Here is a 230,686-nt window from a genome sequence, read left to right on the forward strand (position 1 = left end):
AAAAATCCGCTCGCCTAGTTGGTCAATGGTCATCTTGGCCTTGCGCAGGGTCAGCTCGGCACACTCATCGGCGCCACCGACCAGATCGGAGCGGATAAACAGATGCTCCTGTTCACCTTTGCGAATCAGTGCCTGCACCCGATATTGGCCACCCATGGCCTGAGGCTGAGGCTGGATCTGGTAGCCCTGGTATTCTTCCACCGGGTAACGGTTGTCGGGGCCCTGACTGGCACTAAACAGGTTTTTCAGACTATCGAGGATTCCCATGCTGTGACTCCTTAGGCAGCGGGGCTGTCGTCGTCATCAAGAAAGTCGTGACGCGCCAGCCCGTATTTTTGCATTTTTTGATTGAGGGTGCGGCGGGGCAAATCCAGTTCATCCAGCACCGCTTTAATGTTGCCCTGATGGCGGGCCAGTGCCGCCTTGATCACTTCGGCTTCAAAGGCTGCCACCTGCACGCTCAGCGGCACGCCAGGTTGGGGGCTGGGGAGCTCGGTAAAGGCGGCATGGGGAAACAGCAGCTCATTGAGGCTGAGATCCGGGTCGAGGGCAAAGCGTACGCTGATGTTTTTGAGCTCCCGCACATTGCCGGGCCAGGGGTAGGCCTGCAGCAGGCGCTGATCCTGCTCACTCAGGCGGCGCGGGGGTTGTTCATGGTGGGCGGCGGCCTTGTGCACATAGTGGCTAAACAACAGCGGGATATCCTCACTGCGTTCACGCAGCGGGGGAATATGCAGCTGAGCCACATTGAGGCGATAGAAGAGGTCATTACGAAAGCCTTCCTCTTCGAGCAGGTCGACCTTGGCGGCAGCGACGACACGCAGATTGACGCTGATGGGCTGGTTGGCCCCCAGCCGTTCGATCACCCCTTCCTGCAGGGCCCGCAGCAGGCGGATTTGCAGGTGAGCGGGCATTGATTCGATTTCATCAAGGAACAGGGTGCCGCCATCGGCGTATTCAAATTTGCCGATACGACGCTTATGGGCACCGGTAAAGGCACCGGCCTCATGGCCAAACAGCTCACTTTCAATCAGGTTTTCTGGAATGGCACCGCAGTTAATCGGCACAAAGGGGCGTTTGTGACGCAGGCTGAACTCGTGCAGGCATTGCGCCACCAATTCTTTGCCGGTGCCGGTTTCGCCATAGATGATGACGTTGGTATCCAGCCGGGCGGCCTTGAGCAGATCGCGTTTGAGTTTTTGGATGGCGGGGGAGATACCGATCAGTTTGGCATCCAGGCCTGATTGATCCTCCAGACATTGCTGCAGACGCAGGTTTTCCAGGGTCAGGCGCTGTTTTTCGCAGGCCCGGCTGAGGGTTTCCACCAGGCGCTCGGGTACGAAGGGCTTTTCCAGGAAGTCATAGGCGCCATCGCGCATGGCCTGGGTCGCCATATCCACATCGCCGTGGCCGGTCAGTAAAATCACCGGTAATTGCGGCCAGTGTTGCTGGCAGTGGGCGAGTAACTGCAGGCCGTCCATCTCCGGCATGCGCACATCGGTCAGTAATACCCCTTCATAGCCCTGCTGCAGCTGGCTCAGGGCGCTGGCGGCATCGGCACAGGGTTGCACGCTAAAGCCGGCCAGACGCAGCCATTGCTCGGTGGCTTGGCGCACCATGGCTTCATCATCGACTAATAGCACCTGTCCTTTACTCATCTTCAGGCTCTCGTTGCAGAATCAATTGAAAGCTGGCGCCGCCGAGGGGGCCAGGCTGTGGCAGCAGACTGATTTGGCCGCCCAGGTCACGCATGATAGAGCTGACGATGGCTAAACCCAAGCCCAGGCCCTGGCCGAGTGGTTTGCTGGTGTAGAAGGGATCGAAGATCTGGCTGCGTGCCTGTTCATCAATACCGGGGCCGGAATCATGCACCTCCAGGGCAAACAGCTGTGGGCTCAGGCACTCGCCACTCATCTGCAGGCGTGCGGGGGATGTTTGCCCCTGCATGGCATCCAGGGCGTTGACCAGCAGGTTGGAGAGCACCTGCTCCAGACGATGGGGCTCGGCCAGCAGGCTCTGTTCACAGCCCTGGACGCTGACTTCCACCCCCTGCTCCTGCAGACGCGGCTGAAACTGTTTGAGTACCCGCTGCAGGCTGGCGGCTAAAGCGACCGGGCGGAGCTGATCCGGTTTTTGATAGGCGAAACTTTTCAGTTGGCTGGTAATGGCGGCCATGCGGTCGGTGAGTTGATCCAGCAGGGCCAATTGCGGTGCCAGCTGTTCGGGCTGTTGCAGCAGCTGGCGACAGATGGCGATGTAGGTGCGCATGGCGGTCAGGGGCTGATTCAACTCATGCACCATCGCGGTGGACATCCGCCCCAGTGCCGCCATCTTGCCGGCCTGCACCAGCTCTGCCTGGGCAGTTTCCAGCGCCTGGGTGCGTTCGCGGACTTTTTGCTCCAGGGATTCATTGGCGTCACGCAGGGCGGACTCCAGCCGCTTGCGGCGGCTGATATCAATGATGGTGGCAAGATAGGTGGGCTCTGGCATCGCCGGCATCGGCTGCAGCGAGAACAGCATGGGGAACTGGCTGCCATCGGCACGCCGTCCTAAGGCCTCCTGGGCGCGGACGGCACGAAATGGCGGTTGCTGGAGACTGTGTAAGGCCAGACTGACCGCGCCAGGCCAGGGTTCCAGTAACAGCTGATGCAAGCGCAGATGACGGGCGAGGCTGGGGGAGAGGCCAAACTGCTGCAGCGCCATGGGGTTGACGAAGAGCATCTCGCCCTGCTGATTGAGGGTAATCAAGCCGACCTGGGCCTTGCTGATAATGGAGCGCTGCTGCACCTCATTGCGTGCCTGCACTGCGCGGGTTTCCTGCTGGGAGCGATGCTTCAGGCGGCGTTCACGCAGGTACAGGCTTAACAGCGCCAGCGCCAGGCAGCTGCCGAGGGTGAACAGCGACAGGGTTTGCCCGGTGCGATGGGCCGGCAGGGTCGGGCTGAGGACGCTGAGGGTCCAGTGCAGGTCATCCAGGGTGACGCTTTGCACCAGCTGTTGCCCTTCGGTTAGCTGCCACAGTCGCGCCCGTACGCCATTACTGAGGGTTTGTAGCTGACGTCCCTGCAGCAGATTATCCAGTGCCTGCTGACTCCAGTTTGGCAGGGTGGCGAGCATGACGATGCCTTGCGGTGTGCTAAAGACATAGTTGCCTTCACTACGCAGTTTGCTCGCCAGATGGCTCATGTTGACCTTGACCACCGCGACTCCCATAAACTCCGGGCCAAGGTAAATGGGGGCGGACAGGTAGTAAGCGGGCTGCTGATTAATGTCATAGAGGGTAAAAAAACTGCCGCGCTCTCCCTGGCGGGCCTGGGTAAAGTAAGGCTGCTCATGGTGGGGCTGCAGGTAAAAATCCTGCTGGTCACGCCAATAACTGTGGGCCAGGGCGCGCCCCTGGCGGTCGAGCACAAAGAGGGCGGAGCTGTTGGCAATCAGGTTGGTCTGTTCCAGGAAGAGGCTGACATCGGCCTCCCGTTCTTTATCACGGGCGACATCCGCATAGAGCAGCAGATCACGTACCGCGCGATTTTGCGCCACCATAAAGGGGAGATATTCATAGGCGGAGAGGGCACTGCGCAGTTCGATCACCAGCTGCAGCAGTCGGTCTTCCCCTTCGCTTTGCAGCTGCTGTAAGCGCCAGTCCTGGGCGTGCTGGCCTACCTGCCAGGTGAGCAGCAGAGACAGGCTAAGGCTCAGCATAATCAGAAAGGGTCGTAACACAAAAAAGCCCTCAAATAAGAGGGCTCTAGAGTGCCAGTCAGGCGTTAACGCTGCAATCCATTCAGGCTGGCTGAGGCTCCTGGTTTGGTTAAATCTGGGCTAAAGCGCCAACCGGGATTAGCCCGCATGTCGGCATGGGGTTTACCCAGTAGGAAGCCTTGTCCGAGATCACAATGGAAGCGCTTGAGCAGTTCCAGTTGGGCCTCGGATTCGATGCCTTCTGCCACCACCTGTAGTTGCAGGGTGTGAGCCATAACAATAACCGCTTCGACGATTTGTCGATCCTCTTCATCCTTGTCCAGATCAATCACAAAGCTGCGATCCACTTTCAGCGTATTCACCGGCAGCTTCTTCAGCTGGCTAAGGGAGGAGTAACCGGTGCCGAAATCATCAATGGCAATGCTAAGCCCCAGCTGACGACATTGGTTGAGCTGGTGGATGGCACGTTCCAGATCATCCAGCAGCATGGATTCGGTAATTTCCAGCTCCAGTAGTAATGGCGGTACTTTTTGTGCGGTCAGCAGGGTGCGCAGGCGCTCGATAAAGTAAGGGTCTTTCAGCTGTGCAGCACTGACGTTGACGGCAATTTTGACCGGTGGTTGGCCTTGGTTGAGCTGCTGGCTAAGCAGTTTGCAGCTTTGCTCAATCACCCAATAGCCCATATCTACTATCAGTCCAGTCCGCTCGGCAATTTCAATAAAGGCGCCAGGATAGATCAGCCCTTTGTGTGGATGTTGCCAGCGTACCAGGGCTTCATATTTCTGTAGTTGGCCGGTATGGAGGCTAAAGATCGGCTGAAAGTGCAGTACCAGCTCACCACGACGTAGGGCCAGACGTAGCTCTTCTTCCACCTGCATGTTCTGTACCGCTTGCTCTTGCATTTGCTGGTTATAGAAATGGAAGGTGTTTTTACCCTGTTGTTTGGCGGAGTAGAGTGCTAAGTCAGCATGTTGCATCAGCTCATTGGCACTTTTGCCATCATTGGGCAGCATGGCAATGCCCAGGGTCGTCTTCATCACAAACTGGTGGTCGGCCAACGGAATCGGCCGGGCGATCAGTTCTTGGATACGTTCGGCGTAGAAAGCGACGGCGTCGTAACTTTGTACATTGCGCAGCAGCAGGGCAAATTCATCACCGCCTAGACGTACCAATAGATCGGTGTTTTTTACCTTATTGCGCAAGCGTAGTGCGATTTTGTTGAGTAGCTCATCACCGAGGTCATGGCCGAGGGAGTCATTAATGCGTTTAAAATCATCCAGATCGAGGTAAATAAGGGCGGCTTGCTGGTCGCTCCCTAGTTGCAGCACCAAAGCCTCTAGCTCCTGCAACAATAAACGGCGATTGCCTAGCCCGGTGAGGGAGTCACGAAAGCTGATCCGTTCGACCTCACTGATTTTGGCGTTAATCAGGCGACGCAGCCGTTCCGGCTCTTTTTGCAGGTAGCGCACTAGCCAGGCACAGCTACCGGCGAGGATGAGCACCATCACGCCCTGCAACAGTAATACCCACAGCCGCTCAACCGGCTGGGAAATCTGCAACTGCCACTGGCTACCGGGCAGACGGATGGGGTAAGCCTGACTCAGGCCGGACTGAAAACGTTGTTCTGGGTGGGAGTGGAAGAAGGTTTCACTTTGCCCGGTTTCCAGGTTGGTACGACTGAGTTGGTAGTGGTAGCCACTACGGGCCAAGTAGGCCAAATTTGTGGCTTCGTAGAGCTTTTCCATGCGGATAAGGACGGAGGCGAGCCCCCAAAACTCTTCTTGGTCTCCGCGATCAATGAAGATTGGCTGGCGACCAATAATGGCCTCGCCCCCCTGGATCAGCGTAAAGGGGCCGACCAAGATCATGCGGTTTTCCATCACTGCCTGCTGGGTCTGGATATTCTGGGTTTGATCTTTACTGCCAGTCAGGACGTTGAGACCCAGGGCGCGTTCATTACCAGCCAGAGGGTAGATGTCAGTGATGACTCCCCGCGGGGCCAGTTGCAGGTTGGTAAAACCACCCACGACTTCGCTGATCTGCTCGGCTAGTTGGGGAAAATCATCGGGTTTGCCTTGCTCACGTCTAACGGCAAGCGCCAGCATCTGAGCGGCAGAAAGGGAACGGAAGATATGACGTTCGAGGGTGGATGCCTGGGTATAGGCCAACTCTTGCAGCGTTTGATTCACCCCAGCGCGCCATTGTTGGTCATAAATGTAGATGCCCAGCCCGCCTAAGCCTGCTACCGCAAGGAAAATCATCGGTACAAAGAGCCGATGGAGTAACAGGGAGTTAAGCATGGCAAATTCCAACAGCGTTAGTTATACCCCCTGACTATGCGGCTGGTTGGTTCGAATCTGTATCAGCAATAGGTAGATTGGCGCCGTCTGCGCCATGGCTGCCGTGATTAGGGAACTTGGGTCAGTAAGACTGGCAGGCCTGACAGTTTAGTCAGGCAAACCCTTGCCCAGAGGGGGCAAGGGTAAGCTTGAGGCAGGCAGATTAACCGCGTTGGAACGGATAGACTGAGCCCAGATTGAGAATGCGGGTCAGTTCATCCAGGGCGGTACGGGACTCGACCAGCAGTTTGGGGTCGGCCAGATCGGCTTCGGTTAGACGATCACGATAGTGCTTATCGACCCAGGTGTTGAGGGTGGCGAACAGCTGATCGTTCATCCATACCGAGGGATTAACCGCAGCCTTTTCCTGCTCATTCAACACTACCCGCAGACGCAGACAAGCGGGGCCACCGCCGTTGCTCATGGACTGGGTCAGGTTGAATACCTTCACTTCCTTGACCGGGGTGCCAAGGTTGGGCAGCTCCTGCAGATAGGCCCAAACGCTGGGGGTCTTACGGCACTCTTCTGGTACCACAATCGCCATGCCGCCGCTGGGCAGGGCAATCAGCTGGGAGTTGAACAGGTAGGATTTTACTGCATCCAGCACCGGTACTTTGGCGGTGGGGACTTCGATCACGTGGAACTCACCTTCACCAAAGGCAGCTTTGATCTGGGCATGCACTTCGGCCTGGTTGAGGAAGGCCTGCTCATGGCAGAAATGCACATTCTGGTTACCCACCGCGATCACATCGTTGTGGAACACACCGGCATCGATCATCTCCGGGTTCTGCTGGGCGTACACCACCTTGGCGGGGTTGAGGCCATGCAGACGGGCTACCGCTTCTGAGGCTTCATAGGTGTGACGGGCAGGAAACTTGACCGGCGCCACTTTACGGCTGTCGAAGGCGTATTTACCGAAGACGAAGAACTCCACCCCTTGCTCACCGTACTCACGGCAGAAACGGGTATGGTTGGCTGCACCTTCATCACCAAAGTGATCCACGCTGGGCAGGGCGGGGTGATGGGCAAAGTGCTCATCATTGGCAAACATGGCCTGCAGAATACGGCCAGTGACCGGGTGCTCGGTGGAGCGGTGGAACTTGTTCACCAGGTTGGCAGGGGTAAAGTGCACCCGGCCATCGGCGGTATCGGCACTGGGGGAAACGGTTGCCGCGTTAGCTGTCCACATGCTGGAGGCGGAACTCACCGCCGCCAAAACCTTGGGCGCCTGCTTGGCTGCGGCCGCTAGTACCTCGCTATCGGAACCGCTAAAGCCCAGCTTGCGCAGGGTGTGCACATCGGGACGCTCCTGCGGTGCCAAGACCCCTTGCCACAGGCCGAGATCGGCCAGGGCTTTCATCTTTTGTAGACCTTGCTTGGCCGCTTCCTTAGGGTTGGAAGGGCTGGCTTCGTTACCCATGGAGGCAACGTTGCCATAAGACAGACCGGCGTAGTTATGGGTAGGCCCGACCAGACCGTCAAAGTTTGCTTCAAAGGCTTTCATACTGGCTCCTTTAGAGTTTCAAACCCGGGCTGTATTGGGCAGGCAGGCTCAGGGCTTCTACTTCGATGGAGGCCACCGGGTAGGCACAGTAGTCTGCCGCATAGTAGGCGCTGGCCCGGTGATTACCGGATGCACCAATGCCGCCGAACGGCTGGTTGGAAGCCGCGCCCGTGGTTTGGCGGTTCCAGTTAACAATGCCGGCACGTGAACGCAGCAGGAAGTATTCATACTCGTCACGGCTATCGCAGAGGATACCGGCGGACAGCCCGTAGCTGGTGGCGTTGGCCAGGGCAATGGCGTGATCCATGTCCTGGTAACGCAGCACCTTCAGCAGCGGGCCAAAATGCTCTTCGTCCGGCAGTTCGATGCCGGTCATATCGATCAGGCCCGGGCTTAAGAAGCCAGTGCCTTCTTGCAGTTTTTTCACTTCTACCAGGCTCTTGCCGCCGCGAGCGATCAGGTCAGCCTGAGCTTTCAGAATGCTGTTGGCGGCGGCTTCAGACACCAGGGAGCCCATAAAGGGCTGAGGATCGGCATCCCAGGCGCCGACTTCGATCTTGCCGATGGCGGCGATCAGCTTGGCCAGGAAAGCATCACCCTGGGCATTGGCGGGGATAATCAGGCGGCGTGCACAGGTGCAGCGCTGGCCACTGGTGATATAGGCAGACTGGATGGTTTCGTGTACGGCGGCATCCAGATTGTCGGTTTGACCCAGTACCAGCGGGTTATTGCCGCCCATCTCCAGTGCCAGAATTTTGCCAGGGTTGCCGGCAAACTGTTTGTGCAGCAGATGGCCGGTGGGGGAGGAGCCGGTGAAGAACAGGCCATCCAGCTCGGGGTCGTTAGCCAGGGCAATACCGGTTTCCTTTTCACCCTGTACCAGGTTGAGTACGCCGGCGGGGATGCCGGCCTGCTGCCACAGTTTCAGGGTTTCTTCCGCTACCCAGGGGGTCTGCTCGGACGGTTTGAAAACGACGGTGTTACCCGCCAGCAAGGCCGGTACGATATGGCCGTTGGGCAGGTGTCCCGGGAAGTTATAGGGACCAAATACCGCTACTACGCCGTGGGGCTTATGGCGTAGCACCGCTTTGCCGCCAGGGGCTGCGGATTCTTTAGTGCCGGTGCGCTCGTGGTAGGCCGCGATGGAAATGCCAACTTTGCCGATCATGGCCTGCACTTCGGTGCGGGTTTCCCACAGGGGCTTGCCGGTTTCCTGGGCAATGACGCGGGCTAAATGCTCTTTGTTGCTTTCCAGCAGCTCAGCAAAGGCTTTGACGATGGCTTCACGTTGGGCAAAACCGGCCAGGGCCCAATCGGCAAAGGCGGCACGGGCGGCTTGCATAGCACTGCCAACCTGCTCGGCGGTGGCGGTTTGACAGCTCCACAGCAGTTCGCCATTACCGGGGTTGGTGGATTGCAGTGTGTGACCTAGACCTTCAACCCAGGCGCCATTGATAAAGTGTTTACCTTGTACTGACATCTTAAAATCTCCGTCCGGGTGACAGGGGTACGACGCGCACGGTGTCCCCATCTTCGACTTTCAGGGCTGCGGCGGCTTCAGCAGGGAGCACCACCTGGTTGTGGTCATTAATGCTGAGGGCAAGTTGAGTGCAGCGGTAATCATTGAGTTCGGTATTGCTGACCAGATGCAGTTCACCGGCTTCCGGCTGGCCAATCCGCACGCGGAAATAGCGGCTTTCACGTACGGCGCGGATATCCGCCACCCGGGTCTCCAGGGTGGGACCGGCATCGAAAATATCGACGTAACCCTCATAGCGGAAACCTTCGGATTCCAGCATGCGCCGGGCCGGTACGGTGTTGTCATGCACTTTGCCAATCACGGACTGGGCTTCGGGGGGCAGCAGGTTGATGTAGAGCGAGTGGCGGGGCATTAACTCGGCGATAAAGGACTTGTTGCCCAGACCGCAGAGACGATCGGCTTCGGCAAAGTCCATGCTAAAGAAGTGACGTCCCAGCCCTTCCCAGAAGGGGGAACGTCCCTGGTCGTCGGAGTAGCCCCGCATTTCGGCGATGATCTTCTCGGCGAAGCGATGGGGGAACTCTGCCAGGAACATAAAGCGTGACTTGGACAGCAGGGCGCCGTTTTTGTCTTTGCGGTATTCCGGGCGCAGGAACAGGGTGCACACCTCGGCACAGCCGGTGTGGTCGTTACTCAGGTACAGGGTGGGGAAAACGTTGTGTACTTCCATCTCCCGCGAGGCATGTACCAGGGTGCCGATGCGATAGTTATACCAGGGCTCGTCCATGCCCACCGCGGATTCCAGGCCGCAGCAGCCAGCCACTGTGCCGGTTTCGCTGTCTTCCATGACAAACAGGTAAGACTCGTTCTCCGGCTTATTCAGTTTTTTCGCAAAGGCTTCCAGTGAAGCCTGAATGCGTTTGCTAATACGCGCCTCATCCGGGGGCAGGGAGGTAAACCCTACTCCCGCAGCGATGGCCAACTCCATCAGGGCGTTGGCGTCATCGGCGGTGACAGGACGAATGATCATCATGACAGGACAACCTTGTTTTGCTTGCGGCCACGCCACCATGGCGCGACCCTGGGCAGCCGGTGTGGGCCGGCTGAAGACCCGGTATCCACCGGGTCGGTGTTTTGTTTACGCTGGCAGGGGGGCCAGACGAATTTCGTCGCCTTCTTGCACCTGCAGGGCTTCCGCCTGCTCGGCACTGAGCTGGACTTCGCTCTCACTGGGGCTGAGCGTCAGTACCAGGGCGCGGAAGCCCTGGGCGCTGGTGTTGCTGACCAGATAAGACTGCTCGCCACCGGCTTGACCGATGCGCACCCGTAGCAGCTCAGAGCTTTGCACGGTACGAATCTGACGGGCCTGGCACTCCACGGTGGGGCCGCCGTCGAAGATGTCGATATAGCCTTGGCTCTTAAAGCCTTCTTCTTCCAGAATCTGGTAGGCCGGCAGGGTGTCATCGTGGGGCACGCCCAGCACATCCTGCGCCTCGGGGCTAAGCAGGGGCACATAGACCGGGTATTGCGGCATCAGCTCGGCAATAAAGGCTTTGTTGGTGATGGAGGTCAGCTGGTCCGCCTGGCTGAAATCCATGCTGAAGAAATGCCGGCCGAGGCTTTCCCAGAAGGGAGAGCGGCCTTGTTCATCGGTGACACCACGGATTTCGGAAAACACGGTATTGGCAAAACGCTGGCGATGCTGGGCGATAAAGAGGAAGCGCACCAGTGACATCAGCAGCCGATTCGCCTGTACCCGGTATTGCTGGTCAAGGAACAGGGTACTGACCAGGGTAGAGCCGGTGTAATCCTGGCACAGGTACAGGGCCGGAATGCGGTTGTGGATATGCAGCTCGCCGGAGGCGTGCACCACCGACTGCTCCCGGTAGGAGTAGAAGGGGGAACGAATGCCCACCGCTGCCTCCAAGCCGGAGATGCCGACCATCTTATTGCTGGTGGTGTCGACCAGGGCGAAGTAGTAACGCTCAGGCCCTGGCTGCTCGATATCGCTCTGGAAGGCCTGACGGCTGGCGGAGATCATGCTGCTGAGGGCATCACGGTTCTTCGGCAGGGTGGTGGTGCCCACCGGAGCTTGGGCAGCAAGTTGCTCCAGATCCGGCAGGTCTTGGAATTCGATCGGACGAACGATTAGCATCGGAGCCTCCTCAGCGGTTCAGCCAGCTGCGGTCGGCATCGGTGGCCAGACGCAGCAGGATCAGGGCAGTGAGCTTAGCGCGCTGACTTAAGCTGGCCACCTCAACGTATTCTTCATGGGAATGGATTTTGCCCCCTACTACCCCGAGGGTATCGATATTGGGCAGGCCACAGGCGGCCAGGTTATTGCCATCACAGCAGCCACCGGAGGGTTTGAACTCAAGGGACATACCCAGCGCCTGCCCACATTCGCTCACCAGATCAGCCAGCTTGCGATTGGCGGGTGATAACACCTTGGGCTTGCGGCCAAAACCGCCGTGCAGCTCCAGGCTGATGCCATCGCGGGCATTGATTTCAGCACTCAGGCGTTGCAGGTGGTCAAGGCACCATTGCTCGTCTTCTGGACGCTCCAGGCGAATGTTGAACTTCATCACCGCCAGATCCGGCACGATATTGACCGGGCCACCGGCTTTGACATAACCGGGGTTGATGGTGACGCCTTGACGCTGACCGTTGAGGTCATCCAGGGCGCTGGTGAAATCGGCCAGGGCGCGGATGGCATTACGACCCAGGTGGTGCTCGCGTCCGGCATGGGCTGCCCGACCACGGACGACCACGCTGAAGTTGCCACTGCCTTTGCGTTCGCCGGCTAGATTGCCATCGGGGAAGGCTGGCTCATATAACAGGCCGACCTGGGTGCGTTCAGCAAAGACGGGGAACAGGGCGCTGGAGCCGGGAGAACCGATTTCTTCATCGGGGTTAAGCAGGATATCCCAGCCCAGTTGATCGGCATAAGGGCTCTGCTCAAAGGCTTGCAGGGCGGTCAGCATCAGAATCAAACCACCCTTCAGGTCGGCAACGCCGGGGCCATTGAGGGTGTCATCGTCCAGCCAGCGCACCTGCTGAAAGCTGGAGTCTTGGGGGAAAACGGTGTCGAGGTGACCGCACAAAAAGACACGTAGGGGCGCTTCGGGGCGTTTAGACAGTTGCAGGGCTCGCCCAAGGGGACGCACTTCTACTTCACCCTTGTCGTTGACGACTTCCTGCGGGGCCACCTCATGCCAGCTCAGCTCGGCACCCAGATTGGCGGCCAGCTCGGCAAAAGCCTCAGCGGTGCGGTTAACCCCCTCGACGTTGTAGCTGCCGGAGTTGATATTGGCCACCCGAATCAGGTCCTCGACCATGCGTTGTTGCTGGCTGTCGATCCAGTCCAGGAAGGGACGGAACTGTTCCGGGGTATGGCTCATCTGGGGCTCCTTATTATCTCTGTCAACTGATCGCGGTATGCACGGCGAACAGGGCCAGTATCATTTATAGCTAGGAGCAGGGCGAGGAGCTATCAGTGATGCGACCGGATTTTGCGATTTCACTCAGATTCGCAAGTCGGGGTCGCAGGGAGGAAAAAGAAAGGGCCCCGTCACGGTAGCGGACGGGGCCTGAGGGTTACTGGAGGCGCTGATAACGGTAGAGGCTGATCTCGCCCTCTTCGTTATAGAGGCACTGGAAACCCTTGGCATCGATATTGATGATCTGACAGCTGGCGTTGTAGGCAATCTGTTCATCCCATTCGCCATCGCAGCTATCACGACCCTGGAACTGACCATTTTCCATCAGCAGACGGCTGCCCTGTTGGCGCCACTGGTAGCTGATGCGGCTGGTATCGCAGTCCAGGCCCGCTTCACGGCCAAGGAACAGGCCTTTGCCATCCTGGCCGATCTGCTCTTCACCCACCACGTCCTGGCTTTGGCAGTCATCACTTTGGTTAAACAGCTGATAACGACCGGCCAGCTCCGGCAGCTTAGTCTGCTGGAATTGGGTGAGTTGTTGGCTACGGGTGCTCCAGCCTTTACCGGTGATGTCCATTTTGACTACCGCTTGCACGGGCATCTGGCGGAGATCATGTACCAGGCTGGCCTGCTCGATACAGGCTTGGTCGGCTAAATCGTCCTCCAGACCGCTAAGGTCACTGAGGTCGCGGGCGGGTAGGCTGGCAACCAGCTCTGTGAGCTTGGTGATATCAACGCTGACGCTGCTAAGGCCGTTAATCTCCAGTTTTTCTTGCTGCAGGGCGCTGGCCTGTTGTTCGGCCTGGGGACCCAGCGCGGCCACCAGGTGTTGACCCTGGATACCAGCCTTCATGGTCAGGCCGGGCAAGAGCATGGACAGATCTACCTCACCCAGGCTGCCGTCCTGGGGAATCTGAATGCCCTGGCCGAAGGGGCTGGCGGCCAGCATGCTGATCAGGGTGCCGGGGTTGTCGCTGGCAATGCTGAGCAGGGCATCCAGCTTGGAATTAAAGGGGTTTTGCTGATCAAGCTGAAGGCCGTAAAGGCTGAAGCCAATCCCTTTAATACCCTGCATCATGCCGGTGGCCATGCCCAGGTAAGCGGGGCTGAGGCTGGCGCTGGCCTGTTGCAGCTCAACCAGTTCCGCGCAATCAAATTTGGCTTCGGTAAAGGCTTTCCAGAGCTCCGTGGTAGCGGGTACCAGATTATTGATATCGGTACCGAAACCTAAGGAGAACAGCGCTGGTTCAGCCTGCAGGGTGTGGCTGGGCAGGTGACCACGCAGCTTGGCCAGGGCCTGACGAGTCGGCTCGTGTTTGATCTCCAGCACGGCTTCAGAATCCACCCGATAGCCCTGGGGGGAGAATTCGCTCTGATAATAACCGCCGACAATACGAGGGGTTTGACTGATTAAACCGATGATTTCCTGGCGACAGGCCGGGGTCAGGTCTTGATTCACATTGATCTCAGCACGGCTCAACAGTTGTTGCAGCTGTTGGGCGGCAGGACTGGAGTCAGGCTGCAGAACCAAACGGGTCAAGCGCTCAAGATGGAACAGCAGGATCATCTCCTCGCTGAAGCCATAATCTTTACGCATCTGCGCCAGTTCAGAGCTTTCTTGCAGGGAGGTGACCGGCCGCACCAGGCCCAGGCGCTGGCGTACCTGGGCATCATTATCAAAGTTGGAGAGCAGGGTCAGGGTGGCCAGACCCTGTTCCAGGGTAACGGCCATATCCAGGTATTCACCCTGTTGTTCCAACAGGCGCCAGCGTGATACCTGCAGATGATCCAGTTGACTCTGCTGCGGCTGTAGGCCGCTGTCTTGGCTGAATTGGTTAAAGGCTTGCCAGAAGTTCTGCTCGTTGTTGACCGGCATCTTGATCACCGGATAGAGCCCATCCATAAAGAAGGCTTGGCTGCGGCTCAGATCCAAACCATAGCGCTCGACCAGCTGGCTGGGGCGGTCGAGATGGTTGAGCAGATCCAGCAACAGTGCATGAAGAAAGCGGCCACTGGGCTCGGCGGGTTGCTCTTGCTGAAGCAGAGTACGTATTTCCTGCAGATCCATCTGGCTTAACCCTAGCGGTAGCTTATCCAGATTTTCCGCCAGTTGCGGGTGAGGTGTGCCACCCACGTAGAAGAAGGTGTCTGCGGGGGCATAGGCCTCCAGTGGCAGAGCATCGGCTCCGAGCCATTGTTTGAACCAGCCCTGTTGCCAGCCCAGACCAGCACCGGCCGCGATGGCCAATGCGCCTACTCCTAACCATTTTTTCATGGGGTGGGATTCCTTGTCCGTTACCAGAGTGCAGAGGGGGATCTGCGAACGCGGACAATACTAAACATTTAGTTACATGAAGGGTATGGGGAATTAACAAAAAGCCTGGAATAAAGCCGGGAAGGGGCAAGCAAGCCTAAGGGCTTGCTTGCAGGGGCATTAGTTGGCGAATACCGCCTGAATAGCTTGTTCGGCACAGGCTTGATCCAGGTGACCACCGGGGGCGCCACCGACACCAATGCCGCCCAGGCGTTTACCGTCCTGTTGCAAGGGCAAGCCGCCCCCCAGTAACAATAGGTTGTCATCCATTGCCGCCAGTCCGGCTAACTCTGGCTTATCGGCAATGAGTTGGCCGAGCTCGGCGGTATTACGGCCCATGCTGGCGGCGGTGTAGGCCTTGCGGAAGCTGCTGCTAACGGTATGGGGGCCGGCGAAGTCAGAACGAACAAAGGCTCGCAGAGTGCCAGCACTGTCGACTACGCTGACAGCGACGTTATAGCCATCTTTTTGGCAAGCCTGTAATGCCAGCTCAGCCAACTGTTGGCTGCTGCTCTGGCTCAGTAGGGGTTGTTGATTCAAGGTGGCGCTGTGGCCGACAGTGGCGAACAGGCTAAGGCTCAGGCCGGCTAACAGATGAGTGAAGGTGTTGTTCATGGCAGTTCCTCCCAGGGCGATGTATGTCGTAACAGGTTAGGGGGCGGAACTTACCCCAAACTTGCCGCAAGATTACCCTTTGGCAATCTTGCCCGCGGCCTGGTGGCAATTCAGTACACTCAGCACCAAGAAGGAGGAAGGTTATGCGTCTGGTGTTAGTCGAGGATGACGCCACCATTGCCCGCTTTATTGCGCAGGGCATGCAAGAGCAGGGGTGGCAGGTTGAGTGTTTTGCCAATGGACTCGAGGCCTGGCAGTTCATGCGTCATGGTGAATTTGATCTGGCTATTCTCGATATCATGTTGCCGGGGCTGGATGGCCTTAGCCTGTTGCAACGTCTGCGTGGTCAGGGCTTGCGTCAGCCGCTGCTGTTACTCAGTGCCAGGGCGCAATTGGAGCAGCGGGTCGAGGGCCTGGAAGCCGGGGCGGATGACTACCTGATCAAGCCTTTTGCCCTTTCTGAATTGCAGGCCAGGGTGCAGGCGTTGTGGCGGCGGCGTCTTGAGCAACCCCTGTTGTCGCGTTTACAGCTGGCGGATTTGGAGCTGGATCTGGTGCGCAAGACCGTGCTGCGTGGTGGCGAGCGGATACATCTGCAACCTAAAGAGCTGGCACTACTGGAATATATGCTGCGCAACGTGGGGCGGGTGTTGTCCAAAACGCAAATCCTGCAGCAGGTCTATGATCTGCATTTCGATCCGCAAACCAATGTGGTGGATGTGTTGGTTTGCCGCTTGCGCAGTAAGATCGACCGCGATCACCCCCTGAAATTACTCCATACCCTGCGTGGTTTGGGTTACGTGCTGCGTGAGGAAGAAGCATGAAACAAGCTCCGACCTATCGGCAAACGCTGGTGCGCATCTTGGGTGTTTATGCGCTGGCTCTGTTGTTGGTGGGCGCGGGGGTAGCCGGGTTAATGGAATGGCTGCAACAGCGTACGCTATTACAGTATGAGCAAGGACGGTTACAGGAGTTGGGCGCCAATTATCAGCGTATTTTGCAGCATTCGGGGGCGGACAAGCTGAAGGTGGTGCTGGAGCGTGACCAAAGCTTTTTAGAGCATGAGCAGTACCAACTGCGCTGGTGGGATGAGCAGGGTCAGGTGCTGTTTGCCTTTTGGCCCCAGGCGGCTGAGCCACTTTACTACCTTGACTATCCCTTGCCCAGTGGGCGCTTGGAGTTAGGGCGCCTAAGGCATTCGGCCCAGGCTCAGTTGGTATCGAATCGTTGGTGGTTGTTGGGGGGAATGCTGGCCTTGGCGCTGGCGAGTCTGGGGCTCTGTGGCTGGTTACTGTTACGGCTGTTATTACCGCTGGATGCCCTGGCGTTAACCCTGCAGTCGATTTTGGCGCAGGGGCTGCAACAGCGTCCTGCCCTGCCCCAGCACAAGGGCGCGTTGGGGCAGTTGGTGCAGCTGTTCGATACCATGTTGGATCAGTTGCAGCGCCTGATAACCGGGATGAAAAGCTCCCTGGATGGCATTGCCCATGATCTGCGTACCCCGTTAACCCGGATGCGCCTGGCGACCGAGCAGGCATTATCCCAGCAAGATCCGCAACAATGGCGCCATGCCTTGGAAGACTGTGCCCTGGAACGGGAACAGTTGGAGCAGTGCCTGAATACCCTGTTGGATATTGCCAAGGCGGAGGCTGGCTTGCTGTTAAAAACGCAGCCCGTGGCCTTGCACCAGCAATTGGCTCAGCTGGTTGAGCTGTATGGACTGTCGGCGGAGCAGCAACAGATAGAGTTGCAGGTGGATCTGCAACCACTCTGGGTGGAGGGAGATGCCGGATGCTTGCAGCGGGTATGGGGTAACTTGCTCGATAATGCTCTTAAACATACCCCGCCCCAGGGGGTGATCCAGCTGCAGCTCAGGCAGCAGGAGGATCAGGTTCAGGTTGTTATCCGCGATAGTGGTGAAGGTATTGCCACAGCGGATTTGCCGCATATTTTTGAGCGCCTTTATCGTGCGGATAAAAGTCGCAGTAGCGCGGGGATGGGCCTGGGCTTGAGCCTGGTGAAAGCCTTGGTCGAGGCCCATCATGGCCAGATTAGGGTGGAGTCGCAGCTGGGGCAGGGCAGCTGCTTTTGCATTACCCTGCCCAGATGGAAAGGGGCTTAAGCCAACAGCTTCCAGCGCAGGGTTTCACCGGCCCGCAGCGGGACGATGGTGTCGCTGCCAAACTCCATTTCCGCTGGCACCTGCCAGCTTTGTTTGACCAGGGTAACCTGCTCCTGGTTACGCGGAAGGCCATAAAAGTCGGGGCCAAAGTGACTGGCGAAGCCTTCCAGCTTATCCAGTGCCCCCAGGTCTTCAAAAATCTCCGCGTAGAGTTCAATTGCCGCATAGGCGGTAAAGCAGCCGGCGCAACCGCAGGCGGATTCTTTGGCGCCTTTGGCATGGGGGGCGGAGTCGGTGCCAAGGAAGAACTTGCTGCTAGCGCTGATCGCCGCCTGCTGCAGGGCTTGCTGATGGATGTTGCGCTTCAGCACCGGCAGGCAGAACAGATGGGGGCGAATGCCACCCACCAGCATGTGGTTACGGTTGTATTGCAGGTGTTGCACGGTGATGGTGGCGCCGACATTGCTGCCCTGGCTGTTGACGAAGGCGACGGCATCGGCCGTGGTGATGTGTTCCACCACCATTTTCAGCTTGGGATGGCGCGCCATCAGCGGGGCCAGTACTTCGTCGAGGAACTGCTTTTCCCGGTCAAAAATATCGACATGGTTATGGGTAACTTCCCCGTGTACCAGTAGTGGCATACCCAGCTCGCTTAAGGCGGCGCAGATGGCATCCAGCTTGCCCAGATCCGTCAGGCCGGAGTCGGAGTTGGTCGTGGCGCCAGCGGGGTAGAGTTTCACCGCCACCACCTGGCCCGTGGCCTGGGCGGCGGCCAGCATCTCCGGGGTGGTGTTGTCGGTGAGATAGAGCACCATTAAGGGCTCAAAGGCTACCCCTGCGGGCACTTCCGCCAGAATGCGTTGGCGATAGGCCAGCGCCTGTTCGGCATTCATCACCGGCGGTTTCAGGTTTGGCATGATGATTGCCCGTCCCATTTGCCGGGCGGTGGCGGGAACGGTATGAGCCAGGGCGGCACCGTCACGCAAATGTAAGTGCCAGTCATCGGGGCGGGTCAGAACTAAAGAGTCAGTCATGCCAGTATCCAGCTTGGGTATGGGAGAGTTGGGCGTTAGATTATAACGACAGCCTGAGCCAACTGACAGGAGGCATGATGTCAACCTACCAACCCCTCGATTGCGATTTGCATGACTACCTGGAAATTGCCTGCCTGTTTCATTATCAGCTATTGATCGAATTGACCGATGGCAGTCGCCTGCAGGCACTGCCTTTGACGACCCGCACCGCGTCGGATCAGTGCGAGTACCTGGAGGTGGAGACGGCGCAGGGGCGGCAGTCATTGCGTCTGGATCAACTACTGGCGATTACGCCGGTGGCGGAGCAGGCCCGCTTTGGGCGCATCCTGTTGCAGCCTTAATGATTCACCAGGCGTAGCCCCAGTTGCGGCCACAGGTTGGCCAGCCAGGGGGTGAGCTTGGCTTTACCCAGGTAAATCTCTTCCTGTTCGGCCTCCACGGCCTTGAGTAAGGCGCTGGCGACCTGCTCGGCACTCCAGGCGGACTGGTGTTGGGGGAGACCCTGGGGATGGAAGCCAGTGCGCACCAATGGCAATAACGCTTCATGGACACGTAGCCGACTGTCGCGGCAGGCCCAGCGCAGGCTCTGGCTATAGGAATGCAGGGCCGCCTTGGCCGCGCAGTAAAAGGGCTGCTCTGCCCGGGGCAGGTGTACCAGGCCGGAGGTGATATTGATAATGCGTGCCTGTGCTTGCTGTTGCAGCAGGGGTAGCAGCGCCTGACTGAGCATCACCGCTGCCTGAAAATTGAGGCTGAGGTCATCCGCCAGTGCCTGTTGCCAGTTGGCATCGGGCTGGGCCAGCTTAAGCAGACTTTTCGCGCCGGCATTGTTGATCAGCCAGTTGAGGTTGGGGTGTGCCTGTTTGATTTGGGCGGCCAAGTGCAGACAGGCCTCGGGGTCACGTAAATCACAGCGATAGGGGATGAGATTCGGGTTGCCTTGGCTGGCGCTGGCCAGTTTGGCCGGATCACGACCACAGATCAGTACCTGGTGTTGTTGGCTGAGGCGTTTGGCCAGGGCCAGGCCGATCCCCTCGCTGCCGCCAGTAATCAGGATGGTGTGTGCGGAAATGGACATAGGAGCCTCCTTGAAGATGAAGGCTCAGTGTGGGCGGCGAGACGGCTACGGGCATTAACCTGGGTTAAGCGCTGCTGGTGCGTAGGCGCTGGCGAATGCGGGAAAGGGCAACTTCAGTAATCCCCAGATAAGAGGCGATATGGTAGTTGGCAATTTGCTCCGCTACCTCGGCATGTTCCTGTAGAAATTGTTGATAACGCTCACTGGCGGAGCGCAGGAGAAAGTCGGCTTCCCGCTGCTCTTTGCGTAGTGCCAGCTGCTGCAACAGACGCAGTTGCAAGGTCTGCCAGTCAGAGTGGCTGGCCGCCAGTTGTTGCAGTCCGGCGCCCTGTAACAGATAGGCTCGACAGGGTTGCAGGGCCTGAATATGAAAGGGGGCAGGCTGGTTGGCGAGCAGGGTACTGAGACTGCCCAGTAAGTGGCCGGGCAAGGCGAAGGATTTATTAAACTCTTTGCCGGCCGGGGTGAGGTAGTAAAAGCGCACCAGGCCCTCCATCAGCAGCCACAGCCTGGGTTGTTGTTCTCCGGTGTGCAGTAAATGCTGATCACGCTGATAGTGGCAGGGCTGCCACAGGGGGGCAGCAGCCTGCCAGGCAGGCAGAGAGGGGATGGTGTTGCAGTTGCTGCCAGTCTTGTTCGTTCATGCCGGGGTCTAAGTATTGCGGTTAAGGGGGTAAGGAAAGTCGTTTGCTTACTATAGCGGAACCGGGAGGATGGGGGTGTAGACCTGAACCATGTAGAGGCAGGTAGCGATGGTAAATGGCATCGACCAAGCCACTGCGTTGCAACCTTTGCAGTTGTTGGTTGATCTGTTCGATGAGCCATTCCCCCCTTGGGGAGGCCTTACTGACGAGCAGATGGAAGTCGGTGACCGGCATTCCCTCCACCGCTAAATAACGAATATCTTCACTGATTTGGTAGAGCCCGGCAGGTTCGCCGCCGAGCACGGGCTCCAGCGTCCCCATGAAAAAGTCACAGTGGCGGGCAGACAGCATCAGTAGTGCCTGGTGATTGGAGCCAGGGCTGTAGTCCCACTCTGGCTTAATCCCGGTTTGATAGAACATATCGTAGTTATAGCCATGGATGCCGCACAGCCGATAGGTATTGAAGTCACTGGGTTGCTTGATATCCGGCGGCTGGGGAAAGCGGCGGGGGGAGGAAAAGGCACCCTGATGGACGCGATAGAGCGGTAGGCTGGCGTAGCTGTAGCTGAGACGTTTTTGATTGGTGGAGGCATTGCTGACGACTTCAAAGTTGCCGTTACGATCAAAGTGTTCTACCTCATAGAGGCAGCGTTTCCAGGGCAGCAATTGCAGGCGGTAATTGAGACCGAGGTTGGTGAAAATCTGCTTGAGCAGCTCGGTGGTGGCGCCGGTAATCTGGTTGGTGTGCTTCACCCCCAGGGTGCGCTGGTAATACACATAGGGTGGCCACTCGGCCGCATCATCGCAGATATTTACGGTTTGCTTCAGGTTGTCTGGCCCGGCCAGGGCCGGTGGGCTGAGTGCTAAGCAGCACAGCAACCATGGACAGCAGCGTCCCATATCAACTCCAAGCTAACCAGAGGTAGTTAGCACTTAGCGGGGATAGCTCTGTATGTAGTGCTGTGTCGCTATGAAATTCAACTTCTATTTATGTTGTTTTATGTAAAAAAGGCAGCGCCACCAGGGCGCTGCCACAAGCGTGGGTTAACCCCACAGAGCACTGTTAGCGGGATAAGCCAGACTTTGCTCATAACGCATGGGTTGTGGCCGATCCTCGGTTAAGAGCAAGGGGCCGTCGATATCCACATAGCGGGCCTGCTGGGCCAGCAGCAAGGCAGGTGCCATCGCCAGGGAGGTGCCCACATTGCAGCCCACCATCAGCTCGAACCCCAGGGCTTTGGCCTCTTTGGCCAGAGCCAGGGCTTCGGTCAGGCCACCGGCCTTGTCCAGCTTGATATTGACCAGATCATAGCGACCGACCAGGCTGGGCAGTGAGGAGCGATCCTGACAGGACTCGTCTGCGGTGACTGGAATCAGGCGCTCAATCTCCGCCAGGATGCCATCCTGACCGGGGGGGAAGGGTTGTTCGATCATTTCCACCCCGAGTTCCTTCATCTCCACCTGATAATGCTCAAACTGCGCTGGGGTCCAGCCCATGTTGGCGTCGATTACCAGGCGGCAACTGGGGGCGGCGGCACGCACCGCGGCGACCCGTTGCAAATCTCCTTCTTGCCCCAGTTTAAGCTTGAGCAGAGGGCGATGGCGGTTGGCTGCCGCCACCTCGGCCATGTGCTCAGGGGTGTGCAGTGACAGGGTGAAGACGGTGGTGACCGGTTGCGGTGGACGGGTCATCCCAGCCAGTTGCCACACCGGTTTGCCACTGCGCTTGGCTTCCAAATCCCACAGGGCGCAGTCCACTGCATTGCGGGCGCAGCCCGGTGGCAGTAGGCGGTACAGTTGTTCGCGGCTGACGCCGGCGGCCAATTGCGACTGCACCGCCTGTAACTGGGCAAGGATATCGGGGTAGCTGCTGTCATAGAGGGTGGCGTGTTCGCATTCGCCACGCCCCACCAGGCCTTGCTCATGAATCTCGACCACTACCACCTCGCCAAAGTGCATGGGCGGCAGGCTGGAAATGATAAAGGGCTCATGCAGTGGCCACTGCTCGGGGTAGATGCGTACTTCAGCCATGGCGCAGTCCTTCGACGATGGCCGCGACACCGGTGCGTACCGGATCAATCACAGGAACATCAAAGCGCTGCTGCACTTCGCTGATCAACTGCAGGGCTTCGGCTTCGCTATAGCGCGAGGTGTTGAGGGCGATGCCGCCTAGGCGCACCTTGGCATTGGTACGGCTGGCCAGACGCAGATTGATCTCGATGGTCTCCTCCAACGAGGGCACGTCGTAGCCGGGCATCATGTCCATTTCAACCCGTCCGGCTTCGTGGCAGACCACCAGGACATCGGCTTGGGAGCCGTGCAGCAGGCCGAGGCTCACCCCGGCATAGGCAGGGTGCAGCAAGGAACCCTGGCCTTCGATCACATCCCAGTGCTCGTCATGGGCTGCGGCAGGGGCCAGCAGCTCAACCGAGCCGGAAATAAAGTCGGACACCACGGCGTCCACGGAAATGCCCTGGCCGGCGATAAAGATGCCGGTCTGGCCGGTGGCACGGAAGGTGGCATCCATACCCTGGGCCTGCATTTCTTTGTGAATGGCCAGGGCGGTAAACATTTTGCCGACGCAGCAGTCGGTGCCTACGGTCAGCAGGCGCTTGCCGGTACGGGGCAGGCCGGTGCCGCAGGGCAGGTTGGCGGGGGGAGTGCGCACATCGTGAATCTTGCCTCCGGTACGTTGGGCGGTGGCGACAATGTCAGGTACATCGGTCAGGCGCAGGTGCAGGCCACTGGCGACATCCATGCCTGCTTCCAGCGCTTGGATGCAGACATCAATCCAGCTGGGGGGCAGAGAGTTGCCCATCGGTGCCAGGCCAATAATCAGGGTTTTGGCACCGGCGGCGGCTGCGGTGGCCACATCCATATCGGGCAGCCCCAGATCCGCTTTGGCCTCGGGGAAGCGCAACTGGCCCAGGCTGTTTTCCGGACGCCAGTGGGCGACACCCTTGGCGGTTTTGGCCATCAGCAAGTCTTCGGCATCGCCAACAAACAGCAGGTAGGGCGCTTTGATTTGATGAACGTTCATAGGAGATCCTCTTGCGTAAAATGAGTCAGGTTGCGTTCAGGGGTAGTGGTGGGCGGGCGGCAGGGGGCCTGCCGCACTCGGCCCAGGTTAAAAATCCGGGTGATGGCTGATCTCAGACGGGTGGTCGGTGTCGGCTTAAGCGCTTTTCAAAGCGTTGCCATAGCCAGATAAAGGCGTAGGTGATCAGCAGGTAGGCGAGTCCCGCCCACAGGTAAACACTGAGGTCAAAGCTGCTGGCAAACAGACGCCGGGTTTGTCCCATCACATCCAGCAGGGTGACGACACTGGCAATCGCACTGGCTTTCAGCAGCAGGATGATTTCATTGCCCAGTGCCGGCCAGGCAATACGGTAGGCATGGGGCAGAATGATGCGGCGTAACAACAGGCTCCAGCGCATGCCATAGGCCAGTCCTGCTTCGATTTCACCACGGGGTACGGCTTGCAGGCCGCCGCGTAGGATTTCGATCTGGTAAGCGGTGGAGTTGAGGGTGAAGGCCAGCACCGCGCAGTTAAAGGGATCACGGAAAAAGCCCCACAGCCCCAGTTGCTGTAACTCTGGCCGGAATTGGCCGCTGCCGTAATAGAGCAGGAACAATTGGGCCAGCAGTGGGGTGCCGCGGAAGAAGGAAATATACAACCGCAGTGGCCACTGCCAGGCTGGGCGGGCGTAGGCCCGCACTAATGCCAAAGGCAGGGCCAGACAGCTGGCCAGCACCACGGCGGTGCCGGTCAATTGCAGGGTCATGGCGGCGCCACTGAGCAGCTTCAGCAGATAAGGATGCCATTCCATCTTTTATGCTCCTTTGCTCATCATCAGTGCAGTGGACGTTGCCAGGGGGTGAGACGACGCTCTAACCGACCCAGGCCCCATTCGGATAACACACAGAGTGCCCAGTACAGCAGGCACACACTCAGGTAGAACAGGAAGGGCTGTTTGGTTGCCCCTACCGCTACCGAAGCCATGCGCATCAGATCATTGAGGGCAATCACCGAGACCAGGGCAGTATCCTTGAGCAGGTTCAGCCACAGGTTTCCCAGCCCCGGTAATGCCAGACGCAGCATCGGCGGGAATTCAACCAGCCAGAAGCTGAGACTGGCGCTCATCCCTAGCGCCCGGGCCGCTTCCCGTTGGCCTTTATCCAGGGCCTGATAAGCACCACGCAGCACCTCGGCGGCAAAGGCGGAGAACACCAGTGCCAGGGCCACGACCCCGGCGGCAAAGGGGCTGAGTTCGACAAAGCCAGACTCTGGATCAAGCCAACGCATCAGCGAGGTTAGCAATAAGGCCGCACCGTTATAGACCACGAACAGGGTCAGTAGCTCGGGGAGCCCGCGCAGGGTGCCGGTATAGAGCTTCGCCAGTTGGCGTAACCAGCCCTGCCGACTGACTGCCGCCAGGGCCAGTAACAGCCCTAATACCAGGCCAATGGGCAGGGTGGTGAGGGCCAGTGCCAGGGTGATTCCCAGTCCTCGCCCCAGTTCGTCCCCCCAGCCGCCATCGCCCCAGGACAGAATGGCCAATGCTTCCATCAGCAACTGCCTTATTTCAGGGTCAGGATATTAATGGGGAAGTACTTATCGTTAATGCGCTGGTAACTGCCATCAGCAATCACCGCGGCCAGCGCCTGGTTGAGCTGTTCACGCAGTTGGCTATCTTCCTTGCGTACCGCAATACCGACACCATCACCGACAAATTTGGGATCGGTAATCAGATCGCCAGCCAGTTCACAGCAGCCGCCATCCTGAGTCTGTTGGGTCCACATCAGCATCGGCAGTAAGTCACCGACCATCATATCCAGGCGGCCATTGGCCATATCCAGGTTGGCTTCATCCTGGGTGGGGTACAGGCGGACTTCCACATCGGGATAGTTGGCTAACAAAAATTCGGCCTGAGTGGTGGCGCTCTGCGCACCTATGACCTTGCCCGCCAGGGCAGCAGGTGAAAAATCGTCACGAATTTCGCCTTTGGGAATCACGAAACTCATCGCTGCTTTGTAATAGGGATCGGTGAAATCCACCTGTTCTTTGCGCTGCTCGGTAATAAACATGGAGGCCAGGATAAGGTCGTACTTACCGGCCAGCAGAGCGGGAATGATGCCATCCCAATCCTGGGCAACGAATTCACACTGGCGCTGCATTTTGGCGCACATGGCTTGGCCGATTTCGACGTCAAAGCCTTCCAGCTGACCATTACTGGCAACGTAGTTGAAGGGAGGGTAGGCCCCTTCGGTGCCGATACGTAGCACAGGCTCGGCCTGACTGAGGCTGGGCAACAGGGTGGCGGCACAGGCCAGGGAAAGTAACAGATGCTTGTTGTTATTGTGCATGACGATTCCTCTGTGTTGGCGCGATGGGATGAAAAGAAGGGGCCAGCGGGCCGGCCCCAAGGCTTTCTGATCGGTGACAACCAGGAAAGCTGGGCATCCATCGGGAGGGGAATTCCTCCTGCACAGAGTGTCTTTTTTGCCTATGTATTTAGCAAATGAATTGTATGTATATTATGCATAGCACACAGCTATGTATGGAGGCCTCAACATGGCGAGTACCCAGCAGCTATTACGCAATCTGGATTGGAACCTGCTTTACACCTATGTGGTGATTGTCGATGAAGGTAGCATCACCGCTGCGGCCAGACGCTTACACCTGTCGCAACCGAGTATCAGTAACGCTTTAAAGCGCTTGGAAGCCCATTTGGGTATTCGTCTGATTGAGCGTAAAAAAGGCAGCTTTGCCCTGACCTATCAGGGCCAGCAGCTGTATGAAGAGTGTGCCGCTGCCTGCCGTATTCTTGAGCGTTTGTTGGGGCGCTTTGCCGATACCCAGGAGCTGCAAGGGGAGCTGCGGATTCAGGTGGCCAGCCATGCGCATTGCCCACCGCTGGATGCCACCCTGGGCCTGTTCCATCAGCGTTATCCGCAGGTCAGCTTTGATATTAAGGCGGTGCCCAGTGTGGAGATTTTGGCCCAGGTGGCGGCGGGGCAAGCGGATATCGGCATAGGCACAGTGCAAAAACCCCATGGCAGCCTGGCCTTTGCCTTGCTCGGACATGAGCAGATGGGCTTGTACTGTGGGCGGGCGCATCCTCTGTATGGTCGCCATGACCTGACCCCTGCCGATTTACGCGGCTTGGATTATGTGGCCTTTGAGAGTGAGCAACCCAAAGAGGGGCTGCAATCGGTGGCGCGTTTGCGTGCCGAGCTGGACATCTCCGGCTATTTGGTGGCGGTTTCCCCCAATGAGGAGGAGGTGCTGCGTCTGATTCGGGCCGGTGTCGGTTATGGTGCTCTGACCCTGGATACCGCTAAGCCTTTATTAGCCAGCGGCGAACTCTGGCAACTGCCTCCCTACCGTGACTTGCCCACCATTGATGTGCATTTGATCACCTCTACCCAGAATCCTCTAAGCCCTGCTGCCCAGGCTTTTGTCAGCCTGTTGCAGGAGCAGGCACAACAGCATTTGCGGCAGCGCTATTTTTGCCAGGGAGAGGCCGGGCTAAGGAGTGAGCAGGATGGCGGGGCTGCCTGCTGAGCTTTCCTCTATGCCAGCGGGCTGGGCCGCCTGCTGTTTAAGCTGGCGAATGGCGGCACTTAAGGGCTCGACTAAGGCTTGATGACGTGGGTGTAGATAGTGGTAGAGGGTTGGCTGGTCAATGATTAACAGATGAAGCCGGGGAAAGCTGGAGCGTTGTTGTAACTGTAAAGCATATTCATAGGGTAAAACGGCAACTTGGCTACGCCCTATGCGCAAACGTTCCAGAGCTAAGTCAGGGTGAGAGAGGTACTCAGCACGGGCGCCAAGGCGCAATTCTGAATACAAAAAGCCGCGGATGCAGTCCACCTTGAGGCCATACAAGTCTTCCCAGCGACTCACTGCTAAATCAGGATTGAGGCTAAGTACGGCAATTTTGAGGGGGCCGAGAGGCTCCGGCACCTTGATCAGTTCGGGATAGTTGTTACCGACCTCTTCTACTCTGGCCATTTCAGCATCGATATTGCCATTGTTGACCTCCCATATTGAGCGCCTGGGTGGTAAGACAATGACTTCAATATCAATGTTTAGCATGGCATAGGCTCGTTCCACCAAGCTACGTACGGGATGTCTGGTATCAAAGGCAGGGGGAATAGCAATGCGTAATGCGGCGATGGCATTCACACTAAAAAACAGACTGCACAGCATCAGCAAGGGGCGCATTGCGATACCAAGGCAATAAGGGAATATGCTGACCATGAGGTTCAGCAGGCTGAGAAACAAGGGCGGCAGCCGGAAGGCTGCCGCAAGGGAGGCAGAGCGAGAAGGGGAGGTGCTTAAATCAGGGTATCGATTAGCAGCCCTTGTTGTTGTTGGCGACTTTGTTCCACCCGTAGCGAACTTTGCAGTAACACATCGTTGGCAGAGCGTTCGCTACTGGCTTGCGCGTAGTCGGTTTCTTCTACCCGTTGCCGGGACGCTGCGGTGTTAACCGCCACCAGTTCATAAGTATTGGCCTGACGTTGCAGAGTATTGGACTCGGCGCCTAAGCGGGTCGCTTCATTGTTCACTGTATCCGCCGCGCTATTAAGAGTAGCCAGGCTGGTATCGGGGTCGCCGGCATTGAGGCCGGATAAAAAATTATCCTGACCCAGGGCTTCTTTAGCGATCACGTTGACGGTTTCACTCACTGCATCAAGCTCCTGCTGGATCGCATTGGAGCCGGCATAGAGGGGATTGCCTGCCTGCACCAACAGCTCCTGGGCCCGTACCAGGTTCTCACTGATGGCGTTCAACCGGCCTTCCTGAATACTGTTGAGATTACGCTGATCCAGGGCGTTATTGGCGCGGCCCTTGGCTTCTACTTCCGTGGTAGAGAGACGACCGGCAATCTGTAGACCGGCAGCGTCATCGGCAGCGCGATTAATCCGCTTGCCGGAGGCAAGCTTTTGCTGCAGCTGCTCTTGTTGCTGCTGCAAACTACTGAGCAAGCTGGAACTGTTCGAGGAGGTGGAGTTAATCATATCGGGCCTCGGTGCAATCTCGGCAAAGGAGCATTCTCGACAAATTTCAGGCTATGGCAGCAGTGTACACCCTAATCTGGTGCTGGTCATTCCTTGATCATTTATGGGGCTGTAGGTCTGCACTTGCAAGTTGTTGTGCTTAACTCTATGGAACATGGGCGAGTTTAGCAGTGATGGGTGCTAGTCGGACTAAAGGAGGGTCGGGACGGGCATGGAGCATCGGGTAATTCTTCAGGGTTGGCGGTTGATCGCAGCGATTTTGCTCTTGGCGTTAGCCTATTTCGTTGGTGCCAGGTTGGGGCTGTTGCTGGCGATTCCCCCTGGTTTTGCTACGGCAGTATGGCCACCCGCCGGGATTGCCTTGGCGGCACTGCTATATGGTGGCAAGCGTTTAGCCTGGGGGATTTTGCTCGGCTCGCTGGCGGCTAACCTCTATGTTGCCTCACTAAATTTAGGTGAGGGAGCATGGCACGGGCAGGCGTTATGGTTGGCGTTAGGTATTGCGATGGGCTCCACCTTGCAGGGGGTGGTAGCGGTTTATTTGATTGAGCGAGTGAACGGCAACCATTGGTCACTGTTAAAACTGCGGGCCATGCTGGGGGTGATGCTGTTGGGTGGGCCCGTTGCCTGCATGATCTCTGCCTCCAACGGTAATCTGATGCTGTGGTGGATAGGACTGCTAAGCGCGGATGAGTTAAGCAACAGCTGGTTAACCTGGTGGTTGGGGGATAGTTTGGGGGTATTTGTTTTTACCCCGATTATCCTGTTGTGGTTATTGCCTAAACAGACTCTGCTGGCACGCACCAAGGGTTTACTCAGTCTGCCGCTGTTATTGGTGTTTTTAATTGTGGTGAGCCTCTATGGCTGGATGAAGCAGCAAGAGGAGCAACGCCTGGGGCAGACTCTGCAACTGGCGGTCAATACGATTCAAGCACAGCTGAGTACCCAGCTGGCCCGCTATAACCAGGCGCTGTATAGCCTGCGTGGTCTGTTTGTGGCGTCGGAAGAAGTCACCCATGACGAATTTGAGCGTTTTGCCCGTAATCTGCATGTCTCCCTCCCAGGAGTGCAGGCGGTGGAGTGGGTACCCCAGGTGACCCATGAAGAGCGACAAGAATGGGAACGCCGTGCTCGTCGAGCAGGTTTCAGTGGCTTTAGCTTCACTGACTTGCAGGGGGATGGAGTCGTACCTGCCAGTGAGCGGCCGCAATATTTTCCCGTGTATTACCTGTCCCCTGTGGCGGGTAATGAAGAAGCCCTGGGATTTGATCTGTTCACCAACCATAACCGGAGAGAGGCGATTGAGCGGGCATTGGCCTACGGTACCTTAGTCGCCACTGATCCCCTGCGCTTGGTGCAGAGTGATAAGCCGGAATGGAGCTTCTTGCTGATGCTATCGGTGGAAGCCAGTCGTCAGCAGCTGGTACTGGCGGTGCTGCGGGTAAGCGATATGCTGGCTCCGATAGAACGCAGTTTGGCCCAGCGCCCAATTCACTTATGGCTAGAGGATAACGCCTCGCGGATTCAGTTTTTCTCCTGGCCCCAGCAACGTAGTAAACCTGCTAGCCAACTGTTGCCGATGGGAGGGATGTATCACCAGAGTCTGGTGTTTGGTGATCGTACCCTCAATATCAGTGCTGTGCTGGATCCCAAATACATTGCAGTACAGATGCGAGAGCGTATCTGGCCCCTGCTGACGTTTGGCTTTTTGGGGATCGGAGTGCTGTCGGTGATGATTTTGATGCTGGCCGAACGTCAGCACCTCAGTGAACAGGAGGCGCTACTGCGTACCCGTGAACTGCGGCAAGAACGGTTGTTTGCCGAGCGGGTACTGGATAGCTTGCCGTTGATGCTGGTGGTGAAAGACATGGAGTCTGGCCGTTACCTGCGCATGAACCGCACCGCCCGGCACTGGCTTAACTTGGCGCCAGAGCAGATGGAGCAACACCTGCATGATCGTGATCTGTTTGGCAGTGGAATGGAACATGTGCGCGAGCTGGAGCAGCGCAGCCGGGATTTACAGGGTGAAGTGTTGGTGAGCACGGAACGCTTGGCCCTGCCACGGGGCGAGCGTTGGTTGCATTCCCACCGGCAGTGGATGCGGGATGGTGAGCAACAGCAGCATATGATGGTGTGGCTGGCGGAGGATGTGACCCAGGCGCAGGAGCAGCGCCAATTGATGTTGACCCTGGTGGATGCCTTGCCGATGGCGGTGGTGATTATTGACGCCTATGGCCGGGTACTGTTTGCCAATGCCAAGAGCCTGGGGCTCTTTGGTTATGCTGAACCCAGCATGCGCCAGCTGTTCTTCGAAACCTTGCTGCCCCCCCGTTACCGTGACCTCTACATGAGCTGGCGCCAGTTGTTTTTTCAGCAGCGTAAACAGGGGGGAGAGGAGCGCTTTCTGGAAGGGCTGCATGCCAAGGGGCATAGCTTCCCCCTGGAGTTGTTTGCCATTCCGATCAACTGGGAAGGCCGTGACTGCGCACTGTTACTGCTGCAGGATCGCTCTGAGCGTGAACACTTGCAGCTAAGCTTGCGTGAAACAGAAGGTCGTCTGCGTACTCTGGCGGAAAATCTGCCTGGGGTAATTTGGATGGCGAAGCCGCAGCTGCAACAGTTTATCTATGTTAATCAACAGTTTGAGTCGATCTGGGGTACCCCCAGTCAGCATCTGCTGAGTAATCCGGCACTCTTTTGGCAAGCGGTGCATCCAGAAGACTTGCCGCGGGTGCAAGATGTGTTGCAGCAACCCCAGCCAGAGCGTTGGCATCTCGAATATCGTATCCATGATGCCTGGGGACGGATGCGTCATATTCGCGATGTTGGGCGTGCCTGTGTCAACGAAAAGGGGCAATTGGAATACCTGATCGGCATTGCCACGGATATTTCGGCGGATGTGAAGCTAAAAGAGGAATTACGCCGTAAAGATCAGTGGAATGAGCTCATTCTGGCCAATATTGGCGAGGGTATTTATGGCTTGGATAGTGAAGGCCACTGCACCTTCGTCAATCAGGTCGCCTGCACTCTGTTAGGCTACCAAGAGCAGGAGTTGCTGGGGCAGCCGATGCATGAGTTGATCCACTATCAGCATGCTGACGGTCGCCCGTTTCCGGCTCAGGCTTGTCCGATCTATGCAGCCTTCACTGAAGGCTTTAAGCATGTGGTGCGGGATGATGTATTTTGGTGCCGTGATGGGCGTGAACTCAAAGTAAACTATGTCAGCACCCCGATCATGCAGGATGATCAATGCATAGGTGCGGTGGTGGTATTTAGTGAAGCCGAATTGGATAAGGGAACTGTCTGAAATGAGTTGGGGTAAACGTATTTTGCTCGGATTAGTGGCGTTATTGGGTGTGGTACTGGTGGTGTTGCTACTGCGATTTTGGTGGTTGGCGATGGACTCCCGCCAAGGTCAGGCGATGGGGCTAGACAGTGCTGGCGAGTTACAGGCCTGCCCCAACAAACCTAATTGTGTGCTTTCCACAGCAACGGATGCTAGCCATATTGCTCCCCTGCCGCTGCAACAGGATGTCAGTGCCAGCTGGGTACGCCTGCAGCAACTCATCCAGGCCCAGGGTGGTGAGCTGAAGCGGGTTGAGGAGGATTACCTGGCAGCGGAGTTTCAGTCTGCCCTGTTTGGTTTTGTTGATGATCTGGAGGCGAAGCTGGATGCCAGCAATGGAGTGATTCAGCTGCGTTCCGCCTCGCGGGTGGGCTATAGCGACCTGGGAGTCAACCGCAAACGAATTGAGGCCATCCGGCAACAGTGGCGAATGGAATAAGGGCCCTATTACTGCAAGAAAACCAGAATCAGCACTAAGAGCGGCACCAGCCCGCCTTGCTGCCGCCATCATAGCGACGGGCCAACCCCTGACGTACCAATTCCTCACCGAGGTTGCGTCCGTCCACATAGACTTCCGCCAGCAGGCGGAAGTACTTATCCCGCTCAATTTTCTTTAATTTGATTTCCCGCGCCTGGCGCAGAGCCGCCACCGTGAACTGCTTGGCAGCACGAGCTTGGCGCTTTTCCTCTTCACATTGTCCGCGCAGCTCAGGGGTATCAATACCACGGATGCGAACCGGAATGCGTTCACCGACCACGGATGGCCAATTGTGAATGCTGACCCTGAAGGTATCGCCGTCATAAATGCTGCTGATTTCACTTACCAATACATCACCATAATCGGCGCGAACCAACAGAGGCAGCAGGCACAGCGCGAATAGGCCAAGCCGTAGCCAAGGGAGTGCAAACTGCATAATTGCTACTCTAATGCTTTGAAAGAAAAGCAATTTTAAGGATGCGAGTGGTGGTGCTCAAGGGGGATGGCAGGCTGCCAGGCGAAAAGTGAGACGCAGTGTGGGGATGTCCTTGACCTTTATCCCAGGGTTAGGCGGATCACAACAACGATCAATTCCCTAGACTTTCCCCCAGGGGGAATGTATTAGATTTTCTTCATGTATCACGCTATCGGGCAGGATGACTGATGAACGCCAATGTTTACCTACTCTCGCTATGCCAAGCTCTGCTGACTACGGGCAATATCCTGTTGGTGGCGGTGACCGCCCTGGTTGGACAAAGCCTGAGCCCTGTGCCAGAGCTGGCGACCCTGCCGGTGGCGACGCAATTTATCGGCCTGATGCTGACCACTATTCCTGCTTCCTTGATTATGGCCAGAGTGGGGCGTAAACGAGGCTTTGTACTGGGCACCAGTCTGGGGGTGAGTGGTGCGCTGCTAGCCTGGCTGGGGCTGGAGTGGCAGCAGTTTTACCTGTTTTGTTTGGCCACCTGGCTGATCGGTATCGGTCTGGGATTTGGCACCCTGTATCGCTTTGCCGTGTTGGAGGTATGTGAGCCGGCGGCGAAAAACCGTGCCCTGTCATTACTGATGGCCTCCGGTGTGCTGGCGGCCATATTGGGCCCGAATCTAGCCATTCTCAGTCAAAAATACTGGCCGGGTGGCAGTTATCAGGGGGCCTTTATCGGCCTGCTGGGGCTCTATCTGTTGGCCTTGGTGTTACTGGCCTGGGTCAAGGTGCCTAGCGCGAAGGCGGCGGAACGTTATCAGGGCCGCAGTGTGCTGGGTTTGCTGGCCCAGCCAATGTTTGCGGTGGCGGTGCTGGCCGGGATGACCAGCTACGGGGTGATGGTGTTGGTGATGACCGCTACCCCCTTGGCGATGCAGGCCTGTGGTTTTAGCTTCAGTGACTCCACCCAGGTGATTCAGTGGCATGTTCTGGCGATGTTTGCCCCGGCCTTTATTACCGGCCGCCTGCTGGATAAATGGGGGGTCTTAGCTGTCACTCTGCTGGGTTGTGTGGGTCTGTTGGCCGCCGTGTTGCTGAATTTGCATGGGCAAAGCTATCTGCATTTTGTGCTGGCGTTGGTACTGCTGGGGGTGGGCTGGAACTTTATGTTTATCGGCGCCACCCGCCTGTTGACGCAATGCTATCAGGAGCAGGAGAAAGCCAAGGCCCAGGCTTTGAATGAGTTTATGGTGTTCTCCATGGTGACTCTGGCCTCCTTCGCTTCTGGTTGGCTGGAAAGCACCCTCGGCTGGTGGGGAGTGAATGCCTGGATGTTGCCAATTCTGTTAGTGAGTTTGGCGGCCATGCTGTTTGGTGGCTATTGGCATAGTCGCCAACAGGCGCAGTTGGCGGCCAAACTGGGTTAGTGAGGTGGCGGTGCCAGGGTGGCTAAGGCCTGTTGCAGTTGCGCCAGACTAAAGGGTTTGCACAGCAGGGGTGTGTCTGCGGGCAGGCCATAGCGCTGGCGTAACAGGGCCAGCGGCAGACCGGAGCTGAGCAGGATCTGCACTTGTGGATGCTGTTGTTGGCAGTGCTGGGCTAACTCAATGCCGGTGCGACCTTGGCCGAGGTTGATATCGGATAACAGGATCTCAATGGGAGGATGTTGGCACAGCCGTGCCATCGCCTGCTCGGCCTGGGCGACCGCCTCCACCTCCTGCCCCAGGTGTTGCAGCATCGCCTCACTGGCGCTGCGTACCTGGGCATCATCCTCCACTAACAGTACCCGTCTGCTGGCGAGGGCGGGTAAGACTGGCTGCTCCCACTCCGTGGCAGGGGTCGTGGTGCTGTCCGTCAGCCGGGGCAGCCAGATATCGATACGGGTGCCGCTATCGGCTTCGGCGTAGCGGCTGTGGATGCGCAGGTCGCCCCCGGATTGTTTGACGAAACCGTACACCATGCTAAGCCCCAGACCACTGCCCTGTCCGACCGCCTTGGTGGTGAAAAAGGGTTCCAGAACTCGCTCTAACAGGGCTGGCGCAATGCCTTCGCCTTGATCTTCGACACTGAGGAGTACGCCGGCTTGCCCTTGCTGCTGTTGCCAGCGGCTACGCAACCTGAGCTGCCCTCCTTGCGGCATGGCGGCGCTGGCATTGAGGGCCAGGTTAAGCAGGCTGTGCTCCAGTTGGCCGGGGTCTATGCCAATCCAGCTGGGCTGGGGGGAAAGCTCCAATTGAATCTGTACTTTTTCCCCCACTGAGTACTCCAGGAGATCCAGCAGCCCTTCGATCAACTCCTCCAGACAAACCCGCTGTGGTTGCAGCTGTTGTCGCCGGGCAAAGGCCAGGAGCCGCTGCACCAGGGCGGAGCCGCGCTCGGCGGCGGCCAGTGCCCGTTCCGAATAGCGCTGGACCCGAGGGGGCTGGGGTTGCCCCAGCAGCACTTGCAGGTTGCCAATGATGGCCGCCAGCAGGTTGTTGAAGTCATGGGCGATGCCGCCGGTGAGCTGGCCCAGGGTTTCCATTTTCTGCGCCTGACGTAGCTGGGATTCGATGGCTTTACGTTCGCTGAGATCGGCGTAGAGGGTCACAAAGCCGCCATCGGGCATGGGGCGGCTGCGGAATTCCAGCACCCGGCCATCCCCATAGGCACGCTCAAAACGCTGGGGCAGGGCCAGGCGGCGCTGGTTCACTTCTTCCATATTCAGCGGCTGGTTATCCAGACTGAGGTTGCGATGGGGTTCGGCGTTGATCAGCGCCTGCACTTCCTGCAGCGGCATGCCGGGGTAGAGTTGTTCGGGACGGAGTTTAAACAGGCTGAGATATTGGGGATTCCAGGCCAGCAGACGCTGTTGCCGATCGAACACGCTGAGGCCGTCGTTGATATTGGCAAAGATGGTTTCCAGCAGGCGACTCTGTTGTTGCAGGTCGGCGCTGGTGGCTTCCAGTTGCAGGGTATTTTGCCGGAACACCTGAAAAGCACGGGCCAGGTCGCCAATTTCATCGCGGCGGTCAATGGCGGGGATGCGGGTATGGGTGTGGCCTTGGGCCAGGGCGGTCATGGCGGCGGTCACACTGGCCAGCCGTTGCCCCAGCCGCCAGCTGATCGCTGCGCCTAATAACAGTGCAGCCAGGCTGAGCAGGGAGAAGACCAGCAGTTGCTGGCGACTGCGTTGGGCACTCTGTTGCAGCTGTTGTTGCTGGGCGAGGATGCGCCCTTGCAGGGTGCTGACAAACTCCTGCACCCGGGCCGAGAGCTGCTCCGACTGGGCCCGCAGGGCCGCCAACAGGTAGGTTTTACGGGCCAAGGCCTGGGTTTGCTGCTGACGCAGTTGCACCAGCGCCTGGCCGATTTGCTCCAGTTGTTGCAGGCGTGGTGGTTGGGCTCCTGGTTGTTCCAGCAGCACCAGCAGGCGTTGTTGGCGTTGTTGCCACTGGCTCAGCAATTGTTCGGGCTCGGCCTTGAGCAGGCTGGCAATCGGCTCAATCTGCTGGCTGAAGGCATTCAGCCAGGGCTGCTGCAGACGTTGCTCGTGACTGGGCTCCAGTTGTTGCAGGCGGAAGCGGTATTGCAGGCCATCTTCGCGCAGGAACAGCTCGGCTTTGGTCAGGCGGATCAGTTCATCCAGGCTGGCGGCCAGTTGTTGTAGTAAGGGGGGTAACGCCGGGGCAATTTCCGGATGCTGTAGCTGGGTGGCCAGTTGTTGCAGCTCGGCGATGCCATCGTATAGCGCCTGACTCTCCCGCTGCAGTTGAAAGGGGGCTACCGCCTCCGCCACATAGGGGGCGAGGGCGGCCAGTCGTGCACTGCGCTCGGCCAGGGTGAGGGAGGTGGAAATATCCGGCAGCAGTTCGGTTTGCAGGCGGGCGAGGGTGGCCTCACTGCGTTGCAGACCGAGCCAGCCGACCCAGGCCAGCACCAGGGTGCCAAGGGCGATGGCCGTGAGGGCCAGCAACAGCCGGGCGCGGGCGGAATGCAGCATCAGCCCTGGCTCACCTGGGCACTAAAGACATAGCCCAGACCGCGCTCGGTGCGGATCAGGCTGGGCTGGCGCGGATTGGGTTCAATTTTGCGGCGCAGACGCAGGATCAGCACATCGATGGTGCGGTCAAAGACTTCGGTGTAATCCCCCCGACTGAGTTCGAGCAGCTGATCCCGGCTGAGCACCCGATTCGGCGCGCGTACCAGCACCTCCAGCAGGTTGAACTCGGCGAAGGTCAGCTCCACCTTGCTGCCATCACTGCGGTAGAGCTGGCGCTCGGTGAGATCCAGCACCCAATCGGCAAAGCACAGGCGCTCATGGCTGTGCAGGTCTTCTTTACGTGCCACCGGGGCACTGAGTTCAGTGCTACGGCGCAGTAAGGCGCGCAGGCGGGCGAGCAATTCCCGTACGTTAAAGGGTTTCATAATGAAGTCATCGGCGGCCATTTCCAGGCCGAGGATGCGATCGGTCTCGTCGCCCTTGCCGGTGAGCATCACGATGGGGATGGCGGATTGCTGACGCAGGCGCTTGGCCAATTGCAGGCCATCTTCCTTGCCCAGGCGCAGGTCGAGGATCACCAGGGCAAAGGCCTGGTTGTGTAATGCCTGAAACATGGCCTCGCCATGGGCGGCGCAGCAGACGCTAAAGCCCTGCTCTTCCAACAGGTCCTGCAGCAGCTCGCGCATGCTCTGTTCGTCGTCCACCACCAGAATGCGGGCACTCATATCAGGGCTCCTGGGCAAACCAGCCAGGGGCCTGGCTGACATTGACGGGGGTGATGAGTTGGGCGGGAATGAGGATATTGGGCTCAGCCAGGAAGGCGCCGTTCAGCAGTGCCTGCCCCACCTCCACCGCAGTCACCGCAATACGCCCTGGGTACTGGGCGGCACTGCCGATTAAGAGCGAATCTCCTTCTGCCATCCGTGCCAGGGCACTGGGGGCGCCATCGACACTGCTGATGACAAAGGAGGTGCGACCGGATTGCAGGGCCGCCTGTTCTGCCCCCAGGGCGGTGGGGTCATTGGTGGTAAAGACCCCGTCAATCTGCGGGAAGGCGGTCAGCAGGGCGGTCATTTTCTCTAGCCCGCCCGCCTGGTTGCCGCCGGCATTGAGGTCACTGGAAAGCAATTCAAGCTGGGGGTATTGGCTTAGCACTTGCTGACACCCCTGGACTCGCTCCAGCACCGAGGACACCGGTGGGCCATTGATGATGGCGATCTTACCCTGGCCACCGAGCTGTTCGGCCAGGGCCTGACAGGCCAATTCCCCTGCCTGCAGGTTGTCGGTGGTGACACTGGCATCGGCGCCTTTGGCTTTGACATCCACTGCGATCACGATAATCCCCGCTTGTTGGGCGGCGCGGATACTGGGTTCGATCGCTTCTTCATCGGCGGCGGCGACCAAAATCAGCTCTACGCCGGCAGCAATAAACTGCTGTAACTGTTGCTGCTGACGCTGCAGATCATAGGCGCTGGAGCTGACATAGACCCGCACCTGGGGACCGCCGAGTTGCTTGGCCCGTTGTTCGGCCCGGCGCGCCAGTTCCACAAAAAACGGATTGCCCATGTCTGACACGCTAATGCCGACTGCATTCAGGGGGGCGGCCCAGCTTGGCAGGGGCAGGCAGAGCAGCATAAGCACAAGCCGTAGCAGCATGCCGGTACTCCTTATTTTTAGGTTCCATGATGGCATAACGGGGATGGGTCAATATTACAAAAATTACAAGCAGCGGGTTGGGCTGAAATTTTCTGTTAGTCGGCAGGGAGTTTGATCCTCTGAGCGGCCGCTGTCTGGCATCCGCCCACTAAGAGGAGAACATGATGAATAACAACAAAACCCTGTTAGCCCTGACCCTGAGTGCCTGTCTGGCCAGCCCCCTGGCCCTGGCGGAGACCCCCCTGATTGGTCTGATCACCAAGACCAACACCAACCCCTTCTTCGTCAAAATGCGTGAAGGTGCCGAACAGAAAGCCAAGGAGATGGGGGTTGAACTGCGCTCCTTTGCCGGTCGCTACGATGGTGACAATGAGTCCCAGGTGCAGGCCATTGAAAACCTGGTGGCGGCGGGTGCCAAGGGCATCCTGTTAACCCCCAGCGATACTCAGGCCATTGTGCCGGCGGTGGAAAAAGCCCGCCAGGCCGGGGTGTTAGTGATTGCGCTGGATACGCCGCTGAGTCCTGCTAGCGCCGCCGATGCCACCTTTGCCACCGATAACTTTGCCGCCGGTTATTACATCGGACAGTGGGCGAAAGCCAGCCTGGGTGACAAGGCCGCTGAGGCCAAGATTGCCATGCTGGATCTAAATGCCAGCCAGGTCACGGTGGATGTGGCCCGCGATCAGGGTTTCCTGGAAGGCTTTGGCATTGACCTGGGTAATCCCGGTTTGATTGGCGATGAGAATGATCCGCGCATTGTCGGCCATGAAGTGACCCAGGGGGCAGAAGAGGGCGGGCGTACCGCGATGGAAAAACTGCTGCAAAAAGACCCGGCGGTGAATGTGGTATACACCATCAATGAGCCGGCGGCAGCCGGTGCCTATGAGGCGCTGAAGGCGGTTGGGAGAGACAAAGAGGTGCTGATTGTCTCCGTCGATGGCGGCTGCCCTGGAGTGAAAAATGTGGCCGAAGGGGTCATAGGGGCAACCTCGATGCAGTTCCCCTTACGGATGGCCTCCCTCGGGGTGGAAGCCATCGTCGAGTATGCCAACTCCGGCAAAAAGCCTGAGCCCAGCCCAGGATTGGATTTCTTCGATACCGGTGTTGAGCTGATTACCGATCAAGCCGTTGAGGGTCTGCCCTCCAAGACAGCAAGTGAAGGCCTGCAGCAGTGCTGGGGTTAATCTGAGTGATTACGGGGGCACCCGGTTCACCGGGGCCTCCGCCTGATGTAGGTAAGTGATGATGGCTTCTCAATCTGACACACCCCGCGCCGCGGCTGACTTTGAACAGGTGGCGGAGCGCGCCGCTGGCCCGGTAGCGGATTTTGCCCCGCCCCGCCTGAGTCCGTTGCAGCGGTTACAGCGTTGGCTGCATAGCCAGCCGATTGCCGCACCGGCATTGGTGCTGGTGGCGGCGATAGTGGCGTTCAGCCTGATTAATGGTGAGCGCTTTTTACATCCCTTTAACCTGTCGCTGATTTTGCAGCAGGTCACCATTATCGGCGTGCTGGGGATCGCCCAGACCCTGATTATTCTGACCGCCGGGATCGATCTCTCGGTGGGGGCGGTAATGGTGTTGTGCTCGGTGGTGATGGGCCGCCTGGCGGTAAACCAGGGACTGCCGGCGGAGTTGGCGTTTTTACTGGGGCTGTGCGCCGGCATGCTCTGCGGTCTGATTAACGGTTGGCTGGTGACGCGGGTCAAATTGCCCCCCTTTATTGTCACCCTGGGCAGCTGGAATATCTTCTTTGCCCTGAATCTCTGGTATTCCCAGAGTGAGACCATTCGCTCCCAGGATTTGGCTAATCTGGCGCCCTTGCTGCAATGGACCGGCGAGTCGATCGCCTTTTTTGGCGCCCGCTTGACCTACGGCTCGCTGCTGATGATAGGGCTCTGCGTGCTGGTCTGGTATGCCCTGAATTGGACCGCCTGGGGCCGTCATGTGTATGCCACCGGCGATGATCCGGAGGCGGCCAAGCTGGCGGGTATCCGCACCGATCGGGTACTGCTGTCGGTGTATGTGGTGGCGGGTCTGCTCTGTGCGGTGGCGGCCTGGACTCTGATCGGTCGCATTGGCTCGGTCAGTCCCCAGGCCGGGATGACCGCTAACCTCGACTCCATCACCGCTGTGGTGATTGGCGGTACCAGCCTCTTTGGCGGGCGGGGCTCGATCTACGGCACCCTGATTGGGGCGCTGGTAGTAGGGGTGTTTCGCAATGGCCTGGCCATCGCCGGGGTGGATGTACTCTGGCAGGAATTTACCGTGGGGCTGCTGATTATTCTGGCAGTGGCAACGGATCAGTGGATTCGGAGGGTATCGGCATGAGTTTGCAACCTGTACTCAGCGCCAAGGGGCTGGTAAAGCGGTATGGCCGGGTCACTGCCATTGATCAGGCTGACTTTGATCTCTACCCCGGTGAGGTGCTGGCGGTAATTGGCGATAACGGCGCGGGCAAGTCTTCGTTGATTAAGGCCCTGTCCGGTGCGCTGTTGCCGGATGAGGGGGAGATCCGTCTGTATGGTGAGCCAGTGCAGTTTCGCTCGCCGATGGAGGCCCGCCAGGCCGGGATCGAGACGGTGTACCAAAACCTGGCGGTATCCCCCTCGCTGGATATCGCCGATAACCTGTTTTTGGGCCGTGAGATCCGCAAACCCGGCTTGCTCGGCAGTCTGCTGCGCATGCTGGATAAAAAAGCCATGCGTGAGCAGGCCAGGGATAAGTTGTCGGAGTTGGGGCTGCTGACCATTCAGAATATTAATCAGGCGGTGGAGACCCTGTCCGGTGGTCAGCGTCAGGGGGTGGCGGTGGCCCGTGCGGCTGCCTTTGGCAGCAAGGTGGTGATTATGGACGAGCCCACGGCAGCCCTGGGGGTGAAGGAGTCGCGGCGGGTGTTAAACCTGATCCAGGATGTCAAAGCCCGGGGGCTGCCGATCGTGCTGATCAGCCACAATATGCCCCACGTGTTTGAAGTGGCTGACCGCATTCATATCCATCGCCTGGGTAAACGGGTGGCGGTGATCCGTCCCAGTACCCATAGCATGGCGGAGGCGGTGGCGATTATGACCGGTGCGCTGGAGCCTGAGCAGCATCCCGCCGGTGCCTTTTGTCCACCTCCCCAGGCATTGGCTTAGGTTGGCGGGCGGAAAAGTATCAGTTTTCGGCAGGGGAGTACTTGAGCCCCTGCCTTTTTCTGTTATCAATGAACCCTGCTTGTCGTAGCCCGCCGCCTGACCAACGTCGACTCATCCCTTTGTTTTGATAGGAAAGCTTACCGCTATGTTACCCGTTTGGTGTTTTGGAGAAGTGCTGATCGATTTTCTCACCATTGGCCAGCAGCAGGAGGCGTCCTTGCGCTTGCCTGAGTATCGTCAGTATCCGGGGGGCGCTCCCGCCAATGCGGCGGTGGCGGTCGCCAAACTGGGGGGGCAGGCGGGGATGATCGGCCAAGTCGGGGCGGATCAGTTTGGCCAGTTTTTACGTGCCAGCCTTGCGGCTAACGGGGTAGACACCAGCCGGCTGCTGGAGCATCCCCAGGCGCTGACGCCCCTGGCTTTTGTGTTGCTGGATGCGAGCGGTGAGCGCAGTTTTGAGTTCTATCGGCGTGACAGTGCGGACTTGCTATTTGCGCAGCAGGATTGGCAGGCGGAGTGGTTTGCCCAGCCAGGGATGCTCCACCTGTGCTCCAATACCCTGACTGAAGCCGGGATCCGAGCGGTCAGCATGCATGGCGTGCAGTTGGCCAAACAGGCGGGCTGGCTGGTGAGTGTCGATGTCAATCTGCGGGCGAATCTGTGGCCGCAGCATCAGCTGGATATCCCGGCGATTCTGGCGCTCTGTGCGCAGGCCGATGTGCTTAAGGTCTCCCGTGATGAGCTTGATGCTCTTGGCGGTGAGGCACTGATTGCCACCTGGCGGCAGGCGGGGGCGCGGCTGATCCTGGTGACGGATGGTGGCCAGCCGCTACACTACTACAGCCAGGAGGCACAGGGAGTGCTGGCAGCACCGGCGGTGAAGGCGGTGGATACCACGGCGGCGGGGGACAGTTTCAGTGGCGCTGTGCTCTATGGCCTGTCCCGCTGTTTGCCGACGAATCCGGCCCTGTGGCAACAGCAAGTGGAGTTGGAAGCTTTATTGGCCTTTGCCTTGGCCTGTGGGGCGCATACGGTGACCCGTCCTGGGGCGATTCCCGCATTACCTTGCTTTGCCGATGTCAGCCATGCCTGGCAGCTTGCGTAAGTTTATTTGCGTTTGCTTAAGTCTCGCCCCACCTAGTCAAGAGAGGATCGACGATGGACTTTCACAACCCCCAACGTCTGCGTGAACATGTGCGCGCTATTATGGCGTTTTATCATCCCCGGGCGATTGATAGCCGAGGCGGTTTTTACCACTACTTCCTCGATGACGGTCAGGTCTATGACAGTGAGCACCGCCATCTGGTCTCCAGTACCCGTTATGTCTTCACCTACGCCAACTTTGCCCGCCATTTTAATGAGCCGGAATATTTGCGCTGGGCGGAGCATGGTTTGGACTTTATCGAACAACGTCACTTCCAAACCCAGTACCAGGGCTATGCCTGGACTTTACAGGGCAATGCGGTAGAAGACGACACCAACCACTGCTATGGCCTGGCTTTTGTCATGCTGGCCTATGCCACGGCCTTGAAGGCTGGCATTGAGCGGGCGCGGGAAGGGTTATATCGGGTGCATGAACTACAAAGCCGGCGTTTCTGGCAGGCGCAGCATGGGCTTTATGCCGATGAGGCTGATCGTCATTGGCAGCTGGGGCAGTACCGTGGCCAGAATGCCAATATGCACAGTTGCGAAGCCCTGATTGCCGCCTATGAAGCCACGGGAGATCGTCAGTTTATCGAGCGTGCCTTGCAGGTGGCGGACAATATCTGTCGCCGTCAGGCCGGGCGCTGTGATCATGGCCTGATTTGGGAGCACTACGATCTGAACTGGCAGCCGGACTGGCAATACAATCTGGATGATCCCAAGCACCTTTTCCGTCCCTGGGGCTATCAGCCAGGGCACCAAACCGAATGGGCCAAGCTGCTTCTGTTATTGGAGCCCCACGTTGAGGCGGATTGGTTGTTGCCCACCGCTGAGCATCTGTTCCTGCGGGCGGTGGAGCCGGCCTGGGATAAGGTGAATGGTGGTTTGGCCTATGGCCTGGATCGCCAGTTACAGATTTGCGATGGTGATAAATATCACTGGGTCCAGGCGGAAACCCTGGCGGCGGCAGCTTTGCTGGGTAGCCGTACCGGCGACTTACGCTACTGGCGTTGGTATGAGCGGATTTGGGATTACTGCTGGCAGCACTTTATTGATCATCGCTATGGCGCCTGGTACCGCATTTTGACGCCGGATAATCAGCCCTATTCCAAGCAAAAAAGCCCGGCAGGTAAGGTGGATTACCACACTATGGGGGCCTGCTACGACATGCTGAGGGTGTTGGAGTGATATTCAAGCCCACTCGTGAGAGTGGGCAAAAAAGAAACTCATTTTTATAAGGGGCTTATTTTACGAATCCTATTTTTTCTCTTTTCATAAAACTTCCATATTGATCATATGTACAAGTGTAGGAAAAGTAAGATCCTGTACTCGACTGTATGCCTTCATAGATAACTAATATGGTTGATGATTCGGTGCTATGGGTGTTGAATTCTATTTGAGTCTCCCCTACTTCATCGAATAGCCTATTGGCGCAATCGCTGTTCGATTTTACTGCTAGTTCTTTTATGGCTCCGCTTTGTTTATTTGTTGTTAGAGGATGTTGTTTTAGTGTGGTGGAGTCTTTCATGGATATATTAAAAAATATAAGTATGATGACTAATATCATGCCCCAAGCTAAGTATGTACCTATTTTTTTGGATGTTTCCGAGGTAGGGGTGCTTGTATCTGTGTCTGCATTTGGCGAATGGAGAGTAGGTTCTTTGCGAGCTCCGCAATATCTGCATTTTTTTGCTTCTGCTCTAATGAATTCTGCACACTCTGCACATTGTACGGAGCCATTGAGAATTGCTAGCTTGTCAAGCTTTTCTTGACTTGGCGTTAATGTAATTGAATGTATTAAGGCGATTGCCCATGTAAAGAATCCATACCAATACCAATTTGCAAAACTATATCCCTTTGATGATGCTATTTTTGCAGGGATAATGGCAATAAACGATGAGATGATTATGATTGATACGACATACTCTAGTGTGAAATCCATTTCATATTATCCTGGATTCTATATTTAATATTTTACGTTGGAAGATAATTTATATTTTAATAGTTAAGGGATCAACTGATCCATGCAAAATACAGGATCAGTTGATCTATTACAGTTAAAACTCCAGCACGATCTTGCCACGGGTTTTGCCGCTCTGGCTGGCCTGGTGGGCGGCGGCAACCTCGGTGAAGGGGAAGCGGGCCGCTACCTCAACCCGTAGTTTGCCCTGTTCCGCCAAGTCGGCCAGTTCCTGCAACTGGTCGGCATTGGGTACCACCCGCATGCCGGTAACCCGATGGCCAGTCTGGCTGGCGGCATCAATCACCTGTTGGGCGGTAGCGGAGGGAAGCGTCACCATAATGCCGTTGTGATTGAGGCAGCGGCAGGCCTGAACGGCGCTTAAGCCACCGACACCATCAAGAATAATATCCACATCCTGGACGGCATCGCTGAGTTCGGTGCTGTGGTAATCAATCACCGCATCGGCACCCAGTTGACGCAGATAGTCATGGTTGGCCTGGGAGGCCACCGCAATCACTTCAGCTCCAGCGGCTTTGGCAATCTGTACTGCCAGGTGGCCTACGCCTCCGGCGGCGGCACTGATCACTACCCGTTGGCCCGCTTGCAGGTGGGCATGGTCATAGAGTGCCTGCCAGGCCGTCAGGCCAGCCAGGGGCAGAGCGGCGGCTTCGGCAAAACTGAGGTTTTTCGGTTTCAGAACCAAGTGGGCAGCATTGGCGTTGACCTGTTCGGCATAGCAGCGCCCCGGTTGGGGGAAGTTAAGCAGCCCCATCACTGCATCACCGGGATTGAAGATGCTGATACCAGTGCCTACGGATTCAATTTCACCGGACATTTCCCAGCCCAGAATCAGTGGTACGCCGCCACTGAAACTGGCGGCACCACCGCCTTCGCGGGTTTTCCAGTCTATCGGGTTTACCCCGGCGGCACGGGTATGCACGATCACATGGCCGACCTCCAGCAAAGGAGGGGTTACTTCATCCAGTTGCAGCACTTCCGGGCCGCCAAAGCTATGAATTTGGATAGCTCGCATACTTGTCTCCCTGTTTGTCATGGTGCCAGTTCTGGGTGAGCGGGCTGGGCATCTTTTTGCCAAGACCATTGGCTGACACAGGTCAGCACCTTATTTGTTGTATATGAGGCCATAATAGCAGGGCACTCGGAAAAACCTACTTACTGCCTCAGGTATAGCCTGAGTACTAGGCAGGTTCCGCTTCAATCTTTCTTTTCCAGGTCAGCGAGGATGCACGATGAAGGTAGCAATTTTCGGCAGTAAGGCTTATGACCAGGCGTTTTTTCAGCGTGTGAATGCTGACTATGGCCATGAGTTACAGTTTTTTAAAGTGCGTCTCAGTGCCGAAACAGTACAGCTGGCAGAGGGTTTTGAGGCGGTATGCGTATTCGTCAATGATCAGCTTAGCGAGCCGGTATTGGAGCAGTTGGCTGGATTGGGCGTGAGCTTTGTCGCCTTACGCTGTGCGGGTTTTAATAATGTCGATTTGCATGCTGCCAGACGCTTGGGGATGCAGGTGGTGCGGGTGCCGGCCTATTCGCCGGAGTCGGTGGCGGAACATTGCGTTGGCCTGATGCTAACGCTTAATCGTAAATATCATCGTGCTTGGCAGCGGGTGCGAGAAGGCAATTTTTCCCTGCAGGGACTGCTAGGCTTTAACCTGCATGGTAAGACGGTGGGCTTGATCGGCCTGGGGCGGATTGGTTTGTCCACTGCACGTATCCTGCAAGGGTTTGGTATGCAGGTATTGGCTTATGATCCGGGTCTAAAGCAACTACCGGCCGGGATTAAAGCGGTGGAGCTGGAGCAGCTCTATCTGGAATCAGACATCATCAGCCTGCATTGCCCGCTTAATGCGCACACCAAGCATCTGATCAATGCGGACTCCCTGACCTGTATGAAAGATGGGGTGATGCTGATCAACACTAGCCGTGGCGGCTTAGTGGATTCACAAGCCGTGATTAATGCGTTGAAGAGCGGTAAGCTGGGCTCCTTAGGGTTGGATGTGTATGAGCAGGAAGGCGATCTGTTCTTTGAAGACCTGTCAGAACAGGTGATTCAGGACGATGTATTTGAGCGCTTGCTAACCTTCCCCAATGTATTGATTACCGGTCATCAGGGCTTTTTTACTGAGGAAGCCCTGGCAGCCATTGCCACCACTACCCTGGCTAATCTGAGCGAACTGGAACGCGGTGAGCTCTGCATCAACCAAGTGGGAGAGGAGCACCTGGGGCATTGAGCACCAGGGGGCAGTAGACGTCATAACAGAATAAAAAGTGATAATGCCGATGCTAAAAATTGTTGAACCTGTGCTGTTGTTAGTTGGTCTGGCGGTGCTGCTGGGCTCGTTGATTATGTATGGTCGTCGTAGCGGTGACTGGCGCTCGATCCTGGTGTTCTGGCGCCCTACCATTGCCTTTTCGGCACGGGAATTTTTTATTAATCGAGTGGGTTTGACCCTGATGGCGCTGGGCGTGGTGGTGCGTTTTATCAACCACCTGTTTATTTAAGGAGCCAGCATGAGTAGCCGTACTACTGCTAAATTGCTGGTGGTGGATGATGCCACCTTCATTCGCGATCTGGTCAAGCGGGTATTACGGACACGGATGCCCAATGTACAGGTAGAAGAGGCAATCAATGGCAAGCGCGCGATTCAGATTCTGCATAAACAGCAGATCGATCTGGTGCTTTGTGATTGGGAAATGCCGGAAATGAGTGGCCTGGAAGTGCTGCAGTGGATGCGCGCTCAGGATGCCTACCAAAAGACCCCCTTCATTATGATCACCAGCCGTACCGATAAAGAGTACGTGGTGCAAGCGGTGCAGGCCGGGGCCAGTGACTATATCGGTAAGCCCTTTAGCAATGAGCAGCTATTGCAAAAAGCTGGCAAGCAATTGGCCAAAACCCATGATTTGCGTGCGCTGGCGGCACGGGATACCAGTAACCCCGTTGCTGAAGCCGCTGCCTCTTCGGTCAATCCTTTATTAGCTGGGGCCAGTCGTACTGGCTCTGGGCCGGCGGGGCCGGCGGCGGAGTCCGTATCCTTGTTAACCGGTGGGGGCGCTAAACCTGCCCGGGCCGCAGCACCGGCGGCAGAGTCTGCGTCGATCCTGACGGGTGCGGCCAATAATGCTAAAGGGGTGAAGGCCGCCGCTAACAAGTCGGCCTCTGCTTCTGCCTCCGCCACCAAAGGGGTGGCGCAACTGCGTCTTAGCGATGCCACGGTGCGTTGCATCATCAAAGACTTAAACCTGCAGGAAGCCCTGTTGGTGATTAAGAATGATGGCCGTATTCCGCAGGTGCTGGAGCAGGCAGTGGTAGATATTGAGGCGGAAGAAGGTGGTCAGCAGGTGGCGCGAGTCAACGCCTTTGTTTTTAGTGTGCAGGCCAATGAGCGGCGGGTGGATAGCCCCTTCATCAGCCTGCGGGTGCAGTTTGTTGATAATGACCCGGAAAAGTTTGAGGCCTTGACCCACTACGTTACCCGGATTCGTTAGAGCGCCGCCCCAGGATTTTGCTGCAGCAGGCCAGGGGGAAATTTACAGCGGAAGATGCTGCCCTGGCCTGGCACCGAATCAATGCTTAACTCCGCTTGATGACGTAGCAGTACATGTTTGACGATGGCCAGCCCCAGCCCGGTGCCGCCACTCTCGGCGGATCGGCTGGAGTCGACCCGATAGAAGCGTTCGGTGAGACGAGGTAGATGCTCAGCCTCGATGCCGGGGCCATTATCCTGCACCTCCAGCACCCCTTGCTCCCCTAGACGATACCAACGCAGGCGAATGTGACCGCCAGCAGGGGTGTACTTCACTGCATTGAAGGCCAGGTTGGAAAAGGCGCTGTGTAATTCAGGCTCGCGCCCTAACAGCTGCAATCCTGGCTCTACCTCCAGTTCAATCCGCTGTTGCTTATCGGCCCCCAGGGCCAGAGCGTCTTGGCGAATCGCCTGGAGCATCTTCTCCAGGTTAATGGCTTCACTGGGGGCGTCCACCTGGGTGGTTTCCAGGCGGGACAGGGTTAACAGGTCAGTAATCAGGGTTTGCATGCGCTTGGCCTGCACCGTCATCTGTTGTAGCGGGCGCACCCAGGGGCGGGGCAGTTGATCCAGATGATCGCTTAGGGTTTCTAAATATCCGCTAATCACCGTCAACGGCGTGCGCAGTTCATGGGAGGCATTGGCAACAAAATCCTGCCGCATCCGTTCCAGGTGCTGCAGGCGGGTGACATCGTGTACGAGCAGCAAGCGGTCACCCTTGCCAAACAGGGTGATGTTGAATTGCAGATAGCGACCGCGGCCAAGGGGAGAGGGGATATCCAGCGGCTCGTGATACTGACGGGCATTAAAGTAGCGGACAAACTCCGGCTGGCGCACCAGGTTGGTGAGTGGATGGCCACGATCCTGTGGATATTTCAGCCCAAGCAGGTTGGCGCAGGCGGGGTTCCACCATTCCAGATTACCCTGGGCATCCAGCAACACCACGCCATCACGTAGGGCACTGGTGGATTCCTGGATACGGCTAATAATGACTTGCAGGCGTTGGCGCTCATCGGCTTGCTGTTTCTGCAGGCGATAGAGGTCATCAAAGATTTCCCCCCATAGCCCTTCGCCCTCAGGCATATCACCACGGGTGTTGGAGGCCAGCCAGGCCACCAGCTTACGCAGCTGCCACAGGTGCCAGCCCAGGGCCAACAACAGCGCACTGACCATGCCAATCAGTGCTGAGCCGCTCAAGCCACCCAGTAACAAACCGCCCACGAGCAGGAGCAGGAGGCGATTTAAGTGTGTGCGCATAATCAGGCTACTTTGTTAGAGAAACGATAACCCGTGCCCCGCACCGTTTGGATCAGGTGCTCATGGGCTTCACCCAGTGCTTTGCGCAGGCGGCGGATATGCACATCAACGGTACGTTCTTCCACGTAAACATTGCCTCCCCATACCTGGTCGAGCAATTGGCCACGGGAGTAGGCGCGCTCCGGATGCGTCATAAAAAAATGCAGCAGGCGGTATTCGGTGGGGCCCATTTCCAGCTGTTTGCCATGGGAGGTCACCCGGTGGGAGACCGGGTCGAGCAGTAGACCATCCACCTCGACCGGCTCTTCCATGCCCTGCGGGGTGGCACGGCGCAGTACCGCTTTTAAACGGGCCACCAGTTCCCGAGGGGAAAAGGGTTTGGTGATGTAGTCATCGGCCCCGGCTTCCAGCCCCTGGATCTTATTATCCTCATCACCCTTGGCGGTGAGCATGATAATGGGGATCTCAGCGGTAAACTGATCGCGCTTCAAGCGACGGCAGAATTCGATGCCGCTGGTGCCGGGTAGCATCCAGTCGAGTAGCATCAAGTCCGGTTTTTCATCGACAATCAGAGCATGCGCCTTGGAGGTGTTTTCCGCTTCCATGCACTGATATCCCGCCATCTCCAAAGCCACAGCGATCATCTCCCGGATCGGCGCTTCGTCATCCACAATCAGCACTTTCTTGTCTGTCATGGGTCATCCTGCCATTTGTTGCTTTAACGTGACTGCCGTATTACAGCGGCAACGTGTTACACAAATATGACAGGCGGCGACAAAGCTGGCAAAAGTGCTGGGCAACACACTCACAGCGGGTGAGGTTTTAGTAGGCTGGCCAGCGATCCAGCACAATGCCGGCAAACACCAGCATCCCTACCCAATGGTTGGCTAAAAAGGCCTGGAAGCACTGCTCGCGTTGACGTAGGCGTACTTGCCACTGTTGCTGCAGAAAGAGAGCAGCGACCCCCAGCAGGGCAGCGGCATACCAGCCACCTAAACCGGCTAACTCCCCAGCCCAGGCCAGCAGGCCCAGGGTGGCCAGCTGTAACAAGCCAACAATGAGCAGATCGTGGCGACCAAACAGAATCGCACTGGATTTAATCCCGATGTTGAGATCGTCATCCCGGTCAACCATGGCATAGAGGGTGTCATAGGCCACGGTCCAGCACAGGTTGGCGGCAAAAATCACCCAGGCCAGCAGGGGCACCTGGTTTTGCTCAGCAGCAAATGCCATCGGAATGCCCCAGGCAAAGGCGGCACCGAGCACCACCTGAGGCAGATGGTGGAAACGTTTCATAAAGGGGTAGCTGGCTGCCAGCACCACAGCAATAAACGACAGGCCGATGGTCAGCGGATTGGTAAAGAGCACTAACACAAAGGCAGTCAGGGAGAGGAGCAAGAACAGGCTGAGGGCTTCGCCGCTTTTAACTTTGCCGCTGGGCAAAGGGCGATTCGCGGTGCGTTTGACATGGCCATCGAAGTGCCGGTCGGCAAAGTCATTAATGACACAACCGGCGGAGCGCATCAGAAACACCCCGGCACAGAAGATTAACAACAGGTGACGCTGCGGTAGGCCTTCAGCCGCCAGCCAGAGCGCCCAGAGGGTGGGCCAGAGTAACAGATAGGTGCCGATGGGCTTATCGGCGCGCATTAATTGCCAATAGGCGTTAAGACGAGCAGTGGAAAGGGGTGCCAACATAGTCAGACTCTCACGGATCAGCCCCTATTGTAGGGCGCTCAACATGGGGGGCAAAAAGAACTCGCTGACCATCAGCGGCTGATGAGCAACATAGAACACCGAACGTCGTCCCCAGAGACCTTCCTCACCGGTTTGCAGACAGAGCTGGAAGGGACCACGTTGCAGGTCACGGCGACGAAATAACCAGGCACCCAGCGGGCGGTGACCCAGTAAGCGCAGACTGCGGCCCGGGCCATGCAGAGTTTTAGCCGGTACCAACGAGCGGGCCTGTACCCAGGGAGTGCCCCACAGCAATAGCTGCACTTCACGTACCCACACCCGTTGGCGTGGCGATAAGCCTAATACCTTGGCTTCATCCCAGCGCGGCAGTTGCCAGCCCTGATAGAGTACCCGCACCTGGAAATCACCTTTGGCATGGGCAAGCAGTCGACGGGTGAGGGAGCCGTCATCCAATAACCAATGTTTCACCTGCCGTCCGGCAAGTTGACGGGTCAGGCGGGCAGGGTGATGCCAGGGTCCAGTGGGTAAGGTGTAGCGGGGCAGTTCTGAAGTCACGCAGCAGATCCGGCAGGCGAAATAAGGCGCTAACTATAATCCAATCAGCGCTGACCTCAAGGGCTGACTGACCCGGATCAAGCCGGGTCAGTAGGCAAGGGCTCAGGAAGCCCTTTTGTTAAAGGGCTGTGGCCTTGTCTGCGGCTTTGGGCGGTTGGGTATCTCCACCGGGGTGGCGAGTTTTTCCGCCATCGCTTCCAGGCTTTCCTGTGCCTCTAGCAGGGCACTAATGGCGGCCCGACAGTCCTCTGGATGCAGGCCCAAACGATCAAAGGCTGAGGGGGCCAGACGGGCACCTGGCGCGTGGCCAATCCCCTGTTCCCGCAGTAAGCCCAGGGTGAGGTGCAGCAGGTTGGCATACACCGAGTGCGGGCCTTGGTATTCCCCGTCATGCTGGTGGCGCATGGCCACACAGACTTCATCCGGCAGCTGCCAGGCTTGTAGCAACCAGGCACCAATTTGCTCCCGACTGATTCCCAATAATTGCTGCTCCACCAGGGGAGGGGTGATATTGGGGTTGCACTCCAGGCTGCGGCACAGCAAACCAAAGTGAGGGGGGAAAACGTGTGCCATCACCAGATAGCCAAAATTATGCAGCAGGCCTGATAGGTAGCTTAAGCCGGCTGAGGGACGCAGTGCCGGTGGCATCAATTTTACCAGCGCTTCAATGGCGGTCGCGGCACAGACGGCTTGTTTCCAATAGGGGGAGAAACCACGGGGTGCTTCTTCCGGCACTTGCAGGGTGCGGCTCAAGGCGAGGCCCAGTGCCAAGTTCATCACCAGGTCATAACCGAGCACCCGAACAATGGCATCTTTGACAGATTGAATCTTGCCAGGGGCAGCATAGTAAGGAGAAGCAGCCCAGCTGATGACTTGAGCCGCCAGACTGGGGTCAGCCTCCACGACAGGCACCAGGGCATTAATCCCTGCTTCCGGGTCTGAGCAGAGGTTAATAATTTGCTTGGCGGTGCCTGGCAGTGGCGGAATTTCCAGGGTGTCCTGCAGGCGCTCCTGCATCCGCAGGCTAGTGAATTTGTCCACCGCCTGTACTATGACTTGCTCATCATTGCCCTCGGGCAGGCGTGCTTTCAACTGACTGGGGTCGATGGCAAAGCGGAATACCTGGGCATGGTCGCTATATAGGCTGGCATCAAGCAGAAAACGCTGGCCACTGATGGGCTCAAAAACATCCAAGGAGTCCGCCTTGCTGAGGCTGTGATCGAGTATCACCGGTAGCTTGAACAGTTTTTGCAGCATGCTTGGCTGTTGCAGTAATGCCGGGACAAATACACGACGGCATTGCTCAAAAGCCAGGGCACGCAGGGGGCGTTCGCTAAAGCGGTTCAACAATACCAAGTGTAAAAGTTGATGCTCTGGCAGTAACACCAGCACCTTACCTTTACTGTCTTCAAGAATTACTACCCGCGCTGGCAGCCTGGACATGGGGCTTTCCTACATCTAGGGAAGAGGGGGGACAAAAGGTTATCCCTCGGCACTTTACTCAATCAATGCTTACTAAGTTGTAAAAAAAGGTAAGTCGGCGCCTATGCGTGAAAATTTAGCAGAATTTCGTCAGCCTGGATGGCGCATCCTGTATCACAATTAGCGTTGCAATCCTCTCTATGCGGAGTTTGCGCCCTTGTGCTTGCTGATCCTGAGCCGCACAAGCTTGGCATGCAGTGGAATTTGCCTTCGTTTTAAAACAAGAGATTGATGTTATGAAAGTAGCTCACAAGGTAGGGGGAGCCTCAGCTCTCGTGCTGTTACTGACGATCGCCGTGCTTGCCTGGTTACAGGTGAGCCAAGCGCGTGATGCGATGCGTGAACGGGCACAGAGCAGCATCCTGGAGTCGAGCCAGGTATTGGCGTTGCAGATCGAGAACTGGCTGAACGCCAAACTGCAGCTGATCGATATGATGGCCCAGACGATAGATAGCAGCTTTAGTAATGAGCGTATCCAAGAGGTGTTTGATCGCCCGTTGTTGAAAGATGAGTTCATTCTGATTTTTGGTGGTTTAGATACCGATGGGCAACGGATTACCAATGATCCCAGTTGGAATCCCACTAACTGGGATGCACGTAAGCGCCCTTGGTATGACGTAGCGCGCAGTGCAAAGCGCGCAGTGCTGACCGAACCCTATGCCGATGCCGGTACCGGTGAAATCCTGATCTCAGCCGTGGCTAACTTTACCGACAAAGGGGTATTCAAAGGTGCTTTTGGGGGTGACTTAAGCCTGCAAACGGTGTCCGATGCGGTCAATGCTCTGAACTTCAATAACAGTGGTTATGCCTTCCTGGTAGCCGCTAATGGCAACATCATCTCCCACCCTAATGCCGAGCTGAACGGCAAATCCGTTGCGGAAATATTTGATGGTGGTGCCCCTCGTTTTAGCAACAGTATCCAGCAACTGAAAGCCCAGGGAGTCGATTCCTTAGTGTCCTTTGCCAAGCTCGAAGGGCTCAAAGGCATGGACTGGTACATCGGTGTGGTGGTGGATGAGGCCAAAATTATGGCCAGTGCCAATGCCATGGCTTGGCGCTCACTGGTAGGGGCCATTGTGGGGGCCTTGATCAGCGTGCTGGTGCTAGGGGTGGTGATGAAGCGTATTTTGGCGCCGCTGCAGGGACTGTACACCTCCTTGGTCGAAGTGAATAAGGGTGAAGGGGATCTGACCAAACGTCTGCCGGTAAGCAGTAATGATGAGTTTGGTGCGGTGGCGAAGGAGTTCAACAGCTTCTTCAGTTACCTGCAGAAGATGATTGGCGATGTGATCCATACCTCCCAGAGCGTTAATCAAAGCACCAACTTAACGGCTAAAGCGGCTCAGCAGGCGGAGTCCCGCATTCGTCAACAGCTGGCTGAGCTGGACCAACTGGCCTCAGCAATGCACCAAATGTCTGCTACGGCGGGAGATGTCGCGCAAAATGCGCAGGGTGCTGCCCAGGCAGCCCATGCGGCCAGTAATGAAACCGAGACGGGTGTACGGGTTGTGTCGCGCTCAACCGAGGCAATCAAGCGCCTGGCGGCGGATATGGACTCCAGTGCTAATACCATCACCGAACTGGCCAAGTTCAGCCAAAACATTGAGTCCATTCTGTCGGTGATCACGGGTATCGCTGAGCAAACCAACCTGCTAGCCCTGAACGCAGCGATTGAGGCTGCCCGGGCGGGTGAATCAGGACGAGGCTTTGCGGTGGTTGCCGATGAAGTGCGCTCTCTTGCCTCCCGTACCCAGCAATCCACCCGAGAGATCCGCGAAATGATCGACCAGCTGCAAGGGGGAGTGGTTCAGGCCGAGTCGAAGATGAAGCAAAGCCGTGAAGTGGCCGAGCAAACAGCGATGGATGCCGGCAAAGCCAATGAGGTACTGCAACGGATCAGTGAAGCGATTGCCCGTATCAATGATATGAACCTGCAAATAGCCACGGCTGCTGAGCAACAAAGTGCCACCACCGAAGAGATCAATCGTAATACCACCAATATTCGCGATATCGGTCAGGAAGTGGGGCAGGGTGCACATCAACAGGTTGGCTACTGCCAGCAAATGCTGGCTGAGGTGAAAAAGCAGGAAAGCCTGATGAAACACTTCAAAATCTAACCGCTATCGGCCCTCAATCCGGTGCGAGCTGGGTTGAGGGCAATAGGCATACCGTTCAGGATCGGCCACAATAGGCGCCCTTTTTTGGCCAGGTGGAGTGATGCGGATGGTGACTGATTATCAGGAGCTGCTGGAAGAGATCCTGCTCGCGGTGCAGCCCCATATCGGTAAAGGTAAGGTAGCGGATTACATCCCGGCGTTAGCCCAAGTCGATCCCAATCAGTTTGCTTTTTGTATCCGCACCCTGGATGGCCGTGAATATGGCGTAGGGGCAGTGGATACCGCCTTCTCGATCCAAAGTATCTCCAAGGTTTTTAGTCTGGTGCTGGCCCTCCATGAGCTGGGGGGGCAAATCTGGCAGCGGGTTGGTCGTGAGCCCTCCGGTAACCCATTCAATTCCCTGGTGCAGTTGGAGTATGAGCAGGGAATTCCACGCAACCCCTTTATCAATGCCGGTGCCTTGGTGGTAACCGACTGGCTACTGGGGTGCATGGGGGACCCTGCCCAGGCACTGCTGGAGTGGTTACAACGGGAAAGTGGCAGTGCGGCGGTGAGTATCGACACCGAGGTGGCGGAGTCAGAATGGCAGCATCGCCACCGTAATGCGGCGCTGGCTCACTTTATGAAAAGCTGCGGTAACCTGCAGGCGCCAGTGGACTCGGTATTGCGGGCTTACTTTGCTCACTGTTCTCTGCGAATGAGCTGTCGTGAGTTGGCGCGAGCTGGCTTGTTGCTGGCTAACCATGGCCTGTCACCGATTAGTGGTGAGCGGGTGCTGACGCGTAGTCAGGCCAAGGAAGTGAATGCCTTGATGCTGACCTGCGGCACCTATGACGCCGCCGGTGATTTTGCCTTTCGCGTGGGCTTGCCCGGCAAAAGTGGTGTAGGGGGCGGCATCCTGGCGATCATCCCGAATCTGATGAGCATTGCGGTCTGGAGCCCGGCGCTGGATGCCAAAGGCAACTCCCTGGCGGGGGTGGAGGCCCTGGAGTGTTTCACCACTCTGACCGGGATTTCGGTTTTTTAAAGCAAAATGGATTAAAACCCCAGACTGGAAAAGTGCTGCGGCAGTGGGTGACGACTACTGTAATTGCCGTACTCAAAACGTAACGTCCCCGCTGCTTTTCCTCTTTCAAACGTCTCTACTCGAATTAGACGGCGTTGTTGGTCATAGACCAACACCATACTGTCCTGTTGTTGGGAAACCTTTAAGCTGGCACAGCCAGGTTCAGGGCAGCGTTGGTGTTCTAGCTTGACTCCTTCTTTCTTCAACTTTTGTGATGCTGCTCCTGAGCTATTCAGGGCCCGCTGCAATTGAGTTAAGCGTTGCCAGCTAAATTTTTCGGTAAAAGCCAGCGGCGTTTGAAAAGGGTTAAAGCCTGTTTCTGTTTCCGTTGGTGCTGCCGGGGAAGCGATCTCGAAGCCTTTAAAAAGGGTGGGAGGGAAAGATTTATTTTTCTTCTTTTGGGCGCCCCAGAGCCTAGAAAAACTGGTTAAGTCAAGACGAATCCAACCTTCCTGAGGGTCTTTGACATAGATGTACGGCTCTTGTAACAGCATGATGTCTTGGCCACTGACAAATTCCGTGAGCTTACGCTGCTGGTCATAAATCATTTGACTGCCATCTTCGGTGGTCATGCGGATGCCACAGGCTTGAGATTGGACGTTGAGTTCAAAAACCTTCTTTTCGTAGTTGCGTCCCTGGCTCTGCCAGCGTAGATAGACCGACACTTTCCCGGTGCGGGTGGCAATTAGCTCACCGTTATCCAATTGACGGCCAGGTTTGGGTAGCAGGCGTAGTTGCTGGCGAGGTTGTTCGGGGAGGGGATGGCCGTCCGCTAGGAGTTCAAGCTGAAAGGGTTGATTAACTTGAATGCAGCTGGGTAGCAAGGCACTGACAGGCTGGATCTCCGTACGGAGTTGATAGGCTTGTTCACGGCTGTTGGCTGCCCGTTGTTGATTGACGTTAGTGACCCGACTAAACAGCTCAATACTGGAAGGGGCGGGGGGTAACCAAGCAAAGTACGGACTATCTGGTGGTAGAACCTGTTGAGCTACCACCAGGCGCAAGTCTGGGCTGACTGGGCCTGTTAATTGTTGAGTCAGTAACCAGAGTGAGGAGGTGTTTTGTGGAGGCACAGAGGCGGAGAGGTTGAAGCGTTGTAAGTGTGGATTGGTGGCAACAGGGGCAACTTGATGCTGAGTTATAAATACCTGTCCCTGGTTATCGGCAAGGCTATGTTCTTGTTTGCCTCGTTGTTGTGCCTCAGTGGAAAACCACTGCAATGATTGCAGTTGCTTGGCCACGAATTGTGGGTAGTACTCCCCTAAACTTTGTTGCTTTTGTTCGCGCAGGATGCTGTCTAGCCAGTCCAATCCATTGGCCCCGTCCTGGTAACGTCCGATGGTGTTATGTTGGGCGAGCCAGGCCAGACTACGGCCTGGACTCAAATAGCGATCAAGGTGATAAAACCAATGGGCTCGTTGGTAAGAGGCACGGGTGTGATCACGCTGACGTGCGTAGAACTGGTCTATTTGCTCCGCTATCGGTACCTGATTGCTCTGTGGGTCTAGCTCAGGGTGGGTGAGTCGCACATCATCGCTAATGTGCAGTTTAGCCGCACGGGGAAGATGCAGGGGCTGGTCATAGAGTGGTAACCAGTTCTCCAGCAGGGCGAGTGCCCGGGCTTGGTTTGTTCCTAGTAAGTATTCAGCGAGGGTGATACCAGCCAGGGTGGCAGTGGATTCACTGATCCACATGTAGTTGGGCTGGCGTAACACCTCAGTATTAGCCGTAGAATACGCGGCCTGTTGCACACTGTGGAACAGCTCGTGACCGATATAGGTCAGAGCGATAGCGAGATCATCGCTACTTTGTCCCAGTATATTGGTCGTGCTTTCTAGACTGGGCGCCGCAATCTGTTGCAAGCCGAAGACCATTTGTTGTTCGCCGGGTAGGTAGGCTGCTGCTGCAGTGGCTGAGCCTGTATGCAGTGTTAACGCCTTAGCGTCACAGTAGTAGCGGAACTGTTGGCGTGGCTTTAGGGCAGGGCTCGGGAAGTTCAGCGACTGTAAATGCGCTGACATTTTACCGAGGTATTGGCTGAGTAATTGCTCATGGGGTTGGTGTAAACGTTGCAGCTCCTGTAGCGATAGCTGACTTCGTTGCAGCGGTGTCAATTGCAGGCAGTGAGAGAGGCGTTGTTCGTTGAGTGTGAGTGCGGAACTCCATTGCAGCTGAGACCAGCCATAAACCTGTGAGGACAGGCTTAAGAGCAGCAAGAGTCTGCTTATCTGGGTGGCTGTCATTAGAAGGCCTGCAATGCAGCAAAGTCGAGTTGGCGGAAATAAGCACTTTTTTCTTCCGCACTCGCATCCCCTTCAATCTGTATCAAAAAGCGGTTTGCTATCAGGGTTTGCAGACTGCCTTCTTCATCCATGATCACTTTGTGCCCTTCGATGCGGCTGAGCTTGCCCATGCTGGCAAGCATGCCGGGATTGTTAAATGCCATGGCAAGGGAGGTGTTCATGACGGAGTCGGCAATGATGCGAACAATGACACTCTGGCCATTTTGATGCTGATAATACGCTTCGGTTTGCAGACCGCCTCCCATCATGCTGAGCATGGCGCTGCTATCACTGCTTTCCAGTGAGCGACTCCAGTCTGGCAGGGCTTCCGGTAAGGCGGTGGCCAAGGCATTGCCCCTCTGCTGGGAGAGCAGGGCCAAACCATATTCCAGGGCCTCTTTGGCTTCCTGAATATTGCCTGCCTGATAAGCACTTTTAGCGGCCTCCAGACTATTAAGGACTTCGTCTTGCCCATAACTGCTGAGACTGAGCAGCAGTGCAGTGGTCAGAAAGGAGATCTTGACCGGTAGCCGCAATGTAAAAAGCGAGGGCCTGAACATACTGTACTCCTCTGGTTTATGACGTGTGATTGCGTAGGTGCCAAAAGTTATTGATCTGGCTGGCGCTGGATAACGACCTCTGCCTTGATTGTGTTATCCGCACTGCTGAGTACGCCGAGGTAGCTGTCCTGCCCCAGTGCTTGCAGGCTGTGGATGCTAAAACGCTGTTGTGCATCCTCCGTGGGGTTAAAGTGAAATACTGGCCCCCGCGGTGTTAGGTTGGCACGAATGTCTGTGCCACTTTGGCCATGCCAGAAATTAGGATTTTCGGTAGCGTGCAGGTTGTTGAGTGAGTTAAGCAGCTGATCAAAACCGCTAAAGAGGGTGTAGTCGCCGTGCGCTTCGCTGGCTTGTTGATCCTGTAGCAGTGCCACTTTGAGTACAGGAGTGTTGTCCACATTATGGAGGGCAATGCGCCAGTTGGCTTGCAAAGGCCCCGCAGGTGTTAGCTGGCTGGACTCTTGACCTGGATCTTCCCCCGCGAGCGGACTTTTGCCATTGGCCATACTCATTAAAGTATCGGCTAGTGCCTGTGGGTTGTGCAGATTGTTTTGCGCAGCGCCAAGTAAAGCATTGATCGCGTTTTGTACTTCGGCCGGTTGGTCGCTGATGTTACGGCGTACCTGATTGACGATGTCGGGGCCATTAGCAGATGTATGGATTTGGCGGCGCCATTTAAGGGTGGTACGTACCATTTCATAGGCTGCCAGGGCTTCCAACTCGTTGCTATGGCGCATGCAAATTTGCCCTAAACTGCCCGCCTCTCGACAGGGACCATCGCTCTCTAACCATTGATGAGGCCCTAGGGCGATAAGGTAATCAGGTTGGCTGGCGTGATAGATATTGAGATGGGGCGGTAGGCTTTGCCCGGCGGCTTGGGCCCCACTGGTGTAAGGAGTCATGGTGGGTTGCTCCGCCCACCAGCCAACCGGCAAAGCAAAGGCGAGGCCGGTGGTAGGATCGTTGATGAGACAGGGAGCGGGTCCTTCACATTGGTAAGCCGCATCTGTAGGCCAAGTTGGCTTGAGGGGCGACTCTGTTTGAATGCTGGTCTGGGTCTGGGTCTGGGTCTGGGTCTGGGTCTGGGTCTGGGTCTGGGTCTGGGTCTGGGTCTGGGTCTGGGTCTGGGTCTGGGTCTGGGGCGCCAAGCCTGATTGAGTTGGTCTATTGCCTTTAGTCTCATCATCGCTAGCGCCGACCTGAATCGGCAATCGGGCTTTCTCCACGATTTCCCCGTTGGCGTTATAGCCGCGATAGACCAGCTCATATTGACCAGGTTGGCTAGGAGCGAGGAGGGGGTTAGCAGCACTGATTTCACCCAAATAGATGGATGATTGGATTTCCTGTTCACCCTGCCACACGCCTATCTGGTCGTACCACAGTTGACTGCCGCGGCTACTGACAGGGATGGCCTGTCCTGGTGCGACGAGGGCAGGAGCTTGCAGGCTGACGGCAGGGTTGAGCTGCGCATCCAACAACATTTCATCCAGTACATCGCCGTTAGCACTGGCCAAGCGTAATAGGTAGCGTCCGGGACCGGGTAGGTTAATGCTTTCCATTACTTGGCCTTTTTTACCCTCTACAGTGAAATAGGTAATTTGTTCGCCGCCGTCGGCTGGGAAGAGCAGCAAACTCAAGGCAGAGGCGTGGGTCTCTTGCCCTTCAGCCAACACATTCAATGGAATGGCCAGGGTTTCATCGTGGGCGGCATAGGGACCCTGGTTGCTCAACTTGGCCACGGGTAAGTCGGGAACCAAGGTGACGACTACATCCTGTGCCTTGGCTTGCAGGCTAAAGTGTTGTTGTCCTTTGCCAGCTTGCGCTTGCAGATAAGCGGTATAGTCGCCAGCGGTTAACTCCAGGGGAAAGGGCTGATAGCGGGCTTCATTAGTGAGGCGTTGGCGCAGTATTTCTTCCCCTGAACCCTGTCGTACCACCCGCCATTCATAGCTGTCTGGCATGCTACCAGGGTAAGAAAAAATCAGTCGAACCCCCTGCAGGTTGGTCGGTACGGGGGTGCTTGTACGTGCCAGCGCATCGGCTAACTCGGCACCTGTTTGTGGGCGTAGCAATAAACCACCAGTTTGTTCGGCAATACAAGCCAGGCCTTGGGCTTCATTTTCACTTAGGCCAAAACCCACTACATGAGCGCGAATCCGAATACCACTGGCAGCCAGCTCCGCTGCGACTGTGCAAGGATCAACATCACAGGTTTCTAGCCCATCGGTGATGAGAATAATGTCGGCTTCTTCTGCGGTGGTGGGAATCTGGGCGCTGGCGAGTTTAAGGGATTGGCCCAGCGGAGTTTTCCCTCTGGGATTGATTTGTTGGAGAAGCTGAATCAGAGGCGCTGGAGGTTGTGGCCCGACTGAGCTGAGGACTTCGATATCCTGACAGTCACCCCGGCGGTTATGACCGTAGGCGATGATGCCAAGCGGTTGGTCGGCATCTCGGGATTGGAGGTAACCGCTCATCACCTCTCGCGCCACTTCAATTTTGCTCCGTCCATCCTGTAGCTGTCCCCACATGGAGCCGGAGGCATCCAGGATCAACACACTGGCTTGATCTGCCCCAGCGTGGGAGAGGCTGCTCCCAAGGAGCGATAGTAGTGTCGCGATACAGGGCAGCAGACGAAATACCTTGGCAGGGCACACAGCATTCTCCTTTATCACGCTTGATTTAAGGTCAAGAGTAGGGAGCAAGCGTCTGGTTTGTCTTGGGGAGAATGGCAGTACTTTATGGGGAAAACGGCACAGGGTTTAGGTAAAGGCCTGAGCTCTTACTTCCTTAGGCGTTAATCCATACAAGCGTTTGAAGCGTGCGTTAAACCAGGAGAGGTCTCCAAAGCCAGCGTCCAGCGCAAGTTGACCAATACTTTGCCGACGTCTTGTCGGATCACAGAGTAAACGATAGGCCAGAGCCAGACGGCGACTGGCAACATAGTCACCAAAAGAGGTGTCGGCATCGGCGAAGAGGGCACGTATATAGCGGGGGGATAATCCATGACGCGCGGCAATCCAATTGGCATTGAGTTCTGGATGGGTGAGGTGGCGCTCGATATCGGCCTTGATAGCCTGTAAACGGGCGGCTTTGACGCCTCGTCCGGCGGCAATCTCACAGGCTTCTTGGGTACTGCCTAGTGCCATGAGAGCCAGATCATGGATATGAGTCATGCAGGTGAGTGCCTGCTCTTTGCTCAGATAGGGCAATTCTTCTTGTAAATGACGGGCATAGTTGAACAGCATGCGCCATTGCGGAGTGAGGGGAGTGGTGCGGCGTAGTAGTGCATTAATACCAGGTACGGCGGCATTTAGAAGTGAACGGGGGATGGACAGATAAAAGGCTTCAGTTTGTTCACCATGAAAGCGTACCTTGCCTGCTACTTCATTTGGGTCGAGATAGACCAGTCCAGGTTTAAGTTCCCAGGCCTCTCCGCCACTTTGCTGCATGGCATAGCCACCTTGTAATGGTAGATGGAACATCAGGTTGTCATCGGAGTCGGCTGCCAACTGACGGGTGCGCAGGGCAAGCGATGAGGAGTGTTGTCCTTGGCCGAGGATGAGCTCAGGCAACACACTGATCTGGGTTTTGGAGGCAAAGGAGGTTGAGTCGGCTGGAATAAACTTAAGTTTGCAGATATTGGCGACTACTTCTTGGAAAGCTTCGACGCGTCGATGGCTATCAAATTCTTCTGAGGCGATGGATAAAATCGGAAACATAACGGCTGTACCTGCAAGCGAACCCAATAGGGTTAATAAATGCATACAGCTGAATATGGCCTAGTAAGGCATCTTTAGATATCCAGGCGATCTCAGCAAATCGAAGCAAGTTTAGCCAAAGTTATCGGAGAGGGAAGTAGAAAACTGACGCCGATACTGCTGCGGGCTGATTCCCAGGCTTTGCTGGAAGTGATGGCGCAGATTAAGCGCGGAGCCAAAGCCACAATGCTGGGCGATCTGCTCAAGGTTGGCATCGCTGGTTTCCAGCCAGGCCTGCGCCTGCTGCAGGCGCTGGCGGGTGAGCCAGGCTTGTGGGCTTAAGCCGGTGAGTTGGCGCATGTGGCGATCAAAACTGCGGCGTGACATACAGGCCATCTCACAGAGTTGCTCCACGCGGATTGGCTGTTGCAGGTTTGCCTGGGCCCATTCCAGGCAGGTATGCAGCGGATGCTCGCGTCTTGGCAGTGTTGGCGCGGGGATAAACTGCGCTTGGCCGCCATCACGCTGGGCCGGTAGTACCAGGCGTTTGGCGACGCTATTGGCGATATCGGCGCCGAAGTCGCGGCGAATCAAGGCCAGACCTAAATCCAAACCGGCGGCACTGCCCGCCGAGCAACCCAATTGTTCATCCAGCACATACAGTGATTCTGCCTGCAGCTCCACTTGGGGGAAGCGCTGGCGGAAGGCATCGGCATAACGCCAGTGGGTGCAGGCGCGCCGGCCATCCAGCAGACCACAGCCCGCCAGCAGAAAAGCCCCTGAGCAGAAGCTCAGGATGCGCCCGCCTCGCGCCACCAGGCTCCTCATCGCGCTTTGCAGGGATGGTGGCGGCGCTTCGTCACGGCTATGCCAGCCGGGAATGATCAGGGTGTCGAAGGCAGAAAAGTCCTGCACCTGCTCAGTCAGGATCTGGATGCCGCCGGTTGCCGCCAGAGGGCCGGGCTCCAGGCTGACAATGCGGGTCTGGTACCAATTGGGGATTTCCGGGCGCGGTAGGGCAAACAGCTCCACCGCACAGCCAAATTCAAAGGTGCATAAGTCGGGGTAGGCCAGAATGGCGACCTGCCTCATGCCTGCGTGCCTTGGTTAAGCCTGGGTTGGGTCTCGCTTTCAAGTGCCGGCTCGGCTTCGCTTTGAATCAGGTGCAGGGTACGGGTGGGGAAGGCCACTTCAGCGCCAGCCTGGGCAATGATGTCGAGGATATGCAGTAGCACCTCCTGCTTGATCTGATGGAAGCGTGCCCAGTCGGTGGTATGGGTGAAGCAGTAAATAAAGAAGTCGAGCGAAGAGGGGCCACAGGCATTGAAGTTGACCATCAGGGTTTGGCGTTGGTCAATTTCGCTGTGCTGACGCAGGTAGGCCTCCACCTCGGTGACAATCTGGCGCACCTTGCCGGCATCGTCATAGCGCACCCCCAGGGTTTCATACAGGCGGCGATGACTCATGCGCGAAGGGTTCTCCACCGCAATGGTGGTAAAGGTGGAGTTGGGCACATAGAGCGGGCGTTTATCGAAGGTGCGGATACGGGTCTGGCGCCAGCCAATATGTTCCACCACCCCTTCGATGGATTTATCCGGCGAGCGGATCCAGTCACCGACGGCAAAGGGACGATCGAGGTAAATCATCAGTCCACCGAAAAAGTTGGAGAGCAGATCCTTGGCGGCAAAACCCACGGCAATCCCGCCGATGCCGCCAAAGGCCAGCACGCCAGAGATGCTGTAACCCAGGCTCTGCAGAATCACCAGGGCGCCGGTAATCACAATGGAGGCGCGCAACAGATTGCTGATCGCGGCAACAGTGGTGCGATCCATCGGCTGCTTCATCTTGTCGGGGGAGACCAGAATCGTCTCGGCGCCTTTGACAAAACGCAGTAAAAACCAGGTGAGTAGGACGATCACGCCGATTTCGCGCAGGCTATCGACCCAGCCGAGCAGAATGGAATCGGTCTGGCGTTCGGCAATCTCCGCCGCCCAGGACAATCCCAGTAACCAGATGAAAAAGCCCAGTGGTCGCCGTGCCGCCTCCAGCAGGGTGTCATCCCAGAGATTACGGGTTTTTTCCAGCTGAATAGCCAAGCGACCGAGCAGGCGCAATACCAGCATATTGGCTGCCAGGGTCACAAACACCACGATAAATACCTGGGCAATCCAGTGCATGCTCTGTTCAGCCAGACCAAGCCAGGCGGCAACTTGAGGCCAGGACATCCTTCGTTCTCCCTTAGTGTGCTAGGGCTTCAAGGGTAGGGAAATCTGCTCGTCATGCAAGCCTCAGCGGGGCGGCTTAGCCTAAAACACTGTGGCGATACTGTGGATGCTGGTTAAACCAGTCGAGGAGTATCTGCTTAAACACTTGGATTTTGCGCGGCAAGGGTTGCTGGTAGGCGTGCAGAATCGCCAGTGAATGGGTGAGCACATCGTAATCGGCCAGCACCTGGATCAGGCGCCCCTGGTTGATGGCCTGCTCGACCAGATAATAAGGCAGGCTGGCGATACCAGCTTCACTCAAGGATTGGCTCAGGTGCAGGCTACTGGTGTATTGATTGATCGCTAAATTGCCCTGCACTTGCACCGTGACGCTGGCGAGTACGCTTTGCCTGGCGCGGGGCACTAGCTGCCAGCGGTTCCAGGCGGGTTGGTGACTATTGAGGATGCAGTTGTGGCTAAGCAGGTGCTCGGGGTGGCGAGGCAGAGGGTGACGCTCGGCATAGGTCGGGCTGGTGACCAGGATATTACGCATCCAGCCTAGCGGGTGGGCGACGACATCGTCCGGCCACTGGGCGCTGGCACGGATGGCAATATCCTGATCGCCATTGCTGAGCTTAAAGTTTTGATTGGTCAGATTGAGTTCCAGCTGTACCTGTGGACACTGCTGGCGGAAGCGTTCGATTACCCAAGGCAAGAGGTGTTCACCGAGGGAGAGAGGGCAGGTGAAGCGCAGTAAGCCGCTTTCACCCTGTTGCAGGGCGCTGAGCTGCAAGGCGGCCTGACGTTTGAGGTCGTTGATTTGCTGCGCGTAGTGATACAGGCGCTGCCCGGCTTCGGTCAGGGTGACAACACGGGTGGTGCGGTGCAGCAGTTGGCAGCCCAGTTGTTTCTCCAGGGCGCGTACCTGGCGGCTGACCAAACCCTTGGATACCTGCAAAAAATCGGCGGCGGCGCTAAAGCCACCCTGACTCACCACATGATAGAAAGCGTCCAGATAGATGGGGTTCATCGGTTTACCGGGTAGTGGTAGAACAGGCTATCAACGGCCATGCGCGGGAAGCTGGCTGGTAACTGCTGGGGGTCAATTAAGGTAAACCCCTGCTTGTGGTAAAAACGCTGCGCCGCGTGGAATTGAGCGGTGGTTCCCAGATAGAGATCCCGTAGTGACTGTTGCTGTGCCCACTGCAGGAGTTGCTGCAGCAGGCGATTGGCGACACCCCACTGGCTGCCGCGATAGGGGGTGGCGACAAACATCTTGCGTAACGCCGCCTGCCCTTGACCGATATCGAGTAAACCGACACAGCCCACCAGTTGTTGCTGGTGTAGGGCCAGCCAAAAATTACCGCAGCCCTGCTGATAAAAGCCGGCAATATCCGTTAGGTCGGGTTGCCTGGCGAGGTCGATATCCAGGCCGAACTCCTGTTGCTGAATCGGCAGGATCAGGTCAATCACTTCCTGTTGCCGCTCTGCCTGAAAAACCTGCAGTTGGATCATACTGCTGCCTGAATGATGGGGGTGTTGCTCAGTATAGGTTGTATTGGGTTTTATAAGTAAACAATAGGTTGTTTTTATGCGCTTTTTAGCCGGATGTGTTGCGCCTATTCTGCTCCCTGTCGAAACAATGATATGAGGAACAGACAATGCGTATTCTTCTGGTAGGTGGTCAAGGAACCCTGGGACAAGCGATTAAAGCCGAGTTTGCTGCACAGCATGAGGTGATCGTCGCGGGACGTAACAGTGGTGATCTGCAACTGGATATGACGGACTCGTCCAGCATTGCGGCTGCACTGAGTAAACTGGGACGCTTCGATGCCCTGGTAATAGCTGCGGGAGAGGTGGCCTTTAAGCCCTTGATGCAGTTGAACCAAGAGGACTGGCAACTGGGGTTGGGCTCCAAGCTGATGGGGCAGGTGCAATTAGCGTTGGCGGCGGTGGAGTTTCTCAATCCTGGCAGCTCTATCACCCTGACTTCTGGGATCTTGAGTCAGGACTTTATTGCCGGTGGCACCCAGGCCACCATGGTGAACAGCGCGGTGGAAGGTTTTGTGCGGGCTGCGGCGACTGAACTGCCCAAAGGGATTCGCATCAATGTGGTGAGCCCAGGCTTACTGGAGGAGTCGGTCGAGGCATTTGGGGACTTCTTCCCTGGCTTTATTCCGGTACCGGCGGCCAAAGTTGCCCAGGCGTTTAAGCGCTCAGTGTTAGGGGTGATGACAGGACAGGTAGTGGTGGCTGTCTAGCGGACGTGCACAGGGGGCAGATGCCCCCTGCCATGCTCAGTTTGATCAGGTGCGTAAACGCGCTAATTCCAGATCTAATTGCTCCACTAATTTAGCCAGGGCAGCACTGCCGGCGCCATTACGTTGCGCCAGTTCGGCCAGTCCCTGCGCGGCATCCCCCAGCGCGACCAGATTGCGGTTGATTTCATCCCCGACCTGGCTTTGCTGGTGGGCCGCCGTGGCCACCTGGACGATATGCGAACGCATTAGCTCGCTGGAATTTACCACCTCCAGCAGTTTGCTGTAGGCACTATTGGTTTGCTCGACGGAGGTCTCGGCCCGGTTGACTGCCGTATCGATAATGCCTTGGGTGGAGCGCACCTCTTGCTGCAGGTGTTCAATCAGGTGGGTAATTTCATCGGTGGAGTGTCGGGTCTTGGAGGCCAGCGCTCTCACTTCATCCGCTACCACGGCAAAGCCCCGACCTTGCTCGCCGGCTCGGGCGGCCTCAATGGCGGCATTGAGGGCCAGTAGATTGGTTTGCTCGGCAATGCTGCGAATGACCTCGACAATATTGCTGATGTTGTCGCTGCGCTCAGCCACTCGGCTGATGGCCCGCTTAACCTCGTCCATATCAGTTGCCATGTGCTGCACATCACCTACGGCTTGCTCTAGGCGCTGGCGTGAGTCCTGTACATGCTGGCTGATGGCAGAGGTTTGCTGATTAGCCTCATTGGCAATATCCGCAACTTGCAGGGCGGTGGCCGTCATTTCATTCATGGCGGTCACCACCGAGTTCAGCTCCTGCTGCTGACTGGCCAGATGCTGACTGGTTTGGCTGGTGATCTCTTGGCTTTGTTGGGCACGCTGGTGGACGTCACGGCCAATTTGCTGCAGGCCGCGAATCAGGGTACGGAGTTTGGAAATAAACTGATTGAAGGCCTGGGACAGGTTAATCAGCTCGGCGTGGGTATCGATTTTGACTTCCTGGGTCAGGTCGCCATCGGCGGAGGCCAGATTATCAATGCGTTGGTTGAGCAGCGCCAGGGGACGCGTAATGGTTTTCAGCAGGATCGCCATCATCACTAAGCCCAGCGCCAGCACGATTAAACCAGCCAGTCCCGCCTGTTGACTGACCTGAGTCGTCGCACTGGCTAACTGGTCGGTAATGGCATTGGCTTGACCGAGCGCCAGATGTTGTGGCAACTGGATCAGCAGGCGCCAATGGGCTTGGGCAGCGGCGATCTCAATGGGAAAGAGCACCAGATAGTCCGTGTCGGTTTGCAGTTGTTGGCGCTGTTGCAGGGGGATGGCGGCAAGCTGGGTGGCCAGCTCGGCATCCGCCTCTTGCAGAGGGCGGCCGATTTTATCGCCGTAATGACTGCTGCCAATAATTAAACCAATACGGGACACCAGGGTGACTTTGGCCTGTCCCTGGTAGAGCTGTTGCGATAATTCTTCGGTGAGTTTCTGAAAGGTGGGCAGGTTGATATCCGCCCCAGCCAGGCCGCTAAATTGGCCGTTGCGCAGAATGGGGACGGTCAAACTGGTCATTAGCTCGGCATTGCCGGGGCTGATTTCATACAGGTAGGGTTCCATCAAGCAGGGTTTAAGCTGCTCTTTGGCGCACAGATACCACTCAGAATCACGAATACCAAACTCATTGATACTGGTGAGGTATTTGTCATCTGGATTAGCCGCATGCTGCTCCAGGCTGCCATCCTGATTGCGGGTGAAGTACAGCTCAAGCGTGCCTTGCGTACTGCTATGGCTGCTGCCGCCTTGGTGAGCTTGATCCTGGCCATCAAAACCATTGGGCTCAAACTGGGTGTAGATTGAGCTCAGCTGTGGGCTCTGGGCCAGCACACTACGATCCAGCCACTCCAGTTGTGCACGGCTGAGACCGTTATTCCCCGCTTGCTGGTGACCTTCAATCAAGGCGGCAAGGGTGAGGGGGATGCGATAAGCCTCGTTAATAAAACCAGCCACCCTGGCACCGTATTCCCCTGCCTGGGCGGAGAGCTGTGTCAGCACCGCCTCACCCAAAGCACGTTGGGTTTGTTCCTGCAGATGAGCCTGGGTCTGGCGCAGGTTATGCCAGGTCAGTCCAATAATCACGAAGGTGACCAGGACTAACAGGCTTGCCGTGGTCAGGTAAATTTTGCGGGCCAAGGGCTGTGACTTCATAACACCGACATCCTTATGCAAGACCCCTAATGAGTACAGGGCAGGCTAGCAGACTGCAAGATGATCGGCGGGGGCAGTTTTACCCTCTGTCGGCAAAGTTAAAGTGGAGGTCGCAAATAGGATGGGACTATTCCTCTAGGGGATAGTCAGGGTGGACATGGGCACGAATGGCTTGGTTCAGACGCTCCATCCAGACAGTTTCCAGTTGTTGGGTACACATCAGATAACGCTTTTCGCCACTTGGCATGTTGCTGAAATACACGAACTCGAACTCGCTGGGGCTGAGCTGTAAGCGATTAAGCAGCTCACTGGCTTCTTCTGGAGCAATGAAAAAGTAATCAATCCGGCCACTCTGCAGCTTGCGTAGCATCTGCTCATTACTGGTGGCGGTACTGTCGCGGGGTGGGTGCAGCTGCTCCATCAATTGATCTAAGAAATGGCCATAGGAATAACCATCACGCAGCCCCAGACGCAATGAACTGGCTAAGGCGGCTTCCACCCGCATATTAGGTTTGAGTTGGTCAGTATTGGCACGGGCCAAGGCAATTTGGGCTTGATCCTGATAGAGATAGAGGCTGAAGCGGGCAAAGCCTTCACGGCTGGGGTTTTTAAACCAGCCCAGGCCACAGGAGCAGTCTTGATTTTCTTTGATCTGTTCTAGCTGTCGTTTAGCCGGAGTCAGCGTCCACTGATAGGGAAGATGAGCGGCATTGAGCGCTTTTTGCAGGGGAGCCACCAGGATGCCCTGCATATCCCCCAATGGCCCACGAAATTGATAGGGGGGGCGTTCATGGTAGAGCAGGTTCAGGCGTTCACAGCTGGCGAATACCCATGTGGGTAGGAGCAGTCCCATGACTACAAGGAGTTTCATCCAGAGTCCTGGCTGGAGTCTGAAGAATATGCTGCGCTTTACTGCCATGGAGTCTATCCCGCCGAGCTTGGGTATAGCGCTATTGTGCAGTCAAAACAGGCAGAAACAAACCGCCCCCTGGCTGGGGGCGGTGGCGACAGGCTTAACCCTGCAGGTGTTTGTAGACTTCTTCCAGCTTGGCGCTGGCATCGCCGAAGAACATGCGGGTATTGTCACGATAGAACAGCGGGTTATCCACCCCGGCATAACCGGAGGCCATGCTGCGTTTCATCACGATAGTGGTGGCCCCGTGCCAAGGCTCCAGCACCGGCATACCGGCGATGGGGCTGTCTGGCACTTCCTGGGCGGCCGGGTTGACGATGTCATTGGCGCCAATCACCACGGAGACATCGACCTTGTCGAACTCCTCGTTGATTTCTTCCATCTCATAGACGATGTCATAGGGGACCCGTGCTTCCGCCAGTAGAACGTTCATGTGACCCGGCATCCGTCCTGCCACCGGGTGGATGGCAAAGCGGACATTAACGCCCTTGTCGCGCAGGCTTTTGGTGATCTGGAAGACCAGATGCTGGGCCTGGGCCACTGCCATGCCATAACCGGGGATGATGACCACGTTTTTGGCCTGGGTCAGCATGCTCGCCACTTCTTCCGCTTCAATCGGCTGGATGTCTTCGGCATTGCCAGCGGGGCCGGCACTGGCGCCACTGCCTGCATTGCTGGTGCTGCCAAAGCCGCCGGCGATCACGCTCAGGAACTTACGGTTCATCGCCCGACACATGATGTAGCTGAGGATGGCACCGGAGGAACCGACCAGGGCACCCACTACGATCAGCAGGTCATTGGCCAGCATAAAGCCGGTAGCAGCGGCTGCCCAACCGGAGTAGCTGTTGAGCATGGACACAACCACCGGCATATCCGCCCCGCCGATCGCCATCACCATGTGTACGCCAAAGGCCAGCGCCACCAGGGTCATAATCAGCAACGGCAGGGTGCCTGCGCCCTCGGCGGAGCCAGCAACAAAGCTGAACAGCATCCAAATGGCAATCAGCAGCAGGCCAAGGTTGAGCCAGTGGCGGGCAGGTAACAGCAGCGGCTTGCCACCGATCCGGGCGCTGAGTTTGAGATAAGCTACGATGGAGCCGGAGAAGGTCATGGCGCCGATCAGAATGCCCAGATAGGTCTCGACATCGTGAATGGTTTTCTCGGCGCCCTGGAGGTCATTGGCATGGCCGGCAAAGTTGGCGTAACCCACTAATACTGCGGCCAAGCCCACCAGGGAGTGGAGAATGGCCACCAGTTCCGGCATCTGCGTCATGGCGACTTTTTTCGCCAGCTGCAGGCCGATCACGGCACCGATCACCAACCCGGCGATCAAAACAAAATAGTTGTCGCTGACAATCCCCATCACGGTGGCGAGCAGGGCGATGCCCATCCCGGCCATGCCGTAATAGTTGCCGCGTCGTGCGCTTTCCTGGTGGCTTAAGCCCCCCAGGGAGAGGATAAAGAGTACAGTCGCTCCCAGATAAGCGACGTTGACCAAACTTTGTGACATGGGTTTACCCCTTATTTTCGCAGTGAACTGCGCTTTGCATTGGTTTGCTTACCTTACTTACGGAACATCGCCAGCATGCGCTGGGTCACCGCGAATCCACCAAAAATATTGATGCTGGTAATCAACACCGCGACCGCGGAGAGGAAGATCACCCAGCCCGAGGGCGAGGAAATCTGTACCAGAGCACCGATAATGATGATGCTACTGATGGCGTTGGTGACGCTCATCAGCGGGGTATGCAAAGAGGGAGTCACATTCCAGATCACCATGTAGCCGACAAAGCAGGCCAGCACGAATACGGTGAAGTGGCTCATAAAGGAAGGCGGCGCAGTGAAGCCGATGGCGGCAAACGCCAGCGCGCCGATCGCAAACCACAGGGGGTTGGTTTTACCCGGCTGCTTGCCGTGGCTGCTTTCCATCTTGGTGGGTTTGCTCTTGGGCTTGGGCGGTGCCGCCGACAGCTTGGGAGCAGGAGGGGGAAAAGTGATTTCACCGGCCTTGACCACGGTGGCGCCACGAATGACTTCATCCTCAAAGTTGATGGTCAGTTGGCCATCCTTGTTGGGGGTCATGTCATTCAGCAGATGACGCAGGTTAGTGGCGTACAGCTGACTGGCCTGGCTGGCCAGACGGCTGGGCAGGTTGGTATAGCCGATCAGGGTCACGCCATGTTTGCTGACGACTTTGTCGGCTTCGGTCAGTTTGCAGTTACCACCCTGCTCGGCGGCGAGATCGACGATCACACTGCCTTCCTTCATCGATTTGACCATCTCTTCGGTGATCAGCTCGGGGGCAGGTTTACCGGGAATCAGCGCGGTGGTAATGATGATATCGACCTCTTTGGCCTGTTCAGCAAACAGTGCCATCTCGGCTTCGATAAACTCTTTTGACATGGTCTTGGCGTAACCGCCAGAGCCTGAGCCATCTTCCTCGAAGTCGAGCATGAGGAATTCGGCGTCCATACTCTCGACCTGCTCTTTCACCTCAGGGCGGGTATCGAAGGCGCGGACGATGGCGCCCATGGACTTGGCGGTACCAATAGCGGACAGCCCCGCAACCCCGGCACCTATCACCAGTACCTTGGCAGGGGGGATCTTACCGGCAGCGGTAATTTGTCCGGTAAAGAAGCGACCAAAATGCTGGGCGGCTTCCACGACGGCACGGTAGCCGGCGATATTGGCCATGGAGCTGAGGGCATCCATTTTCTGGGCGCGGGAAATACGCGGCACCATCTCCATCGCCAGGGCATTCACTTCCAGCTCAGCCAGTTTTTGCAGCTGCTCTGGATTCTGTGCCGGGGCCATAAAGGAGACCAGAGTCTGGCCGGCCTTGAGCAGGTCGTTCTCATGCACACCCAGCACAGGGTGCTGCTGAGGAGCCCGCACTTTGAGAATAATGTCGGCGTTGGCCCAGAGGGCGGTAACATCCTGGACAATTTCGACACCAGCGGCGGCGTAGTCTTCATCCAGGTAGCGCGCTGCCAATCCGGCACCGCTTTCAATGGCAACGCTATAACCCAGCTTTTGTAGCTGGAGCGCGACCTCGGGGGTGGTCGCCACCCGGTTTTCACCGGGAAAGACTTCCTTGGGTACGGCAATTTTCATGGTTTAAGCTCCCCGCACTGCAGCCTCTAGGGCTGGGGATCCATGCGCGGGTGCAGGCCAGGAAACTCCTGGTGACCAATGTCCCTTTGCCGGGCACCCATCAGCACAGACTCCGGGTCAGTGCATCTCTCTCACAGGTTTGGAAAAAGTAGGGATATCGCCAGGGCCTGAGGGGACCGGGCGGAACACCGAGCAATAGCGCTGCCGTAGGCGATGAAAGCGCCGGCGGGCAAACGTGACTGAGCGGTATCCGTTTCCCTATAACTTACCCAGCGCCAATACGACGCAGGGATCGAGTTGTGGATCGGTGGGTTCTAGTTTGAGTAAGGCTTGTATCATCCGTGGCTCCCAGAATTTTCTGATGTGCCCGGCTACCTTCTCTGCCCTTTTATCGTTGTCTTGTTCATAACCGAGATTGCGCGCAATCTGGTTAGCCATTTTGATGAGATATTCAGGATTCATGGCTATCTCTCTGGCATGGGCAGTTTCCACAACTGGCCCGATGCTACCTTGGTCGAGGATTCATCACAATAGGTCGGAGGACCCATTTCTGTTGCGTTGCAGCATAGGGAGGGCGTCCACCCAAGTCTTTTTCACCTGGGTGGACGCACGGCTCTAGGCGCTCGGTTGAGCCTGGGCCAGCAGCTCCCGTTGCTGCTGATCCCGTTGCTGGAAACGCTCCTGCCACTTGGACACTTCTGTGACCTTTTCCACCTGTACCGCGGTGACCTTGTATTCCGGGCAGTTGGTGGCCCAGTCCGAGTTATCGGTGGTGATCACGTTGGCACCGGACAGGGGGTGGTGGAAGGTGGTATACACCACTCCCGGCTGCATGCGGGTAGACACCTTGGCGCGTAGCACGGTTTGCCCGGCGCGGCTGCTGATGCCAACCCAGTCTCCGTCATTAATGCCGCGCTCTTCGGCATCATGGGGGTGCAGCTCCAGGATATCTTCTGCATGCCAGGCCTGGTTAGCGGTGCGGCGGGTTTGGGCGCCAACGTTGTACTGGCTGAGAATGCGTCCGGTCGTTAAGAGTAAGGGATAGCGGCCATTGACCCTTTCATCGCTGGCGACAAATTCGGTCGGTACAAACTGGCCTTTGCCAATCACAAAACCCTCTTCATGCATCACCGGGGTGCCCTCGGGATGCTCGCCATTGCAGGGCCACTGGATGCTGCCCAGTTCGTCCAGGCGGGCATAGCTGACGCCGGTAAAGGTGGGAGTCAGGCGGGCAATCTCATCCATGATTTCGCTCGGGTGCTGATAAGGCATGGCATAGCCCAGGGCTTCGGCCAGCCCCTGAGTCACCTGCCAGTCCTCTTTGCCGGCCAAGGGTGGCATCACCTTGCGCACCCGGGAAATACGGCGCTCGGCATTGGTGAAGGTGCCGTTCTTCTCCAGGAAGGATGCTCCTGGCAGGAAGACATGGGCAAACTTGGCGGTCTCATTGAGGAAAATATCCTGCACGATCAGGCATTCCAGTGCCCCCAGTGCGGCTTCCACATGTTGGGTGTTGGGATCGGACTGGGCGATATCTTCACCCTGGCAGTACAGCGCTTTGAAACTGCCTGCGGTGGCGGCCTCAAACATATTGGGGATACGCAGTCCCGGCTGGTCCGACAGGGAAGCCTGCCAGGCTTGCTCAAACAGCTGACGCACGCTGGTATCGCTGACATGGCGATAGCCCGGCAGCTCATGGGGGAAGGAGCCCATGTCGCAGGAGCCTTGCACGTTATTCTGGCCGCGCAGCGGGTTGACCCCGACGCCAGGGCGACCAAAGTTGCCGGTCAGCATCGCCAGGTTGGCAATGCCCATCACCATGGTGGAACCCTGGCTATGTTCGGTCACTCCCAGGCCGTAATAGATGGCGCCATTGCCGCCACTGGCATAGAGGCGGGCAGCGGCCCGCAGCTCGGCGGCGGGGATGCCGGTAATGGCCTCGCTGGCTTCCGGGCTATGGCGTGGATCACGGATAAAGTCATACCACTGTTGATAGGCTTCGCTATCGCAACGGCTGTGGATAAAGTCGCGGTTTTCCAACCCTTCACTGACGATGCAGTGCGCCATCGCATTGATGAAGGCGACATTGGTGCCGGGGCGCAGTTGCAGATGGTGATCGGCGCGGTAATGGGGGCCTTTGAGCAAGTCGATCTGGCGTGGGTCCACCACGATCAGGCGGGCTCCCTGACGCAGGCGCTTTTTCAAGCGTGAGCCAAATACCGGGTGGGCATCGGTGGGGTTGGCGCCAATCACCATCACCACATCGCTGTGTTCGATGGAGTCAAAATCCTGGGTACCGGCGGATTCGCCGAGGGTCATCTTCAGGCCGTAGCCGGTGGGGGAGTGGCACACCCGCGCACAGGTATCGACGTTGTTGGTACCGAGGGCGGCGCGCACCAGCTTCTGCACCAGATAGGTTTCTTCGTTGGTGCAGCGGGAGGAGGTAATCGCCCCCACCGCATCTTTGCCGTACTTGGCTTGCACCTGACGAATACGCCCGGCGGCAAACTGGAAAGCCTCTTCCCAGCTGACCTGGCGCCAGGGCTGGTCGATCTGCTCACGGATCATCGGCTGGCGGATGCGATCCTGATGGGTGGCGTAGCCAAAGGCAAAACGGCCTTTGACGCAGGCATGGCCACGGTTGGCTTTGCCGTCTTTGTAGGGGGTCATATTGACCACCTGATTGCCCTTCATCTCAGCCTTGAAGCTGCAGCCGACACCACAGTATGCACAGGTGGTGAGCACGCTGTGATCCGGCTGGCCCAGTTCGATAATGCTGTTTTCACTGAGGGTGGCGGTGGGGCAGGCCTGTACACAGGCACCACAGGACACACACTCGGAGTCCATAAAGGCTTGTTTGGCACCGGCACTGATCTGGGAGTCGAAGCCACGGCCATCGATGCTCAGGGCAAAGGTGCCCTGCACCTCACCGCAGGCACGTACGCAGCGGGAGCAGAGGATGCACTTGCTGGGATCAAAGGTGAAATAGGGGTTGGACTGATCTTTGGGCAGATCCAGATGGTTTTTACCGCTCAGGCCATAGCGCACTTCGCGCAGGCCGACCACGCCGACCATGTCCTGCAGTTCACAGTTACCGTTACTGGGGCAGGTCAGGCAGTCGAGGGGGTGATCGGAGATATACAGCTCCATCACGTTTTTGCGCAGTTTATTCAGCGCTGGGGTTTCGCTGCGTACCACCATGCCTTCACTGACCGGGGTGGTGCAGGAGGCGGGATAACCGCGGCGGCCTTCAATTTCCACCAGGCAGACCCGGCAGGAGCCAAAGGCATCCAGGCTGTCGGTGGCGCAGAGTTTGGGGATATTGACCCCAGCCAGGGCGGCGGCACGCATCACCGAGGTGCCTTCAGGCACGCTAATCGGCTGGCCGTCGATTTCCACACTCACCATCAGGGTAGCGCGACTGGCGGGGGTGCCGAGGTCACGCTCTTGTTTGGGATCGTAGTAGCCAATCATCAGTGTTGCCCTCCTGCATGGGGCGGCTGCTGTGGTTGCTGCAGCTCAGCGGGAAAGTATTTAACAATGCTCTTCACCGGGTAGGGGGCCATGCCCCCCAGGGCGCAGAGTGAGGCTTGTTCGAGGGTGTCACAGAGATCCTGCAGCAGGTGGAGGTTGGCCTCGGTCTGCTCACCCTGGCGGATTTTGCCCAGCACCTCTTGGGCGCGGGTCGAGCCAATACGGCAGGGGGTGCACTTGCCGCAGGACTCCAGCGCACAGAATTCCATGGCAAAGGCGGCCAGCTTGCCCATGTCGGCCTGCTCATCAAACACCACCAGGCCACCGTGGCCGACCATGCCGCCAATGGCGGCCAGGGCTTCATAGTCCAGCGGAGTATCGAAATGTTCGGGTGGAATATAGGCCCCCAGCGGGCCGCCAATCTGCACCGCCTTGATTGGCCGACCGGAGGCGCTGCCGCCGCCAAAGTCATAGAGAATCTCACGCAGGGTGATGCCGAAGGCGACCTCGACCAAGCCACCCTGCTTGATGTTGCCCGCCAGTTGCAGCGGCATGGTGCCGCGTGAACGACCCATGCCGAAGTCGCGGTAATACTCGCCACCCTGACTCAGAATCAGCGGGATACAGGCCAGACTGATGACGTTATTAACCACTGTCGGCAGGCCAAACAGCCCTTGAATCGCCGGCAGAGGCGGTTTGGCGCGCACCATGCCACGCTTGCCCTCCAGGCTTTCCAGCAGGGCGGTTTCTTCGCCACAGATGTAGGCACCGGCGGCCAGACGCACCTGTAACTTGAAGCTATGGGCGCTGCCGCCAATCTGTGCACCGAGATAACCGGCCTGTTCAGCGCGGGCGATGGCTTCATTCAGCACTTGATGGGCATGGGGGTATTCGGCGCGCAAATAGATATAACCCCGGCTTGCCCCCACCGCTAAACCGGCAATCACCATGCCTTCAATCAGTTGGTAGGGGTTGTCTTCCATTACCAAACGGTCGGAGAAGGTGCCGGAGTCACCCTCATCGGCGTTACAGACGATAAATTTTTGCCCTGCGCCAAAGTCCGGGTGCTGGGGAGCCTGGGCATCCAGCACGGTCTGCCATTTAATCCCGGTGGGGAAGGCGGCACCGCCGCGACCGCGCAGGCCGGAGGTTTTGACTTCATCGACAATCTGCTGCGGGCTGAGGCTGAGGGCGCGTTCCAGACCGGCCCAGCCGCCATGGGCGCGGTAGGCTTCCAGGTCGAGGGGATGGTAGTGACCCAGGTTGGCAAAGGTAAGGCGTTGTTGCCGTTGCAGGTAGGGATGTTCCTCCACCACGCCAATGCACAGTGGATGCTCGGCACCTTGTAACAGTCCAGCGGCGAGCAATTCGGGTAGTTCTTCAACCGTGACAGGGCCATAGCCGACCCGGCCGCGGGGGGTGTCGACTTCCAATAGCGGTTCCAGCCACAGCATGCCACGGGTGGAGGTGCGCTTGAGTTCGATCTGGCCACCCAGTTGGCTGTAGAGGGCCTCGGCCAGTTCTTCGGCACCGACGGATTGGGCACAGCTGTCACAGGAGAGGTACAGGGTAATCATGGCTGTTCCTCCTGCAATTTACTGAGCAGCGTGCTGGCTTTGCTGGCCGTCATGCGGCCATGGATGGCGTTGTCGACCCGCACATTGGGGGAGCAGGCGCAGTTGCCCAGGCAATAGACCGGCTCCAGGCTGATGCTGCCATCGGCACTGGTCTGGTGATAGTCGATATTGAGGGCGCTCTTGATCTGCTGTTCCAGCGCCTCGCTGCCCATCGCCTGACAGGCTTCTGCCCGGCAAATGTAGAGCACATGCTTGCCCGCCGGCTGACGGCGGAAATGATGATAAAAACTGATGACGCCATGGACTTCGGCACGGGACAGGGCCAGCTCCCCCGCCAGCACCTCGGCACTGCACTCGGGCACATAGCCAAAGGCATCCTGCACCGCATGGAGGATGGGCAACAGGGCGCCGGGCTCCTGTTTAAGCTCGGCCGCCAGGGCGCGAATACGGGCCTCGGTGGCAGTCTCGAGCGGGGCGAGAGGGATCTGTGCGGCCATCTGTGGTTCTCTTTCGCTAGCTAATCTTGGCGTGGGAGTCGGCTCCCGCGCTCGTTTGTTATCGGTTGTTAGCCCAGGGCGGCGTGATACACCCGGGGGCCGGCCTGGGCCGGAATATGGATCAGGTTTAAACCATAACGCCGGGCCTGATCCACCGCCAAGCTGGTCGGCGCGGACAGGCTGATCAGGGTCGTAAATCCAGCGCGAATCGCTTTTTGCACCAGTTCCAGGCTGCAGCGGCTGGTCAGGATCAGGCAGCCGGATGGCTGTGGCTGGCCAGTCTGTAACAGGGTGCCGATCAATTTATCCAGGGCATTGTGGCGGCCAATATCTTCCCGGCTGGCCTGAATCTGCCCGCTGGCATCCATCCACAAGGCGGCATGCACCGCACCGCAGTGCTGGCCCAGAGGTTGCCAGTGGGGCAGGGAGGCACGTAAACCCTGCAAATGTTCAATCGGGGGAAGGGCAGCAGGGCTTAAAGCAGGCAAGGGCGCCAAGGCCGCATCCAGTGCCTCAATGCCACACAGACCACAGCCAGAGCGGCCACTGAGTTGGCGCCGACGTTGCTTGAGGGCAAACAGGCGACGGCTACTGAGTGTGATTTCCGCCTGCCAGCCGCCCTGGGTGGCGCTGAGTTCGAGGTCATAGATGTCATTGATGGACTCGATGATACCTTCACTAAAACTGAAGCCGAGGACAAAATCCTCCAGGTGTTGCGGGCTGACCAGCATCACCGCCTGATTAATGCCGTTGTAACTGAGGGCCAGCGCGGCTTCGCCAGCCAAATCAGCCTCGGCGCACTGGTGGCGGTCGAGGCTACTGTAGCCATAACTGCTGCTGGCTTGCGGCAACTCGGCATCAGGTTCTGCTTGATAGGCTCGCTGCATGATCTTGGCTTTATTCTGAGCGGCTGAGATAGCTGACAGCCTAGGCCTTGTTGGTCGACAGGTCTAATTGGCAGTGACGATAGCTTGATAGAGCTTATTGATGATGGGGGGAAGCAGCCTCTTTCTGGCGGTCGGCGCCAGCTCTTGAAGGTGCTCAGTCTGTCCTTATCTGTTCTATAGAGCGGAAAAAACTGAGGACAGGGCAATGCGACAGCCGTTGTCACAACAAGGTTGGCGTCAGCAACAATGGCGTAATCAGCTGTTTAGTTGGGGCTATCTATTGGCCTTGGCGGGATCGTTATGGCTGGCGTTGGCGCTGTTGCTGGGGAGTTGGGGCACTTGGCTATGGTTAGGGTTAGTGCTGGGTTTGCTGTGGCTGCCGCTGCAACCCGGTTGGGTGTTGCGTCTGCACCGGGCCCAGGCATTGCACTATAACCAGGCACCGCAGCTGTACTGGTTGCTGGAGCAGCTGTGTCAGCGAGCGGAGTTAGCGTCAATACCACGTTTATATTGGTTGCCGAGTCAGGAGCCCAATGCTTTCACCCTGGGACAGGGGCGGCAGACAGCGATTGCGCTTAGTGAAGGCTTACTCAGACGGCTCAATAGTCGCCAGTTGCAGGGGGTGCTGGCCCATGAGTTGGCCCATGTGCGCCAGGGTGACTGGCGCTTATTGGCTTGGGCCGATGGCATTAGTCGGCTGTTACGTGGGTTGTCATTATTGGGGCAGCTGGGCCTTATCCTTGCCCTGCCGTTTTGGTTATTGGGGCAGGTGCAGATTAGTTGGGGAGGCATGTTGTTATTAGTGCTGTTGCCCTGGTTGAGTACCCTGTTACAACTGGCCCTCTCCCGTACCCGTGAATTTAGTGCGGATATGGAGGCGGCGCGTCTGAGTGGAGATCCTGAGGGGCTGGCGCAGGCGCTGGAGGCCTTGCACTGGCAGCCGGGTTGGTGGCAACGCCTGTTGATTCCCGCCAAGGCTGAAGCAGGCTCCGCCTGGCTGCGTACCCATCCCCCTACCCCTGAGCGGATTAAACGTTTGCGAGCGTTGTTGCCGCCTCCGTCCCGTCGTCCGTTATGGCAGGATTTGCCACTGGCTTGGCGTAGTCCTTATACATTACCGCTCCGGCGTTGGCCTCCCTGGCTTTGATCCAGCGTTATCACCATCACGTATAGCAGTGGCAGCTATGGCTTGAGGGCTACAGGCCCGTTGGTCCACCTTGTCACCCGGCTGCGGTACTGTGACTTGTCCTGGCGTGGGCTTGATTTGGCCTTTATTGCAATTGCCTCTATTGCCAGGGCGATAAAACTGACTATCTTGCTCGGGTATTGAGGTTGGCAAGACAGAGCCTTACTAGTTTCTTTAGTTATATTGGCCAGAGATTGCTTATGCCTCTGGCCGACATTTCAGGTTGGAGAGCGTTAAAAATGTCCCCGAAACAGACTTTCAGCTTGCAGCGCCTGCGTCAGGAAGGCGATGCAATTATGAGTGGGGTTCAGGCCTTTTTATGGGTGGTTAGCCTGCTGCTGGCCTCTTGGCATGACACCTGGAGTGAGGCCCTGCTGATCGGTGGGGCGACGTTGGTCACTGTGCTGGCATGTTGGCGTCTGATGCCAGGAGCGCGCATCACCCGCACCCTACAGGGGCTGGGTTTTATGGTGTTTGCTGCGCTCTTTATTCACCAAAGCCATGGCATGTTGGAGTTCCACTTCACCATCTTTGTCTTGTTGGCAGCCTTGCTCTACTACCGTGATTGGTTACCTTTGCTGGCCGCTGCGGCTTTGATTGCGGTGCATCACCTCGGCTTTAACTACCTGCAGCAGGCGGACTGGGGGGTATATGTTTTTGAGCAGCGCACTGGCTTTCATATGGTGTTGTTGCATGCCTCCTTTGTGGTGTTTGAAACCCTGTTGCTGGTGTACATGGCCCGTCGGGCAGAGCAGGAAGGCATGCAGGCGGAAGAGTTGAGCGGCATGATGTCGCATCTGACGGTGGAGCAGGGGCGGATTGATCTGCGCCCATTGCCCAGTGCTTCACGTACCCCACTGGGGCAGCGTCTGCAGCAGTATCGTCTGGCGGTGCAGGAGACCATTGGTGAAGCGAAGCATACCAGTGCGGAATTGGTGAGTCGGCTCGGCAATACCCATCAGCGTTTGCAACAGGTGACCCAGGCCAGCAGTGAACAGCGCCAGCAAACACATATACTGGCCCAGGCGATGGAGGAAATGACCACGGCCTTCCATGCCGTCACAGAGCATGCACAGCTGGCGGCGGAGGCCGCTAAGCAAGCCAACCAGGACTCCAAGCAGGGCAAGGGCATTCTGCAGCATACCCTCACTGATATGGCCAGCCTGAGCCAGAGTGTCAGGGCTTCGCAGGGGTTGATTGATGCGCTGGAGCAAAACAGCCAGAAGATTGGTCGGGTAGTGGAGCTGATCAGTGGCATCGCTGAGCAAACCAACCTGTTGGCGTTGAATGCGGCGATTGAGGCGGCGCGTGCCGGTGAGGCAGGCCGGGGTTTTGCGGTGGTGGCGGATGAGGTCCGCACACTGGCGAGTAACACCCAGCAGTCCACGGCGGAAATTAAGCAAAGCATCGCTCACCTGCAGGATTTGAGTAAACAAGCGGCTACGGCGATGGCGCAGAGTACTGAGCAGGCAGAGCAGGGGCGTGAGCAAATTGCTGAGGTGGCTAAGGTGCTGGAGGCGATTGTGGACGCGGTGAATCAAATCAGCAGCATGAATGTGCAGGTCGCGTCGACCACCCTGCAACAGCGTCAGGTGGCGGAGGATGTGAGCCACAATGTCAGTCGCATTAACAGTCTGGCGCAGGATGTTGGCACCAACCTGACGGAAGTCAGTGATGCCGCTCTGCATTTGAGTGAGCTGGGACAGCGTCTGGCCAAGCAGGTGGAGCGTTTCCAGATCTAAAATCAGACTTTATCCCATTGGCTTGCAAGGCAAGCGCAAGGATCATGACTCCACAAGGGGGAGTCTTATGCACAGTGTGAAGTTATCCGAACTGGTGGCAGCCTTGAGCTTTGCCCTGGATATTACTGAAGGTCAACCTAAGGGCCATTGCCTGCGTTGCTGTTGGTTGGGGATGCATTTGGCCGAGGGCTTAGGGCTCTCGGCCAGCCAACGCCATGATCTCTATTACACCCTCTTATTAAAGGACTTGGGCTGTAGCAGTAATGCAGCACGGATTTGTGAGCTCTATGGCACCGATGATCTTAATTTCAAGCGCAGCTACAAGCGTGTGGATGGCAGTTTGCCGCAGGTACTGGAGTTTGTGCGTCGTCATACCGGGCTGACTCGCTCCACCCTGGCGCGCTTACTGAATGTGATGCGGGTGCTGCGTCATGGCAGCCAATGGAGTCAGGAGCTGATTCAGACCCGTTGCGAACGGGGCGCTACGATTGCCAGGCGGATGCGCTTTAGTGAGGCAGTGGCGCAGGGGATTCATGCGCTGGATGAACACTGGAATGGTGAGGGTAAACCTGACCGTTTAGCCGGTGAGGCGATTCCGCTCTATGCCCGTATTGCTCTGCTCACTCAGGTCGTTGATGTTTTTGTGCAGAGCGCTGGCAAAGAGGCGGCCTTGGCGGAAGTGAAGCAGCGATCCGGTAGCTGGTTTGATCCGCATTTGGTGGCCCAGCTACTGAAGTTGGAAGCCAATACATCACTCTGGCGCTTAATGCAGGCGGATGTGGGGGAGCTGGAGCAGGCATTAGCCCGTTTGGCTCCGCCCACGGTAGATCTGCCCTTGGATGATGATTACTTGGATGAAATCGCCATGGCCTTTGGCCAGGTGGTGGATGCCAAGAGCCCCTATACCGCTGGGCACAGTGAAAGGGTGGCTTTTTATACCGAACAGATTGCCGCTCAGTTAGGCCTGGCGGAAACCCGTCGTCGCTGGTTAAAGCGAGCAGCACTGCTGCACGATCTGGGCAAGCTGGGGGTTTCCAACGTGGTGCTGGATAAGCCCGGTAAACTGGATGCGGATGAGTGGCAGGCGGTGCAGCAGCACGCTGCTTACACCGGGCAGATTCTTGGTCATATTGATGCATTCCAAGATCTGGCCGCAGTGGCGGCGGCTCATCATGAGCGCCTGGATGGTAAAGGCTATCCTCTCGGGCTGGAGGCTGAGCAGATCAGCTTGGAGACCCGCATTATCACCACCGCTGACATCTTTGATGCGATTACGGCGGATCGCCCTTATCGTGCTGCGATCCCGATTCCCAGGGCGTTGGAGATGATGCGGGAGCATCTGCATACCGCCATCGACCCCCAGTGTTTTGCAGCACTGGAGGCCAGCATAGCGCAGCAGGCTAACCCGTTGGCAACAGCCTAGCCACTTGATTCCGACCCTGGCCTTTGGCGTTCAGCAGGGCGCGATCAGCCTGCATGATCAGTTCTTCTGCGCTCTGTCCCGCTTGCCATTGACTGACCCCCAAACTGAGGGAGACCCCAAGGGGCTGGCCTGCCAAGGGTAACTGGTGCTGCTCCACCCGCTGGCGCAGTTTTTCCGCAAAGGCTTGAGCCTGGCTGGCATCACAATCCTGCAGGATAAACAGGAATTCATCACCGCCCCAACGGCAGAGCAGATCGGCCTGGCGCGTCTGCTCGGCGAACAGGCGGGCAATAGAGGCCAGTAACTGATCCCCCACGGGATGGCCATAGCTATCATTGATTTGTTTGAAGCCATCAAGATCGGCAATCACGCAGCAGAGTGGGCTCTGGCGCCGGTTGGCTTGCGCCAGAATGCGGGGCAGTTGTTGATCCAGCATTTGCCGATTAGCCAGGCCAGTCAGCTTGTCAGTATGGGCCAGGGTTTCGAGGCGACGTTGGAAGCGCTGCACGGTACTCCACACGAGGCCGAGTACGATCAGGGTGATCAGACTGGCGCCAACCAAGTTGGCAATCAGGGTGTGATAGATGGCGCTCCCGGCTTGATCATGGCGTTGCTGCACCACCAGGTACCATTGGAATTCAGGAATGAGCCGGCTGTTAACATAGACCCGTTCACCGTCGGGGTCGTCATAATGAAAGGCGGCGCTGGGGGAGGTCAGAATACGGGTGGCATATTGACCCAGCTGGGGGTGGTGGCGCAATTGGCCGGTCCCCTGATAGTGATCGCCGTGCATGCTGAGATTGCCGAGCCGGTCGACAAAGAAAATCTCCCGATTGTAGCGTTGCTGGTATTCATCAATCAGTTGTTTGACCACCGAGCTGGACAGACCCACACCGGTGGCACCAATCAACTTGCCGTGAAAGTCATAGACTTTGTAGTTAATAAAAACAGTGAGTTGATCGGGGTTGGCGGTGTTCTTATCGATGTTGATCTCGTAGGGTTCGAGACTGTTTTTGAAGTTGAAGTACCAGGCATCCTGGGGATCATCTTTATCGATGGTTTTGATCACTCCCTGGGGGTGGTAGTAACGCCGGCTCTGCTCTGAGACGAAGAAGCTGCTCTCGGTTTCATAACGGCGCTGAATCTCCTGCAGATAGCGGGTAATGGCACTGATTTCCTGCTCGCCGGCCAGCGCCCAGTCACGCACAAAGGTATCGTGCGCCATCAAGGAGGAGATAAAGATCGGCCTGAGCAGGTCGCGCTGGATTTCCGAGTAGATGTTATCGCCGGTGAGCGGCAGGGTACTTTCTTCAATTTCCCGCGCCAGGCTATCACGTGCGCTGTAATAGCTGATCAGGCTGGTAGTGATAAAGCTGCCAAACAGAATCAGGCACAGCAGCGTCAGAATTTGCAGTTTCTTGGTCACGGCATACTCCCTGTTAACGGCATGAATGCCACCTCGCTGGTGCATACCGCATCGCACAAGCTTAACCGAAAAATCCCTGTACGGGGGCAGACATCTGTCCGCAATCTGCCTGTCGCGGTTTTGTCATCTAACGCTGGTATTGATGTGGGCCACATTAAAACGAAGTCTGAAGGACCCTGACCATGAGTAGCTTTGAGCAGTACAGTGAAGATCATCCTGAACTCGAGCAAACCGGCTTTGACCGTCTGATCAGCAAGGGCTTAAGCCGTCGTAACTTCCTGCGTGGCAGTGCCACGGCGATGGGATTGTTCCTGGCGGCCACCCCTTTGGCCCGTGCGGTAGCGGCCACGGTGCCAAGCAGTTTGTTGGGTTTTAAAGCGGTGCCTACCAGCACGGCGGATACCTTTGTCGTACCTGAGGGCTATGTGGCGCGCCCACTGATTGCCTGGGGTGATCCCATTCTGGCGGGTGCGCCTGAATTTGATGAGTCTGGTCTGCAGGATGCCGCAGCCCAGGCCGGGCAGTTTGGTGATAACACCGATGGCATGAGCCTGTTTCCGCTGGATGAGAATCGCGCCCTGCTGGCGGTGAACAATGAATACACCAACTATGAGTACTTGTTTGCCCACCAGGGTAAGGCGATGACGGCTGATGATGTGAAAAAAGCCCAGGCTGCACACGGTGTTTCTATCTTTGAAATTCGCCGCCAGGCGGATGGAAGCTGGCACTATGTGCGTGATGGCCAGTATAACCGCCGCATCACCGCCTACACCGAGATGGAGCTGACGGGCCCCGCTGCAGGGCATGACCTGCTCAAAACCGCTGCCGATCCCGCAGGTCGCAAGGTGCTGGGCACCTTTAACAACTGTGCCAACGGTCAGACCCCCTGGGGCACCTACCTGACCTGTGAAGAGAACTTTAACGGTTACTTCGCCAGTGCCAGCGAGCAGGAGTTGGGTCGTGGCGCCAAGCGTTATGGCCTGCAGACTAAAGATTATGGTTATCAGTGGTATCAACACGATGAGCGTTTTGACCTGGTGAAGCATCCCAACGAACCACACCGTTTCGGCTGGGTAGTGGAGATTGATCCGCTAGACCCCAGCTCGACTCCGAAAAAACGCACAGCCCTGGGCCGTTTCAAACATGAGAACGCGGCGTTGACCATCGATGGCAATGGTCATGTGGTGGTCTATCTGGGGGATGATGAGCGCGGTGAGCATCTGTACAAGTTTGTCTCTAAAAATCGCTATAACCCCGACAACCAGGCCGCTAATCGGGACTTGTTGGAAGAAGGCACCCTCTACGTGGCGCGTTTTGATGCCGCTGAGGGAGCCTTAGAGGGAACGGGGGAATGGTTGGAACTGACCCATGGCAAGAATGGGCTAACAGCCGAAAACGGCTTTGCCGATCAGGCCGAAGTGCTGATCTTTGCCCGTGAGGCCGCGACTCGAGTTGGCGCAACCACGATGGACCGTCCAGAGTGGGTGGCAGTGCATCCGGATAATAAGAGCGTGTGTTGCACCCTCACTAATAACAAAAACCGCGGTAAAGAAGGCCAGCCGGTGGGTGGCCCCAATCCCCGTGAGAAGAACAACTACGGTCAGATTGTGCGTTGGTGGCCAAGCCAGGCTGAGCACAGCAGCACCACCTTTACTTGGGATCTGTTTGTGTTGGCGGGCAATCCGCAACTACACCAGGACGGCCTCTATGCGGGCAGTGCCAATATCAATCAGGACAACTTCTTTAATAGTCCTGATGGCATTGGTTTTGATGCAGAGGGGCGTCTGTGGATTCAGACCGATGGCAATTACTCCAACGAGGGTGATTATGTTGGCATGGGCAATAACCAGATGCTGTGTGCCGATCCTGCCACGGGAGAAATCCGCCGCTTTGCCACTGGCCCCATTGCCTGTGAAATTACTGGTCTGGCCTTTAGCCCGGATCAGCGCACCCTGTTTGTTGGCGTGCAGCACCCAGGTGAAGAGCTGGCGCCCTCACACTTCCCAGCTGGGGGTAACAGTAAGCCGCGCTCCACCATTATGGTGGTGCAGCGTGAAGATGGTGGTGTGATTGGCAGTTAAACCTTAACGGCAAAGCCATGGCGGGGGTAAGCTCCCTCGCTATCACCCTGTTCCGGCCTGGGCAGTGCTGCCAGGCCGGATTTTTTAGCAGAGTAATGGGCTTAGAGCAGCGCGTTCAGGCGGGCTGGATCAAGCAGAGGTAAGGCATCCAGCGCGGGTTTGGCAAAGTAATAACCTTGCTGCAGGTATACCCCATGTTGGTAAAGGTAACGGGCTTCCTCCAGGGTTTCGACCCCTTCCGCCACTAGGGTGATGGCCAGACCTTGGCAGAGGTTAACCATGGCACTAAGCAACTGCTGGCGCACTGGATCTTGGGCAATGTCACGGATCAGCGCCATGTCCAATTTGATCAGATCCGGCTGAAACTCTACCAACAGGCCCAGGTTGGAAAAGCCAGCACCAAAGTCGTCGATGGCGGTCAGAAAACGCATTTCCTGATAGGCATTAATGATGCGACTGAGGTGATCGGAATCGACTTTCTCCACTTCGGTAATCTCGAAGGTAATCTGCTCCACCGGAAAGCCAAATTCGGCACAGGCCTCCAGCGTGGTGCGAATGCAATTTTCCGGCTTATAGACTGCCCCGGGTAAGAAGTTGATGTGCAGGCGCGCAGGCATGGCAAGGGCGGCAGCTTGGCGTACTGCGCTGACGCGGCAGGTTTGATCGAAGGCGTGACGGTTGTGATCAGAAACCTGTGCCAACACCCAACCTGCTCCTTGTCCTTCACTGCCGCGCACCAGCGCCTCATAGGCATAGGCTTGACCGCTGCGCAGATCAACAATGGGTTGAAACGCCATGCAGATGGCAAAACTGAGGGTGTTTTGGCACTGACAACTTGAACCAGACATAAGGGCCCCAGGCTACTAACAGAATCTCTTCACTCTGTAGGGTAGCTTGACGCTTAGCGCAAGCTTAGCTGTGGCCAGTTCCGCTCGATGGCGATTTGTTGCAAAGTCGCATCGGCATCGACCACAACCGGGTAGTCGACCTGCTCCAACAGCGGTAAATCATTGTGGGAGTCGCTGTAGAAGTAGCTGCCGGCTAGACTGTACTGGGGGTGCTCCCTCAGCCATTGCTGTAAACGCACCACCTTGCCTTCGCGGAAGCTTGGGGTGCCGCTGAGGCGACCGGTGTAGCGCTGGTTATCGATTTCCGCCTCACAGGCAATCAGGTCATCCACGCCAAGGGCGCGGGCAATGGGGCTGGTGACGAAGCTGTTGGTGGCGGTAATGATCAGCAGGAAATCGCCCCGTTGACGATGCTGAGCCAGCAAGGCCTGTGCCTTGGGCAGCATGATCGGGGTAATCTTGCGGGCCATAAAGCGCTGATGCAGCTGCGCCAGCTCATTCAGGCTGAAGCGGGTCAGGGGGGCCAGGGAGTATTCCAGATAGCGATGAATGTCGAGGCTGCCGTCCAGATATTGCTGGTAGAAACGATCATTGGCTTCTTTATATACCTGAGGGTCGACTAACCCTTCTTCGACCAGGAACTCGCCCCAGGCATGGTCACTATCTCCGCCAATCAGGGTGTTATCCAGGTCAAAAATCGCCAATGCCATCGCCGTACTCCATCGCTGCCTAAAGGAGTGGGCATGATAAGCCTTAAGCCAATGTTTTCCCAAAATTTAATTCCGTTGGCAAAGCAAGGGCTGCACTTGGTGGAAAGTAACAATTTGTGGAAGAATAGGCGGCAATAGCAAATTATTTCAGGGTGATACCGTGATTGACGCAGACGGTTTCCGCCCCAACGTGGGCATCATCCTGGCCAATGCACAAGGGCAAGTTTTGTGGGCACGACGAATCGGTCAAGATGCCTGGCAATTTCCCCAGGGGGGGATCAAGGAGCACGAAAGCGCAGAAGAAGCCTTGTTCCGCGAACTCTATGAAGAGGTCGGGTTAAGCGCGGCGGATGTCGAAGTACTCGCTTGTACCCGTGGCTGGTTACGGTATCGCTTACCGAAAAAAATGGTTAGACGCCACAGTCAGCCACTGTGTATTGGTCAGAAGCAAAAGTGGTTTTTGTTACGCCTGTTAGCGGAGGATTCGGCAGTCAAAATGGATGCTGGGCCCTCTCCGGAATTTGATCACTGGCAATGGGTCAGTTACTGGTATCCTCTTGGTCAGGTAGTGTCCTTCAAGCGTGAGGTCTACCGTCGAGCCATGCGGGAGCTGTCCCAGCGTCATATGCGCCTGTTTTATGGGCGTGAATAGTCTCTGAAGAGAATGGAGCGGCTATGCCAAAGCTGGAAACCCTGCGCAAAATCGTACAAGAAGTAGACAGTGCCGATACCCTTGAGGAGGCACTGGCGATTATTGTGCAGCGGGTTGGCCATGCCATGGGTACCCATGTCTGCTCCATTTACCTATTTGATAATCAGCACCAGCGCTATGTATTGATGGCCACCGAGGGCTTGAATAAGTCAGCGGTGGGACAGGTGACCATTGCGGTCCGTGAGGGGCTGGTGGGCTTGGTGGGGCAACGTGCCGAGCCGATTAACCTGGATGATGCGGCCCAACATCCACAATTCCGCTATTTCGAAGAGACCGGCGAGGAACGTTTTAAGTCTTTCCTCGGCGTGCCCATTATTCACCAGCGCCGGGTCTTGGGGGTGCTGGTGGTACAGCAGCGTGAGCAGCGCCGCTTTGATGAGGGTGATGAGGCCTTCCTGGTCACCATGTCGGCCCAGTTAGCGGGCATTATTGCCCATGCCGAGGCTACCGGAGGGGTGGCTAATCTGGGCAAAAAGAAACGCAAGCCCTCGGATACCAAATACGAAGGGATTGCCGCCTCTCCTGGGGTAGTCATTGGCACCGGGGTGGTGATGGTGCCCCTGGCCGACCTGGACTCCGTACCGGAGAAACAGGTCGAGAAACAACAGATCGCGGTTGAAATCAGCAAATTTCAGGCAGCCTTAGAGCACGTGCGCCGGGATATTCATCGGGTTGGACGCAGCCTGGCAAAGCGCCTGCGGGCGGATGAGGCAGCGCTCTTTGATGTGTATCTGCGCATGCTGGATGACAATGCCTTGCCTGGCGAGATTATCCGTTATATCGAAGAAGGCTACTGGGCCCAGAGTGCACTCTGCGCAGTGGTGCAGGAGCATGTGCGGCAGTTTTCGATGATGGATGACCCCTATCTGCGTGAGCGGGCCACCGATATCCGTGATCTGGGTCGCCGAGTGCTGACCTATATGCAGCAGGAGGCGCAGACCCAGCCGCTGCAATGGCCGGAGCGGGCGATTCTGGTGGCCGAGGAAATTACCCCGGCGATGCTGGGGGAGATCCCGACCGATAAACTGGTGGGCCTGGTCTCTGTATTGGGCTCATCCAACTCCCATGCGGTTATTTTGGCCCGCTCCATGGGGATTCCCACGGTGGTGGGGGCAGTGGATTTGCCCTTTACTCAGCTGGATGGCCGCGAGCTGGTGGTGGATGGCTATATGGGCCGGGTCTTTACCGACCTGTCCAAAGACCTGCGTTTTTATTACCAGCAGATTATTGATGAAGAACGCCAGCTAGTTGAAGGCCTGGAGGCGCTGAAAACCCTGCCGGCGGAAACCCTGGATGGCCATCGAATGCCTCTCTGGGTCAATACCGGGATGGTTACCGATGTGGCCCGTTCGCTGGAGCGTGGGGCAGAAGGTATCGGTCTATACCGTACCGAAGTGCCCTTTATGATTCGTGAGTCCTTTCCCACCGAAGGGGAGCAGATCAACAGCTACCGTCGTCAGCTGGAGGCTTTCGCTCCTTACCCGGTTACCATGCGAACCCTGGATATCGGCGGGGATAAAGCTCTGCCTTACTTCCCTATTGAAGAGGACAATCCCTTTCTAGGTTGGCGTGGTATTCGCGTGACCTTGGATCATCCGGAGATTTTTAAAGTGCAGGTGCGGGCCATGCTCAAGGCCAGTATTGGGCTGGATAACCTGCGCATTATGCTGCCGATGGTGACCTATGTGACCGAAGTGCAGGAAGCGAAGGTGTTGATCGATGACGCCTTGCAGGAACTGCGCGATGAAGGCTTGCCAGTGGCCACGCCCCAGGTGGGGGTAATGGTGGAAGTGCCGGCGGCAGTCTATCAGGCTGAAGTGCTGGCCCAGCATGTTGACTTCCTGTCGGTGGGTAGCAATGACCTGACCCAGTATTTGTTAGCGGTGGATCGCAATAATCCACGGGTGGCGGATTTGTATCACTCTTATCACCCTGCGGTGCTAATGGCGCTGCAGCATGTGGTGGAAGCCGGCCATAAACACGGCGTGACGGTCAGTATTTGTGTTGAAATGGCCGGTGATCCAGGCGGAGCCATCATTCTGTTGGCGATGGGTTACGACGTGCTGTCGATGAGTCCGATCCATTTGCCTAAGGTGAAGGCGGCTATTCGTGGCATTACTTTGGTGCAGGCACAGCAGTTGCTGGGCAAGGTGATGCGTCTGGATAAGGTGCAGGATGTTGAGCAAAGCATTTATGAGCTCTTGCACAGCACAGGCGTGAGCCGTTTCAGCCGCTGGCGGCGCAAGGATAGCAGCGAGCAGAGTTAAAGGGCGCCAGCCCTGCCGCATTCGTCTGCTTGCTTGTCATTGAACCTTTTTCTTGTTCTGGGCTTAGTCCTGCTGCTGATGCAGTGGCAGGGCAATACACAGACGCTCTTCCTCCGCATCCTGAATTCGCAACAGACTCTGTCCTGGACTGAGCAACTGCTGTAGCAATAACAGGCTTTCTTCTTCCTGCAGTATGGGTTGCGCATGACGCCAGGAGGTCAGGGCTGCGGCCTTGGGGGTGCAGAATTCGATCAGCAAGTGATAACCCTCCACCAACAGACGCATTTCCAACTGGCAGGCATCACGGTAGTCCTGGTGATACAACGCCAGGGCAAAGAGGGCGGTGGTGGCACTGTCCTCTTCGCCATGCAGTTGATATTCCACTTTACTGCTTAATGGCTGCAGCTGATGGCGTGGCATCAGTTGTTGTAACTGTGGCCAACGCAGATTGATCCAGGTCTGAAACAGAAAGGAGTCCGGCGCATGGCTGGTGGGGGTAGGCCAGGGTAACGCTAGACGACCCCGTAGCGTCCAGGGTGCCCAACGGCGTAAATGGGCTAGCAGGCGGCGCATTTTGTGCTGTAAATCGAGGAGAGCCTGACGCTCTTGCTTGAGTTCGGCGGCGGTCGCCTGCAGCTGGTGGTTGGCCTCTTGCCACTGCAAAGTACGCTCTTGCACCCGAGCTTCCAACTCGGTATTCAGGCGTTCCATCTTGCTTAAAAAGTCACTGCGGGCCTGGGCCGAGGCGGTGGCTTCATCGTGGGCTTCCGCCAGTTTGCTTTCCAATACTTTTTGCGAACTGAGATCACGAATCACCGCGACAAAAGAAGACTCATCCTTCACCTCGCTTAACAGCATCAGTACCGGTAGGGGTTCGCCATTCACCTTATGGCCGAGGGTTTCCACCTGGGGGCCATGCTTGCGCAGCCAGTGGGCCGGGGTGTTCTCCAGCATCGGTAGCAGGCGTTTAAGGTTGAGGTCCAGTAATTGTTCTTGCGGGTAACGGAAGATACGGCAACTGGCCGCGTTGGATTGCAGAATGCGCCATTCTTCATCGACTAACAGCAGGCCATCGTTGACCGCTTGAATGATGGCATTGGTTTTGGCGCCTTGTTGACGCAGTCGCTCTTCGGCTTCCCGGCGGCTCTCGATTTCCTCCTGGAGCAATGCATTCATTTCCATCGCAGCCCCTGCCAGCGCTTGGGAGCGGGTCAGTTCGCCTTTTAGACGAGACTGAGCCAACAGCAGTAATACCAGGGCAAGAATGGAAACGCTGGCCTGAATCCATACCATCGGCCAGAAGCTGCTGCCCTTACCATCTTTGCCCAGTGGCAGTACTTTGGTCAGGCTGAAAATGCCCCGTACATCCCCCGCCTGCCAGTCATTTTTGGGCGTACCAGGATAGGAGTTATGGCAGTTGACGCAACTGGGCAGGAGTGGATCTGCCAGGGCATAGCGCAGTACCAGGCGGTTACCCTGTTGTTCAAAACGATAAAAGGCTTGGTTGGGGTTCATCCGCACGGCGAGTAGGGCATCACGCTCAAAGGCATCCTGAGGGCCGCCCTCGGCGCGCCAGGGGAAGGGGAGCTCGGAATATAAGCGAATGCGCAGGGAGTGATCCTGGCTGCCGATAAAGTCGCCAAAATCCTTGGCGAAGGTGGCAGGCAACGGCAGGGTGTCGGGATGATTGTAAGCATGGCTGATGCTGATGCCGTGTTCCCGTGCTTTGGGTACCACTTCACGGGCATAGAAGTTGCGGAATTCGATCACCGAGCGAGTAAAGTCGCGCGCATCAATCAGGGCGGATTGACGAAACTGGGCTTGATTATCCTGATAGCTCCACCAGGATAGCCCTAGGCTGGTACAGAGCAGCAGGGCGATAAAAAAGCCGGTGATCCAGGTGGTGTAATGGGGGCTACGGGATGCCGGTCCGGGCATATCAAGCTTCCGCGGGTTCGTGCACAGGGTGGAGAGGCAGCCAAAGGATAAAGGTACTGCCTTGTCCGGGGCAACTTTCTACTTCAATGCGGCCACCATGTTTCTCCATGATGGCATAGCTCATCGATAGACCGAGACCGGTACCCTGGCCAACCGGCTTGGTAGTAAAGAAGGGCTCAAAAATGCGACTAAGGTGCTCCTGCTCAATGCCGCAGCCATTGTCTTGAATGCGAATATAGGCACTGTCTGAGGTCTGGCCGGTACTGATACGGATTTCGCCGCTGCCGGCGGGCAGTTGGCTCAGGGCCTGTCCGGCATTAATCAGCAAATTGAGAATGACCTGGTTGAGTAAGGAAGCAACACAGTAAACCTCGGGCAGGGTGGCGTAGTCTTTGACGACCCGGGCCTGATGCTTTAAGACGTTGTGGGCGATGTTAAGGGAGCTATCGATACAGGCATTTAAATTGGCATAGTCCCAGTCCTGCTGACCGGAGCGGGAAAATGAGCGCAGGTCGTCGATAATGCGCTTAACCCGGCGAATGCCATCCTTAGAATCTTCAATCAAGCTGGGTAAGTCTGCTAACAGGAAGGGCAGGTCGATTTCCTGGCTGAGGCTATCAAGTTCTTCATGGTTTAGCTCTGGATGCTGTTCAAGGAAGGCCTGATAAAGCTCAAGCAAGCGACAGAGATCCTGTACGTAGCCGCCCAGGGCCTCCACGTTGGCACTGATATAGGCCAGGGGGTTGTTGATCTCATGGGCGATGCCGGCGGATAGCTGACCAATTGAGGCCATCTTCTCCGACTGAATCAGCTGCGCCTGGGTGTCTTTCAGTTGTTCAATCAGGGTTTGTTTCTGCTGGTTTTCACTGCGCAGTTCCTGGGTGCGTTCCTGTACCTTGGCCTCCAGGTGCAGATTGAGCTGTTCCAGCCGTTGTTTAGCCTCTTCCAACGCCTTGTTGTAGCTCAGTAACTGCTCTCCCATCAGTAGCAGGCCATCGGCGGTATCCTGCAACTCCTGAATACCAAATTCGGGGCGTTTGTCGGGTTGTTCATTTTGCGCAATGCGGTTCATCAGCACCCGTAGCAGCTCCAGTGGACGGGTAACCCGGCCACTGAGGTGGCGCATATGGCGATACATAAAGGCAAAAAACAGGATGTAGAAGGTGAGCAGGCCCACCACCATGAACAATGCAATCTGGCCAAAGGTGCTGTTGAGTTCGTAGGCCTGTTGATACAGCGCCTGTTCATCCACCACCAGTAGCAGGCTCCAGCCGGTGCCTGGCACCCGCTCCCAGGCCATCATCTTCTGTTGACCATTAAGTTTCAGGCGCATTAGCCCCTGGGGTTGATGGGTAATGGCTTGCGCGAGGGGCAGGGTTTCCTCGCGGCGGGAGATGTTGAAGTCTTCCGGTTTCAGGCTGCTGCTGCGAATGGCTTCGGCATAGCTGTAGGTTGTGAATTCATCTAGCCCCCACTCTTGCTCAGCATTAGGGGGGACTGCCAACAGGGTGCCTTCTTTATTAATCAGGACACCATAACCAAACCAGGGCACATCTAGTTTGAGTACATGGTTAACCAAGCGGTTGACGGTGACATTGAGGCCAACCACCGCCACCAGTTGGTCTTCGATGTAGACCGGAGCCACGCTGGAAGCGAGCCAGCCTTGCCCGGCTGGGTCGACATAGACATCGGTCCAGCGGACTTCACGACTGGGGTTGTGTTGCTGGTCAGCTTCAAAGAAAAAATTGTAGCGAGTGACATCCAGGTCGGCGGGCAGTACGCCGTGTACATCCAGATAGGGAGCGATACGGGTCATGCCATCGGGGGTATTGATAAAGGCTCGGGTGACTAACGGCTGCTGTTCCACCAGGCTGTGTAGCAGGGGGTCAAGCTGAGCGGTGCGCCAGATGGATTGTTCGCTCGCGGGCGTCAGCGGATGTAGGTTGCTAAAAAACATGGCCGATTGGCCAGGGCCGCCATGGTCGGTATGAAACACTCCGTCCGGGCCATGGTGGTAGCGCTGTTTTTCCGTATCCGGCACGTTATAGGGCCGTTGCCAGGCTTGCTCAACCTGATCCCGTAGTAAACCGGTAAATTGGCGTACGGCGTTGAGCTCATCCTCAATGTGGCGCGCTTCCAGATTCACAATACTACTGAGTTGTTGTTTGGCCACCTGCTGCATGTGTTCAATGTTTTTATCCAGCATGATGCTGTTAGTCAGCAGGTAGACCAGTACCAGGACAACCTCAATCAACACAATAGGCAGCAACGCGGAACGCACAAAGGTGCGCCACACTAGGGTGAAAAAGCTGACAGGCGTGGCGTCGGGTAAAGTGGGCTTCATGTCGCGATCCTGGTGGCTGCCTAGCTGTTAGGCAATATTCCCTAATGGCGAGTGGGGGGGAGAGCAAGGGTGAGAGTAACTTTGCGTAACATATTGCTGCCCCTCGGTCTGTCCCGCTACCCCATGGGTTTGTTCCAGTGCACTCCAGCCCTGCTGCTGCAGGATCAGGCTGGTGGTGGAACGGGTGCCGTAATCGGCGCTACGAATAAAACAGGGTGATAATAGCCGCTCCCAAGCTAGCGCAACGCCGGTATCGGGTAGCTGCTCATCTGCGGCAGGTTGCTCATCTAACAATAGACCCTGTAGTTGTGCATGCACCACTGCGGGCTGTTGCAAGGTTTGCTGTAAGGCTTGTTCAGCACGCTGTTGTTTGGGCCAGCGGCTATTTAAGCTGGCATTACTGAGGCTATATAGGCCGGAGCCTAACAAACGTGGCTCCGGTTCGGTGCTGGAGAGAAAACAGAGTTGCTGGCGGTCACCCAGTAACAGATTAAAGCCTGCATAAGCGGCTAACTGGGCTTGCAGCTGCTTGGCGAACTGCCAGGGCGATTGGCCTGAACGTAAGAATTGCAACACCAGCTCCCCTCGGCTGGGTGCCTGGGTGGGTGCACGGCGGCGACCATCACGGATATTAGTGAGGGCCGCCCAGCGACCCTGTTGATCGATGGCTAGCCAGCTTCCACCCGCCTGCAAGTCTTTGCCTGCCCAGATTGCCTCACCTGGCCACCAATGTGCCGGCTGAGTCGGGCGAGCATAGAATTCATCACGGTTGGCGACCAGATAGAGTGGACAGTCGCTCGCGGGCTGCCATTGGAAAACGATCAAGCACATGTTGGCGTGTCACTGTTATCTCTCTTGTTGGCATTAGGCCAGCTTGATGCGGGCCTGGCAAGACGTTGACAGGCACTGGCCACCCCCGTAGTTTGGCGTTTCGCACTGAGGGAGAGCATGGAATGACCGTCTTATTGTTGTATCTGGTATTGGGCGCCTGTGCCGGGGTGTTGGCGGGACTCTTTGGTATCGGCGGTGGGCTGATTATTGTGCCCGCACTGGTGTTTACCTTTAGCGCCCAGGGAGTCTCCCCTGACGTGCTAACCCACCTGGCGGTGGGAACTTCTTTGGCCACCATTGTGGTGACTTCGTTAAGCTCAGTGCGAGCACACCATCAACGTGGTGCGGTGTTGTGGCCGGTCTTTACTCCGATGGCGCTGGGGATAGCGTTGGGCTCCATTATCGGAGTGAAAACCGCCGGTGCCCTGACGGGTGAGCATTTGCAGAAGGTAATAGGCGTGTTTGCCTTAATAGTGGCGGCGCAGATGGGTTTTGGCTTGAAGCCCAAGCCCAGTCGTACCCTACCAGGGCAGGGCGGTTTGGGGGCGGCCGGTACCGGAATTGGCTGGGCTTCGGCGATTTTTGGTATCGGCGGCGGTTCCTTGAGTGTGCCCTTTTTAAGCTGGTGTAATGTCAGCATGCAGCAGGCGGTGGGGACTTCGGCGGCCTTGGGTTTTCCCATCGCCATCTTTGGTGCGCTGGCCAATATTGAGCAGGGTTGGCAGCACCCTGCTTTACCGGAGTGGAGTCTTGGTTTCATTTATTTACCGGCTCTGTTTGGCATAGTGCTGACCAGTGCGCTCTTTGCTAAAGTAGGCGCCCGCCTAGCGCACCAGTTGCCCGCTGCCACCCTGAAAAAGGGCTTTGCCTGCCTGTTGCTGGTCATAGGTTTGAAGTTCTTGTTTTGAGGCTGCCCGATGCTGACCTACCCGCAAATTGATCCTGTCGCCCTGCAATTGGGACCGCTGAAAATCCATTGGTATGGGTTGATGTACCTGCTTGGCTTTGCTGCTGCCTGGTGGTTAGGGCGGCGGCGCATGGGCCGTTTTGGCATGAATGGCGAGCAGTTGTCCGATCTGATTTTTGCTTGCGCCCTGGGTGTAGTAGTAGGGGGACGGGTTGGTTATGTGCTGTTTTATCACCTGGATCGCTTTTTCCAGGACCCGCTGTGGTTGTTTGCGGTCTGGGAAGGGGGCATGTCTTTCCATGGTGGCTTGTTAGGGGTGTTGCTGGCCCTGGTGTGGCAAGCACGGAAGTTGAATCTGCGCTTTTTGCAATTAGGCGACTTTATCGCTCCCCTGGTGCCCATCGGTTTGGGTGCCGGCAGAATCGGCAACTTTATTGGGGGTGAGCTGTGGGGGCGTCCCACCGATGGCCCTTGGGCGATGGTGTTTCCCCATGTGGATTTACTCCCCCGTCATCCATCCCAGTTGTACCAGTTTGCGCTGGAGGGGCTGGCGTTGTTTGTGGTGCTGTGGCTGTACTCCAGTAAGCCTCGGGCAACAGGAGCCGTATCAGGCTTGTTTTTGATTGGCTATGGTCTGGCCCGGTTTGTGGTGGAGTTTGCCCGCCAGCCGGATGCTCACCTTGGCTTTATTGCCTTTGAATGGTTGACCATGGGGCAATTGTTAAGTCTGCCGATGATCATCGCAGGACTCTGGTTAATGGCGCTCTCGCGTAAGAGTGAGAGCCGCAACTAGTTGACTGGAAAAAGTGCTTGACTGGAAAAAAGTGATATGAGCCTAGGGGCTAGGGTTTTATAATCCTGCCCCTGAATTTTTTTAAGCGGGAGAATCGCCGTGCAGCAATATCTGCAACTGATGCAACGTGTCCGCAGCGAGGGCAGTTATAAAGAAGACCGTACCGGCACGGGTACCTATTCGGTATTTGGTCATCAGATGCGCTTTGATTTGCAGCAGGGTTTCCCCATGGTAACCACCAAAAAGCTGCATTTGCGCTCCATCATCCATGAATTGCTGTGGTTCTTGCGGGGGGATACCAACATTGCTTATTTGCAGCAGCATGGGGTGTCGATCTGGGATGAGTGGGCCAATGAGCAGGGTGATTTAGGCCCGGTATATGGTGCCCAGTGGCGCTCCTGGCCTGCAGCAGATGGACGTTATATCGATCAGCTGGCGCAAATTCTGGAAGAAATTAAACGCAATCCCGACTCCCGTCGCCTGGTGGTGAGTGCCTGGAACGTGGCGGACCTGGACAAGATGGCGCTGGCCCCCTGTCACTGCCTGTTCCAGTTCTATGTGGCGGATGGCAAGTTATCCTGCCAGCTGTATCAACGCAGTGCGGATATTTTCCTGGGTGTGCCCTTTAATATCGCCAGCTATGCCCTGCTGACCCTAATGGTGGCACAGGTATGTGAGCTGCAGCCGGGGGAGTTTATCTGGACTGGCGGTGACTGCCACCTGTATGCCAACCACCTGCAACAGGCGGATGAACAGCTTAAGCGGGCGCCGCTGCCACTGCCGAGCATGCATCTGAATCCAGAGGTCAAAGACTTGTTTTCCTTCTGTTATGAGGACTTTGAGCTGCGTGACTACCAGAGTCACCCGCATATCAAAGCACCGGTGGCGATCTGATGAGACTTGCCGCCATTGTTGCTGTCAGCAATAACCTCGTGATAGGTCGCAATAACGCCTTACCCTGGTACCTGCCAGAAGACCTCAAATACTTCAAACAGGTGACCCTGGGTAAGCCGGTAATTATGGGACGTAAGACCTACGACTCCATTGGCCGCCCTCTGCCGGGACGTTGCAATATTGTGATTACCGCTAACCCGAACTGGCAGGCTGCTGGGGTGAAGGTGGTGCATAGCCTGGCGGCGGCGATCAGCCTGGCAGAGGCGGAATGCCTGATTACGGGCGCAGAAGAGGCGATGATCATGGGCGGCGCGCAGTTATATGCCGAGGCCTTACCCCAGGTTGAACGCCTGTATCTCACTCAGGTGGAGGCCGAGGTGGAGGGTGATGCCTTCTTCCCTGCGCTGGACTGGCAACACTGGCAGCTGTTACAGCAGCAAGCTCATGCTCCCTCTGGCGCCAATCCCTATCCCTATAGCTTTCGCGTTTATCAACGCCGTGCTGACTGATGTGGTTGCAGCGTCAACTGACTTTAAAAGCCCGTAGCCGGGGTTTTCATCTGGTAACGGAGGAAATTCTGGCGCAGTTACCGGAAGTGGCCGAGTTACAGGTGGGGTTGCTGCACCTGTGGCTGCAACATACTTCAGCGTCCTTAACCATCAATGAAAATGCCGACCCCTTGGTGCGTAGTGATTTTGAGGCGTTTTTCCGCCGTTTAGTACCGGAAAACCAGTCCTACTATCAGCATACCTATGAGGGGGCGGATGACCTCCCTGCTCATGTCAAGGCCAGTATTCTGGGAATGGGGTGCAGTGTGCCCATTAGTCAGGGTCGTTTGGCACTGGGTACCTGGCAGGGCATTTATCTTGGCGAGCACCGAGAGCAGGGCGGTAGGCGGCGATTGTTAGTGACTTTACAGGGCGAGTAGGGCAGGGCGAAAGTTTGCAGGGCGAGTAGGGGCTTGGTCGGCAGCTTAGTGGGTACTTAGTTAGTAAGAGTTGCATTTTGCAAAACCTACCCACATGGATACAGCAGAGCCCCGGCTGTATCTCTGTTGAAGAGCGGGGTTTACCTCAGCCTCAGCAGGTGGTCGGGGCTCACCAACTTAGTCAGACTCACTTCTCACGTACAAAAACGGGCACTCAAGGGTGCCCGTTTTGCATCTGTTGCAATGCCTTAGCCGTGGATTAAGTGACCAACGGCAAAGGAGCCGCTAAAGCCAATGGCAAAGGCGAATAACAAATAGCCGGAATAGCGCAGGTAAGAGCCAAAGGTCATCCCGCCGACCTTGCTCATGGCGACAATGCCTGCCGCTGAGCCGATCACCAGCAAGGACCCACCCACCCCTACCGCATAGGTCAGGGTCAGCCACTCGGCGGTGGACATCTCGACCCCGGACTTCAGCAGGGCTGCGGTCAAAGGCACGTTATCTACCCCAGCAGAAAGCAGACCCATAATAAAATTAGCCGCAACGGAAGGCAGGTATTCGTAAATGGCGGGAATGGCATCCAGGACGCCGATCTCTTTCATCATACCGACCAGCAGCAGCACACCGAGGAAGAACAGCAGGGTGTCGAATTCGATGGTGCGCATGTACTCGATAATCTTGCTGCCCTCTTCATTACGGTGATAGAGCTGGGCGGTCAGGAACATAATCGACAAGCCAAACAGGAAGGTCAGCACCGGTGGAATACTAAAGAACAGGTTGAGGAAGATGGTGCTGATAATGGTGCTAAGAAAAATGCCGGCAATGATGTAATCCAAGCGCTCAATCACGTGGTTTTTACGCTGAATCATGACCTCGCCACTGAGACCACGAGACAGAATAAAGGTCAGAATCATCACCGCAATAAACGAAGGAATGGACAGAATCAGCAGATGACTGATTTCCACTTTGTCTGCCATAAAGATCATCAGGGTGGTGACGTCACCGGTGATCAATGCCACACCACCGGAGTTCACGGAAAACACCACCAGAACGGCAAATTTGAGGGTCTTCTGCAGGGGCATCTTTAGCGACAGCACCAGAGTAATGGAGATGAGTGTCGCGGTGATATTGTCGGCGATGGAGGAGAAGAAGAAACAGAACAGCGCAGTCATCAGCATCAGCTTACGTTCACTGACCTGTTCGGGCAGGATGCGGTAGATGATCGACTCAATCAGACCTTTCTGGTTCAGGTAGGCGACAAAGGTCATCGCTGCCATCAGGAACAACCACAGGGTGGCAATTTCCAGCAGGTTTTCGTTAATCGCTGCCTGGATAACTGCGGGGTCTTGTCCGGGCTCGGGGAAAATAAAAGTCAGCAGCCACACCAGGGCGCCGAAAAACAGGGTGGTTTTGGCTTTGTTGATATGGACGATATCCTCGACCACGATCAACACGAAGGCTGCTGCGATCAACAGCAGAATGATGACATGCAACATCGTTGCTTGGCTCCGTAAGGTTTAGAAATTGAAATCGGTTGGTCTCAGTCCGCCTGCTGGATAGACGAGCTAGGGCTCGTCAGAGTGGACGGATTGAGCGCGTGGTTAAGCCAAGGGAGGGGCGCGTGAAAGCGGGCTAAACGGACGCGAAAAGCTGGCGCAGCAAGGCGTGATGATCGGCGTGGCATGTGCCTGGGGCCAGCTGGGAAGGTAGTGGTTAGCCACTACCGGGTCGGGTGTATCCTGATCAAGCTGAAAAACCGGACGGTCCTGCAGCAAGCCATTATGAATTTCACTTAACCACCCTTGTTCGCTGTGTTGCCATTTGGCTTGCCAACTTAATAGCAGCAGACTCCAGGCCACTACCAAGCAGAGCAGCTTGGCCAGTTGGCGGCCGGTGTTGGCAGGCAAGTGGAGGGCGGACATGGATAAGCGTCCCAAAAAGGCGCGAGGTAAAGGTGGTTAGAAAGTGGGCAGCACTCTATCAGAGCCACCCTTGAACGGCAAGGGTCGTTCCTGTCAAGGAAACGACCCTTTTTTCAATCCAGCAGGCGATCTGGATCAAGCACAAGATCAGTGAATATCCAGGTTCTCGCCCTTGGGAGCAGTGGCCTTGGCTAGGCGTCCGGCTTCCATTTGTGCCAGGTCGATGGCGCGGAACTCTTGCAGCCAACGGTCTGCTTCATCGCCACCGGTGCCAAGTACCTTCATGGCCTCGTAACAGACATTCAGGCTGGTGTCGTAGGTTTCCTGGAAGATGTAGTCCAGATCCAGCTCCAGCAGGCAGTGAGCATGTTCCACGTTACGGGCCCGGGCAAACAGCTTGGCCTTGGGGAAGTGTTCACGGATTTGCAGAGACGCCTTGGCGGAGATATCCATATCGTTGATGGCGACAATAATCAGTTTGGCTTTGCCTGCTCCGGCAGCCTCCAGCACATCAAGGCGCATGGCATCACCAAAGGATACTTCGTAGCCCAGGCGACGGGCATGGCGAATGTGGGCGGCATTGCTGTCGATAGCAATAAAGGGAATCCCTCGCTCTTTTAATACCCGGGCAATGGTCAGACCCATACGGCCAAAACCGATAATCAGCACATCGGGCTGCTGATCGGGGAGGGGCTCGTGCTCCATGGCTTTGACATCGTCCTGTCCTTCATCCTGTTTGCCTTTGAGCTTACCGAGGTGCATATCAACCGCTTTCAGTAACAACGGGGTGCAGACCATTGACAGGGTAACGACCAGAATCAGGGCATTGGCCAGATCCTGAGGCATTACTTTGGCGGTACTGGCAGCAGCAAAGAGAACAAAGGCAAACTCTCCCCCTTGTGACAGCATGGCAGCCATGCGCAGGCTATCGCCGCTGTCGTTGCCAAAGCGGCGGGCGAGGGAGTACAGCACGGCGGTTTTGCTACCCATCAGCACTACCACCAGAATCAGCATCAGCCACCACCAGTCGAGGAACAGCTGAATATCCATCGACATGCCGACCGCCATAAAGAACAGTCCCAGTAACAGGCCGCGGAAAGGCTCAATATCGGCTTCCAGTTGATGACGGAATTCGGAGTCAGACAGCAGCATGCCAGCCAGGAAGGCACCCAGTGCCATCGACAAGCCAGCGAGTTCCATCAGCAGCGCAGTGCCCATCACCACCAGGAGTGCGGCGGCAGTGAAGAGTTCACGGCTATGGGCCTGGGCCACCAGATGAAACGCAGGCTTGACCAGGAAACGTCCACCGGCGATAACGGCGCCGATGACCGCCAGACCCTGCAACAGATTCAACAGGAAATTGGTGTCATGGGCTTTGGAGTCAGCCAAGGCAGAAACCAGGGCCAGTAAGGGTACCACCGCCAAGTCTTGGAATAGCAGTACGGCAAAGGCGCCTCGACCATAGTGGGAGCCCAGCTCATTGCGCTCAGACATCAATTGCAGTGCAAAGGCGGTGGAGGAAAGCGCAAGACCGAAGCCGCCAATCAGGGCACTCTTCCAGCCGAAATCGAGAATCAAGGCGCCAATAAAGAGCAGGATGCCGAGGGCTGCACCGCTGGCGAATACCTGACTCATACCTAAGCCAAATACCGCTTTACGCATCACCCATAGACGTTTGGGCTTCAGCTCCAAACCAATCAGAAACAGCAGTAACACGACGCCGAGCTCAGAGAAGTGCAGAATCGACTCCACCTCAGTAACCAGACCTAACCCATCCGGGCCGATTAGTAAGCCGGCACCCAGGTAGCCCAGGACTGCCCCTAAGCCATTGCGCTTGGCAATGGGAACGATGCAGACAGCGGCAAGCAAAAAGATTACGGCGCTTTGCAGAAAGTGATCCATACCCGGACATCCTCGTACGACTAGTCATGCTGGCTCGGTGGCAGGCTTTGGTGCTGCCAACCTTCGCGCGCCCTATGGTAGCACCCTTGGCGAGAAAGCAAACAATCCGGCTGGGTTCTGAACGGCAGGCAGCTCAAAGCGCGTATATCTGGCGGCATAGGGAGTGGGAAAAAAGCTAACTCGGCTGTACAGATAGTGAGCGAGTTTGGTTTGGGCGAGGAGGGATGATGGAAACCAAGCAGACCATTCTGGTGGTGGATGACACGCCGGAGAACATTGATGTACTCGCTGGCATCCTCAGGGAGCAGTATCGAGTCAAGGTGGCCTTAAATGGTGAGCAGGCACTGAAATTAGCCAAAGGACCGGATCAGCCCGATCTGATTTTATTGGATGTGATGATGCCTGAGCTGGATGGCTATGAGGTATGCGAGCGCCTGCAAAAGGACTTGGTTACCCGCCATATCCCGGTGATTTTTGTGACCGCCCGCTCGGATGTGGCGGATGAAATTCGTGGCTTTGAATTAGGCGCGGTGGATTACATCACCAAGCCGATTAGCCCACCGATAGTGAAGGCAAGGGTACGCACGCATTTGGCACTGTATGATCAGCAACGTGAACTTGAACGTCGAGTGAGTGAGCGTACCCGCGAGCTGGAGCGTACCCGACTGGAAATAGTGCGTTGTCTTGGCGCGGCAGCGGAGTACAAGGATAACGAAACCGGCATGCACGTTATCCGCATGAGCCATTACACCCATCAGCTTGCGCTGGCGGCGGGGCTGCATGAGGAAGTTGCCAATCTGCTGCTACATGCTGCTCCCATGCATGATGTCGGTAAGATCGGTATTCCCGATGCGATTTTGCAAAAGCCGGGCAAGCTTGATCCGGATGAATGGGAGATCATGAAGCGCCATGCTCTCTATGGCGCTGAAATTTTATCCACCAATAATCCCTCCCCCCTCCTACTGATGGCGAAAGAAGTCGCCATTACCCACCATGAAAAATGGGATGGTTCAGGCTACCCCTATGGTTTACGCGGCGAAATGATCCCGATCTCGGGGCGTTTGGTGGCAATTGCCGATGTGTTTGATGCCCTCACCTCAGAACGGCCTTACAAAAGGGCCTGGTCAGTGGAAGACGCCATGGCGTTGTTGCGGCGCGAGGCAGGTAAGCACTTTGATCCTGAATTGGTGGTGCTGTTTGAGCAGTGCTTGCCGGAAGTGCTGCGTATTCGTGATCTTTATGCCGATGAATGAGTGGCAGGGAGCGGGAGAGTGATGCAGTTGTCTTTTAAGCGCAAATTACTGTTATGGATTATTTTGCCCTGCTTTGTTGCGTTATTGCTGACTTCTATCGTTACCCAGCGTCAGCTGCAAGCATTGTTGAATGAGGAGACCCACGGTCGCTATCTTGCCCTGGTAGGGCAAGGGGCGCAGGAATTAGCCGCAGAGCTGGGGGTGCTGGAGCAAACTGGACGCACGCTGGTCTCGTTGCTCAGCAGCCGCTTGGCCTTGCAAGAGTCTGAGATTAAGACTCTGCTGCAGGCGGCCATTACTAATAGCCCGCTCATTCACTCTATTAATTTGGCTTTGCCGGAGGCTAAGCCTGCCCGCTGGTACCACGCCTATCGCCAGGAAGAGGAGAGTTGGCTACTGAACCTGATGCCCCAGCATGATTTTCATCAGCAGGACTGGTGGCAGCGTAGTTTGACGCGAGTGTCGGGCAGTTGGTCACTGATCTGGCGTGAGCCGGTGCGGGGAGAGGCGGTGGTGAGTTTTAGCCTGCCAGTGCGCGAACGAGGCCGCCTGTTAGCTGTGTTGGCGGTGGATTTATCGCTTAAGCAGCTCTCCCAGGTATTGCACTTACCTAATATCAAAGCAGAACAGCTGTGGGTGATCACCAGTAATCAGCAATTTGCCCATGTGCAGGAGCCGGCTTTACTGCATCAGTCGCTATTGCAACTGCCTTATGAGGAACTCACCCACCTCTATGAGCAGTTACAGGCCAGTTCCAGTGGTTGGCTGGAGCTCAGTTTTGATCAGCAACGGCCTGAGCGTATTTACTTTACTCAGGCCCCTATTCTGGGTTGGCAACTGGGTATTCGCCTTGATCCTGAACGTCTGAATATACGGACACAAAACTATCTCTGGGAACAGCGACTGATTTGGGGCAGTGTTTTTATCCTGCTGATGTTACTGACCTATATGCTGACCTCCCACTTGTTAGAACCGCTTCAGCGTTTGCAGAAAGCGGCGCGTGATCTGAGTTTAGGTCGCCCGGTTTTCTTGGAGGCTTATAACAGCCGGGATGAGGTGGGTGAGCTGGCCAGTAGCTTTGCCATGATGGTGAAAAGCTTGCAGGATCGCGAAGCGAGCCTACGGCAGCTGAACCAGGAGTTGGAGCAGCGGGTCGCGACCCGGACTGAAGCGTTGGTACGCAGTGAGCGTCAATATCGCAGTCTGGTCGCCAATATGCCGGGCACGGTGTTTCGCGTGAGCCTGTTAGCTGACAGCTGGCCGATTGAGTTTGTTAGCAATGAAATTGAGCGTTTGACCGGTTATTCACCTGATTTCTTCATCGGTAAGGGAAGGGTAGAGCTGGTGGATATGATCCACCCGGATGATGTGTTGGCATTTCGCCAAGTTATTGAGGCCAGTGTGCAGGAGCGTCGTCCTTACTCATTGGAATACCGCCTTTATGATCAGGATGGGGTGCTGCACTGGGTATATGAGCGGGGGCAAGCCAGCTATGACGAGCAGGGTGTTGCTCTGACGCTAGAGGGTACCCTGGTGGATATCAGTGATCGTGTTGAGGCAGAGCGACAACGCCGAGAGCAGGATGCCTTCTTCCGTGCACTGTTTGATCATGCCGGTGTTGGCTTAATTTCCTTGGATGCGGATGGCCGAGTGCTCAATGCCAATGATGAATTTTGTTTATTTAGCGGTTACCGCCTTGACGCGTTATTACAGCTGGTGGCCAAGCAGCTGGTTTGCAAGGAGGATAAGCCCAAAGCCTCTGCCGTGTTGGCGGCATTGAAGAGTGGTGAAGAGGTAGTGCGCCAGGTCTTGCGGGTGCGTCACCATGATGGTGCAGAACGTTGGGGAGATATCCGTGCCACCGCAATGCGGGATGAGCAGGGTGATTTTCAGTATGCAGTGGTATCGGTGATGGATGTCACCGATGAACATCAAGCGCAATTACAGTTGCAACAAGCTCATCGAACATTGCAGCTGCAACAGCAACAGTCTCAGGCGATTCTCGACTACTCCCCTTCGGTGATCTATCTCAAAGACTTGCAGGGACGCTATTTACTGGTTAATGCGCGTTGGAGCCAGCTCATGGGATTGAGCAAAGAGGAGGTAGTGGGGCGTAGCCTATTTGAAGTGTTGCCAGAAGAGCAGGCCGATAGTTTTGATCGTATTGATTACCAAGTTTTGCAGGATGGACGAATCCGTGAGCTGGAAGAGGAGCTGATCCGCGATGAAGGGGTATTGACCTTTCTGTCCTATAAATTCCCCCTCTATGACCCGGATGGCAATATTTATGCGGTCTGTGGCGTCTCGAATGATATTACTGAACGCAAGGAGGCGGAACGGCGCATTCAAGAGTCTGAACAACGCTTGGAACTGGCGCTGAAAGGGGCAGGGATAGGCCTGTGGGATTGGCAAGAGGGGGATCGGGTATATACCAGCCCGGTGTGGCAACAGCGACTGGGTTATGCGCCTGAACAGGCACCACAGCAAGCCGCACAGTGGTTGGCGCTGATTCATCCGGATGACCTGAGTCATCATGCCCAGGCTTCCCGTGCTCATGCCTGTGGCGAGACGGAAGATTACCGGGTGGAGTATCGCATCCGTGATGCCAAAGGCGACTGGCAGTGGGTGATGGATTGGGGCCGTGCGGTGCAGCGGGATGCGACAGGTATGCCGCTGCGTATTCTTGGAGTGACTATTTTTGTTAATGAAATCAAAGAGTTGCAGCTGGAGTTGGAGCGGGCGAGGGTTGCGGCAGAGCTCGCCAGCCAAGCCAAGAGTGACTTCCTGGCGAACATGAGCCATGAAATCCGCACACCGATGAATGCCATTCTAGGCATGACCCACCTGGCCTTAGGTACTGAGTTGAATGAACGTCAGCGTCACTATTTGACTAAGGTGGATAGCGCGGCCAAGTCCTTGTTGCAGATTCTGAATGACATTCTCGACTTCTCCAAAATTGAGGCGGGTCGATTGGAGATGGAGGTGGTGCCCTTCAACCTTGAGGTTGTCCTGCAGGAAAGTGCCCAACTCTTTACTCTCAAAGCGGTGGAAAAGGGTTTGGAGCTGATCCTGGATCTGCCCCCGGATTTACCGATCCATTTACGTGGCGACCCTTTGCGCTTGGGACAGGTGCTGAACAATCTCATCAGTAATGCGATCAAATTTACCCAGCAAGGGGAAATTCTGCTGGCGGTTGAGGTCTTGCAACAGGATGGCGAGTCGGTCGAGCTGAAATTCTCCGTGCAGGACTCAGGGATCGGCATGAATACTGAGCAGCAGGAGAAGTTATTCCGTTCCTTTAGTCAGGCTGATAGCTCCACCACCCGTAAGTATGGCGGTACTGGATTGGGGTTAGCGATCTGCCGCCGCCTGGTGCAGATGATGCATGGTGAAATCAATGTCTTGAGCCAGCCAGGGCAGGGTAGTCAGTTCTGGTTTAGTGCCCGTTTTGTGATGGAGGAGACGGCAAATGCTGAATACGCCCTGCCGGATACCAGCCTGGAAGGGCAGACGGTGGTGGTGATTGATAGCCATGACTTGGTACGGGAAACGCTGGTGCGAGATCTGCAAACCTTCTCGTTTCAGGTCAAGGCGTTTGCCAATGCCACAGAGTTTCTCCACTGCTGGCAACAGACCCCTGAACAGGTGCGTCACTGTCGCTTGGTATTGCTGAGCTGGAAACTGGCCGATCAAGACGGCATTGCGCTGTGGCAGCAACTGAAAGCACAGGGTGAGCCGTTGCCCCCCTGCGTACTCTTGACCAATGTGTTTGAACATGAGCAGGTGCAGCCCTTGCTGGCGCGGGCGGGCATCCAGTCTTGCTTGGTCAAACCTATCAGCCCCTCCAGCTTGTTTGATACCTGTGTACGTTGGTTGGGTCAGCCGGGTCTAAGCCCGTGTCCCCCGGAGAATATAGGCAACCAGCGTCGCTATTATCGCTTACAGGGTCTGCAAGTACTGTTAGTGGAAGACAATGAGATCAATCAGGAGCTGGCCCGTGAGCTGCTGGAGCAAGCCGGGATTGATGTGCTGGTGGCGGAGAACGGCCAGGAAGCGTTGGATTGGCTAAGCAAGGAAAGTTTTGACTTGGTGCTGATGGATATTCAGATGCCGGTCATGGATGGCTATACCGCAACCCGCCACATTCGCGAACAGGCGCAATGGCAAAACTTGCCCATCCTGGCCATGACCGCTAATGCGATGCCGCAGGATCGCCAGCAGTGTCTGCAAGTGGGGATGAACGATCATCTGGCCAAGCCGATTAATGTGGATGAACTCTTCCACAAACTGGCCCGTTGGAGTGGGCGTGAACTGGAAACCCTGAGTCAGGCCGAGCAGCGCCAGGCATCGCCTTGGCAGGTGCTGATTGAGGCAGGGATTAATGTGGAAGAAGCGCTGTTGCGTCTGCAGGGACGCGATGACATGTACCAACGCTTGTTACAGAAATGGCTATTGCGCGCTCCGGCGATTGAAGCGGATTTGTGGGAGAGCTGGCATCAGCGGGCCTGGGCCGATCTGGAGCGCCATGCCCATAGTCTCAAGGGGGTGGCCGCTAACCTGGGCTTTAGTGAGTTGGCTGAGCTGGCCTTGCAGGTGGAGCAGGATGCTTCAATTGAGTTAGATAATCGTGCGGCCAGCTTATTGGCGGCTTTTCACCGTACCCGTCTGCTGATTAGTCAGGTGGTGGGTGAGCAAGAGCAGGAAGAGGGCGAGCTCAATCCACCGGATACGGCGCAATTACAGCAATTGCAACGCTTGTTAAGCGAGCAGGACTTTGAAGCGCGTAGCTACTTTGAACAGTATCGTGGCCAGTGGCTGGGGTTGGGTAAGGCGCGCCTGGAAAAACTGGCTTATGCCCTGGAGCAGTATGATTTTGATGGTGCTGCAGCGGCCTTGGCCGAGTACTTGGCCAGCCAACAGGATGAAGACAGGGGGGAGAGTTAGCGGAAAGCACCAAGCCGATAAACGGCTTGGTGGGACAATCAGGGTATGACCAGGGTATGACGCTTAGCCTTCCAGCTTGGATAGATCCCGTACCGCACCCTTGTCGGCACTGGTAGCCAGCAGGGCGTAGGCCTTCAAGGCGGCAGAGACTTTGCGCGGACGTGGCTTAGCCGGCTTCCAGCCCAGTTGATCCTGCTGCGCACGGCGCTTGGCCAGCTCGGCCTCATCGACTAACAGATCGATGCGGCGGTTGGGAATATCGATGCGGATAGGATCACCATCTCGAACCAGACCAATGGTGCCGCCTGCCGCCGCTTCCGGTGAAACGTGTCCGATGGACAGACCAGAGGTGCCGCCGGAGAAACGGCCATCGGTTAGCAGGGCGCAGGCCTTGCCCAGTCCCTTGGACTTCAGGTAGCTGGTGGGGTAGAGCATTTCCTGCATGCCGGGGCCGCCACGGGGGCCTTCATAACGGACGATGACCACTTCCCCTTCTTTCACCTTGCCTTCCAGGATATGGGCAACGGCTTCATCCTGGGACTCGGTGATATGGGCCGGGCCTTCGAACACCAGAATGGAGTCATCCACCCCAGCGGTTTTCACCACGCAGCCGTCTTCGGCCAGGTTACCGAAGAGGACGGCCAGGCCACCCTCAAGGGAAAAAGCATGTTCCAGGTTGCGGATACAGCCCTGGGCACGATCACCATCCAGACTGGGCCAGCGGGTGGACTGACTAAAGGCCACCTGAGTAGGAATGCCCGCCGGGCCGGCCTTATAGAACTCCACTACCTCGGCGCTGGGGTTGCGCATGATATCCCAGGTATCCAGCGCTTCTTTCATGGTAGCGCTATGCACAGTGGGTACATCGGTGTGCAGCAGACCGGCACGATCGAGCTCACCGAGAATGGCCATGATGCCACCGGCACGGTGTACATCTTCGATATGGTATTTGGGGGTATTGGGGGCCACCTTACACAGCTGGGGCACCTTGCGTGACAGGCGATCAATATCCTTCAGGGTGAAGTTGAGCTCAGCTTCCAGCGCAATGGCCAGGATATGCAGAATGGTGTTGGTGGAGCCGCCCATGGCGATATCCAGGGTCATGGCGTTTTCAAAGGCCTTGTCGCTGGAAATGGTACGGGGCAGGGCGGTGATGTCGTCTTGCTCGTAGTAGCGTTTGGCCAGACTGACGATACGTTGACCGGCTTCTTCAAACAGGCGGCGGCGGTCACTGTGGGTGGCGACCACGGTGCCATTACCGGGCAGAGACAGGCCCAAGGCTTCGGTCAGACAGTTCATCGAGTTGGCGGTAAACATGCCGGAGCAGGAGCCGCAGGTGGGGCAGGCAGAGCGCTCGTACTCGGCCACCATCTCATCGCTGGCACTGTCATCGGCGGCAATCACCATTGCATCCACCAGATCCAGCTTGTGCTCGGACAGCTTGGTCTTACCGGCTTCCATCGGGCCGCCGGAGACGAAAATCACTGGGATATTGAGGCGCATCGCCGCCATCAGCATTCCCGGGGTGATTTTGTCGCAGTTGGAGATACAGACCATGGCATCGGCACAGTGGGCGTTGACCATGTACTCCACGGAGTCGGCGATGATGTCACGGGAGGGCAGGGAGTAGAGCATGCCATCGTGGCCCATGGCGATGCCATCATCCACCGCGATGGTGTTGAATTCTTTGGCGACCCCACCGGCCTTTTCAATCTCCCGGGCCACCAGTTGGCCCAGGTCTTTCAGGTGGACGTGACCAGGCACAAACTGGGTAAAAGAGTTGACCACCGCAATAATCGGCTTATGGAAGTCTTCATCCTTCATGCCGGTGGCACGCCAGAGCGCGCGAGCGCCAGCCATGTTGCGGCCAGCCGTGGAGGTTTTGGAACGATAGGCAGGCATGGGTATTCCTCACAGGTGCTGCTTATGCCAACTCAAAGTGGCTAATCACGCTAGGGTTGGCTTGTTATACGCCCGTCGCCTGTGCTGGCGGGGCAAAGAGGGTCTATTCTAAGCAAAACAGCAAAGCACACGAAAGCGCTATGGCGAATCAACTTGAAGTTTTCGAGCAGCAGGTACGGGATAGCAGTGGTCGCGCAGTGCTACAGACGGCCGCGTTGATTGAGTTGCCCCCAGGGCGAGTACTCTATCGTCAGGGCGATCGATGCTGCCAGTATTTGCTGATGGTGGCAGGTAGGGCGCGGGTCTATCTGACCTGCCCCAGTGGTCGTGAGTTGGTGCTTTATCGTTTGCAGGCAGGGCAAGCCTGCGTGCTGACCACCAGTTGTCTGCTGGGGGAGAGCGCCTACCCCGCCAGTTGTGTCAGTGACTCGCTGGTACAGGCATTGGTGATTCCGCGCCCCGCCTTGTTGCGTGGTTTGGCGGAGTCGGAGGATTTGCGTTTGCTGGTGATGAGCCAGTTTGGTCAGCGTTTACAGGAAGTGATGGCACTGATCAGTGAACTGAGTTTGCGCCGTTTGGATATCCGCTTGGCACGCTTACTGTTGGAGCGGGCGCATCCGCAGGCATGGTTGGTTAGCTTGGCTAATCTGGCGAATAGCCTGGATGCGCCGGAAAGTGCGGTGAATCATCTGCTCCATGAGTTTGAACAGCGCGGCTGGATTTTACTTAACCAGGGGTCACTGGATGTGCAACAGCCCCTGGCCTTAAATCGTTACATCGCTGAGGCGACGCTTTAACCAAAACGACCGCTGACGAAGGGATTGCCACGGCGCTCAGCGCCGAAGCTGGACTCTGGGCCATGACCGGGGACAAAGCGCACCTCATCCCCCAAGCTGAAGAGTTGTTCATGAATCGAGCGGATCAGGGTGTCATGGTCGCCGCCGGGGAAGTCGGTGCGACCGATAGAGCCTTTAAATAATACATCCCCCACCTGTGCCCACTGAGTGGCCGCATGATAGAAAATCACATGACCAGGGGTATGGCCGGGGCAGTGGCGTACTTGCAGCACTTCCTCACCGACTTGCACCTCATCTCCTTGGGCGAGCCAACGGTCTGGATGAAAGGCCTGGGCGGGTGGGAAACCAAACATCTGCGCTTGTTGCACTAACGCATCCAGCCAGAACTGATCCGCCAGGTGGGGACCTTCGATTGGCAACTGCAGCTCACTGGAGAGGTGCTGGGCAGCACCGACATGATCCAGGTGGCCATGGGTGAGCAGTACTTTGCTGAGTTTGACCCCCGCTTGCTTGACCGCGTCCAGCAGTTTCTCGGGTTCACCGCCGGGATCAATTAGCGCTCCCTCCATACTCTGGTCACACCAGACCAGGGTGGCATTTTGGGCAAAGGCAGTAACCGGGATAACCTGATAACGCAGCATGAATGATTAACCTTGCTGTTGTTCTAACTGCTGTAAGCGAGCTTCGAGACGATCGAGATGTAAACGGGCCTGGCGAATGTCTTCTATCCAGTCTTCGACTTCGATTGGGGTGGGGAGCAGTCCTGACTCCTCCTGCAGGTATTCACGTAAGTCGGCATGCAACTCGCCACGGCTACGGGCAAGCCAAGTGCGCTGTTGTTGCAACGCCTTGCCGATCAGATGGGCGGGGATATCCCCCAGATGCTCCGCCAGCCAGCCTTCCCAATCCGGATCAAAGCCCTGATAGAGGCGCTGTAACTGTTGCAGCAGCTGGTGATCCCCATCGATTTGGATACCGGAGCCGGCCAGCGGCTGACTGGGGTCAGCCAGGCGCGCCAATAATTGGCTGAGGTTGGCCTGCACGCGGGCATCGACTTGCTCCGGCGCTTCCAGTTGCAACCGCAGGCTTTGCTCTAACAGGCGCAGGTAAAGCGGTTCAGGCCACTCCTGCAGCTGCAGTTCGATACAGCGATCTGCCAGTTCCGGTAAGCGCTGCAGCAGCCAGGGATCACGACTGAGCAGGCTGTTCAGACGTGCCTCCAGGGTGGCGAGCAGGGCAGAGCGCAGGGGCCGGAACATAGGCGTTACCTCAGGGTTTGATCCCGGTATGGAGGGCGACGATGCCGCCGTTCATATTCTCGTATTCCACCCGCACCAGTCCGGCGTTTTCCATCATCCCCTTGAGGGTTTCCTGATCCGGGTGCATACGGATCGACTCGGCTAGATAGCGGTAGGACTCGGCATCGCCAGTGATGAGCTTGCCCATCAGCGGCAAGGCGGTGAAGGAGTAGAGATCATAGGCTTTGGTTAGCAGGGGGTTGTTGGTTTTGGAGAACTCCAGCACCAACAAGCGGCCACCGGGTTTTAGCACCCGCGCCATGGAGGCCAGGGCCTTGTCTTTATCGGTGACATTACGCAGACCAAAGGCGATGGTGATGGCATCGAAGCTGTTATCGGGGAAGGGCAGGCACTCGGCATTGGCCTGAACGTATTCGACATTACCGACCACGCCCCGGTCGATCAGCTTGTCACGGCCGACCTTCAACATGGAGTCGTTAATATCCGCCAGCACTACCTTGCCCTTGGCGCCCACCAGGCGGCTGAATTGATAGGTCAGGTCACCGGTGCCACCGGCAATGTCCAGTACACTGTGACCGGCCCGTACGCCGCTACGGTTGATGGTGTAGCGTTTCCACAGGCGATGAACCCCCGCCGACATGAGGTCATTCATCAGGTCATACTTGGCGGCAACGGAGTGGAATACCTCTGCTACCTTTTTGACCTTCTCGTCCGTCGGTACCTGCTTGTAACCAAAGTGGGTGGTGTTACCGCTGGATTTGTCCTGTTCGCTCATGGTTCGATCCTGGCCTGCAAAAACTGCGACCATTTTAGAGGGTTAGTCTGGCTTTGTCCTTCCCAATAAGGGGTAGGGCCTAGCCCAAAATCTTCACCACGCTGACATCCGGGTCGCGGTTGGCACCGGCACTGGCTAAACGGTCAAGATAGTGTTGCCAGTAACGCTGCTGGTGTTGGCACAGGTCGTGGAGGTAATCCCAGGTGTAGAGGCCGCTGTCGTGGCCGTCGTCGAAGCTGATTTTGACCGCGTAGTGGCCGCTGGGCTCGATTTTATCGATGCCAACATGGAGTTTGCCGGTCTGCAGAATACCGGGGCCGCGGCCATGGCCACGGACCTCGGCGGAGGGGGAGTGCACCCGCAGGAACTCGGCACTGAGATGATAGTGCTGTTCGCCATACACCAGCTCCAGGGTTTTGGAGGCTTTATGTAGACGCAGGGCGGAGGGACGAGGTGCACTCATGGCTTTTCCTTACAGAATATAGCGGCTCAGGTCTTGATCCTGGGCCAGTTCACCCAGTTGCGCATCCACATAGGCGGCATCGACGCTGAGGCTGTCGAGCCCTGTTCCAGCCTGGAAGGAGACATCCTCCAGCAGACGCTCCATCAGGGTATGGAGACGACGGGCGCCGATGTTTTCGGTTTTCTCGTTGACCTGGAAGGCCAGCTCCGCCAAACGCTGGATGCCGGAGTCAGCGAACTCAATCCGCACCCCTTCGGTAGAGAGCAGGGCCTGATATTGCTCGGTGAGGGAGAAGTCCGGCTCGGTGAGGATGCGGCTGAAGTCTTCTGGCGTCAGGGCGTTGAGCTCAACCCGGATCGGCAGACGCCCCTGTAATTCAGGAATCAGGTCCGAGGGCTTGGACAGATGGAAGGCACCGGAGGCAATAAAGAGGATATGATCGGTTTTGATCATGCCGTGCTTGGTATTGACGGTGCAGCCTTCGATCAAGGGCAGCAGATCCCGTTGTACCCCTTCGCGGGAAACATCGGCACCGCTGGTTTCGCCGCGCTTGGCGACCTTGTCGATCTCATCGATAAAGACGATACCGTTTTGCTCCACGGCTTCCACTGCACGGGCTTTCAGATCATCTTCTTTGATCAGGTTGGCGGCTTCTTCCTCCTGCAGCAGGCGCAGGGCTTCTTTGACCTTGAGGCGACGGCTCTGCTTACGCCCGCCACCGAGGTTGGCGAACATGTTTTGCAGTTGGCTGGCCATTTCTTCCATGCCGGGCGGTGTCATGATTTCGACCCCAGCCTGGGTGGCGCTGACTTCGATCTCGATTTCTTTGTCGTTCAACTCGCCTTCGCGCAGTTTTTTGCGAAATACCTGACGGGTATGAGTGTCGGTGCGGCTGGGCTCGGCATCAAAGCCGCTGCCACGGGCCGGGGGCAACAGGGCATCGAGAATGCGCTCTTCGGCAGCATCCAGGGCGCGGTCTTTGACCTTTTGCATTTCCTGCTCACGCAGCATCTTAATCGCCATGTCAGCGAGGTCGCGGACAATCGACTCTACATCCCGGCCCACATAGCCGACTTCGGTGAACTTGGTGGCTTCCACCTTGATAAAGGGCGCATTGGCGAGTTTGGCCAGGCGGCGGGCAATTTCGGTTTTACCTACCCCGGTGGGGCCGATCATCAGAATGTTTTTCGGCGTGATTTCGGCCCGCTGGGCAGCGCTAAGCTGCATGCGGCGCCAGCGATTACGCAGGGCAATGGCGACGGCACGTTTGGCCTGATGTTGCCCAATGATGTGCTTGTCGAGTTCTTGCACGATTTCACGAGGGGTCATGGACATAATCAGGCTCCGCTGCTTTCCAAGGCTTCAATAGTCAGGTGATGATTGGTGTAAACGCAGATGTCGGCGGCAATTTTCAAGGATTCTTCGACAATCTGGCGGGCATCCAGGTTGGAGTGATCCAGCATGGCGCGGGCGGCAGCGGTGGCAAAGTTGCCGCCGGAGCCGATCGCCAGGACACCGTATTCCGGTTCGATCACATCGCCACTGCCACTGAGCAGCAGGGAGTATTGGCTATCGGCCACCACCAACATGGCCTCCAGACGACGCAGGGCGCGATCGGAGCGCCATTCTTTGGCCATCTCGACGGCGGCACGCTGCAAATGGCCGCCGTGTTTTTCCAGGTGGCCTTCAAAGCGTTCAAACAGGGTAAAGGCATCGGCGGTGGAACCGGCAAAACCGGCCAGCACCTTGTCACGATAGAGGCGGCGCACCTTGCGGGCGTTCCCCTTCATTACGCTTTGGCCCAGGGATACCTGGCCATCGCCACCTAGTACTACCTGGCCGTCTCGGCGAACGCAAACGATGGTGGTCATTAATCTCTCCGTCAATGCTGTGCAGGATGTGAGATCCTGCCGCCCTGGAGGGCAAAAAAATTGGGGCGGGTTACGCCTGTGCAGGAGGAAGTGGTGGTGAACAGGGCAGATTTCAAGGCAGGCGCGGGGGCTACCCCTTAAGCAGTAGCAACAATGCCGTGTGGCAGGGCGCAATGGACGGCTCAGCAATCCAGTCGTCAGGGGGACGGCCTGGATTGCTGGGGTGTGTGGCGCTTTACTTGACCGGTACCCGAATCGCTTGGATACCGATGCCGCTAAGCTTGCCTTCGGCGCGGCTGAGGGTGTCGCCACTGTAGGGGCCAACACGCACCCGCCACCAGGTGCCGCCATCACTACCGGGGCCAGGGGTGACGCTGACCTCCTGTAAACCCTGCAGGAACAACTTCACCCGCAGTGCTTCCGCTTCTTTTTCGGTACGGAAGGCACCGGCCTGGAGCAGCATCCGCGCACTGGCGGTGCTGGCAACGGGCTGTTGTGCGGGCTGCGACAGCTCCACTACCTGGGCCGGGGTGCTGTTGCTGGCGGCATCAGGTTGTGCTTGCGCATTAGCCGTGGGTGGCGGCGGTGGAGGCGGTGCCAGGGGCTCTACCCCGGAAGGGAGCGGCACTTCTGACTCCGGCAGCAGTTTATAGAAATCCCAACTCTTGGCCGCGGCATCCTGAGGCTTGGGCGGTGGAGGTGGAACCTTGGTTGCTGGCTTGGCCGCTTCCTTGGCGGCTGGCGCCGGCGCTTGGCCGCTACTGAGTACCTGCTGGTTGAGGTTGGGGTCGGTTTTGACCTTGGTGAGCTGTAACAGCACAAAGGCAAAACCACCCAACAGCAGCACGACCAGTAATAGCCGGCCCCAGGGCAGCCCCGCGCGTTGCTTCGCGCGTGAGCGTCCGGAGGAGCCGCCACTGCGGCGGTGTTTTTTGGCAAAATCCTGGGTCGCCATGAGTTACATGCTTTCCGGTGCGGAAACCCCCAGTAGCGCCAAACCATTGGCCAGTACTTGACGCACGGCCAACGCCAGGGCCAGACGGGCATCACGCAGGTTCAGGTCATCTAACAACATCCGATGGGCGTTGTAATAAGTATGGAAGTCACCCGCCAGCTCGCGCAGATAGTGGGCCAGCTGATGGGGTTCGTGATTGACGGCGGCGTTGTGCAGGGTTTCCGGATAGCGCGCCAGCTTCTGCATCAGATCACGCTCGGCATCCTGCTCCAGCAGTTCCAGATTGGCCAGGCCGCGCTCTTGTTGCCAGGCCTGTTCCAGCTTACCCACCAGGGTGCAGATACGGGCATGGGCATACTGAATGTAGTACACCGGGTTGTCTTTGCTTTCCGACTTGGCCAGATCCAGGTCGAAATCCATGTGTTGGTCGGCTTTGCGGGAAACGTAGAAGAAGCGGGCAGCATCATTGCCCACCTCCTCACGCAGCTCGCGCAGGGTGACGAAGGAGCCGGAGCGAGTCGACATCTGTACCCGCTCGCTGCCGCGATAGAGAATTGCGAACTGCACCAGGCGCACCAGAAGTTTGTCGGCATCCAGCCCCATGGCGGTCAGCGCAGCCTTCACTCGCGGAATGTAGCCGTGGTGATCAGCGCCCCAGACGTTGATGACGGTATCGAAGCCACGCTCAAACTTGTTCAGGTGGTAGGCGATATCCGAGGCAAAGTAGGTAGTCTGGCCGTTATCACGTTTCACGACCCGGTCTTTGTCATCGCCAAAGGCGGTGGAACGGAACCACAGGGCACCTTCTTGCTGGTAGATGTGGCCGTTTTGCTGCAGCTTCTCAATCGCGCGTTCGACATCAGCAGTTAAGGAGCGCTCAGAGAACCACTCGTCATAGTTGACACCAAAACCGGCCAGGTCATCACGGATATCATCCAGAATGCGGTTCAGACCCAGATCAAATACCTGGCTATAGCCATCCTCACCGAGTAGTTCACGGCAGCGCTCGATCAGGGCATCAATATGCTCTTCTTTGTCGCCACCGGCGGGCTCGTCGGCGGGAATGCCAGCAAACACCGTGCTGGCGGGGTGGCGATAGGCTTCCCCTACGCTGCTTTTCAGCTCTTCGGCATAGGCCAGCACATAGTCGCCTTTATAACCGTTGCTGGGGAAGTCAAAGGACTCGCCACAGAGCGCCAGGTAGCGCAACCAGACACTGGCAGCCAGAATGTTCATCTGCCGGCCAGCATCATTGACATAGTATTCGCGCTGCACGTCATAACCGACGGCGGCTAGCAGATTGGCAATGGTGGCGCCATAGGCTGCCCCACGGCCATGGCCGACATGCAGAGGGCCGGTGGGATTGGCGGAAACAAACTCGACCTGCACCTTGTTACCGGCACCGGCCTGGCTGCGACCAAAGCTTTCCCCTTCGCTTAGTACCTTGGCAACGATGGCGCTGGTGCTGGCCTGGGACAGATAAAAGTTGATAAAGCCGGGGCCGGCGATTTCCACCTTGATCACCTGCTCATCGGTAGGCAGGGCGGCCACTAGGGCCTGGGCTAATTCACGCGGGTTGCGTCGGGCCGGTTTGGCTAACACCAGGGCAATGTTACTGGCAAAGTCGCCATGGGCTTTATCGCGGGTCGCATCAACCTGGGGTTGAACCTCCAGATCAGCGGGCAAGGTACCGGCCTGTTGCAGGCTGGTCAGGGCGGCTTGAATTAGCTTGGCAATATACTCTTTCATCGCGGCTCGAAGTCGAGTTAAGGCAATCCGGCGTAGACACGGGGTAGGCCCGGCGTGTCCTTGGCTAGCTTCCCTTGAGTTGGTAAAAGTTCAGGGTGGGAACTGTCCAGTTGGACCAAAGGCGCATTATCGGAGGAAAGCCAGGGCAGGGCAACCCAAAGGCTGGATTTGTCGCTGATCACCGTCGCCTGCCACATTGGTGGTGACGCTAAGCCACCCAGGCAAAGTCAGATACAGGAGAGGAATGGATGGCGTGGATAACAACCTGGCTACCGCCTGCCTTGTCAGGGACGGATGTACTCTGGTTAATGTTGGCCAGTCTGCTCACCTCCGCCCTGACGGTGGCCACCGGTGTCGGCGGTGGCACGGCCCTGCTGGCGGTGATGGCGAACATCCTCCCCGTCACTGTGATTATTCCTGTCCATGGCCTGGTGCAGCTTGGCTCCAATGCTGGGCGCTTGTTGATGCTCTGGCGGCATGTGCATTGGTCCTTAACAGGTTGGTTTGTGCTGGGTTGCTTGCTGGGCAGCGCCCTGGGTGGCCAGCTGGTGATCAGCCTGCCCCAGTCTGTGCTGCAGCTGATGCTGGGGCTGTTTATTCTGCTGCTTTGCTGGTTACCGTTGCCGCTGCAGGGAATAGGGGAGCGCTCAGGGGTATGGATGGGTGGGGTGACGGCGTTTGTCTCCATGTTTGTCGGGGCCACTGGCCCCTTTGTGCTGGCGTTACTTAAAAATGTGCTGCTTGAGCGCCATGCCTTGGTGGCCACCATGGCCGCTTTGATGAGCTGCCAGCATCTGGTCAAGGTGGGGGTGTTTATCGCCCTGGGGGTGGCCCTGCATGACTGGCTGGGATTAATCCTGCTGATGGTGATGTTGGGTGGTTGCGGCACCCTGCTTGGTAGCCTGGTGCTGCAGCGGCTTTCCAATCATCGCTTTGCCCTGATCCTGAAGGTGATGATTACCCTGTTGGCACTCCGTCTGCTTTATGCCGGCTTCAATCACTGATGGCCAGCAAGGTGAAATGAGTACCCGTATCACTCTTACTACTCTATTGGCAGAGCTGCTTTATTACCTGCTTAGAGCAGGACTCATGAGTGCTTTGTGCTAGCGAGGGCTGTATCGCTAGTGAGCAGGAGGTTAGCCGTAGAATCACTAGCATTGATGGCCGATCACTATTTAGATAAGAGGCCGATGACGTTAAAACGTATCCGCCGGATCAATATCCACTGACCAGCGCAGATCATGGGGGAGCTTGCTTTGTTCGAGTCGGCTGATCAGTTCTTGTAGGTACTGATGCAGGGGGCGTCGTTCCTGGCTGCTGAGGTGAATCAGGGCGCGATAACGACCGTGACGCTTCTCCATGGCGGCGGGCATCACGGCACTGAGTTGAATGCCGGCTGGGGTGGGCCACTGCTGTTGCAGTTGTTGCAGCCAGTCCAGCGCGAGGCCAGGGCGAGGGTGGTCGGCGCGGATCAGGGCCAGGTGCTGCCAAGGGGGGAGTTGTACGTGCTGACGTTCGGCCAGTTCGGCTGCGGCAAAGGCGGCATAACCTTGCTGGCAGAGGAGTTGCAGCATGGGGTGATCGGCATGTTCACTCTGGATCAGAACTTCACCCGCCAGTTCTGCCCGCCCTGCGCGGCCAGCCACCTGGATTAAGAGCTGAGCCATCCGTTCCATGCCACGGAAGTCAGCGCTGAACAAACCCTGATCGGCATCGAGGATGGCGACCAGAGTGACATGGGGAAAGTGGTGGCCTTTGGCCAGCATCTGGGTGCCGATCAGGATGCAGGGCTCGCCCTGGTGTACGGGGGCAAGCAACTTTTCCAGCCCCTGGCGCTGGCGGGTGCTGTCACGGTCGATACGAATCACCGGTACGTCAGGAAACAGTTGCTGCAGGCTTTCTTCGCTGCGCTCGGTGCCCTGACCAACCGGAGTCAGTTGCTGGCCATGGCATTGTGGACACCGCAGGGGGATAGGTTGTTGGTATTCACAGTGGTGGCACAGTAAGCGGCGGCTGCCTTTATGCAGGGTCATGCGGGCATCGCAATGATCACACTGGGCCAGCCAGCCGCAATCGGGGCAATGCAGGCTGGGGGCAAAGCCGCGCCGATTAAGGAAAATCAGGACCTGTTGGCCAAGCTTGAGGTGGTTTTGGATGCTGGCCAGCAGGGGGGCACTCATGCCCTCATGCAGCGCCTGCTGTCGAATGCTCAGGCAGCGCAGTGGCGGTGGACTGGCATTGCCGGCGCGCTGCTTGAGTTGCAGGTGGGCAAAGCGTCCCTGGCTGACGTTATGCAGGCTCTCCAGCGAGGGAGTGGCGGAGCCAAGAATGACGGGAATATTGAGCCGCTTGGCCCTGACCAAGGCCAGGTCGCGGGCATGGTAGCGAAAGCCTTCCTGTTGTTTGAAGGAGGTGTCGTGTTCTTCGTCAATAATGATCATGCCCAGTTTGGGCAGGGGGGTGAGTAAGGCCGAGCGCGTGCCAATCAGGATGGGGGTGAGGCCATGCTTGGCCTGTAGCCAGGCTTGCAGACGCTCCTGGTCGGAGAGCCCGGAGTGCATGATGGCAATGGGCAGGTTAAAGCGGTGTTTGAAGCGGCGCAGGGTTTGCGGGGTCAGGCCGATTTCAGGCACCAATACCAGCACCTGTTTGCCCTGGCGCAGCACTTCGCTCATCACCTGTAGGTAGACCTCGGTTTTGCCGCTGCCGGTGATGCCTTCCAGCAGCCAGCATTGGTACTGCTCAAGTTCGGCGCAGATAGCGCTTTTGGCGGCCTGTTGGTCGGCATTGAGGCTGAGGGGGACTTCATGCAGCAATTCCCCCTGCTGTTGATAGTGGGGGCGCTTCTCCCGTTCAAAGGATTCAATCAGCTCCCGGTTTTGTAGTGCTTTGAGGGTGGCGGGGGAGTATTCCAGGGTTTTCAGTGCTTCCTGGCTCAGGCCCTGTGGGCAGCGCTGCAGCTCTTGCAACAGTTCCCGTTGGCGGGCGCCTCTAAGATCGTTGGGATGAAAGTTTTGCCCTTGACTGGTCAGGCGCCAGAGGGTCTGGCGTGGGAAACTGGCGGGTTGACCCTGGCGCAGGGGGATGGGCAGCGCCTGCTGTAGTACCTCCCCCAGGGGATGTAAGTAGTACTGGCTGGCCCAGTGCAGCAGGCTGAGCAGCTCTGCATCCAGCACGGGCTCCTCGTCCAGTACAGCCTGAATGGCACGTAATTTGGATTGGGGGAAGTCGGACTGCTCTTTGTGTGCGGTCACCACACCTATCATTTGGCGGGCGCCGAAGGGAACCCGTACCCGCATCCCTACCTGTACCTGATGCTCCCCGGCCAGATAGTCAAAGGTACGATACAGCGGAACGGCGAGGGCGACTTCTACAATCACGGCGAATCTCAAAGCTGTACAAGGATTGTTCTGGCCGCAGGGCTTTGCTAGAATGCCCGCCTCGTAATTTTTGCCTGGTACGTTGTGGCATTGCGTACGCGCAGTGACCAGTGGGGCCTTAAGCAAGGTGACGAACAGACAGCGAACCGGTGCAACCGCAAGTAAGATCTATCAGTGCGGTGCCCGACCCCAGTGCGGCTTTCGGGTAGCGGCACACTAACATATGAGGCTATGGTCATGAAACAGGGTATTCACCCCAAATATACTGAAGTAAAAGTTAACTGCTCTTGCGGTAACGTAATCAACACTCGCTCTACTCTGGGCAAAGATTTCCACGTTGACGTGTGCGGCGCTTGCCACCCCTTCTACACCGGTAAGCAGAAGGTGCTGGATGCAGGTGGTCGTATCGATCGCTTCAACAAGCGTTTCGGCGCGATGGGTGGTCGCAAGGCGTAATCGTCTGCGTCACAGGCAAAAGGCACCTTCGGGTGCCTTTTGTGTTTCTGGTCGATTGTTTTTTGTTCACTCGCCTTCAACGCATCCTTGACTACACTTGCTGGCATCGAAACGCCAGGGAGTGAGGCAGATGCGCGATCGAATAGGCTTAGCTGCTTGGCTAGCCATCACCCTTTATGCCAACTTTGCCTGGGCTAATTGTCAGCCGAGTGCTGTCAGTCAAACAGTGAGTCATGCGGTTGCCTTGGATGGTGACAGTCTCAGGTTGGCCGACGGTAGCCAGGTGCGTCTGTTAGGGGTGAATACCCCTGAGCGGGGGCAGCCTCTGGCAGCAGAAGCGTTGGCCGCTACCCAATCCTTTATTCGTCATAGCCGCTTTTTATTGTTGGAGGTGGGGCAGGAGTCCCATGATCGCTATGGTCGGCAGCTGGCGATGGTGTTCGATGATCAGGGGCAAAGCCTGAGTGCTTTGTTGTTGGAGCAAGGCTTAGGTTGGCATGTCGCTATTGCCCCTAACTTGGCCTGGGTGGCGTGTTTACGCCCCCATGAACAGGCGGCTAAACAGCGTAGGCTGGGCGTATGGCTGCGTTATCCTGCTCAGCGTGTCAGTGCTTTAGCGCCAGGGGTATCGGGTTTTCAGCGTCTGCAAGGCAAGGTAACGGCAGTGGAGGTGCGCGCTGATGCACTGTTGCTGAGTCTGGATACTCTGGTGGAGTTGTATTTAACCGATCCGCTGGGAGTGCAGCAGGGGCAGGCGTGGCTGGGCAAGCAGGTGGAGGTGAGGGGCTGGTTGGTTTGGCGCGGGAGTGCGACGCGTACGCGTTGGCGCATGCAGTTAAGCAGCCTGGCGATGCTGGAGTCGCATTAGCTGTCATGTGCAGGTCGTCCGGCTGGTTTATAAGGGGTGATCCGTTGAAGATTTACCTAGCGGCTGTTGCATTTATGACTTTTTTGCAGAGTTGGCAGGGTTTTTCTTGAGTTTTGCTCAAATTAGCTATTTTCCCGCATTGGCCTAGCCTTATCTTTGCATTAAGATTTTTCGTCCGACTTTAGTTAAAAACGCATCGGAATCGCGAACATGTCTGACCTGAAACAAGCTGCATTGGAATACCATGCTCTGCCCCGACCCGGCAAACTGAGCATTGAAGTCACCAAGCCCACCGCTACCGCACGTGACCTGTCCCTGGCTTACAGCCCAGGTGTGGCGGAGCCGGTGCGTGAAATCGCCAAGGATGCCGATAACGCTTACCGCTATACCGGTAAGGGTAACCTGGTTGCGGTGATTTCTGACGGTACCGCCATCCTGGGTTTGGGTAACCTGGGCCCACTGGCCAGTAAGCCGGTGATGGAAGGCAAGAGCCTGCTGTTCAAGCGCTTTGCCGGTATCGATAGTGTGGATATCGAGGTGAATTCAGAGAGCCCTCAGGCGTTTATTGATACGGTTGCCCGTATTGCCGATACCTGGGGTGGGATTAATCTGGAAGATATCAAAGCCCCTGAATGTTTTGAAATTGAGCGCACCCTGATCGAGAAGTGCAATATCCCGGTTTTCCATGATGACCAGCACGGTACCGCGATTGTGACGGCAGCTGGCCTGATCAATGCGCTGGAGCTGCAGGGTAAGGCCATCGAAGACGCAGTGATTGTCTGCCTGGGGGCAGGTGCAGCGGCGGTTGCCTGTATGAAGTTGCTGGTGAGCTGTGGTGCCAGTCTGGAAAACATCTACATGCTGGACCGTCAGGGGGTGATTCACAGCGAGCGTGATGACCTGAACCAGTACAAGGCGATGTTTGCCAATAAAACCGACAAGCATAGCCTGGATGATGCAATCACTGGCGCGGATGTGTTTATCGGTCTGTCAGGACCAGATTTGCTGACTGCCGAGCAGTTAAAGCGGATGGCGGCCAAGCCGGTTATTTTTGCCTGCTCTAACCCCGATCCTGAAATCAGCCCGGCGCTGGCGCATGCCACCCGTGACGATCTGATCATGGCTACTGGCCGTTCTGACTACCCCAACCAGGTTAATAACGTATTGGGCTTCCCCTTTATTTTCCGTGGTGCATTGGACGTGCGTGCCAGCCGTATCAATGAGGAAATGAAGGTGGCTGCGGTCAATGCACTGAAAGACTTGGCGAAAGAGCCGGTGCCTGCCGATGTATTGAAAGCCTATGGTAAGGATGCGCTGGAGTTTGGGCCTGAGTACATTCTGCCTAAGCCGATGGATGCGCGTCTGCTGGGGGCGATCTCCTCTGCTGTTGCCAAAGCTGCGGTTGACTCCGGTGTGGCTCGTTTGCCCTATCCTGCGCACTATCCGTTGAACTCGATGGATGATATTCGCTATTAAGTTTAGCGAGCGCGACAAGCATAAAGGCCACGGATGTGGCCTTTATGCTATCTGGATATAGTGAATGCTGGACTAGGTGGACCAGCTTAGAAAGTGGAATGGCTTAGAACAGGTCTTCAGGACGGATAGGTTTGACGACCTCTCCCTGGGCATTGAGTTGCAGCGGTTTGGGCTCCAGCTCAACCGGGAAGAGTTCAAAGATAGCGTCGTCCTGATTCGGTAGGGCGCGTTCACCGGTGTTGGGATCAATGCGGACACTGACTAAGCCGGCAGGCTGGGGACGTACGCGCTCAGGTTTGTTCTCCAGGGCCACCGCCATGTAGTCCATCCAGACCGGGAGGGCGGCGGCTGCGCCAAACTCACGTTTACCCAAGGTGCTGGGCTGGTCGTAACCTACCCAGACGCTAGTCACCACATCTGGGTTATAACCGGAAAACCAGGCATCAACCTGATCATTAGTGGTTCCGGTTTTGCCGGCCAGATCACTGCGCTGCAAGGCCTGGGCTTTACGTCCGGTACCTTTGCGGATCACATCCATCAGCATATCGGTGAGCAGAAAGTTGGCCCGCTCATCCATGATGCGCTCGGCTACTTTGAACTGGCTATTGCCATCGTTATTGTCGGTATTGGTTGGGCAATCGCTATGGCATACCCGTGCTGCCTCGGTTTGCATCAACACCTGGTCATTCACATCCTCTACCCGCTCAATCAAATAGGGTGAGACCTTGTAGCCGCCATTAGCCAGGGCGGCGTAACCGGTGGCGAGCTCCAACGGGGTAATGCTGGCGGTACCCAAGGCAAGGGAGAGTCCCCGTGGCAGATTGGCGGGATCAAAGCCAAAGCGAGCGAGATAGCTGATGCCATCCTGCAGGCCGATGGCGCGTAGTAAGCGAATGGAGACCAGGTTGCGGGAGTGATAGAGCGCCTCACGCATGCGGGTTGGGCCAAAGAATTTGCCACCGGAGTTTTCCGGGCGCCAGGCTTGATCCATGCTGGGGTCGTCATATACCACGGGAGCATCGTTAATGATGCTGGCGGGAGTGAAGCCTTTTTCCAGGGCGGCAGCATAAATAAAGGGCTTGAGGTTAGAACCTGGCTGACGCCGTGCCTGGGTGGCGCGGTTAAAGTTGGAGTGGTAGAAGTTAAAGCCACCACTCAGGGCCAGGATAGCACCGCTATCTGGATGCAGGCTGACAAGAGCGCCTTGCACAACGGGGAGTTGGCTAAGGTGCCAGCGTTGGTCTTGCACGCGTACGCGAATGACATCACCTATTTGTAAAATATCACTCGGACGCTGTGGTTTGGGCCCCAAACTATCGACATTGATATGCTTGCGTGCCCACTCCATACCTTTCCAGGACATGGTGTGGTGTTCACCATTGGCAAGCCTGAACTCAATTTCTCGATCTGTTACCAGGGTGACTAGCGCAGGTTTAAGCTCGAAGTAAGTGGGAATTTCTTTGAGCTTGTTCAGATGGCTGCTGAAATCAGCAGGGTCAATCTGCCAGTGCTGCTCAGGGCCGCGATAGCCATGACGCTCTTCATATTCGAGCAAACCATTGGCCAAAGCGCTCTGAGCAGTGTTTTGTAAGCGTGAATCGACGGTAGTGTAGACGTGATAGCCTGCCTCATAGAGATCCGGCACTTTGTCGATGAGTTCAGTACGCACCATTTCCGCCACATAGGGTGCGTCCAGCTCCGGCTGTAGGCCATGGAAACGTGCACTATTGGGCTCCTTAACCGCCGCCTCATAGCTGACGTCATCAATGTAGCTTAGCTCCAGCATGCGTCCGAGAATCCAGTCACGGCGAACCATGGCGCGCTCTGGGTTGGCAATAGGGTTATAGGCTGAGGGTGCCTTGGGTAAGCCGGCGATCATCGCTAATTGGGCAAGAGTGAGCTCATTAATGGATTTGCCGTAATAGACCTGAGCTGCCGCCTCAATACCGTAGGCGCGGTTACCCAAATAAATTTTATTAACGTACAGCTCCATGATTTCGTTCTTGCTGAGTTTTTGCTCCATGTCTAGGGCGAGCAAAATCTCTGCAAATTTACGACTAAAAGTACGTTCGCGGGTGAGGAAATAGTTCTTGGCGACCTGTTGGGTAATGGTCGAGCCGCCAGTTTGGATTGAGCCACTTTGAATTAATTGTAGTGCGGCGCGGCTCAAGCCTTTGACATCGATGCCGTTATGACTCTCAAAGCGACTGTCTTCTGCTGCATAGAGGGCTTTGATAAAGAGCGGAGGAATCTGTTCATAGCTGATGGGGGTACGGCGTTTTTCACCAAACTCGCCAATTAATTTGCCGTCCGCGCTGTAGATGCGCAGAGGTGTTTGTAATTGGATAGTACGCAGTGTTTCCACATCAGGAAGCTGGGGGGCAAAGTGCTGATACATCGCAATGGCTGCGACAGCTATGCCTAGTGTAAGAAACAGGCCTAGCCAGAAAAACCAGCGTATTAAAGCTTTCAACATGAACGAAGAATCCTGTTTTGCATGTAGCTGCTATATTTTGGGTGCAGGTAGGTAAAGCGTCGCCTATTGTAGATGATGCCGATGGCTGTGTGAGGCTTGATGCCGACAAAATTATAACCCCTGGCGCGAGCAGGGGGACAGAGGAGGCGGCAGGTTGGCTAGACTGTGCTTAGCTAGACAAGCAGGAAACAATTTCTATAACATGGCTCAGTTTGTGAAAATTGGTCTTTTATGTAACTTAAATTATCCAATTAAACAAGTTGTTACCTTATCAATTCCAGCAAAAGGAATTGTCTGTGGCTGATTGGCTGGCGCGTTTTGCAAAACAATCCCTGATTGGGGTCGATATTGGCAGTACGGGAATAAAATTATTAGAGCTGAGCCGTCGTGGAGAGGCGTTTCAGCTGCTGTCATTTGTGAAGGTTAGCTATCCCTACGAGCAGATGCTTGATCCTCACTTGCCGGATGAGGCCGTGGTGGTGGCAACGTTGCAGGAGGCGTTAGAGAAGCTCAACAGCAAAAACCGCCAAGCGGCTGTTGCTATTAATAGCGCCACGGTTATTAGTCGCCCTTTTGATGCTCCCGCTGAACTAACCGAACAAGGGTTAGAGCTCTATGTTCGCCAGCAGGCGGATCAGTTAATTCCTTATTCTCTTGAAGAAGTGCAGCTTGATTATGCCCCTACTGGGCCTGTCAATGAACGGGAAGAAACTCGGCCGATGATGCTGGTGGCTGCCCGGCGCGATCAAGTGGATATGCAGGTTCGTTTATTAACAGAAGCTGGGCTGGATTGCCGTTTGGTTGATGTGGATACCTATGCGATTGGCCGGAGTCTGAATTACAGTCTGAAGAAGCAGCGTGCGACCTTGGATGGTTTGATCGGTTTGCTGGATATTGGAGCGATCCGCTCAGTGCTCTACGTATATGAAGGCGAACGTTTGGTCTATTCGCGGGAGCATGATTTTGGCGACCATCAATTAAGTCAGCCGCCCAATACTTCCACATTTGATTTTGAATTAGAGGTGGATGAGGACGAGCAGGACAGCTTCCAGCATCAGCAGCAAGAATATTCCTACGCCAATGTGCTGGCCCAGCAGACAGAGCGGGCACTGATTCTTTTTCAAGAAGCACAGCCAGATAGCCAGTTAAGCATGCTGGTGTTGGCTGGGGGCGGTGGCTGTCGAGAAGGACTGGCAGAGCCTTTAAGCAAGCAATTGAATGTCGAGGTGCGCCATGCTGATCCCCTTGCAGGAATACAGATACCGGCCAAACTCGAAAAATTGATACGCCCCCATGCAGCAGCTTTGATGACAGCAGCGGGTTTGGCAATGCGCGCTGGGCGGGAGTGGGGGAGCTGACATGAAGATTAACCTGTTACCCTGGCGTCAGGAGCGCGATCGTCAACGTAAACAGCAATTTAGTCAGGCATTGGCGCTAATGGCATTAGTGGGCGTAATGATCGCGGCGGGCTACTGGCAATGGCGGCAAGGCACGATTGATACACAGCAAGCGCGTAATCAATATTTGAATCAGCAGATTGCGGAGTTGGATCGTAAAGCGGGGGAGCTGAATAAGCTAAAAGAAGAACGGCAAAAATTGTTGGATCGCATAGAGGTAATCAAAGCGTTGCAGCAAGAGCGCCCACAAACGGTGCGGCTTTTTAGCAATGTTGTGACCGCAATGCCTGAGCAGGTGTATTTACAATCACTAGAACGTGCGCAGGCGTTGGTGAGTATGAAAGGGCAGGCGGAAAGTAACCATGAGGTTTCCCGTCTGCTGCGTAACCTGGACAGTGCCGAGTATCTGGCAACGCCTAACTTGTCCCGGGTGAGTCGGGTTAAAGAGGGAGGAAGTGGCTGGATGGAGTTTGATCTCAGCGTCACCCTCAGACCACCTAAGCCAGCAGGGGAACAGGATGGCAGCACGCAACAGTAAGAAAAATCAGCCGAATAAGTTGCAGCGCGCCTTCAAGGAGGCTTTCGCCGGCTTTGATATTAATCACATTGATTTTAATGAGTCGGGACGTTGGCCCATTGGGGTCAAAATTATCGCCAGTTTGATCGTGACCATGCTGGTGGTGGTATTAGCTTATTTTTTGTTGCTCAAAGACATGGATACACAGTATGAGCAACTACTGAATGAAGAGCCGGTGCTCAAGCAAACGCTGACCGAAAAAGCCAAGCTAGTGGCGGGGATGGATGCTCATCAACAACAGCTTGAGCAAATTCGCGCTATGTTTAATGAGTTGGCCCAGCAGCTGCCGCGTAAGCAGGAAGTTCCGGGGTTGCTGGAGCAGATGACACGCCTAGGGCAACAGTCCGGCCTGGTGTTCCGCCAGATTGAGCTGGAGACCGAGCAGCAGACGGAGTTCTACCGTATCTTGCCGATCCGCATCGTGGTAACGGGCACTTATCATGCGATGGGGGAGTTTATTTATGGCCTGGCGGCATTGCCGCGAATCGTTACCACCCATGACTTTCAACTGAAGCCGGAAGAGGGCGCTCTGCAGCTGAATATTCAGGCTCGCACTTATCGTTACGATGATGAGGAGGCGAACCCATGATCAGAGTAAGCGTGATGCTAACAATGTGGGTGGCATTAACGGGATGTAGTGAGCCCGCTTCGCTGCAGGACTTGCAGAACTTTGTCGCTCAGGTCACGAGTGAGCCAGCGCCGCCATTGGACCCTTTGCCCAAAATTCCTGCCTATCAACCGGTACCCTATGCGGTGACCGCTCTGCGCGAGCCTTTTACTAACCCGTTGCAGATTTCCTTACAGTTAGCGGAGCAGGCTGAAAATGCGATCAAGCCTGATTTGCAGCGGCCGACAGAAGAGCTGGAAGCCTTTGATCTGGATGTGTTGAGCTTTACAGGGCTGGTTGAGCGTAAGGGGCAGCCCTACGCCATTATGAAGGATCCTTCAGGGGCGTTGCATTTGGTGACTAAAGGCAACTATATGGGCAAAAATCATGGACAGATCAAAGATATTAAGATTAAGCGCGTTGATCTGAAAACAGCCAGTCGTGCAAACGAGCCTTTAGTGCAGGCTCAGTTAGAGATCGAAGAAATTGTGCCGTCAGGGGAAGGGTGGCGTAGTCGTCCCCGCTTTATCAGTTTGCAGGTAACTAATAATGATTAAAAACAGCATGGCAGGGGATATGAAAACAACACGTGCCCTGGTTGGGACGGCGCCAGTGCTGCTGGGGTTGGCCGCATGGCTATTAGCCCTGCCAAGTTGGGCGTTGAGTTTGCAGGGGGTGGAGTTTTCGGCGCCGGGAGAGCCTTTTAAGGTGACCCTTAATTTTGATCAAGTACCAAACAAGGTACGTACAACCCGTAGTGAAGTGCCGCCCAGTACCCGGGTGAGTATTCCTGCTGCCAGCAACAGCACAGGGCAGAGTCGTTGGCGCTTGGATCATCCACAACTACGAGGTGTTGAAGTCACCAATCAGCAAGATGGCTTGGAGGTGATGCTGGATTGGCAGGACCCTATTGCTGTGCAGGCGCGTTTGGTAGGTAACCAGTTGGAAATCGTGCCGGCAGGGTTAGCTGCTGAGGTGGGCGAAGCGCTGATCTTTGAGCGTGGTGAAGGCGGGCAGGGCAAGATCCGCATTATGTTGCCAGATCCCGCTACCTCTGTGCAGGTGGTTGAGGTTGGTGAACAGGTTGAGGTTCGTCTGCAAAGTGAGCTTTTGCCAGATATTTGGCAGCAAAGCTATACCGTGGCGGATTACGGAACGGCGGTGAATAAGATTGATGCCAGTCTTGAGCGTAAAGGTAAGGGGGTGCTGAAGGTGCGCCCGATCAAGGGTAAGCGCCTTGAGGCCTTAACCTATCAAGATGGTTTAGAGCTGGTGGTAGAAATTACCCCGAAACAGGAAATTAAGCAGCAGCAGGCGGTCTATCGCGGCGAGAAGATTGACCTGGTTTTGCAAAACACCGATGTGCGACGGGTGTTACAGTTAATCGCCGAGTCGCAAGGTAAAAACGTTCTGATTAGTGACGGCGTCGAGGGAGAAATTAGCGTTAACTTCCAGGGGGTGCGTTGGGATGAAGCGCTGGATATGGTGTTGCGCTCGCGTAAGTTATCCAAGCGTGAGCAGAATGATATCTGGTTGATTGGTCCAGCCAATGAGTTGGCAGACTTTGAGCGCCAGGAGCTGGAGCAGCAAAAGCAGGTACAGGATTTAGCACCACTTGAGTTTGAGTATATCCAAATTAACTATGCCAAGGCCGCGGAGCTGGTGGCGATTCTGAATAATGAAAAAGGTGGGCTGCTGTCCGAGCGTGGCAGTTTGGTGGCGGATCCACGGACCAATATCTTATTGGCGCAGGATACGGCGCAGCGTTTGGAGCGTATTCGTCAGGCTGTGTCGCGCTTGGATGTGCCGGTGCGGCAGGTGATGATTGAAGCGCGGGTGATAGTAGCGACTGAGGACTTTAGTCGTGAGATAGGTGTGAGATGGGGAGGGGGGTATGGTAACCGCAACTCGAAAGGAAATATTTGGGAAGCTGGTGGTAGCCTGCAAACTCTAACGGAAGCTTATCCAGCTATCAGTGGTAGCGGTGATAAATCAGATGATGACGCGGTTATTAATTTTCCTGAAGCATTGGCAGTCGACCTGGGAGTTTCAACTCCAGGTGCCTCTTCCTTTGGTTTAGGTTTTACCAGTTCTACGACTCTGCTGAACTTGGAAATCTCTGCTTATGAGTCGGATGGTAAGGTTGAGGTGTTGTCGCAACCTAAGCTGGTTACTACCGATGGCAAAAAGGCCAAAGTGGAGTCAGGCAAACAGTTGCCCTATCAAACAGTTGAAGATGGTGAAATTAAGATCGAATGGCGACCTGCCGTGTTGTCGTTGGAGGCAACTCCCCAGATTACCCCAGATAATAAGGTGATCTTGGACTTGATCATCAGCAAAGACACTAAAGGGGAAGAGGTGGCCAATGGCAACTTTGCGATTAACACTAACCGCTTAGAAACCCAGGTGCTGGTGGATAATGGTGAAACCCTGGTGTTGGGTGGAGTGTTTGAACTGGATACCCAGCGTAGTGTGATTAAGACGCCGTTGCTGGGGGATATTCCGTACCTGGGCAATCTATTCAAGAAAAGGGTCAATAGCGAAAAGAAAGCCGAGTTGTTAATATTCATCACGCCACGACTGGTGACCGATGTCTTTGATTCCTAACTCGGGCGTATTTGATGTTTGTGTGTGACAACCTGATTTTGGTCGGGCCGATGGGGGCAGGAAAAACCACCATCGGCCGTTTGCTATCTCAAAGCCTGGGTATGACCTTCATGGATTCGGACAAGGTCATCGAAGAGCGTGCAGGTGCCAATATTCCCTGGATTTTTGATGTAGAAGGGGAAGAGGGCTTTCGCCGCCGGGAAGAGCAAACGATCGATGAACTTACCCAGCAAAGCGGTATTATCCTGGCCACCGGCGGTGGTGCCGTTACCCGTGAAGCCAATCGTAAGGTATTGGGCCAGCGCGGGGTGGTGATTTATTTGCATGCCACCGTTGAGCAGCAGATTGAACGTACCGCCAAGGATAAGAATCGACCTTTGCTGCAAACGGCTAACCCCGCTGAGGTGCTTAACCGACTCTTCGCCCAACGTGACCCCCTGTACCGCGAGTTGGCCACGTTGATTATTAATACCGATCGCCGCAGCCCGCGCTCGGTTGTCAATGAAATCATCAAGAAGCTGAAGCAGCACCATGCCGCCAGCTCGAGCTTGCCCAAGGAAGCCTGATGCGCACTTTGCATGTTGATCTAGAGGATCGCAGTTACCCTATTCATATTGGTGAGAACCTTCTCGATCAGCCTGAGCTGCTGCGTGAGCATATCCGTAGCCACCAGGTGTTGGTGGTGACCAATACGACGGTTGCCCCCCTTTATCTCGCTAAGGTACAGGCTGCGTTACAAGGGTTGCAGGTGGATACGGTCGTATTGCCTGATGGAGAGGCATACAAAGATCTGGCCCATCTCAATCTGATTTTTGATGAACTGTTAGCCAAGGCGCATAACCGTACGACCACCCTGATTGCTTTAGGTGGTGGAGTGGTGGGGGATATGACGGGTTTTGCTGCTGCCAGTTACCAGCGCGGAGTGGATTTTATCCAGATCCCCACCACCTTGCTTTCCCAGGTTGATTCTTCTGTCGGCGGAAAGACCGGCGTCAATCATCCGCTAGGGAAAAATATGATTGGTGCTTTCTATCAGCCTAAGTTGGTGTTGGCCGATATTGCCGTTCTCAGTACCTTGCCAGAGCGAGAGCTGTCGGCGGGGCTGGCAGAGGTGATTAAGTATGGCTTGATCACGGATATCGCTTTTCTGGCATGGCTAGAGCAGAATATGCCCGCTTTGCGCCAGGGTGCAGCGGATGCGCTGGAATATGCTATTTATCGCTCTTGCCAAATTAAGGCTGACATTGTCGCTGCCGATGAGCGAGAGGGGGGCGTGCGTGCGCTGCTGAATCTGGGCCATACCTTTGGTCATGCTATTGAAGCCCACCAGGGTTACGGCAATTGGCTACATGGAGAAGCTGTGGCGGCCGGTACGATGTTGGCGGCTAAGATGTCCGCACGTCTAGGCTGGTTGAGTGAGGCTGAAGTGCAGCGAGTGGCTGCAGTGCTGGACGCGGCAGGTTTGCCAACGGAGTCGCCAGAGGATATGGATGCAGAGGCGTTTCTGCGCTGGATGGCGGTCGATAAAAAAGTGCTACACGGTAAATTGCGTTTAGTGCTGTTGGAAGGCTTGGGGAACGGGGTAGTGAGTGCGGATTATGCACCCGAGGCCCTGCTCGAAACCCTGGCTAAAGCAAGCTAAATTATTGGAGAAACTGGAAATTTTCTGCGTTTGCCTCTATTACCCTGGGTAAGGAATAGGTGGGCAGGTGAGAGTCCGGTTCGCTAACATTCGAGTTCATTATTGAGCAGGCTACGGGGCAAAACATGGGCCATCAAACGGATGTGCTGCACCGCTATGGGTTAAGACGGAACCCCTTTGGCGATGACTTTCCGCCAGAAGATGCTTTTCTGACGGAGCAGCGCCACCAACTGCTCGATAAACTTAATCATCTCAGTCGTTACAGCCAGTTCGTGCTGGTGGTATCGGGTGAGCATGGCATGGGCAAGAGCACCTTTCTTAGCCAAATTCTTCCTGCAAGTGATCCGGTTGTGCGGCCTGCGGTATTGCGTTTACAGCATGAAACCGGCCCAGCGCAGCTTGTCGCTTCATTATTGCAGGCTGCTCGTATTGAGGTTGAAGGGGAGCCTGACTTTGAGGGGCAGGTGCAGGCAATTCAGCAGCACGCGCAAATGTTGCGTGATTTAAATCGGATGATGCTGATTCTGATTGATGATGCGGAACTGTTGTCTGATGCAGCCTTGGATGTGCTCTTCACCCGGGTAATGCAGACGCCAGATGCCAGTGCCAGTCCTCATATTATTCTCTTTGGTCAGCCAGATTTGTTGCAGCGCCTGGCCAGTCCGCGCCTACAAACGGTATTGTCCGGGCGCAGCCACCACGCGGCTCTGGCAGCACTGAATCTTGATGAAACCGAAGCCTATATTCGTCACCGCATGGGGTTGGCGGGGATGCGGGGAGAGCTGCCTTTTAGTGCTGAACATTATCAGCGTATTCATCAGGTATCACGCGGCATTCCGGCACAGATTAATCGAGTTGCCCAACAGTTATTGTTTGAACAGCCTGTACAAACAACAGGACTGCGCATGCAATTGCCCTGGATGCATATTGCGGCGGGTAGTGTGCTGGCGGCTACGATTGTTTTGGCATTGCTATTGAATGATGGCAGTTCGGAAGCGGATGCCGTGCCAAGTGCAGGGCCAGTGACCAAGCAGCTGGAGATCAAATTACCGGAGTCGGTGGTACAACAACAGCAGCAAGCTGCGGTAGCCGCCGGTGCGGTAGCCGCCGGTGCGGTGGCTCCTCTGCCGGAGCAACGGGTACTGACTCTGTCGGAGCGTTTGGCGATCCAAGAGGCTAAGCTGGGTGTGGCGCCTGAGCCTGGCCTGACTGAACCTCTGCCAGAACCTGTCGGGGAGGATGTAAGCCCTATTAGTGAGGCACCGCCTGTTGCGCCTTTGGCACAGCCGGCTCCGGTGGCTTCTGCTCAGCCTGCGACTCCGGTGCAGGCTGAACCCACTAAGCCAGCGGCTAAGCCTGAAGCTAAGGTTGAATCCAAAGTGCCGGTGGTTGAGCGCTCCAGTGTGGCGGTCAGTGGCAATAGTCATCCACTTAAGCGTGAAGCGATGGTGATGGGGTGGCGTGGAAATGGCTATACCCTGCAAATGCTGGGGGCGCGTTCTGCTCAAAATGCCATCGACTTTATTAAAGCCAATGGTAGTTTGAGTGATTTCGCTTTCTTTGAGACGACTTATAAAGGACAGCCTTGGTTTGTCGTGGTGTACGGCGAATATGCCAGTCGCGAATCTGCCCAGGCGGCAGTGAGTCGTCTACCTGCTGCTTTACAACAACAGAAGCCCTGGCCTCGTTCTATTAAAGGGGTGCAGGACGAAATTCGTAATAAACGTTAAGCGTTGCATGCTGCGGTGCAGCTAAGTTCCCATTACGTTAACGCCACCCTGTTTGTCTTTTCGGAAAAAGGGCTGCAACTTTAGTCTGGCTAGAGTTGCGGCCTAGTAGAAGCCCGCCTACACTGACACCTCTTTCCCAGCAACAAAATCTTTGCTAATTCCCCTGTTTTTCCTGCCCGTGTTGATAATTTTTCGAAATTGCGACCTGTTCTTCCAAAAAGTTTTGACGAAAGTCGAATGTTGGCATTCAGTTTGCTAAAAATTTAGACCGCATCCCTTGCTCCGCCGAAAACATCCTTGCTAGGATGTTTATCCTTTTGTCCCTCTCGCTTATGCACAAACTGTCGTTCAAGAACAGTCTCGGCGAGGGGCTGAATACAAGAAATCCAGTGTTATCTGTGAGATTGGCTTATGAAGACAGGTTTATTTAACGCCCGGGAGTTCAAAGACAACTGTGGCTTTGGTCTCATGGCCCATCTGAAAGGGCAGCCTAGCCATGATGTCCTTCGGCGGTCCATTGAAGCCCTGACCAACATGACTCACCGTGGCGGTATTAACGCCGATGGTAAAACCGGTGATGGTTGTGGTCTGCTGCTGCAAAAGCCTGACAGCTTTTTGCGCCAGTTAGCGAAGGAAGAGTTTGGTGTAGAGCTGTCTGCTCAGTATGGAGTGGGCATGGTGTTTCTTTCCCAGGATGCGACGAAAGCGGCGCGTGCCCGGGAAGTCTTAAATGCCAATATTCTCAAACATGGTTTAAAACTGGTTGGCTGGCGTGAAGTGCCGGTGGACCCAAGCTGCCTGGGCGAAATCGCGCTGGCTTGCATGCCGCGTATCGAGCAGGTTTTTGTCGACTCTGACTGCCGCAGTGCGCAGGAACTCAATATTCGGTTATTCCTGGCGCGGCGTAAAACCGCCAATCTGTTGATGAATGAAGATGCGGACTATTATTGCTGCTCGCTGTCTGCCACTACGATTTCCTATAAGGGTCTGATGATGCCGGTTGATCTGCCGGTATTTTATAAAGACCTGGGCGATGAGCGCCTGAAAACTGCGATCTGTACATTCCATCAACGCTTTTCCACCAACACGATGCCCCGTTGGCCGCTGGCTCAGCCTTTCCGCCTGTTGGCCCACAACGGTGAGATCAACACCATTGAGGGTAACCGCAACTGGGCACGGGCACGGGTATCGAAGTTTACCTGTGAGGCGATCCCCGATTTTGCCGAAATTGCACCGGTGGTGAACACCCATGGCTCAGACTCTTCCAGTATGGATAACATGCTGGAGATCCTGCAGATCGGCGGTATGGATGTGTTCCGTGCAGTGCGGATGCTGATCCCGCCGGCATGGCAGAATTGGGAGCATATGGATTCCGATCTGCGGGCCTTCTATGAATACAACTCCATGCATATGGAGCCTTGGGATGGCCCTGCGGGCATCGTACTGAACACAGGCCGCTATGCGATCTGTATGCTGGATCGGAACGGTTTACGTCCCTCCCGTTGGGTACTGACCAAAGATGACCTGTTCTGCTGCGCCTCAGAAACCGGGGTGTACGATTACAATCCTGCCGATGTGGTCGCTAAAGGCCGGGTAGGGCCTGGTCGTATTGTGGCGGTGGACACCGAGACAGGTGAGATCCTGCAGTCCGAAGATATTGATAACCGCTTAAAGGTACGTCAGCCCTATAAAAAGTGGCTGCGGGAAAATTCATTGCGGATTGAGGATATCCTGGTCGAGCACGAGCAGGCCTTTGAAGATTTCAGTCCGGATGAATTGAAGGTCTACATGAAGCAATTCCATGTGACCTTTGAAGAACGTGATCAGATCATCCGTCCCCTGGCGGAAAGCGGCATGGAGGCGGTAGGCTCGATGGGTGACGATACCCCGATGGCGGTGTTGTCTTCCAAGACGCGGGTGTTATACGACTACTTCCGTCAGCAGTTTGCCCAGGTTACCAACCCGCCAATTGATCCGCTGCGTGAAGCGGTGGTGATGTCGCTGGATACTTGCCTTGGGCCTGAGAAAAACGTGTTCCAGGAATCTCCCCAGCACGCTAACCGGATTAAACTGAGCTCGCCGGTATTGTCGGCGAAGAAGTTCTCGCGCTTGCTGCATATGGATCGTCCCGGTTACGGCGTGACCGAATTGAAGCTGCATTACGATCCCGCTCAGCAGGACTTACAGGCAGCGATCAAACAGTTATGCCAGCGGGCGGAAGAAGCCGTGCGCAAAGGCACGGTGATTCTGATTCTGTCTGACCGTGACATCGTTAAGGGGCAGTTACCTATCCATGCGCTGATGGCGGTGGGGGCGGTGCACCACCACTTGGTTGAGAGCGGCGTGCGTTGCGACTGCAACCTGATTGTGGATACCGGCACTGCACGTGACCCACATCATTTTGCCTGTTTGCTGGGCTTTGGTGCCTCCGCGATTTATCCCTACCTCAGTTACCGCGTGATCAATGATTTGATCGCAAATGGCGATATCATCGGCGACCCGGTGGATTGCCACCGTAAGTATCGCAAAGGGATCAACAAAGGCTTGTTGAAGATCCTGTCGAAGATGGGGATCTCCACCGTTGCTTCCTATCGTGGTGCCCAGCTGTTTGAAGCCATAGGTTTGTCCGATGAAGTGGTCAACCTGTGCTTTAAAGAGGTGCCGAGTCGTATTCAGGGGGCAACCTTCAGCCACTTCCAGCAGGAGCAACAGCAGTTGCATGACCTGGCCTGGACCCTGCGCAAGCCGATCGCCCACGGTGGTTTGCTCAAGCAGCATGAAGAGGGGGAGTATCACGCCTTTAACCCGGATGTGGTCTATGCCCTGCAAGAGGCGGTGTCCAGCGGCGACTACGCCAAATATCGTGACTATGCCGGCTTGGTCAATGGTCGTGGCGTAGCCACCCTGCGTGATCTATTGCACTTGCAGCAGGTTACCCCGATTGCTCTGGATGAAGTGGAGCCGGTGGAGGCGATTCTGAGCCGCTTTGACTCGGCAGGGATGTCGTTGGGAGCACTGTCTCCGGAGGCACACGAAGCGCTGGCGCAGGCGATGAACGAGCTGGGTTGCCGCTCTAACTCCGGTGAAGGTGGAGAAGATCCTGCTCGTTACGGCACCCTGAAGCGCTCCAAGATCAAGCAGATTGCCTCAGGGCGCTTTGGTGTGACGCCTGAATACCTGGTGAATGCCGAGGTCATGCAGATTAAGGTTGCCCAGGGGGCGAAGCCAGGTGAAGGCGGTCAATTACCTGGCGGCAAGGTGAATAACCTGATTGCCCGGCTGCGTTTCTCCGTACCGGGGGTGACTTTGATATCCCCGCCTCCGCACCATGATATTTATTCGATCGAAGATCTGGCTCAGTTGATCTTCGATCTCAAACAGGTGAATCCGGAAGGGTTGGTTTCGGTCAAGCTGGTTTCACGTCCCGGGGTGGGCACCATCGCCGCCGGGGTGGCCAAAGCCTATGCTGACCTGATCACCATCTCTGGTTATGACGGCGGTACCGCTGCCAGTCCTATTACCTCTATTCGTTATGCGGGTTCCCCCTGGGAGATTGGCCTGGCGGATACCCACCAAACCCTGCGTGGTAATGACCTGCGTGGTAAGGTGCGGGTGCAGACGGATGGTGGTTTGAAAACCGGTCTGGATGTCGTCAAGGCAGCCATGTTGGGGGCGGAAAGCTTTGGTTTTGGCACCACGCCGATGGTGGCGATGGGCTGTAAATACCTGAAGATTTGCCACCTGAATAACTGTGCTACCGGGGTGGCGACACAGGATGACTACCTACGTGAGAAGCATTTCCGTGGCACGGTGGAGATGATTAAGCACTTCTTCACCTTTGTGGCGATGGAAACCCGTGAGTGGATGGCCAAGCTGGGTGTGCGCACGCTGGAGGAACTGGTGGGCCGGGTGGATCTGTTACAGATCAGCCAGGGTAGCACCGCCAAGCATGCGGCCCTTGATCTGTCGCGCTTGATCTCTGATGGTGGCGTACCCGCAGATAAGCCACATACTTGCAAACTAGAGCGTAACGAACCCTTTGATGCCGGTGAGCTGAACACCGCCATGCTGGCGGCGGCGCAAGCAGCGATTGATGCTAAGCAAGGGGGGAGCTTTAATTTCACCATCACTAACCTGGATCGCTCTGTAGGGGCGCGTACATCGGGTTACATTGCCCGTTGCTACGGCAACCAGGGGATGAGTGAAAAGCCTGTGCGTTTCAACTTTAGCGGGGTGGCAGGTCAATCATTCGGGGTGTGGAACGCCGGTGGTCAAGAGCTGTACCTGGAAGGGGATGCGAACGACTATGTCGGTAAAGGCATGGCTGGCGGTAAGCTGGTGCTGCGTCCGCCGCAGAATAGCCAGTTCGCCTCCCAGGATACTTCTATCATGGGCAATACCTGCCTCTATGGCGCTACCGGCGGTAAGCTCTATGCTGCTGGGCGGGCGGGTGAGCGTTTCGCAGTGCGTAACTCTGGTTGCCAGGCCGTGATTGAAGGTGCTGGTGATCACTGCTGTGAATACATGACTGGTGGTTTGGTCGTGGTGTTGGGTGAGACGGGCTATAACTTCGGTGCAGGTATGACCGGTGGTTTCGCCTATGTGCTCGACCAAGACCGCAGCTTTGTGGATAAGTACAACCACGAGCTGGTCGATATCCACCGCATCGCCAGCGAGGCGATGGAAGAGTACCGTGCTCACCTGCGCACCGTACTGGAAGAATATGTCGCAGAAACAGGCAGTGCCTGGGGGCAGACCATTCTGGATGAGTTTGACGACTTTGTCGGACGCTTCTGGTTAGTCAAGCCCAAGGCAGCCAACCTGGCCCAGTTGTTAACCCAGGTTCGCAGCCGTCCCGAATAACGACACCAGGCCTAGCCGGGGCGCGTGTTGCGCCCCCAAGAATTATCCCGGCCCTGAAAGCCGGAACCGTGAGAGGTAAGACTGTCATGGCTGAACGTTTAAATAACGTTTTCCAGTTTGTCGATGTAGGTCGCCAGGACCCCAGTAAAAAGCTGGCGCGCAAGCGTAAGAAAGAGTTTGCCGAAATTTATGAACCCTTTACCCAGGAACAGGCCTCGCCCCAGGCGCATCGCTGTTTGTCCTGCGGTAATCCCTATTGCTCTTGGAAGTGTCCCCTTCATAACCATATCCCCAACTGGCTGAAACTGGTCAGTGAGGGTAATGTGCTGCAGGCTGCGGAGCTAATGCATCAGACCAACTCCCTGCCTGAAGTCTGTGGTCGGGTGTGTCCGCAGGACCGTCTCTGTGAGGGTGCCTGTACCCTGAATGATGGCTTCGGGGCGGTGACGATCGGTTCGGTGGAAAAATATGCCACTGACACCGCCTTTGGCTTGGGCTGGAAGCCAGATATGTCCAAGGTGGTATGGACTGATAAAAAGGTCGCTATCGTCGGTGCTGGCCCCGCGGGTCTGGGGTGTGCTGATGTCTTGGTGCGCAACGGGGTGAAGCCCGTGGTGTTTGACCGTCATCCGGAGATCGGCGGTCTGCTGACCTTTGGTATTCCTGAGTTCAAATTAGAGAAGGATGTGATGGTGCGCCGTCGCACCATTATGGAAGGCATGGGCATTGAGTTCCGCCTCAATACTGAAATTGGCAAGGATGTCAGTTTTGACGAGCTGCTTGAGCAGTTCGATGCTGTTTTCCTGGGCATGGGCACTTACACCTATATGAAGGGTGGATTCCCCGGTGAAGACCTGCAAGGCGTGTACGAAGCGCTGCCCTACCTGATCGCCAACGTTAATCGTCGTTTAGGTTTTGAAAAAGACCCTGGCGAGTTTATCGATATGGCGGGTAAGCAGGTGGTGGTCCTCGGTGGTGGCGACACCGCTATGGACTGTACCCGTACGGCTATCCGTCAGGGTGCGGCCAGTGTCACCTGTGCCTATCGTCGTGATGCCAAGAATATGCCTGGATCACGCCGCGAAGTGGCGAACGCCAAGGAAGAAGGGGTTAAGTTCAAGTACAACGTACAACCGGTGGAGCTGGTCGGTGACAATGGTCAGGTGACGGGTGTGAAGGTGGTACGAACCGAACTGGGTGAAGCGGATGCCAATGGGCGCCGTAGCCCTGTCGTGGTGCCTGGCAGTGAGGAAATCCTACCTGCGGATGCGGTGTTGGTGGCATTTGGCTTCCGCCCCAGTCCTGCTCCTTGGTTCAGCAAGTTTGGCATTGAATTGGATAAGGGCGGCCGGGTATTGGCGCCGGAAAAAGCAGAAGGCCAGCGTCATCTGTTCCAAACCACTAACCCAAAAGTCTTTGCCGGTGGTGATATGGTACGTGGCTCAGACTTGGTCGTGACTGCCGTGGCAGAAGGCCGCAAGGCAGCGGAAGGCATCATGGACTTTCTGGATGTCTAAGATCGTTTCTGCATGATGTCTGAGGGCCCTGCGGGGCCCTTTTGTTTGGAACGGATTGTGTTGTTTGGCCGGAGATGGCGATCAGAGTGGGTGCAAATGCCCTTGATGCAGTACGAGACGCTGATCGGCCAAGGCTTCAATGTCTTCACTATCATGACTAACCAAGATAATTGCCGTGCCCTGTTTTTTCATATTAAGCACCTGTAACCAGAGGCGCTGACGGGTGTCGTCATCCACCCCGGTGAAGGGTTCATCCAGCAGCAAGAGTGGCTGGGCCCGTAACATCACCCGAGCCAAGGCCACCCGCTGACGTTGGCCGCCCGATAGCTCCGCCGGCATGCGCTCGCGCATTCCCCCCAAACCGAGTTGTTCCAGCATCCAGATAATTTGCTGTTGTTGGGCTGCACTGAGCTTGAGGCCAGGGTGAATACCGACGCCAATATTGGCCCACACCGGCAAATGCTCGAACAGGTTATGTTCTTGAAACAGGGTCGACAGTGGCCGTTGCCAGGGAGCAAGTTGCAGCCAGCTGTGTCCTTCCCAACTGATGTGACCGGCGTGGGGGGTTAAAAAACCGGCGATCAGATTGAGCAGGGTGCTTTTGCCACTGCCGCTGGGACCTTCAATGGCGACTGCTTGGCCAGGCAGAAGGCGTAGATTGAATTGGTAGGCATGGTCAGGGTAGCTAAAGCTGAGTTGGTTCAGTTCAAGCATGATGAGTCTTCCGGTGTCCCCAATAATGCCCCAGGGCAAAAATGAACGCGGCGGTCAGCACTAACAGTAGCGCGGTGCCGGCGGCTTCCTGTAAGCGATAGGCCCCTAATTGTTGATAGAGCAATAACGGTAGGGTTGGGCTGGCAGGACTGCCAAAGAGCGCGACGACACTAAAGTCTCCCAGGGAAATCGCCGCTGCGTAAGCCCAGGCCAGGGCCAGGGGTTGACGCAATTGTGGCCAGACTAACCAGCGCCAGCGATACCAACCCCGTAAATTCAAACTGTCGGCCAGGCGTAAACTGGGTTGGGAAAGGTTCTGTAGCGGGGCTCGAACAATATGTAGGGCAAAGGGCAGCGCCATTAAGCTGTTAATCAGAATAATGGCCAGCTGGCCATAGTGAAGCATGTTGACCAGAGGCTGCAGTAGTACAAATAAGCCGACTCCGAGGACTAAAGCGGGAAACAGCAGAATCACGTGGCCACTCATTTCCAGTGCAGCGGCTAGCCTGAGTCGCAGCTGGCCACGCCAATAGCGAGCCGCTCCCTGTAAGGCCAGGGCGAGACTAAGCGCCAGCAGGCCTGCACAGCTGGCAATCCAGGCGCTTTGCCACCAAGCCAGCCACAGGCGACTGGAGGCTAGTTGCTGTATGAAGCCAGGAATGCCGCTCCAGAGTACGGCAAATAGCGGGGGCAGTAACAACAGCATCAGGGCTAGAATCAGTAGCCAATCTAAGGCACGTCCCCAGCCTCGGGCATCGGCACGGGGCCAGTGACTGGGAGTTAGCATCGGGCTGAGATTCATACGGGTGCCCAGGTGACTGACCCACCACCAGAGTAACGCCCCCAGGCTTAGCTGCAGCATCGCCAGAATGGCCGCACGGCCAATATCCCAGTCAAACTTCAAGGCTTGATAAATAGCTAACTCCAGTGTGGTGGCGCGGGGGCCGCCACCAAGTACCATAATGATGGCAAAGCTGGTGAAGCAGAGGGTAAACACCAGCGCAAAGAGTCGGGCTAACATCGGCCGGATGCAGGGCCATTCCAGCGTTCGCCAAACCAAGCGACTGTGCCAGCCGTATTGCGCAACCAGGCGCCAATGCTGCGAGGGGATAGCTTGCAGCTCCTGCAGCAGAATACGGGCACAGAGTGGCAGATTAAAAAAGACATGGGCCAGCAGGATGCCGGATAAACCGTATAGGTAAGAGGGAGGCTGCCAACCCCACTCTTGCAACAACATAGGTAGCCAGCCTTGACGACCATGTACCTGCACCAGGGCGTAGATCACCACCATGCTGGGCAACACCAGGCATAGCTCAAGCACGCGAATGAGCCAGCGTCTTCCTGGCCATTGGCTTTGCCGCGCCAGGGCACGGGCTACAGGAATCGCCAAGAGGACGCTGAGCAGGGCGGAGAGTCCGGCTTGCCAAAGGCTAAAGCGAACCACCCGCCATAAGTAGGCATCGTTAGCTAGGCCTTGCCAGTCGGAAAGCTCGGCATGGCGCAGCAATGCCCCCAGACTGGTACTGACAAGCAGTAACAACAGGGCTGCGGCCAGGCTGCCAGGCAGATATTGCCAAGCAGCATGGCTCAGGGGCGGTTTGCTTGATGCGCGGCGGCTGTGCACTTAGCGGCTGCTCGCTTCCAGCCAGGCATCTACCCAGGCTTTACGCTGGGCATGCACTTCTTCAGGGGTAAATACCAGTGTCTGGCTTGGCTGAATCAGCCGAGAGAAGGCCTGGGGCAGTTCCTGACCCAGATCGACTACGGGGTACATTACGTTGCCAAGAGGGATTTGCTGTTGAAATGCAGGGCTCAAAGTGAAGGCAAGAAAGCGCTCGGCCAGTTCAGCTTCTTTGCTCACCGCAACCTTAGCGGCGACTTCGACCTGCATGTAGTGGCCTTCACTAAAGGCAGCCGCTTGGTATTTATCAGTTTTATCGATTTCCATGTGGTAGGCCGGCGAAGTGCTATAGGACAACACCATAGGTGCCTCTCCATTCATAAATAAGGAGAAGTAAGCCTCACTCCAACCTTTGGTTACTGCCAGGGTTTTCTTGCTGAGTTTGGCCCAGGCCTCCGGCGCTTGATCGCCATAGACTTTCTGTACCCATAGCAGTAATCCTAAACCGGGTGTGCTGGTGCGGGGGTCCTGAATGATGATCTTCAAATCATCCGGCGCATCGACCAGCTCTTGCAGGCTCTTGGGTGGATTGGGCAGCTTTTCAGTGTCATAGACAAAAGCAAAGTAACCCCAGTCATAAGGAACGAAGGTGTCGTCTTGCCAGCGCAGGGGTAACTTCAGATTGCTGGTATCAACCTGATTGGTGGCAAGTAGACCGCTGCTTTTCGCTTCAGCCATCAGGTTCATATCCAGGCCGAGGACGACGTCGGCCTGGGTGCTTTCCCCTTCAAGGCGCAAGCGTTGCAGAATACCAACGGCATCCTCCATAGCGACAAACTCTAGGGTGCAGTTACATTCCGCTTCAAAGGCCGCTTTGATTTTAGGACCGGGACCCCACTCAGCGGTGAAGGAGTCATAGGTATACACCGTCAAGGTGGGGTTGGCAGCTAAGGCTACCGTGCTGGCACCCGCCAGCAGGCTGGCTAATAACCAGGATGAAAGAGCACGACCGGACATGCCACTCTCCTTATAAATGCAAGCAAATGGCAGCCCATCCTCAAGGGATGATAGCCGCCACTTTGCAAAGGGTTGAAAAGTGGCGCAGCAATGGACTTGGACTCAAATCCCTGCGCCAGTATGATCTGGATCAGGTTCGACGGGTTAGCTTGGCTTCTCAGCCCGGCAGTTGCTACAACTAACAGGCACCCCGTTGAGCCGTCGGCATCATACCACTATTGGTGGCTAAGGTTGTAGAACAGAGGTAATTATGGAACTGGTTGATTTGTTGAAAACCCTGGTAACGGATGATGGATCCGACCTCTACTTTTCCCCAGGGGCACCGGCCAGTGCTAAATTCCACGGTACAATGCGGCCACTGACGGAAGCACTGATGCCGGATGAGGTGCGGCGTCTGCTCTATGGCGCGATGACTGAAGAGCAAATTGCCGAGTTTAAGCGCAAGCAGGAACTGAACTTTGCCTTGTCTGTGCCAAAAGTGGGACGCTTTCGGGTTAACCTCTTTGTTCAACGCGGCCAAACCGGCGCCGTCATTCGAAATATTAAGACTGAAATCCCCGATTTCGATGCATTGGGCTTGCCGCCGATCCTCAAAGAGATCGTGATGGATAAACAGGGCCTGGTGCTCTTTGTCGGCTCGACGGGGTCAGGTAAGTCGACCTCCCTCGCTGCCTTGATTGATCACCGCAATATTAACCACTGCGGTCATATCATCACCATTGAAGACCCGATTGAGTATTTGCACCGACACAAAAAATCCATCGTCAACCAGCGTGAAGTGGGGATGGATACCCATACCTACTTTGATGCCTTGAAAAATACGCTGCGCCAGGCGCCGGATTTGATTCTGATTGGTGAGATTCGCGACCGGGAAACCATGGAGTATGCCCTGACCTTTGCCGAGACAGGGCACCTTACCCTATCTACTCTGCACGCCAACAATGCCAACCAGGCTTTGGATCGTATCCTGAACTTCTTCCCGGAGGATCGTCATCGTCAGATTCTGCATGATCTATCACTCAATATCCGTGCCTTTGTCTCGCAGCGTTTGCTGCCCACTGTGGACGGCAAGCGCTGTGCCGCTTTTGAGATTCTGGTGCGTACCTCCACCGTCAGTGATCTGATCAAACGTGGTGAGATTGCAGAGTTGAAAGACATCATGGCCAAGTCAAACCACATTGGCATGATGACCTTCGATCAGTCGATTTTTAAACTATTCAAGGAAGGGCGTATCACCGAAGAGGTGGCACTGCGCAATGCGGACTCGGCCAACAATATGCGACTGATGATCAAGTTACTGAAAGATGGCAATAGCGCTATTCACCAGCCTAGCCAAGGGGAAGATGGCAAGCCGCGTTTTGAGGTGGAATAGCTCTGGGTAATTTTTGAGTCGATAACTGTAACAGAAGTTGATTGCTTGGCGGCCCTGCAAACCAGTAAGATTGTAGCTTTTGCTTCGTTTGGTAGGAACTGCAAATGATATCGGTAATCTTAGCTGGTGGCGTTGGCTCACGCCTGTGGCCTCTTTCACGTAACCTCTATCCCAAGCAATTTCTTCCACTTGCGAGTGAACTGAGCTTCTTGCAAGACACCGCGATTCGTTTGCAACAAACGGGTTTATGTAAGAGCACATTAGTGATCACTAATGAAGATTTCCGCTTTATTGTAGCAGAGCAATTTCGGCAGCTTGGCCAGGATGCAAGTAGTCTGGATATCGTCTTGGAGCCGATCGGACGTAATACTTGCCCTGCATTAGTTATTGCGGCACTTGTATTGAAAAGAAAAGGCCTTGGTAAGGAAGTTATGCTAGTTGCCCCATCTGATCACTATATTGAAGATCAAGATGGATTTAACCAATCAGTTGAAGCAGCAATACAGTTTGCCAAACAAGGCTATATTGCAACATTTGGTATCACTCCAGATCGTCCTGAAACTGGATTTGGGTATATTGAAAAGTGCAATGACTCAAATGAGATTAAGCGATTTATAGAAAAACCAACACTTCTTGTTGCTAAAGAACTTATTACTGATCCCAATATGTATTGGAATAGTGGTATGTTCGCATTTACTGCAGACTCATTTCTTGACGAAGTGGCGCAGTATGCCCCTGAAATTTTGGAAATATGCCAAGATGCAATTCTTGAAGATAGTAAGGAATTCATTCGCCTAAATGCGGAAATCTTTGCTAACTGTCAAGATATTTCCATAGATTATGCAGTGATGGAGCGCACATCTAAAGGAGTGGTAGTCCCCCTTTCAGCGAAGTGGTCTGATGTAGGTTCTCTCACCGCTTTAGGAGAGCTGCTAGAGCAAGATGATCAAGAAAATGCTCTATACGGAAGAGTAGAAGCGCTGCAAACGAAAAATAGCATGCTCTATAGCCAAGGCCCCCTCATTGTTACGCATCAGTGTAAAGATTTAATGGTCGTGGCTACCAAAGATGCTGTTTTAGTAGCGCCAAAGTCTGAAGCTCAAAGCGTTAAAAATGTTGTAGCGCATTTAAAAGAAAAAGCTGCAAGTGAAATTTTTAGTCATACTCAAGTTTATAGACCTTGGGGATATTATGAGTCGCTTGCTTCGGGAGAAGGTTTTCAAGTTAAAAGAATAATTGTTCACCCTAACCAGCGTTTATCATTACAACGACATAAGTATCGAGCAGAACACTGGATAGTAGTTAGAGGTTCGGCAACAGTTACATGTGGAGAACGTATTTTTACTCTAAATGTAAATGAATCTACCTATATTCCTCAGACGGCTATTCATCGCTTGGAGAATAAAGGCTCGCAAGACTTAGAAATTATTGAAATTCAGTCTGGAAGTTATTTGGGTGAAGACGATATAGAAAGGTTGGAAGATGTTTATGGACGGAGTTAGTCTATGAACGTAGTTGTTAATTTAACTAGCCTTTCATCTGCTCTTACAGGGATTGGGTACTATACATTTAACTTATCTAAAGTTCTGATAGAGCATGATGACGTATATGGTTTCTCTGGCTCTCACTGGTACGGTAATTTGCGGGCGGAGTATTTTTCTAATTATTTTAAATCAACGGCTAAAGTAGCCAGTAGCACTCAAAGCAAGCATCGAAAATTTATTGGCAGTATCCCAGGTGCGAGACTGCTATGGAGAGCTTTGCAAAAGAGCAGACTTGATGGAAAAATTCGCTCTATACCTGAAGGAGTGTATTGGGAACCAAACTTCATACCTGTCAATAGCAAATCAAATAATGTTATTACAGTGCATGACTTGTCGCATATTAGGCATCCTGAATGTCATCCTGAAGAAAGAGTGAGATTTTTAAACAGGTATTTAGAGGAAAGTATAAATAAAGCTTCTGGGATTGTTACTGTTTCTGAGTTTTCTAAAGAGGAAATTTTGCACTTTTTTCCCAGTGCCAAAAATAAGAAAATTTACATTGTGCATCCAGCTGCAGGGGATAATTTTCATCCAAGAAGCTTAAGTGGCTCTGCAAATGTACTAAAGAAATATAATATTAATCAAGACTATATTGTAGCGTTAGGTACATTGGAGCCTAGAAAGAATCTTTCTATGCTATTGGATGCGTTTTCATTATTACCTATTGAAATTCGGCGCTCATTTCCGCTGTTACTAATTGGGGGGATGGGATGGAAAAATGCCGAGTTGGTAAAAAGACTAACAGCCTTTGAGGAGGTGGGAGAGGTAAGGCGTCTGGGTTACATACCAGATGAAGATTTACCTTTTGTTTTGGGGGCTGCAAAGCTTCTAGTATACCCATCGATATATGAAGGATTTGGCATGCCTGTATTAGAGGCTATGAAGTCTGGTGTGCCGGTTATTACCTCAAAAGCACAGGCTTTGTTAGAAGTAGGGGGTGAGGCAATACTCTCGGCTGAGAATAAAGAAGAAATGGCGCATCATATTTCATCATTGCTGAATAATAGCACACTCTATTCAACTCATCAGAGTCTTTCATTAAAGCAAGCAAGACGTTTTTCTTGGAATCAGTCAGCAGATGTGTTGCGACATGCGCTAATGGAGTGCCGTTAGTGCTTGAAGAAGATAAAGTTCAGCATTTTATGTATAGTTTTTTTTTGGTAGTAATTATTTCTTATTTTTCTTCTTTATTGCTTGGGGTGTTGTTTTCCATGTTGGTTGGTTTGGCCAAAGAAATTTATGATCACTATTTTGGTAGTGGGTTTTGCTATAAGGATATGTGGGCAAATGTTTGTGGAATATGTTTAGCTATGGTGGTTTTAGTATGATAGGAAAAGTGCGCTCCTATGCTCGACAAATTCGACTGGCAGTTATTCTGTCCTGGAAAGATTTGGTTGATGGCTATAAAGGCTCTGTGTTAGGAGGTCTGTGGGCAGTCTTTAATCCACTTTCACAAATATTAATATTTGCGCTGGTATTTTCAAAGTTCATGGGGGCTAGATTGCCAGAGCTGGCAGATAAGTTTACCCATTTTGGTTATAGCGTTTATTTAATTAGCGGTTTACTTGTGTGGAATTTTTTTGCTGGTAGCTTAACAGGAGGTGCGAATGTTTTCTTTGCAAAAAGAGGCATTGTTTCAAAGGTTAGATCACCACTAAGACTCTTTCCACTAAGTAATACGCTAACCAATTTTTATATTTTCGTGATTTCAGTTTTGTTTTTTCTTGTTTTTTTGCTTCTGGTTGGTGGTTCAATAAATTACAAGTTTCTTTATCTTTTTCCGATGATTTTGCTGCTTTTTTTATTTTCATTTTATCTGGGTTCCTTTTTTGCTTTGCTCGGGTTGTATGTGCAAGATGTAAAGGAAATATTAAATATTTTTGTTCAGGTTGGTTTTTGGTTTACTCCTATTGTTTATACGAAAGATATTCTCCCTCATAGTATCCAAAGTTTGATTTACTTTAATCCAATCTATTGGTGGATTGAGTCTATGAGAGGGGTAGTTCTTTATAATGAAGCTCCAGATAAACTATTTTGGGTATATGCCATTGTAGTGGTTTTTGCTAGTTATGTAATATCTTCGTTTTTTTATAAGAAGCTCGAGAGTGATGCGCGGGATATAATTTAAAATGATTGAAGTAACAGAGTTAAATAAATCTTTTAAATCCTACAGCTCTCCTTATCAGCGATTGATTGAGGCGCTTTTTGGTAAAAAACGCCATAAGTCAATGCCTGTTCTTAAAAATATATCTTTTTCATTAAGGGATGGAGAGACTCTTGGTATTTTAGGCCGAAATGGTGCCGGAAAATCAACACTATTGAAGCTTCTTGCTGGTGTCCTAGTTCAGGATTCTGGGTCTATTCAAACAAGTGGTAGCGTTGCGGCATTGCTTGAGCTGGGAACAGGGTTTGATCCGGCCTTATCTGGAGCCGAAAATATTAAGCTTAATGGCTTATTAATTGGAATGTCAGAAAAGGATATTGAGGAAAGGCGAGAAGATATTGTCGCGTTCTCGGAGTTAGGTGAATTTATTCATCAGCCATTAAGAACGTACTCTTCTGGTATGGCCATGCGTTTGGCGTTTTCAATTGCAATACATGCTAATCCGAGCTGTTTTATTATTGATGAAGCATTATCTGTAGGTGATGGGCATTTTCAACAAAAGTGCTTCCAAAGAATTAAGGATTTTCAAGCTTCAGGAGGTAGTATAATTTTTGTTTCTCATGACCTGAATGCAGTGAAGCTAATCTGTGATCGAGTAATAGTGCTTGAAAAGGGAGAGGTGTTTATTGATACCAATCCAGCTGATGCGGTTAATGTTTACAATAAAATATTATCTGGTCATGCAGAAGATTATTATGAGAGAGAGACAGCAGCATACGGTAATGAGCAGGCCGTTATTGTAGATGCTTATTTGACGAATGAAAGTGTTAAAGCTGAAAATTTTGCCACAGGTGAAAACTGTAAATTAGTTTTAAGTGTCAAGGCGGTCGAGAATTTAAGTAATGTCACTGTTGGTATGCTTATTCGAGATAGATTTGGCCAAGATATATTTGGGATAAATACTTTTCAGCTAGGCGGAGGTGTTGATTTATACAAAGGGGAGTTACAGCAGTTTTTACTTGAATTTCCTCTAAATATAGCCCCAGGTAAGTATACTATTACATTAGCTCTGCATGACTCAGATCACCATTTAGATCAGTGTTATCATTGGTGCGACAATATTATTCAGTTCGAAGTAGCGGGAGTCATTGGGCCAAAATTTAGTGGTGTATGTCGCTTACCAGTCATTTTCTCAGGCATTAGTCATGAAAGCTGACTACGATCCACACTACGTTACTAGTTGCGGGAGCGAAATCAGTAACTCTTTCCGCAAAAAGATGTTGGATTTTTTTGTTGCTTTAACTCTTTTATTAAGTCTTAGTCCCTTAGTGATTTTTTTGTCTATTTTGCTCTTTGTCTTTTATGGCGAATCACCTATTTTTGTGCAAAAGAGAGTAGGGTTGAATGGGGCCGTTTTTAGGATATTTAAGCTTAGGACTATGCGCTCTTCTGGTAATGCTAACGTAATTACACCAATAGGTAAGGTGTTGCGTAAATATCGGCTGGATGAGTTGCCACAGCTGGTAAATGTGTTACTAGGGGATATGAGTTTGATTGGACCTCGTCCAGAAAGCTTGGAGTTAGCATATCTATATGAAAGTGAAGTAAGGTTTTTCGGATTGCGCCACTGTGTTAGGCCAGGAATAACTGGTTGGGCTCAAATTAACCAAGGGCATGTGATTGGCGTGGATCAAACAGAAAGGAAATTAGAGCTTGATTTGTATTACATAACTAATTGGACATTTTTGCTGGATATCTATATAGCATACAAAACCCTTGGGGTTGTTTTTGCTGGAAAAGAGAGAGTTGTTTAATATGAATGAAGCGAAAAGTTTTCCTGAGTTGATGGCTGTAATTCAGGCAGAAGCAAGTGCCATTAAAAGTGTAGGCCAGCAAGTTGATAATTTTAAAGCAGTTAAGGCTGTTTCAGTTGTAAAAAGTGGCGATGTTAAAAATATTGCGTCTTTAATGCTGGCTAAGAAAAAGCTGGTGAATTTATTTTTGCTTGATGCAAATAAGTTTGTCGAATTGGTGTATAGGTTTTTGTTAGGGCGAGCTGTTGATGCAGATGGTCTAGAGAATTATTCGAATGGCTTGCTAAAAGGAAAGATTGCTAAGCTGGATGTGGTTGCTGACTTGGTAATGTCAAAAGAATTTTCCTTGGATAGGGCCATTGCTGTTGATGTTGGCCGTTTTATATTTTTGGCAAAGCAAGTTAAGCTTTTACGAAAAATTGGCAAGGTGCCTGGAGTGGGGCGGCTGGCAAGGTTAATTGTAAAACGCTGGGATATTAAAATTTCTCGTGAAGCACTTTTTTTTATTAGCGATATTCTAGTAAATGAAAAGTTAATCGGTAAGAGTGAAGGTCGCGGGTTAGATAATTTATTGATGGAGATTGCTAACCTGAGTGAAGGCTTTCACGAACAAGAAGAAAAAATTGCTACTAAATTGAATCATGTTGATAAAGTTGTTTCGGCAGCTAAACATGATTTTTTTTATAAGTCAGAGCAACTACGTGTTGCCCTGAGTGGAAATTCTAATAGTTCTTTTGATGATAAATTTGTTGCGGCGACATTAAATGAAGTCGATGCTTTTTATGTGGCTTTTGAGAATGCTTGCCGTGGAAGTGAAAATGAAATTAGAGCCAGGCAGGAAAAATATTTACCTTTTATGCAGAAGGCTAAGGAGGATACGGGGTCGAATTTAGTTTTAGATATCGGCTGCGGACGGGGAGAGTGGATGTCTCTGCTAAAAGAGCATGCCTATACGTCTGAGGGAGTGGATGTTAATGCTGTGATGAGTACTCTTTGCCGGGAGAAAGGGCTAAGTTCAACACATGCGGACGCTGTCTCTTATTTAGAAAGGGTAAGTGATGGTCGGTATGCCTCTATTACTGCTTTTCATGTCATTGAGCACCTACCGTTCCCTGTTCTTTTCCAACTTTGTAAACTTATTCATCAGAAGCTGTTATCTGGTGGTATTGTTGTTTTTGAAACACCGAATCCTGAAAATGTTTTGGTTGGCAGTCATACGTTTTATCATGATCCCACTCACCGTAATCCAATTACGCCTACATTAGCTGTTTTTATGCTTGAGTATTTTGGTTTTGTGAATGTCCAGGTTGAACGACTTAATCCATACCCTGAGTCGGCTAAAGTTGAAGGTTTTGATGATTTGACTGAACGCGTGAATGGGCATTTTTGTGGGCCTCAAGATTATGCTGTAATTGGATTCAAACCGTAGAATTATTATGAAAATTATACTGACAGCCAATAATGTTCCTTTTATTCAAGGCGGTGCAGAGTTTCATGTTGCAAACTTAGAAAGGTCCATGCGTGCTCATGGGCACGATGTTTGTACAATTAAGCTACCTTTTCACTTCTCTCCCTATGAAGAAGTAGAGAGGTTAATGGCTTACTGCTCTGAAAGTAAATTGAAAAGCTTTAATGGCCATGCTGTGGATAAGGTTGTGAGCTTACAGTTTCCTGGGTATGGGATGAGCCACCCTGAGCACATTGTATGGGTAATGCATCAATATCGTGCTGTTTATGAGCTATATGATGCCAATCAGACTGATGAGAAGTTAAAAAGCCTTAAGAAAAATATTGAACAGTATGATTGTTCAGCTTTTGAAAAGGCAAAGAAAGTTTTTGCTAACTCAGAACGAGTGGCAGAAAGAATACGTCAGTATAATGGGTTCGAAGCGACCCGTTTGTACCATCCCCCACCTAATGCTGATACTTTTTATTCTGCGAAGTCATTCAACTATATTTTTTGCCCAAGTCGGTTAGAACGACTCAAAAGGCAGGATTTGTTGATAGAGGCTGCACGTTATATTAAGAGTCCTTTGTATATTGTTATTGCTGGTACAGGTGGGCAGCAAGATTATTACCAAGGGCTAATTGAGAAGTATGATCTTGCTGATAAAGTTAAGCTGCTTGGAAGTGTGACAGAGCAAGAGAAAATTGCTCTTTATGCCAGGGCTCATAGCGTTTTCTTTGCTCCCTTTGATGAAGACTATGGGTATATTACTCTGGAAGCTTTTTATTCTGGCAAGCCGGTGATTACTTGCACTGACTCTGGTGGGCCACTTGAGTTTGTTCAACATCAAGAAAATGGTTGGGTTTGCAAACCAGATCCGCAAGAAATTGCGAGAGTGATTGATGAAAGCTATGCCAATCGATCACATACAGAAGATATGGGATTGTTTGCAAAGGAATATATCGAAAAATTAGACCTTAATTGGAATAAGGTAGTCGATACGCTGCTAGGAGACTAACTTTGAAAGTGGCAATTATTGCTCCCAGTCCCGTCCCTTTTACGATTGGTGGTGCAGAGAAGTTATGGCTTGGTATGCAAAGCCATTTTAATAGTTTGCCAGGGGTGCAGTGTGAATTAATAAAGGTTGTTGTTGATGAACGGACCTTTTCTGGAGTGTTGGCGGCGTATCGAGACTTTAGTCAGTTAAGTCTGAGCCATTTTGATCTAGTTATTTCTACTAAGTATCCGGCGTGGATGGTCAAGCATGATAATCATATTGTTTACATGCAGCATAAATTGCGTGGACTATATGACGCTTACCACTTTTGTAAAAAGCCTACTTACTTTTCTCCTGTTAGCGATCAGGAAATTGAGTTAAAAGAAAGTTTAGATCGTTTGAATGATCATAAGGATCTACCAGCTTTCTTTAATTTATTGCAAAAGCAGGGTTACTTTAGTGGCGAAAAGGATGACTGCTTTCCTGGGCCCATCGCGCGAGCCATTGTTCATGCTTTAGATAGAGTGGGTTTGTCACCTCACTCCATTGAAAGATATTTTTGTATTTCCAAGAATGTAAGGGAAAGACAAGATTACTTTCCTGATGGTGTTTATCCTAGGGTTTTATATCATCCTAGTGATTTGTGTAATTATCGGTGTGTTACGCCGGAGCATATTTTTACAGTTAGTCGGCTGGATTCTGCTAAGAGAATCGATTTGCTTGTTTCTGCTTATAGGAAGAGCACTTGCCAAGTTAAGTTTTATATTGCGGGAGAAGGCGCAGAGAGAGCGAGGCTTGAAAAGCTGGCAGGGGGGGATGAGCGGATTGTATTTGTTGGTCGGTTAACGGATGAAGAAATATTAGATTATTACTCAAAGTCATATTTTATTCCTTATGTTCCTTATGATGAGGATTACGGCTTAATTACCATTGAGAGCTTCTTATCATCTAAACCCATCCTGACTTGTAGTGATTCTGGGGGTTCGCTGGAGTGGGTACAGCATAATGTGACTGGCTTTGTCGCCGAGCCAACAGAGCAAAGCCTTAGCGCTGCATTTAATTATCTTGGGGATAATCTAGAGCAGGTTGCCCAGATGGGGCGTAATGCTTTTGATTTGGTGAAGCGTAAAATTAGCTGGGATAATATTGCCGGTGTGCTATTGGCGGAAAAACATGCGAAGTCTATTGCTATTGTAAATGATTTCTGCGTATATCCGCCAGTGAGTGGTGGGCAGGCACGAGTATTTTACCTTGCCCAAGCTTTGTCGAGTTATATTAATGTTCGCTTGATTTGTTTTTCGCCTGAAGGTGGGCAGGCTAAAGAGCTGCAGATTTCGCGCAGTTTTGTTATTCAAGAGATACCGAAGCCGCAAGGGTTTAATCAGCATATGATTAAGCTGGAAGATGAGCTTAATTGTAGTGCAGGGGATATTGCGGCTATGCTTTTTTTGCCGAAAGTATTTTCTGATTTTTTAGCGCTGCTCAAGAAAAGTCTAAAAGGGTATAAAACAGTAGTCTGTGAACATGCCTATGTATACCCAGTTGTTAAAGCGGTTCATCGCGCTAACTTTATCTATGATGCGCATAATGTTGAGTATGATATTAAGCATAGTATTTGGCAGGGTTCTGGCAAAGAGAAAGCATTAAACCAACTGTTAAAGGTTGAAAAAGAATTGTGGCTGCATGCTAAGCTGGTGTTGGCCTGTTCTGCAAAAGATATTGATCGTTTTCAGCAACTCTATGGTAAAAGAAGGCATGCTGATCCTGTATTGTTGCCGAATGGTGTGGTGTACCAGCCTTTGTGTCTAGATGAAGAAAGACGTGCTCAAATTCGGACGAAGCTAGGGGTAGTCAAGCGCAAAGTTTGCGTTTTTATTGGGAGTCGTCATCAGCCTAATGTTGTGGCACTTAATGAAATACTGATGACGGCAGCACAATTGCATGATGTTGATTTCTGGGTGCTGGGCAATGTTTGTGAGGCAGTTAAGGATACTGTACCTGCTAATGTCACCTTATGGGGTACCGTCGCAGATGCGGAAAAACATGTGCTCTTGGAGTGTGCTGATGTTGGGTTAAACCTAGTTTATTCTGGCTCGGGTACTAACTTGAAAGTATTGGACTATTTGGCCCATGGTTTACAGGTTATTACCACTCAGGTGGGGGCCAGGGGGTTTGAGTCTATCCCCTCTCAGTTGTTGAAGATTGTCGATGACCATGCGTGGGGTAATCTCGTGATCGGCTTGGCAGAGGCCGATGCTAATAGCCGAATACAAGCTAATCAAAGTGTTTATCACTATGGTTGGCATGCGCTAGTTGAATCGGTTGTTGATGAAGTGTTGGCTATTTGCTAGCCCCGCCTATCGGGCCGAAGGTTGTATCAAGTAAAAGGAGGGGAAGCATTAGCGAGATGCTTCCTCTTTTTACTGGGAAGTACGGCCTTTACGGCGGCGGCAATGCCTCTGGGATTAACCGGCTACCTGATCCAGAAGGGGCCGCCTATTGGCAGTCGCGTTTTGATAGTGGGTTAAAGGATGACAAATTGAATGATGCCTTTCATGGTGGGATTAAAAACTCCGACTGCGCCATTGCGCCTACGGGCGGATTTTGTAATTAACTTTTTTGCAGGTTAATGGCAAAAACCTGCAACAGACAATAAAGTCAATTATTTATATGATTGGCTTTATTGAAATTGCTTAAAGGGACGTTTAGCTATGCACCTCTTTCACCGATACTTTACGGCGGTTAAAAAAGAAGCGGAGACTGGTCAATTGCTAGCTTCATCCCATTATAATCGGGATGTTGGTTACTATATTGTTGGGCAAAGTAAGCTATTTGAGGGATGGGGCGGCTCGTTAGCATTTCATTATTATAACAATCCATTTAACGGCGCTAATTATATGAGTAGCCGTTATACGCCCTATGTGACCAGCAAACAAAATACGGCGGGCTGGGATGCCTTAACCGACCCTAACTTTCCGCGCCCCAAAATGGGGCAGGCGGAAAAGGTGGTCAGTAAGTACCAAAACCTGAGTGAGAGTACCTGGTTTGGTTTACTGATGGGGGAAACCTATCAGGTCAATAGTGCAGTCTCGGTGGAGATTCATCCCTATTGGGAGCGGATGATGCTGGACTCCCTGCTGCGGGATATTGCGGGCAAAAAGTCCGTTCCCTTTAGTGGCAGTAAAAGTGCCTTTGATACCCACTACTTTGAAAGTGGCTTGGCCCACCCAGAGATTGCTCCGGTGGTGAATATGAACCCTGAGCAATTTGATGCGCAAACCGTATTCTTCCTGCTTAACTCCCTGACTTTTATGAAGCTCAGTGAGGCCGATAAGTTTAGCTTTATGACCCTGACAACGGTGAATCAGGTGGCTTTTACCCTGTTGGAGAGTGTGGAGCAAAAAGCAGCTTTTTTGGCTCAACATGCAGGGGAGGTGGAGATAGTGGATCGTAAGGGGTCTTACTATTATCTTGACCCAAAAATTGACGTATCGAGCAAAGCAGAGTCCCATTACATTGATTTATCGCCTAACTATCAAAAGGCGGTGGATTTAATGCACAGCAAGGGCATGAGCAAAACCGATTTGTTTAATGCCTGGAAAGCGGAGTTTCAGGCCCAAACCCAGGATATGGACTTTAGCCAAGTGCGGGATGAACTCAAGGGCGTGTTCCAGCTTTATAAGGGCATGTTAGATCGCGTACCGGACAAGGGCGGCTATGAGTATTGGTTAGGGCGGCTCAATAACGGGGAGATTCTGGAAAAGCTGGCCTTGGACTTTGCGTGGTCAGCGGAGTTTCAGACCAAGGCAGGGGGCACCCCAGGTAGTGCACCGACCTTTGATCAAACCCTGACGGCGCTTTATAAAGTGGTACTGGGGCGTGATCCCGATGCGGGTGGTTATGCCTGGTGGCAGGATTACTTTAATCAGAGTAATGATCTGGGGCGAGTGGTGACGGGCTTTACTTGGTCGCCTGAGTATGAAAGCAAGGTAGACGAGGATGTTACCGCTTGGCTTGTCACCAATTATGGCCCCAATCTACGGGAGATGGATTGGCATAAGGTAGGCTTTGATCAAGCTGAGATTGACAGCATCAAGCCAGTTGGGGTGTTTGATTACAACGCAGTAGATGGGTATGCGGGAGTGATGCTATGAGTTTATTGGGGCGTATGTTTTGAAGGGCGATGCGCCCTTCATTGCATTTTTAACCCGCCAGCCGGCTATCCATTTCTTCACAGACCCAGTGGCCAATCAGCATATGGGCTTCCTGAATACGGGCGGTTTCGTTACTGGGCATGCGCAAGGTGACATCCGCTAAGGCCAGCAATTTACCGCCACTTTCGCCAGTCCAGGCATAGGTAAAGCAGCCTAGCTCTTTGGCTGCGCGGATGCCATCGATGACATTGGCGCTATTACCTGAGGTGGACAGGCCGATGACCAAGTCCTGGGGGCGGGCGAGGGCCTGGATTTGGCGGGTAAAGACGCTGTCGTAGCTGTAATCATTGGAGTGAGCGGTCAGGATAGAGGTGTCCACCGTCAGGGCGATGGCGCCCAGTGGACGGCGCTCGGCCTTGTAACGCACGACAAACTCCGCCGCCAGGTGCTGGCAATCCGCCGCGCTGCCGCCGTTACCCATAAAAATCAGTTTACCGCCCTGCGCCAAGCACGCTTCGACCCGGTCTGCCAGTTCCAGCACCTGAGGCTCCAGGCTGCTTAGCTGGTTAAACACCTGGAGGTGGCGGGTTAGGGTGGCATGAAAGGTGGAGGCGCTCATAGACAGTCCTTAAGCTCAAATAGGCACAGAGGCAGCAGTTTAACAAAGCCGTTGAGCAGCGCCCAGAATTTAGCAGCCGCGGGGGCTAATCTCACCTTTTAGCACGACTGCGCTTGAGCAAGGGCCGCTAGACAAGCGCCTGTTTAGTTTTTACACTGCGGCTCATTACTTGTCGGGGTGCTGCCTGAGCAGCTGAGAAATACCCGTAGAACCTGATCCAGTTTGTACTGGCGTAGGGAACAAGCCTCAGACACTGCTGTGTCTCTCTTGTTTATCTCCTTGGATGGAGTCCTCGCCGGTACCTGTAGCGAGGCGAACTCCATGCATGTTCCTCCCGCCCAGGTACTGACCATCGCCGGCTCGGATTCGAGTGGTGGGGCCGGTATTCAGGCCGATTTGAAAACCTTTATGGCGCTGGGTTGTTATGGCGCTTCTGTGATTACCGCGATCACCGCGCAGAATACTTGTGGCGTCCAGCAGGCACAGGCGTTGTCTGCTGAGCTGGTGGTGGGGCAATTGCAGGCGGTGCTCCAGGATTTGAATATTCGTGCGATTAAAACCGGCATGTTGGCCAACAGGGCCATTATTCAGGCGATCGCACCGCTGTTACAACAAGCCGCTATTCCGTTGGTATTGGACCCTGTGATGTTGGCCAAGAGTGGCCATGCCTTATTAGCGGAGGACGCAATAGAGGCATTTTGCCAGCTACTGTTGCCCCAGGCTCAACTGATTACCCCTAATTTGCCGGAGGCTGCGGCACTTTGTCAGCGTGCTGAGCCAGATAATGAAGACGAGATGCAGGAGCTGGCGGCAGCCTTGTTGCTGCGGGGGGCCAAAGCGGTGCTGCTTAAGGGCGGGCACTTGGCTGGCCCTGAGGCGGTGGACTGGTTTACTGATGGCCAGCATTGGCAGCGTTTTGCCAGTCCTCGCATTGCTACCCGTAATAGTCACGGTACTGGTTGTACTCTGGCCGCGGCGATTTGCGCAGGCTTAGGACAAGGGTTGCCGTTATTGGCCGCCATTGAGCAAGCCAAGCGCTATCTACAACAGGCCCTCGCCCAGGCAGATGCCTTGGCGGTGGGTCAGGGGCATGGCCCTTTACACCATGCGCACGCCTGGTGGCCGCTTCCCGCCACTGCCCCCACCCTTTAGTTCTGAGGAGCCACCCATGTTAGACCAGCATTTGAGTGAACGAGCCCAGGTTGATGAAGCCTCGGTACAGCCCTTTCCTGCCTCACGCAAGATTTACATTGAGGGCAGTCGTGCTGATATCCGGGTACCGATGCGGGAAATTAGCCTGACCCCGACCCCTGCGCAGTTTGGCGCGGAAGAAAACCCACCCCTGCGGGTATATGATACCTCTGGCCCCTACACTGATCCGGCGGTGTCCATTGATGTGCGCAAGGGCTTGGCGGACATTCGCACCCCTTGGTTGTTGGAACGGGGGGACTGCGAACAGTTGGCGAGTTTGACCTCTGAATATGGCCAGCGCCGTGCTAATGACCCGACCTTGGCAGCTTTGCGCTTTGATTTGGCCCGCCAGCCACGTCGGGCCAAGGCCGGACGCAATGTCACCCAGATGCACTATGCCAAGCGTGGCATTATCACCCCAGAAATGGAGTACGTGGCCATCCGGGAAAACATGAAGCTACAGTTGGCCAAAGAGAATGCTCTGCTGCAAAGCCAGCACCCTGGCCAGAGCTTTGGCGCCGCGATTCCGGCCGAGATTACCCCTGAGTTTGTGCGCAGTGAAATTGCCCGTGGGCGGGCGATCATCCCGGCCAATATTAACCACGTTGAGCTGGAGCCGATGATTATCGGTCGCAATTTCCTCACTAAAATCAACGGCAACATCGGTAATTCGGCGGTGACCTCCTCCATTGAGGAAGAAGTGGCCAAGATGACCTGGGGTATCCGCTGGGGTGCCGATACCATCATGGACTTATCTACCGGCAAGCATATCCATGAAACCCGCGAGTGGATTCTGCGTAATAGCCCGGTACCTATTGGTACAGTGCCGATCTATCAGGCCTTAGAAAAAGTGGGGGGCGTGGCAGAGGATCTGAACTGGGATATTTTCCGCGATACTTTGATTGAGCAGGCGGAGCAGGGGGTGGATTATTTCACCATCCATGCTGGGGTGTTGTTGCGCTATGTGCCGCTGACGGCGAAGCGCCTGACCGGTATTGTCAGCCGCGGCGGCTCTATCATGGCTAAGTGGTGTTTGGCCCATCACCAGGAGAACTTCCTCTATACCCATTTCGAGGAAATCTGCGAGATTATGAAGGCCTATGATGTGTCCTTCAGCCTCGGGGATGGACTACGCCCGGGCTCCATTGCCGATGCCAATGATGCGGCTCAGTTCGGTGAGCTGGAAACCCTGGGGGAGCTGACCCAGATCGCCTGGAAACACGATGTGCAAACCATGATCGAGGGCCCTGGGCATGTGCCGATGCACATGATCAAGGAGAACATGGACAAACAGCTGCGGGAATGCGGCGAGGCGCCTTTCTATACCCTGGGGCCGTTGACCACGGACATTGCACCGGGTTATGACCACATCACTTCCGGCATTGGTGCGGCGATGATCGGTTGGTTTGGCTGTGCCATGCTGTGCTATGTCACGCCGAAAGAGCACCTGGGCCTACCCAATAAAGATGATGTTAAGACCGGCATCATTACTTACAAGATTGCCGCCCATGCCGCTGATCTGGCGAAGGGCCATCCGGGTGCGCAGATTCGCGATAATGCGATGTCAAAAGCGCGTTTTGAGTTCCGCTGGGAAGATCAGTTCAATATTGGTTTGGATCCGGATACCGCGCGGGCTTTCCATGATGAAACCCTGCCTAAGGAGTCAGCCAAGGTGGCGCACTTCTGCTCCATGTGCGGGCCCAAGTTCTGCTCGATGAAAATCAGTCAGGAAGTGCGGGAGCTGGACGCGGGCCAGCTTGCCGCGATTGAAGCTCAGGCCCAAGCGGGCATGGAAAGCATGGCGGAAGAGTTCCGCCAGCAAGGTGGTCGTTTATACCACGAGGTTTAACCAGTGGTTAGGCGATAAACAGAACGGGCACCCAGGTGCCCGTTCTGTTATCTGCCATTGATTGGAGACGATCAGTTGCTCGCATGCAGCTTGGCTTGCTGGCGCTCTCGATCCTTTTGTTGTCGATAGCTTTTTGCTGCTGCGGGGACGGGGGTCACCTTGCCGGTTTCCAGCCAGGTGCGTAAACGGCTGGCATCGGCCACATGGGTGTATTTGCCAAAGGAGTCCAACACCACCAGGGCCACTGGACGCTTGTTGATGTAAGTGCGCATTACCAAGCAGTGCCCGGCGGCATTGGTAAAGCCGGTTTTGGTCAGGCGAATATCCCAGTTGCGCTTATTGCGTACCAACGGATTGGTGTTGACGAAATCCAGGCTGTAGCTCGGTTGACGAAACTGTACGGTTTTCTTGGCGGTGGTGCTCAGTTCATTCATCAGAGGATATTTCTGGCTGGCGACCACTAACTTGACCAGGTCTTCGGCGTTGGAGACGTTTTTGGCCGATAACCCTGTTGGTTCAACAAAGCGGGTGTTTTTCATCCCCAGGGCTTTGGCTTTGTTATTCATCGCTTTGATAAAGGCTTTGTAGCCGCCAGGGTAATGTACGGCCAAGCTGTTGGTGGCACGGTTTTCCGAAGACATCAGCGCCAGCAGCAGCATCTCTTTACGGCTGATTTTGCTTTGCAGACGCAGGCGCGAATAGACCCCCTTTAAATCTTTATTGTGACTGATATCGACACTGATCAGTTCGGTCATGGATTGCTTGGCATCCAGCACCACCATGGCGGTCATCAGCTTCGTTACTGAGGCAATGGGGAGCACCATTTTCGGATTGCTGGAGTAGAGTACCTTGTTGGTTTGTAGATCCACCACCAGGGCACTGCCGGAAGCCAGTTCCTGTTTTTGTGATTGGGCATTGCCTTTGCTGGCAGCCCAACTGGGCAGGCTGACGAGACAAAGCAGGGAGAAAACCAGTAAGGGCAGAACGAGCAGAGAGCGCAGTGCAGGCATGATGATATCGGCTGCTAAAGGGTGGAATTGGGCCCAGAACGGTAGGGCAGTGATCAGGCGGCGCTGATTATAGTGCAAGGCGGTCTGACTCCTAGCAGCTGATGCAAAAATTATTGTTATTTTTCAAAGTAGTTAGTCAGGTTAACTGGCTTGGCTATCCTTCTGCTGACTTTTGTTGGGGAGTAAGTAGCGCTGTTCAAACATTTCTCGGGCAATAGGCGGAGAGAACAAGAAGCCCTGGACAGTGTCAAAGCCATGTTCGGCCAGCCAGTGCAATTGCGCGGGTGTCTCTACCCCTTCGGCGACGACTTCAATGCCGAGGATATTGCCCAGCGAGCTGATAATACGGGTCACTGCGCTGTCATTGGGGAGCTTGGCGACAAAGGAGCGGTCGGCCTTGAGAATGTCTAAGGGCAGGCGCTGAACGTAAGAGAGGGAGGAGTAACCGGTACCAAAATCATCCAAGGCCACCTTGAGGCCTAATTTGCGCACTTCCTCTAACACTTGGGTGGCCTTAGCCAGGTTGCGCATGATGGTGGTTTCGGTGATCTCAATCTCCAGCAGCTGTGACGGAATGGCATATTGGCTGAGCAGGGTGGCAAGACGTTGACTGAAGCCGGGGTTAAGCAGTTGGGCCGGGGCGACGTTAATCGCAATAGGAACAGCGCACTGCTGGGCGATCCAGCTATGCAGGGTGCGGCAGGCCTCTTCTAACACCCAGTCGCCCAAGGGCAGAATCAGCTTGGTCTCTTCGGCTATAGGGATGAATTGGGCCGGGGAGATGATCTGGCCATCCTGACGAATCCAGCGCAGCAGCGCCTCACAGCCTGTCACCTGACGGGTTTTAATCGCGAGTTTCGGCTGGAAGTAGAGTTGGAATTCGCCATTATGGATGGCTTTGAGCAGGTTGTTCTCAATCTGTAGATGAATTCGCGCCTGCTCGGTCAACTCGGCTTTAAAGAAGGCCCATTGCTGCACGCCATCATTTTTGGCGCTGTTCATTGCCACATCGGCGTGGCGCATGAGGAGGTCGGGGTTATCGCCATCTTCCGGAAAGAGAGCAATCCCCACTGACGCGCTGGGGGAGATGGTCATGCCCTCCAGCTCTACTGGCTCGCGCAGGTGGCCGAGCATGTCCTCAACGTGATCAAGAATGGCTTCCGGAGATTCGGAGGTGGGGAGCAGGGCGACAAACTCATCGCTGCCAAGCCGAGCGACCAGAACCCCCTTGGGCAGGGTTTGCTGTAGGCGCATGGCGACTTGCTGCAGCAGGGCATCTCCTTGTTGGTGGCCGAGGGAGTCATTGATGTTTTTGAATCGATCCAGGTCGATCATTAACAGCGCGAAGCTGGCATCCTGGGACTGGGCGGTTTCAATGCGTTGAGCCAGGGTCTCCATCAACAGCGCGCGGTTGGCCAAACCAGTCAGACCATCCCGTGTCGCCATCCGGGTCAGGCTGATTTGACTATCAGCCAGGGCGCGAAGGTGGTTATTACAAGCGGTGACCACCATGCCCAGTTCATCTTTTTCATGGCCTTTGGGGGTTTGCAACATGCGCCCACCGGGGTGCATGGGATCGAGTGCCCCCATGGCATGCCCCAGGCTGATCAGCGGACGGGTAAGAAAACGGTGGAATAGGGTGGTCAGCACCAGGGCAATCAGAATGGCCTGTACCAGGCTGCTGAGCAAGGTCACCCAGGCGGTATCGATCCAGCTTTGCAGAAGGTAAGTTGGGTCTCCTTCCAGCTCCAGGGTAGCAATGACCTGGCGGTTATCCCCGCTGGCATTGGGGGCGTAGAGGTTACGAGTGAGGCGTTGGGGAGGGCCAAATAACCAGGTTGCCATGGCGGAGTAGTCCGGTGCACTTACCTGGCGCAAGTCCGCCAGGCGCCGCCCTTCTAGCAGCGTTAAGCGGCCTGCTTGAACACCATCCAAGGCCAGAATGCCGTGCAGGGTTTGAATGGCTAAGGCGTCGTTAATCTCCCAGGCGGCAACGGTCATGGGACGATAAGCAGATTCCTGCACTTGTTGCAGCAACACAACCTGACGGGCTTGATGTTGACGGGTAAGGGCGGAGAGCTGAAACGCCAAAAAAATCAACGTTAGCAACAGCGTGGCAACGGTGACATAGAGTAGCTGTGTGAGCGTAAGCGAACGCTGTACCTGCATAAAAGCGTGATCCCCGATCAAGCTGGTTATGTACTTTCCCGCCCGGTGCATCCGGGAGACTGCCAGGCACAGCATGCTGTGCAGCGATTGATGGAGCAGGCTCCATTGATCAGCTAAAGAATTAACATAATCGCTTCTAAAAACAAGCAGTTATATCGACTGGGTCGCCCGGGTGAAAGCCGAGGTCATTCCTTCCTTTGCCGGTTATCCATTAGTGATAGCCCAGAATAAGGGCGGAGGCAAAGATTCTTTGGTGCAGTGCATTAAATGTGCCGAGCCTAGCCAGCACCTGTAAAGGTGCTGGATCAAGCGTTGTGGCGATTATTCCGGCACTAACCATTCCAGTACTAGTTTGGCTTGATCGTCCTGTCCTAAAGTCTGGCGTAGCCATTCTCCTGCCGGTTGCAGGCGCTCCTGTAACTGCCAGGGCGGATTGATGATCAACATGCCAGAGCCGCTAAATACCCCTTGTTCAGCCGCTTTGACATGGAGCTCAGCCAATAGAATTTTGCGGATACCGCTCAGGGTCAGGCGGCGGTGCAGTTGCATCACCTCACGGCGGTCTTTGATCGGGTACCAGATGGCGTAGCAGCCGGTTGGCCAGCGCTTATGGGCTTTTTGGATGGCTTCGGCCAGCTTTTTGAACTCGTTATCCTGTTCAAAAGGAGGGTCAATCAGCACCAAACCGCGCTTTTCCGTCGGAGGTAGGCACGCTTGCAGGCTCTGGTAGGCATCTTCCCGGCGCAGGCTGACCTGGCGCTGACCTTTAAACAGTTCGGTTAACTGCTGCTGATCTTCCGGGTGCAGCTCATTGAGAATCAGGCTGTCTTGCGGGCGGCGCAACATGGCAGCCAGCCAGGGGGAGCCTGGATAACTCTGTGGCTGTTCGGCACGACACTGTTCAACCAGTTGCAGGTAGCGTTGTAGTAATTCGGGTAAATGAGTGTGCTGGCTCAGGCGACCAATGCCCTGATCGGCTTCGGCGGTTTTGCGTGCTTGCTCGGCATCCAGGTTGTAACGGCCAATGCCGGCATGGGTATCAAGATAGCAAAACGCTTTGTCTTTTTGCTTTAACGCATCCAGGAGCGCAACCAGGACAAGATGCTTCCAAACATCGGCAAAATTGCCGGCATGGTAGATGTGGCGGTAGTTCAAGTTCGACCCAACTCTTTAGTGCTATTCTCTGGCACAATAAGCGCCAGCTATGACGGCGCAGCATAGCACAACTTGCATGAGGCACAGAGACATGTGGCAGTCGCATCCTTACGCCTGTCGTCAACAGATTCGGCAACAGTGCTGGCGCAAGCATACCGCCCATCTGGCGGCTGGCTTTGTGCAGGCCAATTTAGTCGTGGTGCCTGCTGCATATGCGGACGATTTTGCTCAGTTTTGCCAAGCCAATGCTCAGGCTTGTCCCTTGTTGGCGCAAACCGAGCCTGGGCAGTGGCAGTTGCCGCACTGGGGCGAGGATATTGATCTGCGCCAGGATGTGCCTCGTTATCGTGTTTTTCAGCATGGTCAGTGTATTGAGCAGCCGACTTCGGTGCTCGATATTTGGCAGCCAGACTGGGTGAGCTTTCTGCTGGGTTGTTCGTTTTCTTTTGACGCGGCGCTGGCTGAGGCTGGGGTGCCACCGCGCCACTGGCAGCAAGGGCGTAATGTGCCGATGTATATTACCCATATTGCCAGTCAGACTGTCGGTCCTTTTCGTGGGCCGCTGGTGGTGAGTATGCGCCCTTACCGTGTCGATCAGGTGGCAAGGGTGTTGGAAGTGACGCGTCAGTGTCCCCAGGTGCATGGTGCGCCGTTACAGATTGGCCAACCCCTGAGTTTGGGGATTAAGGATCTGTCTCAGCCGGACTTTGGCGAGGCGGTTGAGCTTGCCAGTGATGAACTGCCACTGTTTTGGGCCTGCGGGGTGACGCCGCAATTGGCCTTGCAGCAGGCCAGATTGCCAATTGCGGTGACCCATTCCCCTGGTTGTATGCTGATTACTGACATCCCTCAGCGGCAATTGCAGCAACATCTGGCACGATCAGGATAAAGCAGAGAAACACTCTGATTTGAATATCTTTTTTCTGGATGACAGCGGATGCTCTAGGCTATGACTCTGCTGTCATTTGATTGTCATTTGAGTGTCACATACTAGCCTGACTGTGTTCTGACAGGTGCAGGGGTGACCACAAGGAGGCCAACGTGCGTTTTAATGCCAGTCAGCGTTTTTACCCCGAAACCCGTATGCGTCGTATGCGCGCGGATGAGTTTTCCCGCCGCTTGATGCGTGAGCATGTGCTTACCACGAACGATCTGATCTACCCCGTGTTTGTGTTGGAGGGGCAAGGGCAGCGCGAGCCTGTAGTATCGATGCCAGGGGTGGAGCGTTTGAGTATCGATTTGTTGGTGGCGGAGGCCAAGCAGTTGGTGAGTTTAGGCATCCCTGCGCTGGCGTTGTTTCCGGTCACCCCTGCCTCTGCCAAGTCTGAGCTGGCTGAGGAGGCCTACAACCCCGATGGTCTGGCGCAACGGGCGATCAAGGCGATTAAAGATGCCTGCCCTGAGCTTGGGGTGATTACCGATGTGGCGCTCGATCCTTTTACCACCCATGGTCAGGACGGCATCATCGATGGGCAGGGTTATGTGCTAAATGACCGCACGGTGGATACGTTGATTCGCCAGGCGCTCTCCCACGCGCAAGCTGGGGCGGATGTGGTAGCACCCTCGGATATGATGGATGGCCGTATTGGTGGAATTCGTGAGGAGCTGGAGGCGGCTGGGTTCGTGAATACCCGTATCCTGTCCTATGCTGCCAAATATGCATCTGCCTATTATGGCCCTTTCCGTGACGCAGTGGGCTCGGCGGGTAACCTGGGCAAGGGCAACAAGTATTCGTACCAGATGGACCCAGCCAACTCTGATGAAGCCTTGCATGAGGTGGCACTGGATCTGGCGGAAGGGGCCGATATGGTGATGGTGAAGCCCGGTATGCCCTATCTGGATATTGTGCGCCGGGTAAAAGACGAATTTGGCGTGCCGACTTTTGTGTATCAGGTATCCGGTGAATATGCCATGCATATGGCTGCGGGCCAGCAGGGCTGGATTGATGCCGAGGCCACCCTGATGGAAGCGCTGGTGGGCATGAAACGTGCAGGGGCGGATGGCATTCTGACCTACTTTGCCAAACGTGCCGCACAACTATTAAATCAGTAAGCGGGTATAGGCTGACGGGGCGATATGCGCCCCGCCGTCTGTCCCAGGAGAAGTGAGGATCCTATGACTCAAACTGCCCCAGCCATGGAGGCTACTGGCGTGCAGACGGAAGCCCTGGAAGAGCATGCGCCAGCGATCGACCTGTCCTCGCCGGAGCTCTATATCAACCGCCACCTTAGCCACCTGCAATTTAATATACGGGTGCTGGAGCAGGCGCTGGATGAGCGTCACCCGCTGATGGAGCGCTTGCAGTTCCTGCTGATTTTCTCCAGTAACCTGGACGAGTTTTTTGAGATTAAAGTGGCCGAGCTGCAGCGTCAGATACGCTTTGGCCGGGAAAAGGTCGGCCCGGATGGCTTGCAACCCCAGGAAGTGTTGCGCCGCATTCGGGAAATCTGTCATGAACAGGTCACCCGCCAGTACTCCATTCTGAATGATGTATTGATTCCGGCCATGGAGGCAGAGGGTATACGCTTCCTGCGTCGTCGCGAGTGGACCAAGGCCCAGCGGGAGTGGATCCGTAGTTATTTTATGGACACCCTGATGCCGGTAATGACACCGATAGGGCTGGATCCTGCTCACCCCTTCCCCCGCTTGGTTAACAAGAGTCTGAACTTTATTGTCTCGTTGGAAGGGAAGGATGCCTTTGGCCGGGATTCCGGTTTGGCCATTATCCCAGCACCGCGCTCCATGCCCCGTCTGATCCGCTTGCCGGATGAGCTATGTCGCGGTGGCGATAACCTGGTGTTTCTCTCCTCGGTGATACACGCCTTTGCCGATGAGCTTTTCCCTGGCATGGAAATGAAGGGCTGCTATCAATTCCGCCTGACTCGTAATGCCGACCTGGATTTGGATGCGGAAGAAGTCGATGACTTGGCCCGCGCCCTAAAAGGGGAGTTGCAGCACCGTCAGTTTGGCCAGGCTGTCCGCCTGGAGGTAGCGGATAACTGCCCTGATATGCTGGTGAGCTTCTTGTTGGAAGAGTTTGGCTTGAGTGACAACGAGTTGTATCGGGTCAACGGTCCGGTGAACCTGAGCCGTTTAACCGCGGTGCGTGAGTTGGTCACCCGTGCTGATCTGGCCTACACCAGCTTCTCCCCGGGCATGCCCAGACGTCTGCGTGATAAGAAGTCGATGTTCGAAGCATTGCGGCAACGGGATTTGCTGCTCTTTCATCCTTATGAGTCTTTCACCCCGGTGGTGGATATGCTGCGTGAAGCGGCGCGTGATCCGAGGGTGCTGGCGATTAAACAGACTCTTTATCGCACCGGTGGCAACTCGGAAATTGTCGCAGCCTTAGTCGAGGCCGCCCGTAACGGTAAAGAAGTGACGGCGGTGATCGAGATTCGCGCCCGTTTTGATGAGGAGAACAACCTTAAGCTGGCCAGCCTGCTGCAAGAAGCGGGGGTGGTCGTGGTATACGGGGTGGTGGGTTATAAAACCCATGCCAAGATGATGATGATTGTGCGCCATGAAGATGAGGGGCTGCGCCGTTATGTCCACCTGGGTACCGGCAACTATCACCAGGGTACCGCCCGTCTCTATACCGACTATTCGCTGCTGACCGCAGACCAAGAGGTGGGGGAGGATGTTCACAAGATCTTCCAGCAGCTCACTGGGATGGGCAAAATTCTGCGTTTGCAGAAGCTCTACAATGCACCCTTCTCTCTGCATCCGAAAATGGTCGAATTTATCCTGCGGGAAATGCGCAATGCTCAGGCGGGGAAAGAGGCTTACATCATCATTAAGGTTAACAGCCTGACCGAGCCTCGTTTGATTCGTACTCTGTATCGTGCCTCGCAGGCAGGCGTGAAGATCGATCTGATTGTGCGGGGGATGTGCTGTCTGCGTCCAGGTATTGCCGGGGTATCGGATAATATCCGGGTGCGCTCAATCATCGGTCGTTTCCTCGAACATACCCGGGTGTTTTATTTCCACAATGATGGTTCGCCGGAAATTTATGCAGCTAGTGCCGACTGGATGGAGCGTAACATGCTCTACCGGGTAGAGACCTGCTTCCCGATGGAACCTTTGCGTGTTGGCCCACGGGTGAAGAAGGATTTGGAGCTGTACCTGAGCGATAACAGCCAAAGCTGGGAGCTGCAGTCGGATGGTCACTACAGCCGTAATCATCCCCAGGAAGGTGAAGACCCGATCAGTGCCCAACAGCTGTTGCTGGAGCGCTTGGCGGCCGCCGCCACCTAAAGCGCCTGCGGTTTAATCACTATGCAAAAGGGCAGCCCGCGGGTTGCCCTTTGTATAGATGATGAGGGGGTTAGTGATATTCCAGGACTAGGCCAAGATTGCTGAGGTAAGCCGCCTCTTCAGCGAGTTCTGCACGGGTAAGGGGACGACTATCGAGCCATCCCGGAGGGAAGCTGAGCTGCAGGGTGGTGTCCTGTAAGGACAGGTTAAAGGCTGGCTGACGCTGTTTGTTGCGGTTACGGTGTAAGACCACTGCCAAGCGCAGCAAAACGGTGAGCTTTAAGCAGGGCTCGCGGTAGTTCAGGGGTAGCGCCTCGAAGGTGCTCTTACTGAGTTTGCGTCGGTGGTTGCGCACCAAGCTGGCCAGGGCCATCTGTTCTTGGCGGGTAAAGCCGGCGAGATCCGCATTTTCCAGAATATAGGCACCGTGCTTATGGAAATTGGAGTGGGCAATGGCTAAGCCAATTTCATGGGTGCGGGCCGCCCAGCTGAGTAAATGATGGTATTCCGGCTCTAACAGATCCCATTGCTGTTTGACCTGAGCCAGGGCAATGAGTGCAGAGTTCTCCACCCGATAGGCATGGCGCTTATCAACGTGGTAGCGGCGCATCTGGGCGTCAATGGTGCGTTCCCGAATATCCTCATGCAGCAAGCGGCCCTGCATATCCAGCAGCAAGCCTTCACGTAGGGCGCCATCTGCCTTGTACATCATCTCGATATCTAGGGCATTAAAAATTGCCCATAGAATTGCCAAGCCAGCGGGGAGCAGATTTTGCCGGTCTGGTTTTAAGGTATCGAGTTTGAGCAGGCTGACATGCTTGGTTTGCATCAGTTTTTTGCGCAGCTTGCGTAGGCCGTCCAAGCTAATGCCTGCCTCGCTCCAGCCTTGGGTGACACAGATGTTTTCAATCGACTTAATCGTACCGGAGGCGCCAATAGCGAGGTCCCAGCTGTGGCGTTTGAAGTGCTGGCGAATCGCCATGAGCTCACGCTGGGCGGCCATCACTGCCTTACGAAAGGATTTCTCATTAATTTCGCCATCGGCAAAGAAACGTTGGGTGTAGGACACGCAGCCCATGTGCAGGCTTTCTAGTGCCTTGGGCTCCATTCGCTCACCGATAATGAACTCAGTAGAGCCACCGCCAATATCCACCACCAAGCGGCTACCACTGCTGCCCGCCAGGGATTGAGCGGCACCGAGGTAAATTAAACGTGCCTCTTCACGGCCAGCAATAACCTCGATAGGGTGTTGAATCAGGCTCTGTGCCCGGCGGATGAACTCATCTCGATTGCGCGCTGCTCGCAGCGCATTGGTGCCCACAATTTTCACTGCGCCTCTGGGCATTCCGGCAATTCGCTGGGCGAAGCGCTCCAGGCAGGCCAGACCTCGTTCCATGGCGTCTTCGCTGAGATTGTCATTGGCGTCCAAACCTGCGGCTAGCTGTACTTTTTCGCCCATCTTATCGACGATCTGTACATCGCCCTGTACCAAGCGGGCTAACACCATATGGAAGGAGTTGGAGCCAAGATCGATGGCTGCAATCAGAGGATGTTCAACCGCTTGGGTTGCAACGACGGATTCAGTGTTGACCATAGTGTCCCTTGAAATGCGCGCAGGTGCCCCTACTTTTCGCCATAGGTTAGCAGAAAGCCTTGGAAACCCAAGACAGGAATAGCGATTAAAGCGTCCGACCAATGGCTTTCACTCGCCCCTTTTACCACCCTGAGGGCAGTGCTAAGATGGGCCCCACTTCAGGTCACGAATTATTGGAGACCCCTAATGAGCAATATTCAAATCATCAGCGATGCCTCTTTCGACGAGGATGTACTCAAGGCCGAGGGCCCCGTGCTGGTCGATTATTGGGCTGAGTGGTGTGGCCCCTGTAAAATGATCGCGCCTGTACTGGAAGAGATCGCCAAGGAGTACGACGGTCGTCTGAAAGTGTGCAAGCTGAACGTGGATGATAACCCTGATACCCCGCCCAAGTTCGGGATTCGCGGTATCCCCACGCTGATGCTGTTCAAAGGCGGCAATGTGGAGGCCACTAAGGTGGGCGCACTGTCGAAGTCTCAGTTGAGCGCTTTTATCGACGCGAACATCTGATCCAGGCTTGACAAGATGCCCCCTGCGGGGCATCTTCCCATCTGATTTCTGGACAGCTCTGGGCTTATTCACTATTATCCCCCTGTCCATTCTGGAAGTCAGTCCAAGCCCCCGGCCTTAAGCCATCCGCATACTGACCTCTTTTACTGCTGTAATTTACTGCTTAAGTTTTATGTGACTCCACCCTAGGGTGGCCCTCCTCTCACTTCGTCTAAAGCGAGTGATCGCCTCTTTCATGCTATGAATCTTACCGAACTCAAACAAAAACCTGTCCAAGAACTGCTAGAGCTCGCGGATGAGATGGGCCTGGAAAATATGGCTCGCTCCCGTAAGCAGGATGTAATTTTCTCTATCCTGAAAAAACACGCCAAAGTAGGTGAAGACATCTACGGCGATGGGGTACTGGAAATCCTGCAAGATGGCTTTGGCTTCCTACGCTCTGCGGATTCTTCTTATCTGGCCGGCCCAGATGATATTTACGTTTCCCCCAGCCAGATCCGCCGCTTTAACCTGCGTAAAGGCGATACCATCACCGGTAAAATTCGTCCGCCCAAAGAGGGGGAGCGCTATTTCGCCCTGCTGAAGGTGGGGGATATTAACTTTGATCGCCCTGAGGCTTCGAAAAACAAGGTTCTGTTTGAGAACCTGACCCCCTTGTTCCCTAACAAGCGTCTGAAGCTTGAACAGGGTAACGGCAGTACCGAAGACCTGACTTCCCGTGTCATTGACCTGATCTGCCCGATTGGTAAAGGTCAGCGGGCGCTGATTGTATCTCCGCCTAAAGCGGGTAAGACGCTGATGTTGCAGAACATCGCCAACTCCATTTCGCGTAACAACCCTGAGTGCTACCTGATCGTTCTGTTGATCGATGAGCGTCCCGAGGAAGTGACCGAAATGCAGCGCACCGTGCGCGGTGAAGTCGTGGCTTCTACCTTCGATGAACCCCCAGCCCGTCACGTACAGGTCGCGGAAATGGTCATCGAAAAGGCTAAGCGCCTGGTTGAGCACAAGAAAGATGTGGTGATTCTGTTGGATTCTATTACCCGTCTGGCGCGTGCTTACAACACCGTCATTCCCAGCTCTGGTAAAGTGCTGACCGGTGGTGTGGATGCCCATGCGCTGGAAAAACCCAAGCGCTTCTTCGGTGCGGCCCGTAATATTGAAGAAGGTGGCTCTTTGACCATTATCGCTACCGCGCTGGTGGACACCGGTTCGAAGATGGACGATGTGATTTTCGAAGAGTTCAAAGGTACCGGTAACGCGGAAATCCATCTGGATCGTCGCATTGCAGAAAAGCGTACCTTCCCTGCGATCAACATTCGCCGCTCCGGTACCCGTCGTGAAGATCTGCTGACTTCCGAGGAAGAGCTGCAGCGCATGTGGATTCTGCGTAAGCTGCTGGATCCGATGGATGATGCGGCGGCCATCGAGTTTGTCCTCGATAAGCTGAAGGACTTTAAGACCAACGATGAGTTCTTCATGTCGATGAAGCGAGGTTAAACTTCCTCGACTTCTCAGTGCAAAAGGGTAAGTCTCTGACTTGCCCTTTTGCCTATTCAGGCACCCCAAAACCTTGCTTTTTATCTGGAAAAGCGCTGCCTGCTGTAAGGTGCATTGATGACCATGAAATATCAGGATCTGCGTGATTTTATCCGCCTGCTTGAACAGCGGGGGGAGCTCAAGCGTATTCAGGTGGAAGTCGATCCTCATCTGGAAATGACGGAAATCTGTGACCGTACCCTGCGCAAGGGCGGCCCAGCACTGTTATTTGAAAATCCCAAAGGTTACGACATGCCGGTGTTGGCCAATCTATTTGGTACCCCTGAGCGGGTGGCATTAGGCATGGGGGCCGAGTCGGTAGAAGCACTGCGGGAAGTGGGTAAACTGCTGGCCTTTCTGAAAGAGCCCGAGCCTCCCAAGGGCATGAAGGATGCCTGGGATAAGCTACCGCTATTCAAGCAGGTGCTGAATATGGGGCCCAAGGTGGTCTCCAAGGCGCCTTGCCAAGCCAAGGTTTGGCAGGGTGAGGAAGTGGATCTCTATAAGCTGCCGATTCAAACCTGTTGGCCTGGTGATGCTGGTCCTCTGGTGACCTGGCCCCTGGTGATTACCCGTGGGCCGAATAAAGAGCGGCAGAATCTGGGTATTTACCGTCAGCAGCTGATAGGTCGTAACCGTCTGATTATGCGCTGGTTAGCGCATCGTGGCGGTGCTCTGGATTATCGTGAATGGTGTCAGCAGCATCCGGGTCAGCCGTTCCCGGTGGCGGTGGCCTTGGGTGCCGACCCTGCGACTATCTTGGGGGCAGTGACGCCGGTGCCGGATACCCTGTCGGAATATGCCTTTGCTGGTCTCCTGCGTGGCAGTAAAACCGAAGTCGTGCAGTGCCTGGGCTCCAATCTGCAAGTGCCCGCCAGTGCTGAAATTGTCCTGGAAGGCTTTATCTACCCTGATGATATGGCGGATGAAGGCCCCTTTGGTGACCATACCGGTTATTACAATGAGGTAGATCGCTTCCCGGTCTTTACCGTTGAGCGAGTCACCATGAGGGATAAGCCGATTTACCATAGTACCTATACTGGACGTCCACCTGATGAGCCGGCGGTATTGGGGGTGGCGCTGAACGAGGTCTTTGTTCCTATTCTGCAAAAGCAATTTCCGGAGATTGTTGATTTTTATTTACCCCCAGAAGGTTGTTCCTATCGCCTGGCGGTGGTCAGTATGAAGAAGCAGTATCCGGGCCACGCCAAGCGGGTGATGATGGGAGTCTGGTCGTTTCTGCGTCAGTTCATGTACACCAAGTTTGTTATCGTGGTGGATGAGGACGTCAATACCCGTGATTGGCAGGATGTCATTTGGGCGATTACCACCCGTATGGATCCGGCGCGGGATACCCTATTAATAGAGAATACGCCAATCGACTATTTGGATTTTGCCTCGCCAGTATCGGGGTTAGGCTCGAAAATGGGCCTGGATGCCACCAATAAGTGGGCGGGGGAAACCAATCGAGAGTGGGGCGTGCCCATCAGCATGGATGAGGCAGTTAAACAGCGAGTAGATGCCCTCTGGGATGAGTTGGGCATAGAGTGAGAGGTGTGGTGTGACCCGTTTTGAGTGTCAGATTGTGGATGTGACCCCGCTTAAGGGTGATGTCTTTCGCGTGCAGTTGCAGGTCCTGACGGATACTCCCTGTCCTTATCAGGCGGGTCAGTATTTGCAATTGTTATTACCCAGCGGAGAACAACCGGCGTTTTCTTTAGCCTCGACCCCAGCTGCTTGGCCTGCCCTGGAGCTGCACGTGCGACGCACCACCGATAATGGACTGTCGGCCAAGGTGGTTGAGGTGTTGCAACAAGGGGGAAAGATTGCGGTTAGTTTGGCGGCGGGTGACGCTGTCTGGCAAGCCCCGGCTGCTGAGGCGCCGATTTTGATGTTGGCTGCCAGCACGGGTTTTGCCCAGGTGAAAAGCTTAGTGGAGCAAGCCTTGGCAGAGGGATGGCAAGGGCCCTTGTATGTCTACTGGGGCGTACGTGTGGCGGAGGACCTGTACTGGCCTGAGCTCGCGCAGCAGTGGGTGAGTACCCACGCTAATGTGCACTTTATTCCGGTTGTCAGTGAAGGGGCTGGTGAAGCCTGGCAGGGGCGGACGGGCTTACTGCATGAGGCCGTGCTGGCCGACAAACATGATCTGACCCAGGCGCAGGTGTGGGTGTCGGGCTCACCTGGTATGGTCTATGCCACCCTGGATGCCTTTATGTTGCAGGGGCTGCATAAGCAGCAGATGCATTCCGATGTGTTTGCCTATGCCCCACGTGATGAGGTGCCGGCCTAGGCCTCCATAGCGGCACTACTGAACTGCAAAAATGAGCGCCAAAACAAAACCGCCGCCCAGCTTCCTGTGCGGCGGTTTTTGTTTCAGCGTTTAGCCAGTCTTTTTCTGATCGGGCATGGGCAGGCTAGGTAAGCCCTGATCAAAGAGTTTGGCGTGCTTTAACAGTAAGCTGGCACCACTGACCTGCTCGCCCAAATGGAGCAGTAAGCGAGCCAGTTCCTGCAAGGCTTCATGGCTGGGCTCGGCAGTGAGGCTGGCTTCAAAGTATTGTCGCGCTTTAGGCCATTGCTGCAGTTGCAGAGCAATACGCCCCAGGCTGAGCAGTAACGGGCCATCGTCAGGACGCTGCTTGAGCCATTGCTCTGCCTGCTTGAGCTGACGCTCCAGATTTTCCCCTTTGCTGATGCCGTACAGGCGTACCAACTGGGTATCCCAATGCTGGTTGAGTTGGTTGCGTAGCACGATCTCAACCTTGTCTTCGGCACCGAGGCTGTGTAGGCGCTGCACATAGGCCCGCACAATTTCCAGTTGCTCTTGCAGTGCCTTGGGCAGCTGTTGCCAGGTGTTGAGCACCTGCTGGATACGTTCTTCCTGGCTCATACTGGCATCATTGCCAGCCTGGCTCAGGCGTTCACTCCAGCACAGTTGTTCCAGTTGTTGCAGGCTGCTGTGGTCGAGCACCTGTAAGCGACGCAGATCACTGAGCAGTTCTGTTAGCGCGGTCCAGTCCTTCAAGGCCAGATAGCAGTCCTTCAACTGACGGAGAATCTGCGGATGCTTGGGTGCTTGCTTGCGCAGATTAAGCAGGGTGGCCAGGGCTTTCTCGTAGTTGCCGCGTTCAAGTAGTAATTGGGCCTGAGTCATACCCACGGCCAATCCAGCCCCCTTAGTGCTTTGACTGGCCTGTTGCAGCCACTTATCCGCCTGCTCGTTGTTGCCCAGCGCCTGGGCAGCCTGGGCGGCAGACAGGTAGTTGATCAGGGGTTGTTCGCTTTTACTGGCGGCCTGGCTTAACCAGCGCTCGGCCTGTTTAAAGCGGCCATCCGCCAGGGCAAGTAGCCCTCGGGTGGTTTTGACGCTGGCTTTGTTTTGCAAGCGGTGGTGGCGCCACAGACGGAAGCGTTCCCCTGGCAGACGCAGTTTATAGAACAGCATCAACAGGCCATGCAGTAGCATAAATAGCAGCAGGCTGATCAGCATCCCTATCCAGAGGCTGGTTTCCAGCGTCCAGCTTTGGAATGCCACCAGGATATAGCCGCTGTCTTTGGTGATCTCCTGACCAATCCAGGTGCCGAGCAGCAGCACGATCAGGATAAAGAGGAAGAGTTTTTTCATCCTGCACTACCTCCCTGTTGGCTGCTGGGGCCATGGATCGCTTTTAGATAGGCTTTCAGCGTATTCAGTGAGTTGCTGATATCCGGCAGCTGGGGGGCGACTTGCAATTGGCGTAGTTCTTTTAAGCCTTGCAGCAGGGCTTGAGTAGCCGCTTGCTCTTGATTGAAGTAGCGCGGAATCCACTCTAATGCTTTATCCAGGCTGGCATCATAGGCCTGCTGCTTGCCCTGTAGCAGGGCCAGTTGCGCTTGCTCCAGCATGAGATGCAGATTCTGCTGCAGGTAGAAATGTTCCTGTGGTGACAGCAGCGGCTGTACTTCGCCGTCACGCTTATGGACCACGACCAGCTCATTTAGTTTACGCCAAGCCTTATCCCAGGCTTCGCTCAGACTCGCGCCCCAGCTGGCGGCGGCTTCTTCACCGGCGACTTCTTTGAGTAGCGTGGGAATGGTTTCCTGATCGGTGACAGGCAGCAGGCTGAGTTGATCAACCTGTTGATTTAAGGCGGCCAGGCGCAGGAAGCTGCCTTCTACATCCAGTTTAGGAATAGCTTCCAGCTTGGCCAGATCTTCTGCCAGAGCTTTACGCACGGGGTAGACGGAAACATCATCCAGCTCACGCAGGATGGCGTCAGCGGACTGGAGCAGGGCCAGGGCGCCGCTAGCGGTCCCCTCGGTCAAAATACGTTGATTGGCCAGGCGCAGCAGGTATTCGATTTCAGCCAGTTGCCAGTCAGTACGGCTGGTACTGGTTAGGGCACGCATCTGCTGTAAGCCGGTGTCGATGCGCTGTTCGGCGGCAGCTAGTTCTGTGAGCGCCTTTTGTTGTTGCTGGCGGATGTCGCCTAACTGACCCTGCAGATTCTCCTGCAGCTTTTGACTTTGCTGTTGCTGGCTACTCTGCACGCTGCTGAGGCTGGCCTCCAGAATGGACAGCTGGCTACTGCTCAGTTGTTGCTGTTGCTGTAATTGCCAATAGGTGTAACCACTGAAGGCCAGTGCGCCGGCACCGAGCAGGATAGCGATGACCAGCGGCGCCTTACTGGCTTTGGTGGCGGGTTCGGCAGCTTTGTTGCTGGGCGCCAAGGGGGGCTCAGTGGGCTGGCTGATTTTTTCCTGTGCTGTAGCAGCCGGTTGCGCAGTCTGCTTGGCTAGCTGTGTATCACGGCTGGGTTCGTTGACCTGGGCAGCCGGTGCGGCAGCCGCCTTATCTTTGCGCTTCTTATTGCTGGGCGCATCAGTCTGGGGCTGGTTAGCGGGAGTATCCGGTGTGCTGTTCTGTTCAGTCATGCGAACATCCATCCTGTTGACAGGGGGCGCCTTGGCGCCACCGGGTTAAACAATCAAGCATGGCGTGATCCTGGGCGCCAGCACTGATGAGTATAGTGGGCCAACCCTGGTGTTGCGCCAGTTCCGCTACCCGTTGGCTGGGAACAACCAGGGGCAGGGGGCGTGGACCACCACAAAGTTGGTGAAAATGGTGCAGTGCTTCACCACTGCTTAGCAATACCACTTGGGTATCAGCCAGAAGCTGGGCGAAGTGTGCGGGAGCCGGGCAGGGCTGGCGTCGATATAAGATAGCCTGGCAAACTTCGACCCCAGCGGTCTGGAGTTGCTCTGCCAGTAGCGTGCGCCCGCCTTCTCCTTTTAATAACAATACTTTGCCATGTTGCAGCTGTTGTAGAGCAGGATGCCGCAATAGGGCTTCGGAGTCTTCTCCATCGGCGCCAGTTTCCGCCTCAATCCCGTACTCGGCCAATTCTGCGGCAGTGCCTGCCCCGACTGCCAGCCAGCGTATGCCGATGGGGAGTTGTGGCCAGTATTGGTCGATTAGCTCGATCGCTAGGCGCGCGGCCGGGCGACTGGTACAGATGACCACCTGGTAGTAATCCAGATTGAGTAAGGCCTGTTTGGCTGCTTGATAGGCGCTGTCTTGTTCGCTGAGGGCTTCAATCTGTAATAGCGGTAGCCAGGTTGGCTGGGCTCCATGCTGTTGCAGCAGGTGCACCAGCGCCTGCCCTTGTGGGGCAGGACGGGTGACCAGAATCCGTAGCCCGTGCAGGGCCTTAGCCTTGTCCATAGACCTCGGCCAGAATCGCTCCGGCCCCCTGGGCTAACAGATCTTCCGCCACCTGGATGCCCAGTTGTTCCGCTTGCTGGCGCACAGCGCGGGCTTCGGCACGCAGGACCAGGCTGCCATCTGGACGGCCAACCAAGGCTCGCAACCAGAGGTGTTCGCCTTCCAGTTCGGCGTAACAGCCGATCGGTACCTGACAGCCCCCTTCCAGGTGGCGATTGAGGGCGCGCTCGGCCATCACTCGATCGGCGGTATCGGCATCATGTAATGGAGCGAGCAGGGCCCGGGTGTGTTCATCATCCAGACGACATTCAATACCCACGGCACCCTGGCCGCCGGCGGGCAGGCTGGTGGTGGCAGGGAGGACCTGGCGGATGCGTTCCGGCATCTGTAAACGAATCAGGCCGGCACAGGCGAGGACGATGGCGTCATATTCGCCCCGGTCGAGCTTGCTGAGTCGGGTGTTGACGTTGCCGCGCAGATCGCGCAGTTGCAGGTCAGGGCGCAGTGCCTTTAGTTGCACTTGGCGACGCAGGCTGGAAGTGCCGACCACGGCGCCTTGCGGCAGGGCATCCAAGTCAGCGAAGTGGTTGCTGACAAAGGCGTCATAGGGATTTTCCCGCGGGCAGATCACCGTCAGCCCTAAGCCTGCTGGAAAGGCCATGGGTACATCTTTCATGGAGTGCACAGCAATATCGGCCTCATCGTTAAGCAGAGCATGTTCCAGCTCTTTGACGAAGAGTCCTTTGCCGCCAATTTTGGCTAAGGGCGTATCCAGAATTTTATCGCCCTGGGTGGTCATGCCCACCAGTTCCACGGCGATGCCGGGGTGCAATTGCTGCAGACGGGCTTTGACGTACTCCGCTTGCCACAGGGCAAGGGGACTTTTACGGGTCGCGATGCGTATCTTGGTGCTCATGGGCCATCCATTACTGGGCGTGTTGCCATGCAAAAATTGCGGCCATTCTAGCAAAACTTGGCTGGGGCGGCAGGATTAAGGTCAGCAAAAGCGCTATTGGCGTTGTCATGGCGGCGTTTTCCGTGTTTATTAACCCCGGTTTAATGACAGGAGCAGGTCATGACTCAAGGTTGGATTGTGCTGGCTGCGGCCCTGAATGGCTTCCTGGCGGTGGCGCTTGGTGCCTTTGCCGCCCATGGTCTGAAAGCGCGGCTGGATGCCTACAGCCTGCAGATCATCAATACCGCTGCCCATTATCAGTTGGTGCACGCAGTGGCATTGTTGGCCCTGGCCTGGCTACTGCAACAACATCCCCAACTCAGTGGCTTGTTGCGTTGGCAAGCCAGCTGCTGGATTGTCGGGGTGGTGCTATTTTCCGGTAGCCTTTACCTGTTGGGGATGACCGGCATCAAGTGGTTAGGGGCGATTACCCCCTTGGGCGGTCTGCTGTTATTAGCCGGTTGGTTATTGCTGGCCTGGGCGGGATATCGCCTGCTGGGAAATTGAGGATATAAGCATGATTCGGGTAGTGGTAAATGGTGAGGAACAGCAGCTCAGTACGTCGCTGAGTGTGTTGGCCTTATTGCAGCAACTGGAATTGGCGGGCAAGCGGGTAGCCGTCGAGCTTAACGGCGAGATTGTGCCCAGTAGCCTGCATGAGCAAACCCTATTACAACAAGACGACCGTATCGAAGTCGTCCATGCCATCGGCGGCGGCTGAGCGGCAGCTTATAACAGACCCTGTCAGCCCCAGGGGGATAACTCATTAACTGCGAGGCAAAAGAATGCGTGACGATAGTTGGGAAATAGCGGGACGTCGTTTTCACTCACGCTTGCTGGTCGGCACTGGCAAGTATCAGGATTTACAGCAAACCCGTGAGGCAATTGAGGCCAGTGGGGCCGAGATTGTCACGGTGGCGGTGCGCCGCACCAACATTGGTCAGAATCCGGGTGAGCCGAATTTGCTGGAGGTGATTTCACCCGAGCGTTACACCATTCTGCCTAATACTGCTGGCTGCTATAACGCCGAGGATGCGGTGCGCACCTGCCGTTTAGCCCGTGAGCTCCTGGATGGCCATGATCTGGTGAAGCTGGAAGTGCTGGGTGATCAGAAGACGCTCTATCCCAACGTGGTGGAGACCCTGAAAGCGGCAGAAACGCTGGTGAAAGATGGCTTCAAGGTGATGGTTTACAGCAGCGATGATCCTATCGTTGCCAAAGAACTGGAAAAGCGGGGCTGTATCGCGGTGATGCCGCTGGGCTCGATGATCGGCTCGGGGCTTGGCATTGTGAACCCCTATAACCTGCGCATTATTCTGGAGCAGGCCGAGGTGCCGGTACTGGTGGATGCTGGGGTGGGCACCGCTTCGGATGCGGCGGTGGCGATGGAGCTTGGCTGTGTGGCGGTACTGATGAACACCGCTATTGCTGCGGCCCGCGAGCCTGTGCTAATGGCCAGTGCGATGAAAAAAGCAGTGGAAGCCGGACGTGAAGCCTACTTGGCCGGGCGGATGCCGAAGCGGCTCTATGCCAGTGCTTCATCGCCGCTAGAAGGGCTAATTCAGCCAGGCTGAACAGCCTAGAGAGCTGATGAACAATAAAAATGGGGTGCTGGGCACCCCATTTTGTTTAGCTTGTGCCTTAACCGTCGGCGGTGATCTTAGTGATCAGCTCCTGCAGTACTGTGGCAGCCTTATCGTTGGCTACCTGGCAGGTGCCGGCATTGGCATGACCGCCTCCACCGTAACTCAGGCATAACTCGCCCACATTGGTGTTGGAGCTCTTATTAAAGATCGATTTGCCGATGGCAAAGACGGTGTTTTGTTGCTTTAACCCCCACATCTGGTGAATGGAGATATTGCACTGGGGATAGAGGGCATACACCACAAAGCGGTTGGTGGCATAGATGGTCTCCTCATCGCGCAGATCCAGCACCACCAGGTTTTGATGCACGCTGGCGCAGCGTTTGATTTGCTCCTTGGCCTGTTCCGCATGCTCGAAGTACAGCTCAACCCGTTCTTTGACATCGGGGAGCTGCAGAATGGACTCAATGCTGTTATCGGCACAGTAGTCGATCAGCTCCATCATCAACTGATAGTTGGAGATGCGGAACTCACGGAAGCGGCCCAGCCCGGTACGAGCATCCATAATAAAGTTAAGCAGCTCCCAGCCCTTGGGGTTGAGCACTTCATCTTGGCTGAAACGGGCCGAGTCGCCCTTGTCCACCGCCTCCATCATCGCCGTCCAGCTGGCTGGAAAACGCTCCAACCCACCGTAGTAGTCATAGACCACCCGTGCCGCTGAAGGGGCATCCGGATCAATAATATGGTTAGTGGCGATGTTGTCGTTGCGAATGGTTTCGCTCAGGTGGTGATCAAAGGCCAGATGGCAGCCGGCAACATAAGGCAGGTTAGTGGTGATATCCCGCTCACTGATCTCGACCAAACCATCCTGCATATCTTTGGGATGAACAAATTTGATGTCATCAATCAGGTTAAGGTGCTTGAGTAAGACGGCACAGACCAAGCCATCGAAATCGCTGCGGGTTACCAGCCGGTAAGTGTTCCCTGACATCTCGAACTCCTGGGTTGTTTTGGCGGGCAGGGCCCAAAGGGTGAAATAGGTTATAGCCTACTTGGCTTTCCTTGTCTGCGTCTATCCTGCTTGCTGATAACTGCCCTCAACCGCAGATTAGCTGAAGCAAGATAGGACGGAGCTAGTCTGGGGGGCAGCGTTTTTAACGAGGTTGATTGACCCCCAAGTGCAGAACCCTAAAATAGGCCGCTTTGTTTTTGCAGTGAGGAATAGCCATGAGCGACGAGCAACAGCCTTATATGCGTGAGGTGCGTTCTTTCGTTAAACGCTCCGGACGTATGACCCCCAGCCAGGCCAAGGCGCTGGAAACCCAGTTTGCCCAGTATGGACTCAAGCTGGAGCAGGGCTTGCTCGACCTGACCGCGGTCTTTGGCCGAGAGGCACCGCTGGTGGTAGAGATTGGCTTTGGCATGGGTGATTCCCTGGTGGCGATGGCCCAGGCGATGCCGGAGAAGAACTTTATCGGTATTGAAGTGCATGAGCCGGGGGTAGGGCGCCTACTTAACAATGTCGCCCTGGCGGGTTTGACCAACGTGCGGGTGTTCTGTGCCGATGCAATCAAGGTATTGGAGCAATGCCTGCCCGCCGCCAGCATTGATACCCTACAGCTGTTTTTCCCCGATCCCTGGCCAAAGAAAAAGCATCATAAACGGCGGATTGTGCAGCCCGCCTTTGCCGAACAGTTGCGTGGCCACCTGCGTGTAGGGGGGATATTCCATATGGCGACTGACTGGCAGCCCTATGCTGAACACATGATGGAAGTGATGACTGCGGCACCGGGTTATCGTAACCCGCTGGGTGAAGGCCAGTATGCTCCGCAGCCGGAACACCGGCCGGTGACCAAGTTCCAGCGGCGTGGGGAAAAGTTAGGTCATGGAGTATGGGATCTGATGTTCGAGCGCATCAGCTAATGCCTCGGTTGCAGGTAGGTGAGCAGGGTTGCGAATTGGACTCTGCCCAGCCGTTGCTGACGGCCCTGCAACAACTTGGCCTGCCGGTGCGGCAGGCCTGTCGCAATGGTGTGTGTGGTATCTGCCAGTGTCCGTTACTGAGTGGCCAGATTGACTACCGCCAGATTCAGCCGCGCGGCCTTAACCAGCAGGAGCTGGCGGCAGGCCGTATCCTGCCTTGCATTGCCTACCCTGCCTCGGCGGAGCTGGAATTGGGCGAGCCCTGCTATCCGGCACGTTAAGCATCCCCGGCTAATCTTAACCCCCTCTTAACCTCAGATTTGTTTTGCTGTGTGCCTCTTCGCTGAGTGGATACAGCCATGACCCTCTGTTTTAACCTCCTGATCGGCTTGTCGCTAAGCCTGTTGCTGGGCTGCAGCAGTCAGTTAAGGCTGCCTGAGGCACAGCCGGACGGGTTACCGGCAGCTTGGCAGGAAGCCAAGCACTGGCCGACATCGGCCTTGCCCCCCTTAACCACCGAGCTTTTGGCTCTGTTGAATAGCCCAGTGCTGCGCCGGCAGGTCGAGCAGGCATTGGCGGCCAACCTTGATTTACGCCAAACCGCTTTACGCTTACAGCAGCAGGGCTTACTGACGCGCCAGGCACAGGCGGGGCGTGTACCTGAGCTGAGCCTTAACCTGCAGAGTCAGCGCAGCTATCAGACGCAACAGTTTAATCACAGCCATACCCTGGGGCTGGAGTTGAGTTGGGAGCTGGATGTCTGGGGGCGGTTGGCCGACCAGCAGCGCTTAGCTGAGGAGGAGCATGAACAGCAGCGTCTGGATTACCAGGCGGCACGTGATTCCTTGGCGGCCAAGGTCATGCAGCTGTGGATCGAGCTCAGTCTGCGTGAGCAGCAAATGGCGATTGAGCAGCAATGGCTGGCCAGTCTGGCGTTAACCGCCAGCAGCAGTCGGGAGCGTTATCGCCAAGGGCTCGGTAGCCAGGCGGATTGGCAAACCGCCCAGGCCCAGCTGGCGCGCGCCCAGGCAGTACAGGCTGCGACTGCACAAAGCCAGGCGGAGGCCTGGCGCCAATTGGCGCTATGGCAGGGTAAGGCGCAGTCCAGCCCTCAACTCACCTCGCAAGCCCTTACTCATGACTGGCAGCTCTCGGCTCCGCCTGCCCTGGTGCCGGCCCAGTGGCTGGCACGGCGGGTGGATATTCAGGCGGCCTATCAGGGCATTCGCATCCGTGCCCGTCAGGCGGCCCTGGCGGAGAAGGCGCTGTTGCCTGGTTTCAACCTCAGCGCCAGCCTAAGCCAGGCCCGACCCGATCTGGGGGAACTGCTCAGTGGCTCCTCGGCCTGGAGTGTGCTGAACCGTATCACGGCCCCTCTATTTAACGGCGGCCGTTTGCGACGCCAGGCGGAAATCGCCGATTTAGAGGTGGAGGTCAGTTACCTGCGTTATCAGCACATTCTCCTGACGGCGCTGCATGAGGTGGAAAACAGCCTCAGTCGTGAGGCAAGTCTGGCCCAGCAGCAACAGCATTATCAGCAGGCCTTGCAGCATGCTGAACTCAGTGCCAGCCATTATCAGCAACGCTATCGGCAAGGGTTGGTCGATATCCTCGATTGGTTGAGTGCCGAACAGAATCTTTACAGCACCCGCCTGCAGTTATTGCAGACCCAGCAGGCCCGTCTGGTTAACCGCATTACCCTGGGGCTGGCCCTGGGCATGGGAGTTTAGTATGCAAAGGAGTTCGTCTTGGCTGGCCTGGCTTAGCCGTTTGGTGGGGGTGGCTCTGGTGCTGGGCAGTGCGCTGCTGACCCTGGAGGCGATTGAAGATCGACCTGTGCTGGAGGAGTCTGCACAGCCTCCCAGCCTGCCCCGGGTCAGTGTGCTGGCGTTAACGCCTGGCGAGCACTCAGCGCAACTGCAGGGCTATGCCGAGGTGCAGGCCAGCGAACAGATTAGGCTGCTGGCTCAGGTCAGCGGTCAGGTACGCTGGCGCCATCCCAGCTTGGTGGTGGGTGGAGAGGTGCAGCAGGGGGAGGTGCTGGTTGAGTTAGAGGCCAGTCGTTATGAAGCGGCGTTGGCCAGTGCTGAGCAAGGGGTGGCGGAAGCCAAGCTGGCGTTGTTGCAGGAGCAACAGCAGCAACAGCAGGCCGAGCAGGAGTGGCGCCGCAGTGGTCTAAGTCAGCAGCCGAGTTCGCTGTTGCTGCGCCAACCCCAGTTGCAGGCGGCCAAGGCGCGTTTGACCGCTGCGGAGAAAGCCCGTGCGCAAGCTAAGCAGGAGTTGGCATCCAGCCGGATTCGGGCACCTTTTGCCGCCGTGGTCAGTGAGGTGAATATCGGCCTGGGTAGTTATGTCGAGGCAGGCACTGCCTTGGCCAGTCTGAAGGCCAGTGAGGTGGCGGAGATGAGCCTGGCGCTCAGCCCAGCCCAGTGGCAATTACTGCCAGCGCAACCTCTGGGGTTGCCGGTGCGTATTCGTGACCCGCAACAGGGCGCGGCCGAGTGGCAGGGGCAGGTGGTACGAGTGGCAATGGAGCGTGACCAGCGCACCCGGCAGCGTCGTCTGATAGTGGCGCTGCAGCAGCCCTTGGCACAACAGCCCGCACTGCTCTTTGGCAGCTTTGTGGAGCTGAGCCTGCAGGGTGAGCGGCAACAGCAACTCTTTGCGCTACCGGCATCGGCACTGAGTGCCGCCGGGGAGCTCTGGTATGTGCAGGGGCAGAGTTTGCAACGCCAGGCGGTGCAGCCACTGTTCAGTCAGGCGGGTAAGGTCTTTGTGCCGCAACAGGGCTTACCGGCGCCGTTACTGCTGGTACGGCATCCCTTGGTGAGCTATTTGCCCGGGATGCGGGTGCAGCCGCAGCAGGAGCAGCAGCCATGAGCCATGATCAGCAACGCGGCTGGGTAGCCTGGTTTGCCAGTAATCCTGTGGCAGCCAATTTATTGATGTGGTTGATCCTGGTGGGCGGAGCTCTGTCTGCCGTCGGCCTGAAGGTGGAGGCCTTCCCCCCGCTGCCGCCTACTAGTATCAACGTGAGTGTGGAGTACCTCAGTGGTTCGGCCCAGGCAACGGAGCAGGGGGTGACCCTTAAGCTGGAAGAGGCTTTGCAGGGGGTAGCGGGGATTAAAAAAATCAGCAGTTGGTCCCACGAAGGAGGGGCCAGCCTGCGTATCGAGCGCAGCAGCGGCTATGACCTGGACAAGCTCTATACGGAGGTGAAAGGCCGCATCGACAGTCTGGGCACCTTACCCGCTAAAGCAGAAAAGCCAGTGGTGCGGCAGGAGGTGTATCTGGAGGATGCACTGAATGTACACATTTATGGCCCGGCGGAGGCCGAGGTACTGCAGCAAAGTGCGCGGCGCCTGCGCCAGCACCTGTTAAATCACCCCGCCATCGAACGGATTAATCTCAGTGGTAGCCAAAGTACTGAAGTCGCGATTGAACTGGATGAGCGGCAGTTGCAGGCCCAGGGGCTTAGCCTGGCGACGGTGGCCGAGCGGATAGCGGCCTCCTCTGTATTGGAAGGAGGGGGCGAGCTGCAGAGCAGTGAAGGGCGTTGGCTGCTACGTGCCGACCAGCCACGCTATTGGCAGCAGGAGTTTGCCGACATTCTGTTGAAGGAAACAGCGGATGGGCAGCGTTTGACCTTGGGGCAGGTGGCGCAGATCCAGGATGGCTATGTTCAGTCGTCGTTGCTGTCGCGTTTTAATGGCCAGCCGGCGATCTGGTTGGACATCAAGATGTATAAACGCTCCGACATCATGGCGATTGCTCAGGCCGTGCGGCAGGAGGTGAGCGCCTATCAGGCGCAACTCCCCGAGGGGGTGGAGGTGGCGATCTGGAATGACCAAAGCCAGTACATTGGCAGTCGCTTAAGCCTGCTGTTTAAAAACAGTCTCAGTGGACTGCTCTTGGTGATGGTGCTGCTGGCGCTCTTTCTTAATGTCCGGGTGGCGTTTTGGGTCGGCATGGGGATTCCGGTGATTGTTGCCGGCGCACTGTTGTTGATGGATATCCGCCTGTTTGATCTGAGCATCAATGAGCTGACCACCTTTGGTTTTATTATCGCTATTGGCATCGTTGTCGATGATGCAGTCGTGGTGGGGGAAAGCATTCACAGCGAGCACCAGCGTGCCGGGGCCTCGCTGGCGTCCACCATTCGTGGGGCGCAGCGGGTGGCGGTGCCCACGGTATTTGGTGTGCTCACGACGGTAGTGGCCTTTATGGCGTTGACGCTGGTGGAAGGGGAGATGGGTAAAATCTTCAGCTTCTTTGCCTATGCGGCGGCATTTTGTCTGGTGTTTTCGCTGCTGGAATCCAAATTGATTTTGCCCGCACACCTGGCCTCGTCACGGCGGTCGTCCACGGCGGCGCCCTCATGGCTGGGGCGTGGTTGGCGGCGCCTGCAGCAGGGGGCGGATGCAGGGTTGCAGTACTTTAGTCAACGCTGCTACCGGCCGCTGTTAACAAGGTTATTGCGCTACCCCGGTTTGGTGCTCTGTGTTGCCCTGTCGCTGCTGATTCTGGTGTTAGGCTGGGTGCCGGCGGGTAAGGTGCGGGCGGTGTTTTTTCCTGATATTCCCAGTGACTTTATCCAGGTGGAGTTGGCCACTGAGCCCGGTCTTAGCCAGCGTTTATTGCATCAGCAGGCACTGGCGCTGGAGCAACTGGCGCAGCAGGTCAGCCAGGAGGTGCAGCAAGAGTATCAATTAGCGCAGGCGCCGATTCCCCATCTGATGACCCTGGCCCATAAGGATGGCGCGGTCATTATTGCCGGCTTATCTCCCCGTGAGCAGCGGCCACTGGGGACGGAGCAATTGGCGCAGCGCTGGCAGCAGCGGGTGGGGGCCCTGGAAGGGGTGCGGAAGCTTAAGTTTATTACCGCCTGGGAGGGGGCTGCCGATGTGAGTATTGAGTTGCGTGCAGCGGAGGTTGAGGTTCTCCAGCAAGCCAGTGCCAGATTGCAGCAGCAGTTACAGCAATATCCCGGTGTCAGTGGCGTGCAAAACAGCCTGAAGGCGGCCCAGGCGCAAATCGAATTGCAGCTCACCCCGGCCGGTCAGGCTGCGGGTTTAACCACAGGGATGCTGGCGCAACAGCTGCAGCAGGCGTACCAGGGCTATGAAGTACAGCGTATGCAGCGCGATGGTGAGGAGGTCAAGGTGAAGGTGCGTTATCTGGCCTCCCAGCGGCAAACCGTGGATGACTTGCAGCGTGCGCACATTCGCACGGCGGAGGGACAGGTGTTGCCTTTAACCGCGGTGGCCAGTTGGCAGAGCCGTTATGTGGCGACCGAAATTGAGCGGGCGGATCGTAATCGGGTAGCGATCCTGAGTGCAGACCTGGATAAGGCGCAAGTCAGTTCGGCGGAGTTGATGCAGGCATTGGAGCAGGGGCTGTTCAGCCAATTGCGGCGGGATTATCCACAGCTGCAGATCGTTTTGGGGGGCGAGGCGCAGGAAGAGGCGGAGACCAATGCCTCCATGCAGACGGCCTTTGTGTTGGCGCTGATCGCCATTTATGCACTGATCGCGATTCCGCTGCGTTCTTACTGGCAGCCGTTGCTGATTATGGCGGCGATCCCCTTTGGCATTTTGGGAGCCTTAGTGGGACATTGGCTGCATGACTTGCCGCTGAGTGTGCTGTCGATGTTTGGCATCCTGGCCCTGTCTGGAGTGGTGGTGAATGACAGCTTGCTCCTGGTCAGTGCCTATAATGAGGGGCGCCGTCAGGGGATGGCGGTGGATCAGGCTTTGTTGGAGGCGGGGTGTAGCCGTCTGCGGGCGATTCTGCTGACCTCGGTGACCACCTATGCCGGGCTGGTGCCGTTGATTTGGGAAACGGCGGAGAATGCGCAGTTCCTGATACCGGCAGCAGTGGCGATGGGATACGGTATTTTAGCCGCCACCCTGATTACGCTGGTGTTGATCCCCAGTTTGATTCGCCTGGCTGAATCCCTGTTGTCGTTGCGACGGGAGCGTTGTTATCCACAGGAGGTGCAAGCATGAGCCCGCCATTACAGGTGTTGCTGGTCGAGGATGATTTTGATCTGGCCGCTTCGGTGGCTGACTACCTGGCCCTGGAGCAGATCGAAGTAGAGCTGGCCTACCATGGCCAGGCCGGGTTACAGCTGGCGTTACAGCAGCATTACGATGTCCTGCTGTTGGATCTGATGCTACCCCGGTTGGATGGCTTGAGCCTGTGCCAACAACTGCGGGCCGAAGGGGTGGATACGCCGGTGTTGATGTTAACCGCGCGGGATACCCTGGATGACAAGGTGGCGGGCTTCCGTGCCGGCAGCGATGACTACCTGGTCAAACCCTTTGCGCTGGAGGAGCTGGTGATGCGGGTGCGTGCCCTGGCCAGTCGGCGCAGTGGTCGTGCCCGGCGTTTGCAGGTGGCGGATTTATGTCTCGATCTGGATCGGCATCAGGCCTGGCGGGCAGATCAGTTACTCAAGTTGACCCCCAGTGGTTGGGTGTTATTGGAGGCGCTGGTTCGTGCCAGTCCTGCTTTATTAAGCCGTAGCCAGTTGGCCCAGCGTCTGTGGCCAGACAGCCCTCCGGACTCTGACGCCCTGAAGGTGCATTTATTTCATTTGCGTCAGCAGGTGGATAAACCCTTTGCCCGGCCATTGATTCACACCCGCCCGGGGCAGGGGGTATATCTGCAGCTTGAGGAGCAATAAATGCGTCTAGGTCAGTTAAGCATGCGTCAGGAACTCAGCCTGTTCGTGTTGGGTTTGGCGTTAATCTCGGCGTTATTTTTTGCCGAATGGTTATGGCGCTATTTCGAACAGGGGTTGGATCAGGCGATACGTTCCTCGCTGCTGATGGAGGCACGGGCCTTTGAGCAGGCTTATCGACAGAATCCGGAGGCGACACTGCCCCATACCTATTCCACCTACTTTTATCTGGATGACTGGCGCCAGGTGCCGGACTTTTATCAACAGCAGATTCCTTTGGCGGAACTGGCCCCTGGCCAGTTTTTTCTGACCGAATACAGCCCGCGAGGGGAAGGGCAATGGCGCGATGTGCGTTTTATTCAGGCCTATCACTACCCGCTGTTTGATGGCCGTTCGCTGTATTTGATCTCGAACTATGATGCCAACCTGATGAGCGCTGAGGAGTTACGGGAGTTTGAACGTCCCTGGTTTAACAGCTTATGGCTGGTGGCGGGCTATTTTCTGCTGATGTTGCTGGTGGTGCTGCTGTATAACTACCGGGTTTATTGCGCCAGTGAACGTCTGGCGCGATGGGCAGAGCGCTTGTCGATGGACACCTGGTCCGAGCCTTTGCCCGATTTTCGCTATCGGGAACTACGACGCATCGCCGAACAGTTGCAGGCGGCATTCGCCCGCATTGGCGCTTTGCTGAGTCAGCGTCAGCAGTTTTTACGCCATGCCAGCCACGAATTACGCACCCCTATTGCGGTGATTCGCGCCTGTATGGAGCTGTTGGAGCGGATGGAGATACCCGCTGCTGTGCAGCGCCCCCTGCAGCGGGTCAAGCGGGCCAATCATAGTATGCAGCAGTTGACCGAAACCCTGTTGTGGCTGAGCCGCGAGACTGAACAGCCGCCTGCCATTCGCAGTCTGAACCTGGCACAGGTGCTGGATGAGGTCAGTGAGGAGCTGCAATACCTGTTACAGGGCAAGGCAGTGATGGTGAATAAACACTATGGTGTGTCGGCTGAGCGGAGCCTGGCCGAGGTGCCGCTACGCATCGTATTGAGCAATCTGCTGCGCAATGCCTTCCAATACACCCAGGAGGGGGAGGTGCGCCTGGTGTTGGCGGCGGATCATATTGTGATTGAAAACCAGGAGTATCTGGAGGGCAGCAGTCGCCATCAGCCGGGTGCGGGTTTAGGGCTGCTGTTAGTCGAGCAAATTTGCCAGCGCTTGCAGTGGCAGGTGCAGAGTGAGGCGTTGGCGGCGGGCTGGCGGGTGCATTTGCAGTTGCCGAAGAACGGCCGAGGAGGGGGGCATGTTTAGCGTAGCCTCCATTGGGCGTAGTCACCGAGGGGTGATCAGCCTCACCTGGTTGATGGTATTGGCAGAGAATGGGCTGATGGTACTGTTGCCGCTGCTGATCGGTAACTGTATTGATGACCTGTTGGACGGACAAAGCGCCGGGGTCATCAACCTGGGTATGCTATTGCTGGCCTTAGTGGTGCTGGGGGTAGCACGTCGGTTCTACGACACTCGTGTCTACGGCAGTATTCGTGTCAGTCTTGGGATAGCGGTACAACAGCACTTACAGGGACAAGCACTCTCTAGCCGCAATGCGCGTTTGGACATGTCCCGGGAGCTGGTGGATTTTCTCGAAAATGAAGTGCCGCCACTCCTGACCGCGGTGATTCAGATTGTGGCGGCGATTGTCATTCTGGCCACTTTTTCCCCCTGGTTGTCCCTGAGTGCGATTCTGGCGGGGGGCGGTATGTTGTTGTTCTATGCCTGTGTGCATCAACGCTTTATTCGTCTTAATCAATTGCTCAATAACCAGCGGGAGCGACAGGTGAGCGTACTTGCCTCCTTGTCGCTCACAGGATTGCGTGTTCATCTCCGTAAATTACGCAGCCGGGAAGTGCGTCTATCCGATACCGAAGCGCTGTTATATGGGCTGATTTTTATCCTGCTGTTTGGCTTTGTGTTGACCAATCTGTATTTGACGGCGCAGCTGGTGGAACCCTCCACTGGGACGGTATTCGCCATCCTCAGCTATTCCCTCGAATTCGTGGAGGCTGCCGTGTTGTTGCCTATAACTTTGCAGGGGCTGTCTCGCCTGGCCGAAATTAGTAGTCGGCTGCAGCAGGTGGAGAGTTTGAGGGAGGCTTAAGCCTCCCTCTGACGTATTGGCCTACAGACTCTTAAAGAACACCTTGGAGTTACGTTGGAAGTTGTAGAGCGCCTGTTTTTTCGCGGGTAAGCGACTCATGGGGGCAGGGGCAAAGCCATGCTCCAGGAACCAGTGGGCGGTGCGGGTGGTGAGTACAAAGAGTTCTTTGATGCCCTGTTTACGCGCCCGGCGCTCGATTTTTTCCAGCAGTTGCTCGCCGCGATCACCACCCCGGTATTGGGAATGTACTGCGACACAGGCCAGCTCCGCGCAGCCTTCATCGGGGAAGGGGTAAAGCGCAGCACAGGCGATAATGGTGCCGTCCCGGTCGATCAGGGTGAAACGCTCAATCTCCGCCTCTAGCAGCTCACGGGAGCGGCGCACCAGGATGCCTGCCTCTTCCAGGGGGCGCAGCAGTTCCAGCAGGCCACCGACATCTTCAATGGTGGCTTGGCGGACCTGCTCATAGGACTGCTCCACCACCATGGTGCCGCTGCCCTCGCGGGAGAAGAGTTCGGTCAGCAGGGCGCCATCCTGGCGGTAGGAAATCAAATGGGTACGGCTGACGCCGCCTTTGCAAGCGCCGACCAGCGCCTGCAGCACCCGCGCCAGTTCGCTGATCGGCTCATCGGCCCCCATGCGGGCGGAATGCAGGCGAATCAGGCGCTCGGCCTTGGGTACCACCAATTCGTTAATCACCTGGCCGCGGCTGTTGACGACCCCCTGATCGGCGCTAAAGGCAATCAGTTTATCGGCTTTGAGGGCGATGGCCGCCTGGGTAGCCACTTCTTCTACGGAGAGGTTGAATGCCTCGCCGGTGGGGGAGTAGCCGATATTGGATAGCAGCACGATGGCGTTGTCGTTCAGCAGGCGGTTGATCGCCGAGGCATCGATACGGCGGACTTCGCCGGTGTAATACATGTCCTGGCCTTCACTGACGCCAATCGGCCGGGCGGCGACAAAATTGCCCCCCACCACGCGGATACGGGCATTGTGCATGGGGGAATTGGCCAGCCCCATCGACATCAGCGCTTCGATATTGATCCGCGCCACCCCCACTGCTTCCTTCACGCACTCCAGAGTGTCTTCGTCGGTGATCCGTTGGTGCAGGTGCAGGCGATTAGGGAGACCTTTGGCCTGTAGCCGTGCCTCGATCTGCGGGCGGGTACCGTGGATCAGCACCAGGCGCACCCCCAGGCTGTTGAGCAGGGCGATATCGTGAATGATGTTGCTGAAGTTGGGGTGCTCCAGCGCCTCTCCCCCCAACATGATGACAAAGGTCTTGCCCCGATGGGCATTGATATAGGGGGAAGAGTGGCGAAACCAGCTGACGTATTCGTGAGCGTTCACTTGGGTTTTTGCACCTCGGCTGACGGTGAAGTCAAACAGTAATGGCTGATTAATCGACGCAAAATGCCAATGGCTGGATCGATCTGATCCAGGGCAAGATATTCGTTGGGTTGGTGGGCCTGGTCAATGGAGCCGGGGCCTAAAATCAGGGTTTCCATGCCCAGTTGCTGCAAAAACGGCCCCTCGGTGGCAAAGGCCACACTTTCCGCCGGCTGACCGCTTAATTGCTCGCAGATCTGTACCAGCTCAGCATCCCGCGCATTTTGGAAGGCGGGCACGCCGCCAAATAAGGGGTAGAAATCAAATTCCACCCCGGCCCGCTCGGCAACGGGACGCAGGCGCCGTTCCAGCTCGGCATGCAGGGCATCATTATCCATTCCCGGCAGGGGGCGCAGGTCAAACTCAAGCTCGCAACTGGCGCAGATGCGGTTGGGGTTATCGCCGCCATGAATACAGCCCAGGTTGAGGGTGGGCACGGAGACGGCAAAACTGGCGTCCTGATAGCGGTTTTGCAGTTCGCTGCGGAACTGCAGCAGCTCAGCCAGCATGAGATGCATCGCCTCCATGGCGTTGTTGCCCAGTGCCGGGTTGGAGGAGTGGCCCGCCTGACCGGTCAGGCGCAAGCCCTGCATCATAATGCCTTTGTGCTGATAGATCGGCTTGAGGCTGGTGGGCTCGCCAATGATGGCTTTGCGCGCCCGGGGTTTGCCCGCCGCTGCCAGGGCGCGGGCGCCGCTCATGGACGACTCTTCATCTGCGGTAGCCAGGATAATCAGCGGCTCTTGGAAGCGTTGCTCCAACAGCGGTCGTGCCGCCTCGATGGCAATCGGGAAAAAGCCTTTCATGTCGCAGCTGCCGAGACCGTACCAGCGCTGGTCTTTTTCGACCAGTTTGAAGGGATCACTTTGCCAGCGCTCAGGGTTACAGGGCACGGTGTCGGTATGTCCGGCCAGCACCAGGCCGCCGGGGCCGCTGCCATAGGTGGCGAGCAGATTAAATTTGCCGGGGCTGATGGGCATGATCTCGGTACGAAAGCCGAGGCTGCTGAGCCAGGACTCCAGCAGCAGTATCACTCCTTCATTGCTCATATCCAGCTCCGCCCGGGTACAGCTGACCGAGGGGGTGGCAATTAACTGGCGCAGTTGCTCCTGCAGGGTAGGTAGGCGCGGCATGATCTTTCTCCTTAATGCTGTTTACCCTAAGACGCCCACGGGTTCAGGTCAAATGGGCCTTGCCTTGCCGGGTGGGGGAGGGTTAGATAGCAGCCAGAGTTTCTGGGGGAGCGCAACATGGAACAGATGAACTGGGCACAATTACTCTGCAGTGAGCGATTGGGCAAGCAGGAGCAGGAAGAGTATGAAGCCGGGCGGACGCCCTTTCATAAGGACCATGATCGTATCTTCTTCTCTAATGCCTTTCGCCGTCTGTGCAAAAAGACCCAGGTGCACAGCCTGTCCCATAATGACAATGTGCATAATCGCCTGACCCATTCCCTGGAGGTCAGTTGCGTGGGGCGTAGCCTGGGGGTGCAGGTGGGGCGGGCGCTGAAGCAGGCCGGCCAGCTACCGCCGGGCTTTAGTGGCCATGATGTGGGGGCTATCGTGCAGTCTGCCTGTTTGGCCCATGATATTGGCAACCCGCCCTTTGGCCATTTTGGCGAGGCCTCAATCCGCCACTGGTTTATGGAGGCCAGAGAGAAAGGCTGGCTGGATGGCCTGACCGCGGCGCAGCAACAGGACTTTTTGGTATTTGAAGGCAATGCCCAGGGCTTTCGGGTGCTGACCCAGCTGGAGTATCACTATCAAAAAGGCGGAATGCGACTGACCTATGCCACCCTGGGCAGTTTCCTCAAGTATCCCTGGTTATCGGATCATCCCCTGGCGCAGCAAAAAGGCAAATATGGCTGTAATCAGGCCGAGCGTGGTCTGCTGGAGCAGATTACCCAGCGCCTCGGGCTGCTGGCGCGGCCAGAGGGGGGATGGTATCGCCATCCGTTGGTGTATCTGATGGAGGCCGCTGATGATATCTGTTACGCCATTCTCGATCTGGAGGATGGGGTGGAGCTGGGGCTGCTGCGTGAGCAGGAGGTGATGAATATCCTGCGGCCGTTGGTGGGAGAGGCGAAAATTCAGGCGGTGAAGGGGGCGGATTATCCCTGCGCTTTTTCTGCTAACTCCACCAAACACCTGGCCCTGCTGCGAGGTAAGGCGATTGAACATCTGGTGGCGGCGGTTTGTGCGGCCTTTATTGCCAACCAGCAGCAGATTCTCAGCGGTAAGTTGGAGGGAGACTTGATCAGCCACTGTGATCAGGCTACCCGTGACTGTATTGGTCAGGCCAAGGCGATTGCCCGTCAGCGCATTTTTAACCATAACGATCGTACCCGCTCCGAGATCGGTGCCTTCGCCACCCTGGAAAAACTGCTGACTCACTTTATTCAAGCCGCACGGGAGCAGGCCCTGCAACCGCAGTTGAGTTTTAAGAGCGAGCGTTTGCTGTTGTTGATGGGCTCCAGTCGACCGATGCCCGGCGATGATCTCTATACCAGTTATTTGAAGGTGCTCGACTATATCAGCGGCATGACGGATAACTTTGCCGTGGCCACGGCGCGGGAAATCACCGGCCACTTCCCTTCTGTTTAAGGTGCGCGAGATGAGCAAAGAAATTGAGCTGAAGTTGAGCCTGGTACCCGAAGCGATTGAGCAGTTGGAGGTGCATCCGCTGCTGCAGCTGGCCCAATACCAGGGGCGCAAGCACCTGTTAAACACCTATTTTGATACCCCAGCGCTGCACCTGCAGCAGCAGCGTATTGCCCTGCGTATCCGCCAGCGCGGGCCGGAGGACTTTGTCCAGACCCTGAAAACCCAGGGCAGTAGCCTGGGGGGATTATCCCAGCGGGGGGAGTGGGAAGTCCCCCTGGCTCAACCGGCTTTGCAGTTGGAGTTATTACCAGAGGGCGCTTGGCCGGTGGAACTTAAAGGGATTAAGCAACAACTCCAACCGGCTTTTCGCACCGATTTTCAGCGCCGCCAATGGTTGCTGGAGTGGCAGGGCAGCCGTATCGAATTGGTGCTGGATCAGGGGGTGATTGAGGTTGGAGAACAGCAACAGCCGCTCTGTGAGGTGGAGCTGGAGCTGTTACAGGGCCAGCCGGAAACCCTGTTGCAACTGGGCCGGCAACTGAGTGACAAGGTGGCGCTGCAGCCCTGTGATATCAGCAAAGCCGAGCGTGGTTATCGCTTATTCAGCCAGCAATGGCAGCCTCGTCCGCTGCCAGAGCCCGCCTGGGCAGGCTTAAGCCTGGAGCAGGCTTATCAAGCTCAGCTGCAATGGCTGGCCACCCGTTGGGGACAACAGTGGCAGCTCTATCTGTATCAACCGCAGTGGCAACAGGGGCAAGTACTGCTGCAGTTGTTACAGCAAATGCAGCATACATTGGAGGCTTTCACACCGGTGTTGGGGCTGGCGCCTGTGTCCGTCTTGCAGCCGTTGCGCCAGGGATTGAGTGAATTACAAGGTGCGTTGGCCTGGCGGGAACTGCAACAGCAATGGCAACTGCCGGACAGCCATCCATTGGTGCAGAGTGGTCAGCAGCTCGTGCAGCAACGCTTGCAGGAATTGAATCTGGCGCTCTGGCCGGGGCAGTTGTTGTTGGGGTTACAAAGCTGGTTGTATAGCCGGGGCTGGCAGGAGCAGTTGAGCGAGGAGCAACATCGACTCTGCCAGGCGCCGCTGCTCTCCTCCCAGGCGCTAGGTTAGCGTGGCAGGCTGAAACACAGACGTGCCCCCTGCTGGCAGGGTTCGGCCCAGATGCGGCCCTGATGCAGGCGGATAATTTGCCGACAGATCGCTAAACCGAGGCCGGTGCCGCCGGCTCCGGTGCGGCTATGACGGCTTTGCGCAAACTTGTCGAAGACGCTTTCCAGCTCATCCTCGGGGATGCCAATGCCCTGATCTTCAATGCTGGCCAACAGTTGTGACTCCTGCTGCTGCAGGCGGATGAGAATCTTGCCCTGTGCAGGGCTGAAGCGCGCTGCATTGGCGAGGAGGTTGATCCATACCTGCGCCATTTGATGGGCATCGGCCTGCAACGGTTGCAACTGGCCGTCGGTTTCGATGCTCACCTGTAGCTGTTTGTCATTGAGCAAGGGCTCCAGTTCCTGCAGGCAGTGTTCCAACAGTGCATGCATCTCCACCGCGGAGGGGGTAAACAGCACCCGTCCGGCTTCCAATTTAGCTAAGTCGAGCAGGTTGTTGAGCAGATGCAGCAGGCGTTGGCCACTCTCATGGATGCGCAAAAAATAGTGGCCGAGCTTTTCCACCGGTGCCTGATGGGCGCGTTTTTCGCCCATGCTGGCAAAGTTAAGAATGGCGTGCATCGGTGTACGTAGCTCGTGTGACATATTGGCGAGAAACTCTGTTTTGGCCATATCCGCCTGGCGTGCCGCCAGCAGGGATTGCAGGCGGGCATTGGCGCCCTCCAGCAGGACCACCAGGTTGTCTTTCAGGCGGCCATGGCGCAGTGGGTCCTCTACCGGCATATTGGTCACCCGTAAGCTGACCTGGGGGAAGTGCACCAGGGTGTGGGCACCCTGATCGCTGATTCGTTCGGCCTGATATTGCAGCGCCGGGCGGTCTGCCTCGTTCAGCGGCTGCCCCTGCTGATCCAACCAGAGCTGTTGCCCCAGCCGCAGTTGCCCCTGTAAGCCAAATTCCTTCAACACGCTAAACAGCTCGCGGGCCAGGGCGTCTTCGTCCTGGCAGGCAAAGCTACGTTGCAAAAAGCCGATTACCTGCCCCAACTCTGAGTTGGCGGCCATCACCATCATGGCGAAATCAAGGGAGGTGTCGCTGGGTGGTGGGATATCGCTCATGGTGGGGTCCTGTTCGGCGCTACGGCTGCGGATCATTGTTATAGGCTAAAGACTGGATTATGTTGGAGCAAGCTGCCTTAGCACCCGGAGGCTCGCCTTGGCTCTGGGTTTGTCATTCGTCATCGCCAGGAGTGCTCATGCTGCAACCTGACTTCAGCACTGTTCCCGCTTGTTTCCATGCTCACCTTAGCCAGGCTTGGCAACGTTTACAGGAGTGCCCCCAGGCGGAGGCAATTGCCGCTGCCTTGGCTACCGCGGAGTCAGCGCGGCAGCAGCAATTATGGCGGGTATTGGTGGGCAGTGACTATGTGCTGGAGCAATGGTTGAAGCGGCCCCAGTGGTTGCTGGCCAGGCTGGAAGGCCAGCCTGCGCTGGCCAGTGAGGATTATGCCCGCCGTTTGCAGGAAGTGTTGGCAACAGTCACCGATGAAGCCGAGCTGATGCGCCAACTGCGGCTATTCCGCCATGAGCGGATGCAGGAACTGATCTGGTTGGATCTGAACCGCTTGCAACCGATGCCACTGTTAACCCTGGCGCTGTCACGCTTGGCAGATTGCTGTACCCAACAAGCGCTGGATTGGTTGTATCCACGCCTGGCGGAGCGTTGGGGTACGCCCTATGGTCGCTATAGCCAGCAACCACAGCAATTGGTGGTGTTGGGGATGGGCAAGCTGGGGGCTAATGAGCTGAATCTGTCTTCTGATATCGATCTGATCTTCGCCTATGCGGAAAAGGGCGAGACCCAGGGTGGACGCAAGTCGGTTTCTAATGAGGAATTTTTTGCCAAGCTGGGGCAAAACCTGATCAAGGTGCTGGATCACAGTACCGCCGAAGGCTTTGTTTTCCGGGTGGATATGCGCCTGCGCCCTTATGGCAGTGCTGGCACCTTGGTGCCGAGCTTCGGGGCGATGGAATCCTACTACCAGGAGCAGGGGCGGGACTGGGAACGCTATGCCATGATCAAAGCCCGGGTGATGGCCGGTGATCAGCAGGCGGGTAGCCAGTTGCTCGATATGCTGCGTCCCTTTGTTTATCGGCGTTATCTGGACTACAGCGCCTTTGAATCGCTGCGCGGTATGAAGCAGATGATCAACCGCGAAGTGCGACGCAAAGGGTTAGAGGACAACGTCAAGCTGGGGCAGGGGGGAATCCGGGAGGTGGAGTTTATTGCTCAGGCCTTTCAGCTGATTCGTGGTGGCCGTGATCAGCGCTTACAGGCGCGGGAGTTGCTACGGGTCTTGCCACAATTACCTGACTCGGTAGGGATGCCTGCCAGCGCCGTGGCGGAGCTATTGGCGGCCTATGAGTTTTTACGTAATACCGAGCATGGTATTCAGGCGCTGCGTGATGAGCAGAGCCAGTTGTTACCGGCCAGTGAGTTTGATCGCCAGCGTTTGGCCTGGAGCCAGTGTTTGCAGGATTGGCCCAGCTTTATGCAGCAGCTGGAGCAGCATCGTGTACGGGTGCGGGCGCACTTCAACGAGGTGATCAGCGATCCTGAAGATGAGCAGCCGCGGCAGGAACAGGCCCAGGTGCAGCAGTGGCTCAGCCTGTGGGAGCAAAGTGATGAAGCTTATGATGACAGCGCTTGCCAATGGCTGGCGGAGCAAGGATTCCAGGATAGTGAGCGGGTACGCTTAGCGATTGATAAGCTGCGCACCAGTCGCGCCCATCAGGTGATGCAGGCGATTGGGCAGGAGCGTTTGCAGGCGTTGGTGCCGCTCTTACTGGCCCAGGTCGGCAAAGCCAAGGAGCCAGAACAGACCCTGGAGCGGGTGCTGCAGCTGGTGGAGGCCGTGCTGCGCCGCACCGCGTATCTGGTGTTGTTGGTGGAAAACCCCTCGGCGTTGGAGCAACTGGTGCGTCTGTCCGCTGAAAGCGCCTGGTTCGCTACCCACCTAGCTCGTTATCCGGTGTTACTGGATGAATTGATTGATGTGCAGAGTCTCTACCGGGCGCCGGATCGTCATCGTTTGGCGATGGAGCTGCATCAGCTGCTGCTGCGTACCCCTGAGCAGGACGTGGAGCAGCTGATGGAGGCATTGCGTTACTTCAAGAATGCCCAGAGCTTACGAGTGGCGGCGGCGGACATTACCGGTGTGCTGCCGTTGATGAAGGTGTCCGATGCCCTGACCTTTGTGGCCGAGGTGATTCTGCAGAAAGTGCTGGAAGTGGCCTGGCAGCAGCTGGTGGATAAACATGGTCGCCCCCTGCGTGGCGATGGTGAGCCCTGTGAACGGGACTTTATTATTGTCGGCTATGGCAAGCTGGGGGGGATTGAGCTGTCCTATGGCTCCGACCTGGATCTGGTCTTTATCCATGATGCTGATCCGAATGGGGATACCGAAGGGCCGGAGCGGGTGATCCCCAATCAGACCTTCTTTACCCGCTTGGGGCAGAAAATTATCCATCTGCTGACCACCTTTACCCCCTCCGGGCAACTCTACGAGGTGGATATGCGCTTGCGTCCCTCCGGCGCCTCGGGCCTGTTAGTGAGTTCTCTGCAGGCTTTTGTCAGCTATCAGCATGAGCAGGCCTGGACCTGGGAGCAGCAGGCACTGGTGCGGGCGCGGGTGGTGGCGGGCAGTGAACGTTTGGGGCAGGCATTTGAGCAGGCCAGGGTAGCCGCCTTGGCCCGTCCCAGAGAGCGGGAGGTTCTACGTCAGGAAGTGGTGCAGATGCGGCAAAAGATGCGCGATAACCTGGGCAGTGCGGCGGCCAAGGCGGAGGGGGAGGCAAACTTTCACCTCAAGCAGGATGCCGGGGGGATTGTTGATATCGAGTTCTTGGTGCAATTTTTGGCGTTGGCCCATGCCCATCAGTACCCGCAGTTGGTGCAGTATTCCGACAATATCCGCATTCTGGAGGCAGCAGAGCAGTTGGGCTTGTTGACCGTCGAGCAGGCAGAAAGTCTGCGTGAAGCCTATAAAGCCTATCGTGCGGTAGGCCATCGTCTGACGCTGCAGAATCGCTCGGGGGTTGTTACCGATGGTCAGCTGGATGCCTTGCGCACCCAGGTCAGCCAGTTATGGCAGGAGTTGGTTGAGGGGCAGGGCGAGAGCGGTGCGTCCTAAACGCCTGCTGCGGCGTCAGCGTTTACAGCTGGGCAGACGCCGGCGTCATCAGTTGCGGTTGGCGCCCTGGTCGAGTGTGACCGTCCAAGCGTGGTTACCCTATGCGGCGCAATGGCCCTATGCGCAGGCCTCGTAGCCTGCTCGTTGGGCAGTGCTCGCCCTCAGGCTTGAATAACAACGCCCGCGAAGGCGGGCGTTGGCGGCGACAGACAAACGGCTAGTTTATACCTGGGTTAACCAACCGAATTTGTCTTCACTGACACCCCATTGCAGGTCATTCAGGGCCTTGCGCAGTTTCAGGGTAGTGGCGCCGACTGCACCATTACCAACGGGGTATTCTTTGCCTTGATGAATCAGGGTGCCGACGGGCGCCAATACGGCGGCGGTGCCGGACAGTGCCGCTTCACAGCCAGGCTTGGCGGCACGCTCCAGCAGTTCTTCAATACGCAGTTCACGCTCCGATACCTTCATGCCGGCATCCCGGGCCAGGGTGAGGATGGAGTCGCGGGTTACCCCATGCAGGAAGCTGGAATCCAGCGCCTTGGTAATGATTTCATCGCCATCGATCAGCAGGAAGTTGGCGGCGCCGGTTTCTTGCACATCGCCACCGGGGCAGAACAACACCTGATCCGCCTGCACCTCTGCTTTGGCCTTCAGGGTCGGGCGCAGGGCACTGGCATAGTTACCACCGCTCTTGACCATCCCCATGTGCGCAGCGCAGCGCATGCCGGAGTCATCCAGAAGCAGACGCAGGGCACGGTCGCCACCGGCGAAGTAATCCCCTACCGGAGACAGCAGAACGTACATGCAGGAGGTGGTAGTGGGGGCGGCGGCTTTACCGATGGCGGCCTCTGTGCCGATATGGGTCGGGCGGATATACATGGAGCCAGGGCGCGCCGGTACCTCAGCGGCAAAACGCGCCACAATGGTGGTGATCATCTCGCTCAGCAGCGCTTGATCCACTTTGGGCAGTGACAGCAGCTCGGAGCTCTGTGCCAGACGGGCAACGTTGCGATCCATGCGGAAAATCTTGACGTTGCCATCTTCATGACGGAAGGCCTTCAAGCCCTCAAAACAGGTGCTGGAGTAATGCAACACATGGGCGCCCGGGTGCAGTTGCAGGCTGGAGCTGGACACCACCTCTGTGCCGCTCCATTGGGTACCATCAAACCAGGAAATTGCCATTTCAGGCATAAAAACGGAGCCGAACGCAGCCATATCAAATCATCCTAATCATCGGAAACACCGTTCTGTCACGCGGATGCCAGCACGGCGTATTGCTATAAACGGGTGTAGGCTTGATTGTAAGCATTCAGGCTGAAAAAGGAATTGTCTCGGCCAGGATTATCTTGGGCTGCGGATGGACTAAATGGGGATTTGACTCGCTCTTTAGTCGCCTGGCGGCATTCTTGTGGGGGGCGGGGCTTGACGTGCCCCTGGCTTTTATCCAGACTGCTTGCACTTTCATTGGCCATCCTGGCCTGAATACAGATTTCGGTAGAGTTTTATGTTCGCTTTCGCTAAAGCCAAACAATCCAAACCTAAGGTAGCCAAAAAGGGCTAGCCTGGTTGGTTGTTGGCGGAAATAAAGCAGAGCTAAAACTCAGCAAAAAGCCCCGGTAGCCAAGCAGGCGCACCGGGGCTTTGTCTTTCTAGCGTCTGTTAAATTTTGCTCACTCATAACTAAAAAATTCTGTTGAGGACGCCTTTTATGTTTCGTGGATCCATTACTGCTCTGCTGACTCCCTTCCGTGATGGTCAGTTAGATGAGGCTGCTTTGCGCAAGATGGTGCGCTTTCAGGTGGAGCAGGGTAGCCATGGTTTGGTGCCGGTTGGGACGACGGGCGAGTCGCCGACCCTCAGCGAGGCGGAGCATAAACGGGTGGTGGAGATTACGGTCGAGGAGTGTGGCGGACGTATTCCGGTGATTGCTGGTGCTGGTTCTAATAACCCGGTGGAGGCGATCAAGTACTCCCGCTATGCCGAACAGGCAGGTGCTGATGCAACCCTGCATGTGGCCGGCTATTACAATCGTCCCAATCAGGAAGGCTTGTATCAGCACTTTCGCCATGTGCATGACAACAGTGGTCTGCCCATCATTCTGTATAACATCCCCCCTCGCACCATTGTGGGGTTAGAGGTTGAGACCCTGGCGCGTCTGGCGGAGTTGCCCCGCGTGGTGGGGGTAAAGGACGCTACCGGTGATGTCACCCGTATCCTGCTGGAGCGTCGTTTAATTAACAAAGCCTTCAGCTATCTATCTGGTGATGATATTGCCGCCGTGGCTTACAGTGTCGGTGGGGGGGCGGGCTGTATTTCAGTGACGTCCAATATTGCCCCGGCGCTGGTGGCACAGCTGCACCAATACTGTCTGCAGGGCGACTATGCCTCCGCGCGGGAGTTACAGGATCGTCTGGTGCCGCTACATCGCGCCCTGTTCCTTGAGCCTAACCCGGCGGGTGCCAAGTATGCAGCCTCCCTGCTGGGGCTATGCAGTGAAGAGTGCCGCCTGCCAGTTATTGCCCTGAAAGACAGCAGTAAAGCGGCAATTCGCCAGGCGATGGTGGAGCTGCAGTTGATCTGACCCCGCCATGCAGGCTGCGTGGATGTTTCACGCTGATTTATTTATCATGTCCGGCTGCTTATTTAGCCTGTTCCCGCGCTGATGACCGCTGGGGACGGATCGTCTGGCCAGCTTGGATACTGCGTGAAGATACTCATAGTCGGTCCATCCTGGGTTGGGGACATGGTAATGGCCCAGACCCTGTTCAAACTGTTGCATCAGCGCCACCCCGGTGTGGCGCTGGATGTGCTGGCCCCTGCCTGGAGCCTGGCACTGCTGGCGCGAATGCCAGAGGTGCGTGCCGGCATTCCGATGCCGGTGGGGCATGGCAAACTGGGGCTGGGGATTCGTCGCCAATTGGCGCAGCGGTTGGCCCTCAGTGGCTATGATCAGGCGATTATTCTGCCTAACTCCTGGAAATCCGCCCTAGTACCCTGGCTAGCGGGCATCCCCGTGCGTCGAGGCTGGCGTGGCGAGTTGCGCTTCGGCCTGTTGAATGATCACAGCCTGCTCGACAAGTCTGCTTTCCCGCGGATGGTGGAGCGCTTTGCCGCCCTGGCCTGGCCGGCGGCACAGATCAAGCGCAGTGCGGATTTGCCTGCTTTACCCTTACCCCAATTACAGGCCGATACCGCCGGGCAGCAACAGGCTCTGGCTCGGTTGCAGTTGCAGCACGATCGCCCCTGTTTGGCGCTTTGCCCCGGTGCTGAGTTCGGTGAAGCCAAGCGCTGGCCGGAGGCACAGTACGCCGAAGTGGCGCAGCATTATCTGCAACAAGGCTGGCAGCTGTGGCTGTTTGGCTCCCATAAAGATCGCCACGGTTGCGAGCAGATTATTCAATTACTACCTGAGGCTATGCGTGCACAGGCGGTTAACCTGGCGGGTGAAACCGAGTTGGCGGAAGCGGTGGATTTATTAGCCCTGGCCGATCTGGTGGTGTCCAATGACTCGGGCCTGATGCATGTTGCTGCTGCCCTTGGCCGTCCGTTGGTGGCGGTGTATGGCTCGACATCGCCTGACTTTACCCCGCCCCTGGGGGAGCAGGTTCAGATCGTACGCAGTGACATTGACTGCAGCCCCTGTTTTCAACGTACCTGCCCCTATGGACATTACCGCTGCCTGCGTGAGTTGGGCAGTGAGCGGGTATTAGAGGCGCTGCAGCAGTTGGAGTCACAGCGGTGAGGGTGCTGTTGGTGAAAACCTCCTCCATGGGGGATGTTATCCACACCTTACCGGCGCTGACCGATGCCCTGGCTGCCATCCCTGAGCTGCAGGTCGATTGGGTGGTGGAAGAGGCGTTTGCGGAAATCCCGGCCTGGCATCCAGCGGTGGCGGAGGTCATCCCAGTGGCGATTCGCCGTTGGCGCAAGCATCTCTTACAGCGGCAAACCTGGCACCAATGGCAACTATACCGTCGTTGGCTGAGGGCCAAACACTACGATGCTGTGCTGGATGCCCAGGGACTGTTAAAAAGCGCCTTACTGGTTGCTTGTCAGGCCCGTGGCCCTCGTTATGGCCTGGATCGTCACAGCGCCCGTGAACCCTTGGCGAGTTATTGCTATCAGCATCCCCTCAGCGTGGCGAAGGGGCAACATGCGGTGGAGCGGACTCGGCAGCTATTTGCCCAGGCCCTGAACTACACCCTGCCCAGCGCGCAGGGTGATGCCGGTTTAAATCAGCGTTTCCCCTGGCAGCCCGCCGATTATTTACTCGGCTTTCATGCGACAACCCGGGCGGATAAACATTATCCAGAAGCATATTGGCGCCAGCTTTGTGAGCAGTGTGATCAGCAGGGGCTGGTATTGCGTCTGCCTTGGGTGACGGAGTCCGAACGCCAGCGGGCCGAGCGCTTAGCAGCTGGTTTGCCCCATATTCAGGTGCTGGAAAAAATGAACCTGACCGGGCTGGCACAGCAATTACAGGGTGCCCGTGCGGTGATTTCCGTGGATACTGGTTTGGCCCACCTGGCGGCGGCGATGAATGTGCCTAATCTGATGCTATTTGGCCCCACCGAGCCTGGCTTGGTGGGGGGCTATGGCCAGCGTCAACATGCATTGGTAGCGCGGCAATTGCCAGCGGTTGCGGATGAAGTGGAGCCGCAAATATTTGCCCCCCTTACCCCACAGCGTCTATGGACGGCGTTGCAGCCCTTGCTGGCCTATAGCAGTGAGCAGAAGGATGACGATGAGCACTGAAACCCTTCCCCTGTCGGCGGTCATTATTGCCCTGAATGAAGCCCATAATCTGGAGGCCTGTATCCGCTCCCTGGCATTCTGCGATGAGATCCTGGTGGTGGATTCTGGCAGCCAGGATGGCAGTCAACAGCTCTGTGAGCGTCTGGGGGTGCGTTTCATTCATCAGGATTGGCTAGGCTATGGCCGACAAAAGCGCCTGGCGGTGCAACAGGCCCGGGCAGACTGGGTGCTCTGTATTGATGCGGATGAGCGGGTGAGTGCAGAGCTTGCCCAAGCGATCCAACAGTGTCTGCGCCAACCGCTGCACAGTGGCTATGAACTGCCCCGTTGCAACCGTTTTATGGGGCGTTGGCTGCGCCATGGTGAGGGCTACCCCGATTGGTGTCTGCGCCTGTTTGATCGGCGTCAATGGCAGTGGAGCCTGGATGCCGTGCATGAAAAGGTGGTGGCCAGTCAAAGCGGATTAAAGCCTGGGCGCCTGCAGGGTGACCTATTGCACGAGTCAGAAGAAACCCTGGCACAGTACCTGGATAAGCAAAATCGTTATACCAGCCTGCAGGCTGAGCAACTGTTGCGGCAGGGTAAGCAGGTCAGTGCGGCCAAGCTACTACTCAGTCCGCTATTACGTTTTATTAAGTTTTATCTGCTGCGGCAGGGTTTCCGTGATGGGGTGCCAGGCTTGGTTCACATCAGCATTGGTTGCTTCAACAGCTTTATTAAATACGCCAAGGTGCGAGCGGGAAAAAGGAGCGCGATGTGAGTAGTGACTCCGTGCGGAATATCCTGGTGATTCGCCGTGACAATATCGGTGACCTGGTATGCACGACCCCGCTGCTAACGGGACTGCGTCAGCGCTATCCCCAGGCGCACTTGGCGGTTCTGGTCAACTCCTATAATGCCCCGGTATTGCAGGGCCACCCCGCCATTGATGAACTCTATATCTATGAGAAGGCCAAGCACCGTGCTCCGGGACAATCCCGCTGGGGCTGCTATCGGCAAACCCTGGCCACGCTGTGGCGCATGCGGCGACGGCGCTGGCAGCGGGTTTATCTGGCTGGGGCTGGCTACTCTGCCCGGGCAGCAGCCTTTGTCCGCTGGTTAAGGTGTGATGAGGTGATAGGGTTTGCTGCTGAGCAGGGCCACAGCCAGCATCTGACCGCAGCAGTGGATGCTGGTCAGACGGCACAGCAGCATCATGTTGAATCGGTGTATCAGCTCGGTCAGCAGGATCGCTTACCGCAACCCATTGGGCCGCTGACAATCTGTGCTAACCCTGAGCTGCGTCAGCAATTGCTGGCCAGCCTGACCCCAGCTGTTCGACGCTTGGGGGTGCATATCAGCGCACGCAAACCCAGTCAGCGTTGGCCGGTGGAGCAGTGGCAGGCTTTGTTGAGCAAGGTGCGCTCGCATCGGCCTGATTGGCAGATTCTGCTGTTTTGGTCGCCAGGAGCGGAGGATGATCCGCGTCATCCAGGGGATGATGGCAAAGCCCAGGCAATTCTAACGGCTCTGGCCAGTGAGCAGGTGGTGCCGATGCCAACCCAACAACTGGATCAGTTGATTGCCGGGCTGGATCTGTGTGATCAGGTTTTCTGCAGTGATGGTGGCGCGATGCATGTGGCAGCTGGCTTGGGTAAGCCGCTGGTGTGCTTGTTTGGTGAGACCAATCCTGCTAACTGGCATCCCTGGGGGGTGCCATACCAGCTATTACAGGCCCCTAGCCGTCAGGTCGCGGATATCAGCGTCGAGCAGGTATGGCAGGCGTTACTGCAGCAAGCGGACTCGGTCGGCAGGCAGGAGGCATTGGCTTGAAGCAAGCATGGTTGCAGCCTAAACGCATCTTAGTGGTGTTAATGGCTCGTTTTGGCGACACCCTTACCGCAACACCGGCGTTAGCGGCGTTAAAGGCGCATTATCCTGCCGCGCAGTTGGAGGTGGTGGCACATCCACAAAGAGGACAGGTATTGCAGGGGTTGGGCTTTATCGACCGTGTGCGCCTGCTGCCCAAATGGCGCTTGCAGTTAGGGCGTTGGTGGCCTTGGCCCCGTTATGACCTGGGGGTGGTATTTGGCCACAGCCGGGTAGAAATTCAATTTGCCCGTCGCCACTGTCGTTGGTTGGTGGGAGAGCCGCAGCAGCAGCCTGAGCTGGCGGCCTGTTTGGATATGGTGCAAACCCAACAAGCGCCCATGCACATTGTGCAGGATCGTCTACGGGTGTTATCACCTCTGGGGGTGCAACCTCAGGGCTTGGCTTGCCACTATCGCGTCACTGCCAGCGAGCAGGCCCAGGCGCAGGCTTGGTTGCAACAACAGCTACCGCGTTGTCAGCGCCCCCTCATTGGTTTGCAGCTGTCATCTTTTCCAACCAAAGCGTATCGGGATTGGCCGTTGGCTTCTTGGCTGGCTTTGGCACAACGCATACTCAACCAGTGGCCAGAGGCTGGCATCGTGTTACTCGGTGGTGGGGAAAGTAGTGAAAAGGCTGCTACCTTGCTGGCGCAGTTGCCACAACGAGTCGCCTCTGCAGTGGCAGCCTTTGATTTTCGTCACAATGCCGCCTTGATTGATGCCTTGGATCTGTATGTCGGCCCTGATACTGGACCGACCCATTTGCGCGGGGCGCTGGGCAAGCCAATGGTGGGGCTTTATCACCATGTTCCACAGCTGCTGCAACCATTGGAACACCCCGCGCTCCAGGTTATTGCTCATCCCCAGGCACAACAGCCGGGGGAGCATGCGATGAGTGATATCAGTGTCGAGCAGGTATGGCAGGCCTGTTTGCGTTTGCTTGAACCTGCACATGAACAAAGGAGCCATTGATGACCTCGTTACGGATTCTGCACACCGAAAGTTCGTGTGGCTGGGGCGGACAGGAGCTGCGCATTTTGTCCGAGGCCGAAGGGTTGCAGGCACGAGGCCATCAGTTGACCCTGGTTTGTCCAGCCGCAGCGCGTATCTATCAAGCCGCTCAGGAACGGGGACTGGAGGTAGTGGCTTTACCCATTGAGCGAAAAAAGCTCAGCGCCCTGTGGGCGTTACGGCAGTGGTTAGCACCGCGCCGGCATCAATATGATCTGATTAACACCCATAGCTCGACGGATTCCTGGTTAACCGCGCTGGCCTGTGCCTCGCTAGCGGATGCGCCCCCTATTGTGCGTACTCGCCATGTATCTTCACCGATCAACCAACACTGGACGACCCGTTGGCTTTACCAGCGTGCAGCCAAGCATGTGGTGGTGACGGGGGAGCCGCTGCGTCAGTATTTGGCTGCTCACAACGGCTTTGCCCTGGAGTCGATGACATCGGTACCCACCGGGATACGCCTTGAGCGTTTTTATCCCCGTGACAAGGCAGTCATTAAGACAGAGTTAGGCATAGAGGGGCGGGTAATAGGCATTCTTGCCACCCTGCGCAATTGGAAAGGCCATACCTATTTACTGGATGCTTTTAGTCGCTTGGCTGCCAGTCAGGACGACTTGCAGTTGCTGATCGTCGGGGATGGCCCGCAGCGGGCTAACCTGGAGCGTCGTGTGGCCGAGCTGGGTTTGACGCAGCGGGTCCGTTTTAGTGGCAATCAGGATGACCCCGAGCGTTGGTTGAATGCGATGGATATTTTTGTCCTGCCTTCCTACGGTGATGAGGGCGTATCCCAGGCGGTAATGCAGGCGATGGCCACCGGTTTGCCGGTGATCACGACGGCGGTGGGTGGCATGCTTGATGCGGTACAACATGAACAAACCGGCCTGATCGTCCCTATCAAAGATGATCAGGCGTTGGAGCAAGCGCTACAGCGTCTGCTTAGCCAACCGCAATTGGCGGCACAGCTGGCCGAGGCAGGTTACCAGCGGGCACAGCAACTGTTTGGCCTGGAAACCATGCTGGATCGTATGGAGAGTATTTTTCAGCGTTTTGCCCGGAGAGCGGGTTAATGTGTGGGATTGCCGGTTTTCTGGGGCAGCAGCCCAGCTCACCTGCGCAGTTACAGGCAATGTTGGCTGCGCTGGCCCAGCGTGGGCCAGATGCACAACAGTGGCACGGCTGGGATAGTGACTGGCAACCTCAGCAGCAGACTCCTAGCGCGGCTTTTTTGCATGCACGCTTATCGATTCGTGATCCTCGACCGCTGGCGGATCAGCCGATGCGCTCGGAAGACGGGCAGCTCTGGTTGATCTATAACGGCGAGGTCTATGGTTGGGAGGAGGATGCCGCGTACCTGCAACGTCAGGGGCTACCCTTTCATACCCGCTCCGATACGGAGTTTATCCTACGTGCCTATCAGCATTGGGGAATGCCTGGCTTGCTGCCGAAGCTGCGGGGCATGTTTGCCTTTGCTCTGCTGGACTTACGTCTGGGCAAGTTGTGGCTGGTGCGCGATCGCCTGGGCTTAAAACCCCTGTTGTACCATCACTCTGAGCAGGGCTTGGCCTTTGCCTCCCTGTTACGTGCCCTATTGCCCTGGTTGCCGGAGCAGGCCCGTCAGCTGTGCCCGCAGGCGGTGGATGCCTATCTTGCCCACCGCTACATCCCTGCTCCGATGACCCTGTTGCAGGGCGTGCAGCGTCTGGAGAATGGCCACTATCTGCAATATGAACTGCAAACGAGGCGGCTGAGCAAACACTGCTATTGGCAAGCTCAACCTGCCAGCACAACTGCAACCAGCCTGGAGCAGCTGTACCAGGAACTGGATACCAGTATTGCCCTGCGCACCGTGGCGGATCGTCCGGTTGGACTCTTTCTTAGCGGCGGCGTCGACTCCGCCGTGGTGGCTTGCCGTTTGGCCGCACAGGGTTATCAAAACATCAAAGCCTTTACCGCCGCCTTTCCCGGCAGCCACTTTGATGAAAGCGAGGCCGCTGCGCGGACGGCGCAGAAGTTGGGCTTACCCTTTCAAGCAGTCAAGATGCCGGCACAGATCGAGGCGGACTTCGCCCAGTTGGTGACGGATTTAGACGAGCCTTTTGCCGATCCCTCTAGTCTGCCGCTGTGGTATTTGGCTAAGCAGGCCACCACCGAGGTGAAGGTAGTTCTCAATGGTGATGGCGGCGATGAGCTTTTTGCCGGCTACAAGCGCTATCGTCAGCATCTGCGTCGTCAGTGGCGGGGCAACTGGCGTTTGCCGCTGCGGCCACCGGCTAGCTTGGCGCACAAGGGGTGGCCGAAGGTGGCGACAGAATTGGGGCTGAGTTGGTTGGATGCCTATTGTTTGCGCTTTTCCGGCTTTAGTCCCGCGCAACGGCGGGCGTTGCAGCCGCGGCTCAAGGCTAGCCCAGCCCATTACTGGCGTATGCCGGATCTGCAGGGACTCACGCCTTTGCAGCAGCTGTTGCAGCTGGATATGGCCAACTATCTGCCGGAGTACATCTTGCGCAAGGCGGATTTGACCACCATGGCCCAGGGGTTGGAGGGGCGCTCGCCTTTGTTGGATCACCAGGTGGTGCAGCAGGTATTGGCATTGCCGCCCGCACAACGCTTCAGCCAACCGGCCAAGCAATGCTTACAGCCACTCTGTGCTCCCCTCGGTGCGGATAGTCCCTTTGTACGCCCTAAGCGAGGCTTTAATCCGCCTCTCACCGCCTGGTTACAGCCGCTGCTCAATGTCGCCAGTGATCTTGGCGGAAGCCTGAGCCGACTGACGAAAGGGCAAATTGCCGCCGCTCCCGTGCAGCAGCTAGTGACGACTTATCAGCGGGGAGAGGAGCACTATGCCGAGCAGGTATTGCAGCTGTTATTGCTGGATACCTGTCTGCAGCAATTACAGGATGCGCTGGGATGAAAATAGCCTTTATTGATGTGACCACAACAGTCTCCTTTGGGGGAATTCAGACGGCTGTCTGGCAATTGGCAATCGCCCTGTCTGATTTGGGCCATGAAGTGCATGTCTATGGTGGTGAGGGCACCTTGCAGCCGGAGTTAATGGGCCGTCCGGTGCAGGTGCACCGTTTCGCTTTTACCCCGCGTGAACGGGTGCTCGATATCGGTAGCCGTTTTCAGCGCCTGGTGGAGCGTTGGAGCTTTGCCCGTCAGGCCAAGGCCCACTTTATTGCCCAGCAGTTTGACTGGGCGGTACTGACCAAGCCCTTTGACTTCTTCTGGCCACGTTTAATGCCCGCTGGGCAGCCGACCCGTTTTGCTTTTATGAGTGGTGGCACCGACTTTTTCCGTGGTGATCGCTGGCTGGCGAAACGTGTGGATGCCTGGTTGGCCTGCAGTCACTTTAATGCCTGGCAACTGCAGCATCACTACAAGTGTTTTCCCCAGGTGATGTACAACGGGGTGATGGTGGAGCATTTTGCCCCGGTGGACGCACAGGGCTTGCGTCAGCAACTCGGCTATCAGCCGCAGGATGTGGTATTTGGCTTTGCTGGCCGTTTGGTGGGCTGGAAAGGGCTGAAGGTAGCTATCGCCGCTTTGGCTGAGCCTGAACTGCAAGGGTTACCAGTGAAGTTGCTGCTGATTGGTGACGGGGAGGCCAAAGCGGCTCTGCAGGCTCAGGCCCAACAATTGGGCGTGGCGGAGCGAGTACAGTTTTATGGCCGGGTGGAACATCACCGTTTGCCCGAGTTTTACAGCGCCTGTGATGCGGGAGTGTTTCCCAGTATTGGTGATGAGGCCTTTGGTATCACCATCGCTGAAGCGATGAGCTGTGCGTTGCCGGTGGTGGCCAGTCATGTGGGCGGCATTCCAGAAGTAGTGGGGAATGAAGGCCACTGTGGTTTGCTCTTTACCCCTGGCCACAGTGCGGCTTTGGCCAGCATGATGGCGGCGTTGGCCCGTGATGCCGCCTTGCGTGAGCGTTTAGGGCAACAGGCCCGCCAGCGCATTATCCAGCACTATAGCTGGCAGGCATCGGCCCAGCGCCTGTTAGCAGCCTTGCAAGGGGCGCAGCATGACTAAGCTACGTCGGTTGGCCTATTTGGACCCTCACCCCGTACCGGATGTGATTCCCGAGGCGATGCAGATTCTGCAGAATGTCGATGCGCTGGCCGAATTTGTGCAGGTCAGCATGGTCACACCCGTCTCTTCCCATGCTGCCGAACAGGTGCTGGGCCGTGGCTTGGACCCGCGGGTTGAGGTGGTGGGCCTGACCGATTACCGCCAGCGCTGGTGGTATCCCAGTGGTTCTAATCGTCTGTTCTATTGGCAGGCCGCGCGCTGGTTAGCCAAGCATCAGGTCGATGCCGTATTGGTGCGCAACCTGAAGTTGGCGGATGCCCTGAGCCAAGCCTTGCCAGATATCCCCCTCTTTTTTGAGACCCATGAGTTATTTGCCCAGAGTTATTGGGAAGAACATCAGCCCCTGAATGCCAAGCAACAGCGGAAATGGCAAACACTGCGTGAACGCGAGCAGCGGGTGTACCGTGCCAGTCGTGGTTTGATTACCCTGACACCGTTTCTCAGTGCCGATATCGAACAGGCGTATTTTCAGCAATCTCCTGCGCCAGCACTGCATGTTGCGGCGGATGGTGTCGATTGGCCCCTGGCCCAGCAGGCATTAGCCCAACGCAAAACACAGCCGCAAACAACGCCCCAGGCTGAGCTGATTATGTTGTACCTGGGCAGCCTACATCCCTGGAAGGGGGTGGATAGCCTGATTCAGGCACTGCCACAGGTGGAGCGTGGCCAATTGTGGATCGCTGGTGGCGGTAGCGAGCGTATTCAGGCGCTGCAGCATGTAGCTCAGCAATTGGGAGTGCAGAGCCGGGTGCAGTTTCTCGGTGCGATTGCACCACAACGGCGTTTTGAGCTGATCGCGCAGGCGGATATCTGCCTGTTGCCACTGACGGATACCAGTATCGGTAGCCGTTACACCTCACCACTCAAACTCTTTGAATACATGGCAATGGGCAAAGCCATTGTCAGTGCTGCAGTGCCTGCCATTACCGAGGTGTTGACCCATGGCCACCAGGCCTGGCTATGTCGGCCGGGGGAGTTGCAGGAGTTAAGTGCAGCACTCAACCGCCTCTGTGGCGATGAATCCTTGCGTCAGCAGCTCGGTCAGCAAGCGGCTATTTTGGCCCAGCAGTACAGCTGGCAGGCACGGGCGCAAGGGATGGTGCAGTTTATGGAGCGGTCGCTGGCAGGATGAACAAGCCGAAAATAGCCATGGTGGCCCCGCCTATTCATCCTGTCCCGCCACGCTATGGTGCGGCGGTGGAGTGGTGGATGTACCAGGTGGGGTTGCGCTTACAGCAGGTAGAGCCCTGGATCTTTTCGATTCAGGCGCCAGGCTATAGCCGTTACGAACAGACAGGGGCACTGCGCATCGAACGTATTGCCATGGGACGCCTGTATAAACGCCTGTTTCAGAAATGGACGCGCTGGGATCCCTGCTCCTATGCCTGGCGGGTGGCGCGGGTCATTCGTCAACAGGGGATTGAGCAAGTACATGTCCATAATAGTCCGGCGTTGTTGACGGCTCTGTATCGGCAGCTGGGTAACGGCTATCGCTATATTCTCCATTTGCATAATGAGATGGAGGTAACAGCGCTGCCAGAGCGGGTACTGTTGTTGACGGTGAGTGAGTATTTGGCTGCTTGGTATCGGCAACGTTTGCCTGGAGTTCGGGTAGAGGTGTTGACCAATGGCGTGGATTTGCAATTGGCTAGTCATCCTCAGCCCTGGCCGCAGTCTTTGCAGGTTGCTGAAACGCCGGCCTTCCTACTCTATGGCGGGCGCATCTCACCAGAAAAAGGTCCGCTGGAGTTGGCTCAGGCCGTGTTAGCCTTACAGGCTGAGCTGCCTGCCGCTCCTCGCCTGTTGATTGCCGGTGGTTTTAGTGAAGGAAAGGCGACGAATAAACGAGTTGCCTATGGTTTGGCGTTAAAACAATTGGCCGCCCAACATCCCCAGCAGGTGCAATTACTGGGCAGCCTCGGCCCGGAGCAGATGTACGCTCTTTATCAACGGGCGAGCCTGACGATCGTGCCTTCCATTTTTGAAGAGCCTTTATGTATGGTGGCGTTGGAAGCGATGGCCAGCGGCAGTCCGGTGTTAGTCAGCCCCCGTGGCGGTATGCCGGAATATGTGCGTGATGGACACACAGGCTACCTGTTGCCAGCGGAGGTGAACACTGCCGCCTGGGCGAACCGGATCCGTGAGGTATTAGCGGATCCTCGGCGCCTCCAAGTGGCGGCACAGGGCCAGGCTTATGTGCAGGCCCAGCATAGCTGGTCGTTGGTGAGTGAGGCTTTGAGCCGCTTTTATTTGGAAGCGGCAGGTTGACGATTGAGTAAGCCCCAGCTGAGTCCTAGCAATACCCCCCAGAATTGCAGTTCGGGGGTTTCAAACTGCCCTCTGACGATAAATCCCCCGAACAAACTCAGGCTGATGGCCAACAGCAGGGAACGCTGCCAGCTTTGCTGGGGCAGGCCTCGGCAGGCTTGGCCATTGCAATAGAGGAGGATGGCACAGAAAGTCATCGTCGCGAGCAGGAAGGGTAGGCCACCATAGAACCAGTGGGTAAGCCACAAATTATGAGGCCCCATGGACTCTGTAAATAGCCAATGGGGATGCAGCGGGGCTGCAGCATTATAAATTTGGTCGTAGAGAAAGGCGCCAAAGCCGTGCCCCTGCCAGGGGGCCTGTTGAATTAACTCCCAGGCGGAACTCCAGGTTCCCCCTCCGGTACGTCCGCTGCTGGAGGTTTGGGTCAAACGGTCGAGCAGATAATCGGGTAGAAGAGCGAAGGCTAGCAGCAATCCTGCTAAGGCCACCAAGGCAGAGGCGAACAGCAAACGGCGGTTCAGGTGTAATAGCAACCAGGCTAGACCTATGAACGCGACCGCTAGCCAGGCACTGCGTGCCCCTGTGCCCAGCAGTAAAATACCGTGCAGGGTCAGTAGGCCTATCCAGATCAGTTGGCTAGAGCGCGTACTGGCATGCCACCAAGCCATCAACATAAAGGGGAGTAGCAGCACCATCGCATCCGAGTAAGGGCGATGTGCCCAAATGTCCTCAGGTGCTCCTCCCAGCAGTTGGTATTCCTGCCAGTATTGCCACAGATTAAAGCCGTTTAGCAGCAAGGCTGAGCCAGCAAGGCAAGCCAGCAGCCAACGGGCGCAGGCTTCCGGTTGTAGCTGGGGATGTTGCAACAGCCAGGCAAGGCAAAAGGCGGTCAGGGTGATTTTGATGCCATAGAGATTTTTGGCCTCAGCCCAGCTTTGGCCAGGATCAGGGGAAATGGCAATGGCGTAGCCCAGGGTGCCGAGTAGTAACGCCAGTCCCCAGGCCAAAGGCTGGCGGATTAATAACAGGCCTTGCTGGCGCAGGGGCCACAGCCAGACCAGGGTGCTTAATAACAGCAAAATACTGCTGAGTTCTTTAAAACGAGTCGGAATGGGCAGGAAATACAGCAGTAAAAACAGACCCAGGACTGCTTGAATCCAGCGGGGGGCCAAGGAGGTGGGGGTGGACATCAGGACTCCAGTAACTCTTGGTATAAGTTCAGCAAGGCTTGTTGTGGAACCAGGCACAGATTGGAGTCTAACAGTGCCTCGGTACTCACTGGGGGAAGCTGTCGCAGCTGTTGCGCCAGGGCGGCTGCATTGAGGGTGGCAAACACGCTGCCCTGTTCAGGTTGCAGCAGTAATTCGGCACCGCCACAGCTGGGGGTGGTGAACACAGGTACACCGCAGGCCAAGGCTTCCCAGATTACATTAGGAAAAGGGTCGTATAGCGCGGGGTGGACGAGGGCATCCGCTGCGCCATAGTAGGGCGTGACGTCCTGCTGCACACCGACAAAATGGACTCGACTCGCCAGCCCCTGGCGTTGGCACCATTGTTGGTACTGACGTTGCTGCTTGTCCTTACCCACGACTATCAGGTGATAGTGGCGCTCAAGGAGGGGCAAGGCTTCCAGTAGGGTTTGCAGGCCTTTGCGCATAAAGCCAGAACCAACAAACAGTAAAGAGTGCGCCTGGGGTGGGATGCCTAGTTGGCGCCTGATGGTTTGACCAGCCTGACGATGACCTGGATGAAAGCGTTGGCGATCCACCCCGTTGTAGATCAATCTGAGCTTGTCCGGGGCAATACGAAAATGGCGCAGAATATCCTGACGCACCATCTCGGAGTTACAGATCACCGCCCTAAGGTTAGGGTGTTCAAACATGGCCCGTTCGCTGGCCAACACATAACGATGGTAGGGATCGTGCTCTTGCCACCAACGGGCGAGGGGCGAGAGGACTTTGCTGCGCTGATTTAACCATTCACGATGCACACCATCACCGGCACGGTACAGGCTGCAGCCTGGTATCCGTTCGTGGGATTGCACCAAGTCAAACCCTTGCTGCTGTACCAAGGCCATGGCGGCTTCGGCAAAGTCCCGCTCCCGGCTAATGCGCCCCCGTTTGGCGGGATTGCAGATCAGCACCTGATAGTCGGATTGGCTGGAGTTAGCCCAGCCCCGGGTAATGATGCTGACTTCCAGGTTTTGTTGTTGGCCCAGTTGCTGTAAGGCCCGGCTGACAAAACGCTCGGCGCCGCCATCGGGACGATAATGTTGGCGAATGAGAGCCAGCTTCATGCCGGCTGCTCCTGCAGCAATTGCTGAATAGCTGCCTCGACCTGATCTACCTCCAGCTGCTGTAAACAGTCACTGACTTTGGAGTTGCCACAGCCATCCTGGCCGCACGGACGGCAGGGGTGGGCAGACGAGGTGATCAGTCGGTGTGGCACCATCCAAGGCCCCCACTCTTTATCGCCACTGGGGCCGAACAGGCTAACCGTGGGGGTGCCGAGGGCGGCTGCCATATGCATGGGCACCGAGTCGACACCGATAAAGAGTCGCGCCTGTTCGATTAAGGCAGCCAGCTCAAGCAGGCTTAATTGGCCGGCCAGGTTGATCAGCGGTATCTGTGCTTGTGCTTCAATGCGCTCAATCATGGCCAGCTCCTGGGCATCGGGGGCCGCGCTGATCACGAGTGGCCAGCCCTGTTGATGTAAGCGCTGTAGTAAGGTGGCAACCTTGGCCTCATCCCAGCATTTAAACAGCCAGCGTGAACAGGGATGCAGGTGTAAATAAGGTTGGCTTAAACCGGCCTGTTCAAGCTTACGCTTTAGGCTGGCCTGGGCCTCTTCGCCTGCCTGCAAGACCAGACGTCGTTGTGCTAGTGATGGCTGTAACCCCAGACAGCGCAGGGCATCCAGGTGCATTTCAACCGTGTGGCGGCGATTGCCCCCCGGGCTTTGATAGTGGTGGCTGAAGCTGTTTTTCCAGAAGCGATCCTGACGGTGGTGATAGCGGCGGGTGACGGCATAACGAGGTTTTAGCAAACGGCTCAACCAAGCGCCCCGGCGGCTTTCGGTCAGGTGTATTAACAGGTCATAACCTCGGTCTTTGAGTCGTTGCAGTAAGCGCCACTCTTGTTGCAGTTGGTGCTTGAGTCCGGACTTTTTCCATTGCCGATCAATACAGTGCAGCTGACTGAGCTGGGGATGCAGTTGCAGCATCGGCGCCGTGTCCTGATAGACCAGCGCATCGACCTCCAGGTGAGGATGTGCCTGTTTGAGACAGGCAATCACCGGCGAGCTGAGTAACACATCACCGTGGTGGCGTAGCTTGATGACTAACACCCGCTTGATTTGACTAAAGTCGATTGGCTGCATTAGCACCTCGCCGCTTTATAAAGCTTTTGTTCGCCATCGGGTTGGGTTTTAAAGCGTTTATGCATCCACAAGTACTGCTCGGGGAAGCGACGAATGGCCTGCTCCAGCTCCTGGTTGATGCGGCTGGCATCACTGAGTTCATCGCCACTGGGGAAGCCTTCCAGCAATTTGAAGCTCAGGCGGTAGCTCTGATCAGGCAGGCGCTGAGGGACAAACAGCACTACAGGGCTGTTATTGAGGGCAGGTAAGCGGGAAGTAGCGGTAATGGTGGCGGCGGTTTGCCCGAAAAAGGGCGCAAAGACTGCTCCCTTGGCGCCAAAGTCCTGATCCGGGGCGTACCAGATGGCTTTGTTGTGTTTTAACCGTTTACGCACGGTTAGAAACTGACGGCGATCGACGGGCTCACAAAAATGTTGGCGGCCACGATAGATAAAGTGCTCCATCAAGGGATCATTGTGGGGGCGATAGAGGGCGACAAAGTCCTGTAAATACAGTGACAGTAAGCGCCCGCCGAGATCCAGTGCACTAAAGTGACCGCTGAGCAGAATCACACCATTGCCCTGCTGCAGCGCCTGCTGTAGCACCTCCAGGGAGTCGCTTTGTACCCGCTTACGTAGCCAGGCATCGGAGCGCCACCAGGCCCAGGCGGTTTCCACCAGCCCCATGCCATTAGCGGCAAAGCTGTCTTTGGCCAGTTGCTGGCGCTGCTGCTCAGTGAGCTCCGGAAAGCATAGCTGCAGATTAACCAGAGTGACCCGCCGCCGCTTGACGACCACGGCATAGAGCAAACGACCGAGCAGGCGACCACAGGCCAGTCCGACTGAGGCCGGTAACAGCGCAGTCAGTGCCAGCAGGCCCAGGCCAAGCCAGGTGGCCCAGTGACGGGGGTGGAGAAAGTGAGACCAGTGTGAAGAGGTGACAGTCACAGGCGAATACAGTTCAGGCTGAAAAGTGGCTATTATAGGGAGCTTGTTTCACAGGGGCTACTTATCCCGTCTCGCCCTTTTTTTCAGCGCAGATACGCGCGGCATGGGTGCGGTGATGACGAGGCGTAGCCTGATGACTAAGTTGGCTAAGCGTTGATGGGCAAGCTGGCATCGTTGAGCGAACGTCAGCCTGTGGCAGCCACAGCGGTGGCTGCATAATGAATCGTTTTATCAGAGGCACCTTTAGCCTAAGAGGATGATCCTTTGCGAATTACAGTGGTTGGAACCGGTTATGTGGGTCTGGTGACAGGCGCCTGTTTTGCTGAAATGGGCAACAAGGTCACCTGTGTCGATATCGATGCAGACAAGATAGACCGGCTACGCCAGGGGCAGATCCCCATTTATGAGCCGGGGCTGGAGTCGGTGGTGGAGCGGGGGATCGCTTCCGGTGCGCTGCAATTTACCACCTCCTTGCCGGAGGCGATGGCCAGTGCCAGCATTATTTTTATCGCCGTAGGCACCCCTCCTGGTGAAGATGGTTCGGCGGATTTGCAGTATGTCTTGGCGGTGGCCAAAGAGATCGGTCAACACCTGCAGGACTATAAAGTGATCGTCGATAAATCCACCGTGCCGGTGGGGACGGCGGATCAGGTACGGGCCATGGTGCAGTCCCAGTTAGAGGCTCGCGGGGTAGAGGTACCCTTTGATGTGGTCAGTAATCCCGAGTTTCTCAAAGAAGGGGCGGCGGTTGAGGACTTTATGCGTCCAGACCGGGTAGTGGTCGGGGCCGATAGCGAGCGGGCGCGCAAGTTAATGGCGCAGCTCTATGCCTCCTTCTCGCGCAACCATGACAAAGTCATTTACATGGGCGTGCGTGATGCGGAAATGACCAAGTATGCCGCCAATGCCATGTTGGCCACCAAGATCTCTTTTATGAATGAGATTGCCAATCTGTGTGAGCGGTTGCAGGTGGATGTGGAAATGGTACGCAAGGGGATCGGCTCTGATTCCCGTATTGGTTACCACTTTATTTACCCTGGCTGCGGTTATGGCGGCTCCTGTTTTCCTAAAGACGTGAAAGCCCTGGTGCATATGGCCGAGCAGTCGGGCCTGGAGCCCTGGCTATTACGTGCGGTGGAGCAGCGTAACCAGGCGCAGAAACATCTACTGTTCAGTAAGTTACAGCAGCGCTTTGCACAGTTGCAGGGGCGGACCTTTGCCGTATGGGGGCTGGCCTTTAAGCCGGGCACCGATGATATGCGTGAGGCGCCCTCCATCGTGTTGATTAATGCCTTACTGGAAGCGGGGGCTAACGTGCGTGCCCATGATCCGGTGGCCTTTACTACCGCACGCCGTGAGTTTGCGCCGAAGTGGTTTGATAATGGCCAGCTGAGCTTTATCGAAGATCAGTATCAGGTTCTGGATCAGGCCGAAGCGCTAATCCTGGTGACCGAATGGAAACAGTATCGTCAGCCTGATTTCAATGAAATCCAGCAGCGCCTTAAGCAACCCTTAATTTTGGATGGGCGTAATCAATATGACCCTGCCTGGTTGCAGGAACAGGGATTCTGCTATCTGGGGGTGGGGCGCTCATCGGCAGCCAATGAAGGCTAATGCCTTCGTGCCCTTTTATGCACAACGATGGCGATGTGCCTGAAGGAAGGGATGATCTTGCTCCCCATCGAGCCTATCTTGGATTAATAGGGCGGCTTGCCGCCCTTGGAGTGTTATGAGTCAAGCACAAACCGAGGCCCGTGGCTGGCAAACCTATCTGCGTTTGCTCAGTTATGTGAAGCCTTATTGGCTGCCTTTCTTGCTCAGTATGCTGGGCTTTGCTGTGGTGGCGGCCACCCAGGCTGGTTTTGCCAAGTTGATGGAGAACCTGGTCGAAGCCCTGGATAACCCCCATCCGTTTGGCCACTGGATCTATGCCGGCACCATTATGGCGATCTTCGTTATTCGTGGCTTAGGGGGCTTTGTCGGCAACTATGGTATTGCCTATGTGGCCCGGGCGGTGGTGCACAGCCTGCGCTGTCAGATTTTTAATAGCCTGATGTTGCTGCCCAGCCACTATTTTCATAGTCAGACCACCGGCCACCTACTCGCTAAAGTCACCTATAACGTTGATCAGGTCACGGGGGCGGCCACCGGCGCCTTAAAAACCATTGTGCGGGAGGGGCTGACGGTATTGGGGCTGATGGGCTACCTGTTCTACTTGAACTGGCAGCTGGCGTTGATCTTTTTCACCGTGACCCCCTTGATCGCCTGGTGTGTGGGTATTGCCTCTAAGCGTTTTCGCAAACTGAGTCGCAGCATTCAGGATTCGATGGGGGATGTGACCCATGCGGCCTCTGAGGCCTTACAGGGCTATCAGGTGGTGCGTATTTTTGGCGGGCGCAAAAGTGAAGAGCAGCGCTTTGAAGCGGCCAGTCGTTATAACCAGCGGCAAAGCATGAAGATGGTGGCGACCGAAGCAATCGCTACCCCAGTGATTCAGTTTTTTGTGGCCACGGCGATGGCGCTGTTGGTGTTCTTCGCACTGCATCCAAGCTGGCTGAGCAGTATGAGCTCCGGCCAGTTTGTCTCCTTCCTCACTGCGGCAGGTCTGATTGTGCAGCCTCTGCGGGCGTTGGCGGAGGTGAACACTGTACTGCAGCGCGGTATTGCTGCCGCGGAAAGCATCTTCACGGTACTGGATGAGGCCCCCGAGCCTGATCAGGGGCAGTATCAGGTAGAGCGGGTGCAGGGACGACTGCAACTGCGTCAGCTCAGCTTTCGGTATCCTGGTACCGAGCAGCTGGTGTTGCAGGACATTAATCTGGATATCGCACCCGGTGAAACCATTGCTCTGGTGGGGCGTTCAGGGTCAGGCAAAAGTACTCTGGCCAGCCTGATTCCGCGCTTTTATCAGCCCAGTAGCGGCGAGATTTTGCTGGATGGGGTGCCCCTGCAGGATTATCAGTTGGAGAACCTGCGCGCCCAGATGGCATTGGTGAATCAACAGATCGTGCTCTTTGCCGGTACCCTGCGCGATAACATTGCCTATGCCGATTTGGCCCAGCGCTCAGAGCAGGAGCTGCTGCAGGCGGCCAAGGCGGCCCATGTGCTGGAGTTTGCCGAGCGCATGCCCCAGGGACTGGACACCCTGATTGGTGAGAAAGGGGTGATGTTGTCAGGGGGGCAACGTCAGCGTTTGGCGATTGCCCGTGCCATCCTCAAGGATGCGCCGGTGTTGATTCTGGATGAAGCGACCTCTGCCCTGGATACAGAATCGGAACGTCACATTCAGGCGGCGATGGAAGCGGTGATGCAAGGGCGCACTACCCTGGTGATCGCGCATCGTCTGTCCACCATCGAAAAAGCAGACCGCATTCTGGTGATGGAGCAGGGACGGATTATCGAGCAAGGCAGCCATCAACAACTGCTGGCCCAGGATGGCGCCTACGCCAAACTTTATCGTATGCAATTTAGTGAACAGCATCCCGAGACGTCAGTGGAGGAACAGCAATGAAAGTGAGTCTGCCTGATTTTGCCCAGGCTCAGGTCTTGGTGGTAGGGGATGTGATGCTGGATCGTTACTGGCATGGCGGCGCCTCGCGTATTTCGCCGGAGGCACCGGTGCCGGTGGTGGGGGTGCGTCAACAGGAGGATCGTCCTGGTGGTGCCGCTAACGTGGCGCTGAATATCGCTGCCTTGGGCGGCAAGGCGCGGCTCTTGGGGCTCACAGGTGCTGATGAAGCTGAGCAGGCACTGCAGCAGCGTCTGCAGGCGGCAGGGGTTGACTGTGAGTTTGTCCAGGTGCCAGGTCACCCCACTATTACCAAGTTGCGAGTGGTGGCCCAACAACAGCAATTGCTACGGTTAGACTTTGAGCAGCGCTTCAGTGTGGAAGACTCCGCCAGCCTGTTACAGCAAGCGCAGCAGGCACTGTCCTCCAGCAAGGTGGTGCTGGTGTCGGACTACGATAAGGGCGCCCTACAGCATTTGCCGCAATTAATTGCCGCCGCGCGAGCGCAGCAGTTACCGGTGGTATGCGACCCTAAAGGACGTGACTTCAGCAAGTATCGCGGTGCGACCTTGCTGACGCCGAATATGAGTGAGTTTGAAGGGGTCGTGGGGCCGGTTAAATCCGAGCAGGAACTGAAAGCGAAAGCCGAAGCACTGGTGCAGCAGTTAGAGCTGGATGCCCTGCTGATTACCCGCAGTGAAAAAGGCATGACCCTGATCCGCCCAGGTCAGGCCGAATTGCACTTTCCCGCCCAGGCACAAGAGGTGTATGACGTCACCGGTGCTGGAGATACGGTGATTTCCACCCTGGCCAGTGCCTTGGCCGCCGGCACCTCGTTGGAGCAGGCCGTTGCGCTGGCCAATATTGCCGCCGGATTGGTGGTGGCTAAACTGGGTACCGCGACAGTCAGTGCCCCTGAACTACGGCGGGCAGTGAAGCGCCAGCAGGGCAGTGAACGGGGGGTGGTGAGTGAGGAGCAATTGCTGATCGCCTTGGAGGATGCCCGTGCCCACGGAGAGAAGATCGTTTTTACCAACGGTTGTTTTGACATCCTCCATGCTGGCCATGTGACCTATCTGGAAGATGCCCGTGCCCAGGGAGATCGTCTGGTACTGGCGATCAATGACGATGACTCCGTACGGCGCCTGAAGGGCGCTGGTCGTCCGGTAAATCCGGTGGATCGGCGTATGGCGGTGCTGGCGGGGCTGGTGGCAGTGGATTGGGTGGTGAGCTTTAGCGAAGATACCCCGGAGCGTCTATTGGCCAAGGTGCGCCCCGATGTCTTGGTTAAAGGGGGGGATTACAGCGAGGCCCAGGTGGTCGGTGGCGAGTTCGTCAAGAGTTATGGTGGTGAGGTGCGGGTACTGAGCCATGTGGAGAATGTTTCCACCACTGCCATCGTCAATAAGATTCAGGCGAATAAAGAGCAACCCTAAGAAGGGCTATAGGGCGTACTGCGCGAACAGGCGCCCTAGAACTGCTGCACCTGACGCAGGGTGAGTTGCAGCATGCGGGCATCGTCACCGGCACGGTGGCGGGTGAGACGAAAGGTTCGGGCGACCTGGTCTTTGATGGTGCCCCAGTAACCTGCTTGTTTTTCACTGAGCAGTTTGCGCAGGGCTTCGAGTTTGAACTCTTGGCGTACATTGGCCTGATAAAACAGCAGCGAGAGCCAGGTATTATCAAAACTCCAGGCATCGGTGTAGACGATCTGGCCACTGAGCAGGCGGTTTAACTGTTGCGCCACGGTGCGTGGGGGTAAGCCCTCGCGAAACAGATCTTCCCGTTTAAGACCATGCACTGCCTCGGCATCGGCACTCCAGTGAGTCCAGTCCGGCTCGGGGCGGATCAGGAAGCTTTCACAGCTGCCATCGGCCAGGGCCAGGCCCACCTCTATCGGATAGCTGCCACTGCCAAAGCCGGAAGCTTCAATATCCAGAATGATGGGCAGGGCTGTTTTCACCGGAGTATCCTGTTCACTGCTATTACAATCTATCTATGCCAAATATCAGTATGGCGAGTGCTGTACTGCTAGTACTTATATGGTCGCGCAATGATACAGGAGCAAGGCGGCAATGGAACAAGCACAACCGGACTTTTTAGTCATAGGCGGCGGGATTTCCGGTTTGGCCTGTGCCTGGTTTTTGCAGCAGCGAGGGGCCAAAGTACGGGTGCTGGAGGCCGGGCGTGCCGGTGGCAAAATCCAGACTCTGCAACAGCAGGGTTATCTGATTGAGCGCGGCCCTAACTCCACCCTTGATAACCGCCCTGGCTTTCACCGCTTACTGACGGAGTTGGAGCTGCTCACCGAGCGGGTGCAACCGAGTGCTGCTGCCAAGCGTCGCTATGTGCTTAAAAATGGACACTTGCATCCATTGCCGGGTGGGCCGGTGGATTTTCTGCGTACCCCGCTTTTTAGTTGGCAGGATAAATTGCGCCTGCTGGCGGAGCCCTTTATCTCCCCCGCACAGCAGGAGGAAAGTGTGGCGGATTTTGTTCGCCGACGCCTAGGTCAGGGCTTTTTGGATTATGCCATTAACCCCTTTGTCTCGGGTGTCTATGCCGGTGATCCAGAGCGCTTGTCCGTGCAGGCGGCTACGGCACGGGTATATCGCTTGGAGGCCGAACAGGGCTCACTGTTTAAGGGGGCGTTGGCCCTAATGCGGCAAAAGCGCAGCAGTCAGCTGGAAACGGGGCCGAGTGGCACCCTGACCAGTTTCAAGCAGGGCATGCAGCAACTGAGTGAATGCTTACGGCAGCGGTTGGCGACGGTGTTGAGCGAGCAGTGTCCGGTGACGGCTCTGCAGCCTGTTACCGGGGGTGGTTGGCTGGTGGAAAGCGCTACCCAGCAGTGGCAGGCCAAACAAGTGATTTTGGCCTGTCCTGCGCCCCAGGCGGCACAGCTGATTGCTCCCTGGCAACCGCAGGTGGCGACCCTGTTAGGGCAGATTGCCTATGCGGAGGTGGCATCGGTCTCCCTGGCCTTTGCCCGTGCACAGGTTGAGCATGCCTTGGATGGCTTTGGTGCACTCTTTCCCCGTTGTGAGGGGGTCACCACCCTGGGGGTGCTCTTCCCCTCCAGCCTGTTTAGTGGCCGTGCGCCGGATGGCAAAGTGCTGCTGACCGCCTTTATTGGTGGACGCTTGCACCCCGGTATCTGCCAGCACAGTGACGAGGCAATCAGTCAGCAGGTGCTGGAGGACTTGCGTCCGTTGTTGGGGATTCGTGGTCAGCCCGAGCAGCACTGGGTCAGTCGTTGGCCACAGGCGATTCCACAGTATGAGTTGGGGCACTTGCAACGTCTGCAGCAGGCTCAGCAGGGCTTGGCCGCCTATCCAGGTGTGCACTGGCGGGCCAACTGGAGTGATGGGGTTTCGCTGGCGGACTGTGTCGATCAGGCGGCACAGCTGGCGGAGCGCCTGCTACCTGCTTAGCCTTTAGGCGGAGTCCTTTATGACTGTCATGTGACTGTCATTATTCTTTCTTAATCTGGCGCTCTTCTTGGTGTCTATGGGGAAGCAGTCCTATGAACGACTGGGCTCTGGAATTGGATCAGCTGTTACGCAGCCAGGCCCTACGTCCGCATCTGCAGCCAATCGTAGACCTGCGCCGAGGCGAGGTTTATGGCTATGAAGCGTTGATCAGGGGGCCACAGGGAAGTGAATTGGAGTATCCGGACCGGCTCTTTGCGGTGGCACGTTCCAGT

189 protein-coding genes and 2 riboswitches (2 of these 191 only partly in view) are annotated in these 230,686 nt (G+C 55.8%); of the genes, 97 read left to right on the forward strand and 92 right to left on the reverse strand.

Features of this window, described 5'->3' with window-relative positions:
• The 11 genes from Q334_RS0102150 to Q334_RS0102200 form a co-directional block, all read right to left on the reverse strand.
• A protein-coding gene (locus Q334_RS0102150; protein WP_027311769.1) for an HlyU family transcriptional regulator crosses the window boundary here: on the reverse strand, nucleotides 1-267 show its 5' portion. Its footprint begins 6 nt before the window's first position; only the first 267 of its 273 coding nucleotides appear in the window; its start codon is at nucleotides 265-267; its stop codon lies off the left edge, out of view.
• 11 nt (nucleotides 268-278) lie between these two features.
• Nucleotides 279-1,658, reverse strand: coding sequence for a sigma-54-dependent transcriptional regulator (locus Q334_RS0102155; RefSeq protein ID WP_027311770.1), 1,380 nt, complete (start codon nucleotides 1,656-1,658; stop codon nucleotides 279-281).
• A complete protein-coding gene (locus Q334_RS0102160; protein WP_027311771.1) occupies nucleotides 1,651-3,723 on the reverse strand; it encodes an ATP-binding protein in 2,073 nt (690 codons plus the stop codon). Before Q334_RS0102160 ends, Q334_RS0102155 begins: the two co-directional genes overlap by 8 nt.
• Nucleotides 3,724-3,767: 44 nt before the next feature.
• Entirely contained in the window at nucleotides 3,768-6,002 is a 2,235-nt protein-coding gene (locus Q334_RS17680) for a putative bifunctional diguanylate cyclase/phosphodiesterase (RefSeq protein WP_051527449.1), read from the reverse strand.
• A gap of 202 nt (nucleotides 6,003-6,204) precedes the next feature.
• Nucleotides 6,205-7,545: an N-succinylarginine dihydrolase gene (gene astB, locus Q334_RS0102170; protein WP_027311772.1), complete on the reverse strand. Its 1,341-nt coding sequence runs from the start codon at nucleotides 7,543-7,545 to the stop codon at nucleotides 6,205-6,207.
• A 10-nt stretch (nucleotides 7,546-7,555) separates the two neighbouring features.
• Nucleotides 7,556-9,025: a succinylglutamate-semialdehyde dehydrogenase gene (astD, locus tag Q334_RS0102175; RefSeq protein WP_027311773.1), complete on the reverse strand. Its 1,470-nt coding sequence runs from the start codon at nucleotides 9,023-9,025 to the stop codon at nucleotides 7,556-7,558.
• A gap of 1 nt (nucleotide 9,026) precedes the next feature.
• Nucleotides 9,027-10,058, reverse strand: a complete 1,032-nt coding sequence (gene astA, locus Q334_RS0102180) for an arginine N-succinyltransferase (protein ID WP_027311774.1) — start codon at nucleotides 10,056-10,058, stop codon at nucleotides 9,027-9,029.
• A gap of 105 nt (nucleotides 10,059-10,163) precedes the next feature.
• Complete coding sequence (astA, locus tag Q334_RS0102185; protein WP_027311775.1) at nucleotides 10,164-11,180, reverse strand: arginine N-succinyltransferase; 1,017 nt, start codon at nucleotides 11,178-11,180, stop codon at nucleotides 10,164-10,166.
• 10 nt (nucleotides 11,181-11,190) lie between these two features.
• Nucleotides 11,191-12,426 carry a hydrolase gene (locus Q334_RS0102190; RefSeq protein ID WP_027311776.1) on the reverse strand — a complete coding sequence of 412 codons (1,236 nt, stop codon included), beginning with the start codon at nucleotides 12,424-12,426 and terminating at the stop codon, nucleotides 11,191-11,193.
• 196 nt (nucleotides 12,427-12,622) lie between these two features.
• Nucleotides 12,623-14,740: a hypothetical protein gene (locus tag Q334_RS0102195; protein ID WP_027311777.1), complete on the reverse strand. Its 2,118-nt coding sequence runs from the start codon at nucleotides 14,738-14,740 to the stop codon at nucleotides 12,623-12,625.
• 159 nt (nucleotides 14,741-14,899) lie between these two features.
• Nucleotides 14,900-15,394 carry a GlcG/HbpS family heme-binding protein gene (locus Q334_RS0102200; protein WP_027311778.1) on the reverse strand — a complete coding sequence of 165 codons (495 nt, stop codon included), beginning with the start codon at nucleotides 15,392-15,394 and terminating at the stop codon, nucleotides 14,900-14,902.
• Between the two features lie 143 nt (nucleotides 15,395-15,537).
• Here Q334_RS0102200 and Q334_RS0102205 point away from each other — a divergent pair, with 143 nt between their 5' ends.
• Nucleotides 15,538-16,218, forward strand: a complete 681-nt coding sequence (locus tag Q334_RS0102205; RefSeq protein ID WP_027311779.1) for a response regulator — start codon at nucleotides 15,538-15,540, stop codon at nucleotides 16,216-16,218.
• Nucleotides 16,215-17,516, forward strand: a complete 1,302-nt coding sequence (locus Q334_RS17685) for a sensor histidine kinase (protein WP_051527450.1) — start codon at nucleotides 16,215-16,217, stop codon at nucleotides 17,514-17,516. The genes Q334_RS0102205 and Q334_RS17685 overlap by 4 nt, the downstream gene beginning before the upstream one ends.
• Here Q334_RS17685 and pyrC read toward each other — a convergent pair.
• Entirely contained in the window at nucleotides 17,513-18,550 is a 1,038-nt protein-coding gene (pyrC, locus tag Q334_RS0102215; RefSeq protein WP_027311780.1) for a dihydroorotase, read from the reverse strand. The genes Q334_RS17685 and pyrC overlap by 4 nt on opposite strands.
• Before the next feature lie 77 nt (nucleotides 18,551-18,627).
• Between pyrC and Q334_RS0102220 the strand changes: the two genes are divergently transcribed.
• Nucleotides 18,628-18,891, forward strand: coding sequence for a Rho-binding antiterminator (locus tag Q334_RS0102220; protein ID WP_027311781.1), 264 nt, complete (start codon nucleotides 18,628-18,630; stop codon nucleotides 18,889-18,891).
• Here the strand turns inward: Q334_RS0102220 and Q334_RS0102225 are convergent.
• From Q334_RS0102225 to Q334_RS0102260, 8 genes are all read right to left on the reverse strand, one after another.
• Nucleotides 18,888-19,628: an SDR family NAD(P)-dependent oxidoreductase gene (locus Q334_RS0102225; RefSeq protein WP_027311782.1), complete on the reverse strand. Its 741-nt coding sequence runs from the start codon at nucleotides 19,626-19,628 to the stop codon at nucleotides 18,888-18,890. The two genes, Q334_RS0102220 and Q334_RS0102225, sit on opposite strands and share 4 nt — an antisense overlap.
• A 64-nt stretch (nucleotides 19,629-19,692) precedes the next feature.
• Nucleotides 19,693-20,238: a cyclic nucleotide-binding domain-containing protein gene (locus tag Q334_RS17690; protein WP_081414300.1), complete on the reverse strand. Its 546-nt coding sequence runs from the start codon at nucleotides 20,236-20,238 to the stop codon at nucleotides 19,693-19,695.
• A gap of 55 nt (nucleotides 20,239-20,293) precedes the next feature.
• Nucleotides 20,294-21,172, reverse strand: a complete 879-nt coding sequence (locus tag Q334_RS0102235; protein WP_027311783.1) for a substrate-binding periplasmic protein — start codon at nucleotides 21,170-21,172, stop codon at nucleotides 20,294-20,296.
• A gap of 144 nt (nucleotides 21,173-21,316) precedes the next feature.
• Nucleotides 21,317-22,303, reverse strand: a complete 987-nt coding sequence (dgcA, locus tag Q334_RS0102240) for an N-acetyl-D-Glu racemase DgcA (RefSeq protein WP_027311784.1) — start codon at nucleotides 22,301-22,303, stop codon at nucleotides 21,317-21,319.
• On the reverse strand, nucleotides 22,296-23,312 hold the full coding sequence (gene dgcN / locus Q334_RS0102245) for an N-acetyltransferase DgcN (protein WP_027311785.1): 1,017 nt from the start codon (nucleotides 23,310-23,312) through the stop codon (nucleotides 22,296-22,298). Before dgcN ends, dgcA begins: the two co-directional genes overlap by 8 nt.
• Nucleotides 23,313-23,424: 112 nt before the next feature.
• On the reverse strand, nucleotides 23,425-24,102 hold the full coding sequence (locus tag Q334_RS0102250; RefSeq protein ID WP_027311786.1) for an ABC transporter permease: 678 nt from the start codon (nucleotides 24,100-24,102) through the stop codon (nucleotides 23,425-23,427).
• Nucleotides 24,103-24,125: 23 nt separating this feature from the next.
• Complete coding sequence (locus Q334_RS0102255) at nucleotides 24,126-24,842, reverse strand: ABC transporter permease (protein WP_027311787.1); 717 nt, start codon at nucleotides 24,840-24,842, stop codon at nucleotides 24,126-24,128.
• Between the two features lie 11 nt (nucleotides 24,843-24,853).
• On the reverse strand, nucleotides 24,854-25,639 hold the full coding sequence (locus Q334_RS0102260; RefSeq protein ID WP_035460516.1) for an ABC transporter substrate-binding protein: 786 nt from the start codon (nucleotides 25,637-25,639) through the stop codon (nucleotides 24,854-24,856).
• Nucleotides 25,640-25,847: 208 nt separating this feature from the next.
• Between Q334_RS0102260 and Q334_RS17695 the strand changes: the two genes are divergently transcribed.
• Nucleotides 25,848-26,840, forward strand: a complete 993-nt coding sequence (locus tag Q334_RS17695; RefSeq protein ID WP_051527452.1) for a LysR family transcriptional regulator — start codon at nucleotides 25,848-25,850, stop codon at nucleotides 26,838-26,840.
• Here Q334_RS17695 and Q334_RS0102270 read toward each other — a convergent pair.
• Nucleotides 26,805-27,503 carry a type 2 periplasmic-binding domain-containing protein gene (locus Q334_RS0102270; protein WP_027311789.1) on the reverse strand — a complete coding sequence of 233 codons (699 nt, stop codon included), beginning with the start codon at nucleotides 27,501-27,503 and terminating at the stop codon, nucleotides 26,805-26,807. The two genes, Q334_RS17695 and Q334_RS0102270, sit on opposite strands and share 36 nt — an antisense overlap.
• Before the next feature lie 113 nt (nucleotides 27,504-27,616).
• Nucleotides 27,617-28,303 carry a flagellin gene (locus tag Q334_RS0102275; protein WP_027311790.1) on the reverse strand — a complete coding sequence of 229 codons (687 nt, stop codon included), beginning with the start codon at nucleotides 28,301-28,303 and terminating at the stop codon, nucleotides 27,617-27,619.
• A 211-nt stretch (nucleotides 28,304-28,514) separates the two neighbouring features.
• Between Q334_RS0102275 and Q334_RS0102280 the strand changes: the two genes are divergently transcribed.
• Together Q334_RS0102280 and Q334_RS0102285 are read left to right on the forward strand one after the other, a co-directional pair.
• A complete protein-coding gene (locus tag Q334_RS0102280) occupies nucleotides 28,515-31,610 on the forward strand; it encodes a CHASE domain-containing protein (RefSeq protein ID WP_027311791.1) in 3,096 nt (1,031 codons plus the stop codon).
• A gap of 1 nt (nucleotide 31,611) precedes the next feature.
• Complete coding sequence (locus Q334_RS0102285) at nucleotides 31,612-32,088, forward strand: DUF1499 domain-containing protein (RefSeq protein WP_027311792.1); 477 nt, start codon at nucleotides 31,612-31,614, stop codon at nucleotides 32,086-32,088.
• Between the two features lie 34 nt (nucleotides 32,089-32,122).
• On the opposite strand, the gene Q334_RS0102290 is transcribed toward Q334_RS0102285, so the two are convergent.
• The gene (locus Q334_RS0102290; RefSeq protein ID WP_027311793.1) at nucleotides 32,123-32,563 is read right to left on the reverse strand and encodes a thermonuclease family protein; all 441 of its coding nucleotides are present in this window, start codon (nucleotides 32,561-32,563) and stop codon (nucleotides 32,123-32,125) included.
• Between the two features lie 227 nt (nucleotides 32,564-32,790).
• On the opposite strand from Q334_RS0102290, the gene Q334_RS0102295 reads away from it, so the two are divergent.
• Complete coding sequence (locus Q334_RS0102295; protein WP_027311794.1) at nucleotides 32,791-33,978, forward strand: MFS transporter; 1,188 nt, start codon at nucleotides 32,791-32,793, stop codon at nucleotides 33,976-33,978.
• On the opposite strand, the gene Q334_RS0102300 is transcribed toward Q334_RS0102295, so the two are convergent.
• From Q334_RS0102300 to Q334_RS17700, 3 genes are read right to left on the reverse strand one after another with little or no spacing between them, the layout of a single operon-like run.
• Nucleotides 33,975-36,533 carry a PAS-domain containing protein gene (locus Q334_RS0102300; RefSeq protein WP_035460518.1) on the reverse strand — a complete coding sequence of 853 codons (2,559 nt, stop codon included), beginning with the start codon at nucleotides 36,531-36,533 and terminating at the stop codon, nucleotides 33,975-33,977. The two genes, Q334_RS0102295 and Q334_RS0102300, sit on opposite strands and share 4 nt — an antisense overlap.
• Nucleotides 36,533-37,258, reverse strand: coding sequence for a response regulator (locus Q334_RS0102305; protein ID WP_035460520.1), 726 nt, complete (start codon nucleotides 37,256-37,258; stop codon nucleotides 36,533-36,535). The genes Q334_RS0102300 and Q334_RS0102305 overlap by 1 nt, the downstream gene beginning before the upstream one ends.
• A gap of 1 nt (nucleotide 37,259) precedes the next feature.
• The gene (locus Q334_RS17700) at nucleotides 37,260-38,189 is read right to left on the reverse strand and encodes a substrate-binding domain-containing protein (protein WP_035460528.1); all 930 of its coding nucleotides are present in this window, start codon (nucleotides 38,187-38,189) and stop codon (nucleotides 37,260-37,262) included.
• A gap of 164 nt (nucleotides 38,190-38,353) precedes the next feature.
• On the opposite strand from Q334_RS17700, the gene Q334_RS0102315 reads away from it, so the two are divergent.
• The 5 genes from Q334_RS0102315 (at nucleotide 38,354) to Q334_RS0102335 (ending at nucleotide 43,654) form a co-directional block, all read left to right on the forward strand.
• The gene (locus Q334_RS0102315; RefSeq protein WP_211249473.1) at nucleotides 38,354-39,373 is read left to right on the forward strand and encodes a sugar ABC transporter substrate-binding protein; all 1,020 of its coding nucleotides are present in this window, start codon (nucleotides 38,354-38,356) and stop codon (nucleotides 39,371-39,373) included.
• A 61-nt stretch (nucleotides 39,374-39,434) separates the two neighbouring features.
• Complete coding sequence (locus tag Q334_RS0102320; protein WP_027311798.1) at nucleotides 39,435-40,517, forward strand: ABC transporter permease; 1,083 nt, start codon at nucleotides 39,435-39,437, stop codon at nucleotides 40,515-40,517.
• A complete protein-coding gene (locus tag Q334_RS17705) occupies nucleotides 40,514-41,323 on the forward strand; it encodes an ATP-binding cassette domain-containing protein (protein ID WP_035460530.1) in 810 nt (269 codons plus the stop codon). The genes Q334_RS0102320 and Q334_RS17705 overlap by 4 nt, the downstream gene beginning before the upstream one ends.
• 145 nt (nucleotides 41,324-41,468) lie before the next feature.
• Complete coding sequence (locus Q334_RS0102330; RefSeq protein WP_027311799.1) at nucleotides 41,469-42,428, forward strand: carbohydrate kinase family protein; 960 nt, start codon at nucleotides 41,469-41,471, stop codon at nucleotides 42,426-42,428.
• Between the two features lie 53 nt (nucleotides 42,429-42,481).
• Nucleotides 42,482-43,654, forward strand: a complete 1,173-nt coding sequence (locus tag Q334_RS0102335; protein ID WP_027311800.1) for an AGE family epimerase/isomerase — start codon at nucleotides 42,482-42,484, stop codon at nucleotides 43,652-43,654.
• Nucleotides 43,655-43,709: 55 nt separating this feature from the next.
• Here Q334_RS0102335 and Q334_RS19775 read toward each other — a convergent pair whose 3' ends face one another.
• Complete coding sequence (locus Q334_RS19775) at nucleotides 43,710-44,408, reverse strand: hypothetical protein (RefSeq protein ID WP_051527453.1); 699 nt, start codon at nucleotides 44,406-44,408, stop codon at nucleotides 43,710-43,712.
• A 115-nt stretch (nucleotides 44,409-44,523) separates the two neighbouring features.
• The gene (locus tag Q334_RS0102345) at nucleotides 44,524-45,462 is read right to left on the reverse strand and encodes an NADP-dependent oxidoreductase (RefSeq protein WP_027311801.1); all 939 of its coding nucleotides are present in this window, start codon (nucleotides 45,460-45,462) and stop codon (nucleotides 44,524-44,526) included.
• 217 nt (nucleotides 45,463-45,679) lie between these two features.
• On the opposite strand from Q334_RS0102345, the gene Q334_RS0102350 reads away from it, so the two are divergent.
• Genes Q334_RS0102350 through Q334_RS0102360 form a run of 3 tightly spaced genes read left to right on the forward strand, consistent with a single transcriptional unit; the run spans nucleotide 45,680 to nucleotide 47,939 of the window.
• On the forward strand, nucleotides 45,680-46,681 hold the full coding sequence (locus tag Q334_RS0102350) for a 2-hydroxyacid dehydrogenase (protein ID WP_027311802.1): 1,002 nt from the start codon (nucleotides 45,680-45,682) through the stop codon (nucleotides 46,679-46,681).
• A gap of 49 nt (nucleotides 46,682-46,730) precedes the next feature.
• Nucleotides 46,731-46,952, forward strand: a complete 222-nt coding sequence (locus tag Q334_RS0102355; protein WP_051527454.1) for a hypothetical protein — start codon at nucleotides 46,731-46,733, stop codon at nucleotides 46,950-46,952.
• A gap of 9 nt (nucleotides 46,953-46,961) precedes the next feature.
• Nucleotides 46,962-47,939: a response regulator gene (locus Q334_RS0102360; RefSeq protein ID WP_027311804.1), complete on the forward strand. Its 978-nt coding sequence runs from the start codon at nucleotides 46,962-46,964 to the stop codon at nucleotides 47,937-47,939.
• Here the strand turns inward: Q334_RS0102360 and phoR are convergent.
• The 5 genes from phoR to Q334_RS17720 all read right to left on the reverse strand — a co-directional run bounded on the left by phoR (nucleotide 47,936) and on the right by Q334_RS17720 (nucleotide 52,930).
• Nucleotides 47,936-49,234, reverse strand: a complete 1,299-nt coding sequence (gene phoR / locus Q334_RS0102365) for a phosphate regulon sensor histidine kinase PhoR (RefSeq protein WP_027311805.1) — start codon at nucleotides 49,232-49,234, stop codon at nucleotides 47,936-47,938. The two genes, Q334_RS0102360 and phoR, sit on opposite strands and share 4 nt — an antisense overlap.
• A 2-nt stretch (nucleotides 49,235-49,236) precedes the next feature.
• Complete coding sequence (gene phoB, locus Q334_RS0102370) at nucleotides 49,237-49,929, reverse strand: phosphate regulon transcriptional regulator PhoB (protein ID WP_027311806.1); 693 nt, start codon at nucleotides 49,927-49,929, stop codon at nucleotides 49,237-49,239.
• A 127-nt stretch (nucleotides 49,930-50,056) separates the two neighbouring features.
• Nucleotides 50,057-50,932, reverse strand: a complete 876-nt coding sequence (ubiA, locus tag Q334_RS0102375; RefSeq protein ID WP_035460532.1) for a 4-hydroxybenzoate octaprenyltransferase — start codon at nucleotides 50,930-50,932, stop codon at nucleotides 50,057-50,059.
• Nucleotides 50,933-50,956: 24 nt separating this feature from the next.
• The gene (locus Q334_RS17715) at nucleotides 50,957-51,487 is read right to left on the reverse strand and encodes a chorismate--pyruvate lyase family protein (RefSeq protein WP_051527455.1); all 531 of its coding nucleotides are present in this window, start codon (nucleotides 51,485-51,487) and stop codon (nucleotides 50,957-50,959) included.
• 102 nt (nucleotides 51,488-51,589) lie between these two features.
• Nucleotides 51,590-52,930, reverse strand: a complete 1,341-nt coding sequence (locus Q334_RS17720; protein WP_051527456.1) for an HDOD domain-containing protein — start codon at nucleotides 52,928-52,930, stop codon at nucleotides 51,590-51,592.
• Nucleotides 52,931-53,205: 275 nt separating this feature from the next.
• Here Q334_RS17720 and Q334_RS0102390 point away from each other — a divergent pair, with 275 nt between their 5' ends.
• Both Q334_RS0102390 and Q334_RS0102395 read left to right on the forward strand, forming a co-directional pair.
• A complete protein-coding gene (locus Q334_RS0102390; protein WP_027311808.1) occupies nucleotides 53,206-55,086 on the forward strand; it encodes a methyl-accepting chemotaxis protein in 1,881 nt (626 codons plus the stop codon).
• Nucleotides 55,087-55,186: 100 nt separating this feature from the next.
• Nucleotides 55,187-56,113 (forward strand): glutaminase, encoded by a 927-nt coding sequence (locus tag Q334_RS0102395; protein WP_081414301.1) that lies wholly within the window; start codon nucleotides 55,187-55,189, stop codon nucleotides 56,111-56,113.
• Between the two features lie 11 nt (nucleotides 56,114-56,124).
• On the opposite strand, the gene Q334_RS0102400 is transcribed toward Q334_RS0102395, so the two are convergent.
• The 8 genes from Q334_RS0102400 to Q334_RS0102435 form a co-directional block, all read right to left on the reverse strand.
• Entirely contained in the window at nucleotides 56,125-58,395 is a 2,271-nt protein-coding gene (locus Q334_RS0102400) for a hypothetical protein (RefSeq protein WP_027311810.1), read from the reverse strand.
• Complete coding sequence (locus Q334_RS0102405; protein ID WP_027311811.1) at nucleotides 58,395-58,994, reverse strand: hypothetical protein; 600 nt, start codon at nucleotides 58,992-58,994, stop codon at nucleotides 58,395-58,397. Before Q334_RS0102405 ends, Q334_RS0102400 begins: the two co-directional genes overlap by 1 nt.
• Before the next feature lie 47 nt (nucleotides 58,995-59,041).
• Entirely contained in the window at nucleotides 59,042-61,648 is a 2,607-nt protein-coding gene (locus tag Q334_RS0102410; protein ID WP_027311812.1) for a vWA domain-containing protein, read from the reverse strand.
• Between the two features lie 105 nt (nucleotides 61,649-61,753).
• Nucleotides 61,754-62,713: a helix-turn-helix transcriptional regulator gene (locus tag Q334_RS19780; RefSeq protein WP_051527457.1), complete on the reverse strand. Its 960-nt coding sequence runs from the start codon at nucleotides 62,711-62,713 to the stop codon at nucleotides 61,754-61,756.
• Between the two features lie 111 nt (nucleotides 62,714-62,824).
• Entirely contained in the window at nucleotides 62,825-63,784 is a 960-nt protein-coding gene (locus tag Q334_RS0102420) for a helix-turn-helix domain-containing protein (protein WP_027311813.1), read from the reverse strand.
• The gene (locus tag Q334_RS0102425; protein WP_027311814.1) at nucleotides 63,781-64,917 is read right to left on the reverse strand and encodes a mechanosensitive ion channel family protein; all 1,137 of its coding nucleotides are present in this window, start codon (nucleotides 64,915-64,917) and stop codon (nucleotides 63,781-63,783) included. Before Q334_RS0102425 ends, Q334_RS0102420 begins: the two co-directional genes overlap by 4 nt.
• A gap of 76 nt (nucleotides 64,918-64,993) precedes the next feature.
• Nucleotides 64,994-65,926 (reverse strand): LysR family transcriptional regulator, encoded by a 933-nt coding sequence (locus Q334_RS0102430; RefSeq protein WP_027311815.1) that lies wholly within the window; start codon nucleotides 65,924-65,926, stop codon nucleotides 64,994-64,996.
• Nucleotides 65,923-66,411 (reverse strand): GNAT family N-acetyltransferase, encoded by a 489-nt coding sequence (locus Q334_RS0102435; protein WP_027311816.1) that lies wholly within the window; start codon nucleotides 66,409-66,411, stop codon nucleotides 65,923-65,925. The genes Q334_RS0102430 and Q334_RS0102435 overlap by 4 nt, the downstream gene beginning before the upstream one ends.
• A gap of 146 nt (nucleotides 66,412-66,557) precedes the next feature.
• Here Q334_RS0102435 and Q334_RS0102440 point away from each other — a divergent pair, with 146 nt between their 5' ends.
• Entirely contained in the window at nucleotides 66,558-67,157 is a 600-nt protein-coding gene (locus Q334_RS0102440; protein WP_027311817.1) for a short chain dehydrogenase, read from the forward strand.
• Nucleotides 67,158-67,202: 45 nt separating this feature from the next.
• Here Q334_RS0102440 and Q334_RS0102445 read toward each other — a convergent pair whose 3' ends face one another.
• From Q334_RS0102445 to fdhD, 9 genes are all read right to left on the reverse strand, one after another.
• The gene (locus tag Q334_RS0102445) at nucleotides 67,203-69,323 is read right to left on the reverse strand and encodes a methyl-accepting chemotaxis protein (protein WP_027311818.1); all 2,121 of its coding nucleotides are present in this window, start codon (nucleotides 69,321-69,323) and stop codon (nucleotides 67,203-67,205) included.
• A gap of 127 nt (nucleotides 69,324-69,450) precedes the next feature.
• Entirely contained in the window at nucleotides 69,451-70,194 is a 744-nt protein-coding gene (locus Q334_RS0102450; protein WP_027311819.1) for a substrate-binding periplasmic protein, read from the reverse strand.
• Between the two features lie 142 nt (nucleotides 70,195-70,336).
• Complete coding sequence (locus tag Q334_RS0102455; protein ID WP_027311820.1) at nucleotides 70,337-71,746, reverse strand: NAD(P)(+) transhydrogenase (Re/Si-specific) subunit beta; 1,410 nt, start codon at nucleotides 71,744-71,746, stop codon at nucleotides 70,337-70,339.
• 53 nt (nucleotides 71,747-71,799) lie between these two features.
• The gene (locus Q334_RS0102460) at nucleotides 71,800-73,350 is read right to left on the reverse strand and encodes a Re/Si-specific NAD(P)(+) transhydrogenase subunit alpha (RefSeq protein ID WP_027311821.1); all 1,551 of its coding nucleotides are present in this window, start codon (nucleotides 73,348-73,350) and stop codon (nucleotides 71,800-71,802) included.
• Nucleotides 73,351-73,608: 258 nt separating this feature from the next.
• A complete protein-coding gene (locus tag Q334_RS0102465) occupies nucleotides 73,609-73,812 on the reverse strand; it encodes a formate dehydrogenase subunit delta (RefSeq protein WP_027311822.1) in 204 nt (67 codons plus the stop codon).
• A gap of 153 nt (nucleotides 73,813-73,965) precedes the next feature.
• Complete coding sequence (gene fdhF, locus Q334_RS0102470) at nucleotides 73,966-76,824, reverse strand: formate dehydrogenase subunit alpha (protein ID WP_027311823.1); 2,859 nt, start codon at nucleotides 76,822-76,824, stop codon at nucleotides 73,966-73,968.
• Entirely contained in the window at nucleotides 76,824-78,401 is a 1,578-nt protein-coding gene (locus Q334_RS0102475) for a formate dehydrogenase beta subunit (protein ID WP_027311824.1), read from the reverse strand. Before Q334_RS0102475 ends, fdhF begins: the two co-directional genes overlap by 1 nt.
• Nucleotides 78,398-78,898 carry a formate dehydrogenase subunit gamma gene (locus tag Q334_RS0102480; protein ID WP_035460538.1) on the reverse strand — a complete coding sequence of 167 codons (501 nt, stop codon included), beginning with the start codon at nucleotides 78,896-78,898 and terminating at the stop codon, nucleotides 78,398-78,400. The genes Q334_RS0102475 and Q334_RS0102480 overlap by 4 nt, the downstream gene beginning before the upstream one ends.
• Nucleotides 78,899-78,966: 68 nt before the next feature.
• Nucleotides 78,967-79,785 carry a formate dehydrogenase accessory sulfurtransferase FdhD gene (fdhD, locus tag Q334_RS0102485; protein WP_035460540.1) on the reverse strand — a complete coding sequence of 273 codons (819 nt, stop codon included), beginning with the start codon at nucleotides 79,783-79,785 and terminating at the stop codon, nucleotides 78,967-78,969.
• 205 nt (nucleotides 79,786-79,990) lie between these two features.
• Here fdhD and Q334_RS0102490 point away from each other — a divergent pair, with 205 nt between their 5' ends.
• The 3 genes from Q334_RS0102490 to Q334_RS0102500 all read left to right on the forward strand — a co-directional run bounded on the left by Q334_RS0102490 (nucleotide 79,991) and on the right by Q334_RS0102500 (nucleotide 84,136).
• On the forward strand, nucleotides 79,991-80,932 hold the full coding sequence (locus Q334_RS0102490; protein ID WP_035460542.1) for a zinc metalloprotease HtpX: 942 nt from the start codon (nucleotides 79,991-79,993) through the stop codon (nucleotides 80,930-80,932).
• A gap of 278 nt (nucleotides 80,933-81,210) precedes the next feature.
• On the forward strand, nucleotides 81,211-82,713 hold the full coding sequence (locus tag Q334_RS17730) for a methyl-accepting chemotaxis protein (RefSeq protein ID WP_035460543.1): 1,503 nt from the start codon (nucleotides 81,211-81,213) through the stop codon (nucleotides 82,711-82,713).
• A gap of 67 nt (nucleotides 82,714-82,780) precedes the next feature.
• Nucleotides 82,781-84,136: an HD-GYP domain-containing protein gene (locus Q334_RS0102500; RefSeq protein WP_027311828.1), complete on the forward strand. Its 1,356-nt coding sequence runs from the start codon at nucleotides 82,781-82,783 to the stop codon at nucleotides 84,134-84,136.
• Here Q334_RS0102500 and Q334_RS0102505 read toward each other — a convergent pair.
• The gene (locus Q334_RS0102505; protein WP_027311829.1) at nucleotides 84,114-85,562 is read right to left on the reverse strand and encodes a sensor domain-containing diguanylate cyclase; all 1,449 of its coding nucleotides are present in this window, start codon (nucleotides 85,560-85,562) and stop codon (nucleotides 84,114-84,116) included. The genes Q334_RS0102500 and Q334_RS0102505 overlap by 23 nt on opposite strands.
• Nucleotides 85,563-85,744: 182 nt before the next feature.
• Between Q334_RS0102505 and Q334_RS0102510 the strand changes: the two genes are divergently transcribed.
• Entirely contained in the window at nucleotides 85,745-87,643 is a 1,899-nt protein-coding gene (locus tag Q334_RS0102510; protein ID WP_027311830.1) for a PhoX family protein, read from the forward strand.
• 101 nt (nucleotides 87,644-87,744) lie between these two features.
• On the opposite strand, the gene Q334_RS0102515 is transcribed toward Q334_RS0102510, so the two are convergent.
• Together Q334_RS0102515 and Q334_RS0102520 are read right to left on the reverse strand one after the other, a co-directional pair.
• A complete protein-coding gene (locus Q334_RS0102515) occupies nucleotides 87,745-88,491 on the reverse strand; it encodes an EAL domain-containing protein (protein ID WP_027311831.1) in 747 nt (248 codons plus the stop codon).
• A 53-nt stretch (nucleotides 88,492-88,544) separates the two neighbouring features.
• A complete protein-coding gene (locus Q334_RS0102520) occupies nucleotides 88,545-89,201 on the reverse strand; it encodes a histidinol-phosphatase (RefSeq protein ID WP_027311832.1) in 657 nt (218 codons plus the stop codon).
• A 160-nt stretch (nucleotides 89,202-89,361) separates the two neighbouring features.
• On the opposite strand from Q334_RS0102520, the gene rppH reads away from it, so the two are divergent.
• Both rppH and ptsP read left to right on the forward strand, forming a co-directional pair.
• Complete coding sequence (gene rppH, locus Q334_RS0102530; protein WP_027311833.1) at nucleotides 89,362-89,853, forward strand: RNA pyrophosphohydrolase; 492 nt, start codon at nucleotides 89,362-89,364, stop codon at nucleotides 89,851-89,853.
• Nucleotides 89,854-89,876: 23 nt separating this feature from the next.
• On the forward strand, nucleotides 89,877-92,180 hold the full coding sequence (ptsP, locus tag Q334_RS0102535) for a phosphoenolpyruvate--protein phosphotransferase (protein WP_027311834.1): 2,304 nt from the start codon (nucleotides 89,877-89,879) through the stop codon (nucleotides 92,178-92,180).
• Between the two features lie 63 nt (nucleotides 92,181-92,243).
• On the opposite strand, the gene Q334_RS19785 is transcribed toward ptsP, so the two are convergent.
• The 3 genes from Q334_RS19785 to Q334_RS17740 are packed head-to-tail and all read right to left on the reverse strand — an operon-like array spanning nucleotide 92,244 to nucleotide 97,293.
• Nucleotides 92,244-94,118: a c-type heme family protein gene (locus Q334_RS19785; RefSeq protein ID WP_027311835.1), complete on the reverse strand. Its 1,875-nt coding sequence runs from the start codon at nucleotides 94,116-94,118 to the stop codon at nucleotides 92,244-92,246.
• A gap of 1 nt (nucleotide 94,119) precedes the next feature.
• On the reverse strand, nucleotides 94,120-96,462 hold the full coding sequence (locus tag Q334_RS20595) for an ATP-binding protein (protein WP_027311836.1): 2,343 nt from the start codon (nucleotides 96,460-96,462) through the stop codon (nucleotides 94,120-94,122).
• Between the two features lie 27 nt (nucleotides 96,463-96,489).
• Nucleotides 96,490-97,293: an NRDE family protein gene (locus Q334_RS17740; protein ID WP_081414305.1), complete on the reverse strand. Its 804-nt coding sequence runs from the start codon at nucleotides 97,291-97,293 to the stop codon at nucleotides 96,490-96,492.
• Nucleotides 97,294-97,415: 122 nt separating this feature from the next.
• Between Q334_RS17740 and Q334_RS0102555 the strand changes: the two genes are divergently transcribed.
• The 5 genes from Q334_RS0102555 (at nucleotide 97,416) to Q334_RS0102575 (ending at nucleotide 100,815) form a co-directional block, all read left to right on the forward strand.
• On the forward strand, nucleotides 97,416-98,201 hold the full coding sequence (locus tag Q334_RS0102555) for a sulfite exporter TauE/SafE family protein (protein WP_027311837.1): 786 nt from the start codon (nucleotides 97,416-97,418) through the stop codon (nucleotides 98,199-98,201).
• Nucleotides 98,202-98,210: 9 nt separating this feature from the next.
• The gene (gene lgt, locus Q334_RS0102560) at nucleotides 98,211-98,993 is read left to right on the forward strand and encodes a prolipoprotein diacylglyceryl transferase (protein ID WP_027311838.1); all 783 of its coding nucleotides are present in this window, start codon (nucleotides 98,211-98,213) and stop codon (nucleotides 98,991-98,993) included.
• A gap of 99 nt (nucleotides 98,994-99,092) precedes the next feature.
• On the forward strand, nucleotides 99,093-99,887 hold the full coding sequence (locus Q334_RS0102565; RefSeq protein WP_027311839.1) for a thymidylate synthase: 795 nt from the start codon (nucleotides 99,093-99,095) through the stop codon (nucleotides 99,885-99,887).
• Entirely contained in the window at nucleotides 99,887-100,396 is a 510-nt protein-coding gene (locus Q334_RS0102570) for a dihydrofolate reductase (protein WP_027311840.1), read from the forward strand. The genes Q334_RS0102565 and Q334_RS0102570 overlap by 1 nt, the downstream gene beginning before the upstream one ends.
• Complete coding sequence (locus tag Q334_RS0102575) at nucleotides 100,396-100,815, forward strand: secondary thiamine-phosphate synthase enzyme YjbQ (protein WP_027311841.1); 420 nt, start codon at nucleotides 100,396-100,398, stop codon at nucleotides 100,813-100,815. Before Q334_RS0102570 ends, Q334_RS0102575 begins: the two co-directional genes overlap by 1 nt.
• A 248-nt stretch (nucleotides 100,816-101,063) precedes the next feature.
• Here Q334_RS0102575 and nhaD read toward each other — a convergent pair whose 3' ends face one another.
• The 3 genes from nhaD to Q334_RS17745 all read right to left on the reverse strand — a co-directional run bounded on the left by nhaD (nucleotide 101,064) and on the right by Q334_RS17745 (nucleotide 104,639).
• Entirely contained in the window at nucleotides 101,064-102,311 is a 1,248-nt protein-coding gene (gene nhaD / locus Q334_RS0102580) for a sodium:proton antiporter NhaD (protein ID WP_027311842.1), read from the reverse strand.
• A 105-nt stretch (nucleotides 102,312-102,416) separates the two neighbouring features.
• Complete coding sequence (locus tag Q334_RS0102585) at nucleotides 102,417-102,737, reverse strand: hypothetical protein (protein WP_027311843.1); 321 nt, start codon at nucleotides 102,735-102,737, stop codon at nucleotides 102,417-102,419.
• Nucleotides 102,738-102,884: 147 nt separating this feature from the next.
• Nucleotides 102,885-104,639, reverse strand: coding sequence for a monovalent cation:proton antiporter-2 (CPA2) family protein (locus Q334_RS17745; protein WP_051527459.1), 1,755 nt, complete (start codon nucleotides 104,637-104,639; stop codon nucleotides 102,885-102,887).
• 227 nt (nucleotides 104,640-104,866) lie between these two features.
• Here Q334_RS17745 and Q334_RS0102595 point away from each other — a divergent pair, with 227 nt between their 5' ends.
• Nucleotides 104,867-105,892: an HD-GYP domain-containing protein gene (locus Q334_RS0102595; protein ID WP_027311844.1), complete on the forward strand. Its 1,026-nt coding sequence runs from the start codon at nucleotides 104,867-104,869 to the stop codon at nucleotides 105,890-105,892.
• Between the two features lie 21 nt (nucleotides 105,893-105,913).
• Nucleotides 105,914-110,836, forward strand: coding sequence for a PAS domain S-box protein (locus Q334_RS19790; RefSeq protein WP_027311845.1), 4,923 nt, complete (start codon nucleotides 105,914-105,916; stop codon nucleotides 110,834-110,836).
• A gap of 63 nt (nucleotides 110,837-110,899) precedes the next feature.
• Here the strand turns inward: Q334_RS19790 and ilvD are convergent, their stop codons facing one another.
• Nucleotides 110,900-112,738, reverse strand: a complete 1,839-nt coding sequence (ilvD, locus tag Q334_RS0102605; RefSeq protein ID WP_027311846.1) for a dihydroxy-acid dehydratase — start codon at nucleotides 112,736-112,738, stop codon at nucleotides 110,900-110,902.
• Nucleotides 112,739-112,878: 140 nt separating this feature from the next.
• Between ilvD and Q334_RS0102610 the strand changes: the two genes are divergently transcribed.
• Nucleotides 112,879-113,535 (forward strand): Crp/Fnr family transcriptional regulator, encoded by a 657-nt coding sequence (locus tag Q334_RS0102610; protein ID WP_027311847.1) that lies wholly within the window; start codon nucleotides 112,879-112,881, stop codon nucleotides 113,533-113,535.
• Here Q334_RS0102610 and Q334_RS0102615 read toward each other — a convergent pair.
• From Q334_RS0102615 to argS, 8 genes are all read right to left on the reverse strand, one after another.
• Entirely contained in the window at nucleotides 113,532-114,173 is a 642-nt protein-coding gene (locus Q334_RS0102615; protein WP_211249489.1) for an MBL fold metallo-hydrolase, read from the reverse strand. The two genes, Q334_RS0102610 and Q334_RS0102615, sit on opposite strands and share 4 nt — an antisense overlap.
• Nucleotides 114,174-114,182: 9 nt before the next feature.
• Entirely contained in the window at nucleotides 114,183-114,794 is a 612-nt protein-coding gene (locus Q334_RS19795; protein ID WP_051527460.1) for a ubiquinone biosynthesis accessory factor UbiJ, read from the reverse strand.
• Between the two features lie 10 nt (nucleotides 114,795-114,804).
• Complete coding sequence (ubiE, locus tag Q334_RS0102625; RefSeq protein ID WP_027311849.1) at nucleotides 114,805-115,569, reverse strand: bifunctional demethylmenaquinone methyltransferase/2-methoxy-6-polyprenyl-1,4-benzoquinol methylase UbiE; 765 nt, start codon at nucleotides 115,567-115,569, stop codon at nucleotides 114,805-114,807.
• 79 nt (nucleotides 115,570-115,648) lie between these two features.
• Nucleotides 115,649-116,032 carry a gamma-butyrobetaine hydroxylase-like domain-containing protein gene (locus Q334_RS0102630; protein WP_027311850.1) on the reverse strand — a complete coding sequence of 128 codons (384 nt, stop codon included), beginning with the start codon at nucleotides 116,030-116,032 and terminating at the stop codon, nucleotides 115,649-115,651.
• Between the two features lie 9 nt (nucleotides 116,033-116,041).
• Nucleotides 116,042-117,370 (reverse strand): ATP-dependent protease ATPase subunit HslU, encoded by a 1,329-nt coding sequence (gene hslU / locus Q334_RS0102635; RefSeq protein WP_281172993.1) that lies wholly within the window; start codon nucleotides 117,368-117,370, stop codon nucleotides 116,042-116,044.
• A complete protein-coding gene (hslV, locus tag Q334_RS0102640) occupies nucleotides 117,370-117,903 on the reverse strand; it encodes an ATP-dependent protease subunit HslV (RefSeq protein WP_027311852.1) in 534 nt (177 codons plus the stop codon). The genes hslU and hslV overlap by 1 nt, the downstream gene beginning before the upstream one ends.
• Before the next feature lie 235 nt (nucleotides 117,904-118,138).
• On the reverse strand, nucleotides 118,139-118,858 hold the full coding sequence (locus Q334_RS17760; RefSeq protein ID WP_051527461.1) for an SPOR domain-containing protein: 720 nt from the start codon (nucleotides 118,856-118,858) through the stop codon (nucleotides 118,139-118,141).
• Between the two features lie 3 nt (nucleotides 118,859-118,861).
• Nucleotides 118,862-120,607: an arginine--tRNA ligase gene (gene argS, locus Q334_RS0102650; protein WP_027311853.1), complete on the reverse strand. Its 1,746-nt coding sequence runs from the start codon at nucleotides 120,605-120,607 to the stop codon at nucleotides 118,862-118,864.
• A 248-nt stretch (nucleotides 120,608-120,855) separates the two neighbouring features.
• Between argS and Q334_RS0102655 the strand changes: the two genes are divergently transcribed.
• Nucleotides 120,856-121,611, forward strand: a complete 756-nt coding sequence (locus Q334_RS0102655; RefSeq protein ID WP_027311854.1) for a sulfite exporter TauE/SafE family protein — start codon at nucleotides 120,856-120,858, stop codon at nucleotides 121,609-121,611.
• A gap of 192 nt (nucleotides 121,612-121,803) precedes the next feature.
• Here the strand turns inward: Q334_RS0102655 and Q334_RS0102660 are convergent, their stop codons facing one another.
• Nucleotides 121,804-123,987, reverse strand: a complete 2,184-nt coding sequence (locus Q334_RS0102660) for a primosomal protein N' (RefSeq protein ID WP_211249475.1) — start codon at nucleotides 123,985-123,987, stop codon at nucleotides 121,804-121,806.
• 237 nt (nucleotides 123,988-124,224) lie between these two features.
• Here Q334_RS0102660 and rpmE point away from each other — a divergent pair, with 237 nt between their 5' ends.
• From rpmE to Q334_RS0102675, 3 genes are all read left to right on the forward strand, one after another.
• Nucleotides 124,225-124,443, forward strand: a complete 219-nt coding sequence (gene rpmE / locus Q334_RS0102665; RefSeq protein WP_027311856.1) for a 50S ribosomal protein L31 — start codon at nucleotides 124,225-124,227, stop codon at nucleotides 124,441-124,443.
• 130 nt (nucleotides 124,444-124,573) lie between these two features.
• Nucleotides 124,574-125,311 (forward strand): thermonuclease family protein, encoded by a 738-nt coding sequence (locus Q334_RS17765; protein ID WP_051527462.1) that lies wholly within the window; start codon nucleotides 124,574-124,576, stop codon nucleotides 125,309-125,311.
• 210 nt (nucleotides 125,312-125,521) lie between these two features.
• The gene (locus Q334_RS0102675; RefSeq protein WP_027311857.1) at nucleotides 125,522-126,787 is read left to right on the forward strand and encodes a malic enzyme-like NAD(P)-binding protein; all 1,266 of its coding nucleotides are present in this window, start codon (nucleotides 125,522-125,524) and stop codon (nucleotides 126,785-126,787) included.
• A 103-nt stretch (nucleotides 126,788-126,890) separates the two neighbouring features.
• Here the strand turns inward: Q334_RS0102675 and Q334_RS0102680 are convergent, their stop codons facing one another.
• Nucleotides 126,891-129,263, reverse strand: a complete 2,373-nt coding sequence (locus tag Q334_RS0102680) for a penicillin-binding protein 1A (protein WP_027311858.1) — start codon at nucleotides 129,261-129,263, stop codon at nucleotides 126,891-126,893.
• Nucleotides 129,264-129,559: 296 nt separating this feature from the next.
• On the opposite strand from Q334_RS0102680, the gene pilM reads away from it, so the two are divergent.
• The 10 genes from pilM to Q334_RS0102730 all read left to right on the forward strand — a co-directional run bounded on the left by pilM (nucleotide 129,560) and on the right by Q334_RS0102730 (nucleotide 144,203).
• A complete protein-coding gene (gene pilM / locus Q334_RS0102685) occupies nucleotides 129,560-130,621 on the forward strand; it encodes a type IV pilus biogenesis protein PilM (RefSeq protein ID WP_027311859.1) in 1,062 nt (353 codons plus the stop codon).
• A gap of 1 nt (nucleotide 130,622) precedes the next feature.
• The gene (locus tag Q334_RS0102690; protein ID WP_035460546.1) at nucleotides 130,623-131,198 is read left to right on the forward strand and encodes a PilN domain-containing protein; all 576 of its coding nucleotides are present in this window, start codon (nucleotides 130,623-130,625) and stop codon (nucleotides 131,196-131,198) included.
• Entirely contained in the window at nucleotides 131,179-131,826 is a 648-nt protein-coding gene (gene pilO, locus Q334_RS0102695; RefSeq protein ID WP_051527463.1) for a type IV pilus inner membrane component PilO, read from the forward strand. The genes Q334_RS0102690 and pilO overlap by 20 nt, the downstream gene beginning before the upstream one ends.
• Nucleotides 131,823-132,401: a pilus assembly protein PilP gene (locus Q334_RS0102700; RefSeq protein WP_027311862.1), complete on the forward strand. Its 579-nt coding sequence runs from the start codon at nucleotides 131,823-131,825 to the stop codon at nucleotides 132,399-132,401. The genes pilO and Q334_RS0102700 overlap by 4 nt, the downstream gene beginning before the upstream one ends.
• Nucleotides 132,402-132,420: 19 nt before the next feature.
• Nucleotides 132,421-134,451, forward strand: a complete 2,031-nt coding sequence (locus Q334_RS17770) for a type IV pilus secretin PilQ (protein ID WP_162157411.1) — start codon at nucleotides 132,421-132,423, stop codon at nucleotides 134,449-134,451.
• Between the two features lie 14 nt (nucleotides 134,452-134,465).
• A complete protein-coding gene (gene aroK, locus Q334_RS17775) occupies nucleotides 134,466-135,017 on the forward strand; it encodes a shikimate kinase AroK (protein WP_035460547.1) in 552 nt (183 codons plus the stop codon).
• The gene (gene aroB, locus Q334_RS0102715; protein ID WP_027311863.1) at nucleotides 135,017-136,093 is read left to right on the forward strand and encodes a 3-dehydroquinate synthase; all 1,077 of its coding nucleotides are present in this window, start codon (nucleotides 135,017-135,019) and stop codon (nucleotides 136,091-136,093) included. Before aroK ends, aroB begins: the two co-directional genes overlap by 1 nt.
• 125 nt (nucleotides 136,094-136,218) lie before the next feature.
• Nucleotides 136,219-137,823 carry an AAA family ATPase gene (locus Q334_RS0102720; RefSeq protein ID WP_027311864.1) on the forward strand — a complete coding sequence of 535 codons (1,605 nt, stop codon included), beginning with the start codon at nucleotides 136,219-136,221 and terminating at the stop codon, nucleotides 137,821-137,823.
• A 411-nt stretch (nucleotides 137,824-138,234) separates the two neighbouring features.
• Nucleotides 138,235-142,686, forward strand: a complete 4,452-nt coding sequence (gltB, locus tag Q334_RS0102725; RefSeq protein ID WP_027311865.1) for a glutamate synthase large subunit — start codon at nucleotides 138,235-138,237, stop codon at nucleotides 142,684-142,686.
• Nucleotides 142,687-142,772: 86 nt separating this feature from the next.
• Entirely contained in the window at nucleotides 142,773-144,203 is a 1,431-nt protein-coding gene (locus Q334_RS0102730) for an FAD-dependent oxidoreductase (protein WP_027311866.1), read from the forward strand.
• Between the two features lie 81 nt (nucleotides 144,204-144,284).
• Here Q334_RS0102730 and Q334_RS17780 read toward each other — a convergent pair whose 3' ends face one another.
• The 3 genes from Q334_RS17780 to thiB are packed head-to-tail and all read right to left on the reverse strand — an operon-like array spanning nucleotide 144,285 to nucleotide 147,555.
• Nucleotides 144,285-144,917, reverse strand: a complete 633-nt coding sequence (locus Q334_RS17780) for a thiamine ABC transporter ATP-binding protein (protein WP_035460548.1) — start codon at nucleotides 144,915-144,917, stop codon at nucleotides 144,285-144,287.
• Nucleotides 144,910-146,541 carry a thiamine/thiamine pyrophosphate ABC transporter permease gene (gene thiP, locus Q334_RS17785; protein WP_051527465.1) on the reverse strand — a complete coding sequence of 544 codons (1,632 nt, stop codon included), beginning with the start codon at nucleotides 146,539-146,541 and terminating at the stop codon, nucleotides 144,910-144,912. The genes Q334_RS17780 and thiP overlap by 8 nt, the downstream gene beginning before the upstream one ends.
• Complete coding sequence (gene thiB / locus Q334_RS0102745; RefSeq protein WP_051527466.1) at nucleotides 146,542-147,555, reverse strand: thiamine ABC transporter substrate binding subunit; 1,014 nt, start codon at nucleotides 147,553-147,555, stop codon at nucleotides 146,542-146,544.
• A gap of 89 nt (nucleotides 147,556-147,644) precedes the next feature.
• A riboswitch (TPP riboswitch) is annotated at nucleotides 147,645-147,758 on the reverse strand.
• 47 nt (nucleotides 147,759-147,805) lie between these two features.
• On the opposite strand from thiB, the gene Q334_RS17790 reads away from it, so the two are divergent.
• From Q334_RS17790 to Q334_RS0102815, 11 genes are all read left to right on the forward strand, one after another.
• A complete protein-coding gene (locus tag Q334_RS17790) occupies nucleotides 147,806-148,927 on the forward strand; it encodes a PilT/PilU family type 4a pilus ATPase (protein ID WP_051527467.1) in 1,122 nt (373 codons plus the stop codon).
• A gap of 104 nt (nucleotides 148,928-149,031) precedes the next feature.
• Nucleotides 149,032-150,429 carry a mannose-1-phosphate guanylyltransferase/mannose-6-phosphate isomerase gene (locus Q334_RS0102755; RefSeq protein ID WP_035460549.1) on the forward strand — a complete coding sequence of 466 codons (1,398 nt, stop codon included), beginning with the start codon at nucleotides 149,032-149,034 and terminating at the stop codon, nucleotides 150,427-150,429.
• A 3-nt stretch (nucleotides 150,430-150,432) separates the two neighbouring features.
• Nucleotides 150,433-151,584 carry a glycosyltransferase family 4 protein gene (locus Q334_RS20230; RefSeq protein WP_081414307.1) on the forward strand — a complete coding sequence of 384 codons (1,152 nt, stop codon included), beginning with the start codon at nucleotides 150,433-150,435 and terminating at the stop codon, nucleotides 151,582-151,584.
• Complete coding sequence (locus Q334_RS20390) at nucleotides 151,584-151,799, forward strand: hypothetical protein (protein WP_027311870.1); 216 nt, start codon at nucleotides 151,584-151,586, stop codon at nucleotides 151,797-151,799. Before Q334_RS20230 ends, Q334_RS20390 begins: the two co-directional genes overlap by 1 nt.
• A complete protein-coding gene (locus tag Q334_RS17795) occupies nucleotides 151,772-152,599 on the forward strand; it encodes an ABC transporter permease (RefSeq protein ID WP_081414308.1) in 828 nt (275 codons plus the stop codon). The genes Q334_RS20390 and Q334_RS17795 overlap by 28 nt, the downstream gene beginning before the upstream one ends.
• A gap of 1 nt (nucleotide 152,600) precedes the next feature.
• Entirely contained in the window at nucleotides 152,601-153,791 is a 1,191-nt protein-coding gene (locus Q334_RS0102780) for an ABC transporter ATP-binding protein (RefSeq protein WP_027311871.1), read from the forward strand.
• Nucleotides 153,781-154,389, forward strand: coding sequence for a sugar transferase (locus Q334_RS17800; RefSeq protein WP_051527469.1), 609 nt, complete (start codon nucleotides 153,781-153,783; stop codon nucleotides 154,387-154,389). Before Q334_RS0102780 ends, Q334_RS17800 begins: the two co-directional genes overlap by 11 nt.
• Nucleotide 154,390: 1 nt before the next feature.
• The gene (locus Q334_RS19800; RefSeq protein WP_051527470.1) at nucleotides 154,391-155,818 is read left to right on the forward strand and encodes a class I SAM-dependent methyltransferase; all 1,428 of its coding nucleotides are present in this window, start codon (nucleotides 154,391-154,393) and stop codon (nucleotides 155,816-155,818) included.
• A 7-nt stretch (nucleotides 155,819-155,825) separates the two neighbouring features.
• Nucleotides 155,826-156,854, forward strand: a complete 1,029-nt coding sequence (locus Q334_RS0102795; RefSeq protein ID WP_027311872.1) for a glycosyltransferase family 4 protein — start codon at nucleotides 155,826-155,828, stop codon at nucleotides 156,852-156,854.
• Nucleotides 156,855-156,862: 8 nt separating this feature from the next.
• A complete protein-coding gene (locus Q334_RS20235; protein WP_245593655.1) occupies nucleotides 156,863-159,184 on the forward strand; it encodes a glycosyltransferase family 4 protein in 2,322 nt (773 codons plus the stop codon).
• Nucleotides 159,185-159,730: 546 nt separating this feature from the next.
• A complete protein-coding gene (locus tag Q334_RS0102815; protein WP_162157412.1) occupies nucleotides 159,731-160,987 on the forward strand; it encodes a DUF4214 domain-containing protein in 1,257 nt (418 codons plus the stop codon).
• Nucleotides 160,988-161,036: 49 nt separating this feature from the next.
• Here the strand turns inward: Q334_RS0102815 and Q334_RS0102820 are convergent, their stop codons facing one another.
• Nucleotides 161,037-161,606: a D-sedoheptulose-7-phosphate isomerase gene (locus Q334_RS0102820; RefSeq protein ID WP_027311877.1), complete on the reverse strand. Its 570-nt coding sequence runs from the start codon at nucleotides 161,604-161,606 to the stop codon at nucleotides 161,037-161,039.
• Nucleotides 161,607-161,769: 163 nt separating this feature from the next.
• Nucleotides 161,770-161,862, forward strand: a riboswitch (TPP riboswitch).
• 65 nt (nucleotides 161,863-161,927) lie between these two features.
• Between Q334_RS0102820 and thiD the strand changes: the two genes are divergently transcribed.
• Together thiD and thiC are read left to right on the forward strand one after the other, a co-directional pair.
• On the forward strand, nucleotides 161,928-162,758 hold the full coding sequence (gene thiD, locus Q334_RS0102825; RefSeq protein WP_027311878.1) for a bifunctional hydroxymethylpyrimidine kinase/phosphomethylpyrimidine kinase: 831 nt from the start codon (nucleotides 161,928-161,930) through the stop codon (nucleotides 162,756-162,758).
• A gap of 16 nt (nucleotides 162,759-162,774) precedes the next feature.
• Nucleotides 162,775-164,646 (forward strand): phosphomethylpyrimidine synthase ThiC, encoded by a 1,872-nt coding sequence (gene thiC, locus Q334_RS0102830; protein ID WP_027311879.1) that lies wholly within the window; start codon nucleotides 162,775-162,777, stop codon nucleotides 164,644-164,646.
• Nucleotides 164,647-164,717: 71 nt separating this feature from the next.
• Here thiC and pbpG read toward each other — a convergent pair whose 3' ends face one another.
• The 3 genes from pbpG to Q334_RS0102845 all read right to left on the reverse strand — a co-directional run bounded on the left by pbpG (nucleotide 164,718) and on the right by Q334_RS0102845 (nucleotide 168,980).
• Nucleotides 164,718-165,734: a D-alanyl-D-alanine endopeptidase gene (pbpG, locus tag Q334_RS0102835; RefSeq protein WP_211249476.1), complete on the reverse strand. Its 1,017-nt coding sequence runs from the start codon at nucleotides 165,732-165,734 to the stop codon at nucleotides 164,718-164,720.
• 63 nt (nucleotides 165,735-165,797) lie between these two features.
• Nucleotides 165,798-167,825 (reverse strand): putative bifunctional diguanylate cyclase/phosphodiesterase, encoded by a 2,028-nt coding sequence (locus Q334_RS0102840; RefSeq protein ID WP_027311881.1) that lies wholly within the window; start codon nucleotides 167,823-167,825, stop codon nucleotides 165,798-165,800.
• 321 nt (nucleotides 167,826-168,146) lie between these two features.
• Nucleotides 168,147-168,980, reverse strand: coding sequence for a 23S rRNA (adenine(2030)-N(6))-methyltransferase RlmJ (locus Q334_RS0102845; protein ID WP_027311882.1), 834 nt, complete (start codon nucleotides 168,978-168,980; stop codon nucleotides 168,147-168,149).
• Nucleotides 168,981-169,071: 91 nt separating this feature from the next.
• Between Q334_RS0102845 and Q334_RS0102850 the strand changes: the two genes are divergently transcribed.
• The 3 genes from Q334_RS0102850 (at nucleotide 169,072) to ppk1 (ending at nucleotide 173,237) form a co-directional block, all read left to right on the forward strand.
• Complete coding sequence (locus Q334_RS0102850; protein ID WP_027311883.1) at nucleotides 169,072-169,869, forward strand: putative hydro-lyase; 798 nt, start codon at nucleotides 169,072-169,074, stop codon at nucleotides 169,867-169,869.
• A 152-nt stretch (nucleotides 169,870-170,021) separates the two neighbouring features.
• On the forward strand, nucleotides 170,022-171,032 hold the full coding sequence (hemB, locus tag Q334_RS0102855; RefSeq protein WP_027311884.1) for a porphobilinogen synthase: 1,011 nt from the start codon (nucleotides 170,022-170,024) through the stop codon (nucleotides 171,030-171,032).
• 63 nt (nucleotides 171,033-171,095) lie between these two features.
• Nucleotides 171,096-173,237, forward strand: a complete 2,142-nt coding sequence (gene ppk1 / locus Q334_RS0102860; RefSeq protein WP_211249477.1) for a polyphosphate kinase 1 — start codon at nucleotides 171,096-171,098, stop codon at nucleotides 173,235-173,237.
• A 70-nt stretch (nucleotides 173,238-173,307) separates the two neighbouring features.
• On the opposite strand, the gene ppx is transcribed toward ppk1, so the two are convergent.
• A complete protein-coding gene (gene ppx, locus Q334_RS0102865; protein ID WP_027311886.1) occupies nucleotides 173,308-174,831 on the reverse strand; it encodes an exopolyphosphatase in 1,524 nt (507 codons plus the stop codon).
• 186 nt (nucleotides 174,832-175,017) lie between these two features.
• Here ppx and trxA point away from each other — a divergent pair, with 186 nt between their 5' ends.
• The 4 genes from trxA (at nucleotide 175,018) to Q334_RS17810 (ending at nucleotide 179,173) form a co-directional block, all read left to right on the forward strand.
• Nucleotides 175,018-175,341 (forward strand): thioredoxin TrxA, encoded by a 324-nt coding sequence (gene trxA, locus Q334_RS0102870; RefSeq protein WP_027311887.1) that lies wholly within the window; start codon nucleotides 175,018-175,020, stop codon nucleotides 175,339-175,341.
• A 240-nt stretch (nucleotides 175,342-175,581) separates the two neighbouring features.
• Nucleotides 175,582-176,841, forward strand: a complete 1,260-nt coding sequence (gene rho, locus Q334_RS0102875; RefSeq protein WP_027311888.1) for a transcription termination factor Rho — start codon at nucleotides 175,582-175,584, stop codon at nucleotides 176,839-176,841.
• A 123-nt stretch (nucleotides 176,842-176,964) separates the two neighbouring features.
• On the forward strand, nucleotides 176,965-178,431 hold the full coding sequence (ubiD, locus tag Q334_RS0102880) for a 4-hydroxy-3-polyprenylbenzoate decarboxylase (RefSeq protein ID WP_027311889.1): 1,467 nt from the start codon (nucleotides 176,965-176,967) through the stop codon (nucleotides 178,429-178,431).
• Between the two features lie 10 nt (nucleotides 178,432-178,441).
• Nucleotides 178,442-179,173 (forward strand): NAD(P)H-flavin reductase, encoded by a 732-nt coding sequence (locus tag Q334_RS17810; RefSeq protein ID WP_051527472.1) that lies wholly within the window; start codon nucleotides 178,442-178,444, stop codon nucleotides 179,171-179,173.
• Between the two features lie 90 nt (nucleotides 179,174-179,263).
• On the opposite strand, the gene Q334_RS0102890 is transcribed toward Q334_RS17810, so the two are convergent.
• The 4 genes from Q334_RS0102890 to hemC are packed head-to-tail and all read right to left on the reverse strand — an operon-like array spanning nucleotide 179,264 to nucleotide 183,503.
• The gene (locus Q334_RS0102890; RefSeq protein WP_027311890.1) at nucleotides 179,264-180,508 is read right to left on the reverse strand and encodes a heme biosynthesis protein HemY; all 1,245 of its coding nucleotides are present in this window, start codon (nucleotides 180,506-180,508) and stop codon (nucleotides 179,264-179,266) included.
• On the reverse strand, nucleotides 180,505-181,797 hold the full coding sequence (locus tag Q334_RS17815; RefSeq protein WP_051527473.1) for a uroporphyrinogen-III C-methyltransferase: 1,293 nt from the start codon (nucleotides 181,795-181,797) through the stop codon (nucleotides 180,505-180,507). Before Q334_RS17815 ends, Q334_RS0102890 begins: the two co-directional genes overlap by 4 nt.
• Nucleotides 181,790-182,587 (reverse strand): uroporphyrinogen-III synthase, encoded by a 798-nt coding sequence (locus tag Q334_RS17820; protein ID WP_051527474.1) that lies wholly within the window; start codon nucleotides 182,585-182,587, stop codon nucleotides 181,790-181,792. Before Q334_RS17820 ends, Q334_RS17815 begins: the two co-directional genes overlap by 8 nt.
• A complete protein-coding gene (gene hemC, locus Q334_RS0102905) occupies nucleotides 182,574-183,503 on the reverse strand; it encodes a hydroxymethylbilane synthase (RefSeq protein ID WP_027311891.1) in 930 nt (309 codons plus the stop codon). The genes Q334_RS17820 and hemC overlap by 14 nt, the downstream gene beginning before the upstream one ends.
• A gap of 159 nt (nucleotides 183,504-183,662) precedes the next feature.
• Between hemC and Q334_RS0102910 the strand changes: the two genes are divergently transcribed.
• The 3 genes from Q334_RS0102910 to Q334_RS0102920 all read left to right on the forward strand — a co-directional run bounded on the left by Q334_RS0102910 (nucleotide 183,663) and on the right by Q334_RS0102920 (nucleotide 185,116).
• Nucleotides 183,663-184,049, forward strand: a complete 387-nt coding sequence (locus tag Q334_RS0102910; protein WP_027311892.1) for a DUF423 domain-containing protein — start codon at nucleotides 183,663-183,665, stop codon at nucleotides 184,047-184,049.
• A gap of 10 nt (nucleotides 184,050-184,059) precedes the next feature.
• Entirely contained in the window at nucleotides 184,060-184,263 is a 204-nt protein-coding gene (gene thiS / locus Q334_RS0102915; RefSeq protein ID WP_281172989.1) for a sulfur carrier protein ThiS, read from the forward strand.
• Between the two features lie 64 nt (nucleotides 184,264-184,327).
• Complete coding sequence (locus Q334_RS0102920; RefSeq protein WP_027311894.1) at nucleotides 184,328-185,116, forward strand: thiazole synthase; 789 nt, start codon at nucleotides 184,328-184,330, stop codon at nucleotides 185,114-185,116.
• A 67-nt stretch (nucleotides 185,117-185,183) separates the two neighbouring features.
• On the opposite strand, the gene Q334_RS0102925 is transcribed toward Q334_RS0102920, so the two are convergent.
• Complete coding sequence (locus Q334_RS0102925) at nucleotides 185,184-186,116, reverse strand: DHH family phosphoesterase (RefSeq protein WP_027311895.1); 933 nt, start codon at nucleotides 186,114-186,116, stop codon at nucleotides 185,184-185,186.
• A 236-nt stretch (nucleotides 186,117-186,352) separates the two neighbouring features.
• Here Q334_RS0102925 and trmB point away from each other — a divergent pair, with 236 nt between their 5' ends.
• From trmB to Q334_RS0102965, 8 genes are all read left to right on the forward strand, one after another.
• Nucleotides 186,353-187,048 carry a tRNA (guanosine(46)-N7)-methyltransferase TrmB gene (trmB, locus tag Q334_RS0102930; protein WP_027311896.1) on the forward strand — a complete coding sequence of 232 codons (696 nt, stop codon included), beginning with the start codon at nucleotides 186,353-186,355 and terminating at the stop codon, nucleotides 187,046-187,048.
• Nucleotides 187,048-187,329: a 2Fe-2S iron-sulfur cluster-binding protein gene (locus tag Q334_RS17825; RefSeq protein WP_035460550.1), complete on the forward strand. Its 282-nt coding sequence runs from the start codon at nucleotides 187,048-187,050 to the stop codon at nucleotides 187,327-187,329. The genes trmB and Q334_RS17825 overlap by 1 nt, the downstream gene beginning before the upstream one ends.
• A gap of 78 nt (nucleotides 187,330-187,407) precedes the next feature.
• A complete protein-coding gene (locus tag Q334_RS0102940) occupies nucleotides 187,408-188,778 on the forward strand; it encodes a TolC family protein (RefSeq protein ID WP_051527475.1) in 1,371 nt (456 codons plus the stop codon).
• Nucleotide 188,779: 1 nt separating this feature from the next.
• Nucleotides 188,780-189,928, forward strand: a complete 1,149-nt coding sequence (locus Q334_RS17830) for an efflux RND transporter periplasmic adaptor subunit (RefSeq protein WP_051527476.1) — start codon at nucleotides 188,780-188,782, stop codon at nucleotides 189,926-189,928.
• Nucleotides 189,925-193,056, forward strand: coding sequence for an efflux RND transporter permease subunit (locus tag Q334_RS0102950; RefSeq protein WP_027311898.1), 3,132 nt, complete (start codon nucleotides 189,925-189,927; stop codon nucleotides 193,054-193,056). Before Q334_RS17830 ends, Q334_RS0102950 begins: the two co-directional genes overlap by 4 nt.
• A complete protein-coding gene (locus tag Q334_RS0102955; RefSeq protein WP_027311899.1) occupies nucleotides 193,053-193,736 on the forward strand; it encodes a response regulator transcription factor in 684 nt (227 codons plus the stop codon). Before Q334_RS0102950 ends, Q334_RS0102955 begins: the two co-directional genes overlap by 4 nt.
• Nucleotides 193,737-195,041, forward strand: coding sequence for a sensor histidine kinase (locus tag Q334_RS19805; RefSeq protein WP_051527477.1), 1,305 nt, complete (start codon nucleotides 193,737-193,739; stop codon nucleotides 195,039-195,041). It abuts the gene before it with no gap.
• Nucleotides 195,034-195,885: an ABC transporter six-transmembrane domain-containing protein gene (locus Q334_RS0102965; RefSeq protein WP_035460551.1), complete on the forward strand. Its 852-nt coding sequence runs from the start codon at nucleotides 195,034-195,036 to the stop codon at nucleotides 195,883-195,885. Before Q334_RS19805 ends, Q334_RS0102965 begins: the two co-directional genes overlap by 8 nt.
• 21 nt (nucleotides 195,886-195,906) lie before the next feature.
• Here the strand turns inward: Q334_RS0102965 and argA are convergent, their stop codons facing one another.
• Both argA and argE read right to left on the reverse strand, forming a co-directional pair.
• Nucleotides 195,907-197,235: an amino-acid N-acetyltransferase gene (gene argA, locus Q334_RS0102970; protein ID WP_027311901.1), complete on the reverse strand. Its 1,329-nt coding sequence runs from the start codon at nucleotides 197,233-197,235 to the stop codon at nucleotides 195,907-195,909.
• Nucleotides 197,232-198,407 (reverse strand): acetylornithine deacetylase, encoded by a 1,176-nt coding sequence (gene argE, locus Q334_RS0102975; RefSeq protein ID WP_027311902.1) that lies wholly within the window; start codon nucleotides 198,405-198,407, stop codon nucleotides 197,232-197,234. The genes argA and argE overlap by 4 nt, the downstream gene beginning before the upstream one ends.
• 117 nt (nucleotides 198,408-198,524) lie before the next feature.
• Between argE and Q334_RS0102980 the strand changes: the two genes are divergently transcribed.
• Nucleotides 198,525-199,877, forward strand: a complete 1,353-nt coding sequence (locus Q334_RS0102980; protein ID WP_211249478.1) for a deoxyguanosinetriphosphate triphosphohydrolase — start codon at nucleotides 198,525-198,527, stop codon at nucleotides 199,875-199,877.
• Between the two features lie 10 nt (nucleotides 199,878-199,887).
• Entirely contained in the window at nucleotides 199,888-200,994 is a 1,107-nt protein-coding gene (locus Q334_RS19810; protein ID WP_051527478.1) for a CYTH domain-containing protein, read from the forward strand.
• On the opposite strand, the gene Q334_RS17845 is transcribed toward Q334_RS19810, so the two are convergent.
• On the reverse strand, nucleotides 200,991-202,109 hold the full coding sequence (locus tag Q334_RS17845; protein WP_051527479.1) for a sensor histidine kinase: 1,119 nt from the start codon (nucleotides 202,107-202,109) through the stop codon (nucleotides 200,991-200,993). The genes Q334_RS19810 and Q334_RS17845 overlap by 4 nt on opposite strands.
• Before the next feature lie 137 nt (nucleotides 202,110-202,246).
• Between Q334_RS17845 and glnE the strand changes: the two genes are divergently transcribed.
• Together glnE and Q334_RS20395 are read left to right on the forward strand one after the other, a co-directional pair.
• The gene (gene glnE, locus Q334_RS0102995) at nucleotides 202,247-205,183 is read left to right on the forward strand and encodes a bifunctional [glutamate--ammonia ligase]-adenylyl-L-tyrosine phosphorylase/[glutamate--ammonia-ligase] adenylyltransferase (protein ID WP_027311905.1); all 2,937 of its coding nucleotides are present in this window, start codon (nucleotides 202,247-202,249) and stop codon (nucleotides 205,181-205,183) included.
• Nucleotides 205,173-205,319, forward strand: coding sequence for a hypothetical protein (locus Q334_RS20395; protein WP_155888945.1), 147 nt, complete (start codon nucleotides 205,173-205,175; stop codon nucleotides 205,317-205,319). The genes glnE and Q334_RS20395 overlap by 11 nt, the downstream gene beginning before the upstream one ends.
• Nucleotides 205,320-205,405: 86 nt before the next feature.
• Here Q334_RS20395 and Q334_RS0103005 read toward each other — a convergent pair whose 3' ends face one another.
• Nucleotides 205,406-206,401, reverse strand: coding sequence for a branched-chain amino acid aminotransferase (locus tag Q334_RS0103005; protein WP_027311906.1), 996 nt, complete (start codon nucleotides 206,399-206,401; stop codon nucleotides 205,406-205,408).
• A gap of 493 nt (nucleotides 206,402-206,894) precedes the next feature.
• Here Q334_RS0103005 and dapA point away from each other — a divergent pair, with 493 nt between their 5' ends.
• The 11 genes from dapA to Q334_RS0103065 all read left to right on the forward strand — a co-directional run bounded on the left by dapA (nucleotide 206,895) and on the right by Q334_RS0103065 (nucleotide 219,165).
• The gene (gene dapA, locus Q334_RS0103015; protein WP_027311908.1) at nucleotides 206,895-207,767 is read left to right on the forward strand and encodes a 4-hydroxy-tetrahydrodipicolinate synthase; all 873 of its coding nucleotides are present in this window, start codon (nucleotides 206,895-206,897) and stop codon (nucleotides 207,765-207,767) included.
• Nucleotides 207,768-207,848: 81 nt separating this feature from the next.
• The gene (gene waaF / locus Q334_RS0103020) at nucleotides 207,849-208,928 is read left to right on the forward strand and encodes a lipopolysaccharide heptosyltransferase II (RefSeq protein WP_211249479.1); all 1,080 of its coding nucleotides are present in this window, start codon (nucleotides 207,849-207,851) and stop codon (nucleotides 208,926-208,928) included.
• A gap of 11 nt (nucleotides 208,929-208,939) precedes the next feature.
• The gene (waaC, locus tag Q334_RS17850; protein WP_245593647.1) at nucleotides 208,940-209,941 is read left to right on the forward strand and encodes a lipopolysaccharide heptosyltransferase I; all 1,002 of its coding nucleotides are present in this window, start codon (nucleotides 208,940-208,942) and stop codon (nucleotides 209,939-209,941) included.
• A complete protein-coding gene (locus Q334_RS0103030; protein ID WP_027311910.1) occupies nucleotides 209,931-210,701 on the forward strand; it encodes a glycosyltransferase family 2 protein in 771 nt (256 codons plus the stop codon). Before waaC ends, Q334_RS0103030 begins: the two co-directional genes overlap by 11 nt.
• On the forward strand, nucleotides 210,698-211,753 hold the full coding sequence (locus Q334_RS0103035; RefSeq protein WP_051527480.1) for a glycosyltransferase family 9 protein: 1,056 nt from the start codon (nucleotides 210,698-210,700) through the stop codon (nucleotides 211,751-211,753). Before Q334_RS0103030 ends, Q334_RS0103035 begins: the two co-directional genes overlap by 4 nt.
• Entirely contained in the window at nucleotides 211,750-212,763 is a 1,014-nt protein-coding gene (locus Q334_RS0103040; protein WP_051527481.1) for a glycosyltransferase family 9 protein, read from the forward strand. Before Q334_RS0103035 ends, Q334_RS0103040 begins: the two co-directional genes overlap by 4 nt.
• The gene (locus Q334_RS0103045; protein WP_027311913.1) at nucleotides 212,763-213,872 is read left to right on the forward strand and encodes a glycosyltransferase family 4 protein; all 1,110 of its coding nucleotides are present in this window, start codon (nucleotides 212,763-212,765) and stop codon (nucleotides 213,870-213,872) included. Before Q334_RS0103040 ends, Q334_RS0103045 begins: the two co-directional genes overlap by 1 nt.
• Nucleotides 213,872-215,716 carry an asparagine synthase (glutamine-hydrolyzing) gene (asnB, locus tag Q334_RS0103050; protein WP_027311914.1) on the forward strand — a complete coding sequence of 615 codons (1,845 nt, stop codon included), beginning with the start codon at nucleotides 213,872-213,874 and terminating at the stop codon, nucleotides 215,714-215,716. The genes Q334_RS0103045 and asnB overlap by 1 nt, the downstream gene beginning before the upstream one ends.
• Nucleotides 215,713-216,837 (forward strand): glycosyltransferase family 4 protein, encoded by a 1,125-nt coding sequence (locus Q334_RS0103055; RefSeq protein ID WP_027311915.1) that lies wholly within the window; start codon nucleotides 215,713-215,715, stop codon nucleotides 216,835-216,837. The genes asnB and Q334_RS0103055 overlap by 4 nt, the downstream gene beginning before the upstream one ends.
• Nucleotides 216,830-218,029 (forward strand): glycosyltransferase family 4 protein, encoded by a 1,200-nt coding sequence (locus Q334_RS0103060; RefSeq protein WP_027311916.1) that lies wholly within the window; start codon nucleotides 216,830-216,832, stop codon nucleotides 218,027-218,029. Before Q334_RS0103055 ends, Q334_RS0103060 begins: the two co-directional genes overlap by 8 nt.
• Nucleotides 218,026-219,165 (forward strand): glycosyltransferase, encoded by a 1,140-nt coding sequence (locus Q334_RS0103065; protein ID WP_027311917.1) that lies wholly within the window; start codon nucleotides 218,026-218,028, stop codon nucleotides 219,163-219,165. Before Q334_RS0103060 ends, Q334_RS0103065 begins: the two co-directional genes overlap by 4 nt.
• Here the strand turns inward: Q334_RS0103065 and Q334_RS0103070 are convergent.
• From Q334_RS0103070 to lpxL, 4 genes are read right to left on the reverse strand one after another with little or no spacing between them, the layout of a single operon-like run.
• Nucleotides 219,144-220,358: an O-antigen ligase family protein gene (locus Q334_RS0103070; protein WP_027311918.1), complete on the reverse strand. Its 1,215-nt coding sequence runs from the start codon at nucleotides 220,356-220,358 to the stop codon at nucleotides 219,144-219,146. The two genes, Q334_RS0103065 and Q334_RS0103070, sit on opposite strands and share 22 nt — an antisense overlap.
• On the reverse strand, nucleotides 220,358-221,464 hold the full coding sequence (locus tag Q334_RS0103075; RefSeq protein WP_027311919.1) for a glycosyltransferase family 4 protein: 1,107 nt from the start codon (nucleotides 221,462-221,464) through the stop codon (nucleotides 220,358-220,360). Before Q334_RS0103075 ends, Q334_RS0103070 begins: the two co-directional genes overlap by 1 nt.
• Entirely contained in the window at nucleotides 221,461-222,546 is a 1,086-nt protein-coding gene (gene rfaQ / locus Q334_RS0103080; RefSeq protein WP_211249480.1) for a putative lipopolysaccharide heptosyltransferase III, read from the reverse strand. The genes Q334_RS0103075 and rfaQ overlap by 4 nt, the downstream gene beginning before the upstream one ends.
• Nucleotides 222,546-223,472 (reverse strand): LpxL/LpxP family Kdo(2)-lipid IV(A) lauroyl/palmitoleoyl acyltransferase, encoded by a 927-nt coding sequence (gene lpxL / locus Q334_RS0103085; protein ID WP_027311921.1) that lies wholly within the window; start codon nucleotides 223,470-223,472, stop codon nucleotides 222,546-222,548. The genes rfaQ and lpxL overlap by 1 nt, the downstream gene beginning before the upstream one ends.
• 264 nt (nucleotides 223,473-223,736) lie before the next feature.
• Between lpxL and Q334_RS0103090 the strand changes: the two genes are divergently transcribed.
• From Q334_RS0103090 to hldE, 3 genes are all read left to right on the forward strand, one after another.
• Nucleotides 223,737-225,086 carry a UDP-glucose dehydrogenase family protein gene (locus tag Q334_RS0103090; RefSeq protein WP_027311922.1) on the forward strand — a complete coding sequence of 450 codons (1,350 nt, stop codon included), beginning with the start codon at nucleotides 223,737-223,739 and terminating at the stop codon, nucleotides 225,084-225,086.
• A 115-nt stretch (nucleotides 225,087-225,201) separates the two neighbouring features.
• Complete coding sequence (gene msbA / locus Q334_RS0103095; protein WP_027311923.1) at nucleotides 225,202-226,983, forward strand: lipid A export permease/ATP-binding protein MsbA; 1,782 nt, start codon at nucleotides 225,202-225,204, stop codon at nucleotides 226,981-226,983.
• Nucleotides 226,980-228,416: a bifunctional D-glycero-beta-D-manno-heptose-7-phosphate kinase/D-glycero-beta-D-manno-heptose 1-phosphate adenylyltransferase HldE gene (hldE, locus tag Q334_RS0103100; protein WP_027311924.1), complete on the forward strand. Its 1,437-nt coding sequence runs from the start codon at nucleotides 226,980-226,982 to the stop codon at nucleotides 228,414-228,416. The genes msbA and hldE overlap by 4 nt, the downstream gene beginning before the upstream one ends.
• Before the next feature lie 35 nt (nucleotides 228,417-228,451).
• Here hldE and Q334_RS0103105 read toward each other — a convergent pair whose 3' ends face one another.
• Nucleotides 228,452-228,943 carry a 3'-5' exonuclease gene (locus tag Q334_RS0103105; RefSeq protein WP_027311925.1) on the reverse strand — a complete coding sequence of 164 codons (492 nt, stop codon included), beginning with the start codon at nucleotides 228,941-228,943 and terminating at the stop codon, nucleotides 228,452-228,454.
• Between the two features lie 112 nt (nucleotides 228,944-229,055).
• On the opposite strand from Q334_RS0103105, the gene hemG reads away from it, so the two are divergent.
• Together hemG and Q334_RS0103115 are read left to right on the forward strand one after the other, a co-directional pair.
• Entirely contained in the window at nucleotides 229,056-230,414 is a 1,359-nt protein-coding gene (gene hemG / locus Q334_RS17855) for a protoporphyrinogen oxidase (protein WP_035460553.1), read from the forward strand.
• Between the two features lie 92 nt (nucleotides 230,415-230,506).
• Nucleotides 230,507-230,686 carry the 5' end (the start) of a GGDEF domain-containing protein gene (locus Q334_RS0103115; RefSeq protein WP_035460555.1) on the forward strand. It continues 1,584 nt past the right edge of the window, so the window shows 180 of its 1,764 coding nt (coding positions 1-180); it begins with the start codon at nucleotides 230,507-230,509; its stop codon lies beyond the right edge, outside the window.

It is taken from the genome of Balneatrix alpica DSM 16621 (assembly GCF_000619885.1).
Lineage (GTDB): Bacteria > Pseudomonadota > Gammaproteobacteria > Pseudomonadales > Balneatricaceae > Balneatrix > Balneatrix alpica.

Coding starts and splice junctions, on each gene's coding strand:
- Q334_RS0102155 (WP_027311770.1), bottom strand. CDS start 1,658: ATGAGTAAAGGACAGGTGCTATTAGTCGATGATGAAGCCATGGTGCGC.
- Q334_RS17680 (WP_051527449.1), bottom strand. CDS start 6,002: ATGCTTAACTCCCTGTTACTCCATCGGCTCTTTGTACCGATGATTTTC.
- astB (WP_027311772.1), bottom strand. CDS start 7,545: ATGAAAGCCTTTGAAGCAAACTTTGACGGTCTGGTCGGGCCTACCCAT.
- astD (WP_027311773.1), bottom strand. CDS start 9,025: ATGTCAGTACAAGGTAAACACTTTATCAATGGCGCCTGGGTTGAAGGT.
- astA (WP_027311774.1), bottom strand. CDS start 10,058: ATGATGATCATTCGTCCTGTCACCGCCGATGACGCCAACGCCCTGATG.
- astA (WP_027311775.1), bottom strand. CDS start 11,180: ATGCTAATCGTTCGTCCGATCGAATTCCAAGACCTGCCGGATCTGGAG.
- Q334_RS0102190 (WP_027311776.1), bottom strand. CDS start 12,426: ATGAGCCATACCCCGGAACAGTTCCGTCCCTTCCTGGACTGGATCGAC.
- Q334_RS0102195 (WP_027311777.1), bottom strand. CDS start 14,740: ATGAAAAAATGGTTAGGAGTAGGCGCATTGGCCATCGCGGCCGGTGCT.
- Q334_RS0102200 (WP_027311778.1), bottom strand. CDS start 15,394: ATGAACAACACCTTCACTCATCTGTTAGCCGGCCTGAGCCTTAGCCTG.
- Q334_RS0102205 (WP_027311779.1), top strand. CDS start 15,538: ATGCGTCTGGTGTTAGTCGAGGATGACGCCACCATTGCCCGCTTTATT.
- Q334_RS17685 (WP_051527450.1), top strand. CDS start 16,215: ATGAAACAAGCTCCGACCTATCGGCAAACGCTGGTGCGCATCTTGGGT.
- pyrC (WP_027311780.1), bottom strand. CDS start 18,550: ATGACTGACTCTTTAGTTCTGACCCGCCCCGATGACTGGCACTTACAT.
- Q334_RS0102220 (WP_027311781.1), top strand. CDS start 18,628: ATGTCAACCTACCAACCCCTCGATTGCGATTTGCATGACTACCTGGAA.
- Q334_RS0102225 (WP_027311782.1), bottom strand. CDS start 19,628: ATGTCCATTTCCGCACACACCATCCTGATTACTGGCGGCAGCGAGGGG.
- Q334_RS0102235 (WP_027311783.1), bottom strand. CDS start 21,172: ATGGGACGCTGCTGTCCATGGTTGCTGTGCTGCTTAGCACTCAGCCCA.
- dgcA (WP_027311784.1), bottom strand. CDS start 22,303: ATGGCTGAAGTACGCATCTACCCCGAGCAGTGGCCACTGCATGAGCCC.
- dgcN (WP_027311785.1), bottom strand. CDS start 23,312: ATGAACGTTCATCAAATCAAAGCGCCCTACCTGCTGTTTGTTGGCGAT.
- Q334_RS0102250 (WP_027311786.1), bottom strand. CDS start 24,102: ATGGAATGGCATCCTTATCTGCTGAAGCTGCTCAGTGGCGCCGCCATG.
- Q334_RS0102255 (WP_027311787.1), bottom strand. CDS start 24,842: ATGGAAGCATTGGCCATTCTGTCCTGGGGCGATGGCGGCTGGGGGGAC.
- Q334_RS0102260 (WP_035460516.1), bottom strand. CDS start 25,639: ATGCACAATAACAACAAGCATCTGTTACTTTCCCTGGCCTGTGCCGCC.
- Q334_RS17695 (WP_051527452.1), top strand. CDS start 25,848: ATGGCGAGTACCCAGCAGCTATTACGCAATCTGGATTGGAACCTGCTT.
- Q334_RS0102270 (WP_027311789.1), bottom strand. CDS start 27,503: ATGCGCCCCTTGCTGATGCTGTGCAGTCTGTTTTTTAGTGTGAATGCC.
- Q334_RS0102275 (WP_027311790.1), bottom strand. CDS start 28,303: ATGATTAACTCCACCTCCTCGAACAGTTCCAGCTTGCTCAGTAGTTTG.
- Q334_RS0102280 (WP_027311791.1), top strand. CDS start 28,515: ATGGAGCATCGGGTAATTCTTCAGGGTTGGCGGTTGATCGCAGCGATT.
- Q334_RS0102285 (WP_027311792.1), top strand. CDS start 31,612: ATGAGTTGGGGTAAACGTATTTTGCTCGGATTAGTGGCGTTATTGGGT.
- Q334_RS0102290 (WP_027311793.1), bottom strand. CDS start 32,563: ATGCAGTTTGCACTCCCTTGGCTACGGCTTGGCCTATTCGCGCTGTGC.
- Q334_RS0102295 (WP_027311794.1), top strand. CDS start 32,791: ATGAACGCCAATGTTTACCTACTCTCGCTATGCCAAGCTCTGCTGACT.
- Q334_RS0102300 (WP_035460518.1), bottom strand. CDS start 36,533: ATGCTGCATTCCGCCCGCGCCCGGCTGTTGCTGGCCCTCACGGCCATC.
- Q334_RS0102305 (WP_035460520.1), bottom strand. CDS start 37,258: ATGAGTGCCCGCATTCTGGTGGTGGACGACGAACAGAGCATGCGCGAG.
- Q334_RS17700 (WP_035460528.1), bottom strand. CDS start 38,189: ATGCTGCTACGGCTTGTGCTTATGCTGCTCTGCCTGCCCCTGCCAAGC.
- Q334_RS0102315 (WP_211249473.1), top strand. CDS start 38,354: ATGAATAACAACAAAACCCTGTTAGCCCTGACCCTGAGTGCCTGTCTG.
- Q334_RS0102320 (WP_027311798.1), top strand. CDS start 39,435: ATGGCTTCTCAATCTGACACACCCCGCGCCGCGGCTGACTTTGAACAG.
- Q334_RS17705 (WP_035460530.1), top strand. CDS start 40,514: ATGAGTTTGCAACCTGTACTCAGCGCCAAGGGGCTGGTAAAGCGGTAT.
- Q334_RS0102330 (WP_027311799.1), top strand. CDS start 41,469: ATGTTACCCGTTTGGTGTTTTGGAGAAGTGCTGATCGATTTTCTCACC.
- Q334_RS0102335 (WP_027311800.1), top strand. CDS start 42,482: ATGGACTTTCACAACCCCCAACGTCTGCGTGAACATGTGCGCGCTATT.
- Q334_RS19775 (WP_051527453.1), bottom strand. CDS start 44,408: ATGGATTTCACACTAGAGTATGTCGTATCAATCATAATCATCTCATCG.
- Q334_RS0102345 (WP_027311801.1), bottom strand. CDS start 45,462: ATGCGAGCTATCCAAATTCATAGCTTTGGCGGCCCGGAAGTGCTGCAA.
- Q334_RS0102350 (WP_027311802.1), top strand. CDS start 45,680: ATGAAGGTAGCAATTTTCGGCAGTAAGGCTTATGACCAGGCGTTTTTT.
- Q334_RS0102355 (WP_051527454.1), top strand. CDS start 46,731: ATGCTAAAAATTGTTGAACCTGTGCTGTTGTTAGTTGGTCTGGCGGTG.
- Q334_RS0102360 (WP_027311804.1), top strand. CDS start 46,962: ATGAGTAGCCGTACTACTGCTAAATTGCTGGTGGTGGATGATGCCACC.
- phoR (WP_027311805.1), bottom strand. CDS start 49,234: ATGCGCACACACTTAAATCGCCTCCTGCTCCTGCTCGTGGGCGGTTTG.
- phoB (WP_027311806.1), bottom strand. CDS start 49,929: ATGACAGACAAGAAAGTGCTGATTGTGGATGACGAAGCGCCGATCCGG.
- ubiA (WP_035460532.1), bottom strand. CDS start 50,932: ATGTTGGCACCCCTTTCCACTGCTCGTCTTAACGCCTATTGGCAATTA.
- Q334_RS17720 (WP_051527456.1), bottom strand. CDS start 52,930: ATGTCCAGGCTGCCAGCGCGGGTAGTAATTCTTGAAGACAGTAAAGGT.
- Q334_RS0102390 (WP_027311808.1), top strand. CDS start 53,206: ATGAAAGTAGCTCACAAGGTAGGGGGAGCCTCAGCTCTCGTGCTGTTA.
- Q334_RS0102395 (WP_081414301.1), top strand. CDS start 55,187: ATGCGGATGGTGACTGATTATCAGGAGCTGCTGGAAGAGATCCTGCTC.
- Q334_RS0102400 (WP_027311810.1), bottom strand. CDS start 58,395: ATGACAGCCACCCAGATAAGCAGACTCTTGCTGCTCTTAAGCCTGTCC.
- Q334_RS0102405 (WP_027311811.1), bottom strand. CDS start 58,994: ATGTTCAGGCCCTCGCTTTTTACATTGCGGCTACCGGTCAAGATCTCC.
- Q334_RS19780 (WP_051527457.1), bottom strand. CDS start 62,713: ATGTTTCCGATTTTATCCATCGCCTCAGAAGAATTTGATAGCCATCGA.
- Q334_RS0102420 (WP_027311813.1), bottom strand. CDS start 63,784: ATGAGGCAGGTCGCCATTCTGGCCTACCCCGACTTATGCACCTTTGAA.
- Q334_RS0102425 (WP_027311814.1), bottom strand. CDS start 64,917: ATGTCCTGGCCTCAAGTTGCCGCCTGGCTTGGTCTGGCTGAACAGAGC.
- Q334_RS0102430 (WP_027311815.1), bottom strand. CDS start 65,926: ATGAACCCCATCTATCTGGACGCTTTCTATCATGTGGTGAGTCAGGGT.
- Q334_RS0102435 (WP_027311816.1), bottom strand. CDS start 66,411: ATGATCCAACTGCAGGTTTTTCAGGCAGAGCGGCAACAGGAAGTGATT.
- Q334_RS0102440 (WP_027311817.1), top strand. CDS start 66,558: ATGCGTATTCTTCTGGTAGGTGGTCAAGGAACCCTGGGACAAGCGATT.
- Q334_RS0102445 (WP_027311818.1), bottom strand. CDS start 69,323: ATGAAGTCACAGCCCTTGGCCCGCAAAATTTACCTGACCACGGCAAGC.
- Q334_RS0102450 (WP_027311819.1), bottom strand. CDS start 70,194: ATGAAACTCCTTGTAGTCATGGGACTGCTCCTACCCACATGGGTATTC.
- Q334_RS0102455 (WP_027311820.1), bottom strand. CDS start 71,746: ATGTCACAAAGTTTGGTCAACGTCGCTTATCTGGGAGCGACTGTACTC.
- Q334_RS0102460 (WP_027311821.1), bottom strand. CDS start 73,350: ATGAAAATTGCCGTACCCAAGGAAGTCTTTCCCGGTGAAAACCGGGTG.
- Q334_RS0102465 (WP_027311822.1), bottom strand. CDS start 73,812: ATGAATCCTGAATATCTCATCAAAATGGCTAACCAGATTGCGCGCAAT.
- fdhF (WP_027311823.1), bottom strand. CDS start 76,824: ATGATTGGCTACTACGATCCCAAACAAGAGCGTGACCTCGGCACCCCC.
- Q334_RS0102475 (WP_027311824.1), bottom strand. CDS start 78,401: ATGATTACCCTGTACCTCTCCTGTGACAGCTGTGCCCAATCCGTCGGT.
- Q334_RS0102480 (WP_035460538.1), bottom strand. CDS start 78,898: ATGGCCGCACAGATCCCTCTCGCCCCGCTCGAGACTGCCACCGAGGCC.
- fdhD (WP_035460540.1), bottom strand. CDS start 79,785: ATGCAGCGAGCCTATCAAGCAGAACCTGATGCCGAGTTGCCGCAAGCC.
- Q334_RS0102490 (WP_035460542.1), top strand. CDS start 79,991: ATGCGACAGCCGTTGTCACAACAAGGTTGGCGTCAGCAACAATGGCGT.
- Q334_RS17730 (WP_035460543.1), top strand. CDS start 81,211: ATGTCCCCGAAACAGACTTTCAGCTTGCAGCGCCTGCGTCAGGAAGGC.
- Q334_RS0102500 (WP_027311828.1), top strand. CDS start 82,781: ATGCACAGTGTGAAGTTATCCGAACTGGTGGCAGCCTTGAGCTTTGCC.
- Q334_RS0102510 (WP_027311830.1), top strand. CDS start 85,745: ATGAGTAGCTTTGAGCAGTACAGTGAAGATCATCCTGAACTCGAGCAA.
- Q334_RS0102515 (WP_027311831.1), bottom strand. CDS start 88,491: ATGTCTGGTTCAAGTTGTCAGTGCCAAAACACCCTCAGTTTTGCCATC.
- Q334_RS0102520 (WP_027311832.1), bottom strand. CDS start 89,201: ATGGCATTGGCGATTTTTGACCTGGATAACACCCTGATTGGCGGAGAT.
- ptsP (WP_027311834.1), top strand. CDS start 89,877: ATGCCAAAGCTGGAAACCCTGCGCAAAATCGTACAAGAAGTAGACAGT.
- Q334_RS19785 (WP_027311835.1), bottom strand. CDS start 94,118: ATGCCCGGACCGGCATCCCGTAGCCCCCATTACACCACCTGGATCACC.
- Q334_RS20595 (WP_027311836.1), bottom strand. CDS start 96,462: ATGAAGCCCACTTTACCCGACGCCACGCCTGTCAGCTTTTTCACCCTA.
- Q334_RS17740 (WP_081414305.1), bottom strand. CDS start 97,293: ATGTGCTTGATCGTTTTCCAATGGCAGCCCGCGAGCGACTGTCCACTC.
- Q334_RS0102555 (WP_027311837.1), top strand. CDS start 97,416: ATGACCGTCTTATTGTTGTATCTGGTATTGGGCGCCTGTGCCGGGGTG.
- lgt (WP_027311838.1), top strand. CDS start 98,211: ATGCTGACCTACCCGCAAATTGATCCTGTCGCCCTGCAATTGGGACCG.
- Q334_RS0102570 (WP_027311840.1), top strand. CDS start 99,887: ATGAGACTTGCCGCCATTGTTGCTGTCAGCAATAACCTCGTGATAGGT.
- Q334_RS0102575 (WP_027311841.1), top strand. CDS start 100,396: ATGTGGTTGCAGCGTCAACTGACTTTAAAAGCCCGTAGCCGGGGTTTT.
- nhaD (WP_027311842.1), bottom strand. CDS start 102,311: ATGTTGCATGTCATCATTCTGCTGTTGATCGCAGCAGCCTTCGTGTTG.
- Q334_RS0102585 (WP_027311843.1), bottom strand. CDS start 102,737: ATGTCCGCCCTCCACTTGCCTGCCAACACCGGCCGCCAACTGGCCAAG.
- Q334_RS17745 (WP_051527459.1), bottom strand. CDS start 104,639: ATGGATCACTTTCTGCAAAGCGCCGTAATCTTTTTGCTTGCCGCTGTC.
- Q334_RS0102595 (WP_027311844.1), top strand. CDS start 104,867: ATGGAAACCAAGCAGACCATTCTGGTGGTGGATGACACGCCGGAGAAC.
- Q334_RS19790 (WP_027311845.1), top strand. CDS start 105,914: ATGCAGTTGTCTTTTAAGCGCAAATTACTGTTATGGATTATTTTGCCC.
- ilvD (WP_027311846.1), bottom strand. CDS start 112,738: ATGCCTGCCTATCGTTCCAAAACCTCCACGGCTGGCCGCAACATGGCT.
- Q334_RS0102610 (WP_027311847.1), top strand. CDS start 112,879: ATGGCGAATCAACTTGAAGTTTTCGAGCAGCAGGTACGGGATAGCAGT.
- Q334_RS19795 (WP_051527460.1), bottom strand. CDS start 114,794: ATGTTCCGGCCCCTGCGCTCTGCCCTGCTCGCCACCCTGGAGGCACGT.
- ubiE (WP_027311849.1), bottom strand. CDS start 115,569: ATGAGCGAACAGGACAAATCCAGCGGTAACACCACCCACTTTGGTTAC.
- Q334_RS0102630 (WP_027311850.1), bottom strand. CDS start 116,032: ATGAGTGCACCTCGTCCCTCCGCCCTGCGTCTACATAAAGCCTCCAAA.
- hslV (WP_027311852.1), bottom strand. CDS start 117,903: ATGACCACCATCGTTTGCGTTCGCCGAGACGGCCAGGTAGTACTAGGT.
- Q334_RS17760 (WP_051527461.1), bottom strand. CDS start 118,858: ATGGCGACCCAGGATTTTGCCAAAAAACACCGCCGCAGTGGCGGCTCC.
- argS (WP_027311853.1), bottom strand. CDS start 120,607: ATGAAAGAGTATATTGCCAAGCTAATTCAAGCCGCCCTGACCAGCCTG.
- Q334_RS0102655 (WP_027311854.1), top strand. CDS start 120,856: ATGGCGTGGATAACAACCTGGCTACCGCCTGCCTTGTCAGGGACGGAT.
- rpmE (WP_027311856.1), top strand. CDS start 124,225: ATGAAACAGGGTATTCACCCCAAATATACTGAAGTAAAAGTTAACTGC.
- Q334_RS17765 (WP_051527462.1), top strand. CDS start 124,574: ATGCGCGATCGAATAGGCTTAGCTGCTTGGCTAGCCATCACCCTTTAT.
- Q334_RS0102675 (WP_027311857.1), top strand. CDS start 125,522: ATGTCTGACCTGAAACAAGCTGCATTGGAATACCATGCTCTGCCCCGA.
- Q334_RS0102680 (WP_027311858.1), bottom strand. CDS start 129,263: ATGTTGAAAGCTTTAATACGCTGGTTTTTCTGGCTAGGCCTGTTTCTT.
- Q334_RS0102690 (WP_035460546.1), top strand. CDS start 130,623: ATGAAGATTAACCTGTTACCCTGGCGTCAGGAGCGCGATCGTCAACGT.
- pilO (WP_051527463.1), top strand. CDS start 131,179: ATGGCAGCACGCAACAGTAAGAAAAATCAGCCGAATAAGTTGCAGCGC.
- Q334_RS0102700 (WP_027311862.1), top strand. CDS start 131,823: ATGATCAGAGTAAGCGTGATGCTAACAATGTGGGTGGCATTAACGGGA.
- Q334_RS17770 (WP_162157411.1), top strand. CDS start 132,421: ATGAAAACAACACGTGCCCTGGTTGGGACGGCGCCAGTGCTGCTGGGG.
- aroK (WP_035460547.1), top strand. CDS start 134,466: ATGTTTGTGTGTGACAACCTGATTTTGGTCGGGCCGATGGGGGCAGGA.
- aroB (WP_027311863.1), top strand. CDS start 135,017: ATGCGCACTTTGCATGTTGATCTAGAGGATCGCAGTTACCCTATTCAT.
- Q334_RS0102720 (WP_027311864.1), top strand. CDS start 136,219: ATGGGCCATCAAACGGATGTGCTGCACCGCTATGGGTTAAGACGGAAC.
- gltB (WP_027311865.1), top strand. CDS start 138,235: ATGAAGACAGGTTTATTTAACGCCCGGGAGTTCAAAGACAACTGTGGC.
- Q334_RS0102730 (WP_027311866.1), top strand. CDS start 142,773: ATGGCTGAACGTTTAAATAACGTTTTCCAGTTTGTCGATGTAGGTCGC.
- Q334_RS17780 (WP_035460548.1), bottom strand. CDS start 144,917: ATGCTTGAACTGAACCAACTCAGCTTTAGCTACCCTGACCATGCCTAC.
- thiB (WP_051527466.1), bottom strand. CDS start 147,555: ATGTCCGGTCGTGCTCTTTCATCCTGGTTATTAGCCAGCCTGCTGGCG.
- Q334_RS17790 (WP_051527467.1), top strand. CDS start 147,806: ATGGAACTGGTTGATTTGTTGAAAACCCTGGTAACGGATGATGGATCC.
- Q334_RS0102755 (WP_035460549.1), top strand. CDS start 149,032: ATGATATCGGTAATCTTAGCTGGTGGCGTTGGCTCACGCCTGTGGCCT.
- Q334_RS20230 (WP_081414307.1), top strand. CDS start 150,433: ATGAACGTAGTTGTTAATTTAACTAGCCTTTCATCTGCTCTTACAGGG.
- Q334_RS17795 (WP_081414308.1), top strand. CDS start 151,772: ATGTTTAGCTATGGTGGTTTTAGTATGATAGGAAAAGTGCGCTCCTAT.
- Q334_RS0102780 (WP_027311871.1), top strand. CDS start 152,601: ATGATTGAAGTAACAGAGTTAAATAAATCTTTTAAATCCTACAGCTCT.
- Q334_RS17800 (WP_051527469.1), top strand. CDS start 153,781: ATGAAAGCTGACTACGATCCACACTACGTTACTAGTTGCGGGAGCGAA.
- Q334_RS19800 (WP_051527470.1), top strand. CDS start 154,391: ATGAATGAAGCGAAAAGTTTTCCTGAGTTGATGGCTGTAATTCAGGCA.
- Q334_RS0102795 (WP_027311872.1), top strand. CDS start 155,826: ATGAAAATTATACTGACAGCCAATAATGTTCCTTTTATTCAAGGCGGT.
- Q334_RS0102815 (WP_162157412.1), top strand. CDS start 159,731: ATGAGTAGCCGTTATACGCCCTATGTGACCAGCAAACAAAATACGGCG.
- Q334_RS0102820 (WP_027311877.1), bottom strand. CDS start 161,606: ATGAGCGCCTCCACCTTTCATGCCACCCTAACCCGCCACCTCCAGGTG.
- thiD (WP_027311878.1), top strand. CDS start 161,928: ATGCATGTTCCTCCCGCCCAGGTACTGACCATCGCCGGCTCGGATTCG.
- thiC (WP_027311879.1), top strand. CDS start 162,775: ATGTTAGACCAGCATTTGAGTGAACGAGCCCAGGTTGATGAAGCCTCG.
- Q334_RS0102840 (WP_027311881.1), bottom strand. CDS start 167,825: ATGCAGGTACAGCGTTCGCTTACGCTCACACAGCTACTCTATGTCACC.
- Q334_RS0102850 (WP_027311883.1), top strand. CDS start 169,072: ATGTGGCAGTCGCATCCTTACGCCTGTCGTCAACAGATTCGGCAACAG.
- ppk1 (WP_211249477.1), top strand. CDS start 171,096: ATGACTCAAACTGCCCCAGCCATGGAGGCTACTGGCGTGCAGACGGAA.
- ppx (WP_027311886.1), bottom strand. CDS start 174,831: ATGGTCAACACTGAATCCGTCGTTGCAACCCAAGCGGTTGAACATCCT.
- trxA (WP_027311887.1), top strand. CDS start 175,018: ATGAGCAATATTCAAATCATCAGCGATGCCTCTTTCGACGAGGATGTA.
- rho (WP_027311888.1), top strand. CDS start 175,582: ATGAATCTTACCGAACTCAAACAAAAACCTGTCCAAGAACTGCTAGAG.
- ubiD (WP_027311889.1), top strand. CDS start 176,965: ATGAAATATCAGGATCTGCGTGATTTTATCCGCCTGCTTGAACAGCGG.
- Q334_RS0102890 (WP_027311890.1), bottom strand. CDS start 180,508: ATGAAAAAACTCTTCCTCTTTATCCTGATCGTGCTGCTGCTCGGCACC.
- Q334_RS17815 (WP_051527473.1), bottom strand. CDS start 181,797: ATGACTGAACAGAACAGCACACCGGATACTCCCGCTAACCAGCCCCAG.
- Q334_RS17820 (WP_051527474.1), bottom strand. CDS start 182,587: ATGGACAAGGCTAAGGCCCTGCACGGGCTACGGATTCTGGTCACCCGT.
- hemC (WP_027311891.1), bottom strand. CDS start 183,503: ATGAGCACCAAGATACGCATCGCGACCCGTAAAAGTCCCCTTGCCCTG.
- Q334_RS0102910 (WP_027311892.1), top strand. CDS start 183,663: ATGACTCAAGGTTGGATTGTGCTGGCTGCGGCCCTGAATGGCTTCCTG.
- thiS (WP_281172989.1), top strand. CDS start 184,060: ATGATTCGGGTAGTGGTAAATGGTGAGGAACAGCAGCTCAGTACGTCG.
- Q334_RS0102920 (WP_027311894.1), top strand. CDS start 184,328: ATGCGTGACGATAGTTGGGAAATAGCGGGACGTCGTTTTCACTCACGC.
- Q334_RS0102925 (WP_027311895.1), bottom strand. CDS start 186,116: ATGTCAGGGAACACTTACCGGCTGGTAACCCGCAGCGATTTCGATGGC.
- trmB (WP_027311896.1), top strand. CDS start 186,353: ATGAGCGACGAGCAACAGCCTTATATGCGTGAGGTGCGTTCTTTCGTT.
- Q334_RS17825 (WP_035460550.1), top strand. CDS start 187,048: ATGCCTCGGTTGCAGGTAGGTGAGCAGGGTTGCGAATTGGACTCTGCC.
- Q334_RS0102940 (WP_051527475.1), top strand. CDS start 187,408: ATGACCCTCTGTTTTAACCTCCTGATCGGCTTGTCGCTAAGCCTGTTG.
- Q334_RS17830 (WP_051527476.1), top strand. CDS start 188,780: ATGCAAAGGAGTTCGTCTTGGCTGGCCTGGCTTAGCCGTTTGGTGGGG.
- Q334_RS0102950 (WP_027311898.1), top strand. CDS start 189,925: ATGAGCCATGATCAGCAACGCGGCTGGGTAGCCTGGTTTGCCAGTAAT.
- Q334_RS0102955 (WP_027311899.1), top strand. CDS start 193,053: ATGAGCCCGCCATTACAGGTGTTGCTGGTCGAGGATGATTTTGATCTG.
- Q334_RS19805 (WP_051527477.1), top strand. CDS start 193,737: ATGCGTCTAGGTCAGTTAAGCATGCGTCAGGAACTCAGCCTGTTCGTG.
- Q334_RS0102965 (WP_035460551.1), top strand. CDS start 195,034: ATGTTTAGCGTAGCCTCCATTGGGCGTAGTCACCGAGGGGTGATCAGC.
- argE (WP_027311902.1), bottom strand. CDS start 198,407: ATGCCGCGCCTACCTACCCTGCAGGAGCAACTGCGCCAGTTAATTGCC.
- Q334_RS0102980 (WP_211249478.1), top strand. CDS start 198,525: ATGGAACAGATGAACTGGGCACAATTACTCTGCAGTGAGCGATTGGGC.
- Q334_RS19810 (WP_051527478.1), top strand. CDS start 199,888: ATGAGCAAAGAAATTGAGCTGAAGTTGAGCCTGGTACCCGAAGCGATT.
- Q334_RS17845 (WP_051527479.1), bottom strand. CDS start 202,109: ATGAGCGATATCCCACCACCCAGCGACACCTCCCTTGATTTCGCCATG.
- glnE (WP_027311905.1), top strand. CDS start 202,247: ATGCTGCAACCTGACTTCAGCACTGTTCCCGCTTGTTTCCATGCTCAC.
- Q334_RS0103005 (WP_027311906.1), bottom strand. CDS start 206,401: ATGGCTGCGTTCGGCTCCGTTTTTATGCCTGAAATGGCAATTTCCTGG.
- dapA (WP_027311908.1), top strand. CDS start 206,895: ATGTTTCGTGGATCCATTACTGCTCTGCTGACTCCCTTCCGTGATGGT.
- waaF (WP_211249479.1), top strand. CDS start 207,849: ATGACCGCTGGGGACGGATCGTCTGGCCAGCTTGGATACTGCGTGAAG.
- Q334_RS0103030 (WP_027311910.1), top strand. CDS start 209,931: ATGAGCACTGAAACCCTTCCCCTGTCGGCGGTCATTATTGCCCTGAAT.
- Q334_RS0103045 (WP_027311913.1), top strand. CDS start 212,763: ATGACCTCGTTACGGATTCTGCACACCGAAAGTTCGTGTGGCTGGGGC.
- asnB (WP_027311914.1), top strand. CDS start 213,872: ATGTGTGGGATTGCCGGTTTTCTGGGGCAGCAGCCCAGCTCACCTGCG.
- Q334_RS0103055 (WP_027311915.1), top strand. CDS start 215,713: ATGAAAATAGCCTTTATTGATGTGACCACAACAGTCTCCTTTGGGGGA.
- Q334_RS0103060 (WP_027311916.1), top strand. CDS start 216,830: ATGACTAAGCTACGTCGGTTGGCCTATTTGGACCCTCACCCCGTACCG.
- Q334_RS0103065 (WP_027311917.1), top strand. CDS start 218,026: ATGAACAAGCCGAAAATAGCCATGGTGGCCCCGCCTATTCATCCTGTC.
- Q334_RS0103070 (WP_027311918.1), bottom strand. CDS start 220,358: ATGTCCACCCCCACCTCCTTGGCCCCCCGCTGGATTCAAGCAGTCCTG.
- Q334_RS0103075 (WP_027311919.1), bottom strand. CDS start 221,464: ATGAAGCTGGCTCTCATTCGCCAACATTATCGTCCCGATGGCGGCGCC.
- rfaQ (WP_211249480.1), bottom strand. CDS start 222,546: ATGCAGCCAATCGACTTTAGTCAAATCAAGCGGGTGTTAGTCATCAAG.
- msbA (WP_027311923.1), top strand. CDS start 225,202: ATGAGTCAAGCACAAACCGAGGCCCGTGGCTGGCAAACCTATCTGCGT.
- hldE (WP_027311924.1), top strand. CDS start 226,980: ATGAAAGTGAGTCTGCCTGATTTTGCCCAGGCTCAGGTCTTGGTGGTA.
- hemG (WP_035460553.1), top strand. CDS start 229,056: ATGGAACAAGCACAACCGGACTTTTTAGTCATAGGCGGCGGGATTTCC.